At 42.6% G+C, this 230,686-nt stretch carries 223 protein-coding genes, 1 other RNA gene, 1 pseudogene, 1 riboswitch and 4 other annotated features (1 of these 230 cut by a window edge); of the genes and pseudogenes, 35 read left to right on the forward strand and 190 right to left on the reverse strand.

The window, feature by feature from the left end:
• Nucleotides 1-214 precede the first annotated feature (214 nt).
• Entirely contained in the window at nucleotides 215-1,105 is an 891-nt protein-coding gene (locus V1500_RS18825) for a patatin-like phospholipase family protein (RefSeq protein WP_409301626.1), read from the reverse strand.
• A gap of 91 nt (nucleotides 1,106-1,196) precedes the next feature.
• Nucleotides 1,197-2,222, reverse strand: a complete 1,026-nt coding sequence (gene splB / locus V1500_RS18830; RefSeq protein ID WP_409301628.1) for a spore photoproduct lyase — start codon at nucleotides 2,220-2,222, stop codon at nucleotides 1,197-1,199.
• Between the two features lie 144 nt (nucleotides 2,223-2,366).
• On the opposite strand from splB, the gene V1500_RS18835 reads away from it, so the two are divergent.
• On the forward strand, nucleotides 2,367-2,555 hold the full coding sequence (locus V1500_RS18835) for a hypothetical protein (protein WP_409301630.1): 189 nt from the start codon (nucleotides 2,367-2,369) through the stop codon (nucleotides 2,553-2,555).
• Nucleotides 2,556-2,791: 236 nt separating this feature from the next.
• On the opposite strand, the gene V1500_RS18840 is transcribed toward V1500_RS18835, so the two are convergent.
• Together V1500_RS18840 and V1500_RS18845 are read right to left on the reverse strand one after the other, a co-directional pair.
• A complete protein-coding gene (locus tag V1500_RS18840) occupies nucleotides 2,792-5,353 on the reverse strand; it encodes a vitamin B12-dependent ribonucleotide reductase (RefSeq protein ID WP_409301632.1) in 2,562 nt (853 codons plus the stop codon).
• Nucleotides 5,354-5,784: 431 nt separating this feature from the next.
• On the reverse strand, nucleotides 5,785-6,621 hold the full coding sequence (locus V1500_RS18845) for a biotin/lipoate A/B protein ligase family protein (RefSeq protein WP_409301634.1): 837 nt from the start codon (nucleotides 6,619-6,621) through the stop codon (nucleotides 5,785-5,787).
• Nucleotides 6,622-6,810: 189 nt separating this feature from the next.
• Here V1500_RS18845 and V1500_RS18850 point away from each other — a divergent pair, with 189 nt between their 5' ends.
• A complete protein-coding gene (locus tag V1500_RS18850) occupies nucleotides 6,811-7,194 on the forward strand; it encodes a rhodanese-like domain-containing protein (protein WP_409301635.1) in 384 nt (127 codons plus the stop codon).
• Nucleotides 7,195-7,280: 86 nt separating this feature from the next.
• Here V1500_RS18850 and gcvPB read toward each other — a convergent pair whose 3' ends face one another.
• Genes gcvPB through gcvT form a run of 3 tightly spaced genes read right to left on the reverse strand, consistent with a single transcriptional unit; the run spans nucleotide 7,281 to nucleotide 11,197 of the window.
• On the reverse strand, nucleotides 7,281-8,738 hold the full coding sequence (gene gcvPB / locus V1500_RS18855) for an aminomethyl-transferring glycine dehydrogenase subunit GcvPB (RefSeq protein ID WP_409301637.1): 1,458 nt from the start codon (nucleotides 8,736-8,738) through the stop codon (nucleotides 7,281-7,283).
• Nucleotides 8,731-10,077 (reverse strand): aminomethyl-transferring glycine dehydrogenase subunit GcvPA, encoded by a 1,347-nt coding sequence (gcvPA, locus tag V1500_RS18860; RefSeq protein ID WP_409301639.1) that lies wholly within the window; start codon nucleotides 10,075-10,077, stop codon nucleotides 8,731-8,733. Before gcvPA ends, gcvPB begins: the two co-directional genes overlap by 8 nt.
• 13 nt (nucleotides 10,078-10,090) lie before the next feature.
• On the reverse strand, nucleotides 10,091-11,197 hold the full coding sequence (gene gcvT / locus V1500_RS18865; RefSeq protein WP_409301641.1) for a glycine cleavage system aminomethyltransferase GcvT: 1,107 nt from the start codon (nucleotides 11,195-11,197) through the stop codon (nucleotides 10,091-10,093).
• Between the two features lie 297 nt (nucleotides 11,198-11,494).
• A riboswitch (glycine riboswitch) is annotated at nucleotides 11,495-11,582 on the reverse strand.
• A 279-nt stretch (nucleotides 11,583-11,861) separates the two neighbouring features.
• Between gcvT and V1500_RS18870 the strand changes: the two genes are divergently transcribed.
• Together V1500_RS18870 and V1500_RS18875 are read left to right on the forward strand one after the other, a co-directional pair.
• Nucleotides 11,862-13,550 carry a DEAD/DEAH box helicase gene (locus V1500_RS18870; protein ID WP_409301643.1) on the forward strand — a complete coding sequence of 563 codons (1,689 nt, stop codon included), beginning with the start codon at nucleotides 11,862-11,864 and terminating at the stop codon, nucleotides 13,548-13,550.
• Nucleotides 13,528-14,322: a YqhG family protein gene (locus V1500_RS18875; RefSeq protein WP_409301644.1), complete on the forward strand. Its 795-nt coding sequence runs from the start codon at nucleotides 13,528-13,530 to the stop codon at nucleotides 14,320-14,322. Before V1500_RS18870 ends, V1500_RS18875 begins: the two co-directional genes overlap by 23 nt.
• A gap of 88 nt (nucleotides 14,323-14,410) precedes the next feature.
• Here V1500_RS18875 and V1500_RS18880 read toward each other — a convergent pair whose 3' ends face one another.
• The 10 genes from V1500_RS18880 to V1500_RS18925 all read right to left on the reverse strand — a co-directional run bounded on the left by V1500_RS18880 (nucleotide 14,411) and on the right by V1500_RS18925 (nucleotide 19,594).
• Nucleotides 14,411-14,587: a YqzE family protein gene (locus V1500_RS18880; RefSeq protein WP_409301646.1), complete on the reverse strand. Its 177-nt coding sequence runs from the start codon at nucleotides 14,585-14,587 to the stop codon at nucleotides 14,411-14,413.
• A gap of 14 nt (nucleotides 14,588-14,601) precedes the next feature.
• Entirely contained in the window at nucleotides 14,602-15,117 is a 516-nt protein-coding gene (locus tag V1500_RS18885; protein WP_409301648.1) for a shikimate kinase, read from the reverse strand.
• Nucleotides 15,118-15,134: 17 nt separating this feature from the next.
• Nucleotides 15,135-15,512, reverse strand: a complete 378-nt coding sequence (comGG, locus tag V1500_RS18890; RefSeq protein ID WP_409301650.1) for a competence type IV pilus minor pilin ComGG — start codon at nucleotides 15,510-15,512, stop codon at nucleotides 15,135-15,137.
• Nucleotides 15,502-15,945 (reverse strand): competence type IV pilus minor pilin ComGF, encoded by a 444-nt coding sequence (gene comGF / locus V1500_RS18895; RefSeq protein WP_409301652.1) that lies wholly within the window; start codon nucleotides 15,943-15,945, stop codon nucleotides 15,502-15,504. Before comGF ends, comGG begins: the two co-directional genes overlap by 11 nt.
• Nucleotides 15,929-16,270, reverse strand: a complete 342-nt coding sequence (locus V1500_RS18900; RefSeq protein WP_409301654.1) for a hypothetical protein — start codon at nucleotides 16,268-16,270, stop codon at nucleotides 15,929-15,931. Before V1500_RS18900 ends, comGF begins: the two co-directional genes overlap by 17 nt.
• Nucleotides 16,257-16,727, reverse strand: a complete 471-nt coding sequence (comGD, locus tag V1500_RS18905) for a competence type IV pilus minor pilin ComGD (protein WP_409301656.1) — start codon at nucleotides 16,725-16,727, stop codon at nucleotides 16,257-16,259. Before comGD ends, V1500_RS18900 begins: the two co-directional genes overlap by 14 nt.
• Nucleotides 16,717-17,013: a competence type IV pilus major pilin ComGC gene (gene comGC / locus V1500_RS18910; RefSeq protein WP_409301658.1), complete on the reverse strand. Its 297-nt coding sequence runs from the start codon at nucleotides 17,011-17,013 to the stop codon at nucleotides 16,717-16,719. Before comGC ends, comGD begins: the two co-directional genes overlap by 11 nt.
• Nucleotides 17,014-17,023: 10 nt before the next feature.
• On the reverse strand, nucleotides 17,024-18,058 hold the full coding sequence (gene comGB / locus V1500_RS18915; protein ID WP_409301660.1) for a competence type IV pilus assembly protein ComGB: 1,035 nt from the start codon (nucleotides 18,056-18,058) through the stop codon (nucleotides 17,024-17,026).
• The gene (gene comGA / locus V1500_RS18920; protein WP_409301662.1) at nucleotides 18,045-19,115 is read right to left on the reverse strand and encodes a competence type IV pilus ATPase ComGA; all 1,071 of its coding nucleotides are present in this window, start codon (nucleotides 19,113-19,115) and stop codon (nucleotides 18,045-18,047) included. Before comGA ends, comGB begins: the two co-directional genes overlap by 14 nt.
• A 125-nt stretch (nucleotides 19,116-19,240) precedes the next feature.
• Nucleotides 19,241-19,594 carry a Spx/MgsR family RNA polymerase-binding regulatory protein gene (locus V1500_RS18925; protein ID WP_409301664.1) on the reverse strand — a complete coding sequence of 118 codons (354 nt, stop codon included), beginning with the start codon at nucleotides 19,592-19,594 and terminating at the stop codon, nucleotides 19,241-19,243.
• A gap of 198 nt (nucleotides 19,595-19,792) precedes the next feature.
• Here V1500_RS18925 and V1500_RS18930 point away from each other — a divergent pair, with 198 nt between their 5' ends.
• A complete protein-coding gene (locus V1500_RS18930) occupies nucleotides 19,793-20,488 on the forward strand; it encodes a helix-turn-helix transcriptional regulator (RefSeq protein WP_409301665.1) in 696 nt (231 codons plus the stop codon).
• 82 nt (nucleotides 20,489-20,570) lie between these two features.
• Entirely contained in the window at nucleotides 20,571-20,816 is a 246-nt protein-coding gene (locus tag V1500_RS18935; protein ID WP_409301667.1) for a DUF2626 domain-containing protein, read from the forward strand.
• 81 nt (nucleotides 20,817-20,897) lie between these two features.
• Here the strand turns inward: V1500_RS18935 and V1500_RS18940 are convergent, their stop codons facing one another.
• Nucleotides 20,898-21,992: a class I SAM-dependent methyltransferase gene (locus tag V1500_RS18940; RefSeq protein WP_409301668.1), complete on the reverse strand. Its 1,095-nt coding sequence runs from the start codon at nucleotides 21,990-21,992 to the stop codon at nucleotides 20,898-20,900.
• A gap of 77 nt (nucleotides 21,993-22,069) precedes the next feature.
• Nucleotides 22,070-22,705, reverse strand: a complete 636-nt coding sequence (locus tag V1500_RS18945) for an MBL fold metallo-hydrolase (protein WP_409301669.1) — start codon at nucleotides 22,703-22,705, stop codon at nucleotides 22,070-22,072.
• Between the two features lie 674 nt (nucleotides 22,706-23,379).
• Between V1500_RS18945 and V1500_RS18950 the strand changes: the two genes are divergently transcribed.
• Entirely contained in the window at nucleotides 23,380-23,553 is a 174-nt protein-coding gene (locus V1500_RS18950; protein WP_409301670.1) for a DUF2759 domain-containing protein, read from the forward strand.
• Between the two features lie 48 nt (nucleotides 23,554-23,601).
• Here the strand turns inward: V1500_RS18950 and V1500_RS18955 are convergent, their stop codons facing one another.
• The 5 genes from V1500_RS18955 to V1500_RS18975 form a co-directional block, all read right to left on the reverse strand.
• On the reverse strand, nucleotides 23,602-23,916 hold the full coding sequence (locus tag V1500_RS18955) for an MTH1187 family thiamine-binding protein (RefSeq protein ID WP_409301672.1): 315 nt from the start codon (nucleotides 23,914-23,916) through the stop codon (nucleotides 23,602-23,604).
• Nucleotides 23,917-24,113: 197 nt separating this feature from the next.
• Nucleotides 24,114-25,280 carry a M14 family metallocarboxypeptidase gene (locus V1500_RS18960; protein WP_409301674.1) on the reverse strand — a complete coding sequence of 389 codons (1,167 nt, stop codon included), beginning with the start codon at nucleotides 25,278-25,280 and terminating at the stop codon, nucleotides 24,114-24,116.
• A gap of 168 nt (nucleotides 25,281-25,448) precedes the next feature.
• Nucleotides 25,449-27,314, reverse strand: a complete 1,866-nt coding sequence (locus tag V1500_RS18965; protein ID WP_409301675.1) for an LTA synthase family protein — start codon at nucleotides 27,312-27,314, stop codon at nucleotides 25,449-25,451.
• A gap of 223 nt (nucleotides 27,315-27,537) precedes the next feature.
• A complete protein-coding gene (locus tag V1500_RS18970; RefSeq protein WP_409301676.1) occupies nucleotides 27,538-28,506 on the reverse strand; it encodes an ROK family glucokinase in 969 nt (322 codons plus the stop codon).
• Nucleotides 28,507-28,520: 14 nt separating this feature from the next.
• Nucleotides 28,521-28,733 carry a YqgQ family protein gene (locus V1500_RS18975; RefSeq protein WP_409301677.1) on the reverse strand — a complete coding sequence of 71 codons (213 nt, stop codon included), beginning with the start codon at nucleotides 28,731-28,733 and terminating at the stop codon, nucleotides 28,521-28,523.
• Between the two features lie 215 nt (nucleotides 28,734-28,948).
• Here V1500_RS18975 and V1500_RS18980 point away from each other — a divergent pair, with 215 nt between their 5' ends.
• A complete protein-coding gene (locus V1500_RS18980) occupies nucleotides 28,949-29,875 on the forward strand; it encodes a hypothetical protein (protein ID WP_409301679.1) in 927 nt (308 codons plus the stop codon).
• Here V1500_RS18980 and V1500_RS18985 read toward each other — a convergent pair.
• From V1500_RS18985 to V1500_RS19010, 6 genes are all read right to left on the reverse strand, one after another.
• On the reverse strand, nucleotides 29,830-31,365 hold the full coding sequence (locus tag V1500_RS18985) for a rhomboid family intramembrane serine protease (RefSeq protein ID WP_409301681.1): 1,536 nt from the start codon (nucleotides 31,363-31,365) through the stop codon (nucleotides 29,830-29,832). The genes V1500_RS18980 and V1500_RS18985 overlap by 46 nt on opposite strands.
• A gap of 379 nt (nucleotides 31,366-31,744) precedes the next feature.
• On the reverse strand, nucleotides 31,745-31,948 hold the full coding sequence (locus tag V1500_RS18990) for a hypothetical protein (protein WP_409301682.1): 204 nt from the start codon (nucleotides 31,946-31,948) through the stop codon (nucleotides 31,745-31,747).
• 221 nt (nucleotides 31,949-32,169) lie between these two features.
• Nucleotides 32,170-32,973: a DUF92 domain-containing protein gene (locus V1500_RS18995; RefSeq protein WP_409301683.1), complete on the reverse strand. Its 804-nt coding sequence runs from the start codon at nucleotides 32,971-32,973 to the stop codon at nucleotides 32,170-32,172.
• Nucleotides 32,963-33,538, reverse strand: coding sequence for a 5-formyltetrahydrofolate cyclo-ligase (locus V1500_RS19000; protein ID WP_409301685.1), 576 nt, complete (start codon nucleotides 33,536-33,538; stop codon nucleotides 32,963-32,965). Before V1500_RS19000 ends, V1500_RS18995 begins: the two co-directional genes overlap by 11 nt.
• 79 nt (nucleotides 33,539-33,617) lie before the next feature.
• The gene (gene rpmG, locus V1500_RS19005; RefSeq protein ID WP_375839715.1) at nucleotides 33,618-33,767 is read right to left on the reverse strand and encodes a 50S ribosomal protein L33; all 150 of its coding nucleotides are present in this window, start codon (nucleotides 33,765-33,767) and stop codon (nucleotides 33,618-33,620) included.
• Nucleotides 33,768-33,883: 116 nt separating this feature from the next.
• A complete protein-coding gene (locus V1500_RS19010) occupies nucleotides 33,884-34,489 on the reverse strand; it encodes a hypothetical protein (protein WP_409301687.1) in 606 nt (201 codons plus the stop codon).
• Between the two features lie 371 nt (nucleotides 34,490-34,860).
• Here V1500_RS19010 and V1500_RS19015 point away from each other — a divergent pair, with 371 nt between their 5' ends.
• A complete protein-coding gene (locus V1500_RS19015; protein WP_409301689.1) occupies nucleotides 34,861-35,226 on the forward strand; it encodes a hypothetical protein in 366 nt (121 codons plus the stop codon).
• On the forward strand, nucleotides 35,219-35,728 hold the full coding sequence (locus tag V1500_RS19020) for a hypothetical protein (protein WP_409301691.1): 510 nt from the start codon (nucleotides 35,219-35,221) through the stop codon (nucleotides 35,726-35,728). The genes V1500_RS19015 and V1500_RS19020 overlap by 8 nt, the downstream gene beginning before the upstream one ends.
• Before the next feature lie 93 nt (nucleotides 35,729-35,821).
• On the opposite strand, the gene phoU is transcribed toward V1500_RS19020, so the two are convergent.
• From phoU to V1500_RS19045, 5 genes are all read right to left on the reverse strand, one after another.
• Entirely contained in the window at nucleotides 35,822-36,472 is a 651-nt protein-coding gene (gene phoU, locus V1500_RS19025) for a phosphate signaling complex protein PhoU (protein WP_409301693.1), read from the reverse strand.
• A 25-nt stretch (nucleotides 36,473-36,497) separates the two neighbouring features.
• A complete protein-coding gene (gene pstB / locus V1500_RS19030) occupies nucleotides 36,498-37,286 on the reverse strand; it encodes a phosphate ABC transporter ATP-binding protein PstB (protein WP_409306046.1) in 789 nt (262 codons plus the stop codon).
• A gap of 140 nt (nucleotides 37,287-37,426) precedes the next feature.
• On the reverse strand, nucleotides 37,427-38,305 hold the full coding sequence (gene pstA, locus V1500_RS19035; RefSeq protein ID WP_409301694.1) for a phosphate ABC transporter permease PstA: 879 nt from the start codon (nucleotides 38,303-38,305) through the stop codon (nucleotides 37,427-37,429).
• Between the two features lie 2 nt (nucleotides 38,306-38,307).
• The gene (gene pstC, locus V1500_RS19040) at nucleotides 38,308-39,255 is read right to left on the reverse strand and encodes a phosphate ABC transporter permease subunit PstC (RefSeq protein ID WP_409301696.1); all 948 of its coding nucleotides are present in this window, start codon (nucleotides 39,253-39,255) and stop codon (nucleotides 38,308-38,310) included.
• A gap of 146 nt (nucleotides 39,256-39,401) precedes the next feature.
• On the reverse strand, nucleotides 39,402-40,358 hold the full coding sequence (locus tag V1500_RS19045; RefSeq protein WP_409301697.1) for a PstS family phosphate ABC transporter substrate-binding protein: 957 nt from the start codon (nucleotides 40,356-40,358) through the stop codon (nucleotides 39,402-39,404).
• Between the two features lie 480 nt (nucleotides 40,359-40,838).
• On the opposite strand from V1500_RS19045, the gene V1500_RS19050 reads away from it, so the two are divergent.
• A complete protein-coding gene (locus tag V1500_RS19050; protein ID WP_409300497.1) occupies nucleotides 40,839-42,056 on the forward strand; it encodes an IS110 family transposase in 1,218 nt (405 codons plus the stop codon).
• 435 nt (nucleotides 42,057-42,491) lie between these two features.
• Here V1500_RS19050 and V1500_RS19055 read toward each other — a convergent pair whose 3' ends face one another.
• From V1500_RS19055 to V1500_RS19065, 3 genes are all read right to left on the reverse strand, one after another.
• The gene (locus tag V1500_RS19055) at nucleotides 42,492-44,666 is read right to left on the reverse strand and encodes a peptidoglycan D,D-transpeptidase FtsI family protein (protein ID WP_409306047.1); all 2,175 of its coding nucleotides are present in this window, start codon (nucleotides 44,664-44,666) and stop codon (nucleotides 42,492-42,494) included.
• Nucleotides 44,667-44,833: 167 nt separating this feature from the next.
• Complete coding sequence (locus V1500_RS19060) at nucleotides 44,834-46,057, reverse strand: MFS transporter (protein WP_409301699.1); 1,224 nt, start codon at nucleotides 46,055-46,057, stop codon at nucleotides 44,834-44,836.
• A gap of 164 nt (nucleotides 46,058-46,221) precedes the next feature.
• Entirely contained in the window at nucleotides 46,222-46,830 is a 609-nt protein-coding gene (locus V1500_RS19065) for a superoxide dismutase (protein WP_409301701.1), read from the reverse strand.
• 410 nt (nucleotides 46,831-47,240) lie between these two features.
• Here V1500_RS19065 and V1500_RS19070 point away from each other — a divergent pair, with 410 nt between their 5' ends.
• The 3 genes from V1500_RS19070 to ispG all read left to right on the forward strand — a co-directional run bounded on the left by V1500_RS19070 (nucleotide 47,241) and on the right by ispG (nucleotide 49,903).
• Complete coding sequence (locus V1500_RS19070) at nucleotides 47,241-48,002, forward strand: DUF1189 domain-containing protein (protein WP_409301702.1); 762 nt, start codon at nucleotides 47,241-47,243, stop codon at nucleotides 48,000-48,002.
• 308 nt (nucleotides 48,003-48,310) lie between these two features.
• Nucleotides 48,311-48,646 (forward strand): LysM peptidoglycan-binding domain-containing protein, encoded by a 336-nt coding sequence (locus tag V1500_RS19075; RefSeq protein ID WP_409301703.1) that lies wholly within the window; start codon nucleotides 48,311-48,313, stop codon nucleotides 48,644-48,646.
• A 144-nt stretch (nucleotides 48,647-48,790) separates the two neighbouring features.
• A complete protein-coding gene (gene ispG / locus V1500_RS19080; protein ID WP_409301705.1) occupies nucleotides 48,791-49,903 on the forward strand; it encodes a flavodoxin-dependent (E)-4-hydroxy-3-methylbut-2-enyl-diphosphate synthase in 1,113 nt (370 codons plus the stop codon).
• Between the two features lie 56 nt (nucleotides 49,904-49,959).
• Here ispG and V1500_RS19085 read toward each other — a convergent pair whose 3' ends face one another.
• Nucleotides 49,960-50,490: a hypothetical protein gene (locus V1500_RS19085; RefSeq protein ID WP_409301707.1), complete on the reverse strand. Its 531-nt coding sequence runs from the start codon at nucleotides 50,488-50,490 to the stop codon at nucleotides 49,960-49,962.
• Nucleotides 50,491-50,676: 186 nt separating this feature from the next.
• Between V1500_RS19085 and V1500_RS19090 the strand changes: the two genes are divergently transcribed.
• Entirely contained in the window at nucleotides 50,677-51,246 is a 570-nt protein-coding gene (locus tag V1500_RS19090; RefSeq protein ID WP_409301709.1) for a 5' nucleotidase, NT5C type, read from the forward strand.
• Between the two features lie 125 nt (nucleotides 51,247-51,371).
• Here V1500_RS19090 and V1500_RS19095 read toward each other — a convergent pair whose 3' ends face one another.
• From V1500_RS19095 to V1500_RS19105, 3 genes are read right to left on the reverse strand one after another with little or no spacing between them, the layout of a single operon-like run.
• Complete coding sequence (locus tag V1500_RS19095; RefSeq protein ID WP_409301710.1) at nucleotides 51,372-51,785, reverse strand: Fur family transcriptional regulator; 414 nt, start codon at nucleotides 51,783-51,785, stop codon at nucleotides 51,372-51,374.
• 15 nt (nucleotides 51,786-51,800) lie between these two features.
• Entirely contained in the window at nucleotides 51,801-52,640 is an 840-nt protein-coding gene (locus V1500_RS19100) for a metal ABC transporter permease (RefSeq protein WP_409301712.1), read from the reverse strand.
• 24 nt (nucleotides 52,641-52,664) lie between these two features.
• Nucleotides 52,665-53,432 (reverse strand): metal ABC transporter ATP-binding protein, encoded by a 768-nt coding sequence (locus V1500_RS19105; protein WP_409301714.1) that lies wholly within the window; start codon nucleotides 53,430-53,432, stop codon nucleotides 52,665-52,667.
• 233 nt (nucleotides 53,433-53,665) lie between these two features.
• Here V1500_RS19105 and V1500_RS19110 point away from each other — a divergent pair, with 233 nt between their 5' ends.
• On the forward strand, nucleotides 53,666-53,926 hold the full coding sequence (locus V1500_RS19110) for a DUF2624 domain-containing protein (RefSeq protein WP_409301716.1): 261 nt from the start codon (nucleotides 53,666-53,668) through the stop codon (nucleotides 53,924-53,926).
• A gap of 123 nt (nucleotides 53,927-54,049) precedes the next feature.
• Here V1500_RS19110 and V1500_RS19115 read toward each other — a convergent pair whose 3' ends face one another.
• Together V1500_RS19115 and V1500_RS19120 are read right to left on the reverse strand one after the other, a co-directional pair.
• Nucleotides 54,050-54,943 carry a deoxyribonuclease IV gene (locus V1500_RS19115; protein WP_409301718.1) on the reverse strand — a complete coding sequence of 298 codons (894 nt, stop codon included), beginning with the start codon at nucleotides 54,941-54,943 and terminating at the stop codon, nucleotides 54,050-54,052.
• A 19-nt stretch (nucleotides 54,944-54,962) separates the two neighbouring features.
• Nucleotides 54,963-56,276 (reverse strand): DEAD/DEAH box helicase, encoded by a 1,314-nt coding sequence (locus V1500_RS19120; protein WP_409301720.1) that lies wholly within the window; start codon nucleotides 56,274-56,276, stop codon nucleotides 54,963-54,965.
• A 417-nt stretch (nucleotides 56,277-56,693) separates the two neighbouring features.
• Between V1500_RS19120 and vrrA the strand changes: the two genes are divergently transcribed.
• Both vrrA and V1500_RS19130 read left to right on the forward strand, forming a co-directional pair.
• On the forward strand, nucleotides 56,694-57,413 hold the full coding sequence (gene vrrA, locus V1500_RS19125) for a VrrA/YqfQ family protein (protein ID WP_409301721.1): 720 nt from the start codon (nucleotides 56,694-56,696) through the stop codon (nucleotides 57,411-57,413).
• A gap of 151 nt (nucleotides 57,414-57,564) precedes the next feature.
• Nucleotides 57,565-58,512, forward strand: coding sequence for a 4-hydroxy-3-methylbut-2-enyl diphosphate reductase (locus tag V1500_RS19130; protein WP_409301723.1), 948 nt, complete (start codon nucleotides 57,565-57,567; stop codon nucleotides 58,510-58,512).
• Nucleotides 58,513-58,550: 38 nt separating this feature from the next.
• On the opposite strand, the gene V1500_RS19135 is transcribed toward V1500_RS19130, so the two are convergent.
• The 22 genes from V1500_RS19135 to rpsU all read right to left on the reverse strand — a co-directional run bounded on the left by V1500_RS19135 (nucleotide 58,551) and on the right by rpsU (nucleotide 79,655).
• The gene (locus tag V1500_RS19135) at nucleotides 58,551-59,669 is read right to left on the reverse strand and encodes a Nif3-like dinuclear metal center hexameric protein (protein ID WP_409301725.1); all 1,119 of its coding nucleotides are present in this window, start codon (nucleotides 59,667-59,669) and stop codon (nucleotides 58,551-58,553) included.
• On the reverse strand, nucleotides 59,656-60,375 hold the full coding sequence (locus tag V1500_RS19140; RefSeq protein ID WP_409301727.1) for a tRNA (adenine(22)-N(1))-methyltransferase: 720 nt from the start codon (nucleotides 60,373-60,375) through the stop codon (nucleotides 59,656-59,658). Before V1500_RS19140 ends, V1500_RS19135 begins: the two co-directional genes overlap by 14 nt.
• Before the next feature lie 414 nt (nucleotides 60,376-60,789).
• Entirely contained in the window at nucleotides 60,790-61,152 is a 363-nt protein-coding gene (gene cccA, locus V1500_RS19145; protein WP_409301728.1) for a cytochrome c550, read from the reverse strand.
• Nucleotides 61,153-61,335: 183 nt separating this feature from the next.
• Complete coding sequence (locus V1500_RS19150) at nucleotides 61,336-61,878, reverse strand: hypothetical protein (RefSeq protein ID WP_409301729.1); 543 nt, start codon at nucleotides 61,876-61,878, stop codon at nucleotides 61,336-61,338.
• 126 nt (nucleotides 61,879-62,004) lie between these two features.
• Entirely contained in the window at nucleotides 62,005-63,135 is a 1,131-nt protein-coding gene (rpoD, locus tag V1500_RS19155; protein WP_409301731.1) for an RNA polymerase sigma factor RpoD, read from the reverse strand.
• Between the two features lie 40 nt (nucleotides 63,136-63,175).
• Nucleotides 63,176-64,984, reverse strand: a complete 1,809-nt coding sequence (gene dnaG, locus V1500_RS19160; RefSeq protein ID WP_409301732.1) for a DNA primase — start codon at nucleotides 64,982-64,984, stop codon at nucleotides 63,176-63,178.
• 78 nt (nucleotides 64,985-65,062) lie between these two features.
• Nucleotides 65,063-65,443 carry a DUF188 domain-containing protein gene (locus V1500_RS19165; protein WP_409301734.1) on the reverse strand — a complete coding sequence of 127 codons (381 nt, stop codon included), beginning with the start codon at nucleotides 65,441-65,443 and terminating at the stop codon, nucleotides 65,063-65,065.
• A 498-nt stretch (nucleotides 65,444-65,941) separates the two neighbouring features.
• Entirely contained in the window at nucleotides 65,942-66,760 is an 819-nt protein-coding gene (locus tag V1500_RS19170) for a pyruvate, water dikinase regulatory protein (RefSeq protein WP_409301736.1), read from the reverse strand.
• An 18-nt stretch (nucleotides 66,761-66,778) separates the two neighbouring features.
• A complete protein-coding gene (locus tag V1500_RS19175) occupies nucleotides 66,779-67,414 on the reverse strand; it encodes a helix-turn-helix transcriptional regulator (protein WP_409301737.1) in 636 nt (211 codons plus the stop codon).
• Nucleotides 67,415-67,574: 160 nt separating this feature from the next.
• Nucleotides 67,575-69,647: a glycine--tRNA ligase subunit beta gene (gene glyS / locus V1500_RS19180; RefSeq protein ID WP_409301739.1), complete on the reverse strand. Its 2,073-nt coding sequence runs from the start codon at nucleotides 69,645-69,647 to the stop codon at nucleotides 67,575-67,577.
• The gene (gene glyQ / locus V1500_RS19185; protein WP_409301741.1) at nucleotides 69,634-70,527 is read right to left on the reverse strand and encodes a glycine--tRNA ligase subunit alpha; all 894 of its coding nucleotides are present in this window, start codon (nucleotides 70,525-70,527) and stop codon (nucleotides 69,634-69,636) included. The genes glyS and glyQ overlap by 14 nt, the downstream gene beginning before the upstream one ends.
• A gap of 357 nt (nucleotides 70,528-70,884) precedes the next feature.
• The gene (gene recO, locus V1500_RS19190; RefSeq protein ID WP_409301742.1) at nucleotides 70,885-71,637 is read right to left on the reverse strand and encodes a DNA repair protein RecO; all 753 of its coding nucleotides are present in this window, start codon (nucleotides 71,635-71,637) and stop codon (nucleotides 70,885-70,887) included.
• Nucleotides 71,638-71,671: 34 nt separating this feature from the next.
• Nucleotides 71,672-71,815, reverse strand: a complete 144-nt coding sequence (locus V1500_RS19195) for a YqzL family protein (RefSeq protein ID WP_409301744.1) — start codon at nucleotides 71,813-71,815, stop codon at nucleotides 71,672-71,674.
• A gap of 126 nt (nucleotides 71,816-71,941) precedes the next feature.
• On the reverse strand, nucleotides 71,942-72,871 hold the full coding sequence (gene era, locus V1500_RS19200) for a GTPase Era (RefSeq protein WP_409301746.1): 930 nt from the start codon (nucleotides 72,869-72,871) through the stop codon (nucleotides 71,942-71,944).
• A 357-nt stretch (nucleotides 72,872-73,228) separates the two neighbouring features.
• Nucleotides 73,229-73,507 (reverse strand): diacylglycerol kinase family protein, encoded by a 279-nt coding sequence (locus V1500_RS19205; RefSeq protein ID WP_409301747.1) that lies wholly within the window; start codon nucleotides 73,505-73,507, stop codon nucleotides 73,229-73,231.
• Between the two features lie 73 nt (nucleotides 73,508-73,580).
• Nucleotides 73,581-74,057 carry an rRNA maturation RNase YbeY gene (ybeY, locus tag V1500_RS19210; RefSeq protein ID WP_409301749.1) on the reverse strand — a complete coding sequence of 159 codons (477 nt, stop codon included), beginning with the start codon at nucleotides 74,055-74,057 and terminating at the stop codon, nucleotides 73,581-73,583.
• Nucleotides 74,054-76,222, reverse strand: coding sequence for an HD family phosphohydrolase (locus V1500_RS19215; RefSeq protein ID WP_409301751.1), 2,169 nt, complete (start codon nucleotides 76,220-76,222; stop codon nucleotides 74,054-74,056). Before V1500_RS19215 ends, ybeY begins: the two co-directional genes overlap by 4 nt.
• Nucleotides 76,223-76,395: 173 nt before the next feature.
• Nucleotides 76,396-77,361 carry a PhoH family protein gene (locus tag V1500_RS19220; protein ID WP_409301753.1) on the reverse strand — a complete coding sequence of 322 codons (966 nt, stop codon included), beginning with the start codon at nucleotides 77,359-77,361 and terminating at the stop codon, nucleotides 76,396-76,398.
• 3 nt (nucleotides 77,362-77,364) lie between these two features.
• Entirely contained in the window at nucleotides 77,365-78,552 is a 1,188-nt protein-coding gene (yqfD, locus tag V1500_RS19225) for a sporulation protein YqfD (protein ID WP_409301755.1), read from the reverse strand.
• A 17-nt stretch (nucleotides 78,553-78,569) separates the two neighbouring features.
• On the reverse strand, nucleotides 78,570-78,854 hold the full coding sequence (yqfC, locus tag V1500_RS19230) for a sporulation protein YqfC (protein WP_409301757.1): 285 nt from the start codon (nucleotides 78,852-78,854) through the stop codon (nucleotides 78,570-78,572).
• Between the two features lie 166 nt (nucleotides 78,855-79,020).
• Nucleotides 79,021-79,467 carry a GatB/YqeY domain-containing protein gene (locus tag V1500_RS19235; RefSeq protein ID WP_409301759.1) on the reverse strand — a complete coding sequence of 149 codons (447 nt, stop codon included), beginning with the start codon at nucleotides 79,465-79,467 and terminating at the stop codon, nucleotides 79,021-79,023.
• 14 nt (nucleotides 79,468-79,481) lie between these two features.
• Nucleotides 79,482-79,655 (reverse strand): 30S ribosomal protein S21, encoded by a 174-nt coding sequence (gene rpsU, locus V1500_RS19240; protein WP_028391853.1) that lies wholly within the window; start codon nucleotides 79,653-79,655, stop codon nucleotides 79,482-79,484.
• 299 nt (nucleotides 79,656-79,954) lie between these two features.
• On the opposite strand from rpsU, the gene V1500_RS19245 reads away from it, so the two are divergent.
• Entirely contained in the window at nucleotides 79,955-80,875 is a 921-nt protein-coding gene (locus V1500_RS19245) for a Na/Pi symporter (RefSeq protein WP_409301762.1), read from the forward strand.
• Nucleotides 80,876-80,962: 87 nt separating this feature from the next.
• On the opposite strand, the gene deoC is transcribed toward V1500_RS19245, so the two are convergent.
• The 13 genes from deoC to gpr all read right to left on the reverse strand — a co-directional run bounded on the left by deoC (nucleotide 80,963) and on the right by gpr (nucleotide 96,628).
• Entirely contained in the window at nucleotides 80,963-81,634 is a 672-nt protein-coding gene (deoC, locus tag V1500_RS19250) for a deoxyribose-phosphate aldolase (protein WP_409301764.1), read from the reverse strand.
• 298 nt (nucleotides 81,635-81,932) lie between these two features.
• Nucleotides 81,933-83,288 (reverse strand): tRNA (N(6)-L-threonylcarbamoyladenosine(37)-C(2))-methylthiotransferase MtaB, encoded by a 1,356-nt coding sequence (gene mtaB, locus V1500_RS19255; protein WP_409301765.1) that lies wholly within the window; start codon nucleotides 83,286-83,288, stop codon nucleotides 81,933-81,935.
• Nucleotides 83,289-83,293: 5 nt separating this feature from the next.
• The gene (locus V1500_RS19260; protein WP_409301767.1) at nucleotides 83,294-84,046 is read right to left on the reverse strand and encodes a 16S rRNA (uracil(1498)-N(3))-methyltransferase; all 753 of its coding nucleotides are present in this window, start codon (nucleotides 84,044-84,046) and stop codon (nucleotides 83,294-83,296) included.
• Between the two features lie 74 nt (nucleotides 84,047-84,120).
• Nucleotides 84,121-85,065, reverse strand: a complete 945-nt coding sequence (prmA, locus tag V1500_RS19265) for a 50S ribosomal protein L11 methyltransferase (RefSeq protein ID WP_409301769.1) — start codon at nucleotides 85,063-85,065, stop codon at nucleotides 84,121-84,123.
• 20 nt (nucleotides 85,066-85,085) lie between these two features.
• Nucleotides 85,086-86,201: a molecular chaperone DnaJ gene (gene dnaJ, locus V1500_RS19270; RefSeq protein ID WP_409301771.1), complete on the reverse strand. Its 1,116-nt coding sequence runs from the start codon at nucleotides 86,199-86,201 to the stop codon at nucleotides 85,086-85,088.
• A gap of 250 nt (nucleotides 86,202-86,451) precedes the next feature.
• The gene (dnaK, locus tag V1500_RS19275) at nucleotides 86,452-88,278 is read right to left on the reverse strand and encodes a molecular chaperone DnaK (RefSeq protein WP_409301773.1); all 1,827 of its coding nucleotides are present in this window, start codon (nucleotides 88,276-88,278) and stop codon (nucleotides 86,452-86,454) included.
• Nucleotides 88,279-88,314: 36 nt separating this feature from the next.
• Nucleotides 88,315-88,905, reverse strand: coding sequence for a nucleotide exchange factor GrpE (gene grpE / locus V1500_RS19280; RefSeq protein WP_409301775.1), 591 nt, complete (start codon nucleotides 88,903-88,905; stop codon nucleotides 88,315-88,317).
• A 513-nt stretch (nucleotides 88,906-89,418) separates the two neighbouring features.
• Complete coding sequence (gene hrcA, locus V1500_RS19285) at nucleotides 89,419-90,447, reverse strand: heat-inducible transcriptional repressor HrcA (RefSeq protein WP_409301777.1); 1,029 nt, start codon at nucleotides 90,445-90,447, stop codon at nucleotides 89,419-89,421.
• Nucleotides 90,448-90,537: 90 nt separating this feature from the next.
• Nucleotides 90,538-91,671, reverse strand: a complete 1,134-nt coding sequence (gene hemW, locus V1500_RS19290) for a radical SAM family heme chaperone HemW (RefSeq protein WP_409301779.1) — start codon at nucleotides 91,669-91,671, stop codon at nucleotides 90,538-90,540.
• A gap of 154 nt (nucleotides 91,672-91,825) precedes the next feature.
• A complete protein-coding gene (gene lepA, locus V1500_RS19295) occupies nucleotides 91,826-93,661 on the reverse strand; it encodes a translation elongation factor 4 (RefSeq protein ID WP_409301781.1) in 1,836 nt (611 codons plus the stop codon).
• A 204-nt stretch (nucleotides 93,662-93,865) separates the two neighbouring features.
• Complete coding sequence (locus V1500_RS19300; protein WP_409301783.1) at nucleotides 93,866-94,201, reverse strand: YqxA family protein; 336 nt, start codon at nucleotides 94,199-94,201, stop codon at nucleotides 93,866-93,868.
• Between the two features lie 24 nt (nucleotides 94,202-94,225).
• Nucleotides 94,226-95,422 (reverse strand): stage II sporulation protein P, encoded by a 1,197-nt coding sequence (spoIIP, locus tag V1500_RS19305; protein WP_409301785.1) that lies wholly within the window; start codon nucleotides 95,420-95,422, stop codon nucleotides 94,226-94,228.
• An 87-nt stretch (nucleotides 95,423-95,509) separates the two neighbouring features.
• Nucleotides 95,510-96,628 (reverse strand): GPR endopeptidase, encoded by a 1,119-nt coding sequence (gpr, locus tag V1500_RS19310; RefSeq protein WP_409301786.1) that lies wholly within the window; start codon nucleotides 96,626-96,628, stop codon nucleotides 95,510-95,512.
• 352 nt (nucleotides 96,629-96,980) lie between these two features.
• Here gpr and rpsT point away from each other — a divergent pair, with 352 nt between their 5' ends.
• The gene (rpsT, locus tag V1500_RS19315; protein ID WP_409301788.1) at nucleotides 96,981-97,247 is read left to right on the forward strand and encodes a 30S ribosomal protein S20; all 267 of its coding nucleotides are present in this window, start codon (nucleotides 96,981-96,983) and stop codon (nucleotides 97,245-97,247) included.
• A gap of 537 nt (nucleotides 97,248-97,784) precedes the next feature.
• Here rpsT and holA read toward each other — a convergent pair.
• A complete protein-coding gene (gene holA, locus V1500_RS19320) occupies nucleotides 97,785-98,801 on the reverse strand; it encodes a DNA polymerase III subunit delta (protein ID WP_409301789.1) in 1,017 nt (338 codons plus the stop codon).
• A 423-nt stretch (nucleotides 98,802-99,224) separates the two neighbouring features.
• On the opposite strand from holA, the gene V1500_RS19325 reads away from it, so the two are divergent.
• Nucleotides 99,225-99,359 carry a YqzM family protein gene (locus V1500_RS19325; protein WP_409301791.1) on the forward strand — a complete coding sequence of 45 codons (135 nt, stop codon included), beginning with the start codon at nucleotides 99,225-99,227 and terminating at the stop codon, nucleotides 99,357-99,359.
• 204 nt (nucleotides 99,360-99,563) lie between these two features.
• Here the strand turns inward: V1500_RS19325 and V1500_RS19330 are convergent, their stop codons facing one another.
• The 3 genes from V1500_RS19330 to V1500_RS19340 all read right to left on the reverse strand — a co-directional run bounded on the left by V1500_RS19330 (nucleotide 99,564) and on the right by V1500_RS19340 (nucleotide 103,179).
• Nucleotides 99,564-101,861 (reverse strand): DNA internalization-related competence protein ComEC/Rec2, encoded by a 2,298-nt coding sequence (locus tag V1500_RS19330; RefSeq protein ID WP_409301793.1) that lies wholly within the window; start codon nucleotides 101,859-101,861, stop codon nucleotides 99,564-99,566.
• A 33-nt stretch (nucleotides 101,862-101,894) separates the two neighbouring features.
• Complete coding sequence (locus V1500_RS19335) at nucleotides 101,895-102,440, reverse strand: ComE operon protein 2 (protein WP_409301794.1); 546 nt, start codon at nucleotides 102,438-102,440, stop codon at nucleotides 101,895-101,897.
• 82 nt (nucleotides 102,441-102,522) lie between these two features.
• Nucleotides 102,523-103,179 (reverse strand): helix-hairpin-helix domain-containing protein, encoded by a 657-nt coding sequence (locus V1500_RS19340; protein WP_409301796.1) that lies wholly within the window; start codon nucleotides 103,177-103,179, stop codon nucleotides 102,523-102,525.
• A 95-nt stretch (nucleotides 103,180-103,274) separates the two neighbouring features.
• On the opposite strand from V1500_RS19340, the gene comER reads away from it, so the two are divergent.
• Nucleotides 103,275-104,102: a late competence protein ComER gene (comER, locus tag V1500_RS19345; RefSeq protein ID WP_409301798.1), complete on the forward strand. Its 828-nt coding sequence runs from the start codon at nucleotides 103,275-103,277 to the stop codon at nucleotides 104,100-104,102.
• A gap of 250 nt (nucleotides 104,103-104,352) precedes the next feature.
• Here the strand turns inward: comER and V1500_RS19350 are convergent, their stop codons facing one another.
• The 8 genes from V1500_RS19350 to V1500_RS19385 are packed head-to-tail and all read right to left on the reverse strand — an operon-like array spanning nucleotide 104,353 to nucleotide 109,368.
• Complete coding sequence (locus V1500_RS19350) at nucleotides 104,353-105,099, reverse strand: class I SAM-dependent DNA methyltransferase (protein ID WP_409301800.1); 747 nt, start codon at nucleotides 105,097-105,099, stop codon at nucleotides 104,353-104,355.
• Nucleotides 105,096-105,452 (reverse strand): ribosome silencing factor, encoded by a 357-nt coding sequence (gene rsfS / locus V1500_RS19355; RefSeq protein ID WP_409301802.1) that lies wholly within the window; start codon nucleotides 105,450-105,452, stop codon nucleotides 105,096-105,098. Before rsfS ends, V1500_RS19350 begins: the two co-directional genes overlap by 4 nt.
• Nucleotides 105,452-106,024 carry a bis(5'-nucleosyl)-tetraphosphatase (symmetrical) YqeK gene (yqeK, locus tag V1500_RS19360; RefSeq protein ID WP_409301803.1) on the reverse strand — a complete coding sequence of 191 codons (573 nt, stop codon included), beginning with the start codon at nucleotides 106,022-106,024 and terminating at the stop codon, nucleotides 105,452-105,454. Before yqeK ends, rsfS begins: the two co-directional genes overlap by 1 nt.
• A complete protein-coding gene (locus V1500_RS19365; RefSeq protein WP_409301805.1) occupies nucleotides 106,014-106,583 on the reverse strand; it encodes a nicotinate-nucleotide adenylyltransferase in 570 nt (189 codons plus the stop codon). Before V1500_RS19365 ends, yqeK begins: the two co-directional genes overlap by 11 nt.
• 16 nt (nucleotides 106,584-106,599) lie before the next feature.
• A complete protein-coding gene (yhbY, locus tag V1500_RS19370; protein ID WP_409301807.1) occupies nucleotides 106,600-106,890 on the reverse strand; it encodes a ribosome assembly RNA-binding protein YhbY in 291 nt (96 codons plus the stop codon).
• Nucleotides 106,884-107,726 carry a shikimate dehydrogenase gene (gene aroE / locus V1500_RS19375; RefSeq protein ID WP_409301808.1) on the reverse strand — a complete coding sequence of 281 codons (843 nt, stop codon included), beginning with the start codon at nucleotides 107,724-107,726 and terminating at the stop codon, nucleotides 106,884-106,886. The genes yhbY and aroE overlap by 7 nt, the downstream gene beginning before the upstream one ends.
• A 15-nt stretch (nucleotides 107,727-107,741) precedes the next feature.
• Nucleotides 107,742-108,851 carry a ribosome biogenesis GTPase YqeH gene (gene yqeH / locus V1500_RS19380; RefSeq protein WP_409301810.1) on the reverse strand — a complete coding sequence of 370 codons (1,110 nt, stop codon included), beginning with the start codon at nucleotides 108,849-108,851 and terminating at the stop codon, nucleotides 107,742-107,744.
• Nucleotides 108,838-109,368 (reverse strand): YqeG family HAD IIIA-type phosphatase, encoded by a 531-nt coding sequence (locus V1500_RS19385; protein WP_409301811.1) that lies wholly within the window; start codon nucleotides 109,366-109,368, stop codon nucleotides 108,838-108,840. The genes yqeH and V1500_RS19385 overlap by 14 nt, the downstream gene beginning before the upstream one ends.
• Nucleotides 109,369-109,882: 514 nt before the next feature.
• Here V1500_RS19385 and V1500_RS19390 point away from each other — a divergent pair.
• Complete coding sequence (locus tag V1500_RS19390; RefSeq protein ID WP_409301812.1) at nucleotides 109,883-110,017, forward strand: sporulation histidine kinase inhibitor Sda; 135 nt, start codon at nucleotides 109,883-109,885, stop codon at nucleotides 110,015-110,017.
• A gap of 89 nt (nucleotides 110,018-110,106) precedes the next feature.
• On the opposite strand, the gene V1500_RS19395 is transcribed toward V1500_RS19390, so the two are convergent.
• The gene (locus tag V1500_RS19395; RefSeq protein WP_409301813.1) at nucleotides 110,107-110,895 is read right to left on the reverse strand and encodes a phosphatidylserine decarboxylase; all 789 of its coding nucleotides are present in this window, start codon (nucleotides 110,893-110,895) and stop codon (nucleotides 110,107-110,109) included.
• 117 nt (nucleotides 110,896-111,012) lie between these two features.
• Here V1500_RS19395 and pssA point away from each other — a divergent pair, with 117 nt between their 5' ends.
• Nucleotides 111,013-111,552: a CDP-diacylglycerol--serine O-phosphatidyltransferase gene (pssA, locus tag V1500_RS19400; protein WP_409306048.1), complete on the forward strand. Its 540-nt coding sequence runs from the start codon at nucleotides 111,013-111,015 to the stop codon at nucleotides 111,550-111,552.
• 590 nt (nucleotides 111,553-112,142) lie between these two features.
• Here pssA and V1500_RS19405 read toward each other — a convergent pair.
• The 10 genes from V1500_RS19405 to V1500_RS19450 all read right to left on the reverse strand — a co-directional run bounded on the left by V1500_RS19405 (nucleotide 112,143) and on the right by V1500_RS19450 (nucleotide 120,467).
• Nucleotides 112,143-113,951, reverse strand: a complete 1,809-nt coding sequence (locus tag V1500_RS19405) for a M3 family oligoendopeptidase (RefSeq protein ID WP_409301815.1) — start codon at nucleotides 113,949-113,951, stop codon at nucleotides 112,143-112,145.
• Between the two features lie 225 nt (nucleotides 113,952-114,176).
• Nucleotides 114,177-114,890: an RNA polymerase sporulation sigma factor SigK gene (sigK, locus tag V1500_RS19410; protein ID WP_409301817.1), complete on the reverse strand. Its 714-nt coding sequence runs from the start codon at nucleotides 114,888-114,890 to the stop codon at nucleotides 114,177-114,179.
• Nucleotides 114,891-115,392: 502 nt separating this feature from the next.
• Nucleotides 115,393-115,530, reverse strand: a complete 138-nt coding sequence (locus V1500_RS19415) for a YrzI family small protein (protein WP_409301819.1) — start codon at nucleotides 115,528-115,530, stop codon at nucleotides 115,393-115,395.
• 107 nt (nucleotides 115,531-115,637) lie between these two features.
• A complete protein-coding gene (locus V1500_RS19420) occupies nucleotides 115,638-115,775 on the reverse strand; it encodes a YrzI family small protein (RefSeq protein WP_409301820.1) in 138 nt (45 codons plus the stop codon).
• Between the two features lie 43 nt (nucleotides 115,776-115,818).
• Nucleotides 115,819-115,956 (reverse strand): YrzI family small protein, encoded by a 138-nt coding sequence (locus V1500_RS19425; protein WP_409301821.1) that lies wholly within the window; start codon nucleotides 115,954-115,956, stop codon nucleotides 115,819-115,821.
• Between the two features lie 547 nt (nucleotides 115,957-116,503).
• Nucleotides 116,504-116,752, reverse strand: coding sequence for a YrhC family protein (locus V1500_RS19430; protein ID WP_409301823.1), 249 nt, complete (start codon nucleotides 116,750-116,752; stop codon nucleotides 116,504-116,506).
• Between the two features lie 137 nt (nucleotides 116,753-116,889).
• A complete protein-coding gene (locus tag V1500_RS19435) occupies nucleotides 116,890-118,026 on the reverse strand; it encodes a bifunctional cystathionine gamma-lyase/homocysteine desulfhydrase (protein ID WP_409301825.1) in 1,137 nt (378 codons plus the stop codon).
• A 1-nt stretch (nucleotide 118,027) separates the two neighbouring features.
• Nucleotides 118,028-118,951, reverse strand: coding sequence for a PLP-dependent cysteine synthase family protein (locus V1500_RS19440; protein WP_409301827.1), 924 nt, complete (start codon nucleotides 118,949-118,951; stop codon nucleotides 118,028-118,030).
• A 167-nt stretch (nucleotides 118,952-119,118) separates the two neighbouring features.
• Nucleotides 119,119-119,814: a 5'-methylthioadenosine/S-adenosylhomocysteine nucleosidase gene (gene mtnN, locus V1500_RS19445; protein ID WP_409301828.1), complete on the reverse strand. Its 696-nt coding sequence runs from the start codon at nucleotides 119,812-119,814 to the stop codon at nucleotides 119,119-119,121.
• 14 nt (nucleotides 119,815-119,828) lie between these two features.
• Nucleotides 119,829-120,467, reverse strand: coding sequence for a class I SAM-dependent DNA methyltransferase (locus V1500_RS19450; protein WP_409301830.1), 639 nt, complete (start codon nucleotides 120,465-120,467; stop codon nucleotides 119,829-119,831).
• Between the two features lie 173 nt (nucleotides 120,468-120,640).
• On the opposite strand from V1500_RS19450, the gene V1500_RS19455 reads away from it, so the two are divergent.
• Nucleotides 120,641-120,850 carry a DUF2536 family protein gene (locus V1500_RS19455; RefSeq protein WP_409301832.1) on the forward strand — a complete coding sequence of 70 codons (210 nt, stop codon included), beginning with the start codon at nucleotides 120,641-120,643 and terminating at the stop codon, nucleotides 120,848-120,850.
• 52 nt (nucleotides 120,851-120,902) lie between these two features.
• Here V1500_RS19455 and V1500_RS19460 read toward each other — a convergent pair whose 3' ends face one another.
• The 19 genes from V1500_RS19460 to cymR form a co-directional block, all read right to left on the reverse strand.
• Complete coding sequence (locus tag V1500_RS19460; RefSeq protein ID WP_409301834.1) at nucleotides 120,903-121,616, reverse strand: DUF1510 family protein; 714 nt, start codon at nucleotides 121,614-121,616, stop codon at nucleotides 120,903-120,905.
• Nucleotides 121,617-121,726: 110 nt separating this feature from the next.
• Nucleotides 121,727-123,580 (reverse strand): peptidoglycan D,D-transpeptidase FtsI family protein, encoded by a 1,854-nt coding sequence (locus tag V1500_RS19465; protein WP_409301835.1) that lies wholly within the window; start codon nucleotides 123,578-123,580, stop codon nucleotides 121,727-121,729.
• A gap of 41 nt (nucleotides 123,581-123,621) precedes the next feature.
• Entirely contained in the window at nucleotides 123,622-124,098 is a 477-nt protein-coding gene (gene greA, locus V1500_RS19470; protein WP_409301836.1) for a transcription elongation factor GreA, read from the reverse strand.
• Between the two features lie 502 nt (nucleotides 124,099-124,600).
• Nucleotides 124,601-125,236, reverse strand: a complete 636-nt coding sequence (gene udk, locus V1500_RS19475; protein ID WP_409301837.1) for a uridine kinase — start codon at nucleotides 125,234-125,236, stop codon at nucleotides 124,601-124,603.
• A gap of 297 nt (nucleotides 125,237-125,533) precedes the next feature.
• On the reverse strand, nucleotides 125,534-126,175 hold the full coding sequence (locus V1500_RS19480; RefSeq protein ID WP_409301839.1) for an O-methyltransferase: 642 nt from the start codon (nucleotides 126,173-126,175) through the stop codon (nucleotides 125,534-125,536).
• A gap of 211 nt (nucleotides 126,176-126,386) precedes the next feature.
• Nucleotides 126,387-127,529 carry an endolytic transglycosylase MltG gene (gene mltG / locus V1500_RS19485; protein ID WP_409301841.1) on the reverse strand — a complete coding sequence of 381 codons (1,143 nt, stop codon included), beginning with the start codon at nucleotides 127,527-127,529 and terminating at the stop codon, nucleotides 126,387-126,389.
• A 275-nt stretch (nucleotides 127,530-127,804) separates the two neighbouring features.
• A complete protein-coding gene (locus V1500_RS19490; RefSeq protein ID WP_409301842.1) occupies nucleotides 127,805-128,092 on the reverse strand; it encodes a DUF1292 domain-containing protein in 288 nt (95 codons plus the stop codon).
• A 14-nt stretch (nucleotides 128,093-128,106) separates the two neighbouring features.
• Entirely contained in the window at nucleotides 128,107-128,529 is a 423-nt protein-coding gene (gene ruvX / locus V1500_RS19495; RefSeq protein ID WP_409301844.1) for a Holliday junction resolvase RuvX, read from the reverse strand.
• Nucleotides 128,529-128,798 (reverse strand): IreB family regulatory phosphoprotein, encoded by a 270-nt coding sequence (locus V1500_RS19500; RefSeq protein WP_409301846.1) that lies wholly within the window; start codon nucleotides 128,796-128,798, stop codon nucleotides 128,529-128,531. Before V1500_RS19500 ends, ruvX begins: the two co-directional genes overlap by 1 nt.
• Nucleotides 128,799-128,921: 123 nt before the next feature.
• A complete protein-coding gene (alaS, locus tag V1500_RS19505; protein WP_409301848.1) occupies nucleotides 128,922-131,558 on the reverse strand; it encodes an alanine--tRNA ligase in 2,637 nt (878 codons plus the stop codon).
• 422 nt (nucleotides 131,559-131,980) lie between these two features.
• On the reverse strand, nucleotides 131,981-133,048 hold the full coding sequence (locus V1500_RS19510) for an AI-2E family transporter (RefSeq protein ID WP_409301850.1): 1,068 nt from the start codon (nucleotides 133,046-133,048) through the stop codon (nucleotides 131,981-131,983).
• 261 nt (nucleotides 133,049-133,309) lie between these two features.
• Nucleotides 133,310-133,474 carry a hypothetical protein gene (locus V1500_RS19515; RefSeq protein ID WP_409301851.1) on the reverse strand — a complete coding sequence of 55 codons (165 nt, stop codon included), beginning with the start codon at nucleotides 133,472-133,474 and terminating at the stop codon, nucleotides 133,310-133,312.
• On the reverse strand, nucleotides 133,446-133,637 hold the full coding sequence (locus V1500_RS19520) for a hypothetical protein (RefSeq protein WP_409306049.1): 192 nt from the start codon (nucleotides 133,635-133,637) through the stop codon (nucleotides 133,446-133,448). The genes V1500_RS19515 and V1500_RS19520 overlap by 29 nt, the downstream gene beginning before the upstream one ends.
• A complete protein-coding gene (locus V1500_RS19525) occupies nucleotides 133,609-134,286 on the reverse strand; it encodes a PRC-barrel domain-containing protein (protein ID WP_409301853.1) in 678 nt (225 codons plus the stop codon). The genes V1500_RS19520 and V1500_RS19525 overlap by 29 nt, the downstream gene beginning before the upstream one ends.
• A 12-nt stretch (nucleotides 134,287-134,298) precedes the next feature.
• Complete coding sequence (locus tag V1500_RS19530; RefSeq protein WP_409301855.1) at nucleotides 134,299-136,722, reverse strand: ATP-dependent RecD-like DNA helicase; 2,424 nt, start codon at nucleotides 136,720-136,722, stop codon at nucleotides 134,299-134,301.
• 33 nt (nucleotides 136,723-136,755) lie between these two features.
• Nucleotides 136,756-137,472 (reverse strand): tetratricopeptide repeat protein, encoded by a 717-nt coding sequence (locus tag V1500_RS19535; protein WP_409301856.1) that lies wholly within the window; start codon nucleotides 137,470-137,472, stop codon nucleotides 136,756-136,758.
• Between the two features lie 92 nt (nucleotides 137,473-137,564).
• Nucleotides 137,565-138,680, reverse strand: coding sequence for a tRNA 2-thiouridine(34) synthase MnmA (gene mnmA / locus V1500_RS19540; RefSeq protein ID WP_409306051.1), 1,116 nt, complete (start codon nucleotides 138,678-138,680; stop codon nucleotides 137,565-137,567).
• 62 nt (nucleotides 138,681-138,742) lie between these two features.
• Nucleotides 138,743-139,885 (reverse strand): cysteine desulfurase family protein, encoded by a 1,143-nt coding sequence (locus tag V1500_RS19545; protein ID WP_409301858.1) that lies wholly within the window; start codon nucleotides 139,883-139,885, stop codon nucleotides 138,743-138,745.
• A gap of 246 nt (nucleotides 139,886-140,131) precedes the next feature.
• Nucleotides 140,132-140,551, reverse strand: a complete 420-nt coding sequence (gene cymR, locus V1500_RS19550) for a cysteine metabolism transcriptional regulator CymR (RefSeq protein WP_409301860.1) — start codon at nucleotides 140,549-140,551, stop codon at nucleotides 140,132-140,134.
• 395 nt (nucleotides 140,552-140,946) lie between these two features.
• Here cymR and V1500_RS19555 point away from each other — a divergent pair, with 395 nt between their 5' ends.
• The gene (locus V1500_RS19555; RefSeq protein WP_409301862.1) at nucleotides 140,947-142,236 is read left to right on the forward strand and encodes a replication-associated recombination protein A; all 1,290 of its coding nucleotides are present in this window, start codon (nucleotides 140,947-140,949) and stop codon (nucleotides 142,234-142,236) included.
• Between the two features lie 735 nt (nucleotides 142,237-142,971).
• Nucleotides 142,972-144,160: pseudogene (locus tag V1500_RS19560) on the forward strand (MFS transporter).
• 247 nt (nucleotides 144,161-144,407) lie between these two features.
• On the opposite strand, the gene V1500_RS19565 reads toward V1500_RS19560, so the two are convergent.
• From V1500_RS19565 to V1500_RS19615, 11 genes are all read right to left on the reverse strand, one after another.
• Nucleotides 144,408-145,313, reverse strand: coding sequence for an AEC family transporter (locus V1500_RS19565; RefSeq protein ID WP_409301864.1), 906 nt, complete (start codon nucleotides 145,311-145,313; stop codon nucleotides 144,408-144,410).
• A 232-nt stretch (nucleotides 145,314-145,545) separates the two neighbouring features.
• A complete protein-coding gene (locus V1500_RS19570; RefSeq protein ID WP_409301866.1) occupies nucleotides 145,546-146,253 on the reverse strand; it encodes an ABC transporter ATP-binding protein in 708 nt (235 codons plus the stop codon).
• Nucleotides 146,253-147,032, reverse strand: coding sequence for an ABC transporter ATP-binding protein (locus V1500_RS19575; protein WP_409301868.1), 780 nt, complete (start codon nucleotides 147,030-147,032; stop codon nucleotides 146,253-146,255). Before V1500_RS19575 ends, V1500_RS19570 begins: the two co-directional genes overlap by 1 nt.
• Nucleotides 147,007-147,981 carry a branched-chain amino acid ABC transporter permease gene (locus V1500_RS19580; protein WP_409301870.1) on the reverse strand — a complete coding sequence of 325 codons (975 nt, stop codon included), beginning with the start codon at nucleotides 147,979-147,981 and terminating at the stop codon, nucleotides 147,007-147,009. Before V1500_RS19580 ends, V1500_RS19575 begins: the two co-directional genes overlap by 26 nt.
• A 13-nt stretch (nucleotides 147,982-147,994) precedes the next feature.
• The gene (locus tag V1500_RS19585; protein WP_409301872.1) at nucleotides 147,995-148,873 is read right to left on the reverse strand and encodes a branched-chain amino acid ABC transporter permease; all 879 of its coding nucleotides are present in this window, start codon (nucleotides 148,871-148,873) and stop codon (nucleotides 147,995-147,997) included.
• A 126-nt stretch (nucleotides 148,874-148,999) separates the two neighbouring features.
• On the reverse strand, nucleotides 149,000-150,172 hold the full coding sequence (locus V1500_RS19590) for an ABC transporter substrate-binding protein (protein WP_409301874.1): 1,173 nt from the start codon (nucleotides 150,170-150,172) through the stop codon (nucleotides 149,000-149,002).
• Nucleotides 150,173-150,615: 443 nt separating this feature from the next.
• A complete protein-coding gene (locus V1500_RS19595) occupies nucleotides 150,616-151,383 on the reverse strand; it encodes a ThiF family adenylyltransferase (RefSeq protein ID WP_409306052.1) in 768 nt (255 codons plus the stop codon).
• Nucleotides 151,384-151,555: 172 nt separating this feature from the next.
• A non-coding RNA gene (ssrS, locus tag V1500_RS19600) (6S RNA) lies at nucleotides 151,556-151,739 on the reverse strand.
• A gap of 68 nt (nucleotides 151,740-151,807) precedes the next feature.
• Complete coding sequence (aspS, locus tag V1500_RS19605; protein ID WP_409301876.1) at nucleotides 151,808-153,577, reverse strand: aspartate--tRNA ligase; 1,770 nt, start codon at nucleotides 153,575-153,577, stop codon at nucleotides 151,808-151,810.
• Between the two features lie 12 nt (nucleotides 153,578-153,589).
• A complete protein-coding gene (gene hisS / locus V1500_RS19610; RefSeq protein ID WP_409301878.1) occupies nucleotides 153,590-154,861 on the reverse strand; it encodes a histidine--tRNA ligase in 1,272 nt (423 codons plus the stop codon).
• Nucleotides 154,862-154,963: 102 nt separating this feature from the next.
• Nucleotides 154,964-155,237, reverse strand: a binding site (T-box leader).
• A gap of 95 nt (nucleotides 155,238-155,332) precedes the next feature.
• The gene (locus V1500_RS19615) at nucleotides 155,333-155,509 is read right to left on the reverse strand and encodes a hypothetical protein (RefSeq protein ID WP_409301880.1); all 177 of its coding nucleotides are present in this window, start codon (nucleotides 155,507-155,509) and stop codon (nucleotides 155,333-155,335) included.
• A gap of 221 nt (nucleotides 155,510-155,730) precedes the next feature.
• Between V1500_RS19615 and V1500_RS19620 the strand changes: the two genes are divergently transcribed.
• Nucleotides 155,731-157,035, forward strand: coding sequence for an N-acetylmuramoyl-L-alanine amidase (locus V1500_RS19620; RefSeq protein WP_409301881.1), 1,305 nt, complete (start codon nucleotides 155,731-155,733; stop codon nucleotides 157,033-157,035).
• A gap of 69 nt (nucleotides 157,036-157,104) precedes the next feature.
• On the opposite strand, the gene dtd is transcribed toward V1500_RS19620, so the two are convergent.
• Both dtd and V1500_RS19630 read right to left on the reverse strand, forming a co-directional pair.
• Complete coding sequence (gene dtd, locus V1500_RS19625) at nucleotides 157,105-157,554, reverse strand: D-aminoacyl-tRNA deacylase (RefSeq protein ID WP_409301883.1); 450 nt, start codon at nucleotides 157,552-157,554, stop codon at nucleotides 157,105-157,107.
• A 12-nt stretch (nucleotides 157,555-157,566) separates the two neighbouring features.
• Nucleotides 157,567-159,762: a RelA/SpoT family protein gene (locus V1500_RS19630; protein WP_409301884.1), complete on the reverse strand. Its 2,196-nt coding sequence runs from the start codon at nucleotides 159,760-159,762 to the stop codon at nucleotides 157,567-157,569.
• A 355-nt stretch (nucleotides 159,763-160,117) separates the two neighbouring features.
• Nucleotides 160,118-160,312, forward strand: a binding site (T-box leader).
• Nucleotides 160,313-160,352: 40 nt separating this feature from the next.
• Between V1500_RS19630 and argS the strand changes: the two genes are divergently transcribed.
• A complete protein-coding gene (gene argS / locus V1500_RS19635; protein WP_409301886.1) occupies nucleotides 160,353-162,044 on the forward strand; it encodes an arginine--tRNA ligase in 1,692 nt (563 codons plus the stop codon).
• 63 nt (nucleotides 162,045-162,107) lie between these two features.
• Here argS and V1500_RS19640 read toward each other — a convergent pair whose 3' ends face one another.
• The 5 genes from V1500_RS19640 to V1500_RS19660 form a co-directional block, all read right to left on the reverse strand.
• Complete coding sequence (locus tag V1500_RS19640; RefSeq protein ID WP_409301887.1) at nucleotides 162,108-162,638, reverse strand: adenine phosphoribosyltransferase; 531 nt, start codon at nucleotides 162,636-162,638, stop codon at nucleotides 162,108-162,110.
• Complete coding sequence (gene recJ, locus V1500_RS19645) at nucleotides 162,629-164,998, reverse strand: single-stranded-DNA-specific exonuclease RecJ (RefSeq protein ID WP_409301889.1); 2,370 nt, start codon at nucleotides 164,996-164,998, stop codon at nucleotides 162,629-162,631. Before recJ ends, V1500_RS19640 begins: the two co-directional genes overlap by 10 nt.
• A gap of 60 nt (nucleotides 164,999-165,058) precedes the next feature.
• Nucleotides 165,059-165,370, reverse strand: a complete 312-nt coding sequence (locus V1500_RS19650; RefSeq protein WP_409301891.1) for a lipopolysaccharide assembly LapA domain-containing protein — start codon at nucleotides 165,368-165,370, stop codon at nucleotides 165,059-165,061.
• Between the two features lie 529 nt (nucleotides 165,371-165,899).
• Complete coding sequence (secDF, locus tag V1500_RS19655) at nucleotides 165,900-168,155, reverse strand: protein translocase subunit SecDF (RefSeq protein WP_409301892.1); 2,256 nt, start codon at nucleotides 168,153-168,155, stop codon at nucleotides 165,900-165,902.
• A gap of 329 nt (nucleotides 168,156-168,484) precedes the next feature.
• Complete coding sequence (locus tag V1500_RS19660; protein ID WP_409301894.1) at nucleotides 168,485-168,787, reverse strand: post-transcriptional regulator; 303 nt, start codon at nucleotides 168,785-168,787, stop codon at nucleotides 168,485-168,487.
• Between the two features lie 149 nt (nucleotides 168,788-168,936).
• On the opposite strand from V1500_RS19660, the gene spoVB reads away from it, so the two are divergent.
• Nucleotides 168,937-170,499 (forward strand): stage V sporulation protein B, encoded by a 1,563-nt coding sequence (gene spoVB / locus V1500_RS19665; RefSeq protein WP_409301895.1) that lies wholly within the window; start codon nucleotides 168,937-168,939, stop codon nucleotides 170,497-170,499.
• Nucleotides 170,500-170,561: 62 nt separating this feature from the next.
• Here spoVB and V1500_RS19670 read toward each other — a convergent pair whose 3' ends face one another.
• Nucleotides 170,562-171,200, reverse strand: coding sequence for a DUF421 domain-containing protein (locus tag V1500_RS19670; RefSeq protein WP_409301896.1), 639 nt, complete (start codon nucleotides 171,198-171,200; stop codon nucleotides 170,562-170,564).
• Between the two features lie 121 nt (nucleotides 171,201-171,321).
• Here V1500_RS19670 and V1500_RS19675 point away from each other — a divergent pair, with 121 nt between their 5' ends.
• Nucleotides 171,322-171,765 carry a TIGR04086 family membrane protein gene (locus tag V1500_RS19675; protein WP_409301898.1) on the forward strand — a complete coding sequence of 148 codons (444 nt, stop codon included), beginning with the start codon at nucleotides 171,322-171,324 and terminating at the stop codon, nucleotides 171,763-171,765.
• A gap of 100 nt (nucleotides 171,766-171,865) precedes the next feature.
• Here the strand turns inward: V1500_RS19675 and yajC are convergent, their stop codons facing one another.
• From yajC to V1500_RS19870, 39 genes are all read right to left on the reverse strand, one after another.
• Nucleotides 171,866-172,135 carry a preprotein translocase subunit YajC gene (yajC, locus tag V1500_RS19680; protein WP_409301900.1) on the reverse strand — a complete coding sequence of 90 codons (270 nt, stop codon included), beginning with the start codon at nucleotides 172,133-172,135 and terminating at the stop codon, nucleotides 171,866-171,868.
• A gap of 27 nt (nucleotides 172,136-172,162) precedes the next feature.
• Nucleotides 172,163-173,302, reverse strand: coding sequence for a tRNA guanosine(34) transglycosylase Tgt (gene tgt / locus V1500_RS19685; protein ID WP_409301902.1), 1,140 nt, complete (start codon nucleotides 173,300-173,302; stop codon nucleotides 172,163-172,165).
• A gap of 53 nt (nucleotides 173,303-173,355) precedes the next feature.
• Complete coding sequence (queA, locus tag V1500_RS19690; protein WP_409301904.1) at nucleotides 173,356-174,384, reverse strand: tRNA preQ1(34) S-adenosylmethionine ribosyltransferase-isomerase QueA; 1,029 nt, start codon at nucleotides 174,382-174,384, stop codon at nucleotides 173,356-173,358.
• A 97-nt stretch (nucleotides 174,385-174,481) separates the two neighbouring features.
• Nucleotides 174,482-174,688 carry a DUF2905 domain-containing protein gene (locus V1500_RS19695; RefSeq protein WP_409301906.1) on the reverse strand — a complete coding sequence of 69 codons (207 nt, stop codon included), beginning with the start codon at nucleotides 174,686-174,688 and terminating at the stop codon, nucleotides 174,482-174,484.
• A complete protein-coding gene (gene ruvB / locus V1500_RS19700) occupies nucleotides 174,685-175,686 on the reverse strand; it encodes a Holliday junction branch migration DNA helicase RuvB (protein ID WP_409301908.1) in 1,002 nt (333 codons plus the stop codon). The genes V1500_RS19695 and ruvB overlap by 4 nt, the downstream gene beginning before the upstream one ends.
• 10 nt (nucleotides 175,687-175,696) lie before the next feature.
• Entirely contained in the window at nucleotides 175,697-176,308 is a 612-nt protein-coding gene (gene ruvA, locus V1500_RS19705; RefSeq protein ID WP_409301910.1) for a Holliday junction branch migration protein RuvA, read from the reverse strand.
• Nucleotides 176,309-176,655: 347 nt separating this feature from the next.
• Nucleotides 176,656-177,198 carry a BofC C-terminal domain-containing protein gene (locus tag V1500_RS19710; protein WP_409301912.1) on the reverse strand — a complete coding sequence of 181 codons (543 nt, stop codon included), beginning with the start codon at nucleotides 177,196-177,198 and terminating at the stop codon, nucleotides 176,656-176,658.
• A gap of 169 nt (nucleotides 177,199-177,367) precedes the next feature.
• Nucleotides 177,368-178,336, reverse strand: coding sequence for a phosphotransferase (locus V1500_RS19715; protein WP_409301913.1), 969 nt, complete (start codon nucleotides 178,334-178,336; stop codon nucleotides 177,368-177,370).
• On the reverse strand, nucleotides 178,326-180,575 hold the full coding sequence (gene safA, locus V1500_RS19720; protein WP_409301915.1) for a SafA/ExsA family spore coat assembly protein: 2,250 nt from the start codon (nucleotides 180,573-180,575) through the stop codon (nucleotides 178,326-178,328). The genes V1500_RS19715 and safA overlap by 11 nt, the downstream gene beginning before the upstream one ends.
• 297 nt (nucleotides 180,576-180,872) lie before the next feature.
• The gene (gene pheA / locus V1500_RS19725; protein WP_409301916.1) at nucleotides 180,873-181,763 is read right to left on the reverse strand and encodes a prephenate dehydratase; all 891 of its coding nucleotides are present in this window, start codon (nucleotides 181,761-181,763) and stop codon (nucleotides 180,873-180,875) included.
• Between the two features lie 119 nt (nucleotides 181,764-181,882).
• On the reverse strand, nucleotides 181,883-182,377 hold the full coding sequence (locus V1500_RS19730) for an ACT domain-containing protein (protein WP_409301918.1): 495 nt from the start codon (nucleotides 182,375-182,377) through the stop codon (nucleotides 181,883-181,885).
• 61 nt (nucleotides 182,378-182,438) lie between these two features.
• The gene (obgE, locus tag V1500_RS19735) at nucleotides 182,439-183,728 is read right to left on the reverse strand and encodes a GTPase ObgE (protein ID WP_409301920.1); all 1,290 of its coding nucleotides are present in this window, start codon (nucleotides 183,726-183,728) and stop codon (nucleotides 182,439-182,441) included.
• An 85-nt stretch (nucleotides 183,729-183,813) separates the two neighbouring features.
• Nucleotides 183,814-184,353, reverse strand: coding sequence for a Spo0B C-terminal domain-containing protein (locus V1500_RS19740; protein WP_409301921.1), 540 nt, complete (start codon nucleotides 184,351-184,353; stop codon nucleotides 183,814-183,816).
• Between the two features lie 403 nt (nucleotides 184,354-184,756).
• Nucleotides 184,757-185,047: a 50S ribosomal protein L27 gene (gene rpmA / locus V1500_RS19745; RefSeq protein ID WP_409301923.1), complete on the reverse strand. Its 291-nt coding sequence runs from the start codon at nucleotides 185,045-185,047 to the stop codon at nucleotides 184,757-184,759.
• A 12-nt stretch (nucleotides 185,048-185,059) separates the two neighbouring features.
• Nucleotides 185,060-185,395, reverse strand: coding sequence for a ribosomal-processing cysteine protease Prp (locus V1500_RS19750; RefSeq protein ID WP_409301925.1), 336 nt, complete (start codon nucleotides 185,393-185,395; stop codon nucleotides 185,060-185,062).
• Nucleotides 185,396-185,406: 11 nt separating this feature from the next.
• The gene (rplU, locus tag V1500_RS19755; protein WP_409301927.1) at nucleotides 185,407-185,715 is read right to left on the reverse strand and encodes a 50S ribosomal protein L21; all 309 of its coding nucleotides are present in this window, start codon (nucleotides 185,713-185,715) and stop codon (nucleotides 185,407-185,409) included.
• 13 nt (nucleotides 185,716-185,728) lie between these two features.
• Nucleotides 185,729-185,807 (reverse strand) — a sequence feature (ribosomal protein L21 leader region).
• 70 nt (nucleotides 185,808-185,877) lie between these two features.
• Nucleotides 185,878-187,362: an Rne/Rng family ribonuclease gene (locus V1500_RS19760; protein ID WP_409301929.1), complete on the reverse strand. Its 1,485-nt coding sequence runs from the start codon at nucleotides 187,360-187,362 to the stop codon at nucleotides 185,878-185,880.
• Between the two features lie 128 nt (nucleotides 187,363-187,490).
• Nucleotides 187,491-188,357 carry a M50 family metallopeptidase gene (locus tag V1500_RS19765; RefSeq protein ID WP_409301930.1) on the reverse strand — a complete coding sequence of 289 codons (867 nt, stop codon included), beginning with the start codon at nucleotides 188,355-188,357 and terminating at the stop codon, nucleotides 187,491-187,493.
• Complete coding sequence (locus tag V1500_RS19770; RefSeq protein WP_409301932.1) at nucleotides 188,350-189,111, reverse strand: peptidoglycan DD-metalloendopeptidase family protein; 762 nt, start codon at nucleotides 189,109-189,111, stop codon at nucleotides 188,350-188,352. Before V1500_RS19770 ends, V1500_RS19765 begins: the two co-directional genes overlap by 8 nt.
• Nucleotides 189,112-189,353: 242 nt before the next feature.
• Complete coding sequence (gene minD, locus V1500_RS19775) at nucleotides 189,354-190,157, reverse strand: septum site-determining protein MinD (RefSeq protein ID WP_409301934.1); 804 nt, start codon at nucleotides 190,155-190,157, stop codon at nucleotides 189,354-189,356.
• Between the two features lie 2 nt (nucleotides 190,158-190,159).
• Nucleotides 190,160-190,843: a septum site-determining protein MinC gene (gene minC / locus V1500_RS19780; protein WP_409301936.1), complete on the reverse strand. Its 684-nt coding sequence runs from the start codon at nucleotides 190,841-190,843 to the stop codon at nucleotides 190,160-190,162.
• Between the two features lie 111 nt (nucleotides 190,844-190,954).
• Complete coding sequence (gene mreD / locus V1500_RS19785; protein ID WP_409301938.1) at nucleotides 190,955-191,473, reverse strand: rod shape-determining protein MreD; 519 nt, start codon at nucleotides 191,471-191,473, stop codon at nucleotides 190,955-190,957.
• Nucleotides 191,470-192,348 carry a rod shape-determining protein MreC gene (gene mreC / locus V1500_RS19790; protein WP_409301940.1) on the reverse strand — a complete coding sequence of 293 codons (879 nt, stop codon included), beginning with the start codon at nucleotides 192,346-192,348 and terminating at the stop codon, nucleotides 191,470-191,472. Before mreC ends, mreD begins: the two co-directional genes overlap by 4 nt.
• 232 nt (nucleotides 192,349-192,580) lie before the next feature.
• Nucleotides 192,581-193,594, reverse strand: coding sequence for a rod shape-determining protein (locus V1500_RS19795; RefSeq protein ID WP_409301942.1), 1,014 nt, complete (start codon nucleotides 193,592-193,594; stop codon nucleotides 192,581-192,583).
• A gap of 147 nt (nucleotides 193,595-193,741) precedes the next feature.
• The gene (radC, locus tag V1500_RS19800; protein WP_409306053.1) at nucleotides 193,742-194,416 is read right to left on the reverse strand and encodes a RadC family protein; all 675 of its coding nucleotides are present in this window, start codon (nucleotides 194,414-194,416) and stop codon (nucleotides 193,742-193,744) included.
• A gap of 85 nt (nucleotides 194,417-194,501) precedes the next feature.
• Nucleotides 194,502-195,059: a Maf family protein gene (locus V1500_RS19805; RefSeq protein ID WP_409301944.1), complete on the reverse strand. Its 558-nt coding sequence runs from the start codon at nucleotides 195,057-195,059 to the stop codon at nucleotides 194,502-194,504.
• A gap of 281 nt (nucleotides 195,060-195,340) precedes the next feature.
• Nucleotides 195,341-196,339 (reverse strand): hypothetical protein, encoded by a 999-nt coding sequence (locus V1500_RS19810; RefSeq protein ID WP_409301945.1) that lies wholly within the window; start codon nucleotides 196,337-196,339, stop codon nucleotides 195,341-195,343.
• 108 nt (nucleotides 196,340-196,447) lie between these two features.
• The gene (locus V1500_RS19815) at nucleotides 196,448-196,894 is read right to left on the reverse strand and encodes a type II secretion system protein (protein ID WP_409301947.1); all 447 of its coding nucleotides are present in this window, start codon (nucleotides 196,892-196,894) and stop codon (nucleotides 196,448-196,450) included.
• Between the two features lie 29 nt (nucleotides 196,895-196,923).
• A complete protein-coding gene (locus V1500_RS19820; RefSeq protein WP_409301949.1) occupies nucleotides 196,924-197,745 on the reverse strand; it encodes a GspMb/PilO family protein in 822 nt (273 codons plus the stop codon).
• Entirely contained in the window at nucleotides 197,742-198,401 is a 660-nt protein-coding gene (locus V1500_RS19825) for a PilN domain-containing protein (protein WP_409301951.1), read from the reverse strand. The genes V1500_RS19820 and V1500_RS19825 overlap by 4 nt, the downstream gene beginning before the upstream one ends.
• Nucleotides 198,398-199,393: a type IV pilus biogenesis protein PilM gene (pilM, locus tag V1500_RS19830; protein ID WP_409301953.1), complete on the reverse strand. Its 996-nt coding sequence runs from the start codon at nucleotides 199,391-199,393 to the stop codon at nucleotides 198,398-198,400. The genes V1500_RS19825 and pilM overlap by 4 nt, the downstream gene beginning before the upstream one ends.
• A gap of 22 nt (nucleotides 199,394-199,415) precedes the next feature.
• The gene (locus tag V1500_RS19835) at nucleotides 199,416-200,171 is read right to left on the reverse strand and encodes a prepilin peptidase (protein ID WP_409301955.1); all 756 of its coding nucleotides are present in this window, start codon (nucleotides 200,169-200,171) and stop codon (nucleotides 199,416-199,418) included.
• Between the two features lie 2 nt (nucleotides 200,172-200,173).
• Nucleotides 200,174-200,647: a type II secretion system protein gene (locus tag V1500_RS19840; protein WP_409301956.1), complete on the reverse strand. Its 474-nt coding sequence runs from the start codon at nucleotides 200,645-200,647 to the stop codon at nucleotides 200,174-200,176.
• A 114-nt stretch (nucleotides 200,648-200,761) separates the two neighbouring features.
• Nucleotides 200,762-201,976 (reverse strand): type II secretion system F family protein, encoded by a 1,215-nt coding sequence (locus tag V1500_RS19845; RefSeq protein WP_409301958.1) that lies wholly within the window; start codon nucleotides 201,974-201,976, stop codon nucleotides 200,762-200,764.
• On the reverse strand, nucleotides 201,969-203,018 hold the full coding sequence (locus tag V1500_RS19850; RefSeq protein WP_409301959.1) for a type IV pilus twitching motility protein PilT: 1,050 nt from the start codon (nucleotides 203,016-203,018) through the stop codon (nucleotides 201,969-201,971). Before V1500_RS19850 ends, V1500_RS19845 begins: the two co-directional genes overlap by 8 nt.
• Before the next feature lie 10 nt (nucleotides 203,019-203,028).
• Nucleotides 203,029-204,693, reverse strand: a complete 1,665-nt coding sequence (locus V1500_RS19855; RefSeq protein WP_409301961.1) for a GspE/PulE family protein — start codon at nucleotides 204,691-204,693, stop codon at nucleotides 203,029-203,031.
• A 17-nt stretch (nucleotides 204,694-204,710) separates the two neighbouring features.
• Nucleotides 204,711-206,096 carry a hypothetical protein gene (locus tag V1500_RS19860; RefSeq protein ID WP_409301962.1) on the reverse strand — a complete coding sequence of 462 codons (1,386 nt, stop codon included), beginning with the start codon at nucleotides 206,094-206,096 and terminating at the stop codon, nucleotides 204,711-204,713.
• A gap of 17 nt (nucleotides 206,097-206,113) precedes the next feature.
• Nucleotides 206,114-206,824, reverse strand: a complete 711-nt coding sequence (locus V1500_RS19865; RefSeq protein ID WP_409301964.1) for a PRC-barrel domain-containing protein — start codon at nucleotides 206,822-206,824, stop codon at nucleotides 206,114-206,116.
• Nucleotides 206,825-206,856: 32 nt separating this feature from the next.
• The gene (locus V1500_RS19870; RefSeq protein ID WP_409301966.1) at nucleotides 206,857-208,635 is read right to left on the reverse strand and encodes a hypothetical protein; all 1,779 of its coding nucleotides are present in this window, start codon (nucleotides 208,633-208,635) and stop codon (nucleotides 206,857-206,859) included.
• Between the two features lie 126 nt (nucleotides 208,636-208,761).
• Here V1500_RS19870 and V1500_RS19875 point away from each other — a divergent pair, with 126 nt between their 5' ends.
• The 3 genes from V1500_RS19875 to V1500_RS19885 are packed head-to-tail and all read left to right on the forward strand — an operon-like array spanning nucleotide 208,762 to nucleotide 211,511.
• Entirely contained in the window at nucleotides 208,762-209,247 is a 486-nt protein-coding gene (locus tag V1500_RS19875) for a type II secretion system protein (protein WP_409301968.1), read from the forward strand.
• Nucleotides 209,244-209,858 (forward strand): type II secretion system protein J, encoded by a 615-nt coding sequence (locus tag V1500_RS19880; protein WP_409301970.1) that lies wholly within the window; start codon nucleotides 209,244-209,246, stop codon nucleotides 209,856-209,858. The genes V1500_RS19875 and V1500_RS19880 overlap by 4 nt, the downstream gene beginning before the upstream one ends.
• Before the next feature lie 12 nt (nucleotides 209,859-209,870).
• On the forward strand, nucleotides 209,871-211,511 hold the full coding sequence (locus V1500_RS19885) for a hypothetical protein (protein ID WP_409301972.1): 1,641 nt from the start codon (nucleotides 209,871-209,873) through the stop codon (nucleotides 211,509-211,511).
• 62 nt (nucleotides 211,512-211,573) lie between these two features.
• Here the strand turns inward: V1500_RS19885 and V1500_RS19890 are convergent, their stop codons facing one another.
• From V1500_RS19890 to V1500_RS19910, 5 genes are all read right to left on the reverse strand, one after another.
• Complete coding sequence (locus V1500_RS19890; protein ID WP_409301974.1) at nucleotides 211,574-212,479, reverse strand: ankyrin repeat domain-containing protein; 906 nt, start codon at nucleotides 212,477-212,479, stop codon at nucleotides 211,574-211,576.
• A 66-nt stretch (nucleotides 212,480-212,545) separates the two neighbouring features.
• Nucleotides 212,546-215,995 (reverse strand): DUF5057 domain-containing protein, encoded by a 3,450-nt coding sequence (locus V1500_RS19895; RefSeq protein WP_409301975.1) that lies wholly within the window; start codon nucleotides 215,993-215,995, stop codon nucleotides 212,546-212,548.
• A gap of 143 nt (nucleotides 215,996-216,138) precedes the next feature.
• Entirely contained in the window at nucleotides 216,139-217,860 is a 1,722-nt protein-coding gene (locus tag V1500_RS19900) for a sensor domain-containing diguanylate cyclase (protein WP_409301977.1), read from the reverse strand.
• Between the two features lie 84 nt (nucleotides 217,861-217,944).
• Nucleotides 217,945-219,261, reverse strand: a complete 1,317-nt coding sequence (locus V1500_RS19905) for a bifunctional folylpolyglutamate synthase/dihydrofolate synthase (protein WP_409301979.1) — start codon at nucleotides 219,259-219,261, stop codon at nucleotides 217,945-217,947.
• Nucleotides 219,262-219,928: 667 nt separating this feature from the next.
• Nucleotides 219,929-222,580 carry a valine--tRNA ligase gene (locus V1500_RS19910; RefSeq protein ID WP_409301981.1) on the reverse strand — a complete coding sequence of 884 codons (2,652 nt, stop codon included), beginning with the start codon at nucleotides 222,578-222,580 and terminating at the stop codon, nucleotides 219,929-219,931.
• A gap of 159 nt (nucleotides 222,581-222,739) precedes the next feature.
• Nucleotides 222,740-222,997 (reverse strand) — a binding site (T-box leader).
• Between the two features lie 185 nt (nucleotides 222,998-223,182).
• Between V1500_RS19910 and V1500_RS19915 the strand changes: the two genes are divergently transcribed.
• The gene (locus V1500_RS19915; protein ID WP_409306054.1) at nucleotides 223,183-223,374 is read left to right on the forward strand and encodes a hypothetical protein; all 192 of its coding nucleotides are present in this window, start codon (nucleotides 223,183-223,185) and stop codon (nucleotides 223,372-223,374) included.
• Between the two features lie 109 nt (nucleotides 223,375-223,483).
• On the opposite strand, the gene ysxE is transcribed toward V1500_RS19915, so the two are convergent.
• The 6 genes from ysxE to hemC form a co-directional block, all read right to left on the reverse strand.
• Complete coding sequence (gene ysxE / locus V1500_RS19920) at nucleotides 223,484-224,506, reverse strand: spore coat protein YsxE (protein WP_409301982.1); 1,023 nt, start codon at nucleotides 224,504-224,506, stop codon at nucleotides 223,484-223,486.
• A gap of 121 nt (nucleotides 224,507-224,627) precedes the next feature.
• Nucleotides 224,628-226,190 (reverse strand): LysM peptidoglycan-binding domain-containing protein, encoded by a 1,563-nt coding sequence (locus tag V1500_RS19925; RefSeq protein ID WP_409301984.1) that lies wholly within the window; start codon nucleotides 226,188-226,190, stop codon nucleotides 224,628-224,630.
• A gap of 617 nt (nucleotides 226,191-226,807) precedes the next feature.
• Complete coding sequence (hemL, locus tag V1500_RS19930; RefSeq protein ID WP_409301986.1) at nucleotides 226,808-228,097, reverse strand: glutamate-1-semialdehyde 2,1-aminomutase; 1,290 nt, start codon at nucleotides 228,095-228,097, stop codon at nucleotides 226,808-226,810.
• Nucleotides 228,098-228,185: 88 nt separating this feature from the next.
• Nucleotides 228,186-229,169, reverse strand: coding sequence for a porphobilinogen synthase (gene hemB / locus V1500_RS19935; RefSeq protein WP_409301988.1), 984 nt, complete (start codon nucleotides 229,167-229,169; stop codon nucleotides 228,186-228,188).
• An 11-nt stretch (nucleotides 229,170-229,180) separates the two neighbouring features.
• Complete coding sequence (locus V1500_RS19940; protein ID WP_409301990.1) at nucleotides 229,181-229,954, reverse strand: uroporphyrinogen-III synthase; 774 nt, start codon at nucleotides 229,952-229,954, stop codon at nucleotides 229,181-229,183.
• Nucleotides 229,954-230,686: the 3' portion of a hydroxymethylbilane synthase gene (gene hemC / locus V1500_RS19945; protein WP_409301992.1), read on the reverse strand. It continues 197 nt past the right edge of the window; the window shows 733 of its 930 coding nt (coding positions 198-930); its start codon lies off the right edge, out of view; it ends in the stop codon at nucleotides 229,954-229,956. The genes V1500_RS19940 and hemC overlap by 1 nt, the downstream gene beginning before the upstream one ends.

Raw genomic sequence — 230,686 nt, forward strand, 5'->3', positions numbered from 1 at the left:
TGGCTTTTTCATAATTTCGGTCCAAGGGGACAAGCTGCGTCCAATAAACATCTTTTAATGCAAGTTTTTACGTAGTTTGTAATAATTTTAGATAAACATTGTAAGTGCAGGGTGATTGATAAAAATGGACAGCCTTTTAGGCAAGCAAACTAAAAAGCGCCATCAACTTCTAAGACACTTTACTGTTACGATACATGCTTAAGCCAGCCTGAGGCTAATATGACCATCTTCTCAAGAACGCTTGCGCACAGTGCCTTCCACGGTTGATCAGTATCGCTTTGCTTTCCTCGTTCAACAGGAAATCCGTCGCCGAGATTTCCTTCATGGGAACAAAGATAATGTTCTTTACATGTTTGCGGGAGATATACCTCGAATCATGGGCATCCTTCATTGTTTTAAACAGTGCATTGAACATTTCTATCGCATTTTCTATTTTCTGCGGCTTTTTTCTTTCATCATCAGCACTTAATTTTATTCCAAGTACCGGGCGTACCTTTTTCACGTGATCGGAATCGAACAGCCACATTGGGAAATTGCTTAGTACACCCCCATCGACGAATAAATTGCCAAATTTCCGCTTTGTACCGTTGAGCTTGACCGGCTCGAAAAAATAGGGAATGCTGCAGCTCATCCGTACCGCTTTTGCTATAGGAAACGCGGCTGGGTCAATCCCGTAAATTTCCAGATCATCCGGCAGCACAACCAAACGTCCATTTGTTATGTCTGAAGCTATAATTCTTAGTGATTGAAAAGGAATGTCTATAAATGTCCGTACTCCTTTTGCAGCGAGCGTATCACCCACCCATTTTTCCAGGGCATCCCCTTTGTACAGCCCTAATTTCCAATAAAGTAAAAGCCATTTAGCAAATGGGATAGGCAGCCAGTCATGCCGGCGATCTAATAGCACACCTATATCCATATCATTTAGCATTTGATTTATTTCCTGGCCATTGTAGCCCGCTGCGATGAAAGCGGCAATTATCGATCCAGCGCTGGTGCCTGCGGTCCTATTAAAGGAAAATCCTTTCTCTTCCAATACCTGAATTGCTCCTATTAACGCAAATCCTTTAATGCCTCCACCGGAAAATACCCCGTCGATAATCATAGAAGCCCTCCCTTTACCGGCCTTGATAAACTTTAATCCGGCGGGAGGGCAATTATTACTTTTTTATTTATAGACATGCAAGCTGCGTAAATCAGGTGAAATATTGGACCTCTGATTGCGGGAAATAATCGTTTATATAATGACGGATGGTTGATTCCAGCTCCGCTGCTTGTTCATTTTGATAAACATATTTTCCGATTCCATATCTTCCCCACTTATATTTCCTTTTTGATTCATCAAGTTCAAGTTTCGTTTTTGGATAGTTTTTTTGTATCACTTTTTTAGCAGGGGCGGTAAAACGGTGCTGGATTAATTCAAATGTAAGCCCATTGGTGTCCACACCCTGCAATGATTCATGCAATCGCTTGAACAATTCGAGATATCCTTCCTTCCAGTCCTCATGGACATAAATTGGCGCAACGATAAATCCAAGCGGGTACCCAGCTCCCGCCACTTTTCTGGCCGCCTCGATCCTTTCTTCAAAGGAAGAGGTACCGGGCTCAAAATTCTTTATGACATACCGTGAATTTATACTGAAACGAAAGCGTGTTTTGCCATTATGCCTGGCATCCAGGAGATGGTCCACATGATGGAACTTGGTCACAAAACGAAGTAAGCCGTGCTCAGATTCCCCCATGAATTCAATTGTCTTTTTTAAGGAATGTGTCAAATGATCCAGTCCTACAATGTCTGATGTACATGCTGCCTCAAAACGGGTCGGTTCAGGTGCCCTTTCGGCCATATAATTCTTTGCAGCATCAAAAATCTCCTCGAGGTTCACATATGTGCGGATATATGGCTTGCTGCCCAGCGTGGTTTGCAAATAGCAGTAATGGCAGTGGCCCATGCAACCGGTAGCAAGGGGAATGGCATATTCCGCTGAAGGCTTTGACGTATCAAACTTAAGCGTTTTTCTAACACCCACGACGAGTGTTGATTTTGCTGTACGGTATTTTTGAAATTCATTATCGCCTGGCAGGCCCCGAATCTGGTTATGAGACGTCGTTTCCCTTATTTCAATATTCATATCCTCGAATTTCTTCTTCAGCTCCTGGCCGAGCGGATACTCAAGCGCTCTCGGCTCAATATAAACAAGCTGCGGGACAAAAGGTTTCATACAAAACAGCTCCTTTTGCTCAGGGTATGTTTGTCACTCATGTAATTAATGTAATGAGACACCCTAACTGTTAAGGATAGTTTTCCTGTATCCCGGGCTAGTCATAATGTATAAGTTTTGGTAATAAGAGTGGAGGGATGTTCTATGTACAAAAAGAATGAAACCTATGTGACAACAGCACCTGAGGAGAAAAAATTGACAGTTGTGACCGACCATACTTTTCCAAACCTGCGGTTCATGCCGGGAGATTCCGTTGATCAATATAATGAGCAGAAATCCGCAAACCGTATAATGGCTGAAGATGAAATAGGCCAACAAAATGAAAACCTATAATTGCAATGAAAACACAGTTAGCCTGCTCCCTGGAATTCTAAGCTCGCTTGATGTACCCAGTACATTTGCCAGGTGATTCTTGGCAGTCATAAGGACTAGTTACATGATCGACCCTCACGGAACAGATGAAATCTCCTATAGCTGAAACCTGGTCTTCAATTAAAATATCGGCAACAATAAAAACCCCCTGTCCTTCAGGTGAGGAAAGGGGGAAACAGCTTTCAGTAGTATATAAATTATAACCCGCAACGAAGCTGTGCTCCGCAGTTTATACAAGTATTGCAGCCGCCGATTTCTTTAACTTCGCCCTGGCGGCAAACCGGACAAGTGTTGCCTACCTCTGAACCAATTGTTACATTGGTAGAACGAAGCTCATTAATCGTGTCAACAAGAACAACCTTCTGCTTTTCTGCTGCTTCCTGTGCCGCTTCCTGCTCATAAAATGTGTTTTCTTCCGCCTTTAAAGTAAGAACCTGGCTGTCACGGCTTCCATCAACGTATACCGTTCCTCCTTTTGCTCCGCCTCGATAAAGACGTTCGTACACTTTTTCCACTTGTTCTACAGTGTAACCCTTCGGAGCATTTACCGTCTTGCTGATTGAACTGTCAATCCAGCGCTGAATGATGCATTGAACATCAGCATGGGCTTCCGGCGTTAGATCCATGGCCGACACAAACCATTTTGGCAGGTTATTCGGATCGGCATCCTGGTTCCTACCCACGTATTCTTGCACGATGTCAGCCTTCACTTCAATAAATTTGCCGAGACGGCCGCTTCTGTAATATGTGAATGAGAAGTAAGGCTCCAGTCCTGTGGAAACACCTACCATCGTTCCTGTGCTTCCTGTCGGGGCTACAGTGAGCAGATGGGAATTGCGCATTCCATGTTCGAGGATACTCTCTCTAACGTCTTCTGGCATCTTTTTCAAAAATCCTGTGTTAATGAATGCATATCTTAATCGATTTGTTTCTTCTTCGTTTTCTCCTTGCAGGAATGGGAAACTTCCTCGCTCTTTAGCAAGCTCGATGGATGCACGGTAAGCTGATACGGCGATTGTCTCAAACACCTTGTCAACGAGCTGGTTGCCTTCATCGGAGCCGTATTCTGTCTCACAATAAATAAGCAGATCGTGAAGGCCCATTACCCCCAGTCCTACACGGCGCTCGCCAAGTGCCTGTTTTTTATTGGCTTCGAGGAAATAAGGTGTTGCATCGATGACGTTATCCTGCATCCTGACGCCGATTTCGACTGTGCGTTTCAGCTTCTCAAGGTCTACCGTCTTGTTCTCCCTATCAGCCATTTCCGCAAGATTTACGGCAGCAAGGTTACATACTGAATATGGAGCCAGAGGCTGTTCCCCGCATGGATTTGTTGCAACAACCTGCTGCCCATACGCCTTCGCATTCGTCATATCGTTCGCATTGTCAATAAAGAAAATACCCGGTTCTGCAGAATATGTGGCACAGATATTGATCAAGTTCCATAGCTCTTTCGCACGAATGGTACGATACACACGGATTTTATGCCCCTGTTTCTCCCAATCACGCACATCTCCTACATTATGCCATTCCTCATTATAAATTTTCATTTTTTCAGTGTCGTAGCTCTCAACATCGGGGAAGCGGAGCTGGTATTCGGAATCATTTTCAACAGCATCCATAAATTCCTTGGTTAAGCAGACTGAGATGTTGGCGCCGGTCAGAAACTCTGAATTGTGTACGGAATAATTTCCTCCATCTCGAAGCTTCGATTCTGCTTCTTTAATAATCTTTTCATTGAAACCTCCAAGACCCGGGATTGTTTTATAGTTTACAATCCCCTGATACATAGCTGCCTCCTGGTCAGTCAGCGGTGTAAATTTCAATTTCTCCCTGGCATGCTTTTTAATTGTTTCATCCTTTGTATTTTCAACGAGATAACGCAGGATGCGAGGATTTTGCATCTTTGAAATGATGAATTCCACAATATCGGGATGCCAATCAGAAAGCATAATCATTTGGGCTCCTCTTCTGGAGCCTCCCTGTTCCACAAGATGAGTCAGCTTCGCAATATCATCAAGCCAGGAAACCGAACCTGAGGATTTTCCATTAACGCCTTTAGCTAAAGTATTGCGCGGACGGAGAGTAGAACCGTTCGTACCGACGCCGCCGCCGCGGCTCATTATTTCCATCACCTGCTTTCTATGTTCAGATATTCCTTCACGGGAATCCTGGACGAAAGGCATTACATAGCAGTTGAAATATGTTACGTCTGTATCGGCACCAGCTCCGTATAGGACTCGCCCCGCTGGCACAAAATTTAGGTCCGCCAATTCTTTATAGAATTTTTCAAACCATTCTTTCTGCTTGTCATCAGTTTTTTCAACAGCTGAAAGCCCTGCTGCGTTGCGCTTTGCAATTTGCTCGTAATAAATTTCAAGCGGCTTTTCAATTACATCCAGTGAACGGTTGACAATTCCAGTTTCAATCTCTTCCGGCTTGTCTAATACACCGCGAAATTCTTCTTCAACAAGAACCTGGGCTTTCTTGGTTTCCCAGTCGATGTTCACGATGTACCCAAGCCCTCTCGCCGGGAATTTTGGATCTTCTTTGATGGTCAGTACAACAAAATCTCCGCTGGTCAAAGTAATTTTCCCGGTATCCTTAAAAGAATACCGGTCAATCATGACCAGCCTGGATACACCTTTATTTGTCCTGTGCATGTCCGGTGTAATCTCAAATACCTGGGGGAATAAAGAAATGTCTTTGTTCAACCTTTCGACATTAACCTTCATATCTTGCTTAATTACCACTGACATTGCAACCTCTCCTTTAGCTCTATCTCTTCTGTCTCTATATGCCGCGCGTCTATATGTAGTCAATAGATCATCTTTGTAAGTATCATGTTCCCTAAATCTATCATACGAAACCCCCTAAATCAATATATAGTATATAATTTATTTTTTAACATACTACATATTGTGTTATCGGTCATGAGAATTATTTTTGTCAAACACAAAAAAATATAAATTCATAAGAAATATGGAGATAAAGATCATTTTTTGTTGGAAATTCAGTTATTTTTAACATATTTTAAGAGTTGCTTTTTTGGGGATTACATTGACATCTTGTATAGCCTGTCATATATGCGCAAGGGAGTTTACAAGTACTAAAAATTTTATTGAAATTCTCCAGTATCTTTCTAAAAAAAATAAGCGGTGTGAACCGCTTATTTCATTACCGATGATTATTACCGCATAAAATTCCATTCATTGCTTTCGTATTTAGTTCTGGCCAGAGCCATTACCTCTTCTGCCTGTCCCTCAGTTAGTTCATACGGCTGCAGATCAATCCCGAGGCCTTCGGCAAATCCTTTCTTGAAGGCTTCTTTTGCTTCCTGTATATCGATTTTCCTGGACGAAATATCGTTAATGGCTACCGCTTTATTGTGAAAACTCTTCATCATTCGCTCTTTGACTCTTTCGTTAGGAAATTTAAACATGCTGAATAATTTTTCATCATCAAGATCCAGCAGTATGGAACCATGCTGCAAAATGACACCTTTCTGTCTCGTCTGTGCACTCCCTGCTACCTTTCTTCCTTCCACTACCAGCTCATACCAGCTCGGTGCATCAAAACAAACGGAAGATCTAGGCTCCTTCAAAGCCGCTTTTTCTTCATCCGTTCTTGGGACTGCAAAGTAAGCATCCATACCTAAATTACGGAAGCCCATTAGAATACCTTCAGATATTACCCGATATGCCTCCGTTACATTTTTCGGCATTTCCGGATATTCTTCCGTCACGATTACGCTATATGTAAGTTCATGCTCATGTAATACTGCCCTTCCTCCTGTGGGCCTTCTGACAAACCCCAGGCCTTGTTGATGCACTTGTGCTAGGTCAATTTCTTTTTCAGCCTTTTGAAAATATCCGATCGAAAGAGTAGCCGGGTTCCAGCCATAGAATCTGATGACCGGCGGTATTTCCCCCTTGCTATGCCAGTTAAGCAACGCTTCATCCAGTGCCATATTGTACGAAGCAGAACAGTCTCCTGAATCAATAAATCCCCATACTTGTTTTTCCATTGTAATTCAACCCTCTTCATTGCAGCAGTTTAATGAATCCACATAGTAGTGTAACAAAAATTACGGCAAATTTAAAAGAAAGCGATTAAGGCAAAAATAGCCTTTATAAGATATGTTATTAATTTTGTGTTTCTAAGTCAGCGATTATATAATAAAATATGTTTGTACCATTTATAGAGAGAAAGGGGATTGCTTGTGTTATATTTTTTAATAGTTCTGGTTTCGGCTCTTATAGCCTACTCGTTATTTAACTTCATCAGTCAGCGCCGTGCTGTGAAAACACTGACTCAGGAAGAATTCATTCAAGGTTATAGAAAAGCCCAGCTTATTGATGTGAGAGAAGCAAATGAATACGAGGCGGGCCATATTTTGGGCGCGAGAAATATTCCGCTCACGCAGATGAAGACCAGATTAAAGGAACTTCGACAGGACAAGCCTGTTTATTTATATTGCCAAAGCGGATTGCGCAGTGGAAGGGCAGCGCAAATGCTAAAACGCAAAGGATACAATGATTTGTACCATTTAAAGGGCGGATTTAAGCAATGGCAGGGCAAAATTAAAACTAAACATTAAGAATCCATGATGCAATGGATTCTTTTTTTATTCCTGCCTGTGCAGCTCATAAAGAAACCGGGCCTTGCTAAAGGCCCGGCTGGAGATTATGGTTGGTACCTTAGAACTGGCTTACGAGCAGCCAGAGTCTCATCCAATCGTTTTATGACTGTTGTATGAGGCGCTTCCTGAACCACTTCTGGAGTTTCTTCCGCCTCTGTAGCGATTTGAATCATCGCATCTATAAATGCATCCAGAGTTTCCTTTGACTCCGTTTCAGTCGGTTCAATCATCATGCATTCCTCAACGTTCAGAGGAAAATAGATAGTTGGCGGATGATATCCAAAGTCAAGCAGGCGCTTGGCAATATCCAGGGTACGGACGCCGAGTTTCTTCTGTCTTTTGCCGCTCAAAACAAATTCATGCTTACAATGCCTGTCATACGGCAGATCATAAAATGGCGCTAATCTTCTCATCATATAATTGGCATTGATGACTGCATTTTCCGTTACAGCTTTTAAGCCGTCAGGCCCCATTGAACGAATGTACGTATATGCCCTGACATTGATCCCGAAATTTCCATAGTACGGCTTAACTCTTCCAATGGATTGCGGCCTGTCGTAATCAAGGAAGTATTCTCCTTCATGTTTGACTACCAATGGCTTCGGAAGGAATGGGATTAAATCTTTCTTGACTCCCACAGGACCAGACCCTGGGCCTCCGCCTCCGTGCGGACCAGTAAACGTTTTATGGAGATTTAAGTGAACGACATCAAAGCCCATATCGCCAGGCCGTGCTTTTGAAAGGACGGCATTCAAGTTTGCCCCGTCATAATATAGCTTTCCGCCGGCATCATGGACGATTTCGGCCATTTCGAGAATATTTTCTTCAAAGAGGCCAAGCGTGTTCGGATTTGTCAGCATCAATGCTGCGGTATCCGGCCCTACAACCCTTTTCAAGTCCTCAAGGTCTACCAGCCCGTTACTGTCCGACTTAACGGTGACCGTTTCAAAGCCCGCCACTGTTGCAGAAGCTGGATTCGTACCATGGGCTGAATCAGGAACGATTACTTTGGATCTCGCTGTATCTCCATTTGCTTCATGGTACGCGCGAATCATCATAAGCCCTGTCCATTCTCCATGGGCTCCTGCCGCTGGCTGCAGGGTAACCTGGTCCATGCCTGTTATCTCCGTTAAATGCTCCTGTAAGTCATACATTAACTCAAGAGCACCCTGTACAGTATGTTCTTCCTGATAAGGATGAATATGCGCGAACCCATTCATGCGGGCAACATTTTCATTTATTTTCGGATTATATTTCATGGTACAGGAACCAAGCGGATAAAATCCTGAATCCACCCCATGATTCCTGTGGGACAAAGCAGTGTAATGCCGCATAATATCCAACTCGGAAACCTCGGGCAGCGCTGCTTCTTCGGCACGGATATAATCGGCAGGAATCAGCTCCGCTAGCGGTACCGCCTCTACATCCATTTCCGGAAGGCTGTAGCCTATCCGTCCGGGTGTGCTAATTTCGAAGATTAAAGGTTGATCTTGCTTATTCATGGCCATCCCCCAATTCTACAGCGAATTCATGTATTTCCTCTTTGGTTCGCAATTCTGTTACAGCAACCAGCATATGGTCCTTTAATTCTGGATACACCCGGCCTAAGTCGAACCCTCCGATTATTCCCTTTTGGTATAAACTGTCACTTAATTGCTTGTATGAGCCTGGCAGTTTTATGACAAACTCATTGAATGAAGGACCTTCAAAAACAATCTCAATCCCTTTTGCCTTTAACGCATTCTTAGCGTAATGGGATTTTTGAATATTTCGTATCGCCATCTCCTTGACACCCTGTTTCCCAAGAGCCGTCATCGCAACGGAAGCCGCAAGGGCATTCAGCGCCTGATTGGAACAAATATTGGAGGTAGCTTTGTCCCTGCGGATATGCTGCTCCCGGGCTTGAAGCGTCAACACAAACCCGCGTTTCCCATTTTCGTCCACCGTCTGCCCGACAAGACGGCCTGGCACTTTACGTACCAGCTTATTAGTCACCGCAAAATAACCACAGTGCGGTCCTCCAAAAGCAGAAGGAATACCGAAAGGCTGGGCATCCCCTGCAACGATGTCTGCACCAAGCTTTCCAGGAGGCGTTAATGCCCCTAATGCAACAGGATTGCTCGACACAACAAACATGGAATTTTGGGCATGTATAACCTCTTCCATTTCTTTAAGCGGTTCAATTCGGCCAAAGAAATTTGGATATTGTACAATAACGCCTGCAATTTCATCATTGATTAATTCTTTCAATGAATCTAAATCTGTAACTCCATCTTTATATGGAACTTCAATGATCTCGACATTCTGGCCTTTGGCATAAGACTTTACAACATCCCTTGATTCCGGGTGAACAGCCTTTGATAACAATATTTTATTTCTCCGTGTCTGGCCGGCACTAAGCATAGCCGCTTCAGCTAAAGCTGTTCCTCCATCATACATGGATGAATTTGCTACATCCATTCCTGTCAATTCACAGATCATGGTCTGGAATTCGAAAATTGCCTGCAGTTCACCCTGCGAAATCTCTGGCTGGTATGGTGTATAGGCAGTATAAAATTCCGAACGGGAGATTACATGGTCCACTATAACAGGGATATAATGATCATATACCCCGGCCCCCAGGAATGATGTATAACTCTTTAAATCTGCATTTTTCGCCGCCAATCGAGATAATTCCTTTAATAGAGCCGGTTCTGATTTTGCCTGCTTGATGTTATATTCCCCTTTAAACCTCACACTTTCAGGAATGTCACTGAACAGCTCTTCCACTGAAGAAACGCCGATTGCATTCAGCATTTCGCTTTTATCCTGCTCTGTCATGGGCAAATAACGATGTTTCATAAGATATCCTCCCTTATTTTCGCGGCCTTTTATAAAATGGAGTCTCCGTTACAACGGCTTTCAGCCTTTTGCCGCGGATCTCTACCTGTAATTCATTGCCAATTCCTGCATACTCTTTGTTTAGCAAGGCCAGCCCTACATTTTTCTTCAATGTAGGTGACTGGGTCCCCGTGGTTACCTCGCCAATCAGCTGATCACCAGCATAAACCTGATAACCATGGCGCGGGATTCCGCGGTCTATCATTTCCAGTCCGACAATCTTCCTTGGTGCGCCATTTTGTTTCTGTTCCGCAAGTATTGCCTTTCCAAAGAAATCAGCAGTTTTATCTGGTTTTACAGCAAAACCAATCCCTGCTTCGATAGGAGTGATGTCCGATGTCAGCTCCTGGCCGTATAAAGGGAGATTGGCTTCAAAACGAAGGGTGTCACGTGCACCTAACCCAACTGGTACAACCCCCTCTTCCCTTCCCGCTTCCAGTATCGCCCTCCAAAGTTCAAGCGCATCCCCACTCTGGCAGTATATTTCAAAACCATCCTCTCCTGTATATCCCGTTCTGGATATCAGGGCACTTTTTCCATTTAGAAGAACATTTTCTTTAAATTTAAAAAACTTAATTTCACGTAAGTCCGTATTTTCTGATAATTTTTGAAGCACCTTTTCAGCAAGCGGGCCTTGCAAAGCTAATTGTGCAATATCGGATGATACGTTCGTTAGTTCGACATCCTCGATCAGGTTTGTTTGCAGCCAGTTGAAATCCTTCTCCGTATTCGCCGCATTCACCACAAGCAAATAATCGCCATCACTTTTCTTATAAACGATCAGGTCGTCAACCGTACCGCCATTTTCATAACACATGGCAGTATACTGTGCATCTCCTGACTGAAGTTTTAATAAGTCGTTGGTTAGCATTCTTTGAAGGAAAGCTATGCTTTCAGGACCTTTGACTTCGATTTCACCCATATGGGAAACATCAAAAAGTCCAGCACTGGTACGTACCGCCTCATGCTCATCTTTGATACCCGAGAATTGTACAGGAAGCTCCCAGCCCCCAAAATCAATTGTCTTTCCTCCATACTCTTTATAAACCTCGAATAATGGCGTTCTCTTTAATTCGGACAAAGTATTCCCTCCTCAAGCTTTATAATTTCTCATTTTCCTTTTTACCGTTGCTGCTGGCACCATTTACTTGCAGTGGCGATTCGTGTCGCAGGAAGAGCTTAAAAAACATGATTGATAGATTGATGAATGGTCTCGTCCTGTTGCAAAAAAAAGGACAGAGAAACCCCTTACATCAATAAGAAGTTCTCTGTCCTGGTACCTGAAAGTTTACCCGGGCCGCCATAGCAACAACCCTATATGAGGTTTTCCCCTTTGGTGTCCGTTTCCGCAGATTGGAAACAGTGCTCTCCAGAGCCGCGTCCAGCAAGAGTTCTTTTGCCTGAGAGATTCACTTTTCAGCTTGCTCCTTCGGCGCTACATTGGTAGTCTCTCCCCGTGCCTTCATTCGCTTATATTAACCTTTTAAAATGGCCATACTATAGGGCACACGGACTTTCGAGGAGCAATTTTATAACCGCCCTCTGATTATTCCGGTCCACATATTTTATGGCACACTGAAACTTATAATACTAAATTCATCCTACCATTAAATTTGAAAAGTCTGCAATCTTTTTTCAACAAAAACTAACAATAAGACGCAAATTTTAATATATCGTTCGTGTTTTTCAATCGTGTAAATAAAGAAAGATAGCAACCAGTATTATATAAGATTGGGGGACCCACGGTGAAAATTAATGTGAGTTTCGATGATGATTGGGCAAACGAATTCCTGGCTAAATTCTCAAATGATGGACCATGGGGGAACTGGGAACTATACAAGCTGGCCGTAGAGGTTGAAAAGCATTTGATTGTCCCAGAATTTGAGGGGCTGCAGGCACCTAAGCATTTGCCCCAGCTCAAGGCGCTCCCACACCAGCTGGAGGCTGCCCGACAAGTAGTGGAAAATATGAACGGAAAGGCAATACTTGCTGACGAAGTCGGGCTTGGAAAAACAATTGAAGCTGGTTTGATATTAAAAGAGTATATGATTCGCGGACTCGTTAAAAAAGTATTAATCCTGGTACCTGCCTCCCTTGTGACACAATGGGTATTTGAATTAAACACCAAGTTCCATATACCGGCAGTAGCACAAAGAAAAAGCTATGTATGGGATTCATGCGACGTGATCGTTTCGTCTATCGATACAGCCAAGCGGGAGCCGCACAGGCAGATTGTATATGAACAGGACTACGACCTTGTCATCATAGACGAGGCACATAAACTGAAAAACAATAAGACCAAAAACTATGAATTTGTTCAAAATCTGAAAAAGAAGTTTTGCCTCCTTCTTACTGCGACACCTATTCAAAATAAGGTTGAGGAGATATTTCATCTTGTATCCCTCTTAAAGCCGGGGCATCTGGGGAATGCAAGCCTGTTTTCGGAAAAATATAAAGGCAGAGGACGAGACATATATGAAGATAAGCATTTAAAAAGCCTGGTCAATACTGTAATGATCCGCAACAGACGTGCCGACACTGGAATTGAATGGACCAAGAGGTATGTGGAGACTGTAATTATCGATTTTTCACCGTCAGAACAGGCTCTGTATGATGCGGTTTCGGCTTTTAAACCTGCGACTGTAGAAGGCGCAGGAAATATGTTTTCAGCGATGACTCTGCAAAGGGAGGCCTGCAGCAGCCGTGAAGCGGTGTTTTATACATTACGGAATATGTGGCTGAAATTCGAGAACGGTCCGGATGAATTGCTTGATCGGCTTGAAGAGCTTACAGAGATTGTCAACGCAGTTGAGCGAAACTCAAAAGCAGAGAAAGCACTGGAACTGATTAAAAAGATCGATGATAAAGTCATTATTTTTACAGAATATCGTGCTACCCAGTTATATCTACAATGGTTTTTAAAGCAGAATGGTATCACCTCCGTACCTTTTCGGGGCGGGTTCAAACGCGGCAAGAAGGACTGGATGAAGGATTTATTTCAAAAAAATATTCAAGTCCTCATTGCTACGGAAGCTGGAGGGGAAGGAATAAATCTTCAATTCTGCAATCATCTTATCAATTTCGATCTGCCCTGGAATCCCATGAGACTGGAACAGCGGATAGGACGTGTCCACAGACTTGGACAGGAGAAGGATGTCATGATTTATAATTTTGCCACAAGAAATACAGTGGAGGAACATATTCTAAGATTGCTATATGAAAAAATCAATTTATTTGAAAAAGTTATTGGTGAACTGGATGATATTCTGACACGGCTGGACATTAAGAATATTGAGGAATACCTAGTGGATGTGGTCGGCGCTTCAAGGACCCAAGGAGAGATGAAAATCAAAATGGACAATCTTTCCGCGCTCATTCAATTCGCACAAGATATGAAGGAGGACGAACAGCGTGCATCAACAAGAAATTCATGATTTTCTGGTTAAATACTTTTCTTCAAATAATTGCGAACTCATAGAAAACAGGCCTGGCTACCTTACCATCCAGCTTACTATAGAAATGGATAAGGAATTAATGAACCGTCCATTCTACTGGCATTACCTTGAGACTACAGGAGGTACGCCCAATCCAATGAAGCTGACGTTAATTACCGACCCAGCCTTGGCCCCAGAGGATGTTAAGGGAGATGTAGTTCATTTCGGCTCCCCCAGGCTCCATCAAATATTCGAGTCGACTACAAGGCTTGGAGGTTTCATAAGACTTTATGAGGATACCCGTTATTATCCACCGGCCAAATATTCACTTTTTCCATGGTTATGTATAAATGTTAAGGTGTCTTATCAGTGTGACAGAAAAAAGGACGTTTTCAATTCCGTCGGGCTGAACCTTATTACAGGTGACATTCGTGACGATTTTCACAATAAGGTTCTTTCATTGCCGGTAACGCCAAAAATACCGGACTTTTCTTTCACGTTATCCCCGCTCATCATGCCGAAAAGCGGGCTTGCCCGTCTTGATTCCTTTATAAGGCGGACATTTCAGGGAGACGACCATAGCTGGGCTGAGGAAGCCATACACCGCTGGAATAAGGACCTGGAGCTGTTGGAACATTTTTATGCAGAGCAGGAAGAAAAGAGTGAAACCTATTTCACCGAAAAAGAAGCACTTCGCGCTCAGTATGAACCAAATATTAAAATATCTGTAATCAATGGAGGTCTATTTTATCTGACCGACCGAGCCGTATAGCTGAGAGATATAAACAGATCTACACATGCTGTTCCAGTGGCGGATGACCAAAGGAAAAACAGCCCTTTTCAGCAAAGGACTGTTTTTCTCATTTTCTTTTAAGAATCAGCATGAGTGAAAACGGAATCATCCCAAACCAATGGCTATATAATGTTTCTCTCGATTTTTTCCTGTTTTCTTTTCTCATTTTTTTATCTTCACGCGGCAATTCCAGATACCTTACAATTTGCTGTGTGAGAAATTTAATTAAATCGTTTGTTTTCATGTGCATACCACCCATTAAGGAGTATGTACAAATTCTGCCTGTTTTATTCTTTCCTTGATTTCCTCTGCTATGAAATCGATCGTTTTGCCAGTTGTATCCACGATGAATGGAGCTTGCCGATAAAGGGGCAGCCGATCTTCAAATAAAGCAGGGAGCTGAAGGATTCTCTCTCCGCTAATCAGCGGCCGGGTTTGATCCCCTTGCAGGCGCCGAATAATTTCGTCCTGGCGGCAATGCAGATATACCCAGTAACCATTATTCAGGAGCTCCCGGTTTGCTTCCCTAACAATGATTCCCCCGCCGGTCGTGATAATGGCATTATTAGCCGGCAGCTTCTTTAGCTGGAGAGTTTCCATATTCCTGAATGCTGCCTCCCCATAAACATCAAAGATTTCTTTTACAGACTTCCCTTCTGCACGCTCGATCTCCTGGTCTGTGTCATAGACCGGAATATTCATAATATGGCTAAGCACCTGGCCGACCGTTGTCTTTCCTGCTCCCATAAAACCAGTCAAATAAACGCTTTTCATTATCCCACTCCGCATTTTTACATCCATTGTATCATTTTATGTGTAACTCTGTCATAGATATAACTGGCAGTCATCTTCCTCTCATTTTTTGTACTGGCATATAAAACTACCTCTATTTCGCTTTCTGTCAATCCTGAAAAAGAATAATACACATCACCGCCCGGGTAGAAAAAAATGCCTTCTCCAGCCTTCTGGCTGTCGGCTTCGGCCAAAACCTCGAGAGTATCATTCGTACCCATTTTAATCAAATGATCCAGAGCAAGTTTTTCTTCCCCCTCTTTATAAAACTTTTTATCAGCTGTAAATTGTTCAATGGAAAAAAGAGCGACAGTAAGAAAGGCACCTGCCAGTATAATCACAAAAGGAAATGTAAACCCGCCCTGCTTATGTTCCATTGCCGGCTCCTGCAAAAAGAATAGGGCGGATACTGCATTGAAATTCTTTTCCATATTTATCTCTGACTGTCATATTGACAAGACTTCCATTCCATTCAACATCAAAGCCATATACATTTTGCAGCATTATTTCATGTCCGGTATTATTCAGCCGCCTTCTAAGCATATTTTGATATTTTTCAATTAAAACCACATCTGTTCCAATGACCAAATAGAGCTTCCCCTGCTCAGTCTTCCTGCTGCTGGATTGCCAGATCTCTGATTTGGCCTGTGATAAAAAAATTTCCCACTCCTTATTATCAATTCCGCCTTTCCCTCCCATCTTTCCACTCAGAAAAACGAAGGATTGCAAAACAAATGCGGCAACAAATATGAAGACAGACAGGGCCAGCATCATCTCAATCAGAGTAAAGCCTTTAATATCTCGTAACATAATCACATACTTCCACTTCTTTATCCACAGCATTTCTATAGCGGACGCACCCTTCCATGAATTTGATTGAAGGGTCGGCAGAACGCCAAACCATTTGATATTCCCGGCTGTTCTTGGTGATCGTCTTCTGATCAAAAATAAATTCCTGTCGCATATAACCCTCCAGCTCCAGATATAACAGATGCTTAGCTTCCATACGAAGCCGGACATTTTGTCTATCAGTTTCCATTTTTATAAAAATAGGAAGTATCGAAAAAGCAATAAAACAGCAGACAAAAAAAGAGGCTAACAGTTCAAAGTAAATGTACCCCTCAGACCTCTTCAATCTTGAACCTTCCTTTCCCTAAATAAAAAGTGACTTTATATACATCAGACCCTTTCCTTACATACCAAGTTCCTGAGCTAGTAAAGCTGCCGGTATTCGTAATAAATATTCTTAAAGCGGCCGTTCCTTTTTCAATGAGGATACCATCGGGGATTTCGCGGGATGAAATTTGAGTGCCATCTGCGGATATTAATTGATAAGAGCTGTGCGAAGGCTGGACATTATTTTTAATGAGTATCGAAATGTATTGTTCATGACTGATTGCATACTGTTCGGCGTAATAAAGATCATCTCCAAGCTGCTGGATAAAGTGGCGGATCTCCAGTTTCAAAACGAACCGTGGAAACAAATTGGCTGAGACAGAAACAATAATCAGGAATGCAGCTAAAACAATCAGCATTTCCGATAATGTAAAACCAGATTCGGGTTCACCTCCCGTCAAAACATCACGGAGCAACAGAGATTTCCCCGGACGCACTCATGGTAATGGCTTTCCCATTGGGGCAAGTTGTATCCTTTAAATACCCTTTTGTCTTAAGCTCCGCGACGTCAGCAGGCAATTTATTCTCATCGATTTCATATGCCTGGACTTGCGCCTGAGCCATCTTCAAGAATGCCTGGCATCCCTTCCCCTGAATCGTTGATTGATTTTTCGTAATATTGGGGATTGTAATAATCAGCAATATCGAAATAACCAACAAAACAACAAGCATTTCTACTAGGGTAAATCCTTTTTGATTCATATATATCCTCCTATAAACCATCTAACAGTGAAAACATAGGCATTAAGACTGCCAGGTAAATAGATACGACCAGCAAGCCGACAACTGAAAAAAGAACGGGCTGTACAAACCGTAACGCCGCATTAATCCTTTCTTCGATTTTGGACAATATATAACGGCCATAAAGGAATAACTCTTTATCCAGGGTTCCATACTTTTGCCCAATTGCAATGATCATACTGATGGCCGGTTCGAAATAAGGCAAATCCCGAAAAATAGATTCCAGCGCCTTGCCCTGTGTCAGCTCGTATCTAATAAGCGAACACAGTTCTTCATAAAATGGCTCGCTTTGATTTTCTGCAAATAAACTGATGCTCTGATTGATGGATAGCCCGCCCGCAAGCAGTCCACTTAACTGGGTGGCAAAGAAATGGGTGTCATATAGCTTAACGAGGCTCCCCGCAAATGGAATGGATTGAAGAAATTTTCTTTGGCGGAGAGGAGTTTGCCTGGAATACCAAAAATACCTGAAGGTAAACAACAGGAACGCCGATGCGAGCAGACAGAAGGGGGAGTAATGAAGAATGACTGAAATGTTCCTAATAAACTCCAGAAAAATATTTGGCCCTGCATCCATTGAGGAAAATAAAGATTGAAATTTCGGCAGCAGAACTTTTTGCAGGGTGAAAAAGACTGTTCCGGTAAATAGTAACAGAAATAAAGGATAAACGAGCAGCTTTCTGATTTTAATCAAATCCTCGCTCCTGCTCTTCCAAAAACCCCCTCCTTCCTTTAAAGCAGCAGGCAGATTGCCGCCATAATTTTCAGCATAATAAATATAGCTGATGATTTGTTTATCAAAAGAAATTTTCTCAAGCGAATGATATAACGTCTCCCCCTGCTTCAAATAATCAAGCACACTGTCTAAAGCTTCAGTTTTCTTGGCCGATTCCTGCAATCCGATAAATTGGATGGCATGGGACAAAGGATAACCGTGTTCAAGAAGCTCGCCTAATTTAGATAGGAATACCGCTTGTTCTGCCATGCTCCATTTACTTCTTTTCATCTTCATATACCCAGCGGTCGTATTCTTCTTCCTTCACAAAACCCATGGCGATCGCTTTCGCAATTTCTTGTCTCAGCTGGCGGTATCGTGTCCTCTTGGTTCCTCCCCTAGCTGAGTCGATGACAGAGGCCAATGCAGGCCCATAAAGCAATTCATATACACTGGCGCGTTTTTTCTTGGCTGAGCCCTGGCACTCTGGGGAACATTCTCCCATGCAATGAGGGCATGTAAGCTCGAGCAGCCTTTGAGCGGTAACAGCCAACAAGGTCTCTTCGATTTCCAGCAGGCTGACACCGAATTCAAGGAGGCGAAACACCGCTCCCCGTGCATCGCGGGTATGCATAGTTGTCAGAATTAAGTGTCCGGTCAAGGCAGCCCTGACGGCAATTCTGGCCGTTTCAGCATCTCTTATTTCTCCTACCATAATGATGTCCGGATCATGCCGCAGTGCAGCCTTAAGGCCAACTGAATAGGAAATCCCCGCCTTCTCATTGATTTGGACTTGCAACACTTCATTTGATTGGTTTTCAATGGGATCTTCCAGGGTGATTACATGTCGGTTAACAATTTCTTTTGCGTGGTGGAGTAGAGAATATAAGGTAGTGGTTTTGCCGCTGCCGGTCGGTCCTGTAAAAATGATCATCCCGTGGGAATGCTTTAACAAGGCCATAAGCTTATTGGCTGTATTTGCGAAAATTGACAGTTGTCTTAAAGGAAGGATGTTTTGCTGTGGTATTAAGCGGATGACGAGGCTTTCTGAGTATGAAGCAGGCAGTGTGGATAGGCGAAGGCCAAGTGTTTTTCTTTTGACCGACATCGTTATTGCACCGCTTTGCGGCCTTCTCTTCTCTCCAATATCCATTGAGGCAAGGAATTTAAAATGCGAGATGAGTCGTTCGGATTCCTCTAGTGTGAGTATATGCTGAGGGTAAATCTTATTTTCAATGCGAAATTGAACAAGCGGCCCTTCCTTGCGCGGCAGAATATGTATATCTGACGCCTGCAGCCTTACAGCACTGGTTAAAATCCTTTCTGCTATTTTTTCAATAGATTCCAATCATGTTCCACCTCCATAAATTTTGTAATGTAATAATTCGATTGTTTTCTACAAATTCCTCCTTCCAAAACAAAAAACCGAAAATTTTTTTCGGCTTTTTCTTTCCACTGCTTCAAAGTAGCGTTCTATCCAATCAAGTTCTTTAAGGCATCAATATTATGCCCGACCACAACCCTTTCTCCATCGGTCAGTATGGGTCTTCTAAGCAGCTTTGGTTCTTTTGCCAGGAGTTCTACTACATCAGACAGATGAAGGTTGTCAAAATCAATATCCAGGTTTTTAAAGGTAACGCTTCTTGTGGCAATAAGCTCGTCCACTCCTTCTGTAGTCATATGCAGCAGCTGTTTAATTTCCTCTGCAGTGGGAGTTTCCCTAAACAAATGCCTCTCATGAAAGTGTATGTCATTTGCCTTCAACCATTTTTTCGTTTTTCGGCAGGAAGTACAGCTTGGATAGGTATAGAAAGTCAGCCTGTTCATTTCCCACATCCTCCATTCCAAAATATCATTCGTAATTTATATCCATTGTATAACATTTGTACAATACTTGTATAACAAAACGCATGATTTTTCAGAAAAAGAATTGTGAACATTTTCTAAATTATGGGAAGGTTGCCTGTTTTGTAAGAAAGGCATCCTTTATAATGTAGTCACATGTGACAGTATGGGGTGAATAGGATGGAACAAACAATAAAAATCACAAATGTGTTATCTGATCCAACACGCTTTAACATTTATCAATTTATTACAAAAGAGCATCGCGAAGTAACAGCACAAGAAATTGCTGATAATTTCGATATCCATCCAAATGTAGCAAGACTCCATCTTTCTAAGCTTGAAGATGTGAAAATGCTTGCTTCCGCAATAAAAAAAACAGGCAAAGGAGGGCGCCCAAGCAGGTTTTACCGACTTTCAGACAATGTGATCGAACTCCAATTCCCTTACCGGGATTATAAGCTCCTTGCCAAGCTTTCTATCCAGGCAATGCAATCTCTGGGACTCGTTGGAAAGAAAGCTCTGTTGGAAACAGGCAAACGATGGGGCAGCGACCTCGTAACCCATCAAGTTGCTGGAAAGAAGAATGACGGAATGACACTTGATGAAAAGCTGGAGCTGCTGAAAGAAGCTGCCGGGATAGCAGGCTTCTACCCCGAAGTGAACTACAATCAGCAAGAATCGAAAGTCATTCTACAAATCCATAACTGTCCATTCAAAGAAGTAGCCACGCAAGAACCAAAGTCGATTTGCCAGATGCATTACGCTTTTGTTTATGGGATGTTCACAGTATTGTTCAATAATGTGGACCTCATAGAGAAAGAAATTATGACATCCGGCTGTGCCACCTGCAATTATGAGGCAGTTCTGGTAAAGTAATGTAATAGTTCTTTACATAATCTAATTAACTAATTTATAATTATTTTGTGAAAACTTGACGGGACAAAAAGGAGGGGACACAATGGAGCGCATGTACAGAGTGATGGGTTTCTGGACAGGTATCATGGCAGTCATGTTTTACCTTGGCGATATGTATGCAACGTCTTTATTATTCTTTGGGCAAACCGGTTTCTTTGTTTTATTAAGTTATTTGAAACTATCAGAACGTATGTATATTTATGTGTTCGGAGCGTATCTAACGGTTTTCTTTGCCGGATTTACTTACTGGAGTACCTTTATGATGGTTCCTGGGGCAGGCGGACATTAATACAGAATACATAAAAACCCATGTAAGGTCCGTGTAAACGGTTACACAGCTACATGGGTTTTTTCCTTTCTGTACATTACATCAGGGAAAATAATCCTGCTCAGCACCAAGATGCTTTGATTGCAGCATGACTCTAAAATAAGAGCTAATCCCACCCGGGGATACCAAGCTCCGTATAGCCCTGTTCCGTTTTGCAGCATCTGAGAAAGGATCAACTCCATCATGCTGTTCAAGCATATCCAAAATTCCTGCCTTAAGTAAAAATTGTTCTTGGCTATATAAAAATTCTTTGTTCAATCCAAATTTCTCCCCATAAAAACCTAGAGAGTCAAAATGAATATGGCTGGTTATATCTATGTTTCCAGGGTCTGATAGTATGTCACTGATCATTAAATGCCGTCGATACCCCCTGAGGCTCCCTTTTTTATGCATTGGAAGTGCCCACTCCTCGTTCGTATATCCGTAGTCAATCGTGACCAGCAAACCTCTGGTTAGATAGTCCGAAATTTTTTTGAGATAAGAAACCATGTCAAGGGGTACCTCGAAACGCTGGCCTTCGGAAAGTTCAATACGCTGGCATGTCAGATATTCATGTATCCTCTTATTGTTTAGCGGTGTTAATATTTCATGCAGGCTGCCGAGCTTTTGTCCGATGAACACTTCTAACAGGCTGCCACGATGTTTTTCTATGACATGAACGGGAAACGCATCGAAAAATTCATTTGAAAATATTATTCCTTCTATTTCCCCCAAATCATCGATATCCTGTAAAATTCTTTTGTTCGGAAACCTTTGGAGGTTCTCTTCTTGAAGGTTGCGATGATATGGACTTGTTTCGATTATATAATAGTTAAGGTTGTCAAAAAGAGCGGGATCCTCCTTTTCAATGGAATGCAAGATTGCTTTAGCAAGTGCTCCCGTTCCTCCTCCTAACTCACATATGACCGGAGGAAGGGACGACTTTGCTGCCACGTGCCGGAACCACCTTGCAAGCTGCCAGCCGAAAACATCGGAAACGTTGCTTGAAGTATAGAAATCACCTTTTTTTCCGATTTTGGCTTTCCTTTTCATATAATAGCCTTCGTCTGGATGATACAGCGCAGCATCCAAATAATCCCTGTAGCTCATCACACTCTCCGGCCTGTCCCTTAATTCTTTGAGCAAGAAATTGTCCATTTTATTTCCTCGCATTATCATTTTAAATACCAACTTAGTCTACACTGCAGTCAGCAGTCAGCATATGTGCATCACTTTTAAAATCCGTTCAAGAACGGGTTTGTATCCATCTCATCCATAATGGTAGTGACAGGGCCATGCCCCGAAAGGACAATTGTATCTTCAGGCAGTGTTAGCACTTTGTCATGAATGCTTTTCATAAGCTGGTCATGATTTCCGCCCGGCAGGTCAGTCCTGCCAATGCTATCTTTAAATAGCACATCTCCCGAGAAAAGCAGCCCGCTTTGTTCAATATAATACGATACACTGCCTGGTGAATGTCCGGGAGTATGCAGCAATTTGAAGGTAAAGCTTCCAACTGATAGTATACCTTCTTCACCGAGAATATGTTCAGCAGGCTTTAGTTTGATTGGCTGACCGATTGTAAATCGCACGGAACCATTTAAGGACGGGTCCAAAAGCCACTTGGCCTCCCTTTCATGAATATAGGCAGGAATGTTGTAAAATTCCCGAACCTCATCCAGGGCTCCAATATGGTCAAAATGAGCATGTGTAAGCAGGATCGCAAGCGGTTTTAATTTCTTGGTCTGTATGTGTTGAATAATTTTTGCTGATTCTTCCCCTGGATCAAAAATGATGCATTCATTTTGGCTGTTCTCTACTATGTAACAATTCGTCTGCAAGGGTCCAAGAGGCATTTGTTTCCATTTCATGTTTACTCATCTCCATTAGGATTTTATTGTTATACTTATTTTACACCAGAAGGTTTCGATTACAGAAATAAATAATCTTCAGGGGTGGGGCCATGAAAAAGTTTATGCAGCTGAGTTTACGTCGGATAGAGAAGAATTCCCAGGCGTTTACGAGCTGCTGGACGGTTTTGATGGCAACCTTTGTTTTCATCGCCGAATGGTCGTGGCTGACACTGAGGAGTCTCTAGATTTTTTAAGGGCAGTATGTGAAGCAGCGGATACATTAGCGCCAACTGCATGATATTTTATGCTGCAACACCCTTGATCCATATGACCGATTTCTGGATTGCTGTTTTAATAACGCTCGAGGTTACTTCCTCTTTACGGGCAGACTTTCTTGTTTCGAAATACTTTGTTTGGAATACATAGAGCGCAAGATGGCATTGATTCAGATGCATGAATATTTGATTGCAGCAACGAGAATGGGGAACGAGGAATACTTTTTTCTGGATTGTTATATGTATGGACCCGCTTGTTAAGAAGATTTTCAGAGCCTAAGACATACAAGTGTCACTTTTGAATCTCGACAAATTTTAAGAAAACCTTTACAATAATTACGAATGCTATCATTTTACAAATTATCCATACATAAACTTTTCTCCGATATCGTTCGGAGCAGCTAAGGAGGCATAAAGATGCTATTAATGGTAATTTTCGGTCTTGTAACAATTCTGGCTCTTTTCGCTACAATCAGTTCACTGAAGAACAAAAACCTTTTAGGACTGGTGTTTGCTGCTGGAAGTACCGCTGTATTCGGCTGGTTTACAGTTATGACAATCTGGCACCACGGCTTTCCGGTTGCACACTAAAATTCTATGGAATACAACGAGGCGGAATTGATCCGCCTCGTTTTTTCATCATTCTTTCAGCTGTTCCTGTACACTTTCAAGCTTTTTTTCCATGGTAGATATCTTATCCCTGCGGTCATCAATTCGGATCGAGGTAGCTACCCTTTGTATTCCATGATTATAGGGCGCATTATGTATCTCCTGTATGACCTGGAAAATTACCGGCAAATCCCCTTCGATAATCGTATTCATTGGAGTCAGCTGAAAGCGAATAGCTCCTGCCTCCTGATGTTTTGCCAAGATTCTTTGAATATCGGCAACATATCGGCTGACACTCGGACCTTCTGTTCCAATCGGAATCACTGTTACATCTGCTATTGGCATCTTCTCGTCCTTTCTGTTTCCCCTATGCTGAAGCTTCTCTTTTTAATTTCTATCATTGTTCCCATGCAGTACATATATGGGGGCTGCATCGGATTTGCTCCTCCCGCCTTTAAAAATTCATTATAAAACGTACTTTCCTGTCTGTAAAATGCATTGTTCATATTCAAATTTTTAAACGCGGCAAAGCACACCTACCATTACATGTATAAACTCGCCAGCAATATTCCCAAAGAGTCATTATATGCTTTTTCAAATTGGGATAGAGGGAGCGGATTGATTCCTTTCCCGATCTCAATTGTGAACCCGGGACGTCTAAAAGTGTCAATAAACCAATCTTTATAACCTGCGTAACTATCGATATAGCGGACAGATTTATAACCGCTCCTTTTCGCGAATTCACTGGCTATAAACGACGAGGCTTCAGGTTCCTTTCCGTTATACCCCCAATAGAATTCTTCTCCCTGTGTATGAAGTGCAATTACTTTTTCAAAATCGCGGGTGTAGGCCAATTGCTGCATGGCTATCGCTTCTGGCTCAGTCAGGAACTTTTCACCCGGATAGTCACGGAAAGAAGGAGCCTTGGGCTTGTTCCGTTCCTTCTCGATTTCCCAATTTGCAGGAAATTGGTTATTTAAATCCACTCCTCTGATATTCGCCTTCCAGCGATAAAATTCACAAATCCCTTCATTCATTGCTACTACGTCCCATTTCCCCTCTGCAGCCTGCTCTCCTTTATGTACAAGTTCAACGCCATCGGGATTCACCATCGGAACAATGGAAAGCTGTTTTAATTTGTATAACTCCATACTATCCAGTCCGTTCCAAATCCACTTATTCGTTACTGTCAATAAAAAATCATTGAGCCAGCGCATAAGCACAGCTGTCGTGATCCATTCGTTGGCGTGAAAAGCCCCATTATAGTGAATCACTTTTTGTCCTCTGCCAAAAGCTATTTCAACTATTTCCCTGCCCTGCACACTTTCACCGATACATGCGGTATTAAAAAAGGGATAAACTGTATTTAATAGAGTCAGGTCTGCCTTCATTTTCTCATAATCGTATGGCTTTTCAGTGTTAATTAATCTTTCGGTAACCCGGCGTGGCACCATGACTTCGTTTCTTGCGGCTGCAGTATGGTTATTTACTAGAATAATGGCATCAAGCGGCAATCTAAATCTGTCATATAAGTTCTTATAATCCGATTTGAATTCTTCTATCGTATATCCTGGAATCAAGATTTTTTCACCATAAATCATGCACGGATTTTCAATATGAGGATTAGAGTCTATGATCAACTCAACAGGAAGATCAAAAACCTTGCTATAATACTCAAGCGTATCACCTTCTCTGCCATATATTCTCATATGACGCCCCCCTTCTTATTCATATACTGTATGAATTGGGGAAAAGAAACATGATGTTCTATATAAAGAATCCCCGGGTTACCGCACTAAAAGGTGGTTTCCTTCATCGATTTTAATCCAGAGATAAATTTAATCTAGAGATGCATTGCCAACTTCTATGGCGGTTCCCTATCTTCTGTTCTCAATTTCTTTATAAAAACGGAGAAGGTCACCGTAAATAATCTTATCGGAATACTCCAGCTCCTGTTTTGCTTTTTCTATAAACGGCTCACAATTCCTTCGGTCAGTTAGCTCACCCGACTTCCTCTGATAACAGGATTCACGTGTATAAGCGTAATCTTTTCCAATGAAGCTTCCATCTCGCAGAACAGTTAGTCCGTCATTATTCTCTGCAAATAAACTGTTTCCGAATTCAATAGTTTCTTTGCCTCTGATTCCTATTAGATCCATGATTGTTGGTCTTACCTGAATTTGTCCTGATACATTTGATATTTTCCTGCCTTTTACGCCTGGTATATGGATAATCAGGGGCACACGCTGTAATTGCAACGATACAAAGGGAGTAACCGGCCTTCCAAGATATTCACTCATTGCATCATTATGATTTTCTGAAATCCCGTAATGGTCACCGTACAAAATAATGATGGATTTTTCATATAAACCTGAGGTCTTTAACTCACCAATGAACTGCTCCAATGCTTGATCCAAGTATCTGACAGTTGGAAAATATTTGTTCAATGTATCAGAACTGGAATGATATGCAGGGATTGTTTGGTCCTCAGGTGATAAGGTGAAGGGGAAATGATTTGTTAATGTAATTAATTTGGCATAAAAAGGCTGGGGCATGTTCAGCAGGTGTTGAATAGATTGATGAAAAAATGGTTTGTCCTTCAATCCCCAGTTCACTGAATTTTCAGGATTCACTTCATAGTCATTGATATTAAAAAATCGCTCATATCCAAATGACTGATACATAATGTCTCGATTCCAAAAACTTTTATTATTGGCGTGCAGTGACGCGGTATAGTAGCCATGGCTCTTCATGATCTCAGGTGTAGCGTGATACTCATTTTGAGAATGAGTGAAAAAAACCGCGCCCCTCCCAAGAGGGTATAGGGAATTCTCTACAATGAACTCAGAATCAGATGTTTTGCCCTGGCCAGTTTGATGGTAGAAATCAGTAAAGTAGAAGCTGTCTTGAATGAAGTCATTTAAAAAAGGAGTTATCTCATGCCCGTATACATGCCGGTTAATAACAAAGCTTTGCATGGATTCCATCGATACCATTATGACATTCTTGCCCTTTGCAATGCCAAACATCTTTTCATCTGGCATTGGTTGTTTGGATCGAATATAGTTTTGTATCTCTATCAACTCAGAGCTGTCTGCAAAAGCACGCTGTGCAGATGTCTTGGATTGAAGAAAAATATCATATAAATGATAATTGTACGCTCCTATATTTTTAACAAGCATTTTTCTGTCAAATGTCCGTGTAAGAAGCTGCGGGCGTACAATTTCCGATAGACCAAGATTAAAAGTCGCTATTGCAAGCGACGCCGTAATCAACATTTTTTTTTCGTAATTTGAATATTCAGATTTCCTGAGTTTTTCAGGCTTTATCTTCATAATTATACCCAGCACCAATAGGTCAATGAAATAAAATAAGTCAGATGTGTTTATAAGCTCTGTCACACTGCCGCCTAAATCACTCATATTCTTTGTCTGAAACAGCACCGGTATCGTAAGAAAATCATTGAAAAACCGAAAGAACAAGATGTTAGCAAACAATATAAAGGAAATGATAAAACTGCTTAGAAATAAATACTGTTTACGTTTTTGCTCGGTCAAGAAAAGGCTGACACCGAGAACCAATAATAGAAAACTGAGCGGGTTAATGAAGAGGATCAATTCCTGCAGCCAGCTATCCACCCGAATATCAAAACTGAATTTGTAAGCTAGGTACGTTTTCATCCATAGCATTAAAGCAGTTATATTAAACAACGTGATCCGCGGAAAAGAAGCATCTCGTCTCATTTCGTATATGTCCTCCTTTGCATCGGCCCCTTGTACCAGATACAGCGGATATGGTTAATCGAATTATTTATGTATTTATCAGTAAAGATTACATTCACGGTTATTAATTATTACCCGTCACAAGAGAAAATCGAAACCAAATGCCTTGGTCATGCGGGGAGCCTAAAAATAAAAAAGCTTTCCATCAGGAAAGCTTTTTTAGTGTAATCGTTTGTTTTCTTTACTATTCATCAAGGCGCGCTTTTACAAGCCATGCTGCACCAATGATTCCTGCATCGTTTCCGAGAGTAGCAATGCTTAATTCCGTAGACTGGCGGACCCTTGGGAATGCGAATTTTTTGAAATAGTCGTTTACAGGAGCGAGCAAACTTTCTCCGGCCTTGGAAACGCCGCCACCAATAACAATTTTTTCCGGATTTAATACATTCGCTATATTGGCCAATGCCAGCCCTAAATAAAAGCTAACCTGGTCAATGACATCCTTTCCGAGCTGGTCACCTTTCTCGGCAGCTTCAAAAATATCCTTGGAGGAAAGGCTGCCTTGGATATCCAAAATTCCGCGAAGCGAAGTTTCACCTTTGAAACTATTAAGGGCCTCGTTCGCAAGTCTGACAATCCCGGTTGCTGAGGCAACGGTTTCCAGGCATCCTGTCTTGCCACAGTTACAGGGAGCACCATTTTCGGGAACAACGGTAAAATGCCCGATTTCACCGGCTGCACCGCTAACACCATGCACTAGCGCGCCATTTGCAATGATCCCCCCGCCTACACCTGTGCCTAAGGTAACACAAACCAAATCCCTTGCTCCGTTTCCTGCCCCTTTCCACATTTCGCCCAATGCGGCAATGTTGGCATCATTATCAATGAATGAAGGCAGGGAGGTCTCCACCTCAAGAAGGTCTTTAAGCGGATAATCCTTCCACCCTAAATTGACAGCCTCATAGATCGAACCATTTAATGAATTTACAGGTCCAGGAGCTCCCATTCCAATTCCCATGACCTTGCTTTTAGGCTCACCCAACTCATTAAGCTTCGTATCCATCGCCTTTGCAATATTAACAGTGATATTTTTTCCCTTTTCAGAAATGTCTGTAGGGATTTCCCACCTGTGTAGTATCTCGCCGTAGATATTGATAAATGCCAGCTTAGTTGTGGTACCGCCTAAATCTACACCCATAATCCATTTATCCATTTTTTTCCACCTTTTTAATAAGAATTTTCACGTTTATCCTTTTCCACTTGTATCTGATGCCGCAGTAACAGGAGCGCTGTCTGAAAATCCCGTGTTTCAATGAGCTGCGATTTATATAGCTCCTTAATTTCAGACTCCATCATTTCAAGATCTGCAATTCGATCGCCAATATAAATGATCGTACCAAATTTCTTCAGTAGCTGCTGTATGTCATAAATCGTTTTCATAACGTCCCTCTTAACATATTGTGTCTCAAGAAAAGTATAAAGGAAGCAAAAAAAACAAACAAGTAGGACCTTATATCTCGCACTACTTGCTGCTTTCTGGCCACCAGCAGTAATTAATGGAAACCTTTATCCCTTTGAAAAAATAGACATTATTACATACTTGTCCGAATTGGAACATATAAATTCTATTACAACTTATTATGTCGGGGGAAACCATGCAAAAACTAAGTAAATTGCATATCCTGTGTTTGGCTGTTTCGTTTACCGTTTTCTTTTTATATTTGATCTATTTAAAGACAATCGAACCAACAAGGGAAACTGTTATGTTTTTCCCTATTGATACAGAGGTGGAATTTAATGAGGCAACAACAAAGATAAATGTAATTAAGGATGAACAATCAGGTTATTCCCTGTATTGGAGGGTACGTTCTTTGCTGGACAGAAAGGCCTATCTGCGGCAGGATTTGTCCATATTGTACAAGAATGGGAGAATGGCAGGATTATTAAAAGATTGGCATCAGTATTCGACACAAGTAGATCAGGAAAAGAGCATACACGAAAGACAAAGCTCCATTTTCAAAGCTATCAGCTTTCATTATGCTGAGCTACATCCTTCATCCGAAATATATAAAAGTGCCCATGAAATGACAGCTGACCACCTTTATGTAATCGCGTCACCCTTTTCCAAATTTCAGAGCTTTCAAAGGCCCAGTACAAAGGAACAAAAGGAATGGAAACTCACTCTGGATAATGTGACATCTTCTTTGCAGGCTGAAACACTGGAAGCCGTAAGCGCTGCATATCGTATAGACACCTCGATGTATAGGGTATTTCCGTTAACTTCTCTTAATGAGACAAAGGGTGAGATATTTAAGCATTTCTCACCGTCTCTGCAGCAGGAATTGATGAGCAAGCTATGGGAGGGAATTTATAAAAACTATATATTGGGCATCACAATAAATAAAGGTCCAGCAGCCCAAAGTCCCATCGGCAGTACTGAACCTCTTCTATTAGTTAGACATGATAATCGGGAAGTGCTCGTAATAACATTGACGAAGGCAGGGACACCAGTACTGCTCAGACAAAGGCTTCCCACTCATTCCTCCTCCATTCTTCGCAGCATTTCACGATATTGCTCCTGATCCGGCTCCAGGTTCACAGCTTCACGAATATGTTGCATGGCTTTTGCTTTATCGCCTAAATCGTTATAGACAAGTGCAAGGTTGTAATGAGCTTCGTGCATCTCAGGATATTGGGCAATCGCCTTTTCATAATACTCCTTTGCCTGCTGTAGATTTCCTTTTTTTATCTCCATATTTCCGAGGGAGAAGTAGGCATAGGGCGCCTGTTCAAAGTTTTCGATATATTCACGGGCAACTTGAAACGCCTTATCCTCGTCACCTTCTTTTATATATTCCTGAGTCAGCTGTGCTATGGTAGGATCCTTTCCACTAGCAAGGATTGGATGGTCTGTATAACCCCATTTTAGCAGGCAGAATGTAAGGATCGCAGTTGCTGCAGCGAATACAGCCTGACGAAACGGCTTCCGCTTTTTTGGCAGGTGAACCACGCCGGAGGCGAGAAAGCCTCCAATCAGCCCGCCAATATGGCCCGAATTATCTACGCCTTCCACTGAAAAACCATAGCCAAGATTGATTATGATCAGAATGATTATGTTGGTTCCCATAGTTCTAAAAAACAGTTTTGGATGTGTCGTTCCAAAATAAAGAAGAGCGCCGAAGAGGCCAAAAATAGCACCGCTTGCGCCTGCAGATATGTTCGGCGTAGCCAAAAAACTTGCCAGTGTTCCTGAAAAGCCAGCAAATATATAGATAAATAGGAACCTGACCCTACCATACATCCTCTCAACCTCTGGACCAATGAAATACAATGAAAGGGTGTTCATCAGCAAATGCATCACCCCGATGTGAACAACCATCGGCGTAAAGAATCTCCACCACTCCCCCTGCAGGATCAGCGGAGAATATTTTGCCCCAAATTGTATCAGGGTTAGGGTGTTTTGGCTGCTTCCCTTCAGTTCCATTAAAATAAAGATGGCTATTTGCAGAAAGATGAACACATTGGTAAAAAAGGGTTTGCCATTTCGGAATATTGCCTGTTCTTCTTTTGTCTTCTTAACAGAAGCAGCAAGAGCCCCCTGTTTCATATAAGCTACATGACTTTCTTCGACATGGCCCTCATCAGGTATGTGCAACGATAGCGGTTTATTGAAGATTTGCTCAAGCGATCCAAAGCTTTCCGGCGTCCTCGACGCATCGAATATCATGGTATGGACGGTGGATTTCTTCTCGGATACAGGGCGAATTATATGATCAAAGTCATCTACTGGAAGATATGCCGAAATATAAATATTCAATACATTCATCGGCCTTCTTAGGAGTTGGCTGCGGATATTCTCGGCGTTCATGACAGTCCTATCTATATCACGCTTTAACCAGTTTGCCCAATCCAAATCATGCCTCATCACGCGAATGACAGGATAAGCCTTGTTTTCATCATTCTCCAGCCATATTTCATTATGGTTTTCTGCAACTGTTAACATTCTATATTCATGCCTGGATGATAGTTCATTGACCAGCGACCAGAAAATATAATCCTCACGTAATCCCATGCTTACCCTACTTTCCAAAAAAACCTTATATGCATAATTATTACAACTAAACTATAGACGATATTTGTTCTATTGTAAAAAATTATTAAGGGACTTCCAGAGAAAAAGGAACAATAGGGGCTTTCCTGGATTTATTTCGTTTTATGCCGTTCAAAGAAAAAGAACTTGGACAGGATTTTCAGCGCTTTCTTTTTCGGAAACAAATATCCTGGCGATGCCCTTAAAAATTTTGCTTATACTTGAACATCCCTCGCCTGCGGCGCACAATCTTATTTTGCTTTATTTTTTAATGAGGTTTCCTTAAAACCCCTCCGTAAATTACGCAAATGCCTCTTATGAAAACCAAAAAACCTTATTCCGAAGAATAAGGCCGTTTGTATTATTCTGTTCTGCCGGTGGTTGGTTTGCCAAACATTCCTTGAATCATTTTTTCCCTGACTCCGGGCATATTAAGAGAACTAGAGACCATCATTTTCCTCAAAAATCCATTGGAAAGGGCAACGTTTAAAAGCCGGTACCGATTCTTAACCCCAAAATATACACTTGTACCAATTAATATAATCCGCAAAAGCGATTTCAACATTTCTATCCCTCCTGGACTTAGTTTGTAGAAAAGGAGGGGGTTTTATCCCGGTATAACACAGAGTACACGCCTAAAGGCGTTACTCTCTGTAATCCCCCGATTGGGTCGGCTAACCGGCTTTGCTGGAAGTCTCCCCTTATCCCGGTATAACACAGAGTAACCGGATTTAAGGTTCTATTGGACGTTAGCTAACGTCGCTAATTCTGGCTGGTCAGAGGGAATTAAAAGGAGTAATTTTTCAGCATCATATACACAGCGGCAGCGAGCAGAGAAGCCAGGAATATGGATAATGCATTTACCAAATCATTGTTTAATAATTTGGTTCCTTTTATAAGCATGGTTGGCCGGCCGCAGTGCAGTTGTTTTTCCGTTTCGATTCCACATGCATTGCATTTATATTTGGCTTGATACAGAGCTCCTAGCACTGTATCAAATAGATTGCCCAAAAAGCCGAATATGGTTACAAGAATCAGCCAGGATATCGTCAGGTCAAAAAAGATGATCGATGATATTCCTATCAGGAGCGCTGCAAGAATGGCGGCGATTGAACCCAACAGCGAGACTGCTCCTGATGTCCCTTTATCAACTGTCCTTAAGGAGAGTATGTACACTGGCTGCCGCCTGCTGAGAACCCCGATTTCCGAAGCCCATGTATCCGAATTTGCTGAGGCTATTGCAGCAAGGAACATCATCAAAAAGATATCTGATGGATAAAAATAATAGATGAAGGAAACAGCCCCCGCAACTCCTCCGTTGGCAAATACTTGAGTCCAGTCCCTAGAGTCGCCTTTTTCAAGTTTTTCCTCGACATGTTTTTTTTGCGAGGATTTAAATTTTGACCAGAAACTTGAACTCAGGAAAAAAATCCCTAAAAGAAGCAAACCCTTCAGTCCGAAACCGACTGCCACAGCGAAGCCAATCAATACCGTTGCTATCGCTCCTGATTTGGAAAGCGATTTTGCAAGGTAGCCGCCCCATGCCGTCAAAATTATCAATAAGGCATACATAAAAACACTAAAGTTCATTACAAATAAAAATCCTTTCAGGTGTAATAATCTTTGATACAGGGATATCATGTGCTTCTATGGGAACATTTTCAACTATTTGTTCACGAAACGCCAATGAAATGGCTATGCCTGAATAATTCGCAAGGAATCGATCATAATATCCCCCTCCAAAGCCCACCCTGTAGCCTTGGGGAATGTATGCAACTCCAGGCACGATTAATAAGTCAATCTGCTCCTGTGGTATGTATTGTGTTTCTGACACTATTGGTTCGGAAAGCCCGTAATATACGGTTTCCAACTGATCAAAAGACTGCAGGCGTCTAAACTGCATTTCGTTGTTTTTAGGAAGGCATTTGGGCACTGTGACTATTTTTCCTTGTTTCCATGCCTTTTCTATAATTGGCTTTGTGTCTAATTCTGGTGCTCTAGAAATGGTAATGCCCACGTTTTTTGCATTCACCCATTCTTCCTGCTGATACAGTGTGCTTGCAATTTTATTAGAGTATTCCCTGTGTCCTTCATGGTCCATCATATGCAGGCAGGACAATACAGTATTTCGTATAGCCTTTTTTTCATCCTTCAATCCATACACCACCTAAGCTTTTTACATAATTGCTCGAAAAAATTATAATAAAAAAACAACAGGAAAAACTTCCTGTTGCTTACTTAGTTTCACGGTGTAAAGTACTGCGTTTTTCTCTTGGGCAATATTTTTTAAGCTCAAGACGATCCGGGTTGTTACGTTTATTTTTTTTAGAAATATAGTTACGGTCTCCACATTCAGTGCAAGCCAACGTAATATTCACGCGCATCAGTATTTCCCTCCAAACATAAATGAACTTGTTCACATAGGACTTTTCTATAATAGCATTTTCTCATTTGAAAAGCTAGTTGTTTTTTCGGGAAATACCTGATTTACGCTGTTAATTTAGATTTGGAGATTCTGTCCTGCAGCCAGGAGTTTATGATTAAGATCCTTCGCGAACTCCTTGGATTCACTGTGGATCACCCATGCAATTGCCTCTACACACTCGTTTGGTTCTATTTTCTGCTCCAGGGAGAACATGCTGCTGACCTCTCCTTTTGCTAGCGGGGAAAATGTAAGCACTCCTTCAGTTAGCGATTTGAAGCACCCATATTGATATAGGTTTTTCTTTGCCTGAATACAGTATTGAGAAATCCCCTTACCATTTAGTAAGCCGCCTAATACAGCAACCCCTGTCTGTCCTACATGGTAAATTGCTTTTTCCCCTGGACTGAAAAATGCCACAGTCTGCCTTTCCAGCAGGTTCTCATACTGGAACATCAGCTTTGGGAACAGCAGCTCCTTGGAGGAATTCTTGATGGTCATTTTATAGAAGGTAGCATCTTTTCTATCAATTTTTTGGCACAATACCCTCATTTGACGATTGATATAGCTTGCGGATTCTTCAGAAACCCAATCAAAGGTACCATCCAGCCAAAGACCAGCTTTCAAACTTTTTCGGGAAACCTCTTGTTTATCTTTCGAATGGTATGCTGACAGACTGATCATGTTTTTCCCCCTTTAAATAGACGTACATAGTAAGGTAATAGGTCCATTCATTAAATGGTTTTATTATCCTTCTCTTATGGATTGTTTGAATTTTCCGATTTATGTTATCTTTATCGTAGCACCTCTGGGCAAGCCTTACAATGAACGCATTTTGTCGAGGAGTAAGCCCGTCATATGCGGCCTGCATTCAATAGCTAAATTTTTTTACAAAATCATGTAAGCGTTGTCTTTTCGACAATTTTTCGTCAAAAATACTACAAAATACTCCATTATTATATAAATAAGGATATTTATTTTAAAATGCACCCGCATTAGCCTTAAAATTGTGTATGATAGACGTTGTAATAAGTACAGATCTTCGAGGTGAAAACATGTTAGTATTTATTGTCCTGCTGGCGTTTGCAGTGCTTCTTCTGGCTCTGTCATTTTTTAAGAGGGACAGGGTTCAAAAGGTGGAAGAGGATTTGGAACAGCTAACCTTGACTCATATGCAGGATATGTATCAACTTAAGAAAAAGATTAAAATACTTGAGGAAGAATTGATGATCCAGGATATGTTTGCTTCAGAGAAATATCCGGAAGCCAAAATGCCAAATGTAAACGAAATACTAAAAAACCAAGTCCTTTCTCTTCATCAGCAGGGGTTGGGAGTAGATAAAATCATGAAGCAGTCCACATTGCCAAGAGAGACAGTTTTGAATATCATCATGGACGACAGAGGGCAATCATATGAATAAATCGACCATTCAGGCTTTTGCTGCAGGCATCATCTTCTCAACTGCTGTAATATTTGGTGTCCAAACATTGGGACATTCAAATTCCGCAACAGATGTAACCATAACAGAGGCCAAAGAACTATTGGAAGGCAAAGGGTATGAAGTAGCCAGGGATGCTTCCCAGAATAAAGCAAATACCGATGACGGTGCTGCCGATCCGCCGACCAAGAGCAATACCTCCACAACGCCTGAAAAAAAGATATCAGAACACACACAAGCACAAAAGCAGCAGTCTTCAGACAAGGATGGAGCATCCTCCTCCTCATATAGCCTCCAGATTAAAGCTGGCATGACAACCGGGGACATTGCTGAGTTGTTATATAAAGAGAGAATAATAAACGATGAGGATGCATTTCAGCAATATATGAATGGTCAAAATCTCAATGAAAAAATACAAATTGGCATATATGTAGTGACAAAAGATATGACTATTAGCCAGATTGCGAAAACAATTACTAAATAAAGGGATTACATAAAAGTACATCCCTTTTCCTTGCACACATATAAAAAGGCAGACACCGGGCAATGATTTTTGGCCAAGTGTCTGCCTTTTGTTCTACTCGTTTAAGTCTAAATGCCTGCCTCGTACAAGATAGTAGATACTTTCGGCAATATTCGTAACATGGTCAGCTGTTCTTTCCAGATACCTTGCAACGAATGATAATTGAGTAATTTGCTGAAGATTGCTGTTGGAAAGCTGAAGCATGCCTTTAATGCTCTCACCATATAGACGGTCCACCTCATCGTCCATCTCAGCTATTTTTCTCGCTAGGGCAATATCCTCAGTTTCAAATGCCTGAATGGCAAGGTCAATCATTTCCAGTGTAATCGTCTGCATAGTCTTAAGCTCGGTTAAAGAATAGATTAGGGGATTTTGGCCAATCCGAATAGCAGATTTCGCAATATTAACACCAAAGTCGGCCATGCGTTCAATATCTGAAGCAATCTTGATCGCCGCTACAATTCTTCTTAAATCAATGGCAACGGGCTGCTGCTTCGCGATTAACAGAATCGCAAAGTCATTGATCTCTTCTTCAAGAAGGTCAGCCTTGTTATCATTTTCAATAATTTGGACAGCTTTATCAAGATCCTGTTCTTCAAGTGCAATAAAGGACTCTTCGATAGATTCTGAAGCAAGGTAAGCTAATCTAACCAATTTTTCTTTCAACTGAACAAGTTCCTGTTCAAATTTTTCACGGACTACCATAATCATTCTCCCCTTCTGAACCGGATCAGCCGAAGCGTCCTGTAATATAATCCTCTGTTCTCTTATCAGACGGATTTGAAAAGATTGTATCAGTGTCAGCAAACTCGATAACCTCGCCATTCAGGAAGAATGCCGTTTTATCGGAAATCCTTGCTGCCTGCTGCATGTTATGGGTAACGATAATAATACTGAAATCCTTTTTAAGCTCCTGGACCAGTTCTTCCACCTTAAGCGTGGAGATTGGATCGAGTGCAGACGTCGGTTCATCCATCAGGATAACGTCCGGTTCGATTGCCAAACATCTGGCGATGCAAAGACGCTGCTGCTGACCGCCGGAAAGACCGTACGCATTCTGGTGCAGACGATCCTTTACCTCATCCCAGATGGCGGCTCCACGAAGGCTCTTTTCAACAATTTCATCAAGAATCTTTTTATTTTTAATGCCATGGATTTTGGGTCCGTAAACTACATTTTCATAGATTGACTTCGGGAATGGATTCGGTTTCTGGAACACCATCCCTACTCGTGTACGCAAATCTTCAACTTTATAAGACCTATCGAGGATATTTCGTCCGCGGTATTTAATTTCACCGGACGTTTTAACCCCCGGTACAAGTTCGATCATTCTATTAAGGGTCTTAATATACGTCGATTTACCGCACCCAGATGGACCAATGATCGCTGTTACTTCATTTTGATAGATATCCAGATTGATATTTTTCAAGGCATGGTTGTCGCCATACCAAAGATTCAATTCAGATGTAGCATAAACAACCTCTTTGCTATCTTTTATGTGGCTATTATTTGTAATCATCTCAACTCTTTTAGTCTTGCTAGATACACTTGCAGTCATCAGAAAATCCTCCTTCATCCTATAACCGGTCAACGGGCAACCGGAATCTGGTTCGTAAACCATTAATGATATACGGCTTCATAAAGCCGATAACCCCATGATTAATATCGTTTGCTAAATTTGTTTCTAATTAATACAGCTATTGTATTCATCGCAATCAATAGTATCAGAAGGACAATGATTCCAGCGGCAGCAACCTGGTGGAACTCTTCCTGCGGCCTTGAAGTCCAGTTATAAATTTGCATCGGCAGGACTGTCAACGTGTCGAAAACGGTTCTTGGCAAGAACGCGATAAACAATGGGATACCTACCACGATTAGCGGAGCCGTTTCACCAATGGCTCGAGACAGGGCTAAGATGCCGCCTGTCAGAATGCCGGGAATCGCTGCCGGAAGTACGACCTTTAAAATTGTCTGCCATTTTGTTGCACCCATACCGTATGATGCTTCTCGTAATTCTTTGGGCACTGCCCTTATTGCTTCTTGAGCAGCTACGATGATGACCGGGAGAACAAGCAAGCTCATTGTTAGACCGGCTGCAAGTACTGAGCGATCCAAAGCCAGTGCCCGAACAAAAATAGTTAAGCCTAATAATCCAAATACAATGGACGGAACACCCGCAAGGTTTGAGATGTTCACCCGAATAAATGATGTAAAACGGTTTTTCGCTGCGTACTCCTCAAGATAAATTGCAGTTCCTACACCTAATAACAGAGAGACTGGAGCGACAACAACCATCAGCCACATTGTCCCAATTAATGCGCCCTTTACCCCTGCGTTTTCCGCTCTACGCGAAGCGAAATTCTGGAAAAAGTCTGCATCCAGGTAGCCAATTCCTTGAGTGAATATCCGATATAGCAATATTGCAAGCACCAATAAGCCGAACAGGGTGGAAGCAAAGAATAATCCTTTAAACACTGTGTTCAGTGTAAGCCTTCCCTGCATCCTTTTGCCCACGGCATCCTTGTCTATTAATTTCATTTCTAGTATTCCTCCCTAAATCTGCGAGATATAAACTGCGCAAGCAGGTTCATAGCCAGGGTGAATACAAACAAGGTCATTCCCACTGCATAAATGCTGTAGTAGATCGTTGTCCCAAATCCAGCATCGCCTGTACTTACCTGAACGATGTACGCAGTCATTGTTTGAATGGATGATGTTACATCCCATGAGAAGTTAGGACTTGATCCGCCGGCAATGGTCACGATCATTGTCTCCCCAATTGCCCTTGATAATGCCAGAACAATCGATGCCATGATACCTGAAATAGCTGCAGGAAGGATGATTTTAATGGACGTTTCCAGCTTGGTTGCTCCAAGCGCAAAAGCACCTTCCCTGATGGAATTCGGCACTGACGACATTGCGTCCTCAGAAAGTGAGGCAATCATTGGAATAATCATAATACCTACTACGATTCCCGGACTAACAGCATTGAAAGTTTCAAGGCTTGGGAACAAGTCTCTTAGAACGGGAGTTACAAAAGTCAGGGCAAAGAAACCATAGACAATCGTCGGAATCCCCGCCAGTACTTCCAATATCGGTTTGATAATTCTCCTGGTTTTGTCAGAAGCATATTCACTCAAATAAATGGCGGAACCAATACCTATCGGAACCGCAACTATAGCTGCAATTAGCGTGACTTTTAACGTTCCCGAAATCAAAGCCATAATCCCGTAGGAAGGATGCGTACTTGAGAACGGGTACCATTTTTGCGATGTAAAAAACTCTATGATTGACACTCTTTCAAAAAATGTAAAAGTTTCAAAGATTAATGTGAAGACAATACCAATGGTCGTTAAGACTGAGATGATCGCAGTTGCCAACAAAATATACGGTACCATTTTTTCCGTATTTAATTTGTTCTTCTGTCCCAGTTTTTTCTCTTCGATCATTTTCTGAACCGAATACTTAGCTGTTTGTGGCGATGCCATAATGAAGACCCCTTTCCATCCAAGGCAATAAACTTTTGATGCGTGTAATACCGTGTCCAAAAGGTCCGTATTCACAGACATGGCAAGATGAGAAGCAGATAGCAGCTCCTCATCTGATTGCAATTGGACTGACAGATAAATATAACTTATTTTGTTAAAGCTTCTAGTTTATCAAGATCTTTTTTATATTCTTCTTCAGGAAGTTTCACATAACCTACTTCCTCGGCTAAGTCGGCAGCATTCTCAAGGAGGAACTGTGCATAATCTGCAACTTGCTCTTTGTCTGCCACTGCTGAATTTTTTACATAAGTGAACAGCGGACGGGATAATGGAGCATATTCCCCACTTTGGATCGTATCGTGGTTTGGCTCGACTGGGCCTTTGCCTCCATCAATTTTTACAACCTTTAATTTATCTTTATTTTCTTCATAGTATGCGAATCCAAAAAACCCGATTGCGTTCTTGTCTCCGCTTACGCCTTGAACAAGGAAGTTGTCATCTTCGCTAAGTGAAGCATCTGCTGCAATAGGTTTTTCTTGCAGAATAACTTCATTGAAGTAGTCATATGTGCCTGAATCAGTTCCCGGTGAGTAGAATTTCACTTCTTCATTTGGCCACTCAGGACGGATATCGGACCATTTCTTCGGCTTCCCTGTATCCACCCATAATTTTTGCAGTTCTTCGACTGTCAAGGAATCAACAAAATCATTATCTTTATTGACTACCACTGATAAACCGTCGAACGCAACTTTTAATTCTGTATAATCAATTTTCGCTTTTTCAAGCGCAGCTTTTTCTTCATCTTTAATTGGGCGAGATGCATTACTGAAATCCGTTTCACCTGCTGAGAATTTTTCAAATCCGCCGCCAGTTCCTTTTACTCCAACCGAAACTTTTACATCTGGCTGTTCAGCCATGTATTCTTCAGCTACAGCTTCCATAATCGGATATACAGTAGAAGACCCATCCATTACGACATTCCCTTTTAGCGCAGCTCCATTTTCACTGTCACTTTTGCTTGATGCATCGGAACCGCATGCAGCTGTGATCGCAATTGCTCCACTCATTACTGCTGTTAATGCCATAAACTTAAAGCTTTTCATTTTCTAATTCCCCCTGAGAGATTAGTTGTTTTGTCCTACAAATTTATAATAAAGCTCACGCATTAATTCTGTTTAAATGGTTTGTAAAGATTGTGTAAATAAACATTACGATTTGTAAATCTATCACATACGAAAGACGCTTTCCCTTAGAAAGCGTCTCAGATTGTGGAAATTAGGTTTCCTTCATAAGCTGGAAGCAGTCCAAACTTCAATTTATCCATTAGCCCTCCATGAATCGCAAAACCGGCGATTCACCACAGAGAATGAAAATGGCTCCAAACCGTCGATACTGTTCTTAGGCTGGATGAGGAAGGTCGATGAACTATGGTGCCATAGAGCCCATCCGTTAGTCTGACTCCAACGACCACGGTGCACCACCGACTGTCGCTCCCCTTCCGGGGAAGCACTTATGGTAGATTAATCCTAATTCTGGTTGCTGCACCAGCCTCTATTTTAACTAGCCAAGAAAGGAAAAGTTCAATGGATGTAATCATTGAAAGAGCTTGCGGGCTGGATGTACATAAGGACAATATTACTGCCTGCATCATGACATCTGAAGGAAAGGAGGTTCGCACGTTTTCTACTAAAACAATCTTCCTCTTGGATCTAATCGATTGGATTAAGGAACAAAAGTGCAGTCACGTTGCGATGGAGAGTACAAGTGTTTACTGGAAACCAGTCGTCAATCTGTTGGAAGCTGAAGGTATTGAATTTCTCGTGGTCAATGCCCAACATATGAAATCTCTTCCCGGTCGTAAGACCGACGTGAAAGATGCCGAATGGATTGCCCAATTACTAAGACACGGATTGTTAAAGGCAAGCTTTATCCCGAACAGGACACAACGGGAGCTTAGGGAACTAGTCCGTTATCGCCGAAGCATTATCGAAGAACGTGCCCGGCAACACAATCGGATTCAAAAGGTGCTTGAAGGAGCGAACATCAAACTTGGTTCTGTCGTTTCGGACATCATGGGTGTTTCGGCAAAGGACATGCTTCATGCTATCGCAAACGGTGAAGACGACCCTGAGAAACTATCAAATTTGGCACGCCGTACAATGAAAAAGAAGAAAGATGAACTTGAGCTGGCTCTTCGAGGCTATGTAAACCCACATCAGCGATTAATGCTTAAAACAATTTTGACTCATATTGATTTCCTCACTGAACAGATCGAGATAATCGACAAGGAAATTGCCGAGAGGGTAAGCGAATATCAGGAAGATATCGAACGGCTTGACTCCATTCCTGGGATAGCCACAAGGATGGCTGAACAAATACTCGCTGAAATTGGTACTAATGTGGGTTCGCAGTTTCCTAGTGCTGCACATTTATGTTCCTGGGCAGCCTTGGTTCCTGGCCACAATGAAAGTGCTGGAAAGCGGAAATCTGCAAGAGCCAAAAAAGGTAACAAGTATCTCCGTTCTGCCTTAACTGAAGCAGCCCAATCAGTAAGGGGTTCGAAGAACTATCTCGGTGCCCTATACAGGCGGACAGCCGGACGAAAAGGAAAGAAACGTGCAGCCATTGTAGTCGCACATGCGATGTTGCGTATCGCGTATTACCTTCTCACCCGAAAAGAAATGTATGTTGATTTGGGTGAGGACTACTTTGACAAGCAAAGACAAGTTTCAATCGTACGGCATTCGGTTCGGAGACTGGAGAACTTAGGATATACAGTGACCATTTCGGAAGCATCCTAGTCTTTCAATAATCGATTCAGGAATCAGACGCTCTCCTTTTTAAAAAACTGATTGAGCTGCGTCTATTTAAGTATGGCCATTTTCCTGAAGTTACAGAATTTAATTTTCATGGTAGTTTATAAAGGATGTTATTTAGAAGTGGCAGCCCAAGATACAGCCTGAAATCAGAAAATCAGGACATACGTTGAACATGATATGGGAACTAAAATAATTGTTTTGTACCTGATGCTTACTTTCGCAACCATAATTAAAAATGGAAGCATGTGATGGCCTGACATAGCACGTAAGTACGGTATAAAAATAAGATTCAATGGAATTAATTAGTGGCGTAATTTTCTTAAAGCAAGGAAATGACAAAAGGGGTCCGGAATGAAAACATTCCGGACCCCTTTTGTCGGTAATCTTAAGCTTTTAATTGCCAGGCTTCTTTATTGTTTAATTATTCTCATTTTCTTGTTCTTTTCTTACTTCAGCTTGCTCTTTTTTCACATCACTGCCGTTGTTAATCTGTTCTCCATTGGCAGTTTCGGCTTTTTCCTCTGAAGCACGCTCTTTCTTAAGTTTAAAATAGGTATCCATTACCTTTTCCGCGATTTCTTTGTTCATTGAATGGCCGGCTCCTTGATAAGCCCAAGGAACCACTACGGCAAAAGCCACTTCAGGCTTATCATATGGCGCGTAGCCAACAAGTGATAGATTGATGGTTGCCGGAGGCTCATCGTATTTCTTGCGGTCCGGGCCATCATAAAACGCCTCCGCTGTTCCTGTTTTCCCGGCAGGCTTATATGACTTTCCCCCAAACCAAGTATAGGCTGTCCCGCCTTGCTCCTGCATGACCTGCCTGAATCCTTCCTGGACCCTGTCGATCCATTCTGGCTTCATATCAAGCCTGTTCAGCACTGTAGGCTGAATCTGTTCCATTACCGGACCAAGTTTCTCGTTGTTATCAAGCGGCTGGCGGATTTCCTTTACCATATGGGGCTTCATGCGATAGCCGCCATTAGCAATGGAAGAAACATACTGAGCCAGCTGCATTGGTGTGTACGTGTCATATTGTCCGATGGAAAGGTCGAGCAGTTTACCCGGGCTGGTCTCTGATCCTTTGAATCCAACCATCTCATTCGGAAGGTCGATGCCAGTCCGCGCACCCAGACCAAATTGAGCATAGCTGTCACGCATGGTATTAAACGCCTTAGGATTAATATTCAATGGCTCGTTCGGAACATAATGTCCTCCGCCAATATTGATCGCTGTCCGGAACATATACACGTTGGAGGATTTCTTTAATGCACCATAATCATTGAGCCAACCGTAATCATGTGACGATCCTTTCGCTTTCGTACCTTTAATCCTTAACTTGGTATCATAAAAGGAAGTTCCCGGCTGTATGGCTCCCGTTTTATATCCAGTCAGGACCGTTGCTCCCTTGACTGCGGATCCAACTGTATAGGAAGTTGTTATGTTGCCAAGGGCAAAATCATCAATAACTCTTTTTCCAGTTTTCTCATCCCGTTTAACCTGTTTCCCGGCCATTGTCAGGATCTCTCCAGTATTCGGATTCATCATGACCATGAAAGCTCTATCCAGTAAAGGGGTATTAGGCTTAGCCTTATACTCCTTCAATTTATCTTCAATTACTTTTTCGGTCGCACGCTGAAGATCCATGTCTATAGTAAGTACCAGGTCCTTGCCGCGCTGCCCTTTGGAAACCGGGATTGTCTCTATCACATTTCCTGCTTTATCAGTCCGTACTTTCTCTTTAGCTTTTTGGCCGTGCAAAACATCCTCATATGCCTTTTCTATATAGCTTTTGCCGACACGGTCATTTCGGCTGTAGCCGCGTGATAAGAAATAATCAAGCTGCTCACTCGGAAGGCCTTCTTCCGATGATGAGACCTTGCCCAATACCGATTTCAGGGTTTTGTCATAAGTATAGAATCGATCCCAGTCTGTTGTGATATCCACACCTGGCAGAGAATCAAGATTTTCACTTACACGGGCGAATTCCTCTTTTGTCACACCCTTATTCTTGACAATTTGAGGTGTAAGTCTATAACCGCTGTTAAATTCCCGGAAAATGGCAAGCACTTCAAGTTCTTCGTCTGATAATTCCTTAATTTCTTCCTGTGTTACCCGCTCTACTTGTCTTTTATACAAATCCTTTTGGGTCAGTTTATCTTGCTCGACTAACTTTCTTTCCTTCTCGGTAATTTTCTTTTCTGCAAGCTTTGGATGCTTCAAAAGCCAAAAATCCTTCTTGTCTCGCTCTGTGACTTTTTTAATATCCTTATCTATCAGCTTAGCCAGCTTTTCTGCCGTATCCACCATTTCCTTGGATGTAGTTGTTTGGGACCTTGTATAGGTAATCGCATCAAGCGGCACATTGTCCACCATCACCTTCAGATTCCTGTCATACATCTTTCCACGCGGTACTGGCTTGTTCACAGGGACATCTTCGGTACGTTCTAATTCCCGCTTATAATCCTCGCCGTAAACAATCTGGACAAAACCTAACCGAAATATCAACACAGAAAATAATAGAAATACTATGAAGAATAGCAAATTTAGTCGAAAAGGAACATGCGTCTTTTTCTTCTTTTCTTTATTCACGTTCAAGCCACACATCCTTAATAAAATATTAGGTACGCCATATTTCCCGCAGTCCACAGGAACTTCTATATGATTTATACCTATCTATTTTATAAAATGTTGCCTATATTTTCTACAATTGTTTATCGTAATTTCCTGGCGAATAAAAGGGAACTGTTTCCAGTCCCCTACACAGCAGTGTGCGCCAAGTTTATTTTCCTTACAAAGAAATAAATAATTAGATGTCCGGTTCCGATTATGAGCATAAATATAGGCAAACTCTTTAATTCGTCAAAGAAGAATACAGCTGCCATAAACCCCAGGATGGAAACAAATCTTCCAATATGTATAAATAGCTCACGCACGACAATATATTCAATTCTCATGTCAGCGGCATTCCATGCCTGCCCAATGATATCATAGGTCAGCGAGACATAGGGAACGAGCAGGATAGGATACGCAATCGCAATGAGTGCTGCGTAAGCAAGCAATTTGCCATAGCTTATATCAAATGCGATAAGAAAAACTGCTGCATATAATAGAATGCCCCCAAGCAAAATGAACCGTTTACGCTTGTCTTTTTTTATGTATCGCGAGGCTATAAAGTAGGCAATGAAGGATATCCCTGAATTGATCAGTCCAAAGTTTCCGAGGGCCATTTCGCTGCCGGTCTGGATGAAAACAAATACAGATATGATGAACATAAATGTTCCTTCTCGCAACCCCTGAAAAAAATGTGCATTTGTGATTAGCCGCCAGTTTGGATTATTGGACCGCTCCTTCAATATTGCGGAAAAGAAATATTTCCCATCCGCCGGCCGCCTCCTCAGGAAAAAGCTAAAAATGACAGCAGTGGCAAACAGAGTGAGTGATATTGCAAAAACAATGGTGTAGCCTGAGTATCTTGTATAGTTTGATATGATATAGCCAGCCACCATAGGTCCAATCATGCCGCCGGTTGATGACAGGATACCCATGAATCCATTAAAGAAGTCCCGAGTGTCCGGTTCAGTGATTTCAAAGGTCAATACATTAAAGGCAAGCCAGTAAAAACCATAGCCGACACCCAACAGCCCCCCCAGCAGCACAATGAAATGTGTGGCATTTGTTCCAACGGACAAGACACAAAGATAAAAAGCCGTCAAGAATATTACACCGAGGCGGAGTACTATGATTCGATCTACTTTTTTTGCGAGTCTTCCTGCCAGTATAAATGTAACAGGCTGAAAAATGACTATTGATAAATTATAAACGCCGATATCGAGAAACTTCCCTGACTGTTTCCATAAATACACATTAACAAATGTATTGGATAACGAGACGCTCAAGCTATAAAGCCCGCCTATCATCAACAGAAGATGCATGTCATGGCTGATATCGATTCCGCCCATCCATTTTTTTAAAATGCCCATTGTTTACCTCTCCTTATAAGTCTAGAATAGTGTGTCAAGAAACAATGGCATTTATGTAATGTTTGCATAAGTGTTCAATAATTTTCCTTTTTAACAAGCCGGGCATCGTGTTGCACAAAAAAAACAGGGATCTCTTGAAAGATCCCTGTTTGACGACCGTATGATTATTTAGCTTCGCTGTAACGCTTGGAAACTTCGTCCCAGTTTACAACATTCCAGAAAGTATTGATATATTCAGGACGGCGATTTTGGAATTTCAGGTAGTACGCGTGCTCCCACACATCCAAGCCTAGAATAGGTGTTTTCCCAGTCATCAATGGATTATCCTGGTACTCAGTAGATGTTACTTCTAATTCACCGTTGTTAACTGCGAGCCAAGCCCAGCCAGAACCAAAGCGTGTTGTTGCAGCCTTTGTGAATTCTTCCTTGAAGCTATCGAAGCTGCCAAATTTAGTGGCAATTGCATCTGCTAATTCTCCAGTTGGCTGTCCGCCGCCATTTGGTGAAAGGATTTGCCAAAATAGAGTGTGGTTAGCATGGCCGCCGCCGTTGTTGCGAACAGTAGTGCGAACAGATTCAGGTACCGCATCAAGATTTGAAATTACTTCTTCAACGCTTTTGCTAAGAAGTTCTTCGTTTCCTTCCAATGCAGCATTCAGGTTTGTTACATAAGTATTGTGGTGCTTAGTATGATGGATATTCATTGTTTCCTTGTCGATATGCGGTTCCAAAGCATCATACGCGTAAGGTAATTGTGGAAGTTCAAAAGCCATAAAATATTTCCTCCCTATGTAAATTAGATAGTTTTACGGGCTAAGGGACAGGAAAATTCACGAAAATTCTCCCAATTCCAAAGCTCTTTAAAAATAGATTAACAAAGATTAGAAAACGTTTCAAACGTTATGCTTCACTTTTTAATCCGGTCATATACTTTTTTATTAGTTCTTTTGGACCGTACATTATCTAGCAACAATCACTGCTGTTGTGTGTACCCCTGTCAGATGCCGGTTATACGACCAAAACCAAATTTGAACCATGGCTGATAGCTAATCATAAAAAAATTCCCTCTCCCGTTCTGAAGACACAGCTGGCCTTTTCCGGCGAAGGCATGTTTAATCCCTTGTTTAATATCGGACTGATAGATAGAATATAAGAAGATTCTTGTACAAAGGTGCTGTGATTGATGAATGTATTTAAGCAATTTGTTCTCAGTTTATATTCCCCGAAGCATATCGCTTCTTTCCGGAACCAGGGGATAGGCAAAACCATCTTATATGTTTTCCTGCTGACACTTCTGTTTATCATCCCGTCTAGCTACAATATGGTGGTTAGTATTAAAGATGGAATTAGCATTCTTAAGGATGGTCTGGAAGACGGACTGCCGGCTTTTACCATACATAATGGGAAATTGGATTCGAAGGCCGACACCCCTGTTTCCATAACAAAAGGAGGATTCGAGTTCATTGTTGATGATACCGGCTCAATGGATGCCGAAGACTTAACAAGCGTAAATGGCCTGGCCCTTCTGAGGGATCAATTCGTAATTATCATAAATGGACAAGAACAGGCAACCGATTATTCCATGATGGATGGAATCGAGCTAACGAGCGATGACATTAAAGGACTGCTCGATTCTTCAACTTCGATTCTGACAATTGTTCTACCATTCATTATTGGTTTCTATTTTATCTTTACTGCTGCGCTTAATTTCGTAAAAATTTCTTTTCTTGCTTTTTTCGGCAGGGTTTTCGCAGTGACGGCAGGGCTTGGATACCGTCATATATGGAGAATGACAGCGTACAGCATAACCTTGCCAACCGTATTTTTTATGATTATGGATATGTTCCATACCCCTGTTCCTTTTGGTTCGCCCTTGGGCTGGGCTGTAACCTTAATTATCTTATTCCTGGCAGTAAAAGAAGTGAAGAAAACCTTCAATATATAATAATGTAAATGGAAGGGTGATGCTGCTAGGCACACCCTTCCATTGTTTATAACCATGATTCGATAAAAGCTATCTGAATTTTTTGGCTGATGAAGATTCAGGGACAGGTTGTTGAGTGTTCCCCAATTTTATGGTGCGCCTGGATTTCAAGCTGCTGTCGTCTAGTCTTTCACTGTATTTCTGTTCATCCCCAATATCTAAATACCTAAGATTCTGTGCCATATTGTAAAAAGAAATGCCGATTATTTGGCATACTGCCAGACAGCCTACATATAAATGGAGTAAGACAAGTGATTGGGGCTGAGAATATGAAACGTATGCTGTTCTTCCTTATTGCATGTTTCATTATTTATATCATTTACTTCGATTTAACGACTGGCAGTCTGCCACAACCGCAAATACGGTCGGCGGAACCCGCAACGCTTCAAGTGGAAAAAAAGACTCAATCCGCTGAGGGTATCCCTTTCAAAATGGTCAAAATAAAACCGGGGGATACACTTCTTTCAATAATAGAAAAGCAAGATGATGGCAGACAAATTTCAATTGAAGATACGGTGGCTGATTTTATAGCATTGAATAACGGGCTCCAGCCTGAGCGAATCCAAATCGGAAAAACGTACAAAATCCCGGACTATAAAAAATAGTTATCTGAACTTCATTTCCTTGTCAAGTCATGTCAGTGCTTGTTACAATATTTCAGTAGTGAATATAATAGGCAAAACCATGCTGGAAAAGTTTATAGTGAAAATCATAAAAAATATGGTTTTTCCTAAAGGAGAGAATTCCACTTGAGTGAAATTATACATCGTACCAAGACCCGCCCAATTAAGGTAGGCAATTTGACTATTGGCGGAAATAATGAGGTCATTGTGCAAAGTATGACCACAACAAAAACACATGATGTTGAAGCAACCGTTGCGGAAATCAAGAGGCTGGAGGAAGCAGGATGCCAGATCGTGCGTGTAGCCTGTCCAGACGAGAGAGCGGCAAACGCCATATCGGAAATTAAGAAAAGAATTAACATCCCTCTTGTTGTCGATATCCATTTCGATTATAAGCTTGCATTGAAAGCCATTGAGGGAGGTGCCGATAAAATCCGGATCAATCCCGGGAACATCGGTCGCCGTGAAAAAGTAGAGGCTGTTGTAAAAGCTGCCAAAGAAAAAGGGATCCCTATCAGGATTGGTGTCAATGCTGGTTCTCTGGAAAAGCGTATTATCGAAAAGTACGGCTATCCAACTGCGGATGGGATGGTAGAGAGTGCCCTTCATCATATTAAAATACTGGAGGACCTTGATTTTCACGATATCATCGTCTCCATGAAGGCATCCGATGTCACACTGGCCATTGAAGCTTACGAAAAGGCTGCCCAAGCTTTTGATTATCCTCTTCACCTTGGCATTACTGAATCAGGGACCCTCTTCTCCGGTACAGTTAAAAGCGCGGCCGGATTGGGAGCTATCTTGAGCAAAGGGATTGGGAATACTTTGCGAGTTTCTTTAAGTGCGGATCCGGTTGAGGAAGTTAAAGTCGCAAGAGAACTCCTTAAATCCTTCGGGCTGGCTTCTAATATGGCAACTTTAATTTCCTGCCCTACATGCGGTAGGATTGAAATCGACTTAATTAGTATCGCAAACGAAGTGGAAGAGTATATCCAAACGATTAAAGCCCCGATTAAAGTGTCCGTCCTTGGATGTGCCGTAAACGGCCCTGGAGAAGCTAGAGAAGCGGATATAGGGATAGCAGGCGCAAGGGGCGAAGGGCTATTATTCCGTAAGGGAAAAATCGTCCGAAAGGTTCCTGAAGCGACAATGGTGGAGGAACTGAAAAAAGAGATAGACAAAATCGCTGAAGAATATTATGAGAAACAAAGAGCGGAACAGTCAGCGCCAACTGTATAAGAGTTAGAGCGAAACCAAAAAGGCCTGGATCCTGAAATCCAGGCTTTTTGTTATATTTAAAAAAAGGGAAGGATGAAGAACGCAGCAATTACGGACAATGCTCCCAGGCCAATCGCCCATCCGCCAAGGCTTGCCGATCCTCTTGCCCTCCCAATGAATCCAAGCACCATACCTGTAATGCCCAGTATAATGGGCATAAAGAAAAGGGACAAAATCGATAAAGCCAGAGCTGACATTCCTATAATAGCACCCGAAGCCCTTCTCTCTGACGAATCCCTATATCTCTCACTCCTCGAGGCAAGACCCCCTGTTATGCGCGGAGGTACAGCCAGCTCAGATGCTGTTTCTTCCTGATAAACCTGGTGGCTGAAAGCTCTGTCGCCGCTTCCCGGATCATTCCTTTTATCCTGGGCAATGGAAGAACCAGAGGAGAAAGAAATTCCGTGGATGGATTTCCTTTCTAATCCAGATTCATTTATTTTATCTCGCTGTTCCCTCTCATTAGCCGTGTTGCTTGCAAAAGAAGGATTATGTTGCGAACTGTATGTGCCCCCTGGCGTGGGACGTTTGTTTCTCTGTTCTCCCATTTTGATGGATCCCTCACTTTTAAATAAGGTAGGAACATTTATAGTGTATGTATAATGTCAATAACCTAAAATGAAAATACTTTCGAACTCTGGAAACTATAAGGGAAAGATCCGAAAAGAATGACGAATCTTATTTAGTAAAGTATGATACACTTGAAAAGAATACATAACAGGAGCGTTTTACATATGAAAAATCGTTTTGGTATTGATATTGACGGAACAGTCACCCGTCCGGACACGTTTGTGCCTTATTTAAATAAAGCCTTCCAGCTGGATTTAAAATATGAGGATATCACACAATACAGCCTCAATCCCTTTGTGAATGTTTCGGAAAAGGAATTCGCTGAGTGGTTCAAGGAAAACGAACCGCTTATTTATCGCGATTCGCAGCTTGCTGACAACGCAAAGGAAACCTTGTTGGAATGGTCGGAACATACAGAACTATTTTTTATAAGCGCCAGGCATAGCAAACTGGTCCAGGTAACTGAAGAATGGTTCAGCCGCCACGAGTTAAAGTATCATCACATTGAGCTGATTGGTTCACACGACAAAGTAGCAACCGCCAAAAAATATGGTGTCGATCTCTTTTTTGAGGATAAGCATGACAATGCGGTAGCAATCGCCGAAGAATGCAGGATTCCGGTTATTTTATTTAATACTCCATATAATCAGGAACCGGTTCCTTCCAGCGTCATCCGAGTCGACGACTGGAAGGAAGCAAGAAAATGGGTGAACAATTGGTTTCAGCAAAGCTAGGAAAAAGAAGGATTAGTTGAATCATACCACCGATTGATTGGCTGATTTATTTTATTTTATAAAAAGGCGCATCCGATGTGGGATGCGCCTGTTAAGCTGCATATTCTTTTTGTTTTCTGACACGTTCAATTGACACATTCCGGGCATCGCCCATAAATTTCAAATTTATGTCCGGATATATCATAATCCTTAAGGCTGTCCTCAAGGCCGCTCATAGGACACGTCTTGATCTCTTTGGTCTTTCCGCAGTCCATGCATATAAAATGATGGTGATGGTGGTCACGGCTGCACATAAAACGAAAATGCTTCTCACCTGCCAGTTCGGTCATTTCGAAAATACCAAGATCAACGAATAACGATAAATTTCTGTATATCGTATCAAAGCTTAGGCCTGGATAATTTTCTTTCATCGCTTCAAGTACATCCCGTGCGGTCAGGTATTTATTTCTTGAAGAAAACAGCTGGAGGAGCTCTTCCCTTTTCCCCGTATGTTTAAAGCCATTGTCCTTCAATAATTGCATTGCGGAATCTACGTTCATTTACATCACCTCTAGTTAAGCCATTCTTGCTTTAATCTTCTCTAACATGATGGATAAAACCAAAATCATCACTGCAATTACAACGATGGTTCCACCCGGCGCCAAGTCCAAATAATAAGAGAGGAATAAACCGCCGACAACTGAAATCTCCCCGAATATAATGGAGAATAAAATGGTCTGTTTAAACCCTTTAGACCACCTGATGCTTGCAGCGACAGGAAGGGTCATTAAAGAAGATACCAATAAAATTCCTACAATCCTCATCGAAGCTGCAATGACCAGGGCTACAATAATAATGAAAACAAAATGCACTAATCTTGCCGGAATGCCTGACGCACGTGCATGTTCCTCATCGAACGATAATAAAAACAGCTCTTTGTATAAAACGGTGATGACAAGTACAACTAATAGGCTTATACCTATAATCACCCACAAATCTGTTCGGCTTACAGCGCTAACACTGCCAAACAGATACCCATATAGATCAGTGTTGAAACCGTCAGCCAGTGATATAAATATAACACCTAACCCAATGCCTCCGGATAATATGATTGGTATGGCCAGCTCCTGGTAATGTTTATAGACATTTCTAAGCCGCTCGATAAACAACGAGCCGATAACTGAAAAAGTCATGCCCGTATATAGAGGATTCAACCCGGCAAACATGGCAAATTTCTTTTCCAGCAGTAAACTGAAGGCAATGCCCGCCAAGGTTACGTGACTTAAAGCATCTGCTATTAATGACATGCGCCGCACGACAACAAATACACCCAAAAGCGGAGCAAGACCCCCTATAATAATTCCCGTCAGAAACGCGTTCTGCAGAAATTCAAACTGAAATATCCCCGAAATCATGCGGACTTCCTCCAAAAAATATAATTAATGATTATGGCTGAGAAACTGAACTCCATGGCCGTAAAGGGCTGACAGTTCTTTCTCGCTTAAATGGTTATATTCGTCAGCACCCCCATGAAAATGCAGCTGTTTATTCAGGCAGGCAACATGGGTCACCTTATCCGTAACAGTGCCCACATCATGTGTGACCAAAATTAGGGTTATTCCCATTTTCTTGTTCAGCATTTCCAGCATTTCATAAAACTGCTGAACATGCTGGGAGTCTACACCAACGGTAGGCTCATCAAGGATCAGAAGTTCCGGCTCACTTACAAGGGATCGCGCTATGAAGACCCTTTGCTGCTGTCCTCCAGAAAGCTCGCCTATGTTTCTATTTTTAAATGCAAGCATATCTACCGCTTCCAGAGCCTCATTTACCCTTTCTTTATGCTGCTTTCCAGGGAATTTAAAAAGACCGACCTTTTTTGTCAGCCCGCTGAGGACTACCTCAAAAACAGTTGCTGGGAATCCTGAATTGAATGAATTTGCTTTTTGTGAAACGAATCCTATCCTTTGCCAATCCTTGAACTGCCGTATATCCTTGCCAAAAAGCTTAATGCTTCCGGATTGCAGCCTGTGCAAGCCAAGCAGCAGTTTTAGAAGAGTAGACTTACCGGAGCCGTTTGGGCCCACAATGGCAAGGAAGGAGCCCCGTGGGACGTCCAGTGATACATTTTCAAGGACAAGGTCCTTGGCGTATTTATATGATACATGTTCAACCTTTATTATCGGGTTAAAAATCGTGTCTTTCAAGAATACCACCCGTTCATTTAAGAATCATTACGATTTAATAAATTGTAGTATATAGCAATCCTGGCTCAAAGTAAAGAAGGAGTAAAGTTTGCCATTTTTCATTTTTTGAATCACCTGTCTGGCCAATATCAGGAGGGGGGTTAGATCTACTATGCTGCAAAATCGTTTTTCAATGGTTTTTTGTTCACCCGCAAGGTATTGCCTCATATGTTAATTCAGAAGGAGGGATGTTGATGAAGTTATTTGAAATAATGATCAACCATAAACTCAACAATATTACACCAGAGGAGTTAGTAAAATTAGCAAGTCAACATAATGTTACACTTACATCCGCACAAGCTTCAACTATTAGCCGACTGGTGAATGGCAAAAATATCAACGTATTTAATCAAGCTGAACGAGAAGCGCTTATTAAAAAGATAGCCCGAGCTACTGGAGTAGGCACTGCGGCCGAACTGGAAAGCATATTCAAACAACTGACCGCTACGTTATAATCACACGAATGACGCATTCTTCCTATCGGGCTGTACCTATATTAGGGTTAATGAGCCGGTTAAAAACAAGAGGGACCGCCCTGAGAATACCTCCGCGGTATTTCCTTGGGCACGTCCCTTTTATTAGTCCATCATAATCTTGGTTAACAATTCTTTATCAAACGTTTTGCCTCGCAGCATTTCAATCTCAAATTTGTAGGGAGGTTTTTGATTCTTCTTATCTTCTCCTACAAACGGAGTTTCAAGAATCTTTGGAATATCTTCCAGCTGCGGATGATGAACAATATAACTTAATGCTTCGAATCCAATTTGGCCGAATCCGATATTCTCGTGGCGATCCTTTCGTGACCCTTTGACATTTTTGCTGTCATTGACATGGAGGACCTTAAGACGGTCCATACCCACAATCTTATCAAATTCATTAAGTACTCCATCAAAATCATCAACGATGTCGTAGCCGGCATCATGTGTATGGCATGTATCAAAGCAAATGGACAGCTTATCATTATGTGTTACGCCGTCAATAATCATAGCTAATTCTTCAAAGCTTCGTCCACACTCAGATCCTTTGCCTGCCATAGTTTCCAGGGCAATTTGCACCTGCTGGCTGCTTGTCAGAACCTCGTTTAAGCCTTCTATGATTTTCTTTATCCCTTCTTCGGTGCCGGCTCCCACATGGGCACCAGGATGCAGAACCAGCTGTTTAGCTCCTATAGCCTCGGTCCGTTCAATCTCGGTTTGCAAAAAATCCACTGCAAAGCCAAATGTTGAAGGGTTTTGTGTATTCCCGATATTTATGATATATGGGGCATGAACCACAATCTCGTCAATGCCATTCAGCTCCATATGCCTTCTTCCTTCTTCAATATTCAAGTCCTCTATTTTTTTCCTTCGGGTGTTTTGTGGAGCCCCTGTGTAAATCATAAATGTGTTAGCTCCATAGGAAACTGCTTCTGAACTTGCAGCCAGTAGCATATGCTTCCCGCTCATGGAAACATGAGATCCGATTTTCACCATACCATTATCCCCCGTATTACTATTTCTTATTCTGCAGGCGACGCTGTCTCTTTTTATAGCTTTCCATATCCCGCTGCAGCTTCTTTTTATAGCCAGGCTTAACTTTGCCAGGTTTTTTGACATGCTTCTTAGCCATTTTATCTATTTCATTCTCCTGCTTTTTGCGGTTTTGGCGTTTATTCCGCTCATCAGCTTCAACCCATTCTCCTTTTTGGAGATCTGTGTTGCGGAATGTGATTCCCATTTTTTCCAACCGGTTTAGAGCATCCTCATCTGATGTCTCATAAATGGTCGCAGCAATGCCGGAGTACCCAGCGCGTGCAGTCCTGCCAGTTCTATGAATGTAAAAATCAAGGTCTGAAGGCAGCTCAAAGTTTATCACATGGCTGACTCCTTCTATATCAATACCACGAGCCGCAAGATCTGTAGCCACAATAAATTGATATTCTAAATCATTAATTTGCTTCATCATTTTCTTTCTTTCACGAGGGCTCAAATCTCCATGAAGCCTGCCAACCCTTAAACCTTTTTCATTCAGTGCATCAGCGACCTCTTCCGCCATCTTCTTCGTGTTCGTAAAAACTATGGCCAAATATGGATTGTATGCCACAAGCATATCATTCAGCAGCTGGATTTTACTCCGATGACGCAATGGAACCAAAACATGATCTATATTTTCTGCAGCTGCTTTCATCGGGTCTACCTGTACATGCTTTGGGTTTTCCATATATTTTTTCAAAAACGGCTTAAGCTTTTCTGGAATTGTTGCCGAAAATACAAGCATTTGAATATCCTGTGCCATTCTTGCTGCCGTTATATCCACATCTTCAATGAAGCCCATATCAAGCATAAGGTCGGCTTCGTCCACGACAAGCATGGTGGCGGAAAACACATGCAGCGCCTGTTCAACAACCAGGTCTTTTATTCTCCCAGGAGTACCAATTACCAATTGCGGCTGGTTTTTCAGCTTTTCAATAGTCCTCTGTTTATCAGTCCCTCCTATATACAATTTTACTTGGATAGGAGACTCTTCTGGAAAATGGTCCGCAATCTTTAACGCTTCTTTATAGATTTGGTTTGCCAGTTCCCTTGTCGGAGCACTGATGATCGCTTGAACTTCCTCTTTCTCCGGATCGATCTTATTCATGATTGGAAGCAAGTAGGAGTGGGTCTTGCCTGTACCAGTCTGTGACTGTCCAATAAGACTGGTTCCTTTCAGAACGGCAGGTATGACCCTTTCCTGGATTTCTGTCGGTTTTGGGAAGCCCAGTGTATTTACAGCGTCTATAATATAGCTTTTAAGCTGAAACCTTTCAAAATTATTCGTTGTCATTTCATACTCCTTTATTAGCATGCGTTATCCCTGCATTGTCAAACTCCCGCGGTGAGCCACAAAGTAAGGAAGTTAAGGACCGACATGAAGTGGAATCAGTTTTGCATTCTCAGGTCCGCACAACGCGGGGGCAGTCAGCATTCTTAAGGCCCACCGGATGTGGGTTCGTCATCGTTGTTACTTTAGGTGACGGATTCAGCTGATCTTTAACATGTGACAGTATTTAGCCGAGGAACATTTATACAGGGCGCTTGCGCTTTTCTAAACTACCCTATCCATCTTATCGTTTTTCGATTAACTGTACAACAGCCCAGTTCCTCATCTTTATTTATCTATTATACCCTCAAACCCTTTTTATCATTTGTGCATAGCATATTGTGTGACATCTATTACACAATTTTAGGGAGGAGTGCAAAAATGCTCCCAGGCAATATGTATATGCCGCATAGAGGACAGAGAGCAGCCCCTGTCGGCAATATGGCAAATCATGTTTATCCATACTCCCAGCAGTATAGAGCACCTCACGCCCCCGTGATGTACCACTATCCGCAGCCTGCAGTCCCAAACAGCATCAATATGATGAGGCAAACGCCAACAGGGATGCACGGCCATGTCGGTTTTCATTCTCCACAGCCAAAAAAAGGAGGACTTTTATCCAGATTGTTTGGCAGGTCCAACAGCAGCCCTGTTTCACCGGCTTCTTTTTTTACCCCTCCTTCACAACGGGCGGCGGGAGCTGTTCAGGCTTTGAGTCAGGCTCCGACAAGCAAGGCTTCCTTATCATCGATTCTGGCAAACACCCAAAAAGTGCTTAACGCTGCTGAGCAATTCGGACCAATGGTACAGCAGTATGGCCCAGTCGTTAAAAATCTGCCTGCAATGTGGAAAATCTATCGAGGGTTGAAATCTTCTTCTTCAAAAAAAGACTCAGCAGATAACAGCGATACAAGAGCCCAAGAACGAGTATCGGGTAAAAAGCCAACACGCAAAGAAACAAAAACTGTCCCCTTGATTGGAAAATCTGAAGCCAAACCAAGTACTCCTGATGATGAGTTTAATAACAAAAATGAAAACAATGAATCAAAAACGGAAACGAAATTGGTAAATAATGCACCACGTCCAAAGCTATTTTTTTAAGGAATATATTAAGCGTGCGATTCCCAAAAAGATTCAATAAGCTCATTATGTCTTGCTAAGTTCTCTGAATGCCGCCATGGATTTTGAAATATTGTGCAACCTCTTATATAATATACAGGATAGATATGTTGCCTTTTTAAGGAGGAGCACGATGAAAGTAATAAAAATTTCCCCGCGTGGATATTGCTATGGCGTGGTGGATGCCATGGTAATTGCGCGTAATGCGGCTTTAGATAAAACTTTGCCCAGGCCGATATATATACTTGGTATGATTGTCCATAACAAGCACGTCACCGATGCATTCGAAGAAGAAGGCATTATTACCCTTGATGGAAAAGACCGTAAAGAGATTCTGGAAAAAGTAGAGGGCGGAACGGTTATCTTTACTGCCCATGGCGTGTCCCCTGAAGTCAGGAAGCTGGCAGAGCAAAAAGGTCTTGTATCCATCGACGCAACATGTCCGGATGTTACTGCCACGCACAATTTAATCAGGGAAAAACAGGCACTTGGCTATCAGATTATCTATATTGGAAAAAAGGGGCATCCTGAGCCCGAAGGTGCAGTTGGCGTGGCACCAGATATTGTGCATCTCGTAGAAACCGTGGAAGACGTCAATCAGCTGGATATCAAAGGCAGCAAGATTATTGTAACAAACCAGACTACGATGAGTCAGTGGGATGTTTCTAGTATCATGGAAAAGGTTAAGGAAAAATACCCCCATGTGGAAATTCATAAAGAGATTTGCCTTGCCACACAAGTACGCCAAGAGGCTGTTGCCCGACAGGCAGGAGAGGCCGATGTTTTAATTGTAGTCGGAGACCCTAAGAGCAACAACTCGAACAGGCTTGCCCAAGTATCTGAAGAGATTTCCGGCACAAAAGCCTATCGCATAGCCGATATTTCAGAACTTAATCTTGAATGGCTTAAGAACGCTGAAACTGTGGCAGTCACGTCCGGGGCTTCGACACCTACTCCTATTACAAAAGAGGTTATTTCGTTCCTTGAACAATATGAGCCGGCCGATGAAGCTACCTGGAAAACAGAAAAGAAGGTACCGCTTAATAAAATTCTTCCTAAAGTAAAGACAGCAAAGGCATAAAAAGAGCAGACATCCGATCGAGCGGATGTCTGCTTTTCTTATATAAATGTAAATGGGTCTGTATTGGGCTTGGAATCTATAAATTCAACCTGGTAATGATTCTTTTTGCATAAATTCGCCATAATTTTCGCTACGCCTTTTTTCATTACCTTCTCTATGTTATGCCCAGGGTCGACAATGTTAAGCCCAAGGAGCATGGCATCATGAGCATTATGGTAATACATATCACCAGTAACGTATACGTCCGCGCCTTTAAATTTAGCCTGGGAAAAATATTTATTTCCGTCTCCACCTAAGACGGCAACTTTCTTTATCTTGCTGTCCAAGGAGCCTACTACCCTTACCGCATTTACATCAAGGACTTTTTTGACATGGTTGCTGAATTGCTCCAACGTCATTTCCTCAGTCAAGATTCCTATTCTTCCTAAGCCCTCCGCTTGCCGCTTATTTTCAAGCTTGTAAATATCATAGGCAGGCTCTTCATATGGATGCGCCTTAATCATCGCTGAAAGAACCTTCTTTTCTATTTCTGCCGGATAGATGGTTTCAATTTTTACTTCCCTAACACTTTCTGGTTGCCCGGGAGCGCCGATTGTAGGATTGGTATTTTCGCCTGGAAGGAATCTCCCTGTGCCCTCGGATGTGAACGAGCAGTGGCTGTAGTTTCCTATGGCTCCTGCTCCTGCATTCCCCAATGCCTCTCTAACCCTGGTTTCGGTATTCTCAGGAACATAGACTGCCAATTTGTGATAGCTGGACTGAAAGGTAGGAATTAGGACTTCAGTTTCCTTTAATCCCAAGGCATCCGCCAGCATATCGTTGACTCCCATTCTGGCAACATCAAGGTTTGTATGTGCTGCATATACTGCTATATCATGCTTGATTAGTTTTTCAACAATCTGTCCTGGCGCCGTATCAGTCATGATCTTTTTAAGCGGGCGGTAGATTAACGGGTGATGTGCGATGATTAATTGCACATCTTCCCTGATGGCCTCCTCAACCACTTCATCAACCACATCCAGCGCTACCAGAACTTTCGTAACCTTTTTATTGAGCCGCCCTATTTGAAGGCCGATCGGATCGCCCTCCATCGCGTAGTTCTTCGGTGAGAACTGTTCAAACAAGTTGATGATTTCCAGTCCATTAGGTACCTTCATGTTGGATTGCCTCCTCCACCATTTTGATTTGATCCATCAGTTGCTGTTTCTTTTGAAGGATATCCGTAGAGGCCGCATTCTTTTCTAGCTGTGTTACAATGCTCTCCCAATGCTGTTTCTCCATGGTCCACTTTTTAATGAATATAGCATTTTTTTCTTTTTTCAAAAACGGGCCGAGGAAGATTTCAGACTCGGGGTGTTCTGAATACGGGGCCATCGGATTTCCCGGTTCAGCAATAAGGATTTCGTACACCTTTCCATCATCCTCAAGGATTTCCTCAGCGGTCAGCTGCCATTCATTATCAATCAGCCACTTGCGGACATTATTTACACCTACATTTGGCTGGAGTATCAAACGCTTTACGGCCCCCAGTTTGTTCTTCCCTCTTTCCAAAATCGCCGCTATTAATGTTCCACCCATGCCCGCAATGGAAATGCATGTCGCCTCATCGGCACTCAATACATCCAGTCCATCACCTTTCCTTACTAGAATCTTGTCACTAAGTCCGGTTTTGGATACCTGCTTCTTTGCTGATAAATACGGACCTTCCGCTACCTCACCTGCTATAGAGGAAACTGCCAGTCCATTCAAAATAGCATAGCATGGCAAATAGGCATGGTCTGAGCCGATGTCTGCCAGGATGCTCCCTGCCGGTATATATGTTGCCACTCTTTCTAAACGCTTTGATAATTTTTCATGGTTCATTTTCTCATCTCACTTATTATTCATACTATTATCCCAATAAGGGTCCTATCCTCATTCATTTTACAGGATAACATGTTATTATCCTATTATGATACCCGCTTCCTTCCGTTATTGCCAATCAATCACAAGATATGCGAAGCTATCTATATTTTTTGGAAGGCTATGCCCCCAATTATTTTGTGTTAAAATTAACGTTATGATTGTTGTGCTCACAACAAAGCCCCTGCGCATTAAATCGGAAGCCCCTGTTTTAAATGACCCTCAGCTACTTACTTCCACAAGTCAAAGGTCAGTACTAAGAACACCAGTGGGGTACGCCGAAGCTGGACATCAGTCTAACTAAAGAGTTAGACCCTTATTCAATAAAAAAGGCTGGAATTTCGGATTGAAAATTCCAGCCTTTTATTATTTGGGTTACTTTAAATCGTGGATAAACTTAGCCATTGCGTCAAGTGCTTTACCCTCAACAGGCTGTGGCGGCATGGCGCCCTTACCATTTTGGATGGTTTCTTTAATTTGTTCTTCGGATAACTTGGAACCGATACCTTTCAGCTTTGGTCCCATTCCGCCTTGATACTGATCCCCATGGCATGAAATACATGTGCTCTTGTAGATATCTTCTGGTTTAGATGCAGTCTGTTCTGTCTTTTTCTCCCCGCCACCATTCTTTTCTTCAGCATGTTCCTTGGCATCCCCTATGCCTTTGAACGAAAGCATAAACATAAGTCCAATTCCAAAAACCATAATCACAATGAACGGTACAATTGGATTCTTCATAGAATTCCCTCCCCTATTGCATAACCTATTATGTAAATATTAGAAACACAAACAACACTTATTTTACTTTAAAAAAGTTGTCAGGAAAAGTGGTAAACTAGCAATTTTCAATAAATTCTTATTTTTGACATATCTAGCCGATATGGAAAGTGAGATGAATCCAACTTATCCTATGTCATATTTTCAGAATATACTGTATAATTTAACTATGAAGAAAAATCCTACAGCGATTCCCATTATTCCTGCCACTGTGAAGTAAACCTTGGAAAATCTCTTTCCAATAGTGATCCATAGTAAACAATGGATTAACAAAATCGTGTAAAGAATGCCGTTTTTCTGGGGAGCCAGCTGTTCTGCAGTTTCAACGGTTGTCAGCAGCAGAAGGAAAGCTGCACCTATCAAGGGTATATCGACAGGTAGCTTTTTTACTGAAAATCCCTTCGCTATGAGGAACAGCACAATGATGAAAAAGCAGTAAACGGCCATTTGCATTAAAGCCGGTAATTGAGTAAAATAATTCAAAACCACCGAAATTATAATGACCAGCGCAACAGCTGAACAGGTATAAATATAACGCAGCCTGTCCTTTGCAAGCGGTGCAGCCTGAGGCCCTTCGCCTTCGCTATAAAGCGCTAACAAAAAATCACAATAGTGTTCGGGCAGCATGCGGTTTTGTTTCCAATGCTGTATTTCCTGAAGGATGATTTTTTTCCGGGTATCATTCATAAACGCACATCCTCTAAAAGCTGTTTTCTATATATATCGGCAGGCAGCAAGAAAAATGAAGGTTATAAATTGAAAAAGGACGCTTCATGGCCCTTTCTCCCACAAGTACGTCCTTTCACACAATTTTTATTCAAGGAAATCCTTAAGCCTTTTGCTTCTGCTTGGGTGTCTCAGCTTTCGCAAAGCTTTCGCTTCGATCTGCCTGATTCGCTCTCTTGTTACTCCGAATACTTTTCCTACTTCTTCAAGAGTGCGTGTGCGTCCATCATCCAGGCCAAACCGAAGTCTAAGGACATTCTCTTCCCGGTCTGTTAAAGTATCCAGCACATCCTCCAGCTGTTCTTTTAACAGCTCATAAGCAGCATGCTCGGATGGAGAGGTGGCATCTTGGTCCTCAATGAAATCACCCAGATGAGAATCATCTTCTTCACCAATGGGCGTTTCCAGGGAAACCGGCTCTTGAGCGATCTTTTGAATCTCCCTGACTTTATCAGGGGTCAAGTCCATATCCTCTGCAATTTCTTCCGGAGTTGGTTCGCGGCCCAAATCCTGAAGTAGCTGCCTTTGGACACGAATTAATTTATTGATCGTTTCAACCATGTGAACAGGGATACGTATGGTCCGCGCCTGGTCCGCAATCGCCCGTGTGATTGCTTGCCTGATCCACCATGTTGCATACGTACTGAACTTGAATCCTTTATCGTAATCGAACTTTTCAACTGCTTTGATCAAGCCCATATTCCCTTCCTGTATTAAATCCAGGAACAGCATGCCGCGGCCCACATAGCGTTTCGCGATACTGACAACAAGACGGAGGTTTGCTTCAGCCAGCCTTCGCTTTGCCTCCTCGTCTCCTTCTTCAATACGTTTGGCAAGCTGAATTTCTTCTTCAGCGGAGAGAAGGTCTACCCGGCCAATCTCTTTAAGGTACATACGGACAGGATCATTTATCTTTACACCGGGAGGAACACTTAGGTCATTCAGATCGAATTCCTCTTCTTTGTCCAGGTCCTGAATATTTGGATCATCGTCTTCTTCTTCGTCACCATCAGTAAGGACCTCTACTCCCTGGTCACCCAGATATTCGTAAAACTCATCCATTTGATCTGAATCCAACTCAAAGCTTCCGATGCGTTCAGCAATCTTTTCTATTGTAAGCGAACCCCGCTTTTTCCCTAGCTCAACAAGCTGCTCTTTCACCTGATCTAAATTTAAATCATTATCAACCTCTTTGGAACGTGCTGGTTTTTCAGCCATTAGTTCCCCTCCTTCCAAAAACTTACAAACCTATGCTACACTAAAGTGTTTTTCTTAATTGAATGATTTCCATAGCGATTTGCGCTGCCTTTATATAGTCGCTTCGGCGTTCTGCTTCTTTCTCTTCTGCCTCTTTTTCTTTTATCTTTAACAATTTTTCGTATTTCAACACTTGATTTATATAATCTGTCAGTTCTTTGTCGGAAACTTCTTCATTAACTGACATCATTTCTAACTCAGAAACGATTCTCCGTAATTTCTGATCGGGCAAATAAGTAAGGAAAAGACTTGGATTTGGCTCGTGCCCTTCTTCGTAAAAGGCATATAGGTATGTTATGATTGCTTGATGGTCATCAAGGTTAAACAATGTAGGACCCATCATGTGCTGAATTTTATATGCAGTTTCCCTGCTTTTTAGCATATGTGCAATCAGCATAAGTTCCGCTTTATGGTATGCAGGCTTCAATTTATTTTCATATTGTAGTGTTATCTTTTGTTTCAGAGCCGGCTGTGAGATATGACCTTTTTTTCTCTCTGCAAAAAAGGTTTGCCGCTGCTGCTGTTCCAGGGCATCCAATGAAAGCGAGAACTCAGTTGATAGCTGCCGAAGGTAATGATCTCTTTCTATCGCATTGGGAAGGTGGGAAATTTCCTTGAGTACTTCTTCAATATATTGTATGCGATCTCCTTCATTGTTCAGGTTTTTTCCTCTGCGAAGATATTGCATTTTAAAAGCCATATAGGTTAAGCTGGCCCCTATTACTTCTGAAATAAAGCTCTTCTCACCGTACTTCTTAATGTAGTCATCGGGGTCCTGCTGCTCTGGCATAAGAGCAACTTTTATATGGAAGCCTGCCGAATGGAGCATCTCTGCAGCTCTGTTTGAGGCAGAAATTCCGGCAGAATCAGAGTCATAGCAGATTAATACCTGGTTGGTATTCCTTTTCAGCATTTGAATATGCTCCTCTGTCAGAGAAGTACCCATTGTTGCTACTCCATTTTCGACGCCTGCGCGATTAGCTGAAATACAGTCTGCAAAACCTTCAAAAAGAACAACCTGTTCTCTTTTTCTGATATGTGCCCTTGCAAAGTGAAAATTGTATAAGACTTTACTTTTATTAAAAATTGGCGTTTCGGGACTATTTAAATATTTGGGCTCATCCTGTCCCATCGACCTCCCAGAAAACGCAATTGTATTTCCCTGGTGGTCCATAATTGGAAACATAATTCTATTTCTAAAGCGGTCGAAATAACTTTCATCCCTTTCCCTGAAAATAATTAACCCGGCTTTTTCCATCAATTCCGGCGCATAGCCTCTTTTGATCAAAAATTTGGTAACAAAATCCCAGGAGTCGAGCGAATAACCAACTTGGAACTTTTCGATTGTTTCCTGTGTAAATCCCCTTGTTAATAGATATTCCAGTGCTTCCTGGCCTTCTTTTGTGTTCATTAAAAGATGGTGGAAGAATTTCCTGAGAAGATCATGCGCTTCAATCATCTGGCGGGAAGTTTCAGGAATCGAGGACTTTCCAGCAGCCTTATCAAGGTCGATATCAAGCGGTATGTTCGCCTTTTCGGATAGTGCCTTAGCTGATTCGATAAAGCTGTAACCTTCAATATCCATTAAAAAGGTGAATACGTTGCCGCCAGCGCCGCAACCGAAACAGTGAAAGATTTGCTTATCAGGTGATACCGAAAAAGACGGAGAGTTTTCGCCATGAAAAGGACAAAGGCCGAAATAATTTCGCCCTTGTTTTTTTAACTGTACATACTCGCTGATTAAATCAACGATGTCGACAGCCTCACGAATTTGATTTATTTTTTCATCTTGAATTCGGGCATTTGTCATATCTCTTCACCTGTATATTTGGTGATAATTATTATTTCGATACCGAATCACTGGTTCCTGCAAGATTCGACAATTTTTTTAGAAGCATTTTGGAAAAATTCCGTTTTTCTTCTTTCGCAAAGGTTTTGGCCCTTTTGTATGCTTTCCTTGTCTTCTTAGCTTTGCGGCAAAGTGACGCATTTCCAGCAGGCTGGCTATATTGTCGTCCCTGTATTCCATTCCCCGAGGAGATAGAACATAAACGCCTTTGGCAACCAGCGTGGCAGCAAATCCGATATCTGCTGTAATAACAATATCACCTTTATTGACGTTGTTAACTATATAGAGATCTGCAGCTTCCCTGTCCGCATCCACATACACCCACTTGCCTTCGGGATTGTTTACCATGCTCTTGTATGACGCGACGAAACAAACTGGCATATCATGCATTTTCGCACAATCCAGGGTTTCTTCTTTCACAGGACATGCATCAGCATCTACATAGATTGTCGGTTTATTTTCATATGTTCTAATTCTACATCTTTCTTCATTATCCTTTTTTCTGCAAAGAATCTTTCATAACACTTTTGGATATGTCGAAATATATTTTCCCATTGGCCCTTGACATCTTAATAGTTCTAGTTTATTCCTTTATAACTCAGTCTAAACCTTAAGAAATCATTTTTTCTCACAATTTTTTATTATAGTACATTCGAAGTTAATATGCTAATAAAACAACCTGAAAAATCGGAGACCGCTCTACGGACCAGACAGAAGCCTCAGCTTTGTATATTTACTACTATTGCAGAGTCAGCCCTAGGCTCATAAAAGCAAAAGAAAAGAGCCGACAACTGGAGTTGCCAGCGCGGATCAAATACAATGTAAAATATGTAGAGAGCTAAATATTTAGAATAGTTTTTCCTACAATATTTTATAGCTTTGATTCGCTATCCGGCATGCTCGTAAGTCGGTCCCCTATCAATGGCGGTTTTGAATAATATTAATAATTGTATTGGCCGTTTCTTCAACTGCCTTATTTGTTACATCTATGATCGGACATTTAAGTCTGGCCACTACATTATCAAAATACTTTAATTCTTCATTGATTCTTTCCATATTCGCGTAAATGGCATGGTCGTTCAAACCAAGAGATTTTAATCTCTCTTTTCTGATATTATTCAGTTTCTCTGGACTGATCTTAAGTCCAAAGCATTTTTCAGGACGCACCAGAAATAATTCCTCAGGTGGTTCCACTTCCGGGACAAGCGGAACATTAGCAACTTTGAACCGCTTAAGTGCAAGGTATTGCGAAAGAGGGGTTTTTGAAGTTCTAGAAACTCCCACCAGGACAATATCTGCCCGCAGTATGCCTCTTGGATCGCGGCCATCATCATATTTCACAGCAAACTCAATGGCTTCTATCCGCTTAAAATATTGATCATCGAGTTTTCTTACCATTCCTGGCTCATTTAACGGAGAAGATTTGGCCCTGTCCTGAAGCATTGACATCAAAGGACCAATTATATCAAAGGCTGGGATGTTTTCCTCTGCAGCCTGTGCCTTCATATACTCCCTGATTTCCGGACGGACGAGGGTAAAGGCAATCATTGCCCCATTTAATTTTGCCAATGATATGATTTCGTCCACATTTTGTTTATCTTCTACATAAGGAATTCTTTTTATCGTAAAAGAAGTGCCTGCAAATTGACTGGCTGCAGCCTTAGTTACCAATTCTGCCGTTTCACCCACTGAATCTGATACAACATAAATTATCGAACCGCTCATATTTCCGCCCATCCCCCGGCTAGCCTCCTCTTAGCTTTCTCCAGCGAGAGCTAGGAATGCCTTAGTAATATTAGTCTTCGTTATTCTCCCAATCACTTCAAAGCCTTTTTCCGTTTCTTTTACAACCGGCAGTGCATCTATTTGTTTTTCTATCAATTTCTTTGCGACATCTATCAATAAATCATTTTTCATGCACATCGTGATGTTCGGCATTCTAGTCATGATAATATTTACAGGAATCGTATTTAATTCCTGCTTTCCAATGCTTGCGCGCAGAAGATCCTTCCGGGACAGCACGCCAACAAGTATAGAATGCTTATCCACAACGAAAAGCGTTCCCACATCCTCAAGAAACATTGTAACAATAGCATCATATACGGAAATACTTTCACTCACTACTACAGGAATGGATGAATTATCCTTTACATAAATATTCTTAAGGTTATCTGTTAAAAGCTGGGTCCCTGATTTCCCTGTATAAAAATATCCTACTCTCGGCCTTGCATCAAGGAATCCAGCCATCGTTAGAATGGCTAAATCCGGTCGCAAAGTAGCCCTTGTCAGGTTAAGCTGTTCAGCAATATGTTCACCTGTAATAGGACCATTTTCTTTAACAATTTGCAGGATTTGTTCCTGCCGCTTATTCAATTCGATTACAATCACCACCCCACTGCACTGGCAGAGAAAAATAAATAGGCTATACTATATGTCATATATTATATACTATAACACTAAATTGAAAAGAGATGCTTTTTTAAATCTGGTTTGCCAGTTGCTTTCTCCCTGCTGCAATAAAGGTACTCTGTAAGCCCATTGTACTCTTACATTACACTGCGATGATTTTGTTCACAGCAGCATAGCTGGAAATAAAGTCACTAATTTCCTTCATTAGAGCCAATCTATTGTTTCTCAGCTCCATGTCTTCAGCCATAACCATCGTATGGTCAAAAAATAGCTCTATGTCTTGTTTAAGTGAGACTAACAATTCGAAACGTTCCGTTTCCGACTCTGTGTCTACGTATTGTTCATAAAGCTCTTTATATTTATTGTAAAGATTCGCCTCATATTCTGTTTTAAATAGCACACTATTCAAAACAGCATTCCCTTCATTTTTTGCCGCTATGTTCATTACCCTGCTCAAGGCTTCCATCTCTTCTTTAAAACCAGTCCGGTTTTTAGCGTGTTGAAGGACGCCAGCGCGCTCTACCAATCTTGAAACATTTCCGATCTTGCTGTCGAGCAAAGCATCGATAACATCATAGGACACTTGTCTTTCATTCAGCAAATGCTTAATCCTTGCCTTCAAGAAGACAAGAAGGTCATTTTCCACTTCCTGGCGGTCGCGCTTTAAGACACCTGCTTCCGACATTTGATCGAGAGCAATGGAGACAATGTCCTCAAGTGATATTGGCCATTCTTTTTCCAATAACACTTGCACGATGCCGCTCGCTTGCCTTCTTAATGCATATGGATCCTGCGAGCCAGTGGGAATAATGCCGATAGCAAAGAAAGAAGCTACTGTATCAATTTTCTCTGCTACACTTAAAACCGCTCCGGTTATGGAAGGAGGAGCCTGATCATCCGCATGCCGTGGCATATAATGGTCGTTTATTGCTGCAGCTACCTCTTTTGGCTCTCCCTTTAATAAAGCATATTTCTCACCCATATAACCCTGAAGCTCCGGAAATTCATATACCATATGGCTGACTAAATCAAACTTGGCAATTTGGGCTGCCCGTGAAGCGAGCTCTTTTTCACGCTCGTTTAAATCCAGCTTATCCGCCAGCAATCCTGTAAGCCTGTGGACCCTTTCAGTTTTTTCAGCAAGCGTTCCAATTTCTTCATGGTAAACGATCGTCTCAAGCTTTTTTAAAGCACTGTCAATTTCAAGCTTTTGATCTTCTTTGTAGAAGAAAGCAGCATCTGACAAACGTGCCCGAAGAACCTTTTCGTTCCCTTTCGCTACAATATCAAGATTTCGCTCGTCTCCATTTCTGACCGTTACAAAGAATGGGAGCAGTTCTCCTTGTGAATTTTTAACAGGAAAATATCTTTGGTGCTCCTTCATGGACGTGATCAATACTTCCTGAGGAACTTCGAGAAACTCCTCTTCAAAGCGTCCAAATAAAACAGTCGGGTACTCTACAAGATTATTTACCTCTTCCAGCAAATCCTCATCAATCGGAATGACCCAATTTTGGCCGGATTCAAGGTTTGCTATTTGGCTGCGGATCATGTTCTTTCTTTCCTCGCTGTCTGCTATCACAAACTGCTGCTTCAAAATATGCTCATAATCTTCTGGAGTGTCTATTGTTACAGATTCTCCCAGGAATCGATGACCCACCGTACTGCGCCCGGCAGCTACATGGGTAATTCTAAAATCGATAACCTCTGTTCCAAATAATGCTGCAATCCATTTAATCGGGCGGATATACCTCAGGTCCTCATTGCCCCAACGCATATTTTTAGGAAAAGTAAGACCTATAATGATCTCCTTGACCTCAGGAAGCAAGTCGAATGTCGGCTTCCCCTCGATGAACTTGTTTACATGCACATACTCAACTCCGTTTATTTCTTTAAAATAAATATCCTCTACAGAAACTCCCTGTCCCCGTGCAAAACCAAGTGCAGCTTTAGTCCAGCCTCCGCTTTCATCCTGCGCGATCTTCCTTGCAGGTCCCTTGGCCTCTTCATGAATGTCCTCCTGGGCTTCTGCGACATCCTTAACTAAAACAGCCAGTCGTCTAGGAGTTGAAAAGACCTTAACATCCCCAAACGCTACTGCCTTCTCAGACAGCCATCTCTCGAGTTTTGCAGAAAATTGTTCTATAGATGAAGAAATGACCCGGGCAGGCATCTCTTCCAATCCAATCTCAATCAATAAATCACGCTTGCTCATTTGCCTTTTCCCCTTTCTCCAGGATTGGGAATCCCATTTTTTCTCTCTCTTCATAGAAGGTTTTTGCCACTTTCCTGGCAAGGTTCCGACATCGTGCAATGTATCCCGTTCTCTCTGTTACAGAAATCGCTCCCTTGGCATCTAACAGGTTAAAAGTATGAGAGCATTTTAAAACATAATCATAGGCAGGATGCACAAGCCCTTCATCCATTTGTCGGTGTGCTTCCTTTTCATATATAGTAAAAAGCTGGAACAACATATCTAAGTCGGATGTCTCGAACGTATACTTGGAATGCTCGTATTCTGGCTGGAGGAAAATGTCTCGGTATGTAAATCCTTCAGTCCATTCCAGATCAAATACATTTTCCTTTTGCTGTATATATGACGCCAAACGTTCAATTCCGTATGTTATTTCCACAGATACCGGCTTACACTCAATGCCCCCAACTTGCTGGAAATAAGTGAATTGAGTGATTTCCATCCCATCCAGCCACACTTCCCAGCCAAGTCCGGCACATCCTAAAGACGGATTCTCCCAATTGTCTTCCACAAATCGGATATCGTGCTCCAGCGGATCAATGCCTAAAGCCTTTAGAGAATCCAGGTAGATTTCCTGAATATTATCGGGAGATGGCTTTATGATTACTTGAAATTGGTGATGCTGGTACAGGCGATTGGGGTTTTCCCCGTAACGTCCGTCAGCAGGCCTCCGTGAAGGCTCAACATAGGCCACACGCCACGGTTCTGGCCCAATTGCGCGCAAGAATGTATATGGGCTCATCGTTCCCGCCCCTTTTTCCGTATCGTATGCGTTCATAAGAATGCAGCCCTGGTCAGCCCAATGCTTTTGCAAAGTAGAAATCATGTTTTGGATATTCATTTAGCAACCTCCATATTATTTTTGACTTAATTCAGCTTGCTTCCAGTTTTTTATCGAAAAACCTTGTTGTCTAATAGCGGCAGGCAGACTTTTCATCCAATACAAAAAACTCCCGCCACTATGCCATTGGCATAGGGACGAGAGTTTACCCGCGGTTCCACCCTATTTGCCGGAAAAACCGGCCTCTTTAAGTTCTTGTTGCTCCGGAACGCCTTTCTGCGACTGTCCATTTCCCGGCTTGCACCATCCCGGAATCGCTTTTATGGAGTAAAGTCACGTACTCTTTTCCATCACTGCAACGAATATTATGAATTGATTTTAGCGAAGTCACCTAAGATTGTCAACATAATGCTCAAACTATAGCAGATCCTTCATCTGATCCATTTGTTTAAGGAACTTTTTTGATTTCAGATGCAATCCTGAATATTCCTCATAATAAGCATCGATTACTTTTTGAATTTCTTTTTTTGTTTCCGTCTTTATGGATATATTTCCAAGCCGCGATAAATCAAAGAAATAAAATAGGCGAAGCAGCTTAACTGTTGCTGGTGAAATTTTCATGTGAAAACGATCTTTTTCAAGGCATCTATGGCAAATAAAACCGCCTTCCTTTATAGAAAACGAAAATTCCCCTTCTGTCTCTCCGCAAACAGCACATCGATCCAAAACTGGATTTAAGCCAATGACCGGCAGCATTTTCATTTCGAAGATAAATTTAAGCACCTCGGGGTCATATCCTTCATTTATGTAACTTAATGTTTGAAACAACAATTCAAACAAGAAGGGGTTAGGCTTTTTATCTTCCACGCTTTTATCAAGCAGTTCGACGATATATGATGCATATGCTGTTGCGAAGATATCCTCCCTGATAGAGCGCATGGAGTTTACCGTCTCTCCCTGCTGGAGGCTTCCGAGCCCGCTTGTGGCCTGGAAAAGATAGTATCCGTAATAAAAAAGCTGGGTGACGGCCGAGAGCCGGCTGTTGGGCTTGCTGGCTCCCCTGGCCATCACACCTATTTTACCCATCTCCCGGGTAAATAGTGTAATGATTTTATTGTTTTCTCCATAATCCGTCCGTCGTATGACAATGCCTTCACATTTTTGCAGCAAGACAGGTCACCTTCCATTTCATACAAGACAAATTTCAGGAGATAGGAAAATCAACCTCTGCTAGCTGGTCATCCTTGATTTCGGCTCTTTCCTGTCCTTCCACCTGTAATTCCTTAAACAGCAAGTAAGTATCTATGCTGCCTGTTTGACTGAAAACCTTCCAGGTAAAATCTAACATAAATTAAGCCCACCTTTCAATTTTAACTAGCATCTGTCCAAAAGTCCCGCCCTTACGTTTATCTTGACCGTTCTTATTAAAAACATGAGAAACAAAAATTACTAAGAATAAAATACTGGGAATAGATTAATATTCATCTTCATTAAAACCGTAGTCCCTCAATTGGGACATTTTATTGCGCCAATCCTTCTGCACCTTTACCCACAGCTCAAGAAAAACCTTTGAACCAAGCAAATTCTCAATATCCAGCCTTGCACGTTTTCCTACTTCCTTTAACAAGCTGCCTTGCTTACCAATAACGATTCCTTTTTGAGAGTCTCTTTCAACCACTATGGTTGCCATAACATTTATCGTTTCACTGTTTTCCAGCTTTTTAATCGAATCGATCACCACGGCAATGGAATGAGGAATCTCTTCACGAGTCAAATGCAATACCTTTTCCCTTATCAATTCTGAAATAATAAAACGTTCAGGATGGTCCGTAACCTGATCGGCAGGGTAAAACTGAGGACCTTCAGGAAGATGCTCTTTTATTTGCCCAAGAAGGGTTTCGACGTTGTTACCTTCAAGCGCTGATATAGGAACAATGGACGCAAAAGGATAAAGGTCCTTATATGTCTCGATCAAAGGCAGCAATTCGTCCGGATGCACTTGGTCGATTTTATTCACCACCAGGAAAACAGGTGTTGTGACGGACTTTAATTTTTCGATGATAAATTCATCGCCGCGCCCGATTCCCTCGGCAGCATTAATCATAAATAATATCAGATCTACTTCCTTAAGCGTATTTGTCGCTACCTTCATCATAAAGTCCCCCAGCTTGTGCTTAGGCTTATGAATTCCAGGCGTATCTATAAAAATCATTTGAGCATCCGATAAAGTCAATACTCCCTGGACCTTGTTACGGGTCGTTTGAGGCTTATCGCTCATGATAGCAATTTTCTGACCGATGACCCGGTTTAGAAAGGTGCTTTTTCCGACATTAGGCCTGCCTATAATCGAAATAAAACCTGATTTATAATCCTTCGATGTTGGTTCGTCAAATAATTTATTCATGTAAAGTCCTCCGCTATAGGCTCCTGGCCGCACTCATTGTTAATAATCTAGTTCCCCATTTATCAGGGTTAAAACTTCGCATGGAACATGTGAAATAACCGGTATTACTCGTTTTTACTATGAACATCTCCGAAGCTAATGTTATTGTCATTGTAACGCATCATTGCTTGTCTTGCATATATATTCAGGAAATGTAATGATAGCGTAACAACAAAGAGTGAGCTGCCGGGGCATAATTATAAATTGCCAATCCTGAAACATTGCTCAACATACGAATTTATACAGGATGATGAAAATATGGATTTCGTAAATATTTTTCTCCAATAATACAAAAACGGCAAGAATATAAAATGTTGCTTATGAAAAAACTCTGGGCAGGAATATAATCAGGCCTACGGCAACTGAATAAAATGCATATATTAGTACTGCACCCGCCGCCATATCCTTGGCCTGCTTTGCCAAGGGGTGTAAATCCTCTGTAGCTAAATCAACTGCCCTTTCCAATGCTGAATTCACCATTTCCAGGCTGATCATCCCTGCTACTGCCGACAAAAGGAACAGCCACTCCATAGCGGCGATGTGAAAATACAAGCCTAAAAGGGCAGCTGCGGCAGCTGAAAAAACATGTATTTTCATGTTTCTCTCAGCCATGATGGCTGTGGCGATTCCTTGGAACGCAAACAAAAAACTTTTACTGAGCGGCCATTTTTTATTGCGATCTCGAAAGGCCATATTCCTCAAGGATGTCCTTCTGTTTTTTAAACATTTCTTGTTCATCCTCTTCATTCATATGATCATACCCCAAGAGATGAAGGAAGCCGTGCAGTGCAAGAAAGCCTAGCTCCCTTTCAAAAGAGTGGCCGTATTCTTCAGCCTGCTCTCTAGTCCTTTCAATGGATATGATGATATCCCCCAGTACGCGAGGCATGTCCGCTCCGATAATTTCAGTCTCTTCCTCGCCCATTTCCTCCATGGCGAACGATATAACATCGGTAGGAGCATCTTTTTCACGGTATTCTTTATTTATCTCCTGTATCCGTTCATTTGTTACAAAGGTTACAGACAGTTCGCTGCCAGCATCAATTTGTTCCTTCTCAGCCGCAAATTGCAGCAATGAATCAACCAGATTAATCGCTTCATCTGTCACATTATTTGTTTCATCAATAAAATCTATTTCTAAAATCATAGGTTCACCTTCTGTTCTAATTTAGGCAGTTCAGGATATTCTATCCGTGAGTGGAAAATGCCATGCAGAGTTTCGCACAGGGACTCCCTCACAATTCTCAGCTCGTTCATTGTAATGTCACATTCATTGAATTGCTTGTCATCCAGCCGGTCACTAATAATTTTATCAACAATGCTCCCAATTTTCTCTGCAGTAGGCTGGCTCATCGACCTGACAGCTGCCTCCACGCTGTCTGCGATTCCGATCACCGCTATTTCCTTGGTCTGCGCCCTGGGACCGGGATAGCGGTAATCCTGCTCCATAACATCTTCCCCGTTCTCAATTGCTTTATGATAAAAATATTTAAGGAGCGTGGTGCCATGGTGCTGTTCAGCAATATCAATAATCTCCTGCGGCAGCTTATACTTCCGCAGCATATCGCCGCCGTCGATTGCATGCGCAATGATAATATCCCTGCTCGTAGACGGCGGCAGCCTGTCATGAGGATTTTCAATATTCATCTGGTTTTCAATAAAAAATTGGGGTCTTTTTGTTTTCCCAATATCATGGTAGTAACAGCCCACTCTCGCCAAAAGTCCATTTGCACCTATGGATTCACATGCGGATTCAGCCAGATTGGCGACCATCACGCTATGATGATATGTTCCCGGCGCTTCGGTCAATATCTTTCGGAGCAAAGGATGATTTGGATTGGATAGTTCTATTAGCTTCATGGTCGATAATATGCCAAAACCAGCCTCAAAGAAAGGCAGAAGCCCCTGTGTAAGGATGGAGGAGCCCACCCCTGAAACCACTGCAGCAACCGTGTAAAAAAGATACTCCATCTTTGTGTAATTGCCTTCCGAAATCCAAAGGATCGATAACAGCAATATAATGTTGACAAGTGACAGTACGAACCCCGCCTGAAGGATTTTCGCTTTAAAATTCTTCTCAGAAAGGATTATGATACTCGCGATACCGCTGAACATTATGTATAATCCAATTGAAAAATCCAGGTTTCCAGGAGTTTCTCCATTAAAGATAATTGTACCGAAAACACCGCATACTATCGTAAGTGCGACTGCAAAACGCTCATTCAGCAGAATCTTGATCAGCATTGCCCCCATGGCAGCCGGAAAAAAGAAGCCTAAATCTGGATACTTCAGGTCAGCAAAAATGCTGACTATTTTCATAACCGTGACGGCAATGATAAATACTAGGCTGAATATCATTAGATTAGTTGCCTTTTTAGCTTCGACTGAAGAAGGAATATTACGGAAGTAGTAATATAAGCCCCCAAAAACCAGTGATACGAACATGAATATCCCTAAATACGGGAATAATGTATTCTCGCTGCTTAAAAAACCAGCTAGCTCTAATTGACGATATATCTTCTGATCAATTAATTTTCCTTCCTCCACAATCACTTGACCTTGCAGGATCCTGACTGGCTCCACAGACTCCATTGCCTTTGCACGCTGTTCTTCTGTCTTATCCTTGTCAAAAAAGTAATTTTGGATGATGGAATTCCTTGCCAGAGCGATTGAAGCATTACGCATTTCAGGGTTTAAACTGGATAGCTTCAGCTCGTCCTCTGCCCTTTTTTTAGCGTTTTCCACATCATCAGCAGCAATCGTTTCATTCATTACTTTATTGACAACTGTAATAGTAGAGTCTTGCGTAATGTTGATTTGATTTTCATCCGCTGCCGCCAAAGCGTTAAAGACAAACTCGGGGATATCCTTGTTAACTTCATCGGTTAATTTGCCCTTCAACATGGCGACTCGATCCTGCATACTGACAATGGTCGGTTTGTCACCGTCTTTGGTTTGCTCTGTTTCTTGTTTATCCGCTTCCTGTTTAACCTCAATGGCGGAATCGAAGATGGATACCAATAAATCTACTTTATTCTCAGCATATTCCCTTTTTAAGGTATACACATCTTTGACTTGTTTTAGGACTTCTTCCCTTTTTTTCTGAGTTTCCTCTATATCTTCCACTGTTTTAGTGGCTCTTATTGTCTGCTCTGCCGGCTTCAGCAGTTCAATCTTTATCTTTTCAGGCTTTACGTTCGAATACATCATCAGAAAAGAAAATAAACCCAGTACCACAAATAGTAACGACTGGAAAATGCGATTGCCAAGTAGCTTCCTGAGCTTGGTCATATTGCGATGAATAAAATTCAAGGTTTCCCCTCCTATATAAGGAAAGCATTCAATAGTAAGGACTGTAATTATGTAAAATCATAACAGTTTTCCTCATAATTTTCATCCTCCCTTTTCAAAAAGCTCTTCCTAGGCGGCATTTTCCTGCTGGCACATGAAAAAATCCGCCTGTTTTGGGCGGATTCTTTACAATGTCATGCCTTTTCTGCCTTCTCATAAGCGCTGATAATCTTGGAAACCAGGGGATGGCGTACAACGTCGCTTTGTTCAAGATAAGTGATGGAAATTCCTGATACGCCTCTTAGAATATTTTCCACTGCGATTAATCCAGATTTAGCCCCTTTCGGGAGGTCGATTTGGGAACGGTCACCTGTAATGACCATTTTCGAATCAAATCCAAGTCTTGTCAGGAACATCTTCATTTGCGCTGAAGTAGTATTCTGGGCTTCATCCAGGATCACAAATGCGTCATCCAGAGTTCTCCCTCGCATATAAGCCAGCGGAGCAATTTCAATGGTTCCTCTTTCTATAAGCCTTTGGGTATGCTCCATCCCCAATAAGTCATGCAGGGCGTCATACAGGGGGCGAAGGTATGGATCGACCTTCTCCTTTAAATCCCCCGGCAGGAACCCAAGACTTTCTCCAGCCTCGACTGCCGGTCGAGTAAGGATAATCCGTTTGACCTGTCCGTTCTTTAGAGCATTGACAGCCATTACGACAGCGAGATAGGTCTTTCCTGTACCTGCTGGCCCGATGCCAAAAACAAGGTCATGCTTTTTGATAGCTGAAATATATTGCCTTTGTCCTAGTGTCTTTACCCTGATCGATTTCCCTTTCGCCGTTTTCGCAATTTCCTCTTCATATAATTCAAGGAAATATTCAAGTGTGCCCTTCCGCGATAGCTCGATTGCATACAAAACATCTCTGGAGCTTATATTAATGCCCTTTCTTATTACATTTAAAAGCGCTTTGAGTATACTTTCCGCTTCCCTAGCCTGGTCAAGCTCGCCCGCTATGGAAATTCCCTGTCCGCGAGTGATCACAGATACATTCAATTCTTGTTCCAGGACTCCTATATTAGCATCAGCATTTCCTAATAAAGCCTGTGCTTCATTGGGTGATTCAATCTCTAGATTAATAACCTTAACGTCTTCTGGCATTCGTTAGTCTCCTTGAAAGATTGGTTGTCCGGCCGCTATATTTTCTATAACCTGATAGTGAATGGTCATTTTAACTTTACCATTGTCAATTGATCTGTGTAAAATTTTTTCTCCAACAATTCTGGCATCGCGGTGAAGTTGCTTACTCAGATCAATTTTGGCCATCTTGATCGCTTCCCTCTCAGCCTGTTCAGCTGTGTAATTTCGAACGATTACTTCCTTATTCCTTTTTGTGGCTGTTTTATAAGAAATCGGCAATTTCCATTGCAGGAAGAAAAACGGCCTTTCGGTTACTTCGGTTTCAAAGCTTTTGTATCCGGGATCCCTAAATCCCCAAATAGGGACTGAAGCCTTCCACAGCAAAAGGCTATGCTTGGTTCTTTCCTCTCCGTTGAAAACGGAGAACTTTGTCTTTAATGGTACTTCTACGTTAGACTTATACCACGTTTCCCCCTTAATTACTCCTTTTGCCCCCACAATCTGGGGATTGTCATCTTTTCCAATTAAACCGGAAACGAGTAATTGTCCTTTATTAACATAGTCATTCACTTTTACCTTAGGTTGTCCTTTTTCAATGAACATATCAGTAATAACGGCCTTTTTTATTGCCACTAAATTTTGTAGTGAGGTTTTTTGTGTGACTTTAGGCTGTTTCTTTTCAACTACCTGAAAATGATAGGTTGTCCCCTTTAGCTCCACTCCGATCCAGGTAACGGAATCTATCCTTTCGGATAGTTTTCGTTGAATGCTTTCTGCATCATATACAAGGAACTGCAGTTTCCCCACCTTTACTCCAATGTTCTTAAGCTCCTTCCGGATGGCATGTTCTGTTTGCGGATTAGCATTGTGAACATCTATCTTCCATATCATATTGGATAAAATGAATATGGAAATGAGAAATGCTATACTCCCTGCAAGGAAACCGCTGTTTTTCATTATCCTTTTTAGAATGAATGGGCCACCCTTCCCGTGAACAAAGCTGACCTTACAATCGCTCTTGCGGACTACCTTTCGCAATGAGGGAACTTCGTCAAGATCCATGAAAAAGAGGATAGAATCAGGGCCGGAACGGGTTACGTCCCAGACATGGATGCCATTTCTTACTAATGCGTTAACCAGTCTTTCCGTCCCTTTGCCGTATGCTTTCACTTTTACATAACCGGTATAAAAGTTTGTCCACTGATTCTTCATGATTATCCTCCCAATGCTCATTCATTGATAAAATACACCCCATTAACCTTTCCCTGCAGCATAATTTCTTCAGACAGGATCGTTCTAATGACAAAACCGTCACCTTTTATCAGAAGCTGACCCTGTTTTAGCATCAGCCTCACTTCTTTATCAGTAAATGTCAAAAGGCCCCTGTGGTTCTCAATGTATATATGTAACTGGCCTATCATTGTAATTCTCGGCAGGTCCATCATGACATCTTGTGGAAGGTCCATTGTCTTCACAAGCATCCTTCTAAGCTTTTGCCCCCATTTTGGTGCCATAGAAAAAGAACCCCCTTTCATCTCAAATGTATGAGGTGAAAGGGGGTTCTAGCACACTTTTTGCATTGTTTTTGGGGTGAATTAATTTTACTGACGACCTGGAAGGGCCTTGCTAATCATATATAAAACCGCAGACAAATATGTCTGCGGTTTAGAGGTTTAGAGTTTAAGATAGATGTTGTTGTACTAATTTGTTTACCAAGGAACCATCAGCCTTACCTTTTACTTTAGGCATCAAAGCTCCCATAACTCTCCCCATATCAGCTTTCGATGTTGCATTTACGTCAGCAATCGTCTGGGTAACAATGGCTGCCACTTCTTCTTCTGAAAGCTGCTTAGGCATATATGCCTCAACGTAGCCTATTTCGGTACGGATTTTATCCACGAGATCGATTCTACCTGCATTTTCAAACTCTTGGAGGGAGTCTTTGCGTTGTTTTAATTCGCGAGAGAGCACTGTCAATTCTTCCTCTTCTGTCAACTCTTCTTTACGGACTTTAAGCGCTTCGTTTTGAAGGGATGCTTTGACCATACGAATGACAGAGAGTCGGTCCTTTTCCTTGTTCCTCATCGCTTGTTTCATATCATTATTTAAACGCTCGAGAAGACTCATCTTTCCACCCTCTCTTAGAATTTACGTTTTCTAGCTGCTTCAGACTTTTTCTTGCGCTTTACGCTTGGTTTTTCATAAAACTCGCGCTTCCTAGCTTCCTGAAGCGATCCTGCTTTAGATACAGTACGTTTGAAACGACGAAGAGCATCTTCAAGCGATTCGTTTTTACGAACGACGGTTTTAGACATCTCTTTCCCTCCCTCCGAAAACAACACACTAACTCATAGTTGGCAACATGTTGTCAACATGTACTTATCCATTATAATATATGAGTACAGTCAGGTCAACTATTAATGGTGCCTTCATTATTCGGCAATCCATACAGCGAATGTAACGTTATACTGGCCCGCTGCCATTCAGTTAAATATCATGAAGAATCGAAAATCTACAACTTTCACTGCATGGTTCATTGATCAGGCTAAAGGGACAAATAATAAGCATGTCCAGCGCCTTACCCCCATATGATGAAAACACAGGGGGTGACCATATGTACGAGTCTTTACTATTTATTATATATATATGCATATTTCTGGCTGGTATGGCTGCGTTGAGAAACGGCTTATTTAATTTATCCGGTGAATCACTTAAAAAAGTTTTGTCCAAAGTGACGGATGCCCCTTGGAAGGGATTCTTAACCGGAACCATCATTACCGGTGTACTTCAGAGCAGTTCGGCGGTAATGGTAATGACAGTTGGGCTTGTATCTGTTGGGTCGCTTTCCTTTTCCCAAACCATCGGAATTATACTCGGCTCCAATATCGGCTCCACCGTTACAACGGAATTTATGACTCTTTCCCTGGATAAATGGGCAATACCCGGGATTATTGCGGGCGTTGGTTTTTGTCTGATTCCACATATAATGGCAAAAAGTTTTGGAACAGCGCTTATAGGGCTGAGTGCAATTTTTGCGGCTATTGGAGGGTTTAAAATGCTTGCAGGACCGCTTTCCTCGCTTCCTCTAGTCGACAAATTGCTCATTAGTATAGAAAACCACCTTGTGTTAGCTTTGATCACTGGCATTGTGGTAACCGCAATAATCCATTCCAGTTCGGCAACGATAGGAATAGCAATGAGCTTTCTAGCAGGAGCGCAAATCAGTGTATATGCAGGAATTGCCATTATGCTTGGTTCTAATATCGGCACTTGCATAACAGGTTATATGGCTAGCATTGGATCGGGTCCTGAAGCAAAGTTCACCGCATATGCTCATATCTGGCTTAATGTTTTGGGTGTTCTTTTTTTCCTTCCATTTATCGGCAGTATGGAAAGCCTTACCGCCCTTTTAACCACTGATAAGGCCCTGCAACTTGCACATGCAAGCGTTCTATTTAACGTAATAACCTCAGTTCTGGTACTTCCCTTTTCCAGGCAATTCGCGAAAATGATCCTTTTTTTGCATAAAGGCTGACGGCGATCGGTCAGTTTTATATCTTATTTCTGACATACAAACAGACAGCCAGAAAAAACTTCCGGCTGTGCGCTTCTGTCTTTTTATTTAATAGTCCGTCGCTGCAGTTAACCCTTTAATAATGGATACTCCAGCACTTGCTCCTATTCTTGTCGCACCCGCGTCTACAACGTTTTTTGCATCAGCAGCACTGCGGACACCGCCAGATGCCTTCACACCAATGTCAGGGCCGACTGTTTTTCTCATCAGTGCGACATCTTCCACGGTAGCACCGCCTGTTGAGAATCCGGTTGATGTCTTGACAAAGTCCGCGCCTGCATTTACTGCAAGTTTACATGCACGCACTTTCTCTTCTTCAGACAAAAGGGAAGTTTCAATTATTACTTTTGTAAGAGCTTTTGATTTTGAAGCTTCCACTACTGCACGGATATCTTTTTCTACAAGTTCGTCATCTTTATCCTTTAGTGCACCGATATTGATAACCATATCGACTTCCTCTGCCCCATTATTAATGGCATTTTCTGCTTCAAAGGCCTTTGTTTCAGGAGTGTTTGCTCCCAATGGAAAACCGATGACAGTGCACACCTTTACTTCAGATCCGGCAAGCAGTTCTACTGCATAGCGTACCCACACTGGATTAACACACACTGAAGCAAATTTATATTCTCTTGCTTCCTCACATAATGTCTTTATTTCTTTCTTTGTTGCATCTGCTTTTAGTAAGGTATGGTCGATTAAACGGGCTATATCCTGATTCATTTGATATCTCCTTTCACACAACCTTTTATGGTTGTCCGTACATCCTCAATGATACCATGATGAAAGTAATTTATCGAGGATGCCTATGTCTTTTTTTATTTGGCCTTCCATTTCCGTACCCGGGTCTTCGCTTTCCGCCGGGTCGGGCGGTGAGTATGGGTTAAAATCAACTTGATTCTATTTACTAAAAAACAAAGAGGAATGATAAATGGGTTCCGAATGTTTCCACTCCGAACCCATTTTGTAGACAATCTGAAACAACGAAATGTCCGCTGCCTTCAATCGCTTCCACATATTGTTATATAATGGCTGCTGCCTGTTTAGCTGCGTAATTTTTTACAACTGTTACGAATTGTCCTTCATTATAAGGATAGCCTGCTTTTGTGATTTTCACTTTGACAATTTCACCAACCATATCTTCATTGGCAGGAAAAACAACTTTCAGATAGTTGTCTGTGTAACCCACATATAAACCACTTTCTGGATCTTCAGTAAAACGCTCTTCAGGTATCACTTCCAAAACTTCATTTTCATATTTGGAAGCATATTCTTTTGCCAGTTGATCTGACAAGGAAATCAAGCGATGTACCCGCTCGTTTTTCACTTCTTCGTCAACCTGGTCTTCCATTCGGGCAGCCGGTGTACCTGTTCGCTTGGAATAAGGGAACACATGCAGTTCAGAAAACTTATGGTCTTTGATGAAATTATATGTCTCCATAAATTCCTCTTCTGTTTCACCCGGGAAACCAACAATTACATCAGATGTAATTGCCAGGCCTGGAAGTGCCTTTCTCAGCTTAACAAGGCGGTCTGCAAAGAAATCCATTGTATATTTACGTCTCATCCGTTTCAAAACAGTGTCGGATCCAGACTGAATCGGAATATGAAGATGGCGCACCACTTTTTTCGATTTAGTCAGCACTTCGATCACTTCATCGGAAATCTGGCTGGCTTCAATAGAGGAAATACGAATCCTCTGAAGGCCGTCAACCCGTTCTTCTAGGTCACGGAGAAGCATGGCAAGGTTGTAATCCTTCATATCTTCTCCATAGCCGCCTGTGTGAATCCCAGTAAGGACAATCTCCTTATAGCCAGCTTCAACAAGCTGTTGAGCCTGCCTGATTACTTCTTCAGGATCGCGTGAACGCATTAGTCCTCTAGCCCATGGAATAATACAGAAGGTACAGAAGTTATTACAGCCTTCCTGTATTTTCAATGACGCACGGGTACGATCCGTAAAAGCGGGAACATCCAATTCTTCGTAAACGCGTGTTTTCATAATATTGCGTACTCCGTTGATCGGCTGGCGTTCCACCTTATATTGCTCAATATAACCTAGCATTTTTTCACGATCCTGTGTTCCGACGACAATGTCCACTCCCGGAATGGCCATGATTTCTGCAGGGGATGTCTGGGCATAGCATCCTGTTACAGCAATTACAGCATCAGGATTCTTCCGGATTGCACGGCGGATTACCTGTCTGCTTTTTTTGTCACCTGTATTCGTTACCGTACAAGTATTAATAACATAAACATCTGCGGCAGACTCAAAGTCCGTTCGTTCGTAACCGTTTTGCTTAAATAACTGCCAAATGGCTTCTGTTTCATAATGGTTAACTTTGCACCCTAATGTATGAAAAGCTACAGTAGACATTCTCTTCACCTCGATAGTTCAAATTCGTACGAAACAGCAGACAGCACATAAAGAGGTGCAGTCTCTGTACGCAATATCCGTGGTCCGAGCCCACAAGCAATAAAACCTGCATCGGTCAACTTCTTAATCTCCGTGTCAGTAAGTCCGCCTTCCGGTCCAAATACAACCAGCAGCTTTTGACCGGCTGACATTTCTTCAAGCTTTGCAGCAAACTTGCTTTTTTCTCCTTGCTTCGCTTCCTCTTCGAATGCGATCAGCTTATGGTCAAATGTAGCCGCTCTTTCAATGAGCTGGCTCAAATTAATAGGTGTACCTACCTTTGGGACAACGGTCCTGTGTGATTGTTCTGCTGCTTCCTTAGCAATTTTCTGCAGCCGTTCCATTTTTTTTGCTGTCTTTTTCTCGTCCCACTTTACCACCGAACGAGCCGCAATGAAAGGGATAAATGATGCAGCTCCCAATTCAGTTCCTTTTTGGATTATATACTCCAATTTATCCCCTTTAGGCAGACCGCTCACAATCGTTACTCTGACAGGTATTTCTTTCTGCTCATTCTTCCATTCTATAATTGTTCCTGCAACAGTATCATTAGTAAATTCTGTAATCTGAACGACAGCCGTCTGTCCATCGTTTTTCACACAAATAATCCGTTCCCCGGCTTCCATCCTCATAACACGGGTAATGTGGTGAAAATCGTCTCCGGATATAGTGACCCTATTCCCCTGAAAATTATCATCCTGCAGAAAATAGCGCTGCATGCCAACACCTGCTTATCCTAATTAAATATTATAGATAATGGCGCCAGCATCAAAAGATGATTAGCGCCTTTTCGTCAATTATCATTTTTCTTGCAAATCAATGCTACCCAATCTTCCATTGTTATCGTTTCCTCTATTGTAAAACCGGACTCAATAATGGCATTTTTCACTTCCTGCTTTTTCGGCTGAATAATACCGGATGCTATAAAGTATCCACCCGGCTTAACCACATCGGCCACATCATCCGTGAACCGGATGATTACTTCTGCCAGTATATTTGCCACTACTACATCTGCAGCTTCGGACACACCATCCAAAAGGTTATTCTGAGACACGGCGACCCTATCCTGCACTTTGTTAAGCTTCACATTTATTTTTGCCGAAGCGACTGCAACCTGATCAAGATCGAGCGCCGTAACTTTTTCGGCATTTAATAAGGCAGCTGCAATGCTTAACACACCGGAGCCTGTTCCAACGTCAACCACATGCTGCCCTGGTTCGACAGTCCTCTCTAAAGCCTGTATGCACATCACAGTAGTTGGGTGTGTACCTGTCCCGAAAGCCATGCCGGGATCCAGTTCAATGATCAATTCATCGCTGGATACCGGTGTATAATCCTCCCATGTCGGTACAATGGTAAATTTCTCTGATATTTTCACTGGGTTATAATATTTTTTCCAGGCAGTAGCCCATTCCTCTTCATTGACTTCGCTGATCGAGATGGCATTCCTGCCAAGATCAATGTCGAATAAAAGCAAGTTATTGATGCTTTCTTTTATGGCATCCACAGTTTCACCTAGAAAACTATTGACTGGGAGATATGCTTTCACTATGACTCCCTCATCAGGATAATCAGCAGGATTAAGGTGGTAGATTTCACCAAAAACATTTTCACGTTCCTTAATAAGCTCCTGGGGGTCCTCAATAACAACGCCGCTCGCTCCGGCTTCATGCAGTATGTTGGAAACGGGTTCAATCGCCTCGTTTGTAGTGTGGATTGCAATTTCAGACCACTTCATATCTACCACTCCTGTTTCTGTTAATCACCTTTAAAAGCCCTTTTCACTTTGGAGAAGAAACCTTCTTCATTTTCATCCAATTCGTTTTGGCCGCTTATTTCTGCAAATTCCCTCAAAAGCTGCTTTTGCTTATCAGTGAGCTTTTTTGGAGTTATAATAAGAATCACGACGTGCTGGTCTCCCTGTCCATAGCCTCTTACATTTGGTACTCCCTTTCCTTTTAACCGGAATCTTGTACCAGTCTGTGTTCCAGCCGGGATCTTCAACTTGACTTTTCCATGCAGTGTGGGTACCTCAATTTCGTCACCAAGCGCTGCCTGAGCAAACGTGATTGGCATTTCACAATAAATATCGTCCCCATCTCGTTCAAAGAACTCATGGTCACGCACATGGAAAACTACATATAAATCTCCTGGAGGTCCTCCATTGATCCCTGGTTCGCCATTTCCGGTAACCCGAAGCTGCTGACCATCGTCAATCCCCGCAGGAACTTTGATCTGAATCTTTTTTCGCTTTTTGACTTTTCCAGTCCCGCCACATGTGGAACACTTATCAGGAATAATTTTTCCTGTACCTTGGCAATGATGGCAAGGCCTCCGGTTAACAATTCTGCCCAGCGGTGTATTTTGTTCCACACTTATCTGGCCTGTGCCATGGCAGTGAGAACAAGTATTCACTTTTGTCCCGGGCTTTGCCCCGGTTCCATCACATGTCCCGCAATTTTCCTCGCGTGGTATTTCAATTTCAGTTTGCTTGCCAAAGGCAGCTTCCTCAAAAGAGATTGTCATTGTATATTGTAAGTCCGCACCCTGGCGAGGGGCATTAGGATCTCTTCTTCGCCCGCCTCCAAAGAAGGTACTGAAGATATCCTCAAATCCTCCAAAACCGCCAAAATCCTGGCCGCCAAAGCCCTGGTTAGGGTCAGTGTGGCCAAATTGATCATAATGGGCCCTTTTCTGATCATCGCTAAGAACCTCATTGGCTTCGGTTATTTCCTTAAATTTTTCTGCAGCATCCGGTTCCTTGTTAATATCAGGATGATATTGTTTGGAGAGCTTGCGGTACGCCTTCTTTATTTCATCCTTTGAGGCGTTTTTGGATACGCCAAGCACCTCATAGTAGTCGCGTTTACTCATTAATATATCCACTCCCGATTCGTTTCACATAAAGACTATTTTATCATTTTTGAAGAATAAAGTGCAATTGAAAATCCATTTCCACTAGTAATGACACTAAGTCCACAGCGCCTTGTGAACCCAAACTTATGCACTTTACTCGCTACCAATGACAATATTCACCAAGAAGGTTCAATGGGATTATTGGTCACTAAAAAAGCCAAAGTCAAGATTACCTGACTTTGACTTTTTCCGGTTGCGATGAAAATAATTATTTATCGTCTACTTCAGTGTATTCAGCATCCACAACATTGTCATCCTTTTTTCCCTGTCCTGCATCAGCACCCTGCGCTGCCTCCTGGGCTTTTGCAGCCTCTTCATAGAGTTTTACAGTAAGGCTTTGCACTATTTCGTTAAGGGCATCTTTTTTCTCACGGATTTGATTAATATCATTGCTTTCAATAGCTGCTTTTAATGCATCTTTTGCTTCATTTGCTTTATCAACTTCCGCTTGATCCACTTTTCCTTCCAAATCCTTCAATGTCTTTTCAGTTGTAAAGACCAATTGATCGGCTTCATTGCGGACTTCTACTTCCTCTTTACGTGCTTTATCCGCTTCGGCATTTTCTTCCGCTTCACGGACCATGCGCTGGATTTCATCCTCAGATAAACCTGAAGAAGATTTGATAGTGATGGTTTGTTCCTTGTTTGTACCAAGATCTTTTGCACGGACATTCACAATACCGTTTTTATCAATATCAAATGTTACCTCTATTTGAGGAATTCCACGCGGGGCTGGAGGAATATCGCTTAACTGGAAGCGGCCAAGCGTCTTGTTGTCAGCAGCCATCGGGCGCTCACCCTGCAGTACATGGATATCTACAGCTGTTTGGTTGTCAGCAGCTGTTGAGAATACTTGTGACTTGCTTGTCGGGATTGTTGTATTACGGTCTATCAACTTAGTAAACACGCCACCCATTGTTTCAATACCAAGAGAAAGCGGGGTAACGTCCAATAATACTACATCCTTAACATCTCCGGTTAAGACACCGCCCTGTATAGCAGCTCCCATCGCTACAACTTCGTCTGGATTCACACCTTTATGCGGTTCTTTTCCAATTTCCTTGCGGATGGCTTCTTGAACAGCAGGGATACGAGTGGAACCGCCAACCAGAATTACTTTATCAATTTCAGAAGGAGAAAGTCCTGCATCACGAAGAGCTTGACGGGTAGGTCCCATGGTACGCTCTACCAATCCAGCAGATAATTCATCGAATTTCGCTCTGGTTAGTGTTACGTCAAGGTGCAGCGGACCTGCTTCACCAGCTGTGATAAATGGCAATGAAACCTGAGTTGAAGTTACACCTGAAAGGTCTTTTTTCGCTTTTTCAGCTGCGTCCTTCAAACGCTGAAGAGCCATTTTGTCTTTAGAAAGATCTACGCCATTTTCTTTCTTAAATTCAGCTACCAGATAATCGATGATGATCTGGTCAAAATCGTCACCGCCTAGACGGTTGTCACCGGCTGTTGCTTTAACTTCGAATACACCATCACCAAGTTCCATGATGGATACGTCGAAAGTCCCTCCGCCAAGGTCAAATACAAGGATCGTCTGGTCCTCATCTGTCTTATCAAGACCATAAGCAAGAGCTGCTGCGGTAGGTTCGTTAATGATACGCTCAACTTCCAGGCCTGCAATCTGGCCAGCGTCTTTAGTAGCCTGACGCTCAGCATCGTTGAAATACGCAGGAACTGTAATTACCGCCTTAGTAACCTTTTCACCAAGATAATCTTCTGCATATGATTTTAGATACTGAAGGATAATCGCAGACACTTCCTGAGGGGAATAATCTTTTCCTTCGACGTTTTCTTTATGCTGTGTCCCCATATGGCGCTTGATAGAAATAATCGTGTTAGGATTTGTAATCGCCTGACGTTTTGCTACTTCACCAACCTGTCTTTCACCATTTTTAAAAGCAACTACAGAGGGAGTTGTACGGTTGCCTTCTGGATTCGGGATAACTTTCGGCTCCCCGCCTTCCAAAACGGCTACACAGGAGTTCGTTGTACCTAAGTCAATACCGATAATTTTGCTCATATTATCACTTACCTCCAAATTTTATATGTAGGGTTCCTATTCATTCACCTTAACCATTGCCGGGCGAATGACACGGTCCTTCAGTAGATATCCTTTTTGGAATTCCTCAACAACTACATTCGATTCGAAATCTTCATCCTGAACCTGCATTACTGCTTGATGCAAATGCGGGTCAAAAGGTTTGCCAACAGATTCAATCGGCTCGATTCCTTCTTTCTTTAAAGCCTCAAGCAATCCCTTGTAAACCATATCCATGCCCTGAAGCAATGATTTTGTCTGGTCATTGTCAGCTTCGATGCTTATCGCTCTTTCAAAGTTATCCAATGCCTGCAAAATATCAGTTGCCAGGCTTTGAGCTCTATATTTTTGAGCCGCTTCAAGATCCAAACGGGCACGGCGGCGGGAATTATCAAAGTCAGCCTGCAGCCGGAGATTACGGTTTTCCATCTCTTCAATCTTCGCTTCAAGCTCTGCTATTCTATTTTGAGCCTGTTGAAGTTCGGTTGGTTCCACCACATCATTTGCTTCAGTACCTTCTGCCTGCTGAGTATCCTCTGCAAATATTTCTTCAGCTCCGAAAACTTCTTCAGCCTCAATAGTAGATTCATTCTTCTTATCTTCTGTCACAAATTTCACCTCCCTAAAAGAAATGTGGAAGCGCCTTGCTAAGCCGCGACTAGCATAATACAAGACCTGTAAAAACGCTGCTCTTGCCTTTTTCTGGGGTTGGCTTATGACCTCGAGCGGCTAGGCTCTGCAGCTGGACATTATCCATTTATAAGTTAACAAAATACCACAGTTGACGTAGGCGGCTTGGGCAGCTCAGGAAGCAAATAGGCTCTCGTCCTGAAGGCGCTATTTGCCTTTTGGAAAGAGAGGTCTTTTGCACACCGAGCTAGCCGCCGGAGTTAGACAATCAAGAAATGCGGAAGCGCCTTGCTCAGCCGCGACTAGCATAAGACAAGACCTGTAAAAAGGCTGCTCTTGCCTTTTTCTGGGGTTGGCTTATGACCTCGAGCGGCTAGGGGCTGCAGCCGAACACTGCCTCTTTAATCCAGAGGCATACAGCATATTATGCTGGCCTGTCACTCGCATTTTAACTAGCGCCCGAATTTCATCTTCTTGCACAAATACAACGTATTACTTTTGATAAAGCCTTGTTAGCAATGTGCTTAAATCATTTGAGAATAATGTAAGCAGGCTGATAACCCGTGAATATTCCATTCTAGTAGGGCCAAGGATCGCAATAGTCCCTACCTGTTCTTCGCCAATAGAGTATGTTGCTGATATCAGGCTGCAATCTTCCAGAGCTATATTTTTGTTTTCTCTGCCAATCTTAACATGAATGCCGGCGGGGTTGCCCTTGATGAGTTCATAAATGCCCTGTTCCTGCTCTATTATTGACAATAGAGAACGCACTTTTTCAATATCATGGAATTCTGGCTGATGAAGCATTTTTGTCTTTCCGCCAAAAAACAGTTTTTCCGGCTGAGACATATTCAAGGTGCCCGCAAGCGCATCAATAATAGCATCGTAATTTTTGATGTGCTGTCTTAAGATAGTTGCAACTTCTTTATAAATTTTGTCTTTCAGTTCAGTCAGCGGAACCCCGATAAGACGTTCATTTAGGATATTCGCCATTTTCTCTATCTCGTTCAGGTCAAAAGATGGCGGCAGTGTAATCATCTTGTTTTCAACATGCCCGGTATCCGTAACGATTACCGCCACTGCAGTTCCAGGACTAAGGGGCACAATCTGGATTTTCCGGAGCTTATTATCCTTAACTTTGGGACCAAGGACAATCGATGTGTAATTCGTGATTTCCGAAAGGATGTTAGCTGATTTCTGTACAATCTTTTCCAGCTCATAAATTCGCTCGGCAAACACGGATTTAACCAAATTCATATCATTTTGCTTAAGCTTTTGAGGCGACAGCAAGTGGTCAACGTAATACCGATAGCCTTTCTCTGAAGGAATGCGGCCGGAAGATGTGTGTGTTTTCTCGATAAAACCCATTTCTTCCAGATCTGACATTTCATTCCTTATTGTAGCTGAACTGAAAGTTATTTCGTCCTTCTTCGACAGGCTCCTTGAGCCAACCGGCTGCGCATTTCTGATGAATTCATCAATAATCACCTGAAGGATCAACAATTGACGATCAGTTAACATCTTCCCTCACCTCTGTTAGCACTCTGTTATAGCGAGTGCTAATACTACTAATAAATTAACAAATGGACGCATTCATGTCAACGGTTTAGATTACTCCAGAAACGATTGAAAAACTTCATTCCCAAGGAGTCTGCCGCGCCTTGTTAGACGTACATATCCATCTTCCATTACCAGCAAGCCTTTTTCCATTTGTTCTGTTATCGCTTGTCTAAAAATATCCGTCATTTCAACAAAAAATTTGTTTTTAAACCCTTCAAGGGATACACCTTTTGTTTTTCGTAATCCAAGGAACAACTCTTCTTCCATTTTTTCTTCTCTTGTAACTTGATGCTCCTCAATATGCGGCATAAGCCCTTGAGCAACAGGAGCCATATATTTCTTTAATGGTCCATGGTTTGAAACTCTTCTGCCGTCCACATATCCATGGGCCCCTGCTCCAAAACCGAAGTACTCTTCGTTGTTCCAATAGGTTATATTGTGCTTGCTTTCGTAGCCAGGTTTTGAAAAGTTGCTGATTTCATATTGTACATGGCCTGATTGGGTCATTCTCTCCATAAGCCTTTCATACATGGCAGCCTCTAAATCCTGGGGCGGCAAATTTAATTTGCCCTTTTGCATAAGGTTATAAAACACAGTTTTGGGCTCGACAATCAATGAATATCCGGAATAATGCGGCAGCTGCAGGTCCAATGCTTTGGACAGTGTGTCTTCAAAGTCTTCCATCGTTTGGCCTGGCAAACCATAAATGATATCGATGCTTACGTTTTGAAAGCCAATCTTGTAGGCTTTTTCGATTGTTTCATATACATCTGCCGCCTTGTGTGTCCTGCCTATTCTTTTTAAAAGTTCGTCATTAAAGCTCTGAACTCCGAAGCTTAGCCTGTTAACCCCCGCATTATATAAAACGGAAAGCTTCTCTTCAGACAGATCTCCAGGATTGGCTTCAAAGGTATATTCAACGTCCTCACTTAAAGGAAGTGTTTTACGGATGGATCCAGTCAGGGTTTGAAGCTGGTCTGCATTTAAGGAAGTGGGTGTTCCCCCTCCAACGAATACAGTATCCATCACCATCGGCCGATGCAGCTGCATTGCCAGCTGCATTTCTTTCTCAAGCATTTGAAGATATTCATCGACAGGCTGCCCTTTTAAAAATACTTTATTAAAATCACAGTAATGGCAAATATGCTCACAAAACGGGATGTGGATATATGCACTTTTGATCATTTTTTCACAACCTTTCGATGTGATTTTGTAACTCGTTATATAAATAGACAAGCGCCGGTCCGTTTTATACTTTCCCAGTACAGAAAAAGAGGCCAGATATCGATGAACGACTGCTCCAACCTCTCCTTCTTATCTATCACATGGTTATCCCATATTATTTTTTAGGTGTTGTGTCGTCCATTTTCAGGACAGCCATAAACGCCTCCTGAGGCACTTCAACCGACCCCACCTGCTTCATTCTCTTTTTACCTTCTTTTTGTTTCTCAAGCAGCTTCCGTTTACGAGAAATATCGCCGCCATAACACTTAGCAAGGACATTCTTGCGCATAGCACTTATCGTGGAGCGCGCGATGATTTTTTGCCCGATCGCGGCCTGGATTGGCACTTCAAATTGCTGTCTAGGAATCAATGTTTTTAACTTTTCAACAATGACCTTACCTCGTTCGTATGCAAAATCACGATGGACGATAAAGCTTAAAGCATCAACAGTCTCACCATTCAACAAGATGTCCATTTTCACAAGCTTCGAAGGCTTATAGCCTATTAATTCATAGTCAAATGAAGCATAACCCTTAGTATTGGATTTTAATTGGTCAAAGAAATCATACACAATTTCCGAAAGCGGGATTTCATATACGATACTGACCCTTGTTTCATCCATATACTGCATATCGATGAAAATCCCGCGCTTCTCCTGGCAAAGCTCCATGATTGCTCCAACATAATCATTCGGGGCCATCATTGTTGCTTTGACATACGGTTCCTCAACACGATCGATTTTCTGCGGATCAGGCATGTTTGATGGATTGTCCACTTGGATCTTTGAGCCATCAGTCATAATCACATCATAAATAACACTTGGAGCTGTCGTGATCAAATCAATTTTGAATTCACGTTCAATACGTTCCTGGATAATCTCCATATGCAAAAGGCCAAGGAAACCGCATCGGAAACCAAAACCGAGCGCCTGGGATGTCTCAGGTTCAAACTGCAATGCAGAATCATTAAGTTCCAGTTTTTCTAGAGCATCACGAAGATCATTAAACTTGGCTGAATCAATCGGATACAAGCCGCAATACACCATAGGGTTCAGCTTGCGGTAACCTGGCAGTGCCTGTGTCGCCCCATTTTTCGCGTGAGTAATCGTATCGCCTACGCGGGTATCGCCGACATTTTTGATGGCTGCGGTCAAGAATCCAACATCGCCGACAGTAAGTTCATCCACGCTCTTTTCCTTAGGTGTATGGACTCCTACCTCTGTTACCTCAAATTCTTTTCCAGTGGCCATCATTCTAATTTTGTCACCTGGCTTTACAGAGCCTTCCATCACGCGGATATAGGCAACAACTCCACGGTATGCATCATAAAATGAATCGAAAATTAGAGCTTTTAATGGGGCATCCGGATCACCCTCCGGCGGCGGCACTAATTCAACAACCTGTTCAAGGATCTCTTCTATCCCAATCCCCGCTTTTGCCGATGCAAGTACCGCTTCAGATGCATCCAGTCCAATTACTTCTTCGATTTCATTGCGTACCCGTTCTGGGTCTGCACTCGGGAGATCGATTTTATTGATAATCGGTAGAATTTCCAGATTATTATCAAGCGCAAGATAAACATTGGCAAGTGTTTGGGCTTCGATCCCCTGCGCGGCATCAACGACCAAAATGGCTCCCTCACACGCGGCAAGGCTTCTTGATACCTCGTAAGTAAAATCGACATGTCCCGGGGTATCAATTAAATGGAAGATATATTCCTCTCCATCTTTTGCATTATATTTTAACTGTACTGCATTTAATTTAATCGTAATTCCACGTTCGCGCTCTAAATCCATAGAATCCAGCAGCTGGCTTTTCATTTCGCGTTGGGCCAGAGCGTTCGTCTTTTCCAAGATACGGTCAGCCAGAGTGGATTTCCCATGGTCGATATGTGCAATTATGGAAAAGTTACGAATTTTCGATTGTCTTTTAAGCTTTTCTTCTCTATTCATAACATTCACTCCTGTTATTCGACACAAATACACTATTTTTCATTATATCAGTAGAGTATGCATTACACAATAACTGATTGCACATGACATTAAAAGGGAAATGCCCCTACGGATACAAAAGTCGTAGCTAGCATAAAAAAAGAATCACCTGAGGCGATTCCGTATACTTATGAATATTTCACATAGGTCGGATGGCACTGCTGCCTATAGCCATGAATTAACTGCTTCTGCCATATGCCGTATTGCAGCGGAAATTACTCCTGAGAACGTCTTCCCAATCGAAGAAAACAGGTTAAAGGCTTTCATTTGTTCAAGCTGCTGTTTCTTTTTTTCAATGTCATGGCTTGTGACCTTCTCTCCGAGTACGGAGGCCTCCATATCTCCTGTTTTCGATTCCTTCACTGAAAATGCACTCTGCAAGGCCGGATCCTCATAGCCCTTCATTTTCTTCATGCCCTGGTTGGCATTTTGCATACCTAAAAGAATGCCAAAAAACAACACCAGCATGATGCCAAAGCATTTAAGCGAAAAGCGGAACATCTTGAGGCCTCCTTTTTGTAAACCCTATTGCTTCTCCGAGTCGTCCAGGGGTTTGGAAACTTCATTGGCATCCCAATACATATCGGCGAATACATCTGCAAAAGCGTCAATGGTAAGGTACATTTCTTCAAATGTATTATCTACACCTCCAACTTCAAGGAGCATAGCGTTTCCGGACATATCTTGATTATAAATCCCATTATGTCCTTTTCCCCCCTGTAAAATAACTCCCCTGGAGAGTCCCGGATATTTTTTTTCAATACCGCGATGGATTTTTGTTGCCAGTGCTATGTTTTTATCCTTGTTGGCATTATCCCGCCCGATAACGAACGCTATCTTCGCATATTTCTGTCCATTGATCGTTATTGTTGTTTGATTTTTGCGACGTGAGTCTCTGTGAATGTCAATCAAATATTGCAGGTCCTTATTTTGGGCCATCGCTCCTTGTACATCACTTCTTGATTCCTGATATGCCCTTGGGTATTTTAATCCTTTGCTGACCAAACGGCCCACTACATCACTTTTATCCAAGCTTGATCCAATACCTTTATCCAGTAAATCTTGTGCCATCCTTTCCCCAAGTTTCGTTATATTGATTTTTGAGTGGCTGGCATGGTTAGGATCGGTGACTCCCTTTAAATACGGCAAGAATGACTCGCGATTATGAGTATGGTAAATGAGGACTACCTTTCTTCCATTTGTGGTTATACTGGGTTGTGCGTCCGTTTTTGTTTGTTCTTTTATCTTATCTATATTCTGAAGGGGTGCTTCATTTTTATTGTTTAGCACCTTTTCCGGAGGGGCCGATTCGTAGGGGATATTAGTATAATTGGTGCCCTCACCGGCTATGATAATTTCGCTGTCAAAAATAGAAAAACCGGGAAGCTCTCTCCCCAAAAGGCTTCTCGGATCATCAAGCGAGATATTAGCCGACAGCTTAAGCATTTGCCTGGTGAATCCCAGCGACCTTTCATCTTTGGGCAAAACTTTGAAAAAGTAGTGGTTTTCATTTGCCAACAAAGTGAAAAGCATTTTGCCGGAAACCTGATGTGTAACCGAATGTATGGATTCTGATGACAACCGGTACTTTGGCTGCAATGAAGTTAATATCCCGCTGACAGAAAAAATGAATAAAAGTAAAACGAAAATTGATAGAAACCCTTTGATAATAGTGGAGCGATGTATTACTGTTATCAGTCCTGAATACTGGTTTCGTCTCATTTGTTCCACCCTTCCTAATGCTTGTCTACTAATGCTTATGACTTTAATAGAAAGAGTAGAACCATTTTGACCAGTTTCCCGGGCAGTCTATCTGGTATAGAAGCCGGCATTCTGCTGATTGACGGCTTGGTGCAGGGCAGAATTAATTCCATTTGCAACCAAATTTGCCATATCCTCTATAAACACATCCACTTCCTTCGGAGTAACCATTAAATTATGACCTAAGGGGGACAGCACTTCGTGGATCAATCTTCGCTTTTCCTCATCATTCAAGGTTCCTATCATTCCAAGGAACGTCTGTCTTTCCTGTTCTCCAGGCATATGCTCAGCAGTCAGCTGCTCCCTTCTCCCAAATGAAAACCCTGCAGGAGCAAGCGCTCGCGAAGGACGATTGCCTTCCGTCATCTCCCTTCCGAAATGCTTCAGGATAAAATCCACAGAGTCACTTACAATGGTTACGGCGTCAACAACTGTTGGCACGCCAATGGCGATGACAGGAATTCCCAGTGTTTCAAAGCTTAGTTCTTTTCTTTTATTTCCAACTCCGGAACCAGGAGAAATTCCAGCATCAGAGATTTGGATAGTAGAATTAACTCGTTCCAACGAGCGGGCCGCAAGTGAATCGACGACAATCACAAAATCAGGACGGCTCCTCTCAACTACTCCTAATATAATGTCACTTGTTTCAATACCGGTTATGCCCATTACACCAGGAGCTATCGCAGAAACCGGCCGGTATCCTTCTTGTACAGACTCTGGCTGCAATGCAAATAAATGTCTTGTCACCAAAAGGTCCTCAACTACTGCCGGCCCCAATGCATCTGGGGTAACATTCCAATTTCCAAGGCCAACAACCAGACAGCTGCTGTTCACCCCAATATTCATTCTTGTGAGGAAAGCAGCCAGTTCATTTGCAAATATACCCTCTACCTTCTTTTGAAGGTCTGTATCCTGCTGCCGGATTCCCTGGACTTCAATTGTTAGATATGTACCGCGCTTTTTTCCCAGCTGCTGTTCTGCAGCCGGAGTAACCTGTACCAGAGATAAACCCAGATTGCCTATTTTCTTCTCCTGTACGATCACACCCTCAATTTGCGAGATATTCTTGCTGCCGGCAGCACCGCTTCGGGCAAGCACCATTTCTCTTGCTTCAACTGCTAAATCTGTTCGTACGGAATACATGCTTAGATCAATGTAATCACTCATATAAACCTCCTGATGTTATAAAAAGTTTCACTTATACTTTTGCAAAATTGAACACATGTAAAAAACCCTTAAAATGGCCCACACGTATTTGCTTAACACGTCTCCCTTTATTTCGCCGGTCTTTCAATACCCAAATTCTCAAAACTACTTTTTTCCATAGTTTCTCTTTAACATTCTGCTGAAATTCCTTTTTTCTTATTCATATTTTTGATACAATACCGGGTAACGGGATAAAAGTTTTCGGTATTGCAATTACGATAGTTGTCTGATAAAATATCATTTGTGCTATTTGATTATGCATTTGATTTGTCGAGTTCATATAGTCTCGATTTCTGGGTAGGAGGTGAACGGAATGCCAAACATTAAATCTGCTATTAAGCGTGTTAAAACAAGCGATGAGCGCCGTGCTCATAATGCTACTGTAAAGTCAACTATGCGTACTGCAGTGAAAACTGCTGAAAATGCATTGGCTGGCGACAACAAAGACGCTGCAAAAGAAGCTCTATTAAAAGCTGGTACAAAACTAGACAAGGCTGCATCTAAAGGATTAATCCACAAAAATGCGGCAGCCCGTAAAAAATCTCGTTTAGCTAAGAGGCTTAACTCTCTAAACGCATAATGAAAAATGATAAACGGTCCGTTTCGGATCGTTTTTTTCATGTTTATAAGTGCACTCTGGAAATTTGATGTCATAAAACAAGGCGTTCCTGTAAGAACCCCTTTTGTCATTCCCCTTTAGTTTTTTCAAAAAACTCGTTGTTAGACCATTGCCGGCTCCCGCAAGACCCGGTTTTCCATATTCTTTAAGATTCGATTCACCGTGGGACAGGTTGTGGTCCAAGGCAACCTCAGCTCGCTAATAGGATTGTTTCGAATATATCTTCGTAACCTCAATCGCTTTATGTATACATGTAGAACATTCTTTGAAACGTTCCTTCATAATTTTCGACAACCTGCTGATTTTTGATACAGGCGCGCGAACACTCCTCCGGGAGAACGGGACATATGAGCCCCCTCGAGAAGCTGCAGCGGCGAGGACGCTCCAGCCTGCCCCTCGGAAAGCGAAGCGCCTGCAAAAAAATCGACAGACTCTATTAAGAGGATAAATAAAAGTTCACAGCAGACGCAAAATTTATCGGCTGCTTCGGCACTCTTTTTATGGCCTTGATTTCAAGAACAGCAGTTCCAGAGCAATCGCCTTATCTAATTGGCCAGTCTTCATCTTATAGTCCGCTTCAGCAAAATCGTGTATTAAGGACAGTAATTCCCTCTCATTAAACCTGCCTGTCTTCTCGAGGGCCAATTTCACCCGGTATGGATGAATCTTAAGCGCACCAGCTATTTTTTGCTGGCTGTATCCTTGTTTTGCCAATGCCTTCACTTGATACATTAAGCGTACCTGACTGGCCATAAAACCAAGTATTTTGATTGGCTCTTCATTTTGCCGGAGGAGCTCATGATAAATTTGCACAGCTCCTGTCAAATCCCGTTGCAGGAATTTATCTACCAGTGTAAAAATGTTCTGTTCTAACGATTTGGCTACTAGCTGTTCTACCATTTCGCGGTCTATCGTTTTTCCTTCGTCCACATATAAGGACAGTTTATCCAGCTCATTTGTGAGAAGCATTAAATTTGTGCCTGCAAGCTCGAGCATCATATCTATGGCTTCATCTAGAATTTGGACATTGGATAATGAAGCCCTTTCCTTGATCCATGCCCTTATTTCATGTTCGTTCAATTTTTTCGCTTCTATTACTGCCGCCCGCTGCTTTAATTCTTTTGTGATTTTTTTCCGCTCGTCGAGTTTTTCGTAAGGCGCAACTAAAGCAATAATAGAATATGGAGCAGGGTTGGCTATATATTCCTCAAGCTTCTTGATATTATGTTCTACCTTGGATTTTGACTTTTCAGCAGTTAGAAAAAACGGGTTCTGCATGAAAACAAGACGCCTCTCCCCCATGAATGGCAGGGTTTCAGCGTCCTCCAAGGCTGTTTCTATGGGAGTTTCTTCAAGATCAATTTGAGATAAGTTAAAATCTATTTCATCATCCGATAATGCATTCTCAAGTAACAGCTGTCTTGTTTCATTAATCAGGAAAGCTTCAGTTCCATATATTAGGTAAACTGGAGCAAGTTGTTTTCTCTTAATGTTTTTCCACACTTCTATTACCACTGTACCGCCTCATTCTTATGTATTGTTACTTTTATGGTATAGGTGTAAGGACAATTTGACAAGCTATTTAATGGGAATCAGCCTCATGCAGGCCAATTCCCCGATCTATATAAACGCATAGACGGCAAGGCCCGGGATACTCACCATCCTGCGGTATAGACATTCTTGGTTACACTACAAACGGATTAAGATCGATTTGGGAACCTTGCATTTGTGCCTCTTTCTAATCTTATTTTCGGCTTTAACTTTACAAACTATTTGTGACAACTCTTGTCAGTAAAGGAAATAGCAAAGGTACCCAATACTGATGCCAAATCTCTTGAAAAGATGGAATGTTCACACTTCCGAACCAATTCTTGTAAGCCGTATATGGATTTTTTCCATGTAATCGCTTATACTAGTTATGAAACGGAGGGGTAGAAATTGAACGAATTTGAAAAGAGCGTACAGTACAAAGGGAATGACGCTACAGATTCAGCAGTAGGTTTTGTAGTTTCTTTTGGATTCTTTGCAACAATGTTCATCATCGCTACCGTCATTCATTATATTGCATCTTAATGGATAGGTGGCTCCTTAATGTCGCTTACGGCCTGAGATATTTTAGGTTTGATGAATATCGCATTTAAGCAAAGCATTAAGAAGTACATATCGAAAATGGCCGTTGCCTGTATCCCCTCGGAATACGTTCGGCCTGCCGGAGACTGCTTTTGCAGTCTCCCTTTTATTTATTGCCGCCATTCCTGCCGTTGATTCATTGTCATACTATGGCAGTTCCGTAGAAAATGTTCCCCAATTTTTTTTAAAACGATAGGAAATCCCCCCATGTGAATCAGTACGTAAGATCACTGCTCCTGCTTGTGACAAGGAATGCAAAACGGATTGGTGCGGGTGTCCGTATCTATTTTCCTCCCCGACAGAGATAATGGCATATTTAGGCTGCAGCGACGTTAGAAATTCTTCGGAAGTAGAGTTCTTGCTCCCGTGATGCCCTACCTTCAGTACATCTGCTTTTAATCCAGGGTACTGCCGGAGGATTTTGTTTTCTGAAAAAACCCCTATATCCCCCGTAAATAACCAGGTTAGCCCTCCAATTTCGGCGTATATAACAACCGAAGACTCATTTGAATCTTCCTGTTCATCCGAGGGATTCAGAACATAAAATCGGGCGTCGCCCACAGTCCAATTGCTGCCCTGCTGAAGCGAACCTAAATTAATATTCTCTTTCTCAGCCTTATAAAAGAAACCGGCGTTGTACTTACTTTCACTGTCTTTGCCAATATAAATCCTTTCCACTGGTATACCTTCAAGAACCTGTTGGACACTGCCGATATGGTCGGCATCCGGATGTGTCAAAATCAGCATGTCCAAACGATGTATACCTTTACTTTTGAGCAAAGGTATAATGATATCTTTCCCTGTATTGAAACTGGTTTTTCTTTTCTTCCATTCCTCTTGGCCAAAAACCGCCAATCCACCCGTATCAATCAAAAAGTTACCTTTATTGAAGGGTAGGCTAATCAAGATGGAATCCCCTTGACCAATATCAATAAAAGTAACTTCCCCAGCTGGCGAAAGCTTCTGAACATTGTATTGCGATATCAATAAGATGATTAATAAAGCAACATAATTTCTTGTATACAAAAGATTTCCCGTTTTATCCCATTTTATGAAAATAAGGAGCAGGCAAAATAATAAAGCCGCCATCATAAAAGGAGACGGTTTTCCAAATACGATGCTCCCGATGGGTAGGCCTGAGCATAGTAATGCTGCTTTATTACAAATAACCAGAATTGAATGTACCAGGCTAATTAAAAATTCGCCAAGGTGCGGAACGATAAGCGGAGTAAGGATTGCCATAATGCTAAGCGGAAGGAGGAGACTATAAACGGGAACGAAAATAATGTTCAGAAACACCCCAAGGAACGATATCTCGTAAAAATGAAACAGGAGAATTGGCAGTGCAGAAATTTGGCAAATAGTACTTACCAAAAGCCCTAATAATAACTTGCTTTGGAATTGTGAAAAAATGTTTGCTGATAATATCATCGCAAAGGATACAGCAAAGGATAGTTGAAAGCCAATATTGTATAACATGTAAGGCTGAATGAAGAGCAAGAATAAATAAACGGCAAGTATGGATGCAGCCAAGGATATTTCCTTTTTTAAGATTGAAAGGACGAAATAACTCATCGCCATCAGGCATGCCCTCCATACAGAAGGACTGGCACCGGTTAATAGGGCATAAACGGGCAGCAGCAAAGTAAGCAAAATCTTCATATGTTCCCTTACCAGCCCTGCCCTGATACCTAGATAAAAGACCAAGCCTGCAAGAAAACTGATGTGTAAGCCGGAAACGGCAAGCAGATGTATTAACCCTAATTGCTGATATGCGGACAATTCGTGTTCAGGTATCAATTTTCTGTCTCCAAACACCAATGCCGCTACATAGCCCCTCGTTTCTTCCGGAAGTAGGCTGGAGATATAATGTATTCCTTCGAGCCTAATATTTTTTATCTTGAATAGGATCGAAGGCCTGGAAACAGTGCATGACTCCAATGAATAAGATTCTGCTTGCAAAATCCAGTGAATATCCTGCTGTTTCAGATACGAATGATAATTAAATCCGTTCTCGTTCCTGCTCATGTCCGGCTGATTCAGTTCACCATTAAATTGGCAGGACATGCCTATGGACATACGTTCCATCAGTATATCTTTCTCTTGTACCGTCTGAATCCTGTATCTTAGCTGCAGCTTTTCACCTGAAGGAAGCTGGACGAGTGACTGAAATAAGTCTCCGTCAAATGAAGGCAGATCATAAATGGTGGTATGAAAGGAGGTTTCCCGGCCGGTTAAACCGGTTTTATGAAGAGTGTCTGAAATGTAAGAAGTGCAGAGAAAAATCGCGATGACCACAAGCTGGAGCATTACATTTCGCAGATTAGTCTTCCATAGCAGATAAAAGAGGAATATGATTGACGATATTGCGATTGACCAGTTCCAAGAAAAAAAAGCCATGACACCAATGGTCGCTGACATGGCTGAATACAATAGAGTTTTCATTCGGCTCCTCTCTATGCTTTCTTTTGTTTACTGTTATCTAAAAAGCATGCTTGCTTCTTCTCTTAATTGAGCTACTGTATCCTGATCTGCTCCTGAAAGTTCAAGATTCGTCAATAGCGATTGAACAAAGTTTTTCTTATCAGAATCTGTTCGATCGGAAGGAACCTTCACCGTCCTTATCCCGGCTTGTGCAAATAATTCAACAGCATATGGATGGTTTTTATAGTCCTCGGCGTAATAAACCGATCTGAGCCCCGCCTGAATGATGGATTTACAGCATTGCAAGCATGGAAAATGTGTGACATATATGTCTGCATCTGCTGTTTGAACACCGAATTTTGCGCACTGCAGCAACGCATTCATCTCTGCATGGATAGTTCTTACACAATGATTATCAATTACATAGCACCCTTTGTCTGTACAATGATCACCGCCCGCTATTGAACCATTGTACCCTCCTGCAATAATTCTTTTGTCACGGACAATGGTAGCCCCCACTGTCAAACGCGTACAAGTGCTCCTTAAAGCCAGAAGCTGGCTTTGTGCCATGAAATATTCATTCCAACTAATTCGTTCCATTCTGCTTCTCCTGCCCTTTATGAGGTTTTCTCCATTCTAAACCCAAATACCGGATTTGGACAGTAACCAACGCCTGCCAATATTATTTCACCGTAATCATATCCCTTAATTTTTCAAATGTCTTATCACCGATCCCCGATATATTTTTTAGTTCCTCGACCGCTTTGAATGGCCCATTTTGCTCTCTATATTCCACAATGGTAGTTGCTCTGGCAGGTCCGATCCCCGGCAAGGCATCTAAGTCATCCGGGGTCGCTGTATTTAAATCGATCAGGGCTCCTCGGCTGCCTTCATTCTGCTGGGCATCTCCAGGCAAAGCTTGATTTAATTCAGCGATTGTCGTTTCTTCCTCTCCGATTGCCGGCACATAAATAACCATTTGGTCTTCAACAAGCTGTGCAAGATTGACTCTATTTGTATCTGCATTGGATTTAAAATTCCCAGCCTGTTTAACCAAATCAATGATGCGATCTCCCTGTTTTGCTATATATACTCCAGGCGATTTTACTGCCCCCTTTACGTCGACTTTTAATACGGCGGGCTTTTCTGGGATGTTTGCTGCTGTTTCCAACCCAGGACTAGTTTCTTTTTCAGCTATTGCCAGGCCCATATCCTGTTTCACATTGATTCCGCCGTCCATTTCCTGCTGCCCGTTATGATTAAAATACAAGTAACCAGCAAACGTACACAATAAAATAGCTAATATCACAGCTTGCTTTGTCTTGGAAATTCCGTTCAACTACAGACACCTCCGGGATTTTTTTCTGCTAAATTGCATATGTTTTAATGTTAAGCATTCTACAGGAAGCATTGTTGTATAGAGGAGGGAAAAACATGAGAATGGGTGTTATCGGTACTGGCAATATGGGCGTTATTCTTACAGAAGCTCTTATTGAGGCAGGCACTTTTGCACCTTCCAATGTGACAGTAACCAATCGAACACTCGCAAAAGCATTTAATCTGCAGAAATGGCATCCTGGCATGCAGGTTGCTGATTGTACAGAAAAATTGGTAAAAGCCTCGGACATTCTCTTCATTTGTGTAAAGCCGGCAGAGTTTCATAGCGTTGTGGAAGACATGGTCCACCATATTATCCCGTCACAATGTGTGGTTTCCATTACTAGTCCAATTTCAGTAAAGCAGCTGGAGCACATTCTCCCTTGTTCATGTGCCCGGTTCATACCGAGTATAACGAACCGGGCGCTTTCAGGCATATCCCTGTTAACTTTCGGAGAAGGCTGTGCCCCGCACTGGAAGCAGCATATCACCGGGTTTGCCTCCTCCATTTCAAATCCGGTTGAAATAAATAATGAAATAACTCGTGTGGCCTCGGATATAGTCAGCTGCGGTCCGGCTTTTTTTAGCTTCATCGCCAGGGCATTTATTGACGGAGCCTGCCATGCTACTGTCATTGACGAGAAAACAGCTACCATCCTAACGGAAAAGATGCTTATTGGTTTGGGTGATTTATTAAGGAAAGAGATTTTTACATTGCCTGCTTTGCAGGAGAAGGTCTGTGTAAAGGGTGGTATTACCGGAGAAGGCATTAAAGTGTTGGAAGCTGGGCTTGGGGATGTATTTTATCAGCTGTTTCTGGCGACACAGGAGAAATTTGCAGAAGATTTAGAGAAAATCGAGGGGCAGTTTGGAACTTCTTATTGAATTCTATCTCCACATGACAAACTCCTTCTACAAAACATAGTTTTACATGCACATTTTTTCAGGTGAACAATCCCCCCCTAGAAACTGGTTTCCCTGATTTTAAAGAACATAGCGAGAATGGAAGCGACTGTTTTACAATCATAATACAGAAAAAAAGTGAAACATAAAAAGGAACAGCCCCTTTCTACTCATGCATATCCCTACCTAAAAAAGTTGGAAAAGAGGCGTGATCGATAGGCAATACTGTTCCTTATTTCTTTCTTGCTATAAAAAGGACCCTCTCTGTTCCTTGCTGAACGGGTTGTTCCCCTAAATCAGAAAGAACCTCCAGCACTTCAAAGCCGGCATCCTTAAGCCATTCGGTATATTGATTTACCGGATATGTTCTCTGATAATGCAGTTCATCAATGCGATCGTAGGAGCCGTTCTCTGGGTTCAATACAAAAAAGCTTAATTCATGTTCGACACTTAGTGCTTCTGTTCCCGGAAAAGACTCCCATATATATGACACCTCTTCATCACTTAGTGCGAATGTTTGATTCAAAAAGATGTTTTGAATTTTAAATTCCGAATGGACATCGAACATAAAAAGGCCGCCATGCTCCAAATGGGCATGGACTCGCTCAAATGTTCTTTCTACATCTTCCGGATGCTTCAAATAGTTCAATGAATCACAAAATATAGTGACGCATTCGTAGAGTCCAAGCCCTTCCAGTTCAGCCATATTTTGATGATACAAAGGGATATGGATTCCTGCATTGGCTGCCTTTTCGCTTGCTATAGTTAGCATTTCCTCAGACAGATCGACCCCTGAAACAGAATAGCCTTTTTGTGCAGCCTTAATTGTAAATTCTCCCGTGCCGCATGCCAGATCAAGGACACTCTTTTGCTTTAAACCGTATTTTCCCATGCGGGATGTCAAGAAATACAGCCATTTGTCATATGGAGCATCCTTCATTAAAAAGTCGTATACATAGGCAAACTGCTCATACGTCATTGGCTTAATTCACTTTGAAGATCTTCGACAGGTGCATCCCCCCATAAGCGCTCAAGCTTATAATAGCTTCTTTCATCCTTGTGGAAAACATGGGCCACAACATCACCCAAATCTACAAGGACCCATTTCGCCTCATCAAAACCTTCCATGCGGTTTACTGTATATCCATTCTCTTCGGCCTTCTCCTTCATCTCGCGGGCGATCGCCTGCACCTGTTTGTCAGAATTACCATGGCATATAAGGAAATAATCTGCAACAAGTGATATTCCTTTCATATTTAACACAACAATGTCTTCCGCTCTCTTATCGTCAGCAGCTTTGGCTGTTGTAATTAATAATTCGCGTTCGTTCATTAAATCTTCTCCTTAGCATTCAAAATTAAATGATTATACGTATGGAATGTATCCGGATAGACGGCTTGATTTCTTAACAGCAAGAAGCTGATTGTATTCCTGAGCGATTGGATTAAGGCCCCGTCCAAATCACTCTCTGCCGTTTTCCTTACTTCTTCCACCCCAGGGAAACTGCGGCCCGGTTCAATATAGTCAGCCACAAAAATGATCTTTTCCAGAAGGGTCATGTTTACCCTGCCCGATGTATGATAGTTGATTGCATCCAAAACCTCTCGATCGGTTATCCCTGCTTCCTTTTCAACAAGAAAAGCACCGACAGGCGCATGCCATAATTCTGGATTATATACGAGTAAATCTTCCCGCATATTCTGCGAAATAATGATTTCTTTCATTTCTTCCTTCGGCCTGAATTTTGCATAATCATGAAAAATGGCTGCCAATTCCGCTTTTTGGGTATCTCCCCCGAATCTTTTGGCCAATTGTAACGCTGTATCCACTACGCCAAGTGTATGGATGTAGCGATGTTCCGTTATTTGCTCTTTTACCAGCCGAAGCGCTTCCTCACGATTCATACAGATGATTCTCCTCAATATATTTTATAACGGAATCAGGAAGTAAGTACTTTATTGTTTGCCGATTCCATATTTTGTCCCGAATCATTGAAGAGGAAATGACCATTTCAGGGATATCCACCATCCTCACTGGATATTCAGTAACATCGTTGTAGGTTGGCCTTTTCACTCCTACGAATTGTACTAATTGAAGCAGTTCATCGATTTTATGCCATTTAGGGAGATATTCGATCATATCCGCCCCTATGATAAAATAAAAACTGCTTTCCGGTTCAAGGCTATTCAGCTCGACCATTGTATCGTAGGTAAATGAAGCCCCGTCACGATGCAATTCAATCTCTTCTACAAAAAAGCCAGGATGGTCTTTCACTGCAATCTTTAGCATGTTTAATCTATCTGAATCCGAAACTTTATTCGTCTTTCGTTTATGGGGCGGCGTATGGTTAGGCATGAACCTAATTTCATCAAGCTGCAGGGCATGAAACACTTCATTTGCTACAATTAAATGGCCTATATGCGGAGGGTCAAATGTACCGCCAAGTATCCCGATTTTTTTCACTGGCCCCACCCATTCATTACGGTAGTATTATTTGTTTATTTTCCCTGGATTCCTTGTATAAAACAATTGTGTTGCCAATTACCTGTACAAGTTCAGCCTTCGAACCAGCTGCCAGTGCATCTGCAACGACATCGCGGTCTTCCTCGCAGTTTTGGAGCACGCTGATCTTAAGCAGTTCACGCGCTTCCAACGCATCGCTTATTTGTTTAATTAAATTTTCGTTCACTCCGCCCTTGCCCACCTGGAAAATCGGATTGAGATGGTGTGCTTTAGAACGCAAGAATCTTTTTTGTTTTCCTGTTAACATTCAGTACCTCCAAGTTTGTTAAGGACAATCTGTTTCATTCTCTCCACTTCGGGAAAGATGCCTGTCCATATTTCAAATGCCAAAGCAGCCTGGAATGCAAACATGCCAAGGCCGTTTTGAATCATTGCCTGTTTTTGTTCAGCAGCTTCAAGCAATTTAGTTTTAAGAGGGTTATAAATAATATCACTGACAAAAGCATCATTTTTTAGTTTGTGCAATTGTAATGGCATCCTCTCCGTATGCGGACTCATCCCTTCCGGAGTGGTGTTTATCAAGATATCATATTGATTCAAATTGGTTTCAGCTTCATGAATGGAAAACACTCTCGTATGATTTTCATACGGACAGTCATTCACAAGCTCCTTTGCCTTTTCAACAGTGCGATTGGCAATGTCCACATTTGCAATACCTTCTTTTACCAGTGTGCAATAAATGCCTCTTGCGGCTCCGCCTGCTCCGATCAGTAAGATCCTTTTATCATCCAAGCTTTGATTATATTCTTCCTTTAATGCTAAAAGGTATCCGAAACCATCCGTATTATACCCTACAAAACGCCCATTCCTGTTTACAACCGTGTTGACCGCACCAATTGCACGGGCTGTTTCATCTACCTCATCCAGATGCGGAATGATTGCAGTTTTATGAGGGATTGTAACGTTGAATCCCCTCACGCCAATGGCTTTCATTCCCTTAACCGCGTCTTCCAATTTCGTAGGTGTCACATGAAAATGATGGTAAAAGGAATTCAGGTTATAACGGGAAAATGCATCATTATGGATATCCGGCGATACTGAATGAGAGATTGGATCTCCTATAACGCCATACACTTTGATCATCCTCGTCACCTTCAACTAAATTAATGATTTACGGACCATTACATTTACCCCTTCGGGAACATGGGCGATAATATGGGCACCTGGCTCATTTACCGTTACCCAGCCAAGCCCTGAAAATACTACGTCCATTTTTCCTTCTTTTATGGTAAATTCAAATGATGCCATCTTTGGAAAACCATCGAGCTGATCTTCACGTGGCGGTACCAGCATTTCACCAACATGGTTTTGATATAGCTCATCTGCATTTTCAAGCTTTGTACGGTGAATATTAAGCTCGTTGGATATATAGCAGGTAAATGACCTCCTGCCGCCTGATACATAATCAAACCTGGCCAGGCCTCCAAAAAATAAAGTCTGCTGTTCATTAAGCTGGTACACCTTGGGCTTTATTTCTTTTTTCGGAGTAATGACTTTTAAGTCCCGTTTATCTACGAAATGAGCCATTTGATGATGATTAATAATCCCCGGAGTATCAATAAGCGACCTGCCATCGTCAAGCGGGATTTCAATCGTATCAAGAGTAGTGCCAGGAAAATGAGAGGTCGTTATAATATCTCCCTCTCCCGTCACTTCTTTGATCAGCCTGTTGATGAATGTAGACTTTCCAACGTTTGTAGCACCTACTACGTATACATCCTTGCCTTTTCTGTAACTGTCAATAGCTTGTGCTGCGTCACGTATATACTGTCCTTTAGATGCACTCACAAGGAGAATATCGATTGGATTGAGGCCCAGCTCTTTTGATGAATCCTTCATCCAGTTAATCAGCCTGTTATGCTTTACAGACTTGGGCAGCAAATCAACCTTGTTTCCTATCAACAGCACATCATTGTTCCCGACAAAGCGGTGCAGTCCCGGAAGCCAGCTCCCATTGAAATCAAATATATCCACGATTTTTACAATTAGGGAATCCGTCTTCCCAACTTCATTCAATATTTTTAAGAAATCGTCATCGGTAAGTGAAACATCCTGCACCTCATTATAATGTTTCAGCCTAAAACATCGCTGGCATATGACGGTATCCTTTTCAAGAGCTGATTGGGGCGCATATCCTAATACTGCCGGATTTTCGGTTTGGACTTTGACACCGCATCCAATACAGACCACTTCATCATGATTTGTCATTAGTATCCTCCCACTGTAACATCCCTCTGCGTCTAAAGAAAGACAGGAGCCTTCTTTCTATCATACGATTAAAACGCGTAGCAAATCCATCTGTCTGTGCCACTGGCACCACAAGTATGGTATGAAAGCCGCTGCGGTTTCCACCCAAAACATCGGTCAAAAGCTGGTCACCGATCACTACCGTTTCTTCCCTTTTTAATCCCATTTCTTTGATGGCCCGGTTGAACGCTCTGGACATGGGCTTGCGTGCCTGAAATATAAATGGAATCTGAAGAGGATCTGAAAAAGATTTTACTCTCATTTCATTATTATTAGATACGATGGTCACTAAAATCCCGTGTTCCCGCATATTATCGAACCACTCTATCAATTTTGGCGTGGCTGTCGGCCGGTCCCACTCGACAAGTGTATTGTCAAGATCTGTAATGATCCCTTTAATGCCTTTCTCCTTCAGTTTTTCTGGAGTGATATGGAATATGCTTTTAACATGTTCACTGGGTAAAAAATTATTAAGCAAGCTTCACACCTCTACTTAAATTTATTCAGTTGACATCCATTATTTATACGCTCGTTCATCATCGGGAAATAGTGTTTCCTATATACCAAATGCATATTATAACAAATTCATCATAGCGAATTTCCCTGTTTCTTTCAAAATAACACTGATTTCAGCCATAAAAAATAGTATAGCAGAAAATAGAAAGTATAGCAGGAAGTAGATATTTTGTATAGATGCAGATTCTTTATTAAGAGTATTTGCAAAATTCGATAATAATTTTTCGACAAAATCTTCGTTTATTCCATATTGTGGATAAAATTATACACAAAATTTATACAGTCATACTTTTGAATCCACATATTTATAAACAAGTTAACCACAATTTATCCACCGTTTCCTGTGGATAACAGAACGGTTGTTCCTAGGTCTTTTTTTTGATAGAGTAAGGATACACCGAGGAACTTCATTTCCATGACTGATATAATCTTCTTCTCATTACTTTACTGGAGGTGTATAGCCGCTAGGCAGATATATGAATAAACTATCAGACGACTTATTGATCGAATCATATTACAAAGCACAAAAATTAAAACTGAGCTTAGAGTTTATCCTCCTTATTGAGACAGAAATCCATCGGCGTTCACTCGCACATAAAATCATCAATTAATTTAATTAGGAGACTGGCAGGGAATGTCAGTCTCCATTTTACTATGTTTTATTTTTTTATAGTATTTTTAACTCGAATGTTATATAAACTTATTTTGCACTTTCAATGAATCCGATTACTTCTCCTACCCTTACATCCTTTGGAAGTGTCAGGGGCTCTTTAATTCGAAAAGCGTTTCTTTCAAACAGCAAAACAACCGTGGAACCAAAACTAAAATAAGCAAATTCCTGTCCTCTGTGCAGGTCCTTGGACTGGTCTGTAATGATGATCGAGTTAACAAACATCGCTCCAACTTTTACAACGGCTATATGTGTTCCTTTGTGCTCCAATTCTGATATATTTCGATAATTCTTGGATAAAGGCTGCCTGCCATACCTCATACCCCAATTATTCACAGGATAAGATTTCTTTCCAAGAACCCAGCGTTTTACAACTTTTCCGGATACTGGTGAATGTATTCGGTGATAGTGGCTTGGACTTAAGTAAAGTACCATATAGCTCCCGCCAGAATATTTCTTCAGTTCATCATCATCCCCGAGCATTTCACCTATAGAGTAATCTTTGCCTTTTACAGCGATCACCCTCTCATTGCTGATCACCCCATAGTCCTCCATAACTCCATCTACTGGACTGACTACCGCATTTTCCGCCTCATCAATTTTTCTTGCACCAGCTTTTAGCCTTCTTGTAAATAAATCATGCAATGTAGTAAATTTCGATATGTCTTGCTCTATTTCACCCTTATTTATGTTAAACAATGATATATATGAAGAAATTAAAGGTTTACTCCACCTTGACTGGCTGAACCTTTTTAACGCTTCCGATATAATCCTTCCGTTTGTAAGCTCAATGAGCAATCTGTATATAGGCTGTAACAAACTCCGTTCACCTCATTAACTAAAATAAATGTTGCATATAATATGAGTCATAAAATATTATTATATAATATAATGATTTGGTTTTTTAATTTCCAGTTCGGGAGAGGAGTGAAGTAGATAATGATATCAAACGTACTGGACAACACAATCAAAAAACTAAAGACACAGACGGCAAACATTATAACATTGACAAACTTATCCCTTGGCGGGTTTGCGATAATAGCAATTATTAAAGGCGACATGAACCTGGGTTTGCTGCTAATCTTCCTTGCAGCCCTTGCCGACCGGTTCGACGGAATGATTGCGCGGAAGTTCAATTGTGAATCAGAACTTGGCAAACAGCTGGATTCAATGTGTGACATTATTTCCTTCGGGGTTGCACCAGCTCTATTAATCTATCAAGGTATTCTGGATGAATTTGGTGCCCCAGGCACATTCTTTACGGTTTTCTTTATTGGCTGCGGCGCTTTCCGCCTCGCTCGATTCAATATTTCTGAAAACAATGGTTATTTTACCGGGCTCCCGATTACTGCCGCTGGATGCTTTGCCACCCTTAGCTTTCTGGCAATTCCACATTGGCATCCTGCGTATTTCTTATCTTTAATGATTATATTATCCTTCTTGATGGTCAGTCCATTCAAACTAAAAAAAGTTTAACAGTTTTGGCAGTTTTAAGATATAGTTATTTTCAGGATGATAGAATAGGTATACAAAGAAAGCCCCCTTTTGCCGGGGTTCACATTGTCGATAAAAGGGGTTCGGAATGGAAACATTCCGAACCCCTTTTTGCAATCTCCTTTGTTTTTCAGCAAATAGAGCCATGGTTTTAGCCCTTTGATTCGCCCCCGCCAGGTCAAATAGCTGCAGGATAAGTTCATATAAAGTAACCGTCTCTAATTGCTCTTTGGGATAGGTCCCGGAAGCATCTTCACTACCTCAATCATGTTAGGTATTCATTTTAAGATAGACTGGTGGATCGTTCTATAATAACCTTGGAACCAGCTGTTTATTTTCGTTCCAGGCTCGAAAGACTCCTGGGGGACAGGTGAGGGCAGCGACGAGGATGCTGACCGCCCGCCCCGCGGGAAGCGAAGCGCCTGCAAAAAAAATCACCGAGCCCCGTTAACAGACGAAATAAGAAAGACTGTAGGCAAACTCGATTTTTCATCGTGATTGTCTACAGTCTTAGCCCCTATTCCCGGGGGTTTTTTTATTCATCGATGCATTCGCATCTGGAAAATATAATATTATGCCCGTGGTGTAACAGATTCAGTAAGAGCCAGGAATTCTTCTACATCCTTTAGGCATGCGCCTACAGCTTGTTCCCAGAACTCCCGAGTCGTCAAATCCGCATTCAGGTGTTTTTTCGCAAGCTCTTCCACAGGCATTGAACCTGTATCCTTTAGCAATGCGATATATTTTTCTTCGAATCCATGTCCTTCTTCCAGAGCTTTGGCATAAATTCCAAGAGAGAATAAGAATCCAAAAGTGTACGGGAAGTTGTAAAAGGGAACTCCCGTGATATAGAAATGGAGTTTGGATCCCCAAAATGCAGGATGGTAATCGGCAAGCGCATTACCGTATGCTTCTCTCTGCGCTTCAAGCATAAGGTCGTTAAGCCTTTTTGCACTAACTATTCCTTGTTTCCGTTCTTCATAGAATCTTGTTTCAAATAAGAATCTTGCATGAATGTTCATTAAGAGAGCTACGGATCTTTGAACCTTGTCCTCTAACAAGGCTAATTTTTCTTGTTCATTCTTAGCTTCTTTGACAGATGCGTCCGCCACAATCATCTCTGCAAAAGTAGAAGCTGTTTCGGCAACATTCATGGCGTAGCCACGGTTCAGCTGGTGAGTATCCTTTAGAGCGTAAGAGTGAAACGCATGTCCAAGCTCATGGGCAAGTGTGGATACATTTGACGGTGTTCCTGAATAGGTCATAAAAATCCTTGATTCTCCGCTGACAGGGAAACCAGTACAGAAACCTCCAGGACGCTTGTTTGGGCGATCCTCTGCCTCGATCCAGCTTTTTTCAAATGCGTTTTTTGTAAAGTCCTCCAGCTGATTTCCAAACTTGGCAAAGTGCTTCAGTATGAATTCCGCACCTTCCTGGTATGACATGACATTTGGTTCCGATGTGAGATTCAACGGGGCGTCCAGATCTTTCCAGCTAAGCTTCTCAAGTCCCAGCAGCTCTGCTTTCCTGTTTAGGAATCTGACGAGTGGCTCTTTATTCTCAGCAATGACACTCCACATGCTGTCAAGTGTTGCTTTTTTCATCCTGTTAATTTCCAGCGGCTCCTTCAACACATCTTCCCAGCCGCGTTTCTTATAGACATTTAATCGGAATCCAGCCAAATGGTTAAGAGTGTTCGCGAGCAGGTCACTCTTCTCTTCCCATGCTTTTTCCCATGCCGTAAATATACTTTTCCTTACTTCAGGGTCCGGATCTGAGAACTTATTGGACGCCTGACCAACAGAAAGCTGTTTCACTTCACCATTTTCTTCGAACGGGATTGTGATTGTACTTACAATCGTGTCATACATCCGGCTCCATCCGTGATAGCCGTCAATTGCCAGTTGATTGATCAGCGACTCCTCTTCCACGGACAATTTTTCAATTGCTCTTTCACGGCGTTCGTTCAATATGTATGTAAGCTGTTTAAAAGTACCTGTATTAACTGTCTTATGAAAAAACTCGTCGTCAAGCTGCACAAGCTTTTGATCGAATTTTGTCAAAGCATTTTGGAATGCTGCACTGTATGTGGTCACCCGAGCCCTCAAATCATTTGCCTTACGGTCTGTTGTATCCTGGGCTTCCAGACAGCTTACGAAAGCTCCCGCCTGCCGGATCCTCTTGCTTGTTTCGCTGAACAGTTCAACAACATTCTCTAAAAGCTGTGCATCCTTTTCCTCGGATTTAACGTTCCAACCGTTTACTATGGTTTCAAACTTATGAATATCGTCATTAAGCCCCAGCAAATATTGCTCGAATTCTTCTGAGGAGCTGCCTCCATTGAAAAATACATCTAAATCCCAAGTTAATGAATATGACATTGATATGCCTCCTTTCCATTCATTATAGACTCTTTTTCAGAATTTTTCTATTTATCAGTGCATAACTCCAGTTTAGTTTTTTTAATATAGTAAAAGGCTGCATGTTTTCTTTGCAGCCTTTTACTTTGGTCCAGCATATGTGGTTTTGAACTAATTAAACAGCCGAGTTGCCGATGGCGAAAAATGGGTAAATTAAAGTCGCCCCCACTGATGATACGTGTTAAGTCAGCCTTTCTTTTTCTCCTTTTCAGCACGATAAAATTCGTGGAACATTTTCATCAGTGCCCTCTTTTCTATCCTTGATACATAGCTTCTGGAAATCCCAAGCTCTTTTGCTATTTCCCGCTGTGTTTTTTCCTTTTTCAAATCAAGCCCGAATCTTCCTACAATTACCTCTTTTTCACGTTCATCTAAAATATCAATATACTTCTTGACCTTTTCTATTTCCATATTCAGCTGGATGGTGTCAACAACGTCCTCTGATTCCGACTTTAGAACATCTATCAATGAAATTTCATTTCCCTCTTTGTCTTGCCCGATTGGATCATGCAGGGAAACATCCTTTTTTGTTTTCTTGGTTGCCCGTAAATGCATCAGGATTTCATTTTCGATACAGCGCGCCGCATAAGTTGCGAGCTTCGTACCTTTTCCTTCTGAAAAGCTTTCAATGGCTTTTATTAAACCAATTGTCCCAATTGAAATCATATCTTCAGTATCTTCACCAGTGTTCTCAAACTTTTTCACAATATGAGCCACCAAACGAAGATTGTGCTCGATCAATATGTTCCTTGCATCACTGTCTCCCTGTGCCATCAGCTGTAAGTATTTTCGTTCCTCTTTTGCGGATAAGGGCTGTGGAAACGCATTGTTCTTTACATACGATACTAATAGATAAAACTCCTTGACTAGGTAACCGATCGCTGTCAAAATATCCGGCATCCTGCCACCCCCGCTGATTTATTGGACGTTTGCCTATGTTAATTACTATGCGGGGCAAGGCGCGTCTGTGTCTGTACTAAAAGATTTTAAGACACAAGTCCCAGTTGGGTAATGTCTGTTCAATGTAAAAAACTCATGCAAAGTTGCATGAGCAAGGAGGACTGGCAATCATTATTATTTCATTATGTCATTCTGCCTCTACTGTTATTTCCGCAGCAATAACAATACCAATGACGGAAGTTACAACAAGTGCCATAACGATTGAGAACATGGAAAACACTCCTTTACCTATCTTTCTTTAAAGGTAACATGCTTTCCAGGCCCTCCGTTCAAACAAATTTGAACGTTTCTTTAACAAATAATTACAAACCCGTGACACATCTGACATTGGAACAAAAGGCAACGTTAGCCAGTATCCTTCTGATTCCATAAGCAAAACTTCATTCCATATTGTATTGTTGTTCCCATATTCATCTCCACCTTTTCTATATTTGTAGGTTATTCACATCATTCTGTACATGATTGCTTTATTCATGTATTCATCTCTAAGTTTTTCTATTCTTTCACGATGAAGGTATTCTTCGGCTGTTTCTTTATTTCTTTTAAACGTAATAGTAAAAAATAACATATTTAGCGTCATATATATCACCTCCTCTGTTTTATTTTCAGGGGGTATCTACTTCCTGACGAAACGAAATTCCATTATGCATGATATCCATCATTCTCCATCCCTTCTGTATCTTATTATTATAAATTGCGGTGCATGATTGCTTTATTTAAATATTCGTTGCGGAGCTTATTGATTTTTTCTTCTTGGATGGCTTCATGAGCTGTCATTGTTTTATTCTTAATTGTGATCGTAAAAAATAGAAGATTCAGTGTCATTCCCTTTCACCTCCCGATATCTTGTGGCATGTTATTTTTTGAATTAAAGATTACGATGAATCAATCCTTTGTTGATATATTGGTCCCGAAGCTTTTTCGCCTCTTGTTCTTGGATACATTCTTCTACTGACAATTGGTTCGTATGGAATGTTACTGTGAAAAAAAGTAAATTTAAGGTCATCTCTATCACCTCCTCCTTATATTTCCTGTACCAGCCGCATAAAATGGACACAAAAAGGCCGCAGAAGAGTACAGTCCTCTGCGGCCAAGGCATAATAAAGCCGCAGGGTACATTAACTTTCCCTGCGGCATATTAATGCATTCATCATTTCATGGATTGTTAAACATACATGAAATCTGCGCCATTCAGGTCGATAATGTAATGATTTAAATATTGAGTTGTGCATTTAATTCCCACAATATAAGTCATTTTCCTTCGACCTCCTTTAGCAGATTTTATCTTACATTGGTAAGTATATCCAATATAAAGGGAATTGTAAACCTTAAATTTAATTTATTTCTATAAACTTCCTTTTTTATTTAAAGAAAAGACCGGTTATCCAAGGGCTCCCAATATCGCTATTCCTAAAGACGGAGCCTGTGCGTGAAGTATTGATGGGTAACAAGCTGATTTCTCTGTGATCAGGTGTCAGAAAATCAGGTCTAAAAAAACGCCTTCCAAAATAAAAAGGCTCGAACCCCGGGTCGGAGATTGAGCCTTTGTCTATTCATAAGGAGTCGTCCATTTCAGACAGCTGCTTATTATATTTTGAAGATTTTATAAAAAATACAACGGACAAACCAAGAAATACAATTGTAGCTGCCATAAATCCATACATATCGAACATCGTTTTTCCTTTAGAAGGAATCACGCTTCCGAGATAAAAGAATATACCTACGCATAATAAGGTGATTGCATATTGTTTAAAATCCACCATTTTGGAGCGAATTTGAGCCATCGTTTTTTTTGTACCCATCAGATGCCAACCCCTTCTCCCTTTATTACATTAAATCATCAGTCTTCATTGTAGCATGCAGTTTTCACAATTCATGCAAGTAAATGATGGGAAGTTAATGGGAGAGGGAAGGCACACAGAAATACTATTATCGAGGATTACCCGCGTAGAGCCTGTTCAAGGTCTTCGATTAAATCCTCTGCATCTTCAAGCCCAACAGACACTCGAATCAGCCCGTCAGTTATGCCGAGCTCTGCACGGCGTTCCTGCGGTATGGATGCGTGTGTCATAAGTGCAGGAATGGAAATTAAGCTTTCCACCGCACCAAGACTTTCGGCAATAGTAAAGTATTTAACCCTTTTTAGGACTTCAGCGGCTTTTTCAGCACTTCCCACATCAAACGATATCATACCGCCAAAACCGCGTGACTGCTTCTTGGCAATTGCATGATTGGGATGCGTTTCTATGCCTGGATAATAAATTTTAGTTACTGCTTTTTGAGTGGATAGAAACTCCACAATTTTACGAGTGTTTTCTTCATGCTCTTCCATTCTGATTCCAAGAGTTTTGATTCCTCTCATAAGCAACCATGAATCCTGTGGTCCCAGTATACCGCCAGTTGAATTTTGGACAAAATGAAGGTCTTCACCAAGCTTTTCATCACCCACAACCACTAAACCAGCTACAACATCACTGTGTCCCCCAATATATTTAGTTGCACTGTGCAAAACGATGTCCGCGCCTAAAGAAATCGGATTTTGCCAGTATGGGGTACTGAAGGTATTATCTACAATCGTAAGAAGACCATTGTCTTTCGCAATTTTAGATGCAGCCTCAATATCTGTAATTTTCAATAGTGGATTCGTTGGCGTCTCGATGTATAATGCCTTAGTATTTGGCTGAATGGCCTTTTGAATGTTGCTAAGGTCGCTTGTATCAATGAATGTTGCTTCCAGGCCAAAACGGTTCAGTACCTTTGTCATGACACGGAAAGAGCCTCCATATATGTCATCTGTAAGAAGGATATGGTCACCCTGGCTGAAGAGCATCATAACAGCTGTAATGGCCGCCATTCCAGATCCAAATGCAAATCCTCGCTTGCCGTCCTCCAATTCTTTTATTAATTCCTCCAGGGCAAACCTCGTTGGATTTCCCGTCCGTGAATATTCATATCCCCTATGGCTGCCAGGGCCGTCCTGCTTGTAAGTACTTACCTGGAAGATTGGCACGGAAACTGCACCAGTTTTCTCATCCCCAGAAATCCCGCCGTGAATTAATTGAGTCTTCTTTTTCATTTTACATACCTCCCTGGTAAATTTTTTTACTTAAATACCGCTCGCTCGAATCTGGAAATACCACTACAATATTGGTTCCTGGAGGAGCCTGCTTCGCTTCTCTCAGTGCAGCTGCAAAAGCTGCACCCGACGAACTTCCGACCAAAAGCCCTTCTTTTAATGCAAGCTCTTTAACAAAGATAAAAGCATCTTCATCAGATATGGTGTGGATAGCATTGAAATAACTTCGATCCATATATGCAGGCAGGAATTCCAAACCTATTCCTTCGGTTTTGTGAGGTCCCGGTTCACCGCCATTTAAAATAGAACCCACTGGCTCGACGATGACACTTTTTAGACCAGGATTTTTTTCCTTCAGGTAGCGGGACGTGCCCACGAATGTACCACCAGTACCTGCACCAGCAACAAATACATTCACATTGCCGTCCATCTGGTCCCAAATTTCTGGTCCCATGGTTTTATAATAAGCCTCAGGATTGGATGGATTAGCGAACTGCTGTGGACAATAGGAATTTGGTATTTCTTCCAAAAGCTCCTTGGCTTTCTGTATCGCACCTTCCATTCCGTCTTTTGTTGGAGTATGGATGATTCTGGCACCTAACGCCTTCATTAATTCCTGTTTTTCGATGCTGAACTTTTCCGGTACACAGAATATTACCTCGATTCCAGTATTAATTGCTGCCAAGGCCAATCCGATGCCTGTATTGCCTGCTGTCGGTTCAATGATCGTTCCTCCAGGCTTGACATTCCCATCCCTGATTGCTGCATCCAACAGTTCCTTTCCCAGTCTGTCTTTCACACTGCCTCCAGGATTAAAAAACTCGAGCTTCGCAAATATCCTTACACCTTCCGGCAAAGGAAACCTGGTCAATTCTAATATCGGGGTATTTCCAATCAACTCATGAATATTGTGATAAACCTTCATTTCTTTTTTTCACCTTCCAAATGGGTTAAATACAACAAAGAGAGTTCGCCTCCTGAAGCCATATCAAACATGCCTCTGTGCTCTTTCTCTGCTTTTCCCCCTGCAACCGTAAAAAATGAAACATCCAATACTCGGCATTCATTGGATGCTTGATTGTAACCATACATTCATTTCATTTTTTCAATCATTTTTAAGATTAGATTCGAAGAATTGACGGCAGCCTTTTCAAGATACTGTTCAAAAGAGACATTCGATTCCTTCCCCGCAATGTCCGAAAGGGAGCGGATAATAACAAACGGAATCTTAAACTGGTATGCTACCTGGGCGATGGCTGCGGCTTCCATTTCCACAGCGTGTAAATTGCTGAATTTCCCTCTGACAAATTCCACCCGTTCTGGGTCATTCATGAAGGAATCTCCAGTTACAATCAGCCCGCTGGCTACCTGTATATCTGTAATTTGCTCAGCAGCCTCCTTAGCAATACTTATGAGCTTTTCATCAGCAGCAAATGCTGCAGGCATTTGCGGAACCTGCCCATATTCATAACCGAAAATAGTCACATCGACATCATGATGGCGAGCCTCCGTTGAGATGACAACATCACCCACGTTTAGGGAAGAAAGATATCCTCCGGCTGAACCAGTATTAATAATGGCATCGGGATTGAATTTCTCAAGCAGGATCGCTGTGGACATTGCTGCATTCACCTTTCCAATGCCAGATTTCAATAAAATGACTTCAATACCATTCAGTCTGCCTGTATTGAACTCACAGCCGGCGATGGTTGTCTGTTCTAAACCTGCAATTTGCTCCCTGAGGATTGTGACTTCTTCTTCCATGGCTCCAATTATGGCTACTTTCATGTTTGTACCTCTTCCTATATTTTTTCTGCCTCCAATATCCAAACAAAGCTATTGCACTGGTCAAACTGAACCACAAATCCATTTTCTTCGAAGACCTGACGCAAGAAAGGTATTGTAGTATAATATTCTGTCTGCAAATCCTTCGCAAGCGAATAGAATCCGGAATCCTGCGCCTCAGAAATCGCCTTGATATACGCTTCCTTGGATGGATACATCGTGTCAGCAAAAACTATTTTACCACCAGTTTTTAATAAATTCCCATAATAACCAATGGCCTTCGCTTTTTCTTGATCGTTTAAATGATGGAATGCATATGTGCTGACAATGGTATCAACCTGGCCGGGTGCCTTGAATTCCATAAAGTCTCCATCTATTATTTCCGTTTTTCCTTTTAATTTTTCAATAGCCTTTTCCCGCATAGATGGGGAAGGCTCAATTCCTGTAACGCTTAAGCCCGACTCCACCAGCTTCTGTGTAAGATTTCCTGTACCTACACCGAATTCCAGAACATGTCCTTTTGAACGTTTTGCTACGCTTCCAAGTATGCTTTCATAGTGTTTGAAAACCTCGCGATACTCTATATCATGGCCTTCCACTGTATCATCATAGGATTGTGACCATTCTTCAAAGAGATTAAGAAATTCTCTGCCCATTTCATCACCCTATTACCATAAAGTTAATAATTCCTATATGTATACTATGAATTACTTTTAAATTTACCACACCATTTGTTATGATTCAAGTAATTACGTTAGAAAAAACCCTTCCACCAGGACACAGGATGTTTTATCATATGATTATCCTAATTATCGGAGGGATTTAAAAGATGGACTTTATGTTGGATATGATCGAGGATAAGATTGAATTTTTTGAAGCTGATTCCATTAAGAGCCTCGAAGAGAAAATTCGATCACAAATAGATGTTAACAGGGCCATTATGCTGGAGGTCCATTCGGTTTCCCATCAAATGTATATTTCAGAGGAGGGCAGGAAATTCTATAGCGCTGTGGTTCATTTTAAGGCGAAGAAAAAGTAAAAAACAAATCCCCGTCCATCGATTTATGGCGGGGATTGTATGTTATCTTATCTTATCTTTTTTTCAATTCCTGTACTTTCACAGGCTGCCACCCTGCTCCATCCACCCATTGAAGATGGACCCGGAAGGTTTTTGAATTATCTTTTGGCGAAAGTGTTCCAATTGCGGTATCAGGTGAGCCTCCATTTTCAAGGCGCCAAAGGGTCATATTAGATAATTCAACTCCTGTAGCGTAAGTAAGGGCTTTCTCCATTTCCTTCCAATCCTGAGAATTCCTTTCAAAGGTTGCTTGATGCTCACCGGTTTGTTCCGTGCCTACCGGTTTCCACGCTTCATTTTTATACGACTTGTCTACATTAGGGTCATCCTTCTCTTCTACTTCTACTACACTGTCTTCTGTTTCCCGGATTGAACTGTCTTCTTCAGCTTCCGTATCAGACACATCTTGACTTTCACCAGACTGATCTTCCTCGGAACTGCCTTCTTCGGTGTCGGCAGCACTAGTACTGGCATTTTCATCATGATCGCCAGCTTCCCCCTCGGCCTTGTTTGCATCTGCTTCTTTTGAATGGTCATCCCTGTTATTCGCTTCGGCTGCTGAATTTGTTTGCATATCTGGCTCATTGCCTCCGCTTAATAAAATCGTTGCGCCAACGATCACAATTAACAATGTCACTACTACAATCAAAACATTATAAACTTTATTTATCTTTCTCTGTTTCACCTTCATGTCAAATCGTGAAGCAGAATTATGGTCCCTGTTCATTTAGTGTTTCCCTCCCGGCATGTGCTCAGGGTCCATTTTAACATAATAATACGTTGCGATTGAAGCGATATCCAGCCTAAAGAATTCGATAAAAAACCCGTTCTTTCTACCTAATTATCGAATTTTGTCTGATCTATTTTATATAACTCTTGGACCATATCTGAAAATAATGAAGTGATACCTTGGCTTTGCCCATCAGTATTAAGATTGACTGTGACTAGAGCGTATTTGGGTTCCTTATAGGGAAAATAACCTGCAAACCATTTATTCAGCTGTTTTTTTCGCATATTCGTCTGAGCTGTGCCGGATTTTCCAGCTACCTCATAAGGAAGGCCTGAAAGACTTGCTCCTGTGCCATTAGGCTGTGTCACAACCTTTCTAAGCAATTGCTGAAGTTTCATCGCAGTATACGGTGACAGGGCATTCTCTCTATGTAATCTTTTATCAGGAAACTCAAAAACCGTCGTTCCATTATTAAATTCTATCTTTTGTACCGCTTTCACCATTTTCGCCTGCCCTCCTCTGGCTATCGTTGCCATCATGTTGGCAATTGCCAGGGGAGTGATCTGGACATCTTGTTGGCCGATAGCTGTTTTCGCAATCATCCTTCGATCCTGTTTCAGTTGGTCATCATGCCATATGACTCCCTTATCCTCCTTGTCCAGCTGCACAAATGGATCTATATGGAAAATCCTTCCCTGCCATCCGCTTTGCCCTGTTAAGCCGAGCTTGTCAGCATATCGCTCTAGAAAATCGGGATTTTTATCTGCCATTTCCTGTCCAAGCTCCGCAAAAGTCCTATTGCAGCTCCTCGCAAAGCTTTGTTCGAAGTTTAGTGGACCGTATTCATGCTGTTCATCAGGTTTTCCATCTATGGTTAAATCACAATTAAATGTCCTTGACGGCTTTATAATTCCTTCGTCAATCGCTGCCGCAGCGGTTACTGTTTTAAAAATGGAACCTGGTGTATCCCGTTCAAACATCAGGTTCTTGTTTCCAATATCATTCGGATTGCTTTTGTTAACACCAGGCACGGACACTAGAGCCCGGATTTCACTGGTATCAATATCAATAAGCAGCAACCCTCCCTGTTTAATCCCATGTTTTGCAACAAGCCGCTCTGCTGCAGACTGCATATCCTTATCCAGAGTCGTAATGATCTTTATCGGAGATAGGGGATTTCCGGGTTCTACATATTTCACATCTGCACCGAACAAAGGGCCGCCGGTACCATCGACATGATAAACCAGCTTTGCTTCCCCTTCAGAAAGCAGGAATTCGTCAAAGCTTTTTTGAAGGCCGCTCGTACCGATTGGAACTTCTGGAGGTAGGCTTTTATCTGGATAAAGCCTTGCTTTCGTCTTTTCGTCTTTAGTGGTCCAGCCTATAAGCTGGGCGGACGGCGTCTTGTTGTCCGTGAATTTTTTCCTTACAGCAAAAACTCCAGGAATCTTTAACTTATTGATTTGATCACTCTGTAATTCAGACAGAAGAATAGGATTTTTTTTTCCGCCGTATACGAATGGCTCCTTCGCTTTTTCAGTTGCTGATAAAATATCCTGTTTTGACACTCCAATGATCTCGGCCACTTTTTCTGCCGGCCAATTCATTCGCTTCAAAAAAGGGAATAAAACAAGTGTCGGGATTTCTTCATGTGCTAGGGGGTTTCCGTGCCTGTCATAGAATTCTCCCCTGCCATCATCAATTTTTAAAACCTGCGAACGCTGTTTAACACTGGCTTCTAATAAATTTATTTTATGCTTGGAAAACGATTCAGTACTGATTACCTGTACTTGAATCAATCTTCCAGCCAATACGGAGAGTAACACAATACAAAGCACCCTGAATCCTTTTATTCTCCATCCGTTCATCAGCACCACCTCGGTAACAGTTTTGACGTGTATGTCAGTTTTAAAACACGCTGCTGTCCTGAGTGTCCTAAGCTCGGTAATTTTTTCATGCAAAAAAACGGCACCCTATTGGCATGCCGCGTAAAAATCAGATGTTATTTTATTGTTATGATCCGTACATTCATTTCTCCACCAGGAGTTTGTACAACCACAGAATCTCCTACTTTTTTGCCAATCAGGCTTTTTGCTATCGGAGAATCGTTTGAAATCTTCCCTTCAAACGGATCAGCTTCAGCGCTACCCACAATCGTATATGTCTCTTCATCACCATTCGGAAGCTCCAGGAATGTCACTGACTTTCCTAATGATACAGTATCGCCGTTTGTTTCATCATCTTCGATAATTTTTGCATTTCGGATCATATTCTCAAGTGTGGTAATCCTGCCTTCTACAAAAGCCTGCTCTTCTTTTGCTGAATCATATTCCGAATTCTCCGAAAGGTCACCAAAGCTGCGGGCAATCTTAATTCTCTCAACTACTTCTTTTCTCTTTACAGTTTTTAATTGTTCCAGTTCCTGCTCTAATTTCTCTTTTCCTGCTTTAGTCATCGGAAATACTTTTTCTATAGCCAAAACCCTTCACTCCTTCTAGTCTTTAACGCTGCTGCAGCCTGAGGCTGTATTACTGGAGACTGTATTCGCTTTCCCGAAATACGTCCATAGTTCCAAGCTGCTGAATCACAGCTGTTTGTATGTTTTATATGCAGCTGTTGTTTACCTGTCATCCATCAATTGCCCATAAGGCGGAAAGGCGGAAATCAACAAATGAAAATAATTTCAGACTGGCTTTTCCATAAAAAAAACCGGTGACACGGTGTCAATGGAATTTAGTAGGGCCCAGTCAGGTCTGTCGGCATAACCGCCATTTTTAATGCAATATAGGCCTAATTAAAATATATTGGTCTTTAGATAGAGTATGTCCTTTTTTCTTTTTTGTCCAGTCTTTCTTAGCATTTTTTTGCAATAAAACCCTACTATGACAATATATGCCATAAAAAGACATATTCTGCAACTCGCAAAACTATGGCTGCAATCCCTAACATAGAAAAATCGCTGTTATATTTATGCCATGTTATTACAAAATGGACTTTTGTTCAAGGATTGTTTGAATTTTTGTCACCATCAAATCTATTGCTACATGATTTTGTCCGCCCTCAGGAATGATAATATCAGCATACCGTTTGGTCGGCTCAATAAATTGATTGTGCATCGGACGCACTACATTGACATATTGGTCAATTACAGAATCCATTGTTCTTCCTCGTTCTTTAATATCTCTGAAAAGTCTTCGGATAATCCGCAGGTCAGCATCTGTATCTACAAATAACTTAATATCCATTACATCCCGGAGCCTTTCATCCTCGAGGATGAGGATCCCTTCAAGAATCACCACATCCTGTGGTTCAACATGTATTACTTTATCTGAACGTGTATGGACTGAATAATCATATACTGGTTTTTCAATAGCCTCATATCTCATAAGCTTGTTGATATGTTCGATGAGCAAATCGTTATCGAAAGCCAGCGGGTGATCATAATTTGTTTTCAGCCGTTCTTCAAAGGGCAGATGCCCCTGATCCTTATAATAAAAGTCCTGTTCTAGCATTAAAATGGAGTGGCCTTTGAAGCTTTCTATGATAGCTCTTGTGACACTTGTTTTTCCTGAGCCAGAACCTCCGGCAACTCCGATAATAACCGGTTTCTTACGCATGTCAGTTCTCCTTTCATTGTTAGTAGCATTATACAGGCTTATCCCCTTTTTACTTTGAATGCCAGCAGCAGATCTGTCCCAACTATAAATGCTCGATGACAAACTGTGGTTAATCCTGTACTATCCTGATATTGAAGAACAAAACCAGCAAAGCCGTACTTAGTGTTTGCTATAATTCCCAAACAACATTTCGTTATACCCAAAGGGCATTCATCATAATAAAAGCTATTTCAATTTTACGACCAAGGCCAGATGATATGGGCGGAAAGGAGCCATTTGTACGTTCTTTAATTCGCATTATTTTCTCTTGCTAATGGCGACTCCATCTCCTATAGGCATGATAACAGTATGATAATGCGGATGTTCCATGAGCCAGCCATTGTAATCTTTTATTTTTTTAACCATGCTCCTGATCCGTTTTGGTTCAATTGTTTCTTCCTCTTCTGCTACCAGGCCTTTAAACAATACATTATCAGTAATAATAATCCCATTGTTGCTCAGATGTTCTTCATAAAGTTCAAAGAACCGTTTGTATTGGCCTTTCGCTGCATCTATAAAAATCGCATCAAAAGGGCCGTATGCAGCTACCGTTCCGGCTTGTTCCAGAGCATCACCTTCAACGAGGCGAATTTTGTCCGTTTTGGCTGCTCTTTCAAAGTTTTGTTTTGCGGTGGATATTCTATCCTCATCACGCTCAATGGTGACAATGTTCGCATTCGGCACAGCTTCTGACATTCTAAGTGCCGAATATCCAATGGCAGTACCGACTTCTAGAATAGATTTTGGGTTTTGAAGCCTTAATACTTGCAACAGCACTTCTATTCCTTCCGGTTCCATTATGGGTACATTATGCTCTTTTGCAAACTGTTCAATGTCCGCAAGCAGCCCGCTCCTTGAAGGAAGGAGTGAATGCAAGTATTCTTCTATTTTATCTTTCACGCTATTGCCTCCTGCTTTCGGCATAAAACCCACCTGCGCTGGGTCAGCACCGATTATACTGACAGTGGTAATTATGTAGATCAATGCGCCTGTCGTGACGTAAATATCCATGCTGTATAAATCAGGCTGGGACACCTTTAAAAATACACTTCGACTATTTTAACATATGAAGAAGGGGAAAGTGAATCAATCTTTCCCCTTATCCAGATATTTAATTATTATTTTGAATATGTTCTGCTTTCTTCTTGTTATGCTCAGCCAGCGTGACTGAATAAAGTACTTCTCCGCTTCCCGTAGCAAGGAAATACAAGTAGTTCGTTTTCTCTGGCTTCAGCGCTGCATCAATTGAATCTACGCCGGCATTGGCGATTGGTCCCGGCGGCAGCCCTTTGTTAATATATGTGTTATATGGAGATTTTACTGCCAAGTCCTTGTAAAATACCCTTTTTTGGTGCTGTCCTTTTGCGTATAACACAGTTGGATCTGTCTGCAGCGGCATTCCTGCTTTTAAGCGGTTGTAGAATACGGATGCAATTTTATTCCGGTCCACCTTTTCGGTTGCTTCTTCTTCGATCAGGGAAGACATGGTCAATAGCTTGTGTGGCGTGAATTTCTTTTCATTGATCAGATTTTCGTACTTTGCCAGTGTGACTTCGGTTTGTTTCAGCATATCCGATACTATACTTTCAAGTGAAGGTTTCTCTTCATAGAACGGATATGTAGCAGGATAAAGATAGCCTTCCAAAGGATACTTTATATTTTTGTTTAAAATCTCATTTGTCAGAAGATCGGGATATTTGGCCTGCATTTTTTTGATAAAGTCCGGACTATTTAGAGTTTTGAATACTTCGTCCGGTTTCTGTCCTGTCTTTTCTGCTATGATCCCGGCAATTTGCATCAATTGCTTTCCTTCAGGGAGAGTTATTTTAAAGGCCACATTCTGCATGACCTTGCCCTTTTTCAGACTGGCCACTATTTCCTGCATAGTCATGGAAGGTGTCAGCTGGTACTTTCCGGCCTGGAATCCCGCTTCGTTTCGAAACTTTACATAATATTTGAAGACCCTTGCATTTTTAATGATATTTTGCTGTTCCAAAATAGAAGAGATATCAGAAACAGATGACCCAATTGGTATCTCTACTGTTTTTGCATTTTTATTCCCTGGTTCCAGCGGTTTTAAAGCGGAATTCACATAAAGATAACCTACAAGACCTACTGCCGCAGCTATAAGTACGATAATCAACGAGGTTATTAGGATTACTTTTCGAATGATTTTTGCCTCTCCTTGCCGTTCAATCATGGTTTTTCTGATTATTTCTTTTTTGGATTGGTTTCCTGTCTCATTATGATCCATTCTTATACCCCCTCACGCAAAAAGTGGATGCTTTCTGCATGAATGCTTTGTATCTATTTTCGCAGATTATTTAAAAAGAAACACGGTTCTTCAGGGCCGATTTCGCTTCCTTATTTCGTATCAATAAACAACTGCTCTTTTATTTATGTCAAAGTTTCTCGTGTTTTGTCAATACCTATAACTCGAATTCACTCACATATTTTTGGTTTGCCAGGAAGCCCAACCAAAAAAAAAACCTCCAGCTGCATAAGCTGGAGGCGGTGTGTGGCTAACACTTATTCTTCATCTTCTTCGTTCTCAAGGAAAGTGTTTAGCATTTCCTCGATCATATCCCACTCTTCTTCAGTCTCAATCGGCTGAAGCTCTCCATCGCGATTATCTTCGCTAGGTGTAAAAGAAGAAGCGTGGATTTCGATTTCTTCTTCTTCATCCTCTGAAGAAATTGGATAGTATAGTACATATGATTTGTTGAATTTATCAGAATCAAATGTGAATAAGACCTCACAGAGCTGCTCATTTCCATTCTCATCTACGATAGTAATATTGTTATCGCCGTGTTCCATTTTTTTCCACCTCATTACGATTTAGTCTGGCTATCCAGGTATCCCTGTAAAATAAAAACCGCAGCCATTTTGTCGATCACTTTTTTCCTCTTGCTGCGGCTTACATCCGCTTCAAGAAGAACACGTTCAGCAGCCATGGTAGTAAGCCTTTCATCCCAAAGTACAGCCGGAATACTGAACTTCTCCTCCAAAACTTTGGCAAAGGCCTGGCTCGCTTCACCTCTTGGTCCGACGGTCCCGTTCATATTTTTAGGGAATCCAAGGACAATTTTGGAAACCTCATGATCCTTGATGATTTCACCCAAACGAGCCAAACCGAATTGTTTTTTTTCCTCGTCTATTTTAATTGTTTCCAAACCCTGGGCCGTCCATCCCATAGCATCACTGATTGCCACACCGATTGTTTTCGTACCCAGGTCCAAGCCCATAGTCCGCATTAGTATCCCTCTCGATGGTGCTTTAAATACGATTTAACTAATTCCTCAATAATTTCATCTCTCTCAAGCTTCCGTATAATGTTCCTCGCATCCTGATGCCTAGGAATATAAGCCGGATCACCTGACAAAAGGTAGCCCACAATCTGGTTGATGGGGTTGTATCCTTTTTCCTTTAATGCTTCATGCACCTGAAAAAGAACCTCTTTCACATCTGTCTCAAATGGCTCTTCCGGAAAATTGAATTTCATGGTTTTATCAAAGGAACTCATATTTTTGCACCTCTTTTCCAGCGTTCATATGAACGTGTTTCCTCCGCTATGGCGGAAACTTCCACTTATGGCTGCAACAGCCACGAATGGAAGCTTCCTTTATTGTACACTAATTATTGTCGATTATGAAATGGATTTTACCCATTCTTCTACAAAATTAAGCGCTGAATCCAATTTTTCCGGGTCTTTTCCGCCAGCCTGGGCCATATCAGGACGGCCTCCGCCACCACCGCCGCAGCGAGTCGCAATCTCCTTGACCAGCTTGCCTGCATGGAATCCTTGTTCTATATAATCCTTTGTTACCGCAGCAATCAAGTTGACTTTGTCTTCCTGTACTGCACCCAAAACAATAACGGCAGAGCCAACCTTCTGTTTCAAATCATCTGCCATTGCCCGAAGATTGTTCATATCTGTGGCAGCAACTCTGGCGGCAAGCACATTGACACCGTCAATTTGTTTTACCTTATTGACAAGACTGGCAGCCTCAATATTGCTGAGTTTTGCTGAGAGGCTTTCATTTTCCCTCTGCACTTCCTTCAGCTCTCCCAATACTCCCTCAATCCTTGAAGGCAGATCCTTTGGATTGGTTTTAAGCTTGGCAGCCGCTTCTTTAAGAACAGTAATCTGGTCACTAAGAGCTTTGTATGCACCTGAACCGGTTACAGCTTCTATCCGCCTTGTTCCCGCTCCTATACCGCTTTCAGATACAATTTTAAATAAACCTATTACAGCTGTATTTGGAACATGGCAGCCTCCACAAAGCTCAAGGCTATAATCGCCAACCTGCACAACCCGGACGACATTCCCGTACTTTTCGCCAAACAGCGCCATTGCTCCCATTGCTTTAGCTTCATCAAGATTTTTATAATCTATATTTACTTGAAGGCTTTCCCAAATCTTTTCATTCACGATTTGTTCAATTTGATCAAGCTCCTCCGGCTTTACCTGTCCAAAGTGTGAGAAGTCAAAACGGAGGCGGTCCGCCTGAACCAGTGAACCTGCCTGGTTTACATGCGTTCCGAGAATATCCTTCAATGCCTGGTGAAGCAGGTGGGTGGCTGTATGATTCTTTATGATCATGCTTCTGTTAGCTTTGTCTACTTTCGATAGTACCTCTGCATCACTGCGCAATGTTCCCGCTTTTACGATGATCCTGTGAAGGTTCTGGCCATTTGGTGCTTTCTGGACATCTTTTACCTCTGCCGTGACAGCATCGTTTGAAATAATGCCAGTATCTGCGATTTGGCCGCCACTCTCTGCATAGAAAGGAGTTCTGTCCAAAATTACCTGTACTTCTTCTCCTTCGTTAGCGTCAGTGACCAATTCCCCGTCTTTAACGATTGCAGCTATCTTGCCTTCTGCTTCCAAAACATCATAGCCCACAAATTCGCTTTCCACTTTAATGTCTCCAAGAATTCCGCCCTGGATTTGCATAGAGTCGACATCCTGGCGTGCTGCACGTGCGCGTTCACGCTGTGCCTCCATTTCTTGTTCAAAGCCTTCGTGGTCAATCGACATTCCTGCTTCTTCAGCATATTCTTCCGTTAACTCCACAGGGAAACCATAGGTGTCATACAGGCGGAACACATCTGGCCCCTGTATGGTACTGCTACCTTTTCCCTTTTCTTTTTTAATGACATCTGACAAGATGGCAAGACCATCGTTCAATGTTTCATGGAAGCGTTCTTCTTCGTTTTTGATCACTTTTGCGATGAAGTCAATTTTTGTTTCAACCTCAGGGTAAAAATCATTCATGATTTCTGCAACCACAGGGACCAATTCAAACATAAACGGGCGATTGATATCTATTTGCTTTGCATACCTTACAGCACGGCGAAGAAGGCGCCGCAACACATACCCGCGGCCTTCATTTGAAGGGAGAGCGCCATCGCTCACTGCGAACGAAACAGTCCTGATATGATCAGCAATGACCTTGAACGCGACATCTTTTTCCTTATCTTGACCGTACTTCTGGCCGGAAATCTCTTCTGTGGCCCTAATGATCGGCAAGAATAAATCCGTATCGAAGTTTGTCGGCACTTCTTGCACAACAGACGCCATACGCTCGAGCCCCATACCCGTATCTATATTTTTCTTTGGAAGCGGAGTATATGAACCATCAGGATTGTGATTGAACTGTGAAAATACGAGGTTCCAAACTTCTAAATAACGCTCGTTTTCACCACCCGGGTAAAGCTCAGGATCATTAGGGTCGTCCCCATACCCCGGCCCCCGGTCATAGAATATTTCCGTATTCGGCCCGCTTGGCCCTTCACCAATATCCCAGAAGTTTTCTTCCAGGCGGATGATTCGCTCAGCCGGAATACCAATCTTTTTGTTCCATAGTTCGAAGGCTTCGTCATCCTCAGGATGAATCGTCACAGACAATTTTTCCTTATCAAAATTGATCCATTTTTCATCTGTTAGAAACTCCCATGCCCAGGTAATCGCTTCTTCCTTAAAATAATCGCCTATGGAGAAGTTGCCAAGCATTTCAAAGAATGTATGATGCCGCGCTGTCTTGCCCACATTCTCAATGTCATTTGTACGGATGGATTTTTGAGCATTGGTAATGCGGGGATTTTCCGGGATGACACGCCCATCAAAGTATTTCTTTAGCGTAGCTACACCCGAATTAATCCAGAGAAGAGATGGATCGTCGTGCGGCACAAGCGATGCGCTTGGTTCCACAGAATGTCCTTTTTCCTTGAAAAAGTCCAAATACATCTGGCGGATTTGTGAGCCTGTTAAATATTTCATTGTATTGTTTCCTCCTTGCAGGTTTTTAATGTTTTTAGACACAAAAAAACCCTCATCCCCTGACAGGGACGAGAGTTAGTCTCGCGGTACCACCCTGATTATGAATGCATGCCTGCACTCATCACCTCAAACGAGCCTTAACGCGGCGAACGGCAGGAATTAACTGCACTCTGGACTAGCTTTCTGCTGTTCTTCATCTGGAATTCCTCTCAGCCATGGGAATCCCTCTCTTGCATGCACCGATGGCTGTTTAAACATCTATTGCCTGGATGCACTCAAATGGGCTTCAGCATACTTGTTCCTTCAACGAATTATAATCATATAAACTGTTATGTAATGGATTATATTCACAACATTCTCTTTTGTCAATTACTCCCGCAATATTATGCCCAATTTAATCAAGAAAAATACATATAGTTTACTTACCTTGCTATCTTTTTCATGAAGTGAAGTCTGGCATGGAGGATAAAGACTTTAATGATTGCAAGAATCGGAACGGCCACCATCAGTCCCGGGATTCCATCTGCCTGGCCGCCCAAAAGAAGTGCAAACATGATAAACAGGGGATGCATATGCAAGCTTTTCCCCACAATCAGCGGGGAAAGCACATTTCCTTCCAGGAATTGCAAAGCTAAAACGACGGCTACGACCGTCAGGACCATTTTCCCCGAAACCGCTGCTGCAACCAGGACAGCCGGCACCGCTCCTATCAATGGACCAAAATAAGGAATAATATTTGTTGCCCCTATGATACTGCCAAGCAATAATGGATAGTCCATTCCAATAAACCAGAATACAGCAGTAGAAGCCAGCCCTATAGCAGCACAAACCAATAGCTGTCCGCGTATATATCCTCCCAGGGACGCATCAACATCATTCAGAAAAGCAATACCTTGTCTGCGCCATCTGCGGGGTGTAAGATACCAAACCATTTTTTTTATCGATTCTATGTCCTTTAGCATGTAAAACGCGATAAAAGGAATAAGTGCAAATAAAAGAAAAAAATCCACCGCTCTCATTACATAATCCATCACAATTGTCATCAATCGGTCCATTCGCTGTTCCAGCGTAATGATTCCATTCTCAAGCCTTTCATGGATACCAAAAGGCCAGGAACTTGTCTTATCCTCCACAAGCATGACCCACTTTCGGTACTGCTCGGCAGCATACGGGGCATTTTCTGAAAAATCCCTCACCTGTCCAATCGCAACCGGCACCCCCTTATAAACAGCAAGCCCCACTCCGCCAAAAAAAAGCAGATAGATAATTACAATGGAAAGCCCCCTGTTTAGCCCCTGGCCATGAAGGGCTTCCACTACCGGATACAATAAATAACTGATGAAGGCAGCAAGGAAAAAAGGAAGCAGAGCAGTGAGTATAATTGTAATGACAGGCAGCCAAAGCAGCTTCAATTTGATAAAAATATATATGACAATGAATAAAAGCAGCAAGAAACCAAGCCGGTAAAACCATTTCATCCGGATTTCCATAATCCCGCCTCCCATTACTATTGTTCGTATATGAGAGATTTTTCATGCAGCTTCCAAATTGAATGTTCCTTGTTCCTTTTCATGCAGGGATTGTTATCGGAAAAATCTTTGTCAGCCTGTTTCCATTTTTATTATATTCTTTGGCAAACCTGCCATCATTCAGTTCGAAAACCTGTTGATTTTTGTCGCAGGAGGTACGCTCTACGCAGAGCTTGCGAGTGACCCTCGTCTTCGCTAGCTCTCCTCGAGAGGTTTCACCTGTTATGCAGCTCCTGCACTAGTCTTCGCGCCCTCCATTGCAATCGCCCCCAGTTCATGCCAAATAGAAAAGACTGCAGGCAAGCTCGATTTTTCATCGCGTTTGACTACAGTCTGAGCCTGCTTTCCGGCAGGCTTTTCATACGGAAAAGCGGCGTTTATGCTCATCAAATAAATCATCCAGGGAGCTCAGTGTTCCATCCTCTTCCACTTGATGCGTATTTATCAAACCATCAGACAATGACATTTCAATAAAACAGTTCCAGCAGTAAAACTGATTGACACCAATCTTCCCAATGTCCTTACTGCTGCAATTCGGGCATTTCATCATTTCCAATTGCGGCACCTCGATCATTGACGGAAATGACAATGGCATCCCGGCCAATGGCAGGCGGCATATTTGATTTGTATACCTGCCTTCCCTCAGTTATTTCTGAGAAAAATCCATCCGTCGTTTCATATGCTACAATCGTGCCCATTTTCTCACTGAAATATACATCATGTAATAATCCGAGTTCATCACCAGTTTGAGAATAAATCTTTCTTCCCAAAAGCGCATGGGAATGCATCATCCGATGGTGAGAATGTATTGGCTGATCAATTTCCTCCATATAGCACCGATGTAATACGATTCCTTCGCTTCCAAATGCGTAAATGCAGGTTAATGGCAGAAAAAAGCTGCGCTTGAATATTCCAGGGTGACGGGCAATGATTCCCCGGATTTCACCATGTTCGGAAATACAAATATCGGCCACCCTGCCCACTTCATCTCCTGTTATCGTAAAGACCGGCAGCCCCTTCAACAAAGAAAATGTCCGCAAAATATCCCCGCCCTTCACGTAAATAGTATTTGCCGCAATACAAAATTGCATGTTTTGAAACGTTTGGATGCTTAATCGGCCGCAAAATGGGCAAGTGCGCAGTGTCCCCATCTGTTGCAGGCAAGCTGGAATTAAAACAGAAGAACGCGCTGCAACCATGCAGCGCGCCTCTTAAGAATTCTTTTCCATAAAATCATAGGGTGATACATTTTCCATCCCGATCAAAGGGTCGGTATTCATTAACAAGGAATAGTAGTCTCTAGGTTCTGCCTCTTTTACAACCATTACCACTGATTTAGATTCTGCCGGCCCTCCCAGTGCTTCTTTCACTTTTGCCACCAGGGTTGTTTTTCTCTGCGATTCATTATTTCTTTCAACCCCCATCCGGAGGGCCTCTTCCTCGCCGCACAGAATGAGGAAGTTTTTGCTCCTCGTGATAGCTGTGTAGATAAGGTTTCTTCTAAGCATGCGATAATAGCTCTTGACGACCGGCAAAATCACGATCGGAAATTCGGATCCTTGTGATTTATGGATGCTGCAGCAGTAAGCATGCGTGATTTGCATGAGGTCCTGCCTTGTATAGGTGACTTCTATTCCCTCAAACGAGATAATCACCTTATCAACATTATCGGTATTTTCTTTGGCAAAGATAATGGATACTATTTCACCCATATCGCCGTTAAAGACGCCGCTCTCAGGCTGATTCACCAGCTGCAAAACCTTATCTCCCGTTCTGTAAATCAGCTCTCCGAATTTTATCTCGCGCCTTTTTTCTTCAGCGTTGCTGTTTAGCACTTCCTGAAGCATCTTATTTAAGCTGTCGATGCCGGCAGGGCCCTTGTACATTGGTGCAAGTACCTGAATATCCCGTGCAGAAAATCCCTTCTTTCGGGCATTTTCCACAACCTTTTCCACTACCTGCGAGATTTGGGCGGTGCTGCAGCGAATGAAAGAACGGTCGGCCTGCTGTCTATCCACACCTTCGGGAATACGTCCCTTTTTGATTTCATGGGCTAGCTCGATAATCGAGGATCCATCAGCCTGACGGTAGATTTGGTCCAGTGCAACCGTAGGAATACATTCTGATTCAATCAAATCCTTTAATACCTGCCCAGGACCGACAGATGGGAGCTGGTCCTCATCTCCTACAAAAATTACCTGAACATGTTCCGGAAGTGCCTTGAGCAGCTGATGCGCAAGCCATGTATCAACCATGGATACCTCGTCAATTATGACAAGCCGGCCATTGATGGGATTATCCTCATCATATGAAAAGCCTTCACTGCCATTCCAGCCAAGGAGCCTGTGGATGGTCACGGCAGGCAGCCCTGTGGATTCGGACATCCGCTTCGCAGCCCTTCCTGTAGGAGCAGCAAGAACGAACGGAAAGGGGTCGTCCTCGTTTTTATAATCATTTATATCCATTGATATCCCATGAAGTTCACTATAGAGCTCAACAATCCCTTTGATAACTGTAGTTTTCCCGGTTCCCGGCCCGCCCGTCAGGATGAGCATGGGAGACTGAAGTGCAGTCTGGATTGCTTCTTTTTGTGCGGGTGCATACTCCACACCGAGCCGTTCCTCCAGCTCTCCCAGCGCAAGCAGGAATTCGGATTCAGGAAACTGGCTTTCGTATTCTGTCTGGGAAAGGATCCGCTTAATATTAGAGACGATTCCCTTCTCTGAAAAGTAAAGGGAAGGAGGATAAATCCTCCTCTCGTCTACAATGATTTTTCCTTCCTCACCAAGCTTTATTACTTCATCAGAAATTTCCTGAAACTCGATCCTATCCCGTTTATTGTCTTCCAATAGCTTTTTCACAAGCTCGAGCAATTGATCTGCTTCCAGATATACATTCCCCTCTTGCATACACTGCGAGTCCAGACAGTAAAGACAGGCAGCCTTGATACGATCTGGGTGGCTTCCTGATATACCCAATTGATATCCAAGCTCATCAGCCCTTCCAAATCCTATACCTTCGATATCCTCGACGAGCTTATATGGATTGGACTGGACAACATTCAGTGTTTCATGCTTGTATGTCTGGTAAATTTTCATGGCAAGCTGCGGTCCAAATCCGTATTCATTCAACGCAACCATTATCTGTTCCAGACCCTGGTGTTCAACTAATGTATCATACAGGCCTTTTGCTTTTTCCGGAGTCAGCTTTGGTATGCTGTCAAGCAGGGATGGCTGTTCCAAAATCTTCGAAATCGCATTTTCCCCTAGTGCTTCGACAATCCCCTGTGCAGTCTTTTTACCAATCCCTTTGAATAGCTCACTGGATAAATAATTAATGATTCCGTCCTTCGATTGGGGCATGTCCTTTCGAAAATGTTCTACGTGGAATTGCAGCCCAAAGCGCGGATGGTCCTTCATTTGCCCATAGAAAATATACGTTTCATGTTCATGAATCCGAGGGAAGTAGCCTGTGACAACAGCTTCACTTTCTTCATAATTAATATTCGTTTCGTCCACGCGGATTCGGACAACGGAATACATATTTTGTTCATTGTGAAAAACAGTCACCAGATGCCTGCCCTTCATAAATAACTTATCTTCGGAAAATAAATCAAATGAATCCTGCTGAGCCAAGTCACTTCCCTCCCTTTTAACAGTAATAGTCTATTATTTTTCCCCTTCATTCAGGATGGTTTCCATTAACTGCTTGCCGTTCGCAGCCAGGAAATGATCAGGCTGGGCATCAAGTGCCTTATTGAAGAAAGCCAGCGCCTTTTCGGGTTCCTCATGATAACCTGCATAGGCAACTCCCAAATTATAAAGTGCGTCTGAATGTGCTGGGTCGTTTTCGATCACGATGGTAAGCTGTTTTGTCAGTTCATCGTAAAGCTCGGCATTTGCCAGGCATAGTGCATACTGGAACCGAGCATCCACATCATCTGGATTCAATTCCACACTTCGCTGGAGGTATGGCATCGCCAACTTTGCCTGGTCAAGGGCCATCAATGACATTCCAAGCATAAAAAAGGCATCTCCATTATCAAGGCCTAGACGTGTTGCCTTTTCGAACATATCTTTTGCTTCCTTGTAATTCTCGCTTTGATAGTAGAGATTGCCAAGTGAATAATAAGCTGCAGCAGCGTCCTTATCTATCTCAATTGCCTTTTTGAAGAAGTTGGCGGCCTTTTCCGTTTCACCCACAGCCATCAGGACATTGCCAAAATTTATATACGCTATCGGTTCATTCGGATTTTTTTCAATTTCTTCCGAGAATACCTTTGCCGCTTCTTCATATTTGCCTTCTTGCATATATTGGATCCCTAACTGATTCTTATCTGTCATGTATGTTTCACGCTCCATTTTTACTACGTTCAAGTATAACATAACGTGCAGCCTTTGAAAAAAACTCCCATGGCAGGCGTACGATGGTGCTTATATGAGAAGAATCCCAACCACTATAGTTGGGATTCTGACGATTAACCTACATAGGTAAGCCTTTCTCCATCTTTAAAAACCTCATCAATTGTACCGCCGCCGAGGCAGACCTTTCCATCATAAAACACGACAGCCTGTCCCGGGGTTACCGCACGTATCGGTTTGTCGAAGATTACTTGCGCATTTCCGCCTTCCGTCACTTTCACAGTTACCTTATTATCTTCCTGGCGGTAACGGAATTTGGCTGTACAGGATAAATCGGTATCAGGTGCCTTGTCTGATACCCAGCTGACATTTACTGCATTGATGGAGGTAGAATATAGCTTTTCATTATCAAAGCCCTGCCCTACATAAAGAATATTTTCCTTTAAGTCCTTTCCGACCACAAACCACGGATCACCGCTTCCGCCTATTCCAAGTCCATGGCGCTGGCCGATAGTGTAATACATTAGACCATCATGCCTTCCCATAACTTCGCCGTCCAAGGTTTGCATATCTCCTGGCTGTGCTGGCAAATAATTGCTTAAGAACTCCTTGAAATTTCTTTCCCCGATGAAACATATCCCGGTAGAGTCTTTCTTTGCAGCGGTAGCAAGCCCAGCTTCCTTCGCGATCTCGCGAACCTGTTTTTTATCAATGTGGCCCAAAGGGAACATTACCTTTTCCAGCTGGCTTTGTGTCAGCTGGTTCAGGAAATAGGTTTGGTCCTTGTTCTCATCAGCACCGCGCAGCATTTTGTACTCTCCATCGCGATATTCAACCTGAGCATAATGGCCAGTAGCTAAATAATCCGCTCCAAGGCTGACTGCATGCTCTAGGAAGGCTTTGAATTTAATTTCCTTATTGCACATGACATCCGGGTTAGGTGTGCGGCCAGCTTTGTATTCGTCAAGAAAATAAGTAAAAACCTTGTCCCAATATTGTTTTTCAAAGTTCACAGCATAGTAAGGAATTCCAATTTGATTGCAGACCGCTATCACATCGTTATAGTCCTCTGTGGCTGTGCAAACACCGTTCTCGTCTGTGTCATCCCAGTTTTTCATGAAAATCCCTACCACATCGTAGCCCTGATTCTTTAACAACAAGGCTGCAACAGAGGAATCCACTCCACCGGACATCCCTACGACGACCCGGGTATCCTTAGGTGCTTTGTTCATCATGTTTAATCCCTTCAATCAATATATTTAAAGCATGCGCTTCAATTTGTGTTTATAGACGGCTATTTTACAAGCCTATTTACGATTTTAACCGTTTCATGCGCAGTATGTCTTATATCTTGCTCAGATACACCAAAACCGAAACTAAACCGGATTGAATTTTTTGTCCGTTCCGAACCTTTTCCAAACATTGCAACAAGCACATGGGACGGGTCTATTGAGCCAGCTGTACAAGCTGAACCGCTTGAAACGGATATTCCAGCCAAGTCCATGTTAACAAGCATTTGTTCAACGTTCGTTCCTGGAAAGCTTATATTTAAAACATGTGGAAGTGTATGTTCGACAGAACCATTTATTTCATACTTGATGCCTTCCTGGCTTAAAATGGAAGTCAACAGTTTTTTAAAGCCGCTGTACTGGCTGATTTTTTCAGCCATGCTTGCCTGAGAAATCCGGACGGCCTCTGCAAAACCCGCTATCGCAGGCACACTTTCGGTTCCCGCCCGCCGTTTGCGTTCCTGTTCCCCGCCATGCATCCGAGGCTGGTACTTAATCCCTTCCTTCATATATAAAAAACCGATGCCCTTAGGACCATTTATTTTATGGGCTGACACCGATAACGAATCGACCGCGAGCTCCTTTACATCAATCCGTACCAAACCATACGCCTGTACAGCGTCGGTATGGAAAAATGCCTGATGCTCCTTTAAGATTTCTGCAATTTCGGCTATTGGCTGAATGGTTCCGATTTCATTATTGCCATACATGATGGATACAAGGATTGTATCATCTCTCAACGCAGAGTTAAGATCCTCTACAGAAACTAAACCTTCTTCATTTACTGGAAGATAGGTAACTTCAAAGCCAGACTTTTCAAGAAACCGGCATGTATGTAAAATGGCATGATGTTCAATCGCGGACGTAATGATATGCCTTCCATTATGCTTATATGCCTCAGCTATTCCGATAAGCGCAGTATTATCAGCCTCAGTGCCGCCGCTGGTAAAAATGATTTCATTCCTTGAAGCGTTGATGCTGCGTGCAATAATATCCCTTGACTCATCCAGCACATGTCTTGCTTCCCTGCCAAAGGCATGAATGCTGGACGGATTGCCGAATTGATTTGTCATGACATCCATCATTCTCTCAATCACCTTCGGATGCATAGGCGACGTAGCTGCATGATCTAAGTAAACTCTTTTCATTCCGAACCTCCTAAAAGAAAAGCGCAAGCGCGCTGTTCAGCCCCGACCAGCATAAGACACAACTCGCAGGAAAGGCCTGCCTTCCGGAGAGGGGTGGCTTATGACCTCGAGGGGCTGGGCGCTGGAGCTAGACATCAATCCAAGTTAATAGTGTAACTCTGTTTCATAAGAAAAGCGCAGGGCGCCCTTATATTAAAGGACGCCGGCATTCAGGTAGTTACTAATAATATGTCCATTGAACTTTTTTTAAATATAGAACATATAAGAATCCTGTTGTTCCATATCGTTATAATTGGCCAGGTCTTCCAATGTTGTGTTATCAAGAACATCCTTAACCGCATCCCTGATTCTGATCCATAACTGGCGTTTAACCGGCTCTTCGTCTTCGATCCCTTCCACCGGTGAAATTGGCCCTTCCAGTACGCGTATAATATCCCCGGATGTAATTTCCCCCGGGTCTCTCGCCAACACATAGCCGCCATATGCACCGCGGATACTTTTGACTAAACCTGCATTCCTTAGCGGGGCAATCAGCTGCTCGAGGTAATGCTCTGATAAATCATGAGTTTGAGCGATGGTTTTTAAGGAAGTAGGCCCCTCACCATGTTTTTTAGCAAGTTCGATCATGATGGTCAAACCATATCGTCCCTTTGTCGAAATCTTCATTTTCCTACACCTCAATATTCTATTTAGAAGTTTAAAGAACATATTTATATGAATCAATTAAATGAAAAATAATATTTAGGCATGTGCATTATAGCATAATCCTGCCGGAGATGCATGAACATAGAATGGAATGCCTCAGCCGCCTGGCTCGATATGCGGGATGTATCGGACATTATGCATATCGCAAATGCACTTATTTCAATTCATTTTGGTTTAACGCAAAAAGTAGTATAATTCTCATTATAGCCTTAAATTTGATGTTTCAGTGATTGTTTTCCTGAAACGCAGGATGTACGTACAATAATACTATACCAGCAAACCCAAGGCACCATTAGAGGTTTCTTGATTTTATCACCAAATACAAACGGTTCATTCCATTATGGAGTCGATGAAATATGAATATAAAACCACTGGCATTCCGCATGCGCCCACAATCAATCGAAGAAATCATCGGCCAGCAGCACTTGGTCGGTGAAGGAAAAATAATTTATAGAATGGTAAAAGCAAAGCAGCTTTCATCCATGATCCTTTACGGTCCTCCCGGAGTTGGTAAAACTTCGATCGCCAGTGCGATTGCGGGAAGTACCAAATATGCCTTCAGGACATTGAATGCCGTTACGAACAATAAAAAGGATATGGAAATCGTTGCCCAGGAAGCAAAAATGTCAGGAAAGGTCATTCTGCTTCTTGATGAAGTGCACAGGCTCGATAAAGCTAAACAGGACTTCCTGCTCCCATATCTTGAAAACGGAATGATCACATTGATCGGTGCGACAACCAGTAATCCCTATCATGCCATCAATCCCGCCATCAGAAGCCGATGTCAGATTTTCGAGTTAAAGCCCCTCAATGAAGAAGAGATAAAAGAGGCACTAAACAGAGGTTTGCATGATGAAAGCAGAGGGCTTGGGAAATATAACACAGCTGTTTCACAGCAGGCGATCGAGCATCTTGCAAAGGCAGCCAACGGAGATGTAAGGAGCGCCTTGAACGCACTTGAACTTGCCGTAATCTCCACAGAACCTGATGAGAGTGGGACAATCGCAGTCGACGTGACAACAGCCGAAGAATGCATCCAGAAAAAGAGCTTTTCACACGATAAAGATGGAGATGCTCACTATGATGTCCTGTCCGCGTTTCAAAAATCTATTCGCGGAAGCGATGTAAATGCAGCCCTCCATTATCTCGGGAGATTAATAGAGGCAGGGGATCTTGTCAGCATTGCCCGAAGGCTCGTTGTCATTGCTTACGAGGATATCGGATTGGCAAACCCTCAGGCAGGGCCTAGGGCTTTGGCAGCTGTGGAAGCAGCAGAACGTCTTGGTTTCCCCGAGGCACGAATACCTTTGGCCAATTCCGTAATTGAACTTTGCCTCTCTCCAAAATCCAATTCGGCATATAAAGCATTGGACATGGCGCTGTCTGATATTCGCTCAGGATTGTCCGGAGATATCCCGGATCACTTGAGGGATGCTCACTATAAGGGTGCTAAAGATCTTGGAAGAGGTGTTGATTATCTTTACCCGCATGATTATGAGTCGGGTTGGGTAAAGCAGCAATACCTTCCTGAAAGACTAAAAGGCAGGAAATATTATCTTCCAAAGAAAACCGGCAAATTCGAACAGGCACTTGCCGGTATCTATGAAAAAATTGAAGGCCCGGATGCTGTTTCCCGACGGAAATAGCCCGGGTCTTTTTTTGTTTAAACCTCTTGAAATAAAATAATTTATATATTGGCTTCCATTGAGGAGCATTTTTTTATCGTTTTTTATCTAAATTTCTTTCAGCGAATCCTGTTTTAGCGTCCTCTCTACATGTGAGGACATTTTTTCCAACAGACTTTTAAATGTTGTGATACATAATGTGTTTTTTTGTCAAGAAAAAGCGATATTCTTTTTGTTTCATTTACAATAAAAGGCGGTATAAAGGTAGTAAATAAAAATTATTCAGACTATTTTTTAAGGGAGTGTTATGGATGAAAATCAAAGCGGGAAGTTGGAGAATGTTGACCGTACAGGACAAGTTATTTATTTTAAAGGCAGTAAGTGATAGCTCAAAAATGAAAATGGGCGTATAAATGGCAACTAGATGCCCGATATTGCCAAACCTTACTTTTTTTGATTATAAACCATAGCTTAGCCAGGAGTTCCTCGCTCTCAGCTAAGCTATTTTGCTGTCTTTTTTCATTATTCATTCCTCCTCGCCTGCAAATCAATATGCCATACATTTAAAAATCCCCTTTATACAAGTTAATAATTAGCCTCTCGAAATTATATCCTGTAAAATATATACAAATACTTTCTCTGCCTATTCAAGAAGATTATGAATATCTCTGCACTATGCAGCAGGCATTAAACGGTGTTTCGGCAAATGAGTTAGTGGTTAGAATAGGTACAACCATCTTAATAAGGAGAGGCTTTATGGGCAATCATTTAACGGCAGCAGCTCCAAACATGAAGGAAAAAATTTGGACGAGGGATTTTATCTTCATATGTTTGGCGAACTTCTTTATCTTTTTAGGATTTCAAATGTCATTGCCAACCATCCCCCTTTTCGTTAAACATCTTGGCGGCAATGAACAAATGATCGGTTACATTGTAGGGGCGTTTACATTTTCGGCTTTATTGATTCGTCCCTATGCAGGGCATGCATTGGAGTCAAGAGGCAGGAGAATCGTATACATAACAGGCCTTGCCATTTTTGTTCTGTCCGTCGGATCATTCGGCTTCATTGCCAGTATATATGTACTGTTTGCACTTCGCTTTATCCAGGGAGCCGGCTGGGGTTTCTCGACAACAGCCTCAGGCACGATTGCCACTGATATCATTCCTGCCAACAGACGCGGAGAAGGAATGGGGTATTATGGACTATCCGGCAATCTGGCACTTGCCATGGGGCCGTCATTAGGACTAACGCTTGCTGATAAAATCAACTTTTCGCAATTATTCCTGATCTGTGCAGCACTGGGTGTTGCTGCGATATTCATGTCATCGCTCATCCGTTATAAAAAGGTAGAAACACACGCCAATACACAGACAGTCAAATGGGACATTTATGAAAAAAGTGCCCTGCCGCCGTCGGTCCTTTTGTTCTTTATTACTACTACATTTGGGGGAATGGCTGCCTTTTTACCGCTGTACACCGCCCAAAAGGACATTTATGGGATTGAATGGTATTTTCTGATTTATGCAATTGCATTGCTGATTACCCGGACCTTTGCCGGACGGCTATATGACAAGCATGGCCACCGGGCAGTCTTTGTGCCTGGAGCTATTCTTATATTGACCTCCATGTTGCTGTTGACGTGGCTTCCCAATACTTCTGTTTTATTTATTGCGGCCTTTTTATATGGATTCGGATTTGGTATGATTCAGCCAGCCTTAATGGCCTGGTCGATAGAAAAGTCCCCTAAGCACAGAAGGGGGATGGCAAACGCAACATTCTTTTCGTTTTTTGATTTAGGCGTAGATGTTCTGTGCAGTCTTATTTGGCCAAATCGGGCATGCATTTGGATACAGCAGCATTTATATGACAGCAGCCACTTCCGTTCTTATTTCTATTGTGATATATCTAATCATAATTAGAAACGACCGCAGCCATACTGCCTGAGCATCAGAAAAGCGGAAGCGCCCTGTTTGAAGACCCTAGGCTAATTACTGCCACATGTTGAAGGTCAGCTTAAAGCGACACCAGCGAGCCTTGCATCTTATTTACCCAATCATATGGGGCCTGATGACTTCGGCACTTGTACATCGTGTACGTCCAGCTAGACATCAGCCTAAGTGAAAAAATTTATTCGTTCTTAATCAACTATAAAAGGGTTCGCTCGCCTGCTGGCGAATGAACCCTTTTTAGCTCATTTTAATACGATCATAAAGATAATTGGCAGCGTTGCCAGACTTAATGTTGTACTAATGAAAGTGGCACCGGAGACAAAATCCGGCTCTGTATCATACTGCAACGCGTACATTGTTGTATTTGCCGCAGTGGGCATAGCCGCCATAACAATCATAATTTGCTTAACCATATCATCGATAGGCATCAAAAACGTTAAAATATATGCGATTACAGGTGAAATAGCAAGCTTCAATACAAGAGAAATCGATACCTTTACACGTTCAATATTCCTGATGGATATTTTAGCAAGCTGCATTCCTAAAGTCAGCATAACCGTTGGTATCGCAGCATTAGCCACCAAATCTACAGCTGACAAAACGGAGGCACTCAATCGAATATGAAAATATTGAAATAAATAGCCAGCGATCGCTCCATAAATGATAGGCATTTTTTTTACCGCGTTTAATGCGGATTTTACTCCGTTTGCTGTTGGGCTTCCCTTTGCTGCGTAATACACTCCCACCGTACACATGACAAGCTGCTGGATCACCATAAGAATGATGGCGTAATCCAGGCCGACCGCTCCAAACAATAGAAACACAACAGGAGTTCCATAGTTGCCATTATTCATAAACGAGGAAGCCAGGATCATTCCACAAGTTTCAGCCGTTGAATATTTCTTCATATACGAAATCATATAGACAAGCGCTACAAGCGCTAAACAAAGCCCCAAACAATAGATTAGCATATACAGATAATCTGAATCGAATTTTGCCGTATAGAAGGTTCGGAAAACCAGCACAGGTGACATTAAATATAATGCCATGGCTGAAATGGTTTTGGTGTCAAACTGTAATTTTTTTTGACCGATATAACCGAGTAAAAATATTCCGAATATTGGAAGGAGTACACCTAAAAAGCCCATCTGATTCACCTCTGATCTCTCATGTACAAATTATACTACATCCATAACGAAAGACAGCCTGTTTTTGTCTGAAAATAACTACTTTTAGACAAATGGCGCAGTTGACGGAGGAACTGCTGAATGCTAATTTGATGGCGCTGACTTGCTATGAAACCGGCATACACTGAAAAAAGCAGCGAGAGGGCATGATTGTAGCCCTGATCGCTGCTTTTTACTATATAAACTATAAGATTTAGTGGCCGCCAAGATACGCCATTTTGACCTGTTCACTGGAAGTTAGTTCTTCCGCATCGCCGGAAAGGACAATCCTGCCTGTCTCCACAACATACGCCCGATGAGCGATGGACAGCGCCAGGTTAGCATTCTGTTCAACAAGTAAAATTGTTGTACCCGTCTCATTGATTTCCTGGATAATCTTAAAGATGGTTTTCACCAGCAAGGGAGCAAGGCCCATCGAAGGTTCATCCATTAATAGAAGCTTTGGCCGCGCCATTAGCGCGCGCCCCATTGCCAGCATCTGCTGTTCTCCCCCAGATAAAGTACCAGCTTGCTGCTTCAGTCGTTCCTGTAAACGTGGAAATAATTCATAGACTTTCTCCTGATCCTTCTTAATGCCATCCCGATCCTTCCTAAGATAAGCGCCTAACTGCAGATTTTCTTCCACGGACATATTGGCAAATACTCGCCGCCCTTCCGGTACATGAGAGATCCCCTGCTTAACGATTGTTTGGGCAGCCTTCCCCCCTATGGATTTTCCTTCATACAAAATCTTTCCTTGCTTGGGCTTAAGAAGGCCGGATATCGTTTTTAACAATGTACTTTTTCCCGCTCCATTGGCACCAATCAATGTAACAATTTCTCCCTGGTTAATCTCAAGAGAAACACCTTTTATTGCTTGAATGTTCCCATAGTATACATCGATTCCTTCTACCTTAAGCATTAAGAAACCTCCTCGCCTAGATACGCTTCAATTACTTTTGGATTATTCCTTATTTCTGCAGGCGTACCCTGTGCGATCAGCTGGCCATGATCAAGAACATAAATCCTCTCGCAAACCCCCATCACGAGAGGCATATCATGCTCAATCAGCAAAACAGTAAGATTGAACTTCTCCCTAATCAAGGATATTAAGTTCATCAATTCCTTAGTTTCCTGGGGATTCATGCCTGCCGCTGGTTCATCCAAGAGCAATAATTTAGGATTTGCAGCCAATGCCCGGGCAATTTCTAAACGCCGCTGCTGTCCATATGGCAGATTTTTTGCTTTTTCATGCATATATTTATCCAAATTGAAAATTTTCAGGAATTCCACAGCCTTTAGATGCATTTCCTGTTCACCGGAAAAGTGGACAGGAACTCGGAAAATGGAACTGAATATCGTATGCTTGGCAAGCGAATGATAGGCAACCTTAACATTATCGATGACAGACAGCTCACTGAACAGCCTGATATTCTGGAAAGTCCGGCTAATTCCTTTTCTGGTAATCTTATATGGTGCAAGTTTATTCAACTTTTCTCCGTTTAAAGAAATACTGCCCTCAGTGGGTACGTAGACACCGGTAAGCAGATTGAAAAAGGTCGTTTTGCCTGCACCATTAGGGCCAATAAGACCTACCAGCTCCCCTGGATACAATTCTACATTAACGCCTGATACCGCTTTGAGACCGCCAAATGTAATACCGGCATTATCAACCTTAAGCAACGGTGTGTTGGTTTCCATCCTTTGGCCCCCCTCCGATGTTTTTGCGTTTCTTGAAAAATGATGTTAGTTCCTTGGTGCCCATTAGTCCCTGTGGACGGTATAGCATCATGGCGATTAGCACAAGGCTGTATATAACCATACGGGTTTCTGCATAATCTTGGAGATATGTTGAAACAATTGTAAGCAGGATTGCCGCAATCACAGCTCCGGACATGCTTCCCAGGCCGCCAAGAACAACGAAGATCAATATATCGAAAGACTTCAAGAAGCCAAAATTTGAAGGCTGGATGATATAGAAGTTATGAGCATAAAGTCCTCCTGCAATTCCTGCGAAAAAGGATCCGATAGCAAAAGCGATTACTTTGTAATATGTGGTGTTGATCCCCATCGCATCCGCTGCTGTCTCATCTTCTCGAATCGATATACAGGCTCGTCCATGCGTCGAATTTGTGAAGTTATTAATCACTACAATCGTAATTAGGGCGCAGAAGAAAACCCATGGCCATTCTGTAAATTTTGAAACTTGCATGCCGGATGCCCCGCCTACATAATCAATATTTAAAAATACGATTCTTACAATCTCACCAAAACCAAGAGTAGCGATTGCCAGATAATCTCCTTTAAGACGCAAGCTCGGGATTCCGATGATAAGCCCTGCAAGCGCAGCTACAACGCCCCCGACTACTATTGCCAGAAAAAAAGGAAGCTCCAGCTTCATAGTCATAATCGCCGATGAGTAAGCCCCTACTGCAAGAAAGCCAGCATGACCAATCGAAAACTGTCCGGTTATACCGATAATCAAATGCAGGCTGACTGCAAGCATAATATTAATTCCCATGAAATAAAGAGTATTGACATAGAAGATATTCAAAAATCCGCCAGATATTAATAACTGGACTACAGCAAAAAATATTAATGATAAGATAATCGAGAGCCAAAAACCTTTTGCTTGCTTGAAAATATTCATCGCTTTGTCTCCCCTATACTTTTTCTCGTTTGTTTTTTCCGAATAATCCTGAAGGCATAAATATCAGAATAAGGATAAGTACAACGAAGGCTACGCCATCTCTCCATAATGAATAGCCTGCTGCGGAAACAAGAGCCTCAATTACGCCGAGCAGCAGGCCTCCGACCATGGCTCCAGGGATGATGCCTATTCCCCCTAAAACAGCTGCGACAAAAGCCTTTAAGCCTGGAATTACTCCCATCAAAGGCTCGATCTTTATGTAATAGGTCCCAAAAATTACTCCTGCAGCACCGGCAAGAGCCGATCCAAGCGCAAACGTGGCTGAAATCGTGTTGTTCACATTGATTCCCATCAGCTTAGCAGCTTCAGCATCAAAGGAAACCGCACGCATTGCTTTCCCAATTTTGGTCTTATGTACAATGAATTGCAGGATGACCATTAACGCTACAGAAACACACAGGATGAAAATAGCCTGGCTGTTAAACGAAACTCCTAATATTTCTATCTTTTCTGAAGGCAGGACATTCCCTGGATATGCTTCCGGCTGTGCACCGCGGAAATATATGAAGCCATACTCAATTAAAAGGGAGACACCGATCGCCGTAATGAGAGCGGCAATCCTTGTGGCATTACGCAAAGGCTTGTACGCAATTCTCTCGATGACCACTCCAAAGACTGCACACACTGCCATCGATAGAAGCAAAGCCGGAAAAAAGGATAAATCCAAAATTGTGATAGAATAAAAACCAACGAACGCCCCCACCATAAATACATCGCCATGTGCAAAATTGATGAGCTTCACAATACCATATACCATGGTATATCCGAGAGCGATCAGGGCGTAGATACTGCCTAGAGAAATTCCATTTACCAGCTGTTGCAACAGTTCCATTTTCGACTCTCCTTGAAAAACCATATTTTTGAAAACAGGCAGCAAATCTACCAGTCCATAAAACCTCGAAAAGGGGGGTGATCCCCCCTATTCGAATTGTCATATTAAAGTTTTGAACTAGCCGTGTTACGGATTGATCTTTGTCTTGAACTGCTGCTCCCCATTAACATATTCAAGGATAGAAGCAGATTTTATCGGATCGTGTTTCTCATCCAGAGTAAGTGTTCCGGAAACTAATGCAAGGTCCTTTGTCTCTTCTAAAGCATCCCTGATTTTCTTAGGATCAGAGCTTCCAGCGCGCTTGATTGCGTCGGCAACGAAATAGGCTGTATCATAGCCAAGAGCCGCAAATGCATCCGGAGTTTTATCTTTGTACTTCTTCTTGAATGCTGTGACAAATTTTTGGATCTTTTCATCCTTGTCCCCAGCGGAATAGTGGTTTGTAATGAAAGTATTCTTTAGAGCTTCTCCACCAGCGATTTCTACAAGCTTAGGAGAATCCCAGCCGTCTCCGCCCATGAATGGAGCTTCAATTCCGGCTTCACGTGCTTGTTTGATAATCAATCCTACTTCTTCGTAGTAACCAGGCAAGAAAATGAAATCAGGATTGGCTGATTTGATGCGTGTCAGCGTGGCGCGGAAGTCTGTATCCTTCGCTACATATGCTTCTTCCGCAACAATTTTGCCCCCGTTTTTAGTAAAGGCTTCTTTAAATGCTGCAGCAAGCCCCTTGGAATAATCGCTTGCCGTATCGATGAAGATTGCCGCGTTCTTCGAGTTCTTCTCTTGTGCGGCAAAGTTTGCAGCTACCGTCCCCTGGAACGGGTCGATGAAACAGGTCCTGAATACATAATCATAAGGCTTGCCATCTTTGTTGGTGATGGCCGGGTTTGTCCCAGTAGGAGTAATCAAAGGGATTTGATTATCCTGGGCTACCTGCACCTGTGCCAATGTATTCGTACTGGTCGCAGCACCTACTATGGCCGCCACCTTATCCTGGCTTGCCAGCTTCACTGCTCCGCTTGTTGCCTCGGCTGCTTCTGATTTGTTATCAAACTTCACCAATTTCAATTTTTTTCCATCGATACCATCTTTGTTTATTTCCTCAAATGCAAGCTCCATCCCTTCAACAACGGATTGACCGTACGAAGCAACCCCGCCGGACAGTTCTACGTTCGCACCGATTTTGATTGTATCTCCGCCCTCAGAACCCCCGCTCTTTGCTCCGCCGCATCCAGCCAACAAGCCGGCAGTCAATGATAACGACAAGACAATTCCAGAAACCTTCTTTAACCTCACCTTAAGCCCCCCTTAAAATTCTTTTTTTACTGCATACCTAGATATGTACGAAAACTAATAAGTCATGCAGCCATAAAAACAAAAAATAAAAACATTAAAAATAAAAATAATATTCTGAAAAATAGTTTATCTTATTTCTTCCATTTCGTCTAGATAGTATTTTTAAATATACATGATTTGTTTTATTTAGGGGAATCTGCTATTGCACGTATGTGCTGGAGATTAGCATGGTGAAGCATTAAAGTGGGAGGCCACGTTGCGGTTCTTAACCTGCCAGAAGAGTTCTATGTCTGTAAATTTTTACAAAAAACTTTGTTAAGATAATATATACAGGTAGTGATATATGGATTATACAGTTGTGCTTTTATGGGTTCAGATAATCCTTATCACTTGATTACAACTCAAAAAACCAGAGCTTTTAATGGCCCTGGTTTTGCGTGTAATTATTGTTCATCACTTACGCGTGAAATCTTGATGTCTTTCAGGATTTCTCGCACTACCCAGCTTGCAGCGATCAGCCCTGCAACTGAAGGTACAAACGCATTGGACGATGGCGGCATTTTTGCCTTCCTGATTTTCGCTTCGTCATTCCCTACTTCCTTGCGAACATCCTCTCGAATGACAATCGGGCTTTCATCCGAAAAAATGACCGGGATCCCCTTACGGATGCCTTCCTTTCGCAGCTTGGTACGGATTACCTTTGCGATTGGATCTGTATGAGTTTTGGAAATATCCGCAATCATGAATCTTGTAGGGTCCATTTTATTGGCGGCTCCCATACTTGAAATCATTGGAATATTTCGTTTCAGGCATTCTTTCATAAGGTGAATTTTATAAACAATTGTATCCGAAGCATCGACTACATAATCCAGCCCATAGCTGAAGAACTCCTCATAGGTTTCTTCTGTGTAAAACATCTTTAAAGAAATAACTTCACATTCTGGATTAATATCTTTAATTCTCTCTTTCATAAGGTCTGCCTTATGCTGGCCAACAGTTGATAAGAGGGCGGGAAGCTGCCTGTTGATGTTTGTAATATCTATATCATCCTTATCGACGAGTATCAAGCGGCCGACTCCCGACCTTGCCAGGGCTTCCACTGAGAACGACCCTACTCCTCCCACGCCCAATACAGCTACTGTAGTATTCCTTAAAGCATCCAGGCCCTGTTTTCCAATGGCCAATTCATTCCGAGAAAATTGGTGCAGCATCATATTCAACTCCAAGTTAAAAATCTCAATATATATTACCATTCCCAATCATGAATATAACATAAACATCGGTAAATACAAGTATATCTAAGGGGTCGAGTATAATTAGAGCGCCGCAGACACAAAAAAGCCTATGCAATCGCATAGGCTGGCATGTCTATCATTCAGTTGCAAGAGTCCCAATCGTGCCGTTTATCCCTGTGTTTTGAACCCGCTCTCCGCAGGTGGGTGCTTTGTTCCACACATTTGTAAGTCCTCTCAAGGAAGGCATGTACGCTGTCTGAAAACGTAAGCTCCCGTAACTATAAGTGTTCGGTCAAAACTTATAGGTTAGAGAACGAACACATCAGGACTCTTACTGGTTGAAAGTATCATAACACAGGATTTGAGCCGTTTTCAAGCAAATGGAACTGGAAAAATATCCCTATTTTTCGACATTAAGCTTCAAATGAAGCTCTTGCAATTGGGCATCACTAACCTGTCCGGGAGCCTCCACCAACAGGTCGCTTGCACTTGCAGTTTTAGGGAACGCAATTGTATCACGTAAATTTGTACGGCCTGCCAGCAGCATGACAAGGCGGTCTAATCCTAGAGCTATGCCTCCATGTGGAGGAGTTCCATATTCAAAAGCTTCCAGCAAGAAGCCGAATTGTTCCTTTGCTTCTTCCGGTGAGAAACCGAGAATCTGGAACATTCTTTCCTGGACTTCGCGCTCGAATATACGCAGAGACCCTCCCCCAAGTTCATACCCATTCAGAACCAGGTCATATGCTTGTGCCCTTACGCTGCCAGGATCTGTATCAAACAATGCAAGGTCTTCACGGACAGGCATTGTAAATGGATGATGGGCAGCGAAATAACGCCCTGCCTCCTCATCATATTCAAGCAGCGGCCAATCCGTCACCCAGAGAAAATTAAACTTGCCTTGATCAATAAGGTTTCGTTCTTTCCCAAGCTTTAAGCGAAGTGCACCCAATGAATCAGCGACAATACCCTTTTTATCAGCGACAAATAGAAGTAAATCTCCGACTGATGCTTCAAGGGCTGCAGACAACTGCTTCTGGTCTTCTTCATTGAAGAACTTGGATATTGGCCCTTTAAAGCCGTCTTCCTCCACCTTCATCCATGCAAGGCCCTTTGCCCCATATACTGCTGCAAACTCTCCCAGTCCATCAATATCTTTGCGGGAATAATCCGGTGCACCGTTTTTCACGTTTAGAGCTTTTACGTCTCCGCCATTTTCTATCGCACCGGAAAAGACTTTAAATCCGCTGTTCTTTACAATCTCTGATACGTTGATCAATTCCATGCCGAAACGGGTATCAGGTTTATCCGAACCATATCTTGACATCGCTTCATCATAGGTGATCCGCGGCAGCGGTACAGAAACCTCCACGCCTTTTACTGCCTTCATTACTTTAACCATCATTCTTTCCATCATGGCGATGATATCTTCCTGGCTCATGAAGCTGGTTTCAATATCGATTTGTGTAAATTCAGGTTGCCTGTCAGCACGCAGGTCCTCATCCCGGAAACAGCGGGCAATCTGATAGTATCGTTCAATCCCTGACACCATCAGCAGCTGCTTAAAGATTTGAGGTGACTGGGGCAGAGCATAAAACTCTCCATCATGCACACGGCTTGGAACCAGGTAATCACGGGCACCCTCAGGCGTGCTCTTTGTCAGTATAGGCGTCTCTATGTCAATAAAGCCTTCCGTATCAAGGAAATCACGGATTGCCTTTGTTGTCTGATGCCGCATTTTCAAGGTTTCAAACATGACTGGCCTGCGCAAATCCAGATATCTGTACTTTAAACGAACATCTTCTGACACATCAGTTTTATCAGCGATAACGAATGGAGGTGTTTTAGCTTCGTTCAAGATACGGACCGTATCCGCACTGACTTCGATTTTACCGGTGCTGATATTGTTGTTGACATTCGATTCTTCCCTGGCTACGACCGTCCCCTGGATATCCAGGACGTATTCACTGCGTATTTTTTCAGCAGTTTCCAAGGCATCCTTCGAGTTCTCCGGGTTGAAAACCACCTGTACCAGTCCAGTCCTGTCTCTTAAATCAATGAATATCAGCCCGCCAAGGTCACGTCGCTTTTGGACCCATCCCTTTAACGTTACTTTTTCCCCTATAGCCTTTTCTGTCACTTCGCCACAGAAATACGTTCTGCCAAACATACCGTTTCCTCCTTAATCCTGGATCTTTTTAAATTCTTCAACAAATGTAGCGAGGTCGAGCTCCTTTTGTTCACCTGTCTCCATATTTTTCACATTAATTTTGTTTGCTGAGAGTTCATCGTCCCCTAAAATGGCAACATATTTCGCTTCCAGCCGATCCGCAGATTTAAACTGTGCTTTTGCCTTGCGGTCGTTATAATCCTTCTCTACTGTAAATCCGGCATTCCGCAATTCGTAGGCCAGCTTTACCGTATAGTCCTTTGCAGCATCTCCCAGTGAGACGAGATAACAATCAATCCCCCGGTCAATTGGCAGTTCCACTTTTTCAGCCTCAAGGGCTGCAATCAGCCGCTCTATGCTTAAGGCGAAACCGATTCCCGGTGTTTCCGGCCCGCCTAATTCTTCTGCCAGGCCATTATAGCGTCCTCCGCCGCACAGAGTCGTAATCGCTCCAAAGCCTTCTGCATCACTCATGATTTCAAATGCAGTGTGATTGTAGTAATCCAGGCCTCTTACGAGAGTCGGATCAACAACGAAATCGATACCAAGATCTGTTAAAAGCTGCTGGACTTTATCGAAGTAAACCTTCGATTCTTCGTTTAGATAGTCTAGGATCGAAGGAGACGACTTCATAAGTTCATGGTCTCTGTCTTTTTTGCAGTCTAGGATTCTCAAAGGGTTTTTTTGCAAACGTTTCTGGCAGTCTTCACAGAATTCTCCGATTCTTGGTTCAAAATGTCCGATTAAAGCATTGCGGTGAGCTGTCCGGCTTTCTTTGTCACCGAGACTATTAATGACCAGTTTTAATTTCTTCAAGCCTAATTCCTTATATATTCCCATTGCCAATGCCAGCACCTCTGCGTCGATAGCAGGATCAGCGCTTCCCAACGCTTCAATTCCAAACTGGACAAATTGGCGGAAGCGACCGGCCTGTGGTCTTTCGTAACGGAACATTGGTCCGATATAGTACAGCTTTACAGGCTGGTTTGGCCAGCCGAACATTTTGTGTTCGATGTAGGATCGGACGACAGCAGCAGTACCCTCCGGCCTCAATGTAATATCACGGTCTCCCCTGTCTTTAAACGAGTACATCTCTTTTTGTACGATATCTGTCGTATCACCGACACCCCGCAAAAAAAGCTCTGTATGTTCAAAAATTGGCGTACGTATTTCTTTGTATTGATAACGGCGGCATATATCTCTCGCCGTATTTTCAATATACTGCCAAAGCTCTGATTGGCCTGGAAGTATATCCTGAGTGCCCCTTGGCATTTGGATCGCCATATCTATTCCTCCTCTGGACCTGTCAGACAGGTCTCCTTTTCAATCATTTGTCAGGGGTGGTTTTTAAAATAAAAAAACTCCCAGTCTCCTGTAACCATAGTTACAAGGGACGAGAGTTTATTATTCCCGTGGTGCCACCCTACTTGAAGCATAATCAGCAAATCCCCGGATATGGGTTGCAGATTTTTTATGCTTCCGCTTTAGAAAACAGTTAACGCCTGTATACGTTCATCCCCTAATAAAGGAATTTTCCTTGTTCAGGGTGAAGCCTACGGAGTGTTCTTTCATTAAGGCATCATGTAGAAATGCTTTCAGCCTCAGGCATTTCCTCTCTAGCCATGTGTTCTTAATTACTCTTCCCCATCATTGGTTGTCATTAATTAGGTATGTATTATATTTATATAATCATACGGACGTAAATCTAAAATGTCAAGACTCCAATTAACAATTTTTATATAGATGGATTTCAGCCTATGACCGGCCCAGGTGCTTTTTCAGCCTATTAACTTCCCTTAAATTCAAGCCAAATTCAGAAGCCAGCTCCACGGAAGGATCGTTCTCCTCCCTTTGGATAGGATTTTGAAAGTCTACCCCCATCAGTTGATTTACTGGGGTTATGCTGGCATGCCCCTTTTCACTGTATCTCATATTCTTACCCCCTTACATACTTCTAAAGAAGCCCAAGTTATTTAGAGCCTCACAGTTATTCTTTCCTTTACAGGGAGAAAGTTTTCATTTTTAACAGGAGTTTTTTTCAAAAGATAGAATTTATCACTTCTAACATTTACTTCCAGAACATTTGTGAGAATCAGTCTAAACTTATACCTTTGGTCCCCGTATATGGAACATCCTATAGGGAGAGATGTTTTTTGAAGAAGCTAAAAAAAGCATTGGCTTTAAGTTCTATTCTTATCGTTTGTCCCTTCTGCCACGGAGGGAACATAAGGGCAGCCCAAGCGGAAGATTTCTACATTAATGGGAATATGGTAAATGTAAGAGAAGGGCCTGGAATGCAATTCCCCATCACCGTTCAAGCTTCAAAAGGCGAAAAATATACCATTCTCCAAGAAAAAGATCAATGGGTATATATTCAGACGGGATCAGGAAATAAGGGGTGGGTTGCCGATTGGCTCATTCAGCAAGATAAGCCTTCCACTGAAAACACTGCTGAAGGCTGGACCACCCCCGGCATCACAAATGTGAGGGCCGATTCCACTATAAACAGTGCCGTATTGGGCCGATTAGCAAAGAATACTCCGGTAAAGATTCAACTGTTCAAGCATGAATGGGCAAAAATCAATTTCAAAGGTCAAACTGGATGGATTCAAGAAAAGTATCTAAGCCTGGACAAGCTTGATAAAAACGAATCTGAAACAGGAAAAAAAGAGATAGAAAAAAATGAAGGGAAGCAGTTTAAAAGCAGCAAAGCGATAATTTTGTATAAAGAAACCAACATAAGAAGCAGGCCTGATGTCCACTCAGCCATTGTAGCCAGAACCCAGCCCGGTGAGAGTTATCCCATTCTATCAATGGAAGATGAGTGGTATAAAATACAACTGGAAGGCGGAATGGCTGCCTATGTGGCAGGATGGGTGGTCTCAATCGACGGCAATGCTCCCAAAATTGAAAAGCATGGTATGCTGTCAGATAAATTAATCGTTTTAGACCCAGGCCATGGCGGAAGGGACAGAGGCACGACCGGATTTGGAGGTACCATCGAAAAGGCGCTTACTCTCGAATCAGCTTTGCTTGTCAAGAAAAAGCTGGAATCTGCAGGGGCAAAGGTCATTCTAACAAGGAGTGAAGATACTTATATATCTTTGCCGGGAAGGGTAAGAACATCACATATGCATAATGCCGATGCGTTTATCAGCCTTCATTATGATAGCTCCGGGAATGAATATGCCAGCGGTGTAACATCCTATTATTACCATTCGTATCAAAAGGAGCTGGCCGAAGTGATAAACAGCTCTTTAAACAGAGAGGTTGAGATGAATGACCGCGGCACCCGCTTCGGCGACTTCCATGTCATCCGGGAAAATCAAAAGGCAGCGACAATCATCGAACTAGGGTACTTAAGCAATCCTGCCGAAGAGCTGAAAGTTACCTCCAGTGAATATCAAGAGACGGTTTCAAGCGCGATTTTCGATGGATTGCTTGACTATTTCAGGTAGTCGTGGAAATGGGCATCCATTTTCGCCACACGCGAAAAAACCTTGCCAGCAACGACAAGGTTTTTTCGTTTATTTTTTCTCTTTACTTTCCACGATCAGCGTCACCGGACCGTCATTAGTTATATGAACCTTCATCATGGCACCAAATATCCCTGTTGCCACCTTTATGCCTAACTTGCGAAACTCGTCATTTAAGGCTTCATATAATGGGTTGGCCAATTCCGGCCTGGCGGCTTCCATAAAATTCGGCCTTCTGCCTTTACGGGTATCGCCGTAAAGAGTGAATTGTGAAACGGACAGGATAGAGCCCCCTGCATCCAGCAAGGAATAGTTCATCTTTTCGTCCTCATCCTCAAAAATCCGCAAGTTGACAATCTTGTCAGCTATATATTTGGCATCGTCCAGGGTATCGCCATGGGTGATTCCAACCAATAAAACCAGTCCTCTGTCAATCTCTCCGACTGTTTTGCCATTCACTGTAACAAAGGCTTCTCCTGAACGCTGAACTACGACTTTCATGCAAGTACTCCCTTAATTCATGATTCTTCTAACAGAATAGATATCGGAAATCTGCTTGATTCGTTCCACCACTTTTTGCAGATGACTGATATTGTTAATTGAGATTGACATATTGATGGTAGCAACCTTATTGCGGTCCGATTTTCCTGAGACGGCGGATATATTCGTTTTCGTTTCATTTACCGCTTGTAATACCTCATTCAAAAGGCCTCTCCGATCGTACCCGCTTATTTCAATATCGACATTGTATTCCTTCCGGTCATTGAGGCTGGTTTCCCATTCGACCGGGATCAGACGGTTTTCATTTTCATCCCCTTCAATATTCGGGCAGTCTACTCTATGGACAGAAACTCCGCGTCCTTTGGTTATAAAACCAACGATATCGTCACCTGGTACCGGATTACAGCATCTGGACAAACGGATCAGAAGATTGTCAATGCCCTGTACCCGAACACCGGACTCCCGTTTCTTGACAGTATGGAATGACTTAAGCTCCGAAACTGCGTCGGAAATATCCGGCTGCTGTTCCAGCTCCTTCTTCTTGCGATGCTTGTCTGTCAGCCTGTTTGCTACCTGCGCTGCTGTTATGCCATTGTATCCGACTGCTGCATACATGTCCTCTTCATTTGAAAAGTTGAATTTTTCCAGTACACGCTTAATGTTGTCCGCAGTAAGGATTTCCTTCAGGTCAAAATCCAAGTTCTTGATTTCTTTTTCAACCAGTTCTTTGCCTTTTATAACATTTTCATCCCGGCGTTGTTTTTTGAAAAACTGCCTGATTTTATTTTTCGCCTGGGAGGTCTGTGTCATCTTCAGCCAGTCATGGCTTGGGCCGTAAGAGTGCTTAGACGTTAAAATCTCAATGATATCGCCTGTCTTAAGCTTATAATCAAGAGTGACCATTTTTCCGTTCACTTTGGCTCCGATTGTCTTGTTGCCGATTTCGGAATGGATGCGGTAGGCAAAATCAATGGGATTGGACCCTGCAGGCAGTTCAATGACATCGCCTTTAGGTGTAAAAATGAATACCATATCAGAGAACAGATCGATCTTAAGACTTTCCATAAACTCTTCAGCGTTGGTTGCATCGTCCTGAAACTCCAGTATTTCCCGGAACCAGGTAAGCTTATCTTCAAGGGAGTTGGTTTCATTGGGATCTGCACCTTCTTTATAAGCCCAGTGAGCTGCGATACCAAATTCCGCAATCCTGTGCATCTCAGTAGTACGTATCTGTACTTCCAGCGGATCCCCTTTCGGACCAATGACCGTGGTGTGGAGCGATTGATACATATTAGGCTTGGGCATAGCAATGTAATCCTTAAACCGTCCAGGCATCGGCTTCCATGCCGTATGAATGATTCCCAGCACTGCATAGCAATCCTTAATACTGTTTACGACAACACGGACAGCAAGCAAATCATATATTTCACTGAATTGCTTATTTTGAAGCGCCATCTTCCGATAGATGCTATAAATATGCTTGGGGCGTCCTGAAATGTCTGCTTTGATATTAACTTCGGCCACCCGTTCCCGTACTTCATCTATCACCTCAACCAAGTACTGCTCGCGTTCTGCCCGCTTTTTCTTCATCAGGTTGACAATTCTGTAATATTGCTGCGGGTTCAGGTAACGGAGTGCTGTATCTTCCAGCTCCCACTTGATCTTGCTGATCCCAAGGCGATGGGCAAGCGGTGCAAAAATCTCCAGTGTTTCGTTGGATATCCTTCTTTGCTTTTCCTGGGGCAGGTGTTTTAGTGTCCTCATATTATGAAGGCGGTCAGCGAGTTTAATCAAAATGACACGGATATCCTGTGCCATGGCTACAAACATTTTCCTATGATTTTCTGCCTGCTGCTCTTCCTGTGATTTATATTTGATTTTTCCAAGCTTTGTTACTCCGTCAACTAGCATTGCCACCTCATCATTAAATGCTTGGGCAATGTCATTAAGAGTAACATCCGTGTCTTCTACTACATCATGAAGAAACCCTGCTGCCACAGTAGCCGCATCCATTTCCAGATCGCAAAGAATACCTGCAACCTGGATCGGATGGATGATATACGGTTCCCCCGATTTACGGAATTGCTCCCTGTGCGCATGCTCTGCGAATTTATACGCTTTATAAATAAATTCAGCGTCCTGGGGTTGGAGATACGACTTAGCCTTTTCAACCACCTGTTCCGCTGATAAGATTTGTTCATTTGCCATGAAATCACCTTTTTATTCACCTTACCCGTCCAACCCCATTTGAGGAAGGGACTGCCGGTAATATCCGATTATATTATATACAGCTGGATGCCTTTCTTCGCCTCCAGCTCTCAAACAGTAGAATCTATGGTTCAATGAATTTTTCCACATTATTAGGCTAAATGTTACAAAAAAAACATTATTGTTTCTATTATCGAGAAAAAAGCAATGGATGTAAAGAGTTATGCTAGGATTTCTTATTTCCAATATTCATAAAAACCCAATGAAAGCGAAAAAATAGCAATTGTCGAATAAGCTCGATTTTTTCAGATTGATAAATAAAAAATGAATAGCTATAATCATTTTCAAACTTAATATTATGTTGATGATGAAGAAAGTAGCCTTTTATGGAGGGACAAGCGAGTCGGGGAAGGTGTGAGCCCGATGCTGACAAATTGGTGAAGCGCACTTCTGAAACGCCGCAGAATGGCCGGGGTATGTCCTCGTTAACAAACAAAGTGGTTCAATTGAACAAATAGAGTGGCACCGCGGGAACAATCTCGTCTCTTTTCATAAGAGACGGGATTTTTTTATTTAGGAGGCGAAAAATAATGGATTTTAAAAAGGTTGTTGCTAAGCATCTGAAGGCTAAACTGAATACCGGTTTAACTGAACAGCAATTGTTTGACCTTCTGGAGACTCCAAAGCATCCAGGCAATGGAGACATAGCTTTCCCTTGTTTCACGCTGGCAAAAATGCAGAAGGATTCACCCGTACTGATTGCCGCAAATCTTGAACCCCAGCTCGCCGGCAGCCAGTTCGAAAAAGTGAGAGCAACCGGGCCCTATCTGAATTTTTTCTTAAATAAGCAAAAAGTGAGCCAGGAAGTACTTACTTCCATTTTGGAACAGGCAAGCGGTTTTGGAGACCATAGCTTTGGCCTGGGGAAAAAGGTTCCCATCGATATGTCTTCCCCAAATATTGCAAAGCCTTTTTCCATGGGGCATCTTCGTTCCACCGTCATTGGAAATTCTATTGCCAATATATTGAGGAAATGCGGATTTGACGTGATCAGGATTAACCACCTGGGAGACTGGGGCACTCAATTCGGCAAATTAATCACAGCCTACAAAGCATGGGGTAGCAAGACAAGCGTCAGGGAAAATCCTATACGCGAATTGTTTGCATTATATATAAAATTCCATCAGCAGGCCGAATTGAACCCTTCACTTGAGGAGCAAGGGCGAGCCTGGTTTAAGAAACTTGAAGCAGGAGATGAGGAAGCTCTCTATCTTTGGAAATGGTTCAGAGATGAATCTTTGAAGGAATTCAATAAAATTTATGCCCTTCTGGATGTTTCTTTTGATTCATATAAGGGGGAAGCTTTCTACAATGATAAGATGGCAGAAGTAGTCGACATAATCGAAAAAGCCGGCCTGCTTGAAGAAGATGGCGGAGCAATGGTCGTAAAGCTGGATGAGCACGGTCTCCCTCCTTCCCTGATCAGAAAAACAGATGGAGCTACATTGTATGTGACAAGGGATTTGGCTGCTTCGATATTTCGTTACAGAACATATAAATTTGATAAGACTATATATGTTGTAGGAAACGAGCAGTCGCTTCATTTTAGGCAACTTAAGATGGTTCTGAGTAAGCTTGGTTACAGCTGGGCAGACGATCTGATCCACCTGCCTTTTGGCATGATCTTAAAAGATGGAAAGAAGATGTCGACAAGAAAAGGCAAAGTGGTATTACTGGAAGAAGTGCTGGAGCAGTCGATCAGCTTGGCAAACAAAAATATTACTGAAAAAAATCCGCACCTGGACAATAAAGAACAAATAGCAAGGGAAGTTGGTGTTGGAGCGGTCATCTTCCACGACTTAAGGAATGACAGAATGAACAACATTGAATTTTCCCTTGAGGAAATGCTGAAATTTGAAGGAGAAACAGGGCCATACCTTCAATACACGCACGCACGGGCATGCTCTTTACTTTTCAAATCCAGAGTCCTTCTGGAAACCGGGCAGTTGTACCGATTGGATGACCAGCATAGCTGGGCGGTCATAAAAAGACTCGCTGTTTTTCCACATGCTATTGAAAAAGCCTATACGCTTCTCGAGCCATCTGTAATTGCCAAGTACCTTATAGAACTCGCCAAGGCTTTCAACAGCTTTTACGGAAACGTACGCATACTTGAAGAAAATAATGCACTTGTTTCAAGGCTCGCACTTGTTCAAGCAACAGCAATAGTATTAAAAGAAGGCCTGCGCCTTTTAGGAATTAAGGCTCCAGAGCAAATGTAGCCTTCTATTCTCAAAAACGAAAAAAGAGGCCTGATTCAAAAACAGGCCTCCTGTAATTAATAATTAGTTTTGTTCGACATCACCGAAGTTCATAAGTGTCAGGACATCGTATCCATCAAGCTTATCTCGGCCTTCCAAATATGAAAGTTCAATTAAAAACGCAATACCTGCGACAACACCGCCAAGCTGTTCAACTAATTTAATAGTCGCTTCTATTGTCCCGCCTGTCGCAAGCAGGTCATCAGTAATCAATACGCGCTGTCCAGGCTTGATGGCATCCTTATGAAGGGTTAGAACATCTTTCCCATATTCTAATCCATACTGTACCTTAATCGTTTCGCGTGGAAGCTTTCCTTCCTTCCTGACTGGTGCAAAGCCAACACCAAGGGAATAGGCGACAGGGCAGCCTATGATAAAGCCGCGTGCTTCAGGGCCTACCACAATATCGATTTGTTTTTCACGGGCATATGTCACAATTTGGTCGGTTGCATAACGATATGCATCTCCGTCAGCCATTAATGTAGAGATATCCTTAAATCTAATGCCGGGTTTAGGCCAATCCTCGACAATTGTTATATACTTTTTCAAGTCCATTGCGCTGTTTCCTCCTCGAGGCTTGGAACCTCACGTACTAAATGATCAAACCACTCAAATAACTGAGCATAAGAGCTGTAGAGCAATTCTTTGTCCAGCTCAATTTGCTGCTGTTTGCGCTTAAATGATGGAGCATCGCTTAAATCACGTTTATCGGTATTCTTATTTAGCCTCATTAATCCATTGTCTATTGTAACAAAATCCAATTCAAAAAACACCTTTGAGATAAAATCAATTGTATCACGGGACCAGCCACGGTATTTAGCTATATCATTCCCATCACGCTTAATATCGACCGGTCCTTTCTTTGCCAAATATGAATAGAACCATTTAAAATGCTCCCTGGTTGGCAAAGTACTGAAAAAGTGTTCCTGCTGCTGGTAAAAATGGGTATAAATTCTTGCTGGCTGCTTATTTTTAAAGACAGCCTCCAGTATTTCTTTACTGCCCGGCATGTCCAAAAGAACAATACTCTTGCCGTTCACCTCGATATTTTCAGCTTCGGCAATATTCTTGATATGGGTAACATTGCGGTTTTCATTCAGAAATGGGAAACGATTAAGAGATTCTTTGGAGAAAACGATAATCCTGGCATTGTCCGCCGGAACATTGGGAAGCCAATGCTGTACCCTGTCTATGCCTCGATAGTCAAAAAGCTGCCAGTGGGTGACGGCTACATCCTGAACAAAAATCTGCGGTTTCCTCATATTATTCCATTCATTTATGGAAAGTTCCCCAACAACAGAGATGGTGGAAATCGGAGAAATCTGTTCATACAAATGTCCGATGCCAAAGCCTACCCCATCCAGTGAAGCATTTGAATCACCTAGCTGAAGTTTGAGGTGGTTTTGGTTTGATCCTATCTTTCGGATTGAGGCAACTGCTGCTTCTTCCACAAGAATCTTCGGCTTTGGATTGTTCATGCCGAATGGAGCGAGCATGGCCATCTCTTCAATGGTTTTCACTGATATATCCTGAATGCTGGTTACGCCGTCCAGCTTTGTCACTGGAATGAAATCCTCGGCGGTAAGCTGTTCATTTGCCAATGCATGCAATCGTTCCCGAAGCTGCCCAACATCCTCTATTTTCAGAGTCATCCCTGCCGCCATCGGATGCCCGCCAAAATGAGGCAAAATGTCACGGCACTCGGATAAATTCTTGTATAAATCAAATCCTGCAATGCTCCTGGCAGAACCTTTTGCCAGCCCTTTAACAGGATCATAGCTCAATACAATGGTCGGTCTATAAAAACGTTCTACCAGCCTGGAAGCCACAATACCAATCACACCGGCATTCCAGCCTTCCTTACCTACAACGATGACGCTATTTTCACTAAGAGGGAAATTGGCTTCTACTTCCTTGATTGCCGCTTCTGAAATTTCAGCAACAATCTCCTGCCTTTCTTTATTTAATGCGTCAATTTCAGCGGCAAGCATTTCCGCTGTATGCATATCTTGTGCCATTAAAAGCTCAACAGCCGGGTCAGCCGTATCCAGTCTTCCTGCTGCATTGATTCTTGGTGCCATACTGAAGCCGACTGATTCTTCATCCAATGCCTGCTGTTGCAGCCCGGCCTTTTTAATTAATGCCAATATGCCAGGGCGGCTCGTTTTTCTGAGCATGCTGATCCCTTTTGCCGCAATCAGCCTGTTTTCCCCATACAAAGGGACCAAGTCTGCTATCGTCCCTATCGCAGCTATCTCCAGCATTTTCTCAGGTACATAACCCAATAAGGCATGAGCCAGTTTAAAAGCAACTCCCACACCCGCCAAATCCTTAAATGGATATGTATTGCCTTCCAGCTTTGGATGTATGATAGCCAATGCATCCGGCAGCTCTGGCCCTGGCTCGTGATGGTCTGTCACGATATAATCCATGCCAAGCTCCCTCGCAAGCTTTGCTTCATTCAAGGCAGAAATTCCCGTATCAACGGTTATCAGCAGCCTCACATCATTTTGAGCCGCAAGCCTGAATGCTGCTTCATTAGGGCCATACCCTTCAGTGAACCGATTAGGGATATAAAACTCGACATTCGCCCCCATCATTTGAAGAGTTTCCATCAGTACTGTTGTACTGCTTACTCCGTCAGCATCATAGTCACCAAAAATACGGATCTTCTCTTTGTTATGAATAGCCTCTTTTATCCTATCGACTGCCAGATCCATTCCTTTTAATAGGAATGGATCATGGAAGTCTTGTTCATTTATTAATAAAAAGGAACGTGCTGCTTCAGGAGTGCGCAGCCCGCGATTTGCCAATAGTTTTGCAACCAGAGGTGTAATATGAAGCTCATTGATTAATTGGTCGACAACATCTTCATCAGCAGCAGCTACCTGCCAACGAGTTTTTGATTGTAGCATTAGTTCACCCCTCAACTCACTAATTATACAAAAGGAGCAGAGGGGTTTCAATTTATTCTTTTAAGATTCCGTATCCAGGTTTTTCTGCATGGACGTCTCTGTTTCTTCAGTTGAAAGAGGCCTAGCTTCAAAATCCGCAATAATCCTTTCCAGCTGTTTAATCTTTCTTTGCAGAGTGATGAATTTTACTGCATTAATGCAGAAAACAATGAAACCACCCACCAATACCGAGCCCAATATCACAAGGATCAATGGCCAATTGGCAGTGCCAAAAAAATAGTTAACCCTGACTGGCGCTACATTGAATACAGCAAATACCGATATCACAATTGCAAAGAGAATTCCAAGCAGGAATGTCCATTGTAGCTTCATAAGTCTCCTCCCATACTCAGTATGAAATCCTATTTATGTATTCCTTTCTTAAACTTTTATCAAACATGCAGTACCGTTCACTATTTCACTCTGTTAAACTTTAATGTCTGGAAATAAGACATCTAGCTTTCGGCGGAGGAACCACCCAGAAAAACGACAGATCGCTTGTTCAGCCGCAACAGGCATCAGAAAGCCTGCGAGAAGGCAGTTCCTCTGCGGCCACAGCTGGGTGGCTTATAACTTCCAGCGATTAGCTCCTAAAGTTAGAATAGGTCTCCTCGTCCATACCTTACAGCGGGTTCTGGGCAGACTGTTTTTTCACTGGACATTCATTATCATATTCGAATGATAACACGCAATAAAATTATGGATAAATCTCGGGGTCCTGATGTTTTGGTTCAAATTTTATAGAGCCCCATGGCAAATTTTATTTACCAGTACTTTAAAGGTGCAGTTTGGATAACGTATAATCAGAACCGTGACAATAGAAAAAAGCCGGTATGCGATGCATACCGGCCTTTTTTTAGGATTATACCTGGGCTTCTGTACTTGGTTTTTTCTCTTTGTAGGTGATTAAAACACCTTTTTTCTTCAATTCCCTTGCCTTCAAATCGAGCCATAATTGGGAAGCAATATAAAGCGAAGAGTACACACCGCAAAGCATCCCAACAAGCAAAGCTATCGAGAAGTTGGCAATTGCGCCGCTTCCGAAGATTAACAGGGCAGCAACAGTGATCAGTACCATTAGCACTGTATTGATTGATCTTGTCAATGTCTGTCTAATACTTACATTAACGATTTCTGCCAGTTCATCAACTGATTTAATCTTTCTCTTCTTGCGCATATTTTCCCTGATGCGGTCGAATGTAACAATCGTATCGTTTATCGAGTAACCGACAATGGTTAAGACGGCCGCGATGAAAGTTAGGTCGACTTCAAGCCTCAATAAACTAAATACTGTGATGATGAAGAAAGCATCGTGGAATAATGCTATGACCGCTGGAAGGGCCATTCTCCACTCAAATCGGATTGTAGCGTACAGGATGATGCCCAGTGATGAAATGAGAACAGCAATGAATGCGTTCTTGGCGAGCTCCCTGCCAATCGTAGGCGAAACCGTACTTATGTTCGGCTCGTCCCCTACCTCTTTGCTGAAGTAGTCCTTCACATCCGCTATTTCGTTCTTGTCTAAAACTCCCTGAAGTCTTACAACCCCCGTATTATTGTTGTCACCCGATATTACAATATCTTCGGACTCCAGATGCACCGCATCGAGGTGCTGCTGGATCTTGGCTGTAGTCAAAGGCTCCTTGGAGGTAAATTCCATGCGTGTTCCGCTGGTAAAGTCGATTCCCAGATTCAGATTAAATACCAGCAGGAATATAATACCGATCAACGTAATCACCGAAGAGATCGCGTAAAATACTTTCCTGTGCTTAACGAATTCCCACTTATCAAAACGTGTAGGCAGATCTGTTACATCCCTTGTTTCTGAAAGGTCATGTATATCCTTTTTATTAACGCCAAGCCATGACGGCCTTTTGTTGAAGATCCTGCTGTTAATCCAAAGGCTCATGAAAAGACGGGTTCCATACACGGCAGTGATAAAGCTCATTAGTATACTTATGATCAGAGTTGTCGCAAACCCTTTTACCGAGCTGGTTCCGTATATAAAGAGTACAAAGGCAGCCAGGAGTGTAGTTAGGTTGGCATCTGTAATTGTTGCCAGTGAGTTCTTATTACCCGCAGCATAAGCAGCCTGAACCGATCGGCCCAGCTTGAGCTCGTCTTTAATCCGCTCATAGGTAATGATATTTGCATCCACAGCCATACCGACTCCGAGAATGAGTGCTGCTACACCTGGCAGCGTCATTACTGCGTTCATCCAGTCGAACACGAGCAATGTAAGGAACAGATAGATAATCAAAGTGAGAACGGCGATAACTCCCGGGAAGCGATAATAAATCATCATAAAGGCGAACACAAGCGCGATACCGATGATGCCTGCAAATATGGTATCATTCAAAGCCTGTTCCCCAAACTTTGCGCCTACCGAAGTAGAATATTCTTCTTTTAAGTCAACAGGCAAAGCACCAGCATTCAGCAAGTCAGCGAGCTCTTTGGCTTCTTCAATGGTGAATGAACCTGTGATCATTACTGTATTTGTATCAAAAACCTCTCTGACACTAGGATTGGAAATCATGTTATCCTGTGTTTCAGGCTTTTTCATACTGTCTTTTCCTTCTTCAAAGTCAAGCCAGATAGCCAGTACATTGGTTGGCTGCGGCATCGAAGAGATCTGCTGCGTAATGTTTTTGAACTGCTTTGGATCCTTCAGTGTGACTTCGACAACAGGCTGGCCATTATTATCAAACGACTGTTTTGCGCCGCCTTCCTTCAAATCGGCACCCGTCATCATTTCCTTATCATTGTAGTCCCTGAAACTCAGCTTGGCCTGAGTGGAAAGGATCTTACGGGCATTATTCTGGTCCTTTACGCCGGCAAGCTGCACACGGATCCGGTCCTTGCCTTCAATTTGGATATTAGGTTCACTTACACCCAGAACATTTACACGGCGCTCAAGGGCGCTTGCTGTACTGGCCATCATTTCTTCCGTGACCTTAACTCCCTTTTCAGGCTTTACCTGGTATAAAACCTCGAATCCTCCCTGAAGGTCGAGCCCAAGTTTTATATTCCCGAGCATGCCTTTCGTTGTTGTTCCCATCGTTGCGAAAATAGCGAATACTATAATGAAAAACGCAACGATCCTACCTCTTTTCACCATTATGAATTAGGCCCCTTTCTTTCTTTACACGCCTTAACATGGAGTTTGGATGGGTGCCATTGGCCTGATCGCGCAATATGGAATGCAGATCCGCTCGCACGTTTTCCTTTAAAAGCACTCTCTCGATATCGAATAGCGTGATACGTAAAACTAATATAATAAGCTGGCGCCCAAAATGAAGGGCTGCATAAAACCGTTATATTAAAGCTAAAACAACAACATTATTATGATAGAATTTAAAACTACTGTCAATTTATGTTTTCTTTTGTAAGGACAGCGTTACTTGTATACTATATCACCATATATCTGCATCTCCTGGACAAAACAGCTCAGCCATGAAGCAATGCCCTCAGTTCTTCCTCAGATAACTCACCAAATACATTTGGTCCTTTGTAAGCTTCTACAGTTGCATATGTCATAAATTGGCTGCTGCTGACAGACATAATATCACTGACGAGCTGATGGATGTGGATATCCTCCCCGGGCCTTTTCCACTTCTTCAACGTCAAATACGACCAAATATCCTCTTCATTAACCGCGTCCATTCCAAGAAGCCGCAGTTCCTCCGCTTTATTTGCCAAGGCGGGTTTCATTGTTTCATAGTACTTCTGATATGGATGTTCTGCGTTCATGATTAGCCCCCGATAAGATTATTCTTGCGCCTGTCATCCTTTAATGACGGATGATAAATTTACCAAGCCTGTCATTCTTTGTCCAACTGGGTGCATATAGATAATTGTAAATCATATCAGCTTTTTTGAGAAGGCAGGGATAGGACAGGATGTCAAAGTTTTTAAAAGGAACTCTCATTCTTGTTATGGCGAGTCTGATTACAAGAATATTAGGATTTATAAACCGCATTGTAATTGCCCGTTTTATAGGCGAAGAGGGCGTTGGGCTATTTATGATGGCACTCCCAACGTTGTTTCTCGTTGTCAATATCACCCAGCTTGGCCTCCCTGTTGCCATCTCAAAATATGTTGCAGAGGCTGATGCCAGGGGTGATGAAAAAAAAATCAAGAAGATCCTGGTTGTATCGCTTTCAATCACCATTACGCTATCCATGATCTTTACGCCGGCCATGCTCCTTCTTGCTCCTGTACTCTCTGAAACTCTGTTTACTGACGCCCGTACTCTTTGGCCCTTAATGGCGATTGCTCCAATCGTTCCAATTGTTGCAGCTTCTTCGGTTTTGAGGGGATATTTCCAAGGCAAACAGAATATGAAACCCTTTGCTTATTCACAGGTCATCGAACAAGTGGCACGGATTACATTCATCGCAGTGCTTACAAAGACCTTTCTTCCATATGGGCTGGAATACGCCGCTGCCGGCGCCATGCTGGCCTCTATTATCGGCGAACTTGTTTCGCTGGCATACTTGATGACTACCTTTAAAATCAAAAAGCATTTTACATTCCGAAAAAACTTTTTTTCCATGGCCAAATCCGGGAAAAGCACCTTTCACGAGCTTATGGGAATTGCGATTCCTACCACTGGCAGCCGGATCATCGGGTCGATTGCATGGTTTTTCGAACCGATTGTGGTAGCACAAAGTCTCGCTGCGGCCGGTGTATCTACTGCCATGGCAACCAGGCAGTATGGCGAATTGACCGGCTATGCACTGCCATTGCTGTTCCTGCCTTCATTCGTGACTGCTTCACTTGCTACGGCACTCGTTCCTGCTGTCAGTGAAGCAAAGTCGCTTGGCAACTTCCAAATCGTGGAGAGACGGCTGCAGCAGACATTGCGCGTTACTTTTATCACAGGCTCTCTTGCGATCGTCACTCTGTTCGTTCTGGCTGAACCTATATTGCAGGCGATGTACGGCTCATCCCATGCCGCTATTTTCGTTAAATTTCTCGCTCCATTCTTCATCCTTTTTTATTGCCAGATGCCGCTTCAATCCATGCTGCAAGCCCTTAACCTAGCCAAAGCGGCCATGATCAACAGTCTTATAGGCGCTGTTTTAAAAATTGCGATCATTTGGTTCCTCGCCTCAAAACCTGAATTTGGAATAATGGGTGCAGCCGTCGGCATAGCCGCCGGTACCATTTTGGTTACATTCCTGCATTTCTCCACATTGCTTAAGGTGATACCGTTCAGTTTCACATTTCGTCCCTATTTTTATCCTGTCTGTTCAGCACTTTTATCCGGGTGGTGCGGTAATTATGCTTATAAAACTCTATTAATCGGCTATGGTTCTGTGAGCCGGTTATTATTGTCCATAATGGCAATCGCGATTGTATTTTTCATCCTATCCGTATTGACAGGGGTGATCGGACAAAAGGAACTGAAACGAATTCCTTTTGTCGGCCGCTTTTTTGGAAGGTTTGGTTTCAAATGAAGTACCTATTTTCTTTACTCGTTCACAAAAATAAGCGGCTCCCCTTAATCAAGGAATGCCGCCTATTCTTTGTCAATGTATAGCTGACCGTTATCGTATGTACAAAGGGAAATATCCCGAACATCCCTGTACCCTTTTTTGCTTATCTGTTCTTGCAGCCATCCAGCAGTTTTATGGATGCGTACCAGGGTCTCTTCTATAATCGTGCCATCTACAATCAGCGGGTATGGTGCACTTTCCTTTTCAATCATCCTCTTTTCAATTACGGAAAGCTTGCCCGACGGTTCTAAAATGGCATATTCAACATCCGAAACATTGATAATATTCTTTTGGCGGAGCTGAGTGAGAAGATCGTCAAAATTGTATCTCAGCCTCCTCATTTCTTTCTCGTCTATTTTTCCTTTATCGATAATGATACTTGGCTTCCCGTCAATCATATGCCTGAATGTAACACTTTTCAGTGAGATAAAGGCCAGCCCCACTTGGACAGCAAGAAGGAGAATCATGGGCAGCAGTGCATCAAATATAGGCTTTTCGGTATCTTCTATGGGCAATACGGCCATATCTGCAATCATAATAAAAACCACTAAATCTAATATGCTTAATTCGCCAATCTCCCGTTTTCCCATAATCCTGAAAATAGCTAATAAGACGAAATAAAAAAACAAGGAACGCAGAATGATGTACCAATAATGTGACACAAAGTCCCTCCTTCCCTCTTATTTATAGTGTTCCTTAGTTCCCCGAAAATACAAGTCGTGCTGGCTTTCCCGATTGGCAATTTATTGAATAAAAGCGGTCTAAATGAATGAATAAAGGAATATGTTTGTACAAAGTTGCCAGTTGTTACGGGCGCCATATAGAGGAAGGGAGAGGATTATCATCGAACCTAAAAAGCTTGGAACAGCCATTTTATACGGAGTGGCTGCAATATTTATGATTGGTATTGCAGCAAGCCTATTATTCTCCATTCTGCTCCGGTTTACAAGCATGAAAGAATCGTCGCTTACCTATGTGATTATGGCCGTTTCCTTTGCGGCATTATTTATAGGAGGGTTCATCTCCGGAGGTAAAGGAAAGAAACAGGGCTGGATGCTGGGAGGAGCGACAGGCTTATTATATTTGCTCACCGTTTTTCTATACCAATATCTAGGCCACGATATGCTTTTTTCGGCAAAACAATGGGTCTATCACGGCTGTTTTGTGATAACGGCTATGATGGGAGGTATCCTCGGCGTGAATTTGAGTTCGGATCGGACTCAATGAGAAAAAAAACGGTCTCCTGTAGGAAACCGTTTCTTTTATTGCTTGATAACAATCACGGAGCCACGATCAGTGATATGCAAGGCACTCACTTGTGACCCGTTTATTCAGGAGCACTTTCCGTTACTTCACGAACAGCTGCTCGATCATATGTAAGCCTGCTTCCGTCTCCGGCTCTAATGACGACTTTATTATCATCAATAGAATCGATTATACCGTGAAGGCCGCCGATTGTAACGATTTTATCGCCCTTCTTCAGGCCGCCCTGCATGGTCTGGACTTGCCTTTGACGCTTTTGCTGGGGACGGATCAGGAGGAAATAAAATAAAACAAACATTAACACCAATGAAATTAATCCACCGTAATTACCCATTCATATCTCTCCTTTCACAATTGTATGTTAAAAGTTTTTCGCATCCGGTTTGTTAAAGCCGTATTGTTCGAAAAACTCTTCCCTGAAGTCTCCAAGTCTGTCTTCTCGAATTGCTTGTCTGACTTGCTCCATTAAGTTTACCAAAAAATGAAGATTATGATAAGTGGTAAGTCGAATTCCAAAAGTTTCTTCAGCGCGTATGAGATGGCGAATATACGCACGGCTGTAATTTTGGCAGACATGGCAGCTGCAATTTGGGTCCAGCGGGCCAAAATCCCTTGCATATTTCGCATTTTTAACAACCAGACGGCCTTCGCTGGTCATAAGGGTACCATTTCTGGCAATCCTTGTAGGAAGAACGCAGTCAAACATATCGATCCCGCGAATGGCACCATCAATCAGTGAATCAGGAGAGCCCACTCCCATTAAATAACGCGGCTTGTCTGACGGCAGAAGCGGAGTTGTGAATTCAAGCACCCTGTTCATGACATCCTTTGGTTCTCCGACAGATAGGCCGCCAACCGCGTAGCCAGGGAAATCGAGAGATATTAAATCCCTTGCACTTTGCTTTCTCAGCTCTTCAAACTCCCCGCCCTGGACGATTCCAAAGAGGCCTTGGTCCTGTGGCCGCTGATGCGCCTGCAGGCACCTCTCTGCCCAGCGTGACGTCCGCTCAACAGATTTCTTCATATACTCATAGGTAGCAGGAAAAGGCGGACATTCATCAAAGGCCATCATGATATCCGAGCCAAGAGCATTTTGGATTTCCATTGCTTTTTCAGGAGAAAGGAATAATTTATCCCCATTCAGATGATTCCTGAAATGAACCCCTTCTTCCTCGATTTTTCTGAACTCGCTTAAACTAAAAACCTGGAACCCGCCGGAATCTGTCAAGATAGCGCGATCCCAATTCATAAACTTATGAAGGCCTCCCGCTTCCCTGATAATGTCATGGCCCGGACGCAGCCATAAATGGTAGGTGTTGCTTAAGATAATGCCTGCGCCAATTTCCTTCAATTCCTCCGGGGACTGGGTCTTGACTGTCGCAAGAGTTCCTACAGGCATGAAAACCGGTGTTTCAAACGAACCATGGGGTGTATGAACGATCCCCAGCCTCGCACCTGTTTGTTTACAGGTTTTAATATGTTCATAACGTATAGCGGTCAACTATGGTAGCTCCTTTCAGGCTGTAACTTATCAATTTTATGTCCAAGTTGATTTTACTTGATAAACATGGCATCTCCAAAGCTAAAGAACCGGTACTTCTCTTCTACTGCAGTATTGTAGGCATGAAGTACATGTTCGCGGCCTGCCAAAGCACTAACAAGCATCATCAGTGTAGATTTTGGAAGATGAAAGTTTGTGATCATAGCATCGATCCCCTTGAACTCGTAACCAGGAAAAATAAATATGCTTGTCCACCCGCTATCTTCTTTAAAACGGCCGCCATTATTGGAAGCAATCGTTTCAAGGGTCCTCGTCGATGTAGTCCCAACAGTAATGATTCGACCGCCATGATCTTTTACCTCATTTAATAGTCTTGCGGTCCCTTCCGTCATCTGATAAAACTCTGAATGCATTTCATGATTGTCTATATCGTCGACACTGACTGGCCTGAATGTACCGAGACCAACATGAAGGGTGATGAATGCAATATGTACTCCCATCTCCCGGATTTCATCCAAAAGATGTTCAGTGAAATGCAAACCTGCTGTAGGGGCAGCTGCTGACCCGCGCTCCTTGGCATAAACAGTCTGATAACGCTCTTTATCCTCCAGCTGTTCTTTAATATACGGAGGAAGCGGCATGGAGCCCAGTTCTTCCAGTACCTCGTAGAAAATCCCTTCATAATCAAAATCAAGGATTCGGCCTCCATGTTCCAGGGTCCCCACACAGGTCGCCGTAAGCTGCCCTTCACCAAAGACAATCTTCGTGCCTTCCTTAACCCGTTTAGCCGGCTTCACCAGCGTTTCCCAGGTATCTCCTTCCTCCTGTTTCAGAAGCAGCACTTCAACATTTGCCCCAGTATCTTCCTTGCTTCCATAAAGCCTGGCCGGCAATACCCTTGTGTCATTCAGCACAAGGCAATCCCCAGCCCTTAAATACTTTGTAATATTTTTAAAGACTTCATGCTCTATGGCTCCTGTTGCTTTATCAAGTACCATAAGCCTGCTTTGTTCACGATTTTCCAAAGGCGTCTGTGCAATCAATTCCTCCGGTAAATGGAAATCAAATAAATCCACTTTCATTTCTATGCCACACTTCCTATTCTGCTATTGTTGCTCGTACGAAGCTGCTGAGCAGCATGTATCTTTACTGAGTTTTAACCGGTGCAGGCATTCAATTTCACCTAAAACGCCCTATTAAATACAGGACAGCAGACAAAACGACGCTTATGATGATCGAGGTCACGACCGGAAAGTAAAACGTCGTATTTCCTTTTTTGATAAAAATATCACCTGGCAGCCGTCCGAGATTAATAAATTTCATGGCAAACCCAATTATGAAAATAATTACACCGATTGTCATCAATAATTTAGGCATACCTGTCATTCGGCAGGCACCTCCATATTAAAATGGCGGAACACTGAGTCTGTAACTACCCTGCCCCTGGGGGTCCTTTGCAAAAAACCGATCTGCAGCAAATAGGGCTCATAAACATCCTCAATTGTATGTGCCTCTTCTCCGATTGTAGCGGCTATAGTATCCAGCCCCACAGGCCCGCCGCGGAATTTTTCAATGATACCCTTAAGTAATTTATGGTCAATATGATCTAGTCCTAAACGGTCCACCTGCATCAATTCCAGTGCATAATCCGCAAGATCATGAGTGATAGTGCCATTACCGCGCACCTGGGCAAAGTCACGCACCCTTCGCAGGAGCCTGTTTGCAATCCTTGGAGTCCCCCTGGATCTTCGGGCAATTTCTGCAGCAGCGCCGCTTTCAATTTCTGTGTCCATGATTTCCGCTGTTCTTGTCACAATGAGCTTAAGCTGGGCCTCCGTATAATATTCAAGCCTGCTTAACACACCAAACCTGTCTCGTAGCGGGGCAGAGAGCGAGCCAGCCCTGGTGGTTGCACCTACAAGAGTAAAAGGCGGCAGGTCGATGCGGACTGATCGGGCAGTAGGGCCCTTGCCAATGACGATATCCAGACAAAAATCCTCCATCGCAGGGTATAATACTTCCTCAACTGCGCGGGGCAATCGATGAATTTCATCAATGAAAAGAACGTCCCCCGGCTCAAGCGCGCTTAATATCGCGGCCAGATCGCCAGGCCTTTCAATGGCCGGACCTGAAGTAGTCCGGATATTTACCCCCATTTCATTAGCAATAATTACGGCAAGAGTAGTTTTCCCAAGGCCCGGCGGTCCGTACAGAAGTACATGGTCCAGCGTTTCCTCACGCATCCGGGCTGCTTCAATAAAGACCTGCAGGTTTGCCTTGACCTTATCCTGCCCAATATACTGCTTTAAATTTTGCGGCCGAAGGCTTTGTTCAAAGGACAGTTCGTTCAGATCAGCTTCCTGGTTGAATATTCTCTCCTCCATATTGCTACCCCTATCTTAGCATCAGCTGCAATGCTTTTTTAATATATTGCTCTGTGGTCATTTCTTCTTTCTGCAATTCCTTGGAAACCTTATTAACTTCTCGATCCGAATATCCCAATGCCTTAAGCGCCTGTATGGCCTCATCCAATTGATTATTTAGCTGATTTGTTTTGGTTTGAACCAGGCGGTCATTGAATAAATTAGGAAAATAATCTGGCACAACATTCTCAAGTTTCCCTTTTAAATCAAGAATCATCTGCCTTGCTGTTTTCTTCCCGACACCTGGGAACTTTACGAGGAACGTCTCATCTTCATTCTCGATCGCCTGGACTACCTGATCCACCTGTCCTGAGGCCAGGATCGCCATTGCCCCCTTGGGTCCAATACCGGTTACATTAAGCAATTTAGTAAATAGGGCTTTTTCTTCCCTGGTCTGAAACCCATAAAGAGCAAAAATGTCTTCGCGCACATGATGATATATATAAACCTGGACCGGTTCCTTTATTTTAGCAGAAAAAATAAAAGGATTCGGCGTCAACACCTGATATCCGATTCCCCCGTTCTCTACCACTATGTATTCCGGTCCGACAAAGTCGACAATGCCTTTAATATAATCGTACAAATTTCTTCTCTCCCTGATTTAGCTGTAGCTTACATTTTATCATAGTTATATTCATATGTTGACCAAAACATTAGGGAGGTATTTTTGGCATTAGCTAAATGGAATACACCGGCTATAAAAGTCTAAACGATGGCAGCGGGAAGCGTGAGACCCAGAGAGGACCCAGCTGTTATTAAGCCTTAAATTCCAGGCAATCTGTGTACCCGCACAGAAAGGGGCTGTCTAAAAAGTCCATTTACTAAACAAGTCCAAAAAAACAAAAACCCGTAAATGTTGATTTAACAACATTCGCGGGTTTTGCTTTTATCAAGCTTCCTGCGGAAATATAGGGTTCCGGACAGCACCCTCTATTTAATGCTCCTGGAAACTGAATATAGTTTATAGGCTTCAATAACCTTTGCGTAGCGCATTTTATTGATGATTGGGATACCTGCAGAAAGTTCTGCCTGCTTGCTTGACTCCAGTTTCCCTACATCGATTTGATAAAATGAATGGATAATCCTTTCTTGTTCCGGCCTGCCGTTGAAGATCGTCAATGTTCCGTCCTTGGTGATCCCAAAGAAACCGTTCGCCTTCAACAATGGAGAGATGTCATTTACCGACCTCTTGAATACCATCCGCTCTTCATTCTGGTCGACTAACTGCCAGTCCTCATAGGCAGCCCAGAAATCCTCCATAGATAGAATTTTTTCAGTTTTTATCTCTTCACTTACTTCCCCATCCAGATACATCCGTTGCAGTATGATCTTGCGTTCAAGAGGTTCTGTAATGACATGCTCCTCTTTATAATCCCCGTCCTTTGTCTTGTCAGCAACTACTGACTCACAACAAAGCACCGAAGTAATTAAGGCAGTAGCCAGTGCAGCAAAAAACGCCAGCTCTTTTCTCATTACAATCACCTCGCGGTTGGAAGTGCCTTCTTTACTACTAGTTTGGCGTTTTTAAGGAATCTTAACCAGAAAATTTCAAATGAATTTTAATATAATGCACGAGAAAGACTAAATATCAGGATATGCAGTACTTCCCTGAATTGTTACCAGCAGCAATCTTTCTGAAAGTTTAGAGCACCATCTCTAAGATTGCATGATTTAAAGCCATTCGAAAAGGGAAGTGCTTTGCTGTCAATTTCCACACATAATAAATTTGTTCGTCTGACTTGCTTAAGCCACTGCTGATAACCCTATTCCATTCCCTGAAAATATCTGTAGGGAATGCGAGGCCATAGAGAAATAGCTGATTATAGCGATAGGCAGCCAATTGCGGATATGCCCATATCTCCTCATGCGATGCAATGACAGGCAGGAGCCGGTTGGCATATTGCAAATAATCAAACATCGGTGGAGCGATTGCAATTAAGTCAAAGTCAATCAAATACAAATTTCCATCCTTGCTCCTGAGAAAATTATGATGCGCTACATCCCCATGGATTATTACTTGTCTTTCCAAAGTTTCATATTGGAGATTTGCAAAAACTCCCCTCAATGACCAATTTGCCCACCATATCCATTGGTCAAGAATATCAATTGCTACGAACCTTCTAATTATTGGCAAATTATGTAGGAACAGGTAGAATCTCTCGCTCCACTTTCTTAAAAGCTGGAAGCGAGGGAGTTTGTCATTAAAATTAGGGACAAACACAGCAGAATGCTCGTGGAATCGTGAAAGCAGTTCCATTCCTTCCCTGCGATTATTCATAGTATCGAAATCAAATCTTTTCTCATGCGGAGGTATATACTCGATAAAGCTGTAAAGGATTCTATTATATTTAAATGGATCAAGGGTCGTGATGAATTTATAACTATTAGAAAATCTGCTGCGTTCCAGCAAAGCTGAAAGCTTGCGCTGAACAGCCCATTTATGCTGATCAGGAAAGCCTTTTATTATGAACTTTGTACCATCCTGGAGACTAAGAAGATAGACTTCATTCCTTATTTTGTTTATATCCTTCAGTTCCAGTCGATTGGCTTTGAAATAAGTGAGGAGACAGCCGAAAAAATCGCTGTCTCCATTATTATTATTATATTTCACTGCTTTCATCTTCAAGGTCCGGCATATGATAGCTCTCTTGAACTGGGCTTCCGTGCAGGGGACCGCCAATTGGCTGAACAGGAAAAGGAGTGTATGGCTGCTGCGGTGGATAGCCATGGCTATTTATTATCTGGGGCATCTCAGGCATATACATCTGAGGGTGGGGAGCATATCCGTCAAACCCTCCATAATATTCTTGCGGCCGTGTGTCCTGGGCAGCACCGAAAGGCAAATTATGCTCTGCGCCATATCCCAGGTGGTGTGGATACGGATGCCCTGGACCATGTGCCTGACCTTCTTCATACATGTTGGCCTGATAATGTTGTTCTGTATGATGAGCGAATGGACTGTTATCATAATATGGATCCCTTGATCCGAATGGCTGACCGCCTATCTGGCCTCCTGGGCCATACATAGGCTGGCCTCCATATTGACCTGCTCCATATTGCGGCTGCATTTCCATCTGGCTTCCTTCATATGGTGGTACATGACCATACTGGCCGCCAGCACCATGCATCGGCTGGCCTCCATATTGACCTGCCCCATATTGCGGCTGGCCCCCGTACTGGCTTCCATACTGAGGCTGCATTCCCATCTGGCTTCCTTCATGTGGTGGTACATCACCATACTGGCCGCCAGCACCATGCATCGGCTGGCCTCCATATTGACCTGCTCCATATTGCGGCTGGCCCCCGTACTGGCTTCCATACTGAGGCTGCATTCCCATCTGGCTTCCTTCATGTGGTGTTACATCACCATACTGGCCGCCAGCACCATGCATCGGCTGGCCTCCATATTGACCTGCTCCATATTGCGGCTGGCTCCCGTATTGGCTTCCATACTGAGGCTGCATTCCCATTTGGCTTCCTCCATATGGCGGCATCTCTCCATACTGCCCGGCTGCACCATGCATCGGCTGCTGGTGGCCTGGATTATATTTAGGTGCTCCGGCTCCACATCCGCAATCCGAACTCTCCTCATGGCCATGCCCGGGATAGAGGGATTGCATAAAATGAGAAGAAGATTCCACAGGCTGATAATATGGCGCTTGTGTATATTGGCCCATCACCTGCTGCTGGGGAGCCTGTAGATATGGATTTATTCCCGCTGAATAGGGAGGGTACATTTGCTGAGATGGCGCTTGCTGCATCCCTTGAACAGGATTCAGTCCAGCGCCGCTATACGGATGCTGTGACCCATAAAAAGGATGATTTTCTTGATGTATGCCCTTGACGACAGGCTCTTCCATAAAATCAGGGGATTCGGCTAGGCCCTGGTTTGCTGGTAAGAAAGCAGGCGGTGGTCCAGTTTGGGTACCCAAAACAGATGGCTGGGGGCCCATAAACGGCTGGTATGCCGGCTGCTGGCCGTAGCCCGGAGCGAATCCGCCAGTGAAAGGCGATGGAACTTGCTCACCCCACTGAGGCATTGGCGAATAATAGCCTGTAACAGGCATAAGTGGAGTTACAGGCACACATTCCTCCAATGGTTGAACATGTACCGGTGAAACGGGCTGGGCCGGCATGTTCTCCGCAGGTAAGTTTTCCTGAGCCTTTATTGGGCTGACTTTTCCAGGAGGAGGCGGAACATTGGGAACCGGTGGCACTGGAGGCATTTTTGCAGGCTGCTGAACAGCCATATTCTGCATATTGGTTATATAGTAGTTATTGATGTCCACTTCTGTTACGATGGGCTTGGGAGCTGGCTGTGGTACGGGAACTATTTTCTCTTTTATTATTTCATGTACAACTGGTTTCTCCACAACAATCGGCTGCTCTTTCACCTTTTCTTTAACGACGGGTTTTTCCTTAACAATCGGCTGCTCTTTAGGAGCAGGTTTTGGTTTCATCTTGATTTGCTCCATTACAAACGGCTGTTCTTTGACCTTAGGCATATTCATTGCCGGCTGTTCCTTTGCTGCCGGCTGGCCATATTGTACGGGCTGTTCTTTTGCCGCCGGCTGGCCAAATTGTGCTGGCTGTACATTTTCTGCAGGTTGAACATATTCCGCCTGCATAATCGGTGCTTCCTTTACATTTGTCGCTGTCCCTGGATTAGGATTCCCCATCTCCTTCTTTACGCCGCCTGATTGGCCAGGAATCTTGATTTTCATACCAGGCATTATCATATCCGGATTACTCAGCTGGGAATTTAGCTGTTTTAATTCTTCAAAGCTGACTCCATACTTTTTGGACAGCTTCCAAAGCGTATCCCCTTTTTGGACGATATGAATCTTCACGCTGTACATCCCTCCTGTGCATATGTCCTTATATACTATGAAACGCTGGGCATTTTGCTAACTTTTTTCATCAAAACTTATGCAAGGCGGAAAGTAATTATGATTGCAACATACCGGCATTGTAGACGCCTACTATAATGTACCTCAAAATAAAAACCTTCTTGATGTAAGAAGGTTTTTTTCAATAATCCATTCCCACGCTGTGTTTTCGCCGATGCAGGGAACCGCTGTTGGTTATTACTGAAGTTAATCTATGAACTTATTGTAAATATCCTGAGGATCAAAACATTCGCCGGCTTAGATAATCTTTTTATCTTTAACCCCAGACAAGGTTCCGACCCTGAAACTTTCATAGCTTCCCAGCAGTGATACCTTACATCCTAATGCCTCCAATTCGGAAATTGCACCAGGAATCAGGACTTCATCCAGCTTCTTTTCAATATCTACAATAAAAAAATAATTGCCTAAGCCCGTTTTCATTGGCCTGGACTCAATTTTAGACAGGTTTAGCTTCCTCCATGCAAACGCGGATAAAACCTGGTGAAGGGCCCCCGAGTGGTCGGCCGGCAGCATGATCATCAATGTCGTTTTATGTCCAGCTGAGTCCGTCAAATTCGATGTGTATTGAACAGAATTTTTAGAAACCACCACAAACCTGGTATGATTATGTTCATAGTCATGAATACTGCGCTTAACAATAGTTAGTCCATATTCTTCTGCAGCCAGTTCGTTTGCTATTGCTGCAATGGCTCTGTCCGGATTCTCCTTGACCATCTTTGCGGCAGCCGCAGTGGAGGTGGTGGTTTCACAGCTTACCCCCTTAAATTGCCTATGCAGGAATTTATGGCACTGTGCTATTGCATGAGAATGCGAGAAGATCGTCTCCGGCTGGAACAATCGATCCGCATGGTCTGGATGAACCATAAAATGCTGCTGAATAGGAATAATAATCTCCCCTTGAATCGGAAGGTCCACTTCATGGACCAAATAATCCAAAGTAATATTTACCGAGCCTTCAAGAGCATTTTCTATAGGAACAACCGCTAATTCTACCTTACCCTCATTTACTGCATCAAGGCATTCAGGTATAGTGGCCATTGGAATTTTGTTTCCGTCTGGAAATAGTTTAGAAACGGCTAGATCTGTGAATGTTGCTTTGGGTCCTAAAAAAGCGCTACGATAAGACATTTGTTACTTCCTTTCTGACGGAAAATTTACTGTCTATGTTATTCTATTTTCTGATTTATTACAATAGTCAGTTTGCCACAAATAAAAAAAGCCGTGCAACTTTGCACAGCAATCGGACATCATGCGCCCGAACCAAGCACCTCTACCTTCTCGACGAATTCCATCTTCCGCAGCTTGGATAACAGTTCCTCAATCTCCATGGTCATTCCTGATGTGTTCAAAGAAAGGGTTACGTTTGCTCTTCCCTGGAGAGGTATCGTCTGGTGTATAGTCATGACATTGCATCCTGAAGACGCAACTACACCCAACAGCTGAGACAATGTTCCGGACCGGTCCTCCAAATAAAAAAACAATGTGATCAGCTTTTCTTTTACCACGGTATGAAAAGGAAAAACTGTATCCCTGTATTTATAGAAGGCACTCCGGCTCAAGTCTACTTTTTGAACAGCTTCCCAAACCGATTCTGCCCTTCCGCGCTCGATCATCTCCTTGGCATCAAGCGTTTTCTTCATTGCTTCCGGAAGGACATCTTCTCTGATTAGATAAAATTTTTTATCGGTTTTGTTCACAGCCAGCACCTCATTACCTGCCCGGTGGAAAGTCCGGTTTTTCATTTAACATTCTTATACCCCATGTGCATGGCGTACCTGCTGCTACGCCTGCACCCCATTATTTTTATTCTACAAATTCGAACTCGTACTCCATGATCCTTACAATGTCGCCGTCTTTGGCTCCTTTTTCCCTGAGTGCTTCATCCACTCCAAATGAACGAAGCTGGCGTGCAAATCGGCGTATAGACTCTTCTCGGTTAAAATCTGTCATTTTGAATAATCGTTCCACTTTAAAGCCGGAAACCACAAAGCTTCCATCTGGTTCTCTTGTTATCGTAAATTCATCTCTTTGGACTTCATGCTTGTATAGAACCCTGTGAATTCCTGTTTCCTCTTCCTCATGGTCAAGCGGGAATTCAGGGGTCTGTTCAATCTTATCAGCAACCGCAAACAAAAGCTCACGGACGCCTTCCCTTGTTAAAGCTGATACCGGGAAAACAGGGAAATCCTCAGTCATTTTAGTTTTAAAGACCTGTAAATTTTCCTCCGCTTCAGGCATGTCCATTTTATTGGCAACAATGATTTGCGGCCTTTCCGTCAATCGCAGATTATATTCCTTCAATTCCTTATTGATGGTGACAAAGTCCTCATACGGATCCCGTCCTTCCATCCCGGACATATCAATGACATGAACTATCACCCTCGTACGCTCTATATGCCTCAGAAATTGATGGCCAAGGCCGACACCTTCGGATGCTCCTTCAATCAGACCGGGGAGATCGGCCATGACGAAGCTTCGAGCATCCTCTGTCTCGACAAGCCCTAAGTTTGGCACGATTGTGGTAAAATGGTATTCTGCAATTTTAGGCCTGGCAGCGGAGACAACCGAAAGCAGCGTTGATTTGCCGACACTTGGAAATCCTACCAATCCAACATCGGCTAATAATTTTAGCTCCATGACAATATTGCGTTCTTGTCCTGGCTCTCCGTTTTCGGCAATTTCCGGAGCCGGGTTGGCAGGAGTGGCAAAACGCGAATTGCCTCTTCCACCGCGCCCTCCCTTTGCGATAACGGCACGCTGTCCATGCTCCACTAAATCCGCGATTACTTCCTTTGTATCATCATCGATGACCACTGTACCCGGCGGCACTTTCACTACCATATCCGGTGCATTCTTTCCATGCATGTTTTTGGACATGCCATGTTCGCCCCGTGGTGCTTTAAAATGCCGCTGATATCGAAAATCCATCAGAGTCCTTAATCCTTCTTCTACTTCAAATACGACATTCGCGCCGTTTCCTCCGTCCCCTCCTGCAGGGCCGCCCTTCGGAACATATTTTTCTCTGCGGTAGGCTACGATGCCGTTCCCGCCGTCTCCGCCTTTTACATATACCTTGACCTGATCGACAAACATATGATCACTTCCTCTGTATGTATTTTTTCAATGATGTTTTCCGTTACATTCGGAATGGCTTTTATATGCCATCTTTTCTGTCATATTAATCCCGTATTTCAACACGGAACAGGGCTTCCCTATCCGTGATTTCCGTCAGCTGCGTCTTTATAAATTGGTTTTCACTATTTTCTATATAGCTTTTCAGCAATTCTTCATTTTTTATCGTACCCTGTAAATCAAACGAAAAACAAAGAATCTCTTCAGTTCTTTGGAATATCGTAAGAGACAGAACGTTCTCTCCGTAAAAATCCAATGCATCCTTAAGCAGCCTGAACAAATTACTTGTCCAGTCCGTCACGTGCCGATCAACTGATTGTCCCCCCGGGTTTGCACTGATAACCTCGAATTCCAGACGGAAAGGGTTCTTCCCCCAATTTGCTGTAAGCAGCAGCTCGGCAAAGCCTGGCATTTTCATACTGGTAATCCGGGACTCATGCTGGGCTTCAATGACGATTTCATCGATTATCCTTTTTACCCGATCCACTTTGTCCAGGTCAAGGTTCCCTTTTATCAGTTGGATTTTATTAAGCCAATCATGCCTTGAGTGGCGTAAAATTTCTATGATCGTCCATTCTTTATCCATGGGAAAACTCCTATCATTATAAACCGGAAGGCCGGAGCCAACATATGCATGAGACGGACTATGCCAGGCAATAGCGGTTCCTGCATAGCCCTTTTGGCGCTTCCTATCACCTTTTGTTCAGTTTGGGAATGTGTTTCCCGCCTTTTCTTTTCAGTATATCAAAAAAGAAGATTGGACGTATAGCCTGCATCCATAGGCAGCCGCCGTCCAAAAGACTCCGGGCAAAGAAACCTTTGGACGATGGCCGGTGCGTTTTACCTTTATGTATATGGATAAAAAGAAAAAGGCTGGCTCATGCAAAAGGGCCGGACGCCTTCCCACTATATAGAGCACGCATGCTGTATACTGTGTAAGATAGAAGGAGTCGACCCTATTGTGAGCCAGCCTCTATTGAAAGATGCTATTATGCTTCTTGTGCCACTGGATATACGCTTACTTTCTTACGGTCACGTCCGAAACGCTCGAAACGTACAACACCGTCAACTTTAGCGAATAGAGTATCATCTCCGCCGCGTCCAACGTTTTCACCAGCATAGATTTTAGTACCGCGCTGACGATAAAGGATAGAACCGCCAGATACGAATTGACCGTCTGCACGCTTAGCACCAAGGCGCTTAGCGATTGAGTCACGTCCGTTCTTAGTAGAACCTACTCCCTTTTTGGAAGCGAAGAACTGAAGATCTAATCTTAACATATGTTCCACCTCCTATATATTTTGATTAATTTTAATATATTTACCATATTCACGTTCGATTGTTTGAAGTGATATGAGCATGCCGTTCAATAACAGCTGAACCTTCTCTTGCGTATCCTCTGATATATCTGTAGGAATTACGCAGCGGAGATAGCCGCCATTGCCGCCCTGCTCAATCTTAGGCTCAATTCCAGCCAGTGACATAATCGAGTTGACTGCCCCGAATGAGACGGCCGAAACACCTGCACAAACAATATCCGAACCTTTTTTAGCAAAATCAGCATGTCCGCTTAATGTAAACGAGGAAATTCGTTTTTGCGGATCATAATCGATTGTTACTTTGATCATCTTATCAAGCCTTATGCATTGATTGCATCAATGACAACTTTAGTGAATGGTTGACGATGACCTTGCTTCTTACGGTTGTTTTTCTTCGCTTTGTATTTGAAAACGATGATTTTCTTGCCACGGCCTTGTTCTTGAACCGTACCAGTAACAGTAGCGCCTTCCACTACTGGAGCACCTACTTTCACGTTTTCGCCACCTACGAATAAAACCTTGTCAAATGTAACAGTTTCGCCTGCTGCTACGTCCACCTTCTCAACGTATACCACATCTCCTGCTGCTACTTTCACTTGCTTACCGCCAGTTTCGATAATTGCGTACATACCTGCACCTCCTTATTAGACTCAGACTCGCCAATCACAGGTGTTTTGCCAAGCAAAAGCTTTATACCTGATCTGTGCGGTTGTAGCACGGGTGCTACAAACATAACATTAAAATACTATCATGAATTCGGGCAATGTGTCAATATGTTTTCGCAGAATCATTCAGTCAAGCTGTTTATCAGCCTGGATCGCTTGTTCTATTTCTTCCATAGTGCCAAACCGCTTTATATGGTAATGATTCATTGGACCGGATAGCCTTGTAATCCTAATCGTTTTGCCTGCCGCCTGCTCCAATACGGGTCTATAATTCTCGCTCTGCCCCAGCAGGACTGCTGCAACATCAGGAGTGGCTTCGATCCATACCGCTTCTTCTTCCCTTGCACGGTATTCGAACAATTCCCGCTCCAGCCTGAAAGCTACGGTTTCAGCATTGTCGATTATACCATAGCCCTGACATACCGGACAAGGCTCTGAGGAAAGCTTACTAATCGAGGGAGAAGTTCTCTTTCTTGTCAATTGAAGGATTCCCAGCTCAGTGAAACCTATTACCTGATTCCTTATTTCATCCTGCCGGGCCTCTTTTTTTACCGTTTCAAGTATGGAATCCCGATGGCGTTTTTCCTTCATATTAATGAAATCGATTAGAATAATGCCGCTTATATTTCGGATCTTCAGTTGGTGGACTGCTTCCCTGGCCGCTTCCATGTTCGTTTCGAAAACTGTCTGTTCCTTGCCGGATTTCCCTGTATTCTTTCCTGTATTGACATCGATAACGGTGAAAGCTTCCGTTTCCTCAATAACCAGGTATCCTCCATGGTCAAGCCAAACGATTTTCTTTCTTGCCCTTTCAATTTCCCTCTCTATATGAAATTCAGTAAATATATTTGGATTTTCTCTGTAGTATGCAACAGCGGCCTGGGCAAACTTATCTTTTATCAGCTGGTATGCACTAAAATCATCAACGATAATCTCAGCCGGACCCTGGGACGAAATGTCGTTAAGCAGCTGTTCAAAAAATGAGTCCTGTTCAAATAATAATCCTGGCGCTTTCCTGCCTGAAGCAGCTCGTGTCAGCTCCATATATTTTTTGCGGAAGCCGGACAACTCATGCAAAAACACATGCTCTTGCCGGTGTTCCATGTCAGTCCTGATTATTAGGCCTTCGTCTGTTTCCTTTTCTGCCACCGCCAGCTTCCGCCATTTTTGCTGAGACGCTGCGTCTTCAAATTTTTTTGAAATGCCCACATAATTTATGCCCTTGATATATACCATTAAATCGGACGAAAGCTCAATAATGCCAGACAGTTTGGCACCCTTGGAACCAGCCTCGTCACGTTTGACCTGCACAAGCAGCCTTTCACCCTGCCGGACAAAATGCCCAATGGGATGTTGCAGTCCTGAATTGGACTGTTTGTGAAGCTGGTAGGCGGGCAAATCGTCCCGGTGCAGGAATCCATTTTTTTCTGTACCATAATCAATGAACGCCGCATCCATTCCCGGCAATATCTTTGTCACTGTACCCAAGTATATGTTGCCCACCAGACTGGATTGTCCTGGTGAATAAACCTCAAGCTTTTTCAGTCTCCCTTTTTCAATGATGGCATATCTTTTCTGGCGAGAGGCCATGTTGACGATCATTTTCTTCATAAAAAAATCCCTTCTTCGTAAATAAAGCAAGTGCAGCGCTAATCGTCACTCGATTACCTTTTCCGGCGCTGATGAGACCTTTGCCGGATTTTGCAAAGCTTGCCTTAGTTGAAAAAAGGATAACATATTTAATATGAATATAATAGGTCGCCGATTTTTATATTAGTCATTTTTTCGGAGAAATAAGCGTGCAATATTTCATTTTCATCCAGCGAACCACGCTCTTTTCCTTCTTTTAAGATGATTACAGGATGTTTGTATCCTCTTTGGAACTTTTCCAGGACCTTATGGATCTGTACTCCTTCATCCACCTCAATCGGTTTCAATCTGGAAAGGTTCTGGTTTCTGCCATAATGGCGCTCCAGCAAGAAACGCAGAAACACATAATAGCGCTGGCGCCATTCACCCCATAATGAAAAAGCGATGAATCCTGCAATGATCCAGACATTTAAATTAAAATGATGTATTAATGTAAGGATTCCTAAACATAGGAAAGCTGAAACCGCGGAAGCCATTAGAGTAAGCCGGTGTGCTTCAAGAAAAGAATGAAAAAGGGATACCGCAAGAAAAACGAGTTTCCCTCCGTCCAAAGGCCAGATTGGGAGTAAGTTAAAAAGCAAGATAATCAGGTTCATTGTTACAAATTGCTTATACCAATCAGGGGGCAGGATTGCGGAGGAATAGAGGAGGAATGCACCGCCAATCAGCCAAAGATGCTGCAAGGGGCCCGCCAGAATTACAATGAAATCCTCCTTCATGGATTTGTTGCCATATTCCTCCGTTTCGACGCTTCCTCCAAACGGCAGAAGCGACACTGCCTTAACCCTCCATCTGAAGTAATGGGCAGCGGCTGCATGGCCCAGCTCATGTACAAAAACCGTGATCAAAAGCATGATAGCCGGGACAAAATGGGCCGTCAAAACAGCGATCCCCAACACAATCCATAACGTGGGATGGATTCTTATCTTTAGTAAAAGTCCGGCATAATCAGTCAAATGGTATCACCTTTTTAGGATCAATGAATTTGTTCTCTTTTTTAATCGCAAGATAGAAGGTTCCTTTAGAGCCATCTTCGGTTGCCTTAACCTGCCCAATTGCCTTCCCTTTGCTGACACGCTGGTACAGCTTTACATCGATCGTCTGAAGCTGTCCATACCAGGACTCGCTTTTATCGCCATGCTGAATCACTACTGTTTTTCCAAGATCCTCTTTATTGCCGGCAAAAATGACGATGCCTTCCTTTGTTGCATCGACAGACGCATCTGGCCCCGTTTCCAGAATGATTCCTTCTCCATTGTCGTCAAAGCTTTCAGCGATTTTCCCTGTTACCGGGACTGAGTAGTTGTTGGTTTTACCGGACACCTCAGTTCCAGTTTTAGGTTCAGCAGGCAAAAAAGCGATGGGTTTGCCAAATTTGTCTTCATACCAGTCTGAAATGGCTGCGAACTGAATTTCCTTGTCCATGGTCTCGGCCACAAAATCCCTGGGACGATCCAATTTAGCTGATGGATGTCTGAACATGACTGCAACGATCAAAAATAAACATAGAGCGCCCAGGAGTTTAAAATAAAAATATTCTTTTTTAAACAGAGGATGATCTTTTTCTGAGTAGTGTCCTTCAAACGTGTTTGACTCATGCCCAAAATGGTCATCGGTGTGAAGCTGGGTCCAGCCAACATCCGATTTCCTTGCCGCCATCTTTCTGCGTTTGGCAATACGGTCCTGAATTTCCTTCCTTCTGTCCTTCATTAGGCCTTCTACCCCCTGCTAACATACAAACTTTGTAAAAGGGTATGACCATCTTGTCCAAATTATGACTGTCTCTCGCTTCAGAATATTATTAAACAAGCAGGTATCACTCTGATGAACCCGTCTGTTAAATCTCCGGATAGCCTGCTGCTTGAAATCAGTTTAATAACAGCAATGTGTGCACAAAAAAAGAGTGCAATTGAATGGATGCACCCTTAGTTTAATATCTATTGATTGCTTTTTTATCTGCCAACAAACAGCTTTTTAATTTTTGCAACGAAACCTTTCGGCTCTTCATCCAGCCGCCTTAACGGCACAGATTCGCCGAGGATGCGCCTTGCTATATCCCTGTACGCTATGGACGCCTTGTTATTAGGATCCAGTGCGATAGGCTCTCCCTGGTTGGAGGCCTTGATGACCTGGTCATCGTCGGCAACGATGCCTATTAGGTCAATGGAAAGATGCGTAGTAATTTCATCAATGTCCAGCATTTCTCCGCTTTTTAACATATGGCTGCGGATTCGGTTTATAACAAGCTTTGGAGGCTCGATGTTTTCCTCCTTTTCCAGCAGCCCGATAATTCTGTCTGCGTCCCTGACAGCAGATGTTTCGGGAGTAGTGACTACAATCGCTTTATCCGCACCTGCAACAGCATTTTTATAGCCTTGTTCAATTCCCGCAGGACAGTCGATAATAATATAGTCATAATCTCTTTTCAGCTCATCGACAAGCTGCTTCATTTGTTCAGGGTTGACTGCTGACTTATCACTGGTCTGCGCGGCAGGCAGCAGATACAGTAAATCGTCAAACCTCTTATCTTTTACAAGGGCCTGATGGATTTTGCAGCGGCCTTCCACTACATCCACCAAATCGTAAATGATCCGGTTTTCCAGACCCATGACAACATCCAAATTACGAAGGCCGATATCCGTGTCGACCAGGCAAACCTTTTTCCCCAGAAGCGCTAAAGAAGTACCTAAATTGGCAGAAGTTGTAGTTTTCCCAACTCCACCCTTGCCGGATGTTATTACAATTGCCTCTCCCACAATTAGAGTCCCCCTTCTAATCTATTTAAATTCGGTCTATGATTCTTTAAAACCTGCAGCTTATCTACTATTATTTGATTATTATCATTGATGAATGCACATTCCATTCCATGCCCGTCTTCGATATACTCATCAGGTGCCCTGTTGACAGCATCACTGATGCGAAGCTGTGATGGCTTCATGACGGAGGCGGCTATAATTGCCTCCCTGTTCCCGAAGCATCCGGCATGCGCAATCCCCTTAAGTACACCCATAACGTAAATATTGCCGCCTGCAGCTATTGTACCACCTGGATTGACATCCCCAATGAGTAATAGGTCGCCAGGAACCTGCAGAATCTGCCCTGAGCGGACAATTTTTGCAACAGTGGTAATGGCATTTTCCTCTTTCCACTTCGTTGCTTCTTCTATCGTCACTACATTGGATGTAATTTCATCAACTACGAGCTTTTTCTTGGTACGGATCAGCTCTTTAACACGTTCGCATTGCTCTTTTGTCAGGTATCTGTTGCCAGTATGTACTTTTACGGCAATTAACGGGTCATTTTCCTGAAACTGATATTTCTCCGACAGCTTCATTTCCAGCTCTTTCAATAATTCGGAAAAGGAACATGAATCATCGAGATGCAATGTTAGCCCGTCTTTTGTGCCTTTGATCATTACATTTTGTTGAATTTTTTTACTCATGACGCCTGTTTCACCTCAATGAAAGTATAATTCGACATTGTCATACAATTTTCCTTTTTCTCAGTTATTGCAAGAGCAAAGAAATCTTTTTATTTCGGATCTTTTTGTTTATCAGTCAATATCCCGGCTTGTACTGAACTTTTCGATAACCATTCTAAGAGGAAGGGAAACTATGAGGATAAAGATCAAGTTCAGAAGCAGTGTAGGCACAAGCCGGTTTAAAGCAAATTCGGTAAAATTCATGTCTGCCACATGGATCAGCAGATTAATCTCATAAACAGCGACTTCCAGGACGCCCACGAAAAACAGGGAAACCAAAGCGGCTATTAGCAGGTTTGCATGCATCATCTTCATCGTCTTCGAGACAAGGAAGGCGAGGACAGGGAAAAGAAAGGTGTAAATGCCTAAAACTTCTGTATATACTACATCGAACGCAATCCCTAATACCAGACCGTAATAGATGCCCCATTTCCTTGAAGCATAGATCGTCACGAAGGAAATAAAAATCATGAGGAAACGAGGAACAAGGATTCGATCGTTTCCAAAGAAGGCTCCAGCAAACAGGTTTGAATACATACTTTCTGAAATGAAGAAAATTAAAGCCAGCAAAGGAAGGATGAAACGGCTCACTGTCCATCATCCTCCTCCTTATTTATTTCTTCTTCGGATGGAATATCTCTTTTTACTACAATTACATTATGAATGTCATAAAAATCGGTCGCGGGCTTAATATACGCTTTCTGGTTTAAGCCATGTTCATCAATTTCCACATCTATGACCTTCCCGATTACAAGCCCATGCGGAAACACCCCGCCATACCCGGAAGTAATAACATTCGAATTCTTCTTCACTTTTTTATCATAAGGAATCCTCTTCAGGAGCAGCGCCTGTCTTTTATCATCATAACCTTCAATCACGCCATATGCATCTTTATTCCCCTGAATGATGGCTGATATGCGATTTTTTGGGTCTATTGATGTTAAAAGCTGGACTGAGGAAGTAAATTTATTCGTGCTCTTTACCTTGCCTATGAGCCCTTCGGAAGTCTCAACGGCCATATTTTTTTCGACACCGTGCAGCGTGCCTTTATTGATCGTGAGCATTTCATGCCATCTGTCCGGGTTCCGGCCGATTACAGCAGCCTGTATGTGGCTAGCCTTTGACAGATCATCCTTTTCCTTTCCAAGGATTTTTCGCAGGTCCTCATTATCCTTCTTCAGATGATGGACCTCTGTTTTAAGCTTCACATATTCATCCAGGCGGGCCTTTAACTTCTTGTTTTCGTCGTATGTATCCTGAAGATCGTTAAGATTTTCAAAAAAACCTACGGTTGCGGAAACGGGTTTATGAAAAATATTTTCAAACCAACCGGCTGTATCCTTTAAAAATTGTTCTGGCCAGGATAATTGATTTCTCTCTCTTAACGAAAACCCAATCAATGCCACGAGAATAATAATACTTACAAGCAATAAGATCAGCCTTTTATTGAAAAAAAACTGTGGCATGGTTTTCACCTCTATTATTTTTCGGTTGCTATTCTATGTCGCCCAGTCTTGCCCCTGCATGAACATTGATGCAATGGGCCCATTCAATAACAATAATTCGTATGACTAAAAACATGTATAAGAAATGCTAAATACGAAATAGCTGGTTTCTGGTCCCGCAGAAACCAGCAACATTTTTTTTGGCAAAAAAGGAGGACGGTCCGAATCGGTCCCGCCGCACCTGATAATATATTTAGGCTCTGGATTTATTTTTGAAAAGGTGGATATGCTCTAGGGCTTTACCCGTTCCTATCGCTACACAATCAAGCGGATTTTCAGCAATCAGAACCGGCATTTTTGTTTCCTCGCTGATTACCCTATCAAGGTTGCGCAATAAAGCACCGCCACCGGTTAAGACGATTCCGCGGTCCATAATATCCGCCGCCAGTTCTGGCGGAGTCTTTTCGAGTGTATTTTTAACCGAGTCGACGATTGCATACACAGTGTCATGAAGCGCTTTTGAAATCTCTTCAGCTGTGATTTCAATTGTTTTTGGAAGCCCTGTCAGAAGGTCGCGTCCACGGATTTCCATATTCTCGATGCCCTCAGGGTCTCCTGCTGAACCGATTTCCATTTTGATGTTTTCAGCCGTACGGTCACCGATCATCAAATTATAATTCTTGCGAATATAGCTGATGATGGCATCGTCCATTTCATCTCCGGCAATGCGGATGGATTGGCTTGTAACGATTCCGCCAAGTGATATAATGGCAACCTCTGTAGTACCGCCGCCGATATCGACTACCATGCTGCCTGTCGGTTCCCAAACTGGAAGGTCCGCACCAATGGCAGCTGCAAATGGTTCTTCTATAGGAAATGCATCCCTGGCTCCTGCCTGTCGAGTCGCATCTATCACGGCACGCTGCTCAACTGCAGTAATCCCTGATGGCACACATACCATAACATATGGCTTTCTTGCGAATACGCCTTTCTTTTGAGCCTGGGCCATGTAATATTTCATCATGGTAGCTGTAGTTTCATAATCAGCGATAACCCCGTCCTTCATTGGGCGAAGTGCCACCACGTTTCCGGGAGTACGTCCAATCATGTTCTTAGCATCATTGCCTACGGCTACGATGTTCTTTGTATCAGTCTGCAAAGCAACTACCGACGGCTCTCTGACAACAATCCCTTTTCCTTTAACATAAACCAGCGTATTAGCTGTTCCTAAGTCGATTCCAATATCTCTTGTACCAATTCCAAACATTACGGTATCTCCCTTTCATGAACGATAGCTTTTATGGTAAGAATTCATTTTAAGATTCAGTTATTGTTGCAACAACAGAAGGTAAAAAGATTTCCCCTCAAAAATCATAAACATTATTATACTGTATAGTCAAAAATTTTGATAGTGTCATAAATAACCTTTTTCCTTCAAGCTGACATACTTCTGTTCACCGATTATTACATGGTCAAGCAAATCAATGCCGATGATCTTTCCGCACTCAGCAAGCCGCTTTGTTACTTCTATATCTTCCCGGCTCGGAGTGGGATCTCCGGAGGGGTGATTATGAATACATATGATAGAGGCCGCCGACCGGCGGAAGGCTTCTTTGTAAACCTCTCGGGGATGTACAATGGAGGCATTCAAGCTCCCGATAAAAACGGTCTGCTTATGAAGAACCTGATTTTTAGTGTTCAGGTAAACACATACAAAATGCTCCTGGGATAGAAAGCGCATTTCGTTCATGCAGTACTTCGCACAATCCTCCGGGGAACGGATAACATACCGATCTGAATAATTCAAGCTGCTGATTCGCCGCCCAAGCTCTACCGAAGCGAGGATCTGAATCGCCTTTGCCTCCCCTATGCCTTTTATCGCTGTGATTTCTTCTATCGAGGCATCTTTTAACAACCTCAAGCCTTCAAATTCAGTAATCAGGCGATTGGCAAGCTGGATTACCGATTCGTTTTTCGTACCTGTTCTAAGCAATAGGGCAAGCAATTCCTGTGTAGATAAACTCTGGGGCCCATCCTGGAGGAAGCGCTCCCGCGGCCTCTCTTCCTTTGGAAAGTCCCGGATTAACATTGTGGAACTCAACTGAACATCCTTCCTTTCTAAATGCCCTTTAACGGTCAGCGTCCGTCCAGAGTAGAAAGTCCAAATGAAGCAGTCATATGAAAGCCTTTATTTCACGTGCAAGTCTCGAAACAGGCAAGCCCACCACCGTATAATAATCCCCGGCAATGCTTTTCACGAGCAGTGACCCAAGCCCCTGTATTCCATAGCTGCCAGCCTTGTCATATGGCTCCCCGCTATCAAGGTATTTTTCTATCTCTTCATCAGACAGCTCCCAAAAGGTCACTTCAGTCTTTTCAGCAAAGATTTTGCTGTATTCATCCTTGATAATAGCGACTCCGGTGTACACCGAATGGGCCTTCCCTGAAAGCCGCTTAAGTGTTGCCCTCGCATCATCCCGGCCTGCAGGCTTCCCTAATATGTCCCCTTCGATGGCGACTACCGTATCGGAGCCTATAATGATGCTTCCCTTATGGCTGCGATTTACCTCAGCAGCTTTTCGATAAGCTAGCTGCTTTACAGCTTCCTCAGGAGTCGTGCCGGCTGCAATTGTTTCATCTACGTTAGCATTCACAGTTTGAAAAGGGATTTGGAGGAATTGCAGGAGTTCTTTTCGACGCGGCGATGAAGAAGCCAGTATGACTGGATGCATGTGTTTCACCTTACCTTACAAGATATCTTTCATAATAAAGGGAGATACTCCATTATCGTAACAGATTGTGGAGTAACTAACAATCTTAGACAGGATATTTCACAATTAAACATATTTCCCCAAAAAGAAAAGACCCCGCTTGCAGCATATGTACGATTATATCTTGAGTCTTTGCCGCTGGAGCAGCTTCTGCATGATATAATTTACTATGCCCCCGACGTCCTTTTTTACGACTTTATACGATATATTTCCCGGAAAATGATTCCGGTGTAATGTTGCATTTATTCCTTGCTTAGCAAAGCTTGATAATTTTTCAAGAAAAACAGCAGCTGCTCCTGTGAAAGCTCCAGCATTGTTGACTCGCTGGAACTCTGATACTTTTCAATAAGGTCTGCAGAAGCCTTCAGGTTCCCTCTCATGTCATTAAGCTCTTTTGCGTGAGCTGAATTGGCTTTTGGTTTTAAACTGTTTATTTTTGCAGCAGCAGTCTTGACTTCGGCCTTTGCTTCGGTTCCTAAAAGGAGAGCCGCGGAATTTTTCGCGAGTTCCTGATACAGGGCAAGCATGTCTCCAAGCACCTTCTTGTCATCTTCTGAACCAGTTCCCTTCCCCGAAACGGTGATTTCCTTCCAGAATGCATCCACTTTTTTTAACTTATAATATCCAGCAAGACTTTTTGCCTTCTCCAGGCTGTCAGCCATCCCTAAAAATATATAAAAGCGATTGTCTAACCGAAGTACCTCAACAGGCACAGAACTGTCTGTCAGTTTCTCTTGTACTTTTCTGGCAGCCTGTTCACTGCTAAAGACCCCTCCCTGAACCATAAAGGAATTGATCGAAGGCAGTACTACTTCCGGAGCAGCAGCTACAGGACGAGATTCGACTGCTGGAGCGGCAACCGGGACGGCCTTTCGGTCTGTAGACGTAACCATCTTTAAGACGGCATAACCAAAGCAGGTTCCAAGCAGGATGGCGCACACAACAGCAATCAGCGGGGCTTTTATGATTGTGGCCTTTCTTTTCCTTTTGTCGGATGCAGAAAAAATGACAGGACTTGTATTCTTTTTAGAAAGCGAAAAATGACCATCATTGCCCTCATTTTGTTCCTCGGGCAAATTCCAATCAAAGCTTTCCAATTGATTTTCAATAGTGGCAGCTGTCTCCGCTTCCTCACCAGCCTCGATGTCTATGATTTCTTTCTCCGCAGAATCTTCGTAAAAGGAATTATCTTTCCCATTTATTTTAATGGTAATTTGATTTTGCTTTGCCGGCTTGTTCATACATCACCCTCCTTTCGGGCTTGGTTGTCCACATCCTATCACAGGACACAAAAAAAATAACAAGACATTTGTCGTCTTGTTATCAATAGCTTTCGGCATTATTCTTACTCACTCAAGAATATCGCCTTCTGATAGTCCTCCAAAAGGAACTGGACCGTCATCTGTGCAAAGCTGCCTTTTCTTTCCGATCAAACATATGGCAGCAGGTTTATTATTTTCCACTTTTATATATGACCCATTATCTGAGGGCCATCTTTCACCCGTATCGGGGTCCTTGACTTCCTCCAGGTAGCCCGCTTCAAGCAGCTCTGAATAGGTTATCTTTTCAGGGACTGTATTACCATGGAGCTCCTTATCCTTTACAAAATATACCGCTGATTCTTTGAATGCATATGCATTTGATATAAACGCCTGTGTCCTGGACTTTTGTATCACACTGCCTCCAGCAACCACCGCAATCGCAGCAATGATTCCCAGGATCACGATGACAGCGAGCAACTCTACTAAAGTAAGGCCACTTTCTGAAGATATTCTTTGAGTCTTAATATCTCTCATCTCCCAGTAGAAGATTGACAGTTACATGGTTATCTATCACTTTCTGATGCATTTTCTGCTGAATCAGGCACATCTCCGAAAGGATAACGCTTATGGCTGGGTTCCGGTGTATCAATCTTTGGCATTTGTTTCACCAAATCGGTCAAACCGGGTGCATAAAAAGCAGTAACAGCCAGCTGATAGCTCATTTTTTCAGAGCTTTGTTCAACGGACGTAACCTCCGGACTCCCTGAGAACTGAAGCGAATCCACCTTCATAATCCTGCTCTGTTCTTCCAGAGATTGAATGAAACTCTCCAATTCAAAATATGTAGGTGATTGTACTGTCATATTCACAGTGACCTTGCTGACGCCTGCCGGCAGCTTGTTTTCTTCATTTGCATCCTGCTCATCTTCCGTTACTGCTGCCTCGGAATTTGTACTGTCAGCAGTCGCGCTGCTGGCAGGCGTTGAACCATTTTCGCTGTCAGTTTGCGTATTGCCTGAACTAGTTTCAGCAGCTAATGAATCCCCCGAAGCTTCCGATTCCGCAAAGCTCATGCTCATTACCTGGCTGCCGGAGACGGTTTCTGCCTTTTGAATATCCAAAAGAAGCTGTTCCACGATCGGCTTTACCGGCAATTGCTTCTGTAGTTCCACGGTTGTGACCATAGTGTCATCAGATTTCTGGCCAATCTTCGAATCCAGCACCTGTAATAGTTTCTGTTCCGTTTTCAGCTCGGTTTCCTTTTGCTCTGCTTCTGTTTTAAGAGGAGACAAAAGCCAGAAATATAAAGCGGTGAAGGACAGTGCAAGTAAAAGGAATGCCGCTAAAAGAGCCCAAATCTGTTTCTTGTTTAACCTGAGGCTCATTGGCCATCCTCCTCCGCAGAAGCTTTGTCCTTATCCTTTTCCATGTCCTTTATTTCTGCTTTATCAAAAGTAATTTCATAAGTACCCACATATCGGGGAAGAAAATTCAACTTCTCCTGGATCATCATGGCAAACTGCATTTCCGCACTTGGGTTCTCTGTTTCCTGCATCTTCTCCTCCAACGCCGTAAGGGTCTTTAGGGAGGCATTTTTAATTGCCTTTGAATTATTGAGCAGGCTCAGGTAATTGGCAGCCTCTGTCGATGTATCGAATTGCACCGTAAGACCAATTTTCCCTGCCTCACTATATGTAAAGGTTTGTAAAAATCCGCGCTCCGGAAGAAGAGAAATTAACTGGCGCAAAACAAGGACAGTATCGATTGGATAATCCTTGGCCCATGTAACCATATTTTCCAATTCTACTGCGGAATTAGAGCTTTCAAAATCAGTGATCTTTTGCTGCTCAATCGCCGCTATCTCTTTTGTAGAGTTTATCTGTCCTTCTAAAGTCTGAACGTTTTCGGTCTGGACTTTATATTGAATATAGAACACTGTAGCCAGAGCTGCGGAGAGCGCAGCAATAACGATCATGACCAGCATAAATCCGAATGATTTGGGCTCCTTTTTTGGAAGCAAGTTAATTTCGACTAACATCATCTCACTCCTTTGAGGCCCAAACCAGCGGCCAAATAAAAGCCTTCCGGCAATTGGTCGCCTTTAGCTGTACTCAATCCATCGGTGTCCAAATAACTAATCGGCATTTCAAAACGGGTCTTCATCTGGCTGATGATTTCATATAAAAATGGATGGTCTCCATTGACATAAATCTTCGTCACAGATTCCTGTGAAGAGCTTATAGAATATTTATAAAAGTTTAATACCCTTTCAATCTCCACATAGCAATCTTCGAGCAATCTAAAATATTCCTGCCGGTCCCCTGTGTACTCTAAACTGATGCCGCCGCTTCTTGTATTGGCCTTTTCCCACCATTCTTGCTGGTCAGGATATGGCACATGCCGCATGAATAAAGGCATATTATCGAGGAAGATGCTTGCATTCATAGCATGCAGGTCAAATTGAAGAACAAGGGCTTGTTCATTTTTTATAGTTGTGTCATATATGTGATGTAATCGGTATATCGCTAACGGAGAGATATCGGCTGCCACAGGGTCCAGTTTTGTCGATTGGAGCAGTGCGGTATAGTCGGATACGATGGCCTCAGGGGCGGCAAATAAAAGTATTTCCTTCTTATCCGCTGTTTCCCCTGCCATAACCGTATCAAAGGTGGGATCTTCGAATGGCAGGTGAATGCTTGCCCCAAGTTCCATATATAAATACCCATCTATCTCATCATCTTTTATATCTTTAGGGATGGCCACTTTCCGGATTACGACAAAGGGGTCAGGCACTATAAAGCGGACCTGCCTTTTATTGATTTTCCATTCGTCCAGGCATTGCTCAAGTATGCTTTGCAGAGTATCAAAATCCATGATTCTGCCATCCTTAATGATGCCCGGCGGCAAGTAATATTCGCCATGCGCGTTGATGACAGGAGGATTGGCCTGCTTCAATTCTGTATAGCGAATGACATGGTCCTTAAAAACAAGATTAACCACTCTATTTTTGCCTGTTAAAAACGATAAACCCATGCTCCGATACCTCTCATTCAATTCATGGTAAAACCCAGGTGCTAAAATACAAATCGAGCAGAACATCTCCGTAAAAGTAGGCAGTTAACGCCCCAAACACGATAAACGGGCCAAATGGAATAGGATTCTTCTTCTTGACCTTGCCAAGCAGCATGCCTGCAACTCCAAATATGGCACCGTAGAATGTAGAAAACATAAATCCCAGCAATACGTGCTTTGTCCCCAGGACCAACCCAAGTACTGCAAATAACTTGATATCTCCGCCGCCCATCCCGCCGCGGCTGACAATGGCGATCAGCAGCAGCAGCCCAAAGCCCACGGCTGCACCAAGCAAGGAGTCCCACCAGGGAGCCAGCGGATAAAAAATACGCAAAAACAAAAAAACAACCGCAAAGAATAGCAGTATTTTATCAGGAATGAGCATATACTTTATGTCTGTTACAAAAATGATCATCAACAACGAAACCAGTGCAAGCGACACGAAAAATTCGCCGCTAAGGCCAAAAACATGATAGGAGAGCGCGAACAGCAGCCCTGTCATCAATTCGATTATTGGATAAAGAGGGGAAATGGCCGCTTTGCAGCCGCGGCATTTCCCTCCTTGCAAGATATATGAAACTATTGGAATTAATTCTATTGCTGTAAGAGTTTTGTTACAGCTTGGACAGGCTGAGCGCCGGGTTGTGAATGATAGTTTTGCTGGGACGCTTAGGCCTACTACATTGTAGAAAGAGCCTAGAATTACTCCTAGAATACCGAGACAAATGAAATTAACCATTACTAATTATTTAAAACATCATCCCGGTCTAGATTATTGATATCTACCGCTGCTCCCCCAGCTGCCTGCACTCCACGAGTGGTATTCACTAATTTTACTGTTGTTACGGATCCATTTTCTATAACGACATACGAACCGGAAGGGGCAGCAGTTCCTACTGTGGTGCCACCATTAGAGTAATTACTACCTTTGTCCGGTGATTTAATATGCTCAACATAATTTTGTGCTTCCAGGTAGCCAAGTGGTAAGTAATGTGTTCCTTTAGCTAAAGATTGATCACCAGTAATAGCCAGTTTACCAGCACTAACCATCTGTCGAGCATTCGCAACATGCGCATCCTTCTTAGAATTATCAATCAGCCCGCCAATACTTGGTATAGCTATGGCCGCAATAATACCTAAAATGACAACAACCGCCAATAGTTCGATCAATGTCAAACCGCGTTCGTTTTTCAAATGTTTTTTTACAAGATTCATAAACTTTCCTCCTAGTTTGATAAATAATCCTTTTTTCCTACATATTTAATATAATACTAAATTTTATCGGTTTAATATATAACATTTTGTAGAACTTTTCGACTATAATCTCCATTATTCATGATCTCCGACCTGGTTAAAGATCTCAAACATAGGCACCATGATGGAGATTACTATCGTACCGACCAGCGCCGCTAATACTACAATCATCATTGGTTCGATAAGAGACTTTAATCTGTCTGTGCTGTTCTCTACCTCTTTTTCATAGAAATCGGCTACTTTTCCTAGCATGGAGTCCAGGGAACCTGTTTCTTCCCCTATTGAAATCATCTGTGTGACCAAAGGAGGGAATGCCCAGTGCTTTTTCATTGGCTCTGTAATGGAACGCCCTGTCTCGAGGGAACTTCGGGAACTTCGTATAACCTTGCCTATCACTTCGTTTTCGACAACCTCTTCTACAATCGTCATAGCCGTCAGGATCGGGACCGAGCTTGAAAACAGGGAGCTAAGGGTCCGGGTCATTCTTGCCAGGACTGCTTTCTGCAGCATGCTGCCGAATATCGGTATTCTCAGTAAAATATAATCATAATAATATTTGGTTTTCCGATTATTCTTTACAGCCGAGATAGCAAGCGCAGCCAGTACAAATACCAATACAATCATGTACCACGAACCCTGCATGAAATTGCTTGCCTTCAGTACAAATTGCGTAATCGCCGGAAGCTCTCCTCCAAAATCCGCAAACATATCGACAAAAGTCGGGACCACGGATACCAAAAGGAAAATGACCACCGCTACCGCTATAAACGCAACGACGATCGGATATGCCATGGCAGAAGTAATCTTTTGCCTTGTATTATGCTGTTTTTCATAATGCACTGCCAGGCGGTCGAGCGTCTCATCCATATTACCGCCCGCTTCACCGGCCTTCATCATGTTGATAAACATCGGGGAAAAGATTTTTTTGTGTTTGGCCGCCGCCTGGGATAACGGGTTCCCCTCCCGCAAATCTAACTCTATTCCTTCCAGAGCTTTGCGAAGATATTTGCTCTCCGTCTGCTGCCCCAATATCCTTGTTGCATCCACAACCGTTACACCAGCATTCAGCAAGGTCGAGAATTGACGCAAAAAAATGACAAAGTGCTGCAGCTTTACAGGGTTGCCGATTACGATTTCTTTTGTCAAAAGCGTTTCCGGTATTTCATTCATTTCGATGACACGAATGCCGTCCTCCTTCAGCCTCAGCATCGCTTCCCGCTTCGTCTGGGCCGTCACAGTCCCGCTTTTTTTCCCTAGCCTGTCCCGGCCTGCATATTGAAATCTAGCCATTTGTCTCCACCCTATCCTGTAAAAACGTAAATGCCGATTCCTTTGAGATGGCTCCTGAGTTGACAAGCTCTCGGATGCTGCTGTCAAATGTCTGCATTCCCTGTGCCCTCGAAGTCTGCATAATATTCATGATTTGATGAATTTTTTCGTTCCTGATCAGGTTTGCGACTGCCGGATTATTTATCAGGATCTCCAGTGCAGCCTTTCGTGCCTTTTTATCAGCTGTAGGAAACAGCCTTTGGGATACGATTGAAACCAAAACAGAAGCCAGCTGGATTCTAATCTGCGGCTGCTGTGCCGGCGGGAAAACGTCGATAATTCGGTCGATTGTGGACGGCGCACTCGATGTGTGTAATGTCCCCAAGACCAGGTGGCCCGTTTCAGCAGCCGTAATCGCTGTATGTATTGTCTCAAGGTCACGCATCTCGCCTACGAGGATGACATCTGGATCCTGTCGGAGCGCTGCCCGTAAGCCATTAGCGAAATTATTGGTGTCAAACCCAACTTCTCTCTGATCGATAATACACCCCTGGTGCTTATGCAAGTATTCAATCGGATCCTCGAGCGTGATGATATGCTTTCTCATCGTATGGTTCATATATTGAATCAAAGCTGCCAATGTTGTAGATTTACCGCTCCCTGTAGGACCGGTAACCAAAACCAGCCCCTGGGGTTTCTCAGCAATCCTTTTTAAAATATCCGGCATCTGTAAGTCATCCAGCGTAGGAATGGCAGTTGGCACAACACGCACCGCCATCGAGATGCATGATCTCTGGAAATAGGTATTGACCCGAAACCTTGAAACTCCTGGTATCCCATAGGAAAAGTCCAGTTCGCCCTTTTCCTTGAATTTGTCCCACATTCCTTCCGGTATAATGGCCCGCGCCATCGCTTCAGTATCCTCAGGCCTAAGCGGATCTCTTCCGTACTTTTTTATTTCCCCATTGAGGCGCATGATCGGAGGCACACCCACGGTTAGGTGAATGTCTGAAGCTTTCAGCTCGAATCCGGCTCTCAATAAATGATCGATTTTTTCCTTCACTAGTGCACCTCTATTCCAAAATGGACACTCGGAGGACTTCTTCAGTCGTTGTCAATCCTTGCTTTACTTTTAAAAGTCCATCATCTATTAAAAAAATCGTTTTATGCTTGATCGCAAGCTCCTTTATTTCTGTCATGGATTCCCCATTCATAATAAGGCGCCGCATTTCATCATTGATAACAAGGATTTCGTGAAGGGCAATCCGCCCTTTGTAGCCCGTCATATTGCAAGAAGAGCATCCTTCCCCTCTCGTGATACTATCAATCTTCAATCCTCTTTTTGCAAAAATCTCAATTTCTCTTTTACTTGGCGCCTCTTTGCGGGCACAGTCCCTGCAAACCCTTCTAACCAGGCGCTGTGCAACTACGCCGCTGAGAGCGGAGGCAACGAGGAATGGTTCCACGCCCATTTCAATCAGGCGGGTTACTGTCCCTATTGAATCATTGGTATGGATGGTGCTTAGAACAAGATGTCCTGTAAGTGACGCCCTTATCGCAACCTCTACCGTTTCCTTATCCCGTATCTCCCCGACCATGATGATGTTAGGGTCCTGACGCAAAATGGAACGAAGTCCCGCAGCAAAAGTCATTCCTACATTGGAGTTCACCTGGATCTGGTTTATCCCTTCCAGCTGATATTCCACTGGATCCTCAATGGTAATGATATTGACTTCCTCATTATTTAACTTATTTAAGGCAGCATATAGAGTGGACGACTTACCTGACCCTGTAGGCCCTGTGATCAAAACAATTCCTGTAGGCTGCTCGATCATACGCCGGAACCGCTGGTAGTTCAGCTTATTGAAGCCAAGATTATTCATGTCATTCAGGGAACTGGCTAAATCCAGGATACGCAGCACCAGTTTTTCACCATATACTGTTGGCAGTGTAGAAACCCTGAGGTCAACGGGATGAAAATCCAAATTAATTTTGATTCTACCATCCTGGGGAATCCTGTGTTCGGTAATATCCATGTTAGACATAATTTTGATTCTGGCTGTTAGCACATTTTGCATATTCTTCGGCAGAACCCTTTCAGTTCGCAGCACTCCATCGATCCTGTAGCGAATGACCAATTTGGTTTCCTGCGGATCTACATGGATATCGCTTGCCTTCTGGGTGACTGCATTTGCGATGATTTGATTTACCAGACGCACAACCGGGGAATCAATATCGGTTATTCTTTCATCCTCGTTGTTTTCCGTGCCGCCGCTATCCCCAAGCAGCTCCTCGAAGCCATCATCCGTATCATAGTATCTGGAAATGGTCCGGAGAATTTCATCCTTTGTAGCAATGGCTGTCTCGATCTGGAAGCCTGTGGCGAGCCGCAGGTCATCGATGGCATAGAAATCCATCGGGTCAGCCATTGCGACAAATAACTTGTCATTGTCCTTTTTTAGAGGAATGAGCAGATTTCTCTTTGCAGTCTCTTTCGATACAAGATTGAACAAAGTAGGATCAAAAGGATATCGGTAAAGGCTCACATGCGGGATTCCCAATTGGAATTCCAGCACTTCAATAAGCTGCTGTTCCGTTATATATCCTTTTTGAAGCAGGACATCACCAAGGCGCTGATCCTTGCTTTTCTCTTCTAATGCAGAACGAAGCTGATCTTCTGCTAAAAGACCAGCTTCCACCAGTAAATCCCCAAGACGTTTGCGGGTTTGCGGCATCATGAATCCCTTCTTCTATCTTATTTTTCTGTACTGTCGGAAGCCTGGTTATCAGACGAGTCAGGGGCTGGTGATGTGTGGCTGGAAGTTTCGGCATCTGATTCCGTCTCTTCGCTTCCTTGTTCCTCTTGCATCTGATTCTCTGGCTGTTCTGCGACATCCGGTAGAGATGTGTCAGAGTCTGCTTCCTCCGTTTGTTCACTATCATCCGAACCCAATATTTCATCTATTGAGTCGGAATCCTGTTCAGACGCAGCAGGAACGGTCAGTGAATATTTCTCTATCCTATGGACAGGAGCATAAAAGTCCTCCGAAACCAGTGTACTTTTTAATAATTCGCCGGCTTCATCTCTTGTATCGCGATATACCTTTACAATCATTCCAGCTTTGCCGACCCTTGCTGTCTCTGTCATCCCAATTGGCAGCTTAGGGTCATATTGTTTGATTGTTCTTTGTTTGAATTCCTTTTGATCTTTCAGATTTATCGCATATTTATTCAAGAAAGGCTGGCCATTCAATGTAACCTTCAATACACCTTTTTCGATAGATATAATCAGCTTATAATTCACATCGTTACCATTGAAGAAAACAAAGTCCATGTGTTTATCAGGGTTAAGATACGCTTCAAAGCCTATTTTGCTGTATTCAGGAAGCTCCCGGCTGATATGCCTTTCTATGATGGAAAAATTAGTAGGCAGTATTGCCCCATATATGGCAGTTGCAACTTTGCTGGCAGCTGGTGAGCTGAATTTTTGGCCCTTTCCGATTGAATCAAGCAAAGAAAACTGAGATTTTGCAGAAATATCAAGGCTGCTGATACTCTTTACGAAATTTTTGATTTCTTTTTCTTCACTTCCAAGCACCACTTCTGCACTAGACAAATCCAAAGCTTTTGACTGGCTTCCTGATATGTAATTTTCTAGATGGAAAACGGATTCAGACGGATCCAGCGTCGCAGCCTGAGCAATCATATCGGCTAATAAATTATCCTTGTCCACTTCTGCCGAAGATAAAGACAGTGATGTATCAAGGATCATTTCTGTCAGTTTATCTTCGGAAAGTGTAACAGATGCTGCATTTTTCTGTTTGTTGATTATTGAATTCATTGTTTCATCAGCATGGAATATGAATGCACTTGGGTCCACCTGGTACACCTTTTCTTTATAAGCCAATTGGATGTTGGTTTCCTTTTTCCATTTGTCCGTACTTTCTTCAAAAAGAAGGGCCGCATCCTCCGGTGTCAATCCCGACAGGTCGACATTGCCGACCAAAGTGGAAGGTCCGTAGACATCATCTTTGCCAAATATATTATTGTAAGCAAGGGCCCCAAACTGTGAGAAACTAAATATATAGGCAGTCGATAAAATTAATATGAGAAATATTTTTATCAGTTGCTGATTTCTCACAAATGTTCCCCCTTTCCTTACGCTTCAACATTCATGGAAAGACCGACAAGGACGCTTGGCCCCTCCTCCTGGGCTCTCGCGATCTCTTCTTTAGTCAAAACCGTGCCGTTCGCAATCAGCAATTCTCCATTTTGGCGATATATATCTTTAAGCACTGTTTTGCCTTCCAGCAGTTCTATCTGCTTCTCCCTTAATTTTTGTTGCTCTAAAGTCTCGTCATTATCCTGCATGATCAGCTGTTCCGGCCTTTCCAGGAAATTAGCTGAAGCTTCTTCTTTCACGATCAATATATCTTTTCCATAAGTAAGCACATTTTCGGTCGACAGGATGATTTCTTTTTCCTTTAGTTTTACCTGCATGCCTATGACATTGCCGTTATCCTCGTCAGCAAAAAATTCTGTAACAGCACCTAAAAGCTGGCCTTTACGCGTCATGACCTTAGAATCTGTAATCTTGATTTTTTTGTTGACGAGCTGGTTGGCGATCGGAATTTCATTTAAATCAATAACGGAATTCCTGCTTTCGATGGTTACGGCATACTCTCCGATCCCAATTACTTTTTTAAAAGGGATTGCCTTCACGCTTACCTGGAAATCCTCATGCTCTATTGTCAAAAAATCGATGGAACCTTTTTCCGGATTGATCACTAGGCTTTTTACAGAACCTATTTCTTCTCCCTCTGAGATACTGATAATGGGCAAACCTAGTATTTCTATGCTTTTTTTCATAATTTTCACCTGTCCTGTTTTGTTTTTAAGAATTAGATTCTGGCTGCATACAGCTCTGAAATATATTGCAGCTGCCCTGTAACGACAGGGTAATCACAATAGGCGATCTTTAGCTCCTGCAATAGCGATTCCAGCTTATCTATATTATGAGTGCTTACATAATGATTAATTAGCAAATTCGAGAAAATGAAATAGTCTTCCGGTGATAGATCTGGATTCCGGTATTCCTGGACCAGGGCCTCATACTGGTCATCATCCAGGCTGTTTTTAGCCATTTCAATTTGTGCAAGCATCGTATTTAAAATTTCCTTATTTAAGGAAGGCCGCGTTTCATGAGCTATGGTTTCTTCCAGGAAGTCTTCTGTTTCTCCATCGTTCGCAGCTGCTGCAAACTGTTCGGAAGTATTTATCTTTTCTTCCCCAAATAATTCAGCTTTTTCCTCTTCGGATATAGATGGCAGCTCCTGTTCAGCTAATATATCGGATGAGTCAGAGATTTTTGCATGATCCAAATTATGGATATCAGGTCCTTCTCCTAATGCTATACCGCTTTCTAATACATCTACTGATAAAGGCTGCTCTTCCGGCTCGACAGCTTCCTGAACGTCTAATTCAGACAACGATTGTAGTTCCTTATCATCAGCCTCTTTTTGCTGGGTGCTTTCGCCTTCTACTGCGTCTATATCAAATAAAATACTGGTCAATAACTCGTCTTCGGAGAAAGCTTCTTCCGTTTCCTGTGTATCCTGATTGTTTTTCTCTACCTCTTCTGCCAGCGAACCATCCTCTTTGGCAGTAAATTCAGACAAAATTTGCGTTTTGTCCATATGTATGTCCTCTACTGCGGCCGAAACAGTATCTTCTAGCATATCTTCGTCAAGCTCGGATGAAGATCTATGTGAAATTGATACGTCTGGGAAGTCAATTGCATCACTATTCAACCATTCTTCTAATTCAGACAAATAGTGATTTTCGCTGCTTGCATGATCGCTGGATGTAGTCACGGTCCCTTCTTTTCGATTGATTTCTTCAAGTATTGATGTTTCTTCTATCAGGTCGATTTCAATCTCTTCAAGGAATGACATTTCTTCTGTATCACTTTCGGATTCTGGCTGTGCATCAGGAGACTCATCAATCCCAAGCTCATTCTTTTCTTGAAGGATTTCAACATCCCCTATTTCCATTGTAGATTCACTATCATCAGCAGTTTCGTCTTTAGATGGCTCGATTTCAATCTCTTCAAGAAATAAAGTGTCTTCTGTAGCACTGCTTTTGGGTTCTTTATGATGATCAGCAGTGTCCGTCCCGAGATCTTCCTTTTCTTGCAGGTTGTCAATAGCCTGTAATTCCATAACAGATTCACTATTATCAGCAGTTTCGTCTTTCAATGGCTCAATTTCAGATTCTTGCGCCCGCAGTTCGTCGCTGTCGGCAATAGGCATGCTGCTATGCTCGAATATATCCCCTTCTCCCCTATAGGAAGTTTTTTGTTCAGATAATACGACAGCATCCGAGTCGTAAGCCTCATAAATTTCAAAATCCGTGACATTTTTACCAGTAGTATCAGATAAGGCCAAAATATTTGATGCCTTCTCTCCAAGAAGATATGTTACAGCAAGCACCAAAAGTAATAACACTAGAAAAACCTGCCAAATTCCCATGGAAAGGTTTGCAAGCAATCCTAAAATAGCGATGAAAAAAGCTGATCCAGTCAGCATAAGCTTGCCTTTATGCGTTAGTCCAAGGGGCAAAATAAAAAGCACTGGAATTAAAACCGCTAGTGATAAAAACATAAAAATCAAGTTTACCAACGTTTTTCCCCATTTCTACCAAACTTGTTAATATGATTTGATTCGTGAAAATATACCTATTTTCTACAAAATTTAGATATAAAGTATTGTATAATAAATATATAGTTTTTGAAAGAAGGGGAATAGGTGAAAAGTTCTATTTTTTTAAATGATCATAGAGGCTTCACTTTAATAGAAGTCCTGGTATCGATATCCATTCTCGGGATTATCGCAGCCTCAGTTATGAATTTCTTGGCGCAATCCTACGATTTTACCAAGAAAAATGAGAGTAAGACGGTCGGTATCAATGTTGCGCGCAATGTGTTGAATTACATAGAACATCAGGATTTCTTGGCTATAAAAGATGCCTACTTCCCAGAATCAACACCCCTGGAATCTGTGGCAATTTCCCGAAGCAATTGCATGGACAAGCATTCAAATAAGACAATATTCACAGGAAGCTGTCAAAGTATTTTTCAATCAAAGGTAAATAATGTGGACTATGAAGCGACGGTGATTTTACATAAATATGAAACGTCTGAAAATGGACTATCAAACAGGCTGATCCCCGTTACAGTGACAGTAACCTGGAATGATAACGAAACGACAGTAAGGGGGATATTGAAAGAATGAAAAAGCTCCTGTCCTCCAACCGCGGAATGACTTTGATAGAGGTCCTATTGACTCTGGTGATTGGTGCAATTGTGTCAGGTGTCATTTATTCCTTGTTCATTACAGGGCTTAATCTATACCAAAAGATCCAGATTGAAGGGCAATTAAGGGATGATGCCGACTATATTGCCACCATGATCCTTAATGAATTATATACAAATGACCCCACAAGTGTTCAGCCGTTGTCTGGGGATAAGCAAGGCATCGCGCTTATACGGGCTGGCACAAAAGAAGTGAACCGTTATTTGATCATTGATTCTGAGCAGCCGCCCGCCATCATCAAAATCTATTTCGAAGATAATCAATTCATCATAGAACATGCGGACAAGGAAGATGGCAAGGTGGTATTGGACAGCTTATCCTCCAATTTTACGACCGCAGACGTAGACGGAGTTGCAAGGTTCACTGAGATATCCATAGATCCAGACAGCAAATGTACGAAGAAGAACGGGACAGACAACTGTACTTCAGGAACCATACACCTCAATTTGGTATTGGAAGATAATAAAAGTACAAGGGGTTCGCTCATCAGGACAAAGCCTCTGGTGCTGGAAAGTTCATTTGGTTTCTAAGGGGAGACAGCGATGCTGAAAAATAATGAAAAAGGATCAACTTTGATAACTGTGCTGCTGGTTTTTATGATCTTCATGACCCTGGGCCTTGCCGTAATGGCAGCTAGCATCAATGGGGCAAAAAGAACGGAATCCAGAGAAACCAATATCGTAGAAAACCTGGATGATCTTAAGGCGATGAAAGAAGGCTTGGGGATTATCGAAGGCTATATTGCCGCTAAAGGGGCAGATTTGGTTAAAAAAGATATTTTAACTTACAAGACTACTCTAGCTTCTTTTATTAATGATCAGAATGACAAACAGCAAGCAGTTGCCGATGCTGGCAACACGAGGTTCACAATAAGCGATATTACGGAAAGTGAATTTGCCGGCTTTATTAACCCTGTCCTTGATTATACCCGAGTATTTGCAATTACAGCCGGGCCGTATAAGCAAAATGTATATGTAACAGCAATGCCCAGCTTCTTAAAATATGCTGTGGGTTCACGTGCAGCCTTAACTCTAAATGGCTCTGCATCCATTGATGGAAATATTTACGCGAGTGAATCCTTGAATATCAGTAATGAGGCCCAATACATATATAACGAAAACAATAAATTGGTAAAAACACAGCTCCCGGTTGCGAAAAATGAAGTTGAAGTATTCGTGGACAGCCAAACGGTTTCTTTATGCAGTTCCGAGCTCGCCTGCTATGATGATTCCTTTGCCAAAAAGGATTATACATGGAAACCAATTAACTCCTCGCAGTTAAATGATGCATTTAGTGATGGCAATCCGTCCATGCATGTTGGTGACAAACCCAATTTCATTGATGTGGACATCCTGCAGACTTTTTTGGAAAAGTTAAATGGCCTAGGGCTTAACATTCCTTATTTTCCTGATGGAACGGGACTGGGAAAAGAAGAATATAGTCGTTTAAAAAAGAATCACTTGATAACCGAAATACAAAATATTACTGCGAGTAATATAAATGTAGCGGTTATTAAAAACTTCCATAACATCAGTCAGCATGACGAGAAAGCTTTGTTGTACCAGGGAGATGCGAATATAGATACCCATGACCTGGAGCTCCGAGACGATCAATGGCTCATCGTTAACGGAAATGCCCGCCTGGAGAGCAGCGGAAATAGCCATATGGATGTGAAAGGAAATATACTGATTACCGGTGATTTGACGGTAAAAGGTGATCTTGGGTTCAGTTCCGTAATATATGCACTTGGGGATACCGACCTCAATAGTGTAAACATTACATGCTACAAGAGGAATTGCGGCGACACTAACGGTACTTTAATATTGATGACTCAGGGACAATTGGATATAGCCATTGTAAACAAATTTAAAGATGCAAAGACAGAGAAAACAAATATCCAAGGTTATCTTTATACAGATTCTAAAGCGGAAGTGTATGCTGTCGGGTCATTGCTTTCTGTAAATGGCGGAATTTTTTCTTATGAGGATTTGAACATTAATAGTTATCGAGGGAACGCATCTGATGCAAGTACCGATTTACGATTTACTGCTGATGAACACATTGACGCCTCCAGGCTGACGGTAAAGAACGACAATCGACTGTTTTTAAACCAGCTCCAGGGACTTCCAAAAGCATCTGGACTCGAGGTAATACCTGAGCGTTTAGAGATAAACGAAGAATAATAATATGAAAAAAGCAGGCTGCAACTTTTATGCAGCCTGCTTTGTAATTTTTCAGTTTCCTTTTACTTAAGAAGCTTCATGGCAGCTTCATGCTTCCATTTCAGAGCATAATCATATGCGGTCATATTCTCTTTGCTTCTTATCTTTTTATCTGCACCGTTTTGCAGCAGGAATTGTACAATTTCGGTGAGCCCCTCCTCACCTGCATACATTAAGGCGGTTTTCCCTCTTTGATTCTGATGGTTCAATGTTCCCTTTACATAGGGAAAAAGCTTGATGATCAATTCAGGACGATTGTTTCGTACGGCTGTCAAAAGAAGCGTATCTCCCTCCGCATCAGCAATTTCCCCTGTCTTGCGATCTTGCTTTATTAATGCAAGCGCTATGTCAGTATGTCCTTCATGGACAGCAATATTTGCAGAAGTCTCTCCAAACTTATTTTTCTTAGACGGTGAAAGTCCTTTATCTAGCAATATATCAACAAATTTGGTGTCACCCTTCAAAGCTGCAATATGCAAGGCTGTATTCCCATCCCCGTTTGTTTTGTGCAAGCTGCTTTTGTGACGCTCCACTGCTGATTCAATCATTTTTTGTTTAGAGTCATTGATGTTTATATCCTGTTGCTGGGAAGCATTTAGGGAATAAGCCAATCTCACCAAGAATGGAGAAGGATCGTGTTTACTGAAGACCGCACCTTTGTTGATTAGCATCCCGGCTATCTTAAATTGCTGATACTGTAATGCAAAGTCTAGAGGTGTCACGTGGTCCTCGGTTTCAAAATTCAGATCTTGATCGTCGCTTATATACTCTTCAACGTATGCCATGTCTCCAGACTGTATGGCTTTGACCAATCCCTGCTCGTCTTCTTTGGACGAAGAGGATTTTGCATCTATGAGAAAGAACGATGCTGCAGCACCAGCGACTATTATAGCTATGACTAAGATCGTTAAAATGTTTTTACGTTTCATAAATTTCCTTTCCAATTATGCTTTTTTGAAAAAGAAGCCATAACAAATGTTATGGCTTCATTATGATTAATACTTGGAAGAGCCGCTTTTGCCTATAGAACCGGGTTCTACTACTTTTACCTTTAAAGCTGCAGTAAATGTAGCTCCTATATCATCCTTTGCGACAATGGCAATAACCTGCTCACCAAGCCTGTTTGCGGAAATGATTCCATTTTTATCTATAGATACATAGTAGTCATTATTTGTTGCAAATGTCAGTTCTGTCCTGTTGGTTGCATCCGCTGGCACATTTGATACATATTTCAGTATAGAATCTGTATTTCCTTTTTCTATTTCGATGGCAGAAGGATTAACAGAGATGCCTAGCAGAGGCTGCCCAACTTGAACAGTCACTTCCGCCTTAGCTCCGCTTCCATCATTGGCAGCAACCTGTATGGTCGCAGCCCCAGTCGAAACACCTTGGATCCTTCCATTTTCTATGACTCTTACAATATTAGAGTTATCTGACGCCCAGCTGACATGTTTGTTTGTTGCATTACTTGGAAATATTTCAACATGAAAATTACTAAATTCAGCATTCTTATCAATTCTTATGTTATCAGGAGTAACCGATATCCTGCTGATTGGTACGTTTTGAATAGTAATGTTAGCTCTTTTCTCTATCCTTTCCCCGGTGGCATTTATTCCTGCCACGATAAGCTGTGCTGTACCCTGTGTAAGCCCGGTGATCGTAAACTCACCCTTATTAATGGACGCAAGTAAAGGATCAGATATACTTACTTCAAGACTGTTTCTAGAGTCCTCAGGCCTTAAATCTGAAATAGGAAGTTCTGCAGTATCGCCGACATTCAATGTTAAGTCGTGCACAGTAAAGCTCTCAACAGGTATTCTTACTGTCACATTTGCCGTTTTCTCTACTGAATGCCCAAATACATCAGTAACGGTGACCTTTACTTTTGTTGTCCCATGTTTCAATACCTCAGCAAATCCAGTTTCTGGATTAAGGTTAAGTATTTCTCCTCCACTGTCCTCTTCCCATCGCACTTCCTTAATGCTTGCATCAGACGGGACAGTCGTTAAATTCAGACTGAAATTCTTTGATATTCCACGGTTCAACACAAAATCAGTTGGGAATTCTATGCCGGTTAGTGGCACTTCCGCCAATATTGTCAAAGGATTAAACTCAACAAATTCAGGTTGATCTAATACATTGTTATATCTTAGCTTTGAATTATTAAGTACATAGCTTTTCTTTTCCGTTGCTTTTATATTTACTGTGAAAGTAACAGGATCAGCCCTGAATTCATTATCCGTTTTTCTATAGACAATATCAGGCAAGTTCTTCTTATATAGGCCGTTTACGAGGCTCCCTGTTTGATCTCTGCTATTAAGGACCTCGATTCCTTGAGGAAATGCTTCTGTAAATTCTAAGCTGGAAAGACGGATTTCATTACCTATTATGCCTTCAACTGCCTTGCCGCTCAAAACTCTAGGCGTGATTGTATACTTAATGGAAATTGTATCATTTACTTTTATCGGTGATGCTGTCAGTACTTCCCGTGATACATCGAGATTCGTTTGTAGCTTTTCTACCGCTATAGACAATTCTTTTTCAGCTCGTGCCCCGCGGCTGTCAACAGCCACAATTTTGACCTTGGCATTACCGCCCTCCGGAAGCTTGTGATCAATGGATGTAACAATAGTGGAACCGTTTGGGACTCCCTCTTTCGACATAACCTGTGTACCGTTTAAGTACACCTGTGTAGAAAACTTCTTATCCTTCAAATCAAAATCATCCACTTTATAGGATAATTCAATATTCTGATTCGACGGAATCACATCTCCCTCTTTCGGAGAAAGCACAGTGATCGCAGGGGCGTGATTAGAGCCAAGGAAGGCGCGATACATCGTATTTACAAAAAGCTTCTGCTCTGATTGCGGAAATCCAGTGCTGGTGTGCCCGCTCCCTGAATAAGTAATATTGCCCTTGGAATATGTATAATAGTGGTTCCAGCTGTCATTTTGATCACGGTTACTGCCAATGATATTATACCAGGGGATTACATCCTTATCTTCCAGGTCTAAAGTATAATACTGATTGTGTGTAGGAGCTATCATTATATTAGTGTCCAAATTAAAAGGATAATTCGTCATTAATCCACTATTAACTTTAACTGTATTCCTGGATATATTAGGAGCGTTCAGCCCCAAATTCGTCATCGGGTCAATCTGTCCGGATGCTGCCTTAAAATAAGTTACCCAGTTGTTACTGTAACTCGCTTCCTTGTATATCGTGTCATGGGTAAACATAATGCTTTGTCCCGATTTTATATATGTTTTTAAGGAATTGACTGCGTTGTTGCCCAAATTTGCATCATTATAAACATCAGCGAATCCGAAAATGACCATATCATACTTACCGTTAATATTCGTATGAATCGTTTGGTTAAATGTATTGATATCCGTAACATCTATATGAATATTATATTCTCCAGATCTGTTAAGGAAACTTTTTTGCATATTATTTTCATTCGTTAAAGCGCTATTGTCACTATTATTTTTGGTCACTTGTAGCACATTAATATTAACGGGCTGGTCCTTAAAATAAATCATTCCCTTGCTGCTGTCTTTCAGGTTCAAGCCTTTATCCAGCAGTTCCAGCTTCCAATACCTTACTCCAGAATAACCTGATGGGAGCTGGTATGATAATGTGACCGTTTTGGATGTAACTCTTCTCTCAATCACTATTTCCTCTGGATCGTATCTGTCGTTGAAATCCGAATCTATGTATAGCCTTGCTTCCAAATCCCTCGATGAAACATCACCAGGCTTCAGAACATTCATTTCAAAATTCAAGGTATCACCCGGCCCATATTGACGATCTCCAGGTTTGCTGTTAATAGTGAACCTTGGCCTTTCTTTATAATTTTTGCTTTTGAAATAGTCTTTCAAATGAGATATCAAGTCCTGCTCTTTATTATCGCCGTGCGAGTTGTACTCTATAATATTCGTTCTTGGATCATTCAAAAAAGGGCGAAATTTATTATATAATATTGTACCTGTTTCAAATGTAGCCCTATCAAGAATTACAGGCTGGTCTTTATTAATGAATTGATCAATAATTTCATTTGCCTTTAACACAGTGATATCATTCATTTTTCCTGTTGTATTGTGAGCGGTGCTTCTTTCACTTAGAGTCTTGTCTTTAGTATTCAGCTTCTCCGGATTATAGTTGCCTTCCATGATTGCAATGAGGTCGTATTGGCCATCCAGTTCCTCCCGCATCGCAACAAACTTTTTCATCGTCATTGTAGTTATTTCATAGCTGTCATCCCGGTCCAAAATTCCCCTCAGCTTTGATACGTTCCCGACATCTATAATCTCCAAAATCTTGTATTTGGGAGAAAAATCCGGGAGTTCATTGCCGTATCCTGCATCGGCCGGGTCAGGATGAAGCTGGAATATTACAGAACATAGTATAATAAAAGCTACAAAAATATGTTTTATTTTCTTCATAGCCGCACCTCAATCGACAGTTTTTCCATTATCTATAAAAATTCATAAGTCTTTCCTCCTATTATAATATCAATGAATTCCCGAAAGCCATAGAGAATTGTAAAAGCATGTAAAAAAACACTGCTTTTTGTGAAAAAGCAGTGTCATCCGACATATTGCGCAACTTTATTTCTTCCAGCCTGCTTGGCTCCAGTGTACATCGCCCGGTCTGCATGTCGGACAAGGGCCTGTGGATCCTCTGCATCTACAGGGGCAGTAGCTACGCCAATGCTTGCTGTAAGAGGCACCAGCTGATTGCTGCGGTGGTGGTCAAGGTCGGAATGAACCGAAAATGATTTACCGGCGATGGAACGCCTGATGAATTCTGCAAAGTCATAGGCTTCCTGCTTCCCGAAATTCGGTATCAAAATAACAAATTCCTCACCGCCATACCTGGCCAATATCCCCCTCGTTCCAATCAGTTTATCCAGTCGGTCGGCAAGCTGGACCAATAATTCATTTCCGCTTTCATGTCCATATGTATCATTTACTGACTTAAAACGGTCGATATCTATCAATATCAACGATAGGTTTTTATATTGCTGTTTTTCTATTTTAGTAAACTCTTCCCGGAGGACCCTGTCAAAATATCTGTAGTTGTAAAGATTAGTGAGCGCACATTTCTCACTTTCCAGCTTTGTTTGCTGCAGGTTCCTGGCATTTTCAATGGCAACTCCCAAATAGGAACACAAGAGGTCCATAATCATCAGCTGATAATCCACATACATCCGCTTCTTCGGGGAAGCCAGTATCAAAATCCCTACCACAAGTGAATTCCTGACAATCGGGACGGCAAGAATGCTCTCCATGCCCGGAGATATTACTCCCACATCAAGGTGCTGCCACTCTTTTCTTGAGCTATAGATGATCCCCTTTCCGGTTTGCCAAACTGTCCCGCTGACACCTTCATAGGATTTAAACATCTTGATATCTTTATTTTGCTCCTTGCCATCTTTGGCATATCGGAGCAGCTCAATCTCTTGCCGTTTATTCGAAATATCAAAGATATATGCTTCCTCAGCAGGGACAATATCCGAAATCTTTTCAATGAAAAGCTGGGTGACTTCCTGTACCTCCAGCCTCTGTGTCAGCTTATGGCCGAATTCGCTTGCCTTTGTAAGCAGCGCATTTATTTCCTGTGACGAATTATACATCCTCATAATCAAGGCGAGCGCAATTAATGGTATCCCGACAAACAGGATAGACAAATATCCAATTTGCTGATAAACAATGAACATAATAATTGCTTCCGGCACAACAATTAAAGAGGAAATGCAATCCCAGAGTAAATCTTTGTCAAATAACCGCGGCTTTATTTGAAACAGGATATAACGGACAGCGGTTAAAAGGATGGTATTCAGTACAAAGTAGGCTAACTGATAGGCGAAAATCTTCCCGAAATCTGCCGCAGACACAGACGTGGCAAACTCGTGCGTCCCTCCAATCCAGTAATAAAACAGGCCGCTTAACAGACTGATAAAAAAGAAAAGGATCGAATTCAACGGCAAGCGATAAATTTCCTCCCGTCGCAGCTTTAGCATCAAAAGCATAAATAGAAAGGAAATTTGCGTCAATATTACTTCTGCCGAGAGCCCAAATACAAGAAATACTGCCAGGGATACCCCCTGAACAGTCGAAATGGGGGTATTGTTAATCACCATCGGTATGAGTGAGAGCACACACATCAAGATTAAAAATGCAAGCAGATCCAATTCCTGTCCATTGAATCTGGAGGGGGAGTGCTGGATTGTCAGCCATATTCCAGCTGGTACAATTATCAGCCAAGCGAGCCATATGGCTAATTGCTTGCTTTTCGACAGCTCCATAACAGTTCCCCCTCCTTTTTTTGGCTTTGGCTTTATATAAATAATTTAGTTCATTTTATCAAATTTTCAAAATAATGTCACATATTAAATAATCCTTTTGTCCCATGGTTTATCAATATCTTCCACTTTTTTCAAGAAAGGGATGGCATCTGCAAGAAAATACAAGGAACCGGTTATGACTAATAATTCATCATCTCCCGTTGCTGCAATCCCTTTTCTTATTGCATTCTTCCAATCCTGTTCCCAATCCTTGTCACGTGCAGTGCTTGCCGCAAAGAGTTCTTCTGCATCTGCAGCTCTGTCGTTCTGTATTTTAGTAAATATCATTTTGTTTGCATGTTCATCTAACAATGCGATCATCTTTTTAAAATTTTTGTCGCGAAGTGCGGTGAATACAAAGTTATATGCAAAGTCTGGATAACGATCTTTCAACGTTTCAAGTAACACGTTGACTCCATCGGGATTATGGGCAGCATCCAGAATAATGACAGGCTGTTCAGAGATGATCTCAAATCTCCCTGCCCATCTTGCTTTTCTCAGTCCGTTTCGAATGCCTGCCTCTGTTATTTGAAACCCATAGTTTTCATTTAGAATAAGCATTGCCGCAATGGCCAGTGATGCATTGAAGGCCTGATGCTTGCCCAGCATGGCTACCTCGACCCTCTCTAATACGGTTCGATCCATACGAAAAGTAATTTCCTGGTTAGTTTTGAGCTTGTTTATGCTTTCAAGCTGGAAGCGATCATTGAATTGATAAAACGGCGCGTCTTCAGAAATAGCTTTCTGTTTAATGACTGAAGCTGCTTCGTCAGGGACTGGACCGCAAATAACAGGGATGCCTTTCTTAATGATGCCAGCTTTCTCGCCTGCAATTTCTCCGAGCGTATTCCCTAAAAAATCAGTATGTTCCAGCGAGATGGAGGTAATGACCGACAATAAAGGAACAATCACATTTGTGGAATCCAGCCTTCCTCCCAGTCCAGTTTCAATGAGTGCCACATCCACGTCACTTTTCTCGAAATACATAAATGCCATTATGGTTAGGATTTCGAAATAAGTCGCCCCTTTTTCCTCTAGAAAAGGATAAAGCTGATTAACCAGCTCGATAATCTCTCCATCTGGAATCATCCGGTCATTAATCATGATTCTTTCATTAACTTTTACCAAGTGCGGCGAAGTGAAAGAGCCTACAATTAACCCTTCCTCCATTAAAATGGATTTCATCGCGTTCAGTGTAGAGCCCTTTCCGTTGGAACCAGCGATATGGATATTTCTAATCCTTCTTTCTGGATTGCCGAGTTTTCGAAGGATGCTCTCCATTCTTTCCAGGCCAAAATCCATTCCTAACTTTGATTCTCTGTTATATAAATAATCGATTACTTCATTTATATTTTTAAACATGGAAGCCACCTGCCCACTTAAATATGTAAAATGCTATCCTCTAAGTATTGCTGTATCTTTCTGCTGCTAGAAGCATAGATACAAAAGAAATAAGCATGCTCAATACCGTCTAACCTTACTGCCAGCCTCCAGGCGATCGACAACCTTATTGTCGGTACAATGGCAGCATGTTATATTGTCAGCGATTATAATCCCTGATAAACAGGTAATCAATGTACAATTATTCAAATCGGTTTTCAGTCAGGCTCGGATCGTTCGAACACTCGATCCATCCTACTGCCTGCCTTTCATCAAATTGCAACGAGAGATGAATCAATGTCATCTCCCCAATCGATTCAGACATAGTCCGTTAACGAATTAAGCATCCTTTTAATCATATCAAATTATCATAGTAAAAGTTACGAGTAATTGAATTGATATGGCTGCCGATCCTGCAGTTTAGCACGGCAATCGACTTTTCCTATTACCAGGATAAAAGATTGAAAATATATAAAGTTAAAAAGAAAACTCGCCCTTTGGCGAGCTTCAAAACTGTAAGTCCTTAGTTATGATGAATACGTAACTCAATTTTGTCTTTTCAATAAAATGAGGAATGAATGAATGAATAAAATCATTCATTCATTACCTCATCTTAAAGCACTTTTAAAAGATTTGAATAGAGCCAATGTTAAAGCTGTTTCAGCTCATTAATTCTGTGAAGAACAGCATCACGTTTTTCGCTGTAGTCTTTTTCTTTCGCACGTTCTTCTTCGATTACCTTTTCAGGGGCTTTTTTAACAAAGCCCTCGTTCGATAATTTCTTTTGAACACGTTCAACCTCTTTGTTAAGCTTATCCAGTTCTTTTTCCAGGCGGGAAATTTCCTCGTCAATGTTAATCAAGCCCTGCAACGGAAGAATTAATTCGACACCCGTCACAACTGCCGTCATTGCCTGGCCTGGTTCTGTTACCTCTGTTCCGATTGTAAGCTGCTCAGGATTACAGAAGCGTTCCAGGTATGCGCGGTTTTTCTCCAGCGTCTGAACAGTCCGCTCGTCCTTGGCTTTCAAGATCAGCTTAATCTTCTTGCTCATCGGTGTATTAACTTCTGCACGGATGTTGCGTACAGAACGAATGATTTCCACAAGCAGCTTCATCTCTTCAGAAGCTTCGGCATCCGATAATTCTGGATTTACTGTCGGCCAAGCAGCAACCGTAATGGATTCCCCTTCATGAGGAAGGTTCTGCCAAATCTCTTCCGTAATAAATGGCATGAATGGATGGAGCAACTTCATCGTGTTATCCAGAACGTAAGCAAGGATAGAGCGAGTCGTCTTCTTTGCAGCTTCATCTTCACCGTATAAAGGAAGCTTTGCCATCTCGATATACCAGTCACAGAAGTCATCCCAGATAAAGTTGTAAAGAATTCTTCCAACCTCACCAAACTCATATCTTTCTGCAAGCCTTGTCACTGTTTCGATCGTTTCATTGAGACGGGTTAGAATCCACTTGTCAGCAACTGATTTCTCACCGCTAAGATCGATTTCTTCGTATTTGAGTCCCTCCATATTCATTAAAGCAAAGCGGGACGCATTCCAAATTTTATTCGCAAAGTTCCAAACCGACTCAACCTTTTCAGTGCTAAAGCGGAGATCCTGACCTGGTGAGCTTCCAGTGGAAAGGAAGTATCTCAGGGAATCAGCGCCGTATTTTTCGATTACTTCCATAGGATCTACACCGTTTCCTAAGGATTTGCTCATCTTGCGGCCCTGTTCATCACGTACAAGCCCGTGAATCAATACATCCTTAAATGGTCTCTTCTCGGTAAATTCAAGTCCCTGGAAAATCATCCTGGATACCCAGAAGAAAATGATATCATACCCTGTCACTAATGCATCCGTAGGGTAATATCTCTTAAAATCGGTGCTTTCAGCATCAGGCCAGCCCATTGTTGAGAATGGCCATAACGCTGAACTGAACCAGGTATCCAATACATCCTTATCCTGTTCCCAATTCTCGATATCCTCCGGTGCTTCATGGCCCACAAATACTTCACCGGTAGTCTTATGATACCAGGCAGGTATGCGGTGGCCCCACCATAGCTGTCGGGAAATACACCAGTCACGGATGTTTTCCATCCAGCGAAGATACGTATTTTCAAACCTGCCAGGAATAAAATGAACTTTTTCTTCCTCTGATTTCCCTTGCAATTCGATTGCCTTTTCGGCAAGCGGCTGCATCTTAACAAACCATTGAGTGGACAGATAAGGCTCCACTACTGCGCCGCTCCGCTCTGAATGCCCTACAGAGTGTACATGTTCTTCAATCTTGAACAAAACGCCCTGTTCCTGTAAATCCTTTACGATTTGCTTGCGGCACTCAAAGCGGTCCATACCATGATATTTGCCCGCTCTTTCATTCATGGAACCATCTTCGTTCATGACAAGGATCCGTTCCAAATTATGCCTGTTTCCCAGTTCAAAATCATTAGGGTCATGTGCCGGCGTAATTTTTACTGCGCCAGAACCAAATTCCATATCAACATAATCATCGCCGACAATAGGAATCTCACGTCCGGTAATTGGCAGAATAACCGTTTTTCCAATAAGATGTCTGTATCTGTCATCCTCAGGGTGTACAGCTACCGCCGTATCGCCCAGCATCGTTTCCGGACGGGTTGTAGCAACTTCAATATGGCCGGATCCATCTGTCAAAGGATATTTCATATGATAAAACGCACCCTGGATATCCTTATAAATTACTTCAATATCGGATAATGCTGTCTTTGTGGAAGGATCCCAGTTGATTATATATTCCCCGCGATAGATAAGGCCTTTGTTATAGAGTGAAACGAACACCTCTCTAACTGCTTTGGATAGGCCTTCGTCCAAAGTAAAACGTTCTTTCGTGTAGTCCAGCCCAAGGCCAAGTTTAGACCATTGTTCGCGGATATGGCTTGCGTATTCTTCTTTCCATTTCCATGTTTCTTCGACGAAGGCTTCGCGGCCCAAATCATAACGGCTCTTGCCATCATTTCTTAGTTTTTCCTCTACCTTGGCCTGTGTCGCAATACCGGCATGGTCCATGCCAGGCAGCCATAATACATCATAGCCTTGCATCCTTTTCATTCTTGTAAGGATATCCTGCAATGTTGTATCCCAGGCATGCCCCAGGTGAAGCTTTCCGGTTACGTTTGGAGGCGGAATTACAATCGTATAAGGCTGTTTCTCCGCATCGTTCTTTGCTTCAAAATACTTTCCATCCAGCCACCAGTGATAGCGGCCATTTTCAATGGTTTTGGGATCATATTTCGTTGGCATCGTTTGTTGATTTTCTTCCATAATCTGTTCCTCCTTTATTCGAAAGCGCACGGCGCTTCATTTAAACTGACAAGCACAGGCGGCATCCAAAGATGCGGCCTACATGGCCAGGTCCGCTGAACTCAGAATGCAAAACGTTTTTACATGTTTCTCTTGAAAAATAAAAAAACTTCCTCGTCACAAAAGGACGAAGGAAGTTGTTCGCGGTTCCACCTTTTTTCCGAAGCTGGATATATTACATCCTTGCTTCAGCTCTCATATAAAATAACGGCTTTTAACCGGTCTCCATTACTCTGCCTGTTTGCCTCATGGCAAAAGCCTTTCTTGGAAACGACTCACGGACGACTTCAGATGCCACTTGCTTAGAAGCCTTTCACCAAATGGCTTCCTCTCTATAAAGAAGTAATACATCTTACTGCTCCCGATCATAGTCTAAAATATTCAATTATGTACAGTGATGATTGGATACCTAATATACTACAAAAAAACATATTATATAGTCAATATTCTTTTCCTATTTCTTATTATTTTATACTGTGCCTTCCTAATTTGATAAAGGCGTTTTCACCAATTTGAAAAACAATCATACGATAAAATGAGAAATGAAAGGATGGTGGTCAATGATGAAGAAACGATACAATCCGTACAGCCTTCCTCCATGGTTACGAACAGTTCGTGGCGTGTGCCACCAATTAATTATTCCATTTAGCGTCTTTCAAGGTGTTAGGACGTTTTTTTTGCCAACCACGTTTGACGTCTTCCTGCTGGCAATCTTTATCCTGCTTGCATTGGCTTTGTACCTGGGATGGTTTTGACGCTCTATTATAAACAAAATAAGTTAGAAATAAAAAACGACCGGCTGATCACTAATACAAATGGCTGTTGGACACACACTGCCTGCAATCTGTATTAATGGTGCCGGTCTTAGCTTTGCTGCTGTGTTTGGTTGGCCTGTGCCTCTTTGTTCCTCCGTTCAATCTCCTCGATCTTTGTCACCATGTACTCCACATTTTTTAACTGCCAATATTGATGCTGGAAATGGGTTGAATACTCCAGCTCAGTTCTGCTTCCCTTACGTTCAAAGTAATTTCTGACACTAAGCACCATTGATCCCGGATATGCCATATAGCTTTGAAACAAGAGCATTTCCTGCTCCTTTAAAGGAAAATACTTCAAATAATTATAAAGCCAATCCACACAATCGTCGCATGCAGTTGGATAAGTTCTCGCTGATTTTACAAGAAACGGCAGAAGGTCGAAATGAGGAGGAGCAGTCTTTGAATCTTCAAAGTTGATAAAATAACCATAGCCTCTCTCATCATATAGAAAATGGCTGGTCGAAAGCTTTCCATGGGTAATGACTGCTCTCGCCTTTTCTTGATCCTTCGTTTTACTGTACCAGTCATTCAACTTTCGTTCGGCATACTCCAGTGCCTGCGTGATTTCGGAGTAGTGCAGGGCAAAATTCAGTTCAAACGGAGACATATACCATTTTCTTTCACACGCTGCCATGAACTCATCCAGGAATTCACGATGCTCCTTCCATTGCTGAATGGTCAAATTAAAATGCTCTTCCCTGTTTTCTTTATCGACCGGAACTTCTTTTGCAGAAATCATATGAATTCTTGCAAGCTCACGAAACATCTGTTTATGCCGGTTTTCCCGCTCTCCTGGATTGTCGTCTTGAAGCCATGGCATTAAATAACTTAGCTCTCCATTATGCAGGACAGCGTAGCGGCCATCTGTGGCGGGATAAATAGGGACGATTCTATTGTATCCCTTTTGGAACAATTGCTGGATATTTCGAAAGAAGTCGACACCCTTTTGTGGAGGAATCGTTTTCAGCGCATACACACCACTATCACTGTAAACCTTTTTTACCTTGCCAAAGTCTTCAATATGATTGACAGCTAACGGATAATGACGGAGCGGCTCGGCAAACTCCATATGCAGAACCCCCTCAGTTTGGTCAGTCACATCACCTAATGTAACTTATATGGACCTACGGAATATGCGATATCTCAAAATACAGCAGAGCAGGATTGTCATCACTGCTCTCCTGTACTGACTATTTTTTGAAAACTGGTGCCTTTGGAATATAAAGAACCTGGCCTTCATACACGTCGCTGCCTGGATCCAGCTCATTTGAATTCACAATAGACTGGGCACTGACCTCATATCTGTCCGAAAGAGAGTCCAATGTATCTCCATGTTGTACAATACATACCTTCACTTTCGTCAACTGTTCTTCCTGCTTATTGCCAAAATAATCCATAATAGATAATTTCCCTTCTTGATTTTCTTGCTGTTGCTGATTTTCCCTCTTTTTATCCTCAGAAGGAGGACGATTTCCCTTAGGAAGCATATCAAGGATTGGTGCAATTTTATTCTTAATAAAGCCTTTCTGTGCACCGCCCTTAGCCGGAACATTTGATTCTTTCTGTTCTGCTGCTGCGGGAGCTGGCTGCTGGTTCTGGGATTTTGCCTGATCTACAGGTACAGCAGGGGCTGCCGGCTGTACCTCTTGCACTGGCGGCTCAGCGGGTTGAGCCGGAGCTGCTTCCACTGCTTCTTCCTCTTCTAATTTTGGTTGTTTTACTTTTTCAAACACCGGTACTGTTTCTTGATTCCCTTGGTAGGTGGCTGCAGGACTCGTTTCTGATGCAAGATAGTTGCTATCTTTCATCAATTGATCCATCAAAGGAGCAACAGGTATGTTAAAGACGGGTATATCTGGCTGGGTATTTGCAGCCAGTAATGGCTCATCCTCTTCAAGGCGTTCCTCATCAGGCAGTTTTTTTGCTTCAGCATAAAATGAGGTAAACAAATCGTCATCGGTATTTTTCTGAATAAATATCGGTTTATCAAAAATGACTTCAGTACGCTCTTCTTCTGCCTCTATCCCATTCTGCCGCTCACTCTGCTGTAGGTTCTCCATAGCTTCTTCCAATGACAACTCCGAAGGCTGTTCATCTTCCTCCTGCTCGCCATTTTCGTCATAGCCTTCGAATGCAGGAGGCAGCCAGGAGATTTCCTCTCCAAGGCTTTCATTATATTCATAGCGGTGTGGAGGGTCGTCTTCCCATTCTTGTTCGGCAAGGTACTCAACCGCAAAGTCCCTTACCTGTTCCGAGTCAAGCTTTTGTTCACCTTTTTCCTCCTCTTCCTCTCCAAGCTCTGCTGCAGCATGAGGCTCTTTATAAATTCCTGTTATCACCAGGTCAGCTTGAAGCTTTAAGCAATTCTTGGCAGGCAGCACATAATCAAAGGTTTGGATTGATACATCTACATCATATAGAGAATTTATTCGATTATAGGGTATGGTGATATCGACAGGGAATCGATGCATAAAAACATTGACTCCATCCGCCCCTCTTTCCACATGCTGAATATTTTTAGGCAGGTAGCTCTGTGTGTAATCCCTGGGTTCTGACTCCCCGGAACGCGGCTCTTCCTTATACTCTCCGCTCAAGTCCAGAGTCCCTTTTATAACTACATATTGATCCCTTTCATGAATCGTAACATTCGGATCCAACGAAAGGGAGTATAACTCTGCGACTTCCTGTCCCTTCTGAAACCAAATTGATTCCTCTAAAGAAAATCGTAGATACGATTCGTTTTCATTAGACAAGATGATTCCTCCTCCCATTTCCTTGCGAGCATGAATATGCCATTAACAACTTATGAAGAAGTAAATCTTTTTATGACATGATTAAGCCAGCTCAAAGACGATAGAAACAGAAAAAGACTGCCCTTGAAAAAAACAGGACAGTCCCTAATTGTCTATAAAAGGGGGGAATGTAGACATTGTGCACCCCATTTATCATTACCCTTTGTTTTTTAGCAATAAAAGCCCGGAATTAAGTCATTACGCCGTGTTTTAGACCGTTACGAGCCTCTTTAAGTGCAATTGACCATTTCCTTCAACACAATCCTATATTAGAGTTCCCCTAGACCAGCTTTTCCACAGAATCATTGGGCTCTAGGGATTCAAGCAGCTCTCTTCACATTTATCTATGTCTTTGTGGAGCATCTCTAGTCAGTGAATGGCCGTTGCATATGTGGGAGCAGCGGGAAAGGTGAGCCCTCTTGAGGAGCGGCAGTGACGGGGAGGCTTACCGCCCGCCTTGCGGAAAGAGAAGCTCCTGAAACAAAAATCAACAGACCCAAAATAACAGGCCAAAATAAAAACAGACTGTAGCAAGCTCGATTAATTATCGCGTTTGTCTACAGTCCAATTTTGGATCATTATTTTTTCAGTTTGGCAAATGCTTTTTCTGCAGCACTGATCGTTTTCTCAATATCCTCATCAGTATGAGCGGTGGATAAGAACAAGCCCTCGAATTGTGATGGAGGCAGGTACACTCCCTGCTCTGCCATCTCGCGGAAATATGCTGCAAAGAAATCTAAATCGGAAGTCTTTGCTATGTCATAGTTAGTGACTTTCTCATTCGTAAAGAATAGGCCGATCATGGAGCCTGCACGGTTAAATGTGCAAGGGATGCCATATTTCCGGGCAGCTTCGCCAATTCCTTGTTCGAGCAGATCGCCCTTCCGCTTGAATTCTTCATAAACCGCCGGGGTTAATTGTTTTAACGTTTCATATCCTGCTGTCATGGCAAGCGGATTTCCAGAAAGCGTCCCCGCCTGATAAATGGTACCGCTTGGAGCAATATTCTCCATTATTTCTCTTTTTCCGCCGAATGCCCCAACAGGCAGTCCTCCGCCAATCACTTTTCCTAGACATGTGATATCCGGGTCCACCTTGTAATAGCCTTGTGCACAATTGTAATCGACACGGAAGCCTGTCATCACTTCATCAAAGATCAATAATGAACCATTCTTTGCCGTGATTTCCCTTAATCCTTCAAGGAAGCCCGGCAGTGGGGGAACAACACCCATATTGCCTGCTACCGGTTCCACGATGATAGCGGCCATATCTTCTCCGTATTGCTCGAAAGCATATCTTACGCTATCAAGATCATTGTACGGTACGGTAACCGTATTTTTTGCCACACCCTCCGGTACTCCAGGGCTGTCGGGCAGACCTAATGTAGCAACGCCAGAACCAGCTTTAATCAATAACGAGTCACCGTGGCCATGGTAGCTTCCTTCAAATTTAAGAATCTTGTTGCGTCCAGTATATCCCCGTGCCAACCGAAGTGCACTCATTGTCGCTTCTGTCCCTGAAGAAACCATCCGGATCATTTCGATGGATGGCACGCGCTCGATAACAAGCTCGGCTAATTTATTTTCACTCAGTGTAGAGGCACCAAAGCTGGTCCCAGTCTCCGCTACTTTTTTTAAAGCTTCGACTACCCTGTCGTTGGTATGGCCTAAAATTAGCGGCCCCCACGACAAAACATAATCTATATATTGATTCCCATCAATGTCATAAATTTTGGACCCTTTTCCACGCTCCATAAAGATTGGATCCATATCAACAGATTTAAAGGCACGTACTGGGCTATTTACCCCTCCAGGCATTAAATTCCGCGCTGTAGTGAACGCCTCTTTGGATTTTCCATATGATCGCATAAACATTCTCCTTGTCATCTAAAGGGTGATTGTGACCAGCCGTACCTCGTCTGGTGACGAGTGTATTGGCCTGCTCATTTGGCACTAATCAGTCGTTTAGCCAGCCCGCCACATCTTTTGCAAAATAAGTGATGATTAAATCTGCTCCTGCGCGCTTCATGCTTGTCAGCATCTCCATGACTATTGATTTTTCATCAATCCATCCGTTCTGGGCTGCTGCTTTGATCATGGAATATTCACCGCTGACATTATACGCAACTACTGGCAGGGTAAAATTATTCTTCACGTCACGAACAATATCCAAGTAGGACAGTGCAGGCTTAACAATCAGGAAATCCGCTCCTTCATTAACATCTGATTCAGCTTCGCGGAAAGCCTCCAGCCTATTTGCATAATCCATCTGGTATGTTTTGCGGTCCCCGAACTGGGGAGCTCCATTAGCCGCTTCTCTAAATGGTCCGTAGAAGGCTGATGCATACTTAACTGCATAAGACATGACCGGGATATCCTGATATCCGGCCTCATCCAGCCCGGCACGGATTGCTGCGACGAAACCATCCATCATGTTGGACGGTGCGATAATATCTGCCCCTGCCTCAGCCTGGCTGATAGCTGTTTTTACAAGAAGTTCAAGTGACTCATCGTTTAGGATTTTGCCATTTTCGACGACCCCGCAATGTCCATGGCTTGTATATTCACATAAGCAAGTATCAGCGATAACGACAATCTCTGGAAAGTCCTTTTTAATCTGGCGTGTTGCTTCCTGTACCAAACCATTATGGCAGTAAGCGCCAGTTCCTTGCTCATCCTTGTCATGCTCATGAGGGACACCAAATAAGATAACAGATGGTATGCCAAGGCTGCTGACCTCTTCCATCTCAGCCTTTAAATAATCCAATGAAATTTGAAATACTCCAGGCATGGAGGTTACTTCATTTTTTACACCATTTCCATCGATAATGAAGATCGGATAAATCAAGTCTTCTTTATGAAGATACGTTTCCCGGACTAATGCCCTCATACCGGCAGTATTCCGCAAACGGCGGTGACGATTGAATTGAAGATTATTCATAACACTTCCTCCTAGTCCTTTTCCATTTGAAAATATTTTCCCAAGCTTATGGCCATTTCTTCTACAGTGTACACAGCCGGACATGCCGCCACGTTAAGACCGTACTTTTCGGCAGTTTGTTTAACAATTGGACCGATGCAGGCAAAAACACATTTTTTAGCCTCTTGTTCCAGCCCGTGCCTCAACACAATATCCATGAAATGCTGCACTGTCGAGGAACTTGTGAACGTGATTGCATCCAGCACATGATCCTTCAGCAGATCTGCCAGTCGCCGTTCACTATCAGTTGGTATAACTGTTCGATACACAATAACTTCATCACATGTGGAACCGCTTTTATTGATAGCAGTGGATATCACATTGCGGGCAAGATTCCCTTTTGCCAGCAGTACCTTGGCTCCGGGCTGCAAAATTGGCAAGAATTCTTTTACAAAGGTTTCAGCTACAAATTCTGTTGGCATAAAATCTGGCATATACCCCAGCACCTTGAGCGCTTTGCATGTTTTGCTGCCTATTACAGCTATTTTGGGCAATTTGGATCCCTGATAATGTTGGAAGAAAAATTTTACACCATTCTGGCTTGTGAATATTACCCAGTCATATTGATCCACATCGGCCAATAATTTATCGGTAATCTCGTTATTTTCAATGTCAATAAAATCTATCAGGGGAATTGAATAAGCAATTCCCCCTGAATCCTCAATCTTGGAGATTAACGAGGCTGCCTGCTCCCGTCCCCTTGTAACAAGAATGTTATAGCCCTGGAGGGAGGTCTGCTCTCTCATTACTGGTCAAGCTCCTGCTTTACCTGGTCGATCAGTTGCTTGCCTCCTGCTTCTGTCAGCCTTCTTGCCGCTTCATAGCCAACCTCTTGCGGATTCATTCCTTTAACCTGCTCCTCAAACACCGTTTTTCCATCCGGTGAAGCAACTAAAGCCCTGAGGTTAATATAGCCATCTTCCACGGCCGCAAACCCGGCAACTGGAACCTGGCAGCCTCCCTCCATTTTGTACAGATAAGCTCTTTCTGCTTCCACTGCTGCTTTTGTTTCCACAGAGTTAAGCTTTTCCAGTTCAGCAAGAAGCTCATGATCATCTATTCTGCACTCAATGGAAAGTGCTCCTTGTCCGACTGCTGGAAGGCAGATATCCGGCTCAAGAAATTCAGTCACGACTTCCTGCTTCCAGCCGAGGCGAGAAAGCCCTGCTGCCGCCAGAATAATCGCGTCATAGTCTTCATTTTTCAATTTATCCAGACGTGTATCAACATTTCCTCTTATCCACTTAATGTTCAAGTCAGGTCTCTTTGCAAGGAGCTGGGCACCTCTCCTAAGGCTGCTTGTTCCTATTACAGCCCCTTCCTTAAGCTCATTCAAGGAAAGTCCATTTTTCGATATTAATGCATCCCTATGGTCTTCTCTTGCCGGGATACATCCGATGGTCAGCCCCTCAGGGAGAATGGCAGGCATATCCTTCATACTATGTACAGCCATATCTATTTCCTTGTTTAGCATGGCC

Origin of the sequence: Peribacillus sedimenti, from assembly GCF_046237635.1 — a bacterium.
Taxonomy (GTDB): Bacteria; Bacillota; Bacilli; order Bacillales; family DSM-1321; genus Peribacillus; species Peribacillus sedimenti.

Bases quoted from the DNA above. Each gene is read 5' to 3' on its own strand.
- yhbY (WP_409301807.1), bottom strand. From the start codon at position 106,890: ATGTTAACAGGAAAACAAAAAAGATTCTTGCGTTCTAAAGCACACCAT.
- V1500_RS19820 (WP_409301949.1), bottom strand. From the start codon at position 197,745: ATGAGCCTCAGGTTAAACAAGAAACAGATTTGGGCTCTTTTAGCGGCA.
- secDF (WP_409301892.1), bottom strand. From the start codon at position 168,155: ATGGTGAAAAGAGGTAGGATCGTTGCGTTTTTCATTATAGTATTCGCT.
- V1500_RS19525 (WP_409301853.1), bottom strand. From the start codon at position 134,286: ATGGTTGCAGCGCGTTCTTCTGTTTTAATTCCAGCTTGCCTGCAACAG.
- V1500_RS19555 (WP_409301862.1), top strand. From the start codon at position 140,947: ATGAATATAAAACCACTGGCATTCCGCATGCGCCCACAATCAATCGAA.
- V1500_RS18935 (WP_409301667.1), top strand. From the start codon at position 20,571: ATGGAGCGCATGTACAGAGTGATGGGTTTCTGGACAGGTATCATGGCA.
- V1500_RS19235 (WP_409301759.1), bottom strand. From the start codon at position 79,467: ATGAGTCTTCTCGAGCGTTTAAATAATGATATGAAACAAGCGATGAGG.
- V1500_RS19090 (WP_409301709.1), top strand. From the start codon at position 50,677: ATGAAAAATCGTTTTGGTATTGATATTGACGGAACAGTCACCCGTCCG.
- yajC (WP_409301900.1), bottom strand. From the start codon at position 172,135: ATGGGTAATTACGGTGGATTAATTTCATTGGTGTTAATGTTTGTTTTA.
- V1500_RS18845 (WP_409301634.1), bottom strand. From the start codon at position 6,621: ATGGAAAAACAAGTATGGGGATTTATTGATTCAGGAGACTGTTCTGCT.
- V1500_RS18940 (WP_409301668.1), bottom strand. From the start codon at position 21,992: ATGGACAATTTCTTGCTCAAAGAATTAAGGGACAGGCCGGAGAGTGTG.
- V1500_RS19135 (WP_409301725.1), bottom strand. From the start codon at position 59,669: ATGAAGGTACCTAATGGACTGGAAATCATCAACTTGTTTGAACAGTTC.
- V1500_RS19640 (WP_409301887.1), bottom strand. From the start codon at position 162,638: ATGGACTTGAAAAAGTATATAACAATTGTCGAGGATTGGCCTAAACCC.
- yqfC (WP_409301757.1), bottom strand. From the start codon at position 78,854: ATGGCACCAAAATGGGGGCAAAAGCTTAGAAGGATGCTTGTGAAGACA.
- splB (WP_409301628.1), bottom strand. From the start codon at position 2,222: ATGAAACCTTTTGTCCCGCAGCTTGTTTATATTGAGCCGAGAGCGCTT.
- V1500_RS19545 (WP_409301858.1), bottom strand. From the start codon at position 139,885: ATGAAAAGAGTTTACTTAGATCATGCAGCTACGTCGCCTATGCATCCG.
- V1500_RS19835 (WP_409301955.1), bottom strand. From the start codon at position 200,171: ATGGTTAATTTCATTTGTCTCGGTATTCTAGGAGTAATTCTAGGCTCT.
- V1500_RS19130 (WP_409301723.1), top strand. From the start codon at position 57,565: ATGAAAGTAATAAAAATTTCCCCGCGTGGATATTGCTATGGCGTGGTG.
- recJ (WP_409301889.1), bottom strand. From the start codon at position 164,998: ATGCTACAATCAAAAACTCGTTGGCAGGTAGCTGCTGCTGATGAAGAT.
- V1500_RS19885 (WP_409301972.1), top strand. From the start codon at position 209,871: ATGCTGAAAAATAATGAAAAAGGATCAACTTTGATAACTGTGCTGCTG.
- pilM (WP_409301953.1), bottom strand. From the start codon at position 199,393: ATGGGTTTATCGTTTTTAACAGGCAAAAATAGAGTGGTTAATCTTGTT.
- V1500_RS19515 (WP_409301851.1), bottom strand. From the start codon at position 133,474: ATGAGCATAAACGCCGCTTTTCCGTATGAAAAGCCTGCCGGAAAGCAG.
- V1500_RS19915 (WP_409306054.1), top strand. From the start codon at position 223,183: ATGAAGAAACGATACAATCCGTACAGCCTTCCTCCATGGTTACGAACA.
- sigK (WP_409301817.1), bottom strand. From the start codon at position 114,890: ATGCCGGATATTTTGACAGCGATCGGTTACCTAGTCAAGGAGTTTTAT.
- era (WP_409301746.1), bottom strand. From the start codon at position 72,871: ATGAATAAATTATTTGACGAACCAACATCGAAGGATTATAAATCAGGT.
- rsfS (WP_409301802.1), bottom strand. From the start codon at position 105,452: ATGAACGAACGCGAATTATTAATTACAACAGCCAAAGCTGCTGACGAT.
- pstB (WP_409306046.1), bottom strand. From the start codon at position 37,286: ATGATTACAAATAATAGCCACATAAAAGATAGCAAAGAGGTTGTTTAT.
- rpmG (WP_375839715.1), bottom strand. From the start codon at position 33,767: ATGCGCGTGAATATTACGTTGGCTTGCACTGAATGTGGAGACCGTAAC.
- V1500_RS18960 (WP_409301674.1), bottom strand. From the start codon at position 25,280: ATGAGAATATATGGCAGAGAAGGTGATACGCTTGAGTATTATAGCAAG.
- V1500_RS19565 (WP_409301864.1), bottom strand. From the start codon at position 145,313: ATGGGCTTTTTAGGTGTACTCCTTCCAATATTCGGAATATTTTTACTC.
- V1500_RS18965 (WP_409301675.1), bottom strand. From the start codon at position 27,314: ATGAGACGAGATGCTTCTTTTCCGCGGATCACGTTGTTTAATATAACT.
- V1500_RS19430 (WP_409301823.1), bottom strand. From the start codon at position 116,752: ATGGGTACAAAAAAAACGATGGCTCAAATTCGCTCCAAAATGGTGGAT.
- ruvB (WP_409301908.1), bottom strand. From the start codon at position 175,686: ATGGAGGAGAGAATATTCAACCAGGAAGCTGATCTGAACGAACTGTCC.
- V1500_RS19840 (WP_409301956.1), bottom strand. From the start codon at position 200,647: ATGAATCTTGTAAAAAAACATTTGAAAAACGAACGCGGTTTGACATTG.
- V1500_RS19895 (WP_409301975.1), bottom strand. From the start codon at position 215,995: ATGAAGAAAATAAAACATATTTTTGTAGCTTTTATTATACTATGTTCT.
- V1500_RS19420 (WP_409301820.1), bottom strand. From the start codon at position 115,775: ATGACACTGAATCTTCTATTTTTTACGATCACAATTAAGAATAAAACA.
- dnaK (WP_409301773.1), bottom strand. From the start codon at position 88,278: ATGAGCAAAATTATCGGTATTGACTTAGGTACAACGAACTCCTGTGTA.
- V1500_RS19425 (WP_409301821.1), bottom strand. From the start codon at position 115,956: ATGACCTTAAATTTACTTTTTTTCACAGTAACATTCCATACGAACCAA.
- V1500_RS19865 (WP_409301964.1), bottom strand. From the start codon at position 206,824: ATGAAAAAAAGCATAGAAATACTAGGTTTGCCCATTATCAGTATCTCA.
- V1500_RS18930 (WP_409301665.1), top strand. From the start codon at position 19,793: ATGGAACAAACAATAAAAATCACAAATGTGTTATCTGATCCAACACGC.
- V1500_RS19330 (WP_409301793.1), bottom strand. From the start codon at position 101,861: ATGAAAACTCTATTGTATTCAGCCATGTCAGCGACCATTGGTGTCATG.
- V1500_RS19825 (WP_409301951.1), bottom strand. From the start codon at position 198,401: ATGATGTTAGTCGAAATTAACTTGCTTCCAAAAAAGGAGCCCAAATCA.
- queA (WP_409301904.1), bottom strand. From the start codon at position 174,384: ATGAAAGTGGATTTATTTGATTTCCATTTACCGGAGGAATTGATTGCA.
- vrrA (WP_409301721.1), top strand. From the start codon at position 56,694: ATGCTCCCAGGCAATATGTATATGCCGCATAGAGGACAGAGAGCAGCC.
- V1500_RS19595 (WP_409306052.1), bottom strand. From the start codon at position 151,383: ATGCTGCACCAATTTTCTCGGAATGAATTGGCCATTGGAAAACAGGGC.
- V1500_RS19245 (WP_409301762.1), top strand. From the start codon at position 79,955: ATGTACGAGTCTTTACTATTTATTATATATATATGCATATTTCTGGCT.
- V1500_RS18840 (WP_409301632.1), bottom strand. From the start codon at position 5,353: ATGTCAGTGGTAATTAAGCAAGATATGAAGGTTAATGTCGAAAGGTTG.
- yqeH (WP_409301810.1), bottom strand. From the start codon at position 108,851: ATGACAAATCATGATGAAGTGGTCTGTATTGGATGCGGTGTCAAAGTC.
- V1500_RS19660 (WP_409301894.1), bottom strand. From the start codon at position 168,787: ATGAACGCAGAACATCCATATCAGAAGTACTATGAAACAATGAAACCC.
- V1500_RS19020 (WP_409301691.1), top strand. From the start codon at position 35,219: ATGAATAAATCGACCATTCAGGCTTTTGCTGCAGGCATCATCTTCTCA.
- pstC (WP_409301696.1), bottom strand. From the start codon at position 39,255: ATGGCATCGCCACAAACAGCTAAGTATTCGGTTCAGAAAATGATCGAA.
- phoU (WP_409301693.1), bottom strand. From the start codon at position 36,472: ATGGTAGTCCGTGAAAAATTTGAACAGGAACTTGTTCAGTTGAAAGAA.
- V1500_RS19440 (WP_409301827.1), bottom strand. From the start codon at position 118,951: ATGAAGGTTTATCACAATATTCATGAGTTGATTGGAAATACCCCGATA.
- V1500_RS19015 (WP_409301689.1), top strand. From the start codon at position 34,861: ATGTTAGTATTTATTGTCCTGCTGGCGTTTGCAGTGCTTCTTCTGGCT.
- argS (WP_409301886.1), top strand. From the start codon at position 160,353: ATGGATTTTAAAAAGGTTGTTGCTAAGCATCTGAAGGCTAAACTGAAT.
- ysxE (WP_409301982.1), bottom strand. From the start codon at position 224,506: ATGGAGTTTGCCGAGCCGCTCCGTCATTATCCGTTAGCTGTCAATCAT.
- V1500_RS18975 (WP_409301677.1), bottom strand. From the start codon at position 28,733: ATGAAAACGATTTATGACATACAGCAGCTACTGAAGAAATTTGGTACG.
- V1500_RS19070 (WP_409301702.1), top strand. From the start codon at position 47,241: ATGAATGTATTTAAGCAATTTGTTCTCAGTTTATATTCCCCGAAGCAT.
- V1500_RS19510 (WP_409301850.1), bottom strand. From the start codon at position 133,048: ATGGAAATCCGGATGAAATGGTTTTACCGGCTTGGTTTCTTGCTGCTT.
- cymR (WP_409301860.1), bottom strand. From the start codon at position 140,551: ATGAAGATTTCGACAAAGGGACGATATGGTTTGACCATCATGATCGAA.
- V1500_RS19110 (WP_409301716.1), top strand. From the start codon at position 53,666: ATGAAGTTATTTGAAATAATGATCAACCATAAACTCAACAATATTACA.
- minC (WP_409301936.1), bottom strand. From the start codon at position 190,843: ATGAGTAAAAAAATTCAACAAAATGTAATGATCAAAGGCACAAAAGAC.
- V1500_RS18885 (WP_409301648.1), bottom strand. From the start codon at position 15,117: ATGAAAAGCGTTTATTTGACTGGTTTTATGGGAGCAGGAAAGACAACG.
- rpsU (WP_028391853.1), bottom strand. From the start codon at position 79,655: ATGTCTAAAACCGTCGTTCGTAAAAACGAATCGCTTGAAGATGCTCTT.
- V1500_RS19810 (WP_409301945.1), bottom strand. From the start codon at position 196,339: ATGAACAAGCCGGCAAAGCAAAATCAAATTACCATTAAAATAAATGGG.
- V1500_RS19010 (WP_409301687.1), bottom strand. From the start codon at position 34,489: ATGATCAGTCTGTCAGCATACCATTCGAAAGATAAACAAGAGGTTTCC.
- udk (WP_409301837.1), bottom strand. From the start codon at position 125,236: ATGCGTAAGAAACCGGTTATTATCGGAGTTGCCGGAGGTTCTGGCTCA.
- rpoD (WP_409301731.1), bottom strand. From the start codon at position 63,135: ATGGCTGAAAAACCAGCACGTTCCAAAGAGGTTGATAATGATTTAAAT.
- yqfD (WP_409301755.1), bottom strand. From the start codon at position 78,552: ATGAAGAATCAGTGGACAAACTTTTATACCGGTTATGTAAAAGTGAAA.
- V1500_RS19815 (WP_409301947.1), bottom strand. From the start codon at position 196,894: ATGAGAGATATTAAGACTCAAAGAATATCTTCAGAAAGTGGCCTTACT.
- mnmA (WP_409306051.1), bottom strand. From the start codon at position 138,680: ATGAACAAAGCACCTAAGGATACCCGGGTCGTCGTAGGGATGTCCGGT.
- V1500_RS19740 (WP_409301921.1), bottom strand. From the start codon at position 184,353: ATGGATAAAGAATGGACGATCATAGAAATTTTACGCCACTCAAGGCAT.
- ruvX (WP_409301844.1), bottom strand. From the start codon at position 128,529: ATGCGGACTATGGGCTTGGACCTGGGTACGAAAACAATCGGTGTGGCA.
- gcvPB (WP_409301637.1), bottom strand. From the start codon at position 8,738: ATGAATAAGCAAGATCAACCTTTAATCTTCGAAATTAGCACACCCGGA.
- V1500_RS19150 (WP_409301729.1), bottom strand. From the start codon at position 61,878: ATGAATGATACCCGGAAAAAAATCATCCTTCAGGAAATACAGCATTGG.
- cccA (WP_409301728.1), bottom strand. From the start codon at position 61,152: ATGAAGAATCCAATTGTACCGTTCATTGTGATTATGGTTTTTGGAATT.
- V1500_RS19050 (WP_409300497.1), top strand. From the start codon at position 40,839: ATGGATGTAATCATTGAAAGAGCTTGCGGGCTGGATGTACATAAGGAC.
- V1500_RS19905 (WP_409301979.1), bottom strand. From the start codon at position 219,261: ATGTTTAAAAATATAAATGAAGTAATCGATTATTTATATAACAGAGAA.
- radC (WP_409306053.1), bottom strand. From the start codon at position 194,416: ATGTTAATCCGGGACTTTCCAAAGGAAGAGAGGCCGCGGGAGCGCTTC.
- V1500_RS19170 (WP_409301736.1), bottom strand. From the start codon at position 66,760: ATGGGCGGAAATATGAGCGGTTCGATAATTTATGTTGTATCAGATTCA.
- lepA (WP_409301781.1), bottom strand. From the start codon at position 93,661: ATGAATAGAGAAGAAAAGCTTAAAAGACAATCGAAAATTCGTAACTTT.
- V1500_RS19115 (WP_409301718.1), bottom strand. From the start codon at position 54,943: ATGGTGAAAATCGGATCTCATGTTTCCATGAGCGGGAAGCATATGCTA.
- V1500_RS18990 (WP_409301682.1), bottom strand. From the start codon at position 31,948: ATGTTGAAATCGCTTTTGCGGATTATATTAATTGGTACAAGTGTATAT.
- dnaG (WP_409301732.1), bottom strand. From the start codon at position 64,984: ATGACAAATGCCCGAATTCAAGATGAAAAAATAAATCAAATTCGTGAG.
- V1500_RS19415 (WP_409301819.1), bottom strand. From the start codon at position 115,530: ATGACGCTAAATATGTTATTTTTTACTATTACGTTTAAAAGAAATAAA.
- V1500_RS19710 (WP_409301912.1), bottom strand. From the start codon at position 177,198: ATGAGAAAAGAGCTGGCGTTTTTTGCTGCACTGGCTACTGCCTTAATT.
- V1500_RS19910 (WP_409301981.1), bottom strand. From the start codon at position 222,580: ATGGAAGAAAATCAACAAACGATGCCAACGAAATATGATCCCAAAACC.
- V1500_RS19535 (WP_409301856.1), bottom strand. From the start codon at position 137,472: ATGTTATACTTGAACGTAGTAAAAATGGAGCGTGAAACATACATGACA.
- V1500_RS19095 (WP_409301710.1), bottom strand. From the start codon at position 51,785: ATGAACGTAGATTCCGCAATGCAATTATTGAAGGACAATGGCTTTAAA.
- V1500_RS19580 (WP_409301870.1), bottom strand. From the start codon at position 147,981: ATGAATATTTTCAAGCAAGCAAAAGGTTTTTGGCTCTCGATTATCTTA.
- V1500_RS19615 (WP_409301880.1), bottom strand. From the start codon at position 155,509: ATGAGATACAGTGAAAAGGGGCATGCCAGCATAACCCCAGTAAATCAA.
- hisS (WP_409301878.1), bottom strand. From the start codon at position 154,861: ATGGCGATCCAAATGCCAAGGGGCACTCAGGATATACTTCCAGGCCAA.
- V1500_RS19205 (WP_409301747.1), bottom strand. From the start codon at position 73,507: ATGAAAATACATGTTTTTTCAGCTGCCGCAGCTGCCCTTTTAGGCTTG.
- V1500_RS19085 (WP_409301707.1), bottom strand. From the start codon at position 50,490: ATGGGAGAACAGAGAAACAAACGTCCCACGCCAGGGGGCACATACAGT.
- V1500_RS18925 (WP_409301664.1), bottom strand. From the start codon at position 19,594: ATGAACAGGCTGACTTTCTATACCTATCCAAGCTGTACTTCCTGCCGA.
- ybeY (WP_409301749.1), bottom strand. From the start codon at position 74,057: ATGATTTTAGAAATAGATTTTATTGATGAAACAAATAATGTGACAGAT.
- V1500_RS19520 (WP_409306049.1), bottom strand. From the start codon at position 133,637: ATGATGAAATGCCCGAATTGCAGCAGTAAGGACATTGGGAAGATTGGT.
- V1500_RS19575 (WP_409301868.1), bottom strand. From the start codon at position 147,032: ATGGAAACCAACACACCGTTGCTTAAGGTTGATAATGCCGGTATTACA.
- V1500_RS19060 (WP_409301699.1), bottom strand. From the start codon at position 46,057: ATGGGCATTTTAAAAAAATGGATGGGCGGAATCGATATCAGCCATGAC.
- pheA (WP_409301916.1), bottom strand. From the start codon at position 181,763: ATGTCTTATCGTAGCGCTTTTTTAGGACCCAAAGCAACATTCACAGAT.
- obgE (WP_409301920.1), bottom strand. From the start codon at position 183,728: ATGTTTGTCGATCAGGTCAAGGTATATGTAAAAGGCGGAGACGGCGGG.
- V1500_RS18945 (WP_409301669.1), bottom strand. From the start codon at position 22,705: ATGAAATGGAAACAAATGCCTCTTGGACCCTTGCAGACGAATTGTTAC.
- V1500_RS18985 (WP_409301681.1), bottom strand. From the start codon at position 31,365: ATGGGATTACGTGAGGATTATATTTTCTGGTCGCTGGTCAATGAACTA.
- V1500_RS19795 (WP_409301942.1), bottom strand. From the start codon at position 193,594: ATGTTTGGAATTGGTACAAGAGATATTGGAATCGACTTAGGAACAGCT.
- V1500_RS19455 (WP_409301832.1), top strand. From the start codon at position 120,641: ATGGACTTTATGTTGGATATGATCGAGGATAAGATTGAATTTTTTGAA.
- V1500_RS19065 (WP_409301701.1), bottom strand. From the start codon at position 46,830: ATGGCTTTTGAACTTCCACAATTACCTTACGCGTATGATGCTTTGGAA.
- V1500_RS19585 (WP_409301872.1), bottom strand. From the start codon at position 148,873: ATGGAACTGTTGCAACAGCTGGTAAATGGAATTTCTCTAGGCAGTATC.
- mltG (WP_409301841.1), bottom strand. From the start codon at position 127,529: ATGGATCATAATGAGACAGGAAACCAATCCAAAAAAGAAATAATCAGA.
- hrcA (WP_409301777.1), bottom strand. From the start codon at position 90,447: ATGTTAACTGATCGTCAATTGTTGATCCTTCAGGTGATTATTGATGAA.
- V1500_RS18835 (WP_409301630.1), top strand. From the start codon at position 2,367: ATGTACAAAAAGAATGAAACCTATGTGACAACAGCACCTGAGGAGAAA.
- glyS (WP_409301739.1), bottom strand. From the start codon at position 69,647: ATGAGCAAGCGTGATTTATTGATTGAGATTGGATTGGAAGAGATGCCT.
- V1500_RS19630 (WP_409301884.1), bottom strand. From the start codon at position 159,762: ATGGCAAATGAACAAATCTTATCAGCGGAACAGGTGGTTGAAAAGGCT.
- dnaJ (WP_409301771.1), bottom strand. From the start codon at position 86,201: ATGAGTAAACGCGACTACTATGAGGTGCTTGGCGTATCCAAAAACGCC.
- V1500_RS19760 (WP_409301929.1), bottom strand. From the start codon at position 187,362: ATGAAGAAAATGATCGTCAACATGGCCTCTCGCCAGAAAAGATATGCC.
- comGG (WP_409301650.1), bottom strand. From the start codon at position 15,512: ATGGAACATAAGCAGGGCGGGTTTACATTTCCTTTTGTGATTATACTG.
- glyQ (WP_409301741.1), bottom strand. From the start codon at position 70,527: ATGAATATCCAAAACATGATTTCTACTTTGCAAAAGCATTGGGCTGAC.
- comGF (WP_409301652.1), bottom strand. From the start codon at position 15,945: ATGTTACGAGATATTAAAGGCTTTACTCTGATTGAGATGATGCTGGCC.
- V1500_RS18880 (WP_409301646.1), bottom strand. From the start codon at position 14,587: ATGAAAACAAACGATTTAATTAAATTTCTCACACAGCAAATTGTAAGG.
- V1500_RS19405 (WP_409301815.1), bottom strand. From the start codon at position 113,951: ATGTCATATTCATTAACTTGGGATTTAGATGTATTTTTCAATGGAGGC.
- V1500_RS19845 (WP_409301958.1), bottom strand. From the start codon at position 201,976: ATGGCTAGATTTCAATATGCAGGCCGGGACAGGCTAGGGAAAAAAAGC.
- V1500_RS19855 (WP_409301961.1), bottom strand. From the start codon at position 204,693: ATGATGCCGCAAACCCGCAAACGTCTTGGGGATTTACTGGTGGAAGCT.
- dtd (WP_409301883.1), bottom strand. From the start codon at position 157,554: ATGAAAGTCGTAGTTCAGCGTTCAGGAGAAGCCTTTGTTACAGTGAAT.
- spoIIP (WP_409301785.1), bottom strand. From the start codon at position 95,422: ATGAGACGAAACCAGTATTCAGGACTGATAACAGTAATACATCGCTCC.
- V1500_RS19805 (WP_409301944.1), bottom strand. From the start codon at position 195,059: ATGCATCCAGTCATACTGGCTTCTTCATCGCCGCGTCGAAAAGAACTC.
- mtnN (WP_409301828.1), bottom strand. From the start codon at position 119,814: ATGAAAGTAGCCATAATTGGAGCCATGGAAGAAGAAGTCACAATCCTC.
- V1500_RS19890 (WP_409301974.1), bottom strand. From the start codon at position 212,479: ATGAAACGTAAAAACATTTTAACGATCTTAGTCATAGCTATAATAGTC.
- rpsT (WP_409301788.1), top strand. From the start codon at position 96,981: ATGCCAAACATTAAATCTGCTATTAAGCGTGTTAAAACAAGCGATGAG.
- V1500_RS19750 (WP_409301925.1), bottom strand. From the start codon at position 185,395: ATGATCAAAGTAACAATCGATTATGATCCGCAAAAACGAATTTCCTCG.
- gpr (WP_409301786.1), bottom strand. From the start codon at position 96,628: ATGAGTGATTACATTGATCTAAGCATGTATTCCGTACGAACAGATTTA.
- aspS (WP_409301876.1), bottom strand. From the start codon at position 153,577: ATGTTTGGCAGAACGTATTTCTGTGGCGAAGTGACAGAAAAGGCTATA.
- V1500_RS19675 (WP_409301898.1), top strand. From the start codon at position 171,322: ATGTTTGTACAAAGTTGCCAGTTGTTACGGGCGCCATATAGAGGAAGG.
- comER (WP_409301798.1), top strand. From the start codon at position 103,275: ATGAGAATGGGTGTTATCGGTACTGGCAATATGGGCGTTATTCTTACA.
- V1500_RS19350 (WP_409301800.1), bottom strand. From the start codon at position 105,099: ATGACGTATGAGCAGTTTGCCTATGTATACGACTTTTTAATGAAGGAT.
- V1500_RS19100 (WP_409301712.1), bottom strand. From the start codon at position 52,640: ATGATTTCGGGGATATTTCAGTTTGAATTTCTGCAGAACGCGTTTCTG.
- V1500_RS18825 (WP_409301626.1), bottom strand. From the start codon at position 1,105: ATGATTATCGACGGGGTATTTTCCGGTGGAGGCATTAAAGGATTTGCG.
- comGB (WP_409301660.1), bottom strand. From the start codon at position 18,058: ATGAAAAGAAGTAAATGGAGCATGGCAGAACAAGCGGTATTCCTATCT.
- V1500_RS19260 (WP_409301767.1), bottom strand. From the start codon at position 84,046: ATGCAGCGCTATTTTCTGCAGGATGATAATTTTCAGGGGAATAGGGTC.
- V1500_RS19195 (WP_409301744.1), bottom strand. From the start codon at position 71,815: ATGTTAGATTTTACCTGGAAGGTTTTCAGTCAAACAGGCAGCATAGAT.
- V1500_RS19770 (WP_409301932.1), bottom strand. From the start codon at position 189,111: ATGAAGGACAGAAGGAAGGAAATTCAGGACCGTATTGCCAAACGCAGA.
- aroE (WP_409301808.1), bottom strand. From the start codon at position 107,726: ATGATCAAAGTGTATGGCGTTATAGGAGATCCAATCTCTCATTCAGTA.
- V1500_RS19490 (WP_409301842.1), bottom strand. From the start codon at position 128,092: ATGGAACACGGCGATAACAATATTACTATCGTAGATGAGAATGGAAAT.
- rplU (WP_409301927.1), bottom strand. From the start codon at position 185,715: ATGTACGCAATTATCGAAACTGGCGGTAAGCAAGTGAAAGTAGCAGCA.
- V1500_RS19075 (WP_409301703.1), top strand. From the start codon at position 48,311: ATGAAACGTATGCTGTTCTTCCTTATTGCATGTTTCATTATTTATATC.
- rpmA (WP_409301923.1), bottom strand. From the start codon at position 185,047: ATGTTAAGATTAGATCTTCAGTTCTTCGCTTCCAAAAAGGGAGTAGGT.
- V1500_RS19450 (WP_409301830.1), bottom strand. From the start codon at position 120,467: ATGGGCAGAGAATTTCTTAATCTCTTTGAAGAATGGTCACAATCCTAT.
- V1500_RS19460 (WP_409301834.1), bottom strand. From the start codon at position 121,616: ATGAACAGGGACCATAATTCTGCTTCACGATTTGACATGAAGGTGAAA.
- V1500_RS19120 (WP_409301720.1), bottom strand. From the start codon at position 56,276: ATGACAACGAATAATTTTGAAAGGTTTCAGCTTAAAAGCTATATTATA.
- yqeK (WP_409301803.1), bottom strand. From the start codon at position 106,024: ATGAATCGTGAGGAAGCGCTTCGGCTGGTAAAAGAGCAAATAACGGAA.
- V1500_RS19900 (WP_409301977.1), bottom strand. From the start codon at position 217,860: ATGGAGCTGTCGAAAAGCAAGCAATTAGCCATATGGCTCGCTTGGCTG.
- mtaB (WP_409301765.1), bottom strand. From the start codon at position 83,288: ATGTCTACTGTAGCTTTTCATACATTAGGGTGCAAAGTTAACCATTAT.
- V1500_RS19940 (WP_409301990.1), bottom strand. From the start codon at position 229,954: ATGAGAGAGCAGACCTCCCTCCAGGGCTATAACATTCTTGTTACAAGG.
- hemW (WP_409301779.1), bottom strand. From the start codon at position 91,671: ATGATCAAAAGTGCATATATCCACATCCCGTTTTGTGAGCATATTTGC.
- V1500_RS19880 (WP_409301970.1), top strand. From the start codon at position 209,244: ATGAAAAAGCTCCTGTCCTCCAACCGCGGAATGACTTTGATAGAGGTC.
- hemL (WP_409301986.1), bottom strand. From the start codon at position 228,097: ATGCGATCATATGGAAAATCCAAAGAGGCGTTCACTACAGCGCGGAAT.
- V1500_RS19300 (WP_409301783.1), bottom strand. From the start codon at position 94,201: ATGTTCCGCTTTTCGCTTAAATGCTTTGGCATCATGCTGGTGTTGTTT.
- V1500_RS18980 (WP_409301679.1), top strand. From the start codon at position 28,949: ATGCAAAAACTAAGTAAATTGCATATCCTGTGTTTGGCTGTTTCGTTT.
- V1500_RS18995 (WP_409301683.1), bottom strand. From the start codon at position 32,973: ATGAACTTTAGTGTTTTTATGTATGCCTTATTGATAATTTTGACGGCA.
- V1500_RS19220 (WP_409301753.1), bottom strand. From the start codon at position 77,361: ATGCCAGAAGACGTTAAGGTTATTAATCTAGAGATTGAATCACCCAAT.
- V1500_RS19500 (WP_409301846.1), bottom strand. From the start codon at position 128,798: ATGAGTTCCTTTGATAAAACCATGAAATTCAATTTTCCGGAAGAGCCA.
- V1500_RS19730 (WP_409301918.1), bottom strand. From the start codon at position 182,377: ATGAAAAACCGGACTTTCCACCGGGCAGGTAATGAGGTGCTGGCTGTG.
- V1500_RS19140 (WP_409301727.1), bottom strand. From the start codon at position 60,375: ATGAACCATGAAAAATTATCAAAGCGTTTAGAAAGAGTGGCAACATAT.
- hemB (WP_409301988.1), bottom strand. From the start codon at position 229,169: ATGAATAATCTTCAATTCAATCGTCACCGCCGTTTGCGGAATACTGCC.
- prmA (WP_409301769.1), bottom strand. From the start codon at position 85,065: ATGAAGTGGTCTGAAATTGCAATCCACACTACAAACGAGGCGATTGAA.
- V1500_RS19045 (WP_409301697.1), bottom strand. From the start codon at position 40,358: ATGAAAAGCTTTAAGTTTATGGCATTAACAGCAGTAATGAGTGGAGCA.
- V1500_RS19650 (WP_409301891.1), bottom strand. From the start codon at position 165,370: ATGAAGCTACAATGGACATTCCTGCTTGGAATTCTCTTTGCAATTGTG.
- V1500_RS19570 (WP_409301866.1), bottom strand. From the start codon at position 146,253: ATGCTTAAGGTAGAAGGAATCGATGTATACTATGGGAACATTCAAGCA.
- V1500_RS19390 (WP_409301812.1), top strand. From the start codon at position 109,883: ATGAATAAACTATCAGACGACTTATTGATCGAATCATATTACAAAGCA.
- V1500_RS19695 (WP_409301906.1), bottom strand. From the start codon at position 174,688: ATGACAGGTATGCCTAAATTATTGATGACAATCGGTGTAATTATTTTC.
- V1500_RS18955 (WP_409301672.1), bottom strand. From the start codon at position 23,916: ATGCCAATAGCAGATGTAACAGTGATTCCGATTGGAACAGAAGGTCCG.
- V1500_RS18950 (WP_409301670.1), top strand. From the start codon at position 23,380: ATGCTATTAATGGTAATTTTCGGTCTTGTAACAATTCTGGCTCTTTTC.
- spoVB (WP_409301895.1), top strand. From the start codon at position 168,937: ATGTCAAAGTTTTTAAAAGGAACTCTCATTCTTGTTATGGCGAGTCTG.
- comGC (WP_409301658.1), bottom strand. From the start codon at position 17,013: ATGAATCAAAAAGGATTTACCCTAGTAGAAATGCTTGTTGTTTTGTTG.
- deoC (WP_409301764.1), bottom strand. From the start codon at position 81,634: ATGAATCAGGATATAGCCCGTTTAATCGACCATACCTTACTAAAAGCA.
- alaS (WP_409301848.1), bottom strand. From the start codon at position 131,558: ATGAAATATTTAACAGGCTCACAAATCCGCCAGATGTATTTGGACTTT.
- V1500_RS19335 (WP_409301794.1), bottom strand. From the start codon at position 102,440: ATGGAACGAATTAGTTGGAATGAATATTTCATGGCACAAAGCCAGCTT.
- V1500_RS18970 (WP_409301676.1), bottom strand. From the start codon at position 28,506: ATGGATAAATGGATTATGGGTGTAGATTTAGGCGGTACCACAACTAAG.
- pstA (WP_409301694.1), bottom strand. From the start codon at position 38,305: ATGAAATTAATAGACAAGGATGCCGTGGGCAAAAGGATGCAGGGAAGG.
- gcvPA (WP_409301639.1), bottom strand. From the start codon at position 10,077: ATGAAACATCGTTATTTGCCCATGACAGAGCAGGATAAAAGCGAAATG.
- mreC (WP_409301940.1), bottom strand. From the start codon at position 192,348: ATGCCACAGTTTTTTTTCAATAAAAGGCTGATCTTATTGCTTGTAAGT.
- V1500_RS19435 (WP_409301825.1), bottom strand. From the start codon at position 118,026: ATGAAAAAGAAGACTCAATTAATTCACGGCGGGATTTCTGGGGATGAG.